This is a genomic window from Bradyrhizobium sp. STM 3561 (assembly GCF_045571455.1).
Lineage (GTDB): Bacteria > Pseudomonadota > Alphaproteobacteria > Rhizobiales > Xanthobacteraceae > Bradyrhizobium > Bradyrhizobium vignae.
The window spans coordinates 4,761,937-4,992,622 of the sequence record NZ_CP120695.1; the positions used below are offsets into that span (position 1 = coordinate 4,761,937).

The 230,686-nt window shown below is 64.8% G+C and carries 196 protein-coding genes, 1 other RNA gene, 5 pseudogenes and 1 riboswitch (2 of these 203 running past the window's edge); of the genes and pseudogenes, 101 read left to right on the top strand and 101 right to left on the bottom strand.

Features of this window, described 5'->3' with window-relative positions; all coding sequences use genetic code 11:
• From P6U28_RS22645 to P6U28_RS22655, 3 genes are all read left to right on the top strand, one after another.
• Window positions 1–638: the 3' portion of an NAD-dependent epimerase/dehydratase family protein gene (locus tag P6U28_RS22645; protein WP_129144022.1), read on the top strand. The gene continues 394 nt to the left of window position 1, outside the view; 638 of the gene's 1,032 nt are visible here — the last part of the coding sequence; its start codon lies beyond the left edge, outside the window; the stop codon is at window positions 636–638.
• Window positions 639–665: 27 nt separating this feature from the next.
• Window positions 666–1,292, top strand: coding sequence for an isoprenylcysteine carboxylmethyltransferase family protein (locus P6U28_RS22650; protein WP_028178310.1), 627 nt, complete (start codon window positions 666–668; stop codon window positions 1,290–1,292).
• A gap of 174 nt (window positions 1,293–1,466) precedes the next feature.
• Window positions 1,467–2,771, top strand: a complete 1,305-nt coding sequence (locus P6U28_RS22655; RefSeq protein WP_407119931.1) for a PQQ-dependent sugar dehydrogenase — start codon at window positions 1,467–1,469, stop codon at window positions 2,769–2,771.
• Between the two features lie 3 nt (window positions 2,772–2,774).
• Here P6U28_RS22655 and P6U28_RS22660 read toward each other — a convergent pair whose 3' ends face one another.
• Together P6U28_RS22660 and P6U28_RS22665 are read right to left on the bottom strand one after the other, a co-directional pair.
• Window positions 2,775–3,599 carry an aspartate dehydrogenase gene (locus P6U28_RS22660; protein ID WP_407119932.1) on the bottom strand — a complete coding sequence of 275 codons (825 nt, stop codon included), beginning with the start codon at window positions 3,597–3,599 and terminating at the stop codon, window positions 2,775–2,777.
• Between the two features lie 36 nt (window positions 3,600–3,635).
• Window positions 3,636–4,553 carry a LysR family transcriptional regulator gene (locus tag P6U28_RS22665; RefSeq protein ID WP_122401997.1) on the bottom strand — a complete coding sequence of 306 codons (918 nt, stop codon included), beginning with the start codon at window positions 4,551–4,553 and terminating at the stop codon, window positions 3,636–3,638.
• Window positions 4,554–4,833: 280 nt separating this feature from the next.
• Between P6U28_RS22665 and P6U28_RS22670 the strand changes: the two genes are divergently transcribed.
• Window positions 4,834–6,132, top strand: a complete 1,299-nt coding sequence (locus P6U28_RS22670) for an MFS transporter (RefSeq protein WP_407119933.1) — start codon at window positions 4,834–4,836, stop codon at window positions 6,130–6,132.
• Window positions 6,133–6,153: 21 nt separating this feature from the next.
• Window positions 6,154–7,227 (top strand): tartrate dehydrogenase, encoded by a 1,074-nt coding sequence (locus P6U28_RS22675; RefSeq protein WP_407119934.1) that lies wholly within the window; start codon window positions 6,154–6,156, stop codon window positions 7,225–7,227.
• Window positions 7,228–7,270: 43 nt separating this feature from the next.
• Here the strand turns inward: P6U28_RS22675 and P6U28_RS22680 are convergent, their stop codons facing one another.
• Both P6U28_RS22680 and P6U28_RS22685 read right to left on the bottom strand, forming a co-directional pair.
• On the bottom strand, window positions 7,271–8,212 hold the full coding sequence (locus P6U28_RS22680) for a LysM peptidoglycan-binding domain-containing protein (RefSeq protein ID WP_129146010.1): 942 nt from the start codon (window positions 8,210–8,212) through the stop codon (window positions 7,271–7,273).
• A 101-nt stretch (window positions 8,213–8,313) separates the two neighbouring features.
• On the bottom strand, window positions 8,314–9,033 hold the full coding sequence (locus P6U28_RS22685) for a hypothetical protein (RefSeq protein WP_122401993.1): 720 nt from the start codon (window positions 9,031–9,033) through the stop codon (window positions 8,314–8,316).
• Between the two features lie 289 nt (window positions 9,034–9,322).
• Here P6U28_RS22685 and P6U28_RS22690 point away from each other — a divergent pair, with 289 nt between their 5' ends.
• Window positions 9,323–10,246, top strand: coding sequence for an ABC transporter ATP-binding protein (locus P6U28_RS22690; RefSeq protein ID WP_407119935.1), 924 nt, complete (start codon window positions 9,323–9,325; stop codon window positions 10,244–10,246).
• Entirely contained in the window at window positions 10,243–11,004 is a 762-nt protein-coding gene (locus P6U28_RS22695; RefSeq protein WP_122401991.1) for an ABC transporter permease, read from the top strand. Before P6U28_RS22690 ends, P6U28_RS22695 begins: the two co-directional genes overlap by 4 nt.
• Window positions 11,005–11,051: 47 nt before the next feature.
• On the opposite strand, the gene P6U28_RS22700 is transcribed toward P6U28_RS22695, so the two are convergent.
• Window positions 11,052–11,372: a hypothetical protein gene (locus tag P6U28_RS22700; protein WP_122401990.1), complete on the bottom strand. Its 321-nt coding sequence runs from the start codon at window positions 11,370–11,372 to the stop codon at window positions 11,052–11,054.
• A 299-nt stretch (window positions 11,373–11,671) separates the two neighbouring features.
• Here P6U28_RS22700 and P6U28_RS22705 point away from each other — a divergent pair, with 299 nt between their 5' ends.
• Window positions 11,672–12,445 carry a L,D-transpeptidase gene (locus P6U28_RS22705; RefSeq protein ID WP_164937233.1) on the top strand — a complete coding sequence of 258 codons (774 nt, stop codon included), beginning with the start codon at window positions 11,672–11,674 and terminating at the stop codon, window positions 12,443–12,445.
• Between the two features lie 38 nt (window positions 12,446–12,483).
• Window positions 12,484–13,476: a glycerophosphodiester phosphodiesterase gene (locus P6U28_RS22710; protein ID WP_407119936.1), complete on the top strand. Its 993-nt coding sequence runs from the start codon at window positions 12,484–12,486 to the stop codon at window positions 13,474–13,476.
• Between the two features lie 83 nt (window positions 13,477–13,559).
• Here the strand turns inward: P6U28_RS22710 and P6U28_RS22715 are convergent, their stop codons facing one another.
• On the bottom strand, window positions 13,560–15,839 hold the full coding sequence (locus P6U28_RS22715; RefSeq protein ID WP_407119937.1) for a fused MFS/spermidine synthase: 2,280 nt from the start codon (window positions 15,837–15,839) through the stop codon (window positions 13,560–13,562).
• 229 nt (window positions 15,840–16,068) lie between these two features.
• Between P6U28_RS22715 and P6U28_RS22720 the strand changes: the two genes are divergently transcribed.
• Complete coding sequence (locus P6U28_RS22720) at window positions 16,069–17,679, top strand: NAD(P)/FAD-dependent oxidoreductase (protein WP_129146005.1); 1,611 nt, start codon at window positions 16,069–16,071, stop codon at window positions 17,677–17,679.
• 172 nt (window positions 17,680–17,851) lie between these two features.
• Complete coding sequence (locus P6U28_RS22725; RefSeq protein ID WP_122401986.1) at window positions 17,852–18,037, top strand: hypothetical protein; 186 nt, start codon at window positions 17,852–17,854, stop codon at window positions 18,035–18,037.
• A gap of 120 nt (window positions 18,038–18,157) precedes the next feature.
• Here P6U28_RS22725 and P6U28_RS22730 read toward each other — a convergent pair whose 3' ends face one another.
• The gene (locus tag P6U28_RS22730; protein ID WP_407123099.1) at window positions 18,158–18,313 is read right to left on the bottom strand and encodes a Flp family type IVb pilin; all 156 of its coding nucleotides are present in this window, start codon (window positions 18,311–18,313) and stop codon (window positions 18,158–18,160) included.
• Window positions 18,314–18,476: 163 nt separating this feature from the next.
• Between P6U28_RS22730 and P6U28_RS22735 the strand changes: the two genes are divergently transcribed.
• Window positions 18,477–19,364 (top strand): 50S ribosomal protein L11 methyltransferase, encoded by an 888-nt coding sequence (locus tag P6U28_RS22735; RefSeq protein ID WP_129146004.1) that lies wholly within the window; start codon window positions 18,477–18,479, stop codon window positions 19,362–19,364.
• A gap of 67 nt (window positions 19,365–19,431) precedes the next feature.
• Here P6U28_RS22735 and P6U28_RS22740 read toward each other — a convergent pair whose 3' ends face one another.
• A complete protein-coding gene (locus P6U28_RS22740; protein ID WP_122401984.1) occupies window positions 19,432–19,611 on the bottom strand; it encodes a hypothetical protein in 180 nt (59 codons plus the stop codon).
• A 187-nt stretch (window positions 19,612–19,798) separates the two neighbouring features.
• Between P6U28_RS22740 and P6U28_RS22745 the strand changes: the two genes are divergently transcribed.
• Window positions 19,799–21,628 carry an aminopeptidase P family protein gene (locus P6U28_RS22745; protein WP_407119938.1) on the top strand — a complete coding sequence of 610 codons (1,830 nt, stop codon included), beginning with the start codon at window positions 19,799–19,801 and terminating at the stop codon, window positions 21,626–21,628.
• Between the two features lie 323 nt (window positions 21,629–21,951).
• A complete protein-coding gene (locus tag P6U28_RS22750; protein ID WP_407119939.1) occupies window positions 21,952–23,229 on the top strand; it encodes a multidrug effflux MFS transporter in 1,278 nt (425 codons plus the stop codon).
• Window positions 23,230–23,342: 113 nt separating this feature from the next.
• On the opposite strand, the gene ligA is transcribed toward P6U28_RS22750, so the two are convergent.
• The 11 genes from ligA to murG all read right to left on the bottom strand — a co-directional run bounded on the left by ligA (window position 23,343) and on the right by murG (window position 39,039).
• Window positions 23,343–25,490, bottom strand: coding sequence for an NAD-dependent DNA ligase LigA (gene ligA / locus P6U28_RS22755; protein WP_122401981.1), 2,148 nt, complete (start codon window positions 25,488–25,490; stop codon window positions 23,343–23,345).
• Between the two features lie 178 nt (window positions 25,491–25,668).
• Window positions 25,669–27,342: a DNA repair protein RecN gene (gene recN, locus P6U28_RS22760; RefSeq protein WP_407119940.1), complete on the bottom strand. Its 1,674-nt coding sequence runs from the start codon at window positions 27,340–27,342 to the stop codon at window positions 25,669–25,671.
• Between the two features lie 14 nt (window positions 27,343–27,356).
• Window positions 27,357–28,247 (bottom strand): outer membrane protein assembly factor BamD, encoded by an 891-nt coding sequence (locus tag P6U28_RS22765; protein WP_122401979.1) that lies wholly within the window; start codon window positions 28,245–28,247, stop codon window positions 27,357–27,359.
• Window positions 28,248–28,490: 243 nt separating this feature from the next.
• The gene (gene lpxC / locus P6U28_RS22770; RefSeq protein WP_122401978.1) at window positions 28,491–29,453 is read right to left on the bottom strand and encodes a UDP-3-O-acyl-N-acetylglucosamine deacetylase; all 963 of its coding nucleotides are present in this window, start codon (window positions 29,451–29,453) and stop codon (window positions 28,491–28,493) included.
• Between the two features lie 364 nt (window positions 29,454–29,817).
• Window positions 29,818–31,605 carry a cell division protein FtsZ gene (ftsZ, locus tag P6U28_RS22775; protein WP_122401977.1) on the bottom strand — a complete coding sequence of 596 codons (1,788 nt, stop codon included), beginning with the start codon at window positions 31,603–31,605 and terminating at the stop codon, window positions 29,818–29,820.
• 87 nt (window positions 31,606–31,692) lie between these two features.
• Window positions 31,693–33,015, bottom strand: coding sequence for a cell division protein FtsA (ftsA, locus tag P6U28_RS22780; RefSeq protein ID WP_122401976.1), 1,323 nt, complete (start codon window positions 33,013–33,015; stop codon window positions 31,693–31,695).
• Window positions 33,012–34,034, bottom strand: coding sequence for a cell division protein FtsQ/DivIB (locus P6U28_RS22785; protein ID WP_407119941.1), 1,023 nt, complete (start codon window positions 34,032–34,034; stop codon window positions 33,012–33,014). Before P6U28_RS22785 ends, ftsA begins: the two co-directional genes overlap by 4 nt.
• 346 nt (window positions 34,035–34,380) lie before the next feature.
• A complete protein-coding gene (locus P6U28_RS22790; protein WP_122401974.1) occupies window positions 34,381–35,367 on the bottom strand; it encodes a D-alanine--D-alanine ligase in 987 nt (328 codons plus the stop codon).
• A 121-nt stretch (window positions 35,368–35,488) separates the two neighbouring features.
• A complete protein-coding gene (gene murB, locus P6U28_RS22795; protein ID WP_122401973.1) occupies window positions 35,489–36,406 on the bottom strand; it encodes a UDP-N-acetylmuramate dehydrogenase in 918 nt (305 codons plus the stop codon).
• Window positions 36,407–36,410: 4 nt separating this feature from the next.
• A complete protein-coding gene (gene murC / locus P6U28_RS22800) occupies window positions 36,411–37,814 on the bottom strand; it encodes a UDP-N-acetylmuramate--L-alanine ligase (protein WP_122401972.1) in 1,404 nt (467 codons plus the stop codon).
• A 121-nt stretch (window positions 37,815–37,935) separates the two neighbouring features.
• Complete coding sequence (gene murG / locus P6U28_RS22805) at window positions 37,936–39,039, bottom strand: undecaprenyldiphospho-muramoylpentapeptide beta-N-acetylglucosaminyltransferase (RefSeq protein WP_122401971.1); 1,104 nt, start codon at window positions 39,037–39,039, stop codon at window positions 37,936–37,938.
• 124 nt (window positions 39,040–39,163) lie between these two features.
• Here murG and P6U28_RS22810 point away from each other — a divergent pair.
• Window positions 39,164–40,329 (top strand): annotated as a pseudogene (locus P6U28_RS22810) (IS110 family transposase).
• A 507-nt stretch (window positions 40,330–40,836) separates the two neighbouring features.
• Here the strand turns inward: P6U28_RS22810 and P6U28_RS22815 are convergent.
• The 8 genes from P6U28_RS22815 to rsmH all read right to left on the bottom strand — a co-directional run bounded on the left by P6U28_RS22815 (window position 40,837) and on the right by rsmH (window position 50,995).
• Window positions 40,837–41,988 carry an FtsW/RodA/SpoVE family cell cycle protein gene (locus P6U28_RS22815; protein WP_122401970.1) on the bottom strand — a complete coding sequence of 384 codons (1,152 nt, stop codon included), beginning with the start codon at window positions 41,986–41,988 and terminating at the stop codon, window positions 40,837–40,839.
• 239 nt (window positions 41,989–42,227) lie between these two features.
• A complete protein-coding gene (murD, locus tag P6U28_RS22820; RefSeq protein WP_407119942.1) occupies window positions 42,228–43,625 on the bottom strand; it encodes a UDP-N-acetylmuramoyl-L-alanine--D-glutamate ligase in 1,398 nt (465 codons plus the stop codon).
• An 11-nt stretch (window positions 43,626–43,636) separates the two neighbouring features.
• Window positions 43,637–44,740: a phospho-N-acetylmuramoyl-pentapeptide-transferase gene (mraY, locus tag P6U28_RS22825; protein WP_122401968.1), complete on the bottom strand. Its 1,104-nt coding sequence runs from the start codon at window positions 44,738–44,740 to the stop codon at window positions 43,637–43,639.
• A 182-nt stretch (window positions 44,741–44,922) separates the two neighbouring features.
• Window positions 44,923–46,305 carry a UDP-N-acetylmuramoyl-tripeptide--D-alanyl-D-alanine ligase gene (gene murF, locus P6U28_RS22830; protein WP_407119943.1) on the bottom strand — a complete coding sequence of 461 codons (1,383 nt, stop codon included), beginning with the start codon at window positions 46,303–46,305 and terminating at the stop codon, window positions 44,923–44,925.
• Window positions 46,302–47,774, bottom strand: a complete 1,473-nt coding sequence (locus P6U28_RS22835) for a UDP-N-acetylmuramoyl-L-alanyl-D-glutamate--2,6-diaminopimelate ligase (RefSeq protein WP_407119944.1) — start codon at window positions 47,772–47,774, stop codon at window positions 46,302–46,304. The genes murF and P6U28_RS22835 overlap by 4 nt, the downstream gene beginning before the upstream one ends.
• Window positions 47,775–47,858: 84 nt before the next feature.
• Entirely contained in the window at window positions 47,859–49,613 is a 1,755-nt protein-coding gene (locus P6U28_RS22840; protein ID WP_122401965.1) for a penicillin-binding protein 2, read from the bottom strand.
• Window positions 49,610–50,002, bottom strand: coding sequence for a hypothetical protein (locus tag P6U28_RS22845; RefSeq protein WP_407119945.1), 393 nt, complete (start codon window positions 50,000–50,002; stop codon window positions 49,610–49,612). The genes P6U28_RS22840 and P6U28_RS22845 overlap by 4 nt, the downstream gene beginning before the upstream one ends.
• 3 nt (window positions 50,003–50,005) lie before the next feature.
• The gene (gene rsmH, locus P6U28_RS22850) at window positions 50,006–50,995 is read right to left on the bottom strand and encodes a 16S rRNA (cytosine(1402)-N(4))-methyltransferase RsmH (RefSeq protein ID WP_407119946.1); all 990 of its coding nucleotides are present in this window, start codon (window positions 50,993–50,995) and stop codon (window positions 50,006–50,008) included.
• Window positions 50,996–51,432: 437 nt separating this feature from the next.
• On the opposite strand from rsmH, the gene P6U28_RS22855 reads away from it, so the two are divergent.
• Window positions 51,433–52,293: an N-acetylmuramoyl-L-alanine amidase gene (locus P6U28_RS22855; protein WP_174221563.1), complete on the top strand. Its 861-nt coding sequence runs from the start codon at window positions 51,433–51,435 to the stop codon at window positions 52,291–52,293.
• Between the two features lie 571 nt (window positions 52,294–52,864).
• Here the strand turns inward: P6U28_RS22855 and P6U28_RS22860 are convergent.
• The 3 genes from P6U28_RS22860 to P6U28_RS22870 all read right to left on the bottom strand — a co-directional run bounded on the left by P6U28_RS22860 (window position 52,865) and on the right by P6U28_RS22870 (window position 55,788).
• Window positions 52,865–54,031 (bottom strand): IS110 family transposase, encoded by a 1,167-nt coding sequence (locus P6U28_RS22860; protein ID WP_407119947.1) that lies wholly within the window; start codon window positions 54,029–54,031, stop codon window positions 52,865–52,867.
• Window positions 54,032–54,179: 148 nt separating this feature from the next.
• Window positions 54,180–55,412 carry an RNA polymerase sigma factor gene (locus P6U28_RS22865; RefSeq protein ID WP_407119948.1) on the bottom strand — a complete coding sequence of 411 codons (1,233 nt, stop codon included), beginning with the start codon at window positions 55,410–55,412 and terminating at the stop codon, window positions 54,180–54,182.
• Between the two features lie 22 nt (window positions 55,413–55,434).
• Window positions 55,435–55,788 carry a YciI family protein gene (locus P6U28_RS22870; RefSeq protein ID WP_122401961.1) on the bottom strand — a complete coding sequence of 118 codons (354 nt, stop codon included), beginning with the start codon at window positions 55,786–55,788 and terminating at the stop codon, window positions 55,435–55,437.
• A 150-nt stretch (window positions 55,789–55,938) separates the two neighbouring features.
• Between P6U28_RS22870 and rnpB the strand changes: the two genes are divergently transcribed.
• Window positions 55,939–56,419: RNase P RNA component class A (gene rnpB / locus P6U28_RS22875), an RNA gene on the top strand.
• A gap of 270 nt (window positions 56,420–56,689) precedes the next feature.
• Here rnpB and P6U28_RS22880 read toward each other — a convergent pair.
• Window positions 56,690–57,118 carry a DUF983 domain-containing protein gene (locus P6U28_RS22880; RefSeq protein WP_162500171.1) on the bottom strand — a complete coding sequence of 143 codons (429 nt, stop codon included), beginning with the start codon at window positions 57,116–57,118 and terminating at the stop codon, window positions 56,690–56,692.
• 79 nt (window positions 57,119–57,197) lie between these two features.
• Between P6U28_RS22880 and P6U28_RS22885 the strand changes: the two genes are divergently transcribed.
• Window positions 57,198–58,568 (top strand): PLP-dependent aminotransferase family protein, encoded by a 1,371-nt coding sequence (locus tag P6U28_RS22885; RefSeq protein ID WP_407119949.1) that lies wholly within the window; start codon window positions 57,198–57,200, stop codon window positions 58,566–58,568.
• A gap of 7 nt (window positions 58,569–58,575) precedes the next feature.
• Here P6U28_RS22885 and P6U28_RS22890 read toward each other — a convergent pair whose 3' ends face one another.
• Window positions 58,576–58,836: a hypothetical protein gene (locus P6U28_RS22890; RefSeq protein ID WP_162500169.1), complete on the bottom strand. Its 261-nt coding sequence runs from the start codon at window positions 58,834–58,836 to the stop codon at window positions 58,576–58,578.
• Window positions 58,837–59,068: 232 nt separating this feature from the next.
• On the opposite strand from P6U28_RS22890, the gene P6U28_RS22895 reads away from it, so the two are divergent.
• Window positions 59,069–59,812: a sulfite exporter TauE/SafE family protein gene (locus tag P6U28_RS22895; protein ID WP_122401957.1), complete on the top strand. Its 744-nt coding sequence runs from the start codon at window positions 59,069–59,071 to the stop codon at window positions 59,810–59,812.
• A gap of 50 nt (window positions 59,813–59,862) precedes the next feature.
• Here the strand turns inward: P6U28_RS22895 and P6U28_RS22900 are convergent, their stop codons facing one another.
• From P6U28_RS22900 to P6U28_RS22915, 4 genes are all read right to left on the bottom strand, one after another.
• Entirely contained in the window at window positions 59,863–61,269 is a 1,407-nt protein-coding gene (locus tag P6U28_RS22900) for an MATE family efflux transporter (protein ID WP_407119950.1), read from the bottom strand.
• A 66-nt stretch (window positions 61,270–61,335) separates the two neighbouring features.
• A complete protein-coding gene (locus P6U28_RS22905; protein WP_407119951.1) occupies window positions 61,336–63,135 on the bottom strand; it encodes an ABC transporter ATP-binding protein in 1,800 nt (599 codons plus the stop codon).
• A gap of 337 nt (window positions 63,136–63,472) precedes the next feature.
• Window positions 63,473–65,059: a DHA2 family efflux MFS transporter permease subunit gene (locus P6U28_RS22910; protein ID WP_129145559.1), complete on the bottom strand. Its 1,587-nt coding sequence runs from the start codon at window positions 65,057–65,059 to the stop codon at window positions 63,473–63,475.
• A 95-nt stretch (window positions 65,060–65,154) separates the two neighbouring features.
• Window positions 65,155–66,453: an HlyD family secretion protein gene (locus P6U28_RS22915; protein WP_122401954.1), complete on the bottom strand. Its 1,299-nt coding sequence runs from the start codon at window positions 66,451–66,453 to the stop codon at window positions 65,155–65,157.
• A gap of 196 nt (window positions 66,454–66,649) precedes the next feature.
• On the opposite strand from P6U28_RS22915, the gene P6U28_RS22920 reads away from it, so the two are divergent.
• Together P6U28_RS22920 and P6U28_RS22925 are read left to right on the top strand one after the other, a co-directional pair.
• The gene (locus tag P6U28_RS22920) at window positions 66,650–67,285 is read left to right on the top strand and encodes a TetR/AcrR family transcriptional regulator (protein WP_407119952.1); all 636 of its coding nucleotides are present in this window, start codon (window positions 66,650–66,652) and stop codon (window positions 67,283–67,285) included.
• A gap of 43 nt (window positions 67,286–67,328) precedes the next feature.
• Window positions 67,329–67,664: a DUF6665 family protein gene (locus P6U28_RS22925; protein ID WP_122401952.1), complete on the top strand. Its 336-nt coding sequence runs from the start codon at window positions 67,329–67,331 to the stop codon at window positions 67,662–67,664.
• A 78-nt stretch (window positions 67,665–67,742) separates the two neighbouring features.
• Here the strand turns inward: P6U28_RS22925 and P6U28_RS22930 are convergent, their stop codons facing one another.
• Window positions 67,743–68,945 (bottom strand): extensin family protein, encoded by a 1,203-nt coding sequence (locus P6U28_RS22930; protein WP_122401951.1) that lies wholly within the window; start codon window positions 68,943–68,945, stop codon window positions 67,743–67,745.
• Window positions 68,946–69,462: 517 nt separating this feature from the next.
• On the opposite strand from P6U28_RS22930, the gene P6U28_RS22935 reads away from it, so the two are divergent.
• On the top strand, window positions 69,463–70,239 hold the full coding sequence (locus tag P6U28_RS22935) for a DUF2147 domain-containing protein (protein ID WP_122401950.1): 777 nt from the start codon (window positions 69,463–69,465) through the stop codon (window positions 70,237–70,239).
• Between the two features lie 296 nt (window positions 70,240–70,535).
• A complete protein-coding gene (locus P6U28_RS22940) occupies window positions 70,536–71,996 on the top strand; it encodes a FecR domain-containing protein (RefSeq protein WP_407119953.1) in 1,461 nt (486 codons plus the stop codon).
• 261 nt (window positions 71,997–72,257) lie between these two features.
• Here the strand turns inward: P6U28_RS22940 and P6U28_RS22945 are convergent, their stop codons facing one another.
• Entirely contained in the window at window positions 72,258–72,845 is a 588-nt protein-coding gene (locus P6U28_RS22945) for an NUDIX hydrolase (protein ID WP_122401948.1), read from the bottom strand.
• Between the two features lie 68 nt (window positions 72,846–72,913).
• Window positions 72,914–73,777 (bottom strand): archaetidylserine decarboxylase, encoded by an 864-nt coding sequence (gene asd / locus P6U28_RS22950; RefSeq protein ID WP_407119954.1) that lies wholly within the window; start codon window positions 73,775–73,777, stop codon window positions 72,914–72,916.
• Window positions 73,778–73,812: 35 nt separating this feature from the next.
• On the opposite strand from asd, the gene P6U28_RS22955 reads away from it, so the two are divergent.
• Complete coding sequence (locus tag P6U28_RS22955) at window positions 73,813–75,477, top strand: aminotransferase class III-fold pyridoxal phosphate-dependent enzyme (RefSeq protein WP_407119955.1); 1,665 nt, start codon at window positions 73,813–73,815, stop codon at window positions 75,475–75,477.
• 326 nt (window positions 75,478–75,803) lie between these two features.
• Here P6U28_RS22955 and P6U28_RS22960 read toward each other — a convergent pair whose 3' ends face one another.
• The 3 genes from P6U28_RS22960 to P6U28_RS22970 form a co-directional block, all read right to left on the bottom strand.
• Window positions 75,804–76,463 carry a hypothetical protein gene (locus P6U28_RS22960; protein WP_129145553.1) on the bottom strand — a complete coding sequence of 220 codons (660 nt, stop codon included), beginning with the start codon at window positions 76,461–76,463 and terminating at the stop codon, window positions 75,804–75,806.
• Between the two features lie 131 nt (window positions 76,464–76,594).
• Window positions 76,595–77,284, bottom strand: coding sequence for a methyltransferase domain-containing protein (locus tag P6U28_RS22965; protein WP_122401944.1), 690 nt, complete (start codon window positions 77,282–77,284; stop codon window positions 76,595–76,597).
• Window positions 77,285–77,318: 34 nt separating this feature from the next.
• Window positions 77,319–78,371, bottom strand: coding sequence for a glycosyltransferase family 1 protein (locus P6U28_RS22970; RefSeq protein ID WP_129145552.1), 1,053 nt, complete (start codon window positions 78,369–78,371; stop codon window positions 77,319–77,321).
• Between the two features lie 273 nt (window positions 78,372–78,644).
• On the opposite strand from P6U28_RS22970, the gene P6U28_RS22975 reads away from it, so the two are divergent.
• Together P6U28_RS22975 and P6U28_RS22980 are read left to right on the top strand one after the other, a co-directional pair.
• The gene (locus P6U28_RS22975) at window positions 78,645–79,361 is read left to right on the top strand and encodes a L,D-transpeptidase (protein ID WP_407119956.1); all 717 of its coding nucleotides are present in this window, start codon (window positions 78,645–78,647) and stop codon (window positions 79,359–79,361) included.
• 112 nt (window positions 79,362–79,473) lie between these two features.
• A pseudogene (locus P6U28_RS22980) lies at window positions 79,474–79,894 on the top strand (c-type cytochrome).
• Window positions 79,895–80,030: 136 nt separating this feature from the next.
• Here the strand turns inward: P6U28_RS22980 and P6U28_RS22985 are convergent.
• Both P6U28_RS22985 and P6U28_RS22990 read right to left on the bottom strand, forming a co-directional pair.
• Complete coding sequence (locus P6U28_RS22985) at window positions 80,031–80,354, bottom strand: hypothetical protein (protein WP_407119957.1); 324 nt, start codon at window positions 80,352–80,354, stop codon at window positions 80,031–80,033.
• The gene (locus tag P6U28_RS22990; protein ID WP_407119958.1) at window positions 80,347–81,141 is read right to left on the bottom strand and encodes a DUF899 domain-containing protein; all 795 of its coding nucleotides are present in this window, start codon (window positions 81,139–81,141) and stop codon (window positions 80,347–80,349) included. Before P6U28_RS22990 ends, P6U28_RS22985 begins: the two co-directional genes overlap by 8 nt.
• Before the next feature lie 150 nt (window positions 81,142–81,291).
• On the opposite strand from P6U28_RS22990, the gene P6U28_RS22995 reads away from it, so the two are divergent.
• From P6U28_RS22995 to P6U28_RS23030, 8 genes are all read left to right on the top strand, one after another.
• Complete coding sequence (locus tag P6U28_RS22995; RefSeq protein ID WP_407119959.1) at window positions 81,292–82,512, top strand: helix-turn-helix domain-containing protein; 1,221 nt, start codon at window positions 81,292–81,294, stop codon at window positions 82,510–82,512.
• A gap of 30 nt (window positions 82,513–82,542) precedes the next feature.
• A complete protein-coding gene (locus P6U28_RS23000) occupies window positions 82,543–83,181 on the top strand; it encodes a DUF5074 domain-containing protein (RefSeq protein ID WP_162500167.1) in 639 nt (212 codons plus the stop codon).
• A 141-nt stretch (window positions 83,182–83,322) separates the two neighbouring features.
• Window positions 83,323–84,894, top strand: coding sequence for a DUF4403 family protein (locus P6U28_RS23005; protein WP_407119960.1), 1,572 nt, complete (start codon window positions 83,323–83,325; stop codon window positions 84,892–84,894).
• Window positions 84,895–85,226: 332 nt separating this feature from the next.
• Window positions 85,227–86,336: an ABC transporter ATP-binding protein gene (locus P6U28_RS23010; RefSeq protein ID WP_122401937.1), complete on the top strand. Its 1,110-nt coding sequence runs from the start codon at window positions 85,227–85,229 to the stop codon at window positions 86,334–86,336.
• Window positions 86,337–86,401: 65 nt separating this feature from the next.
• Complete coding sequence (locus P6U28_RS23015) at window positions 86,402–87,451, top strand: ABC transporter substrate-binding protein (RefSeq protein ID WP_407119961.1); 1,050 nt, start codon at window positions 86,402–86,404, stop codon at window positions 87,449–87,451.
• 282 nt (window positions 87,452–87,733) lie between these two features.
• Complete coding sequence (locus P6U28_RS23020; RefSeq protein WP_407119962.1) at window positions 87,734–88,984, top strand: ABC transporter permease; 1,251 nt, start codon at window positions 87,734–87,736, stop codon at window positions 88,982–88,984.
• Window positions 88,981–89,808, top strand: coding sequence for an ABC transporter permease (locus P6U28_RS23025; protein WP_162500166.1), 828 nt, complete (start codon window positions 88,981–88,983; stop codon window positions 89,806–89,808). The genes P6U28_RS23020 and P6U28_RS23025 overlap by 4 nt, the downstream gene beginning before the upstream one ends.
• Before the next feature lie 387 nt (window positions 89,809–90,195).
• Window positions 90,196–91,407: an ABC transporter substrate-binding protein gene (locus P6U28_RS23030; protein ID WP_129145546.1), complete on the top strand. Its 1,212-nt coding sequence runs from the start codon at window positions 90,196–90,198 to the stop codon at window positions 91,405–91,407.
• A gap of 161 nt (window positions 91,408–91,568) precedes the next feature.
• On the opposite strand, the gene P6U28_RS23035 is transcribed toward P6U28_RS23030, so the two are convergent.
• Window positions 91,569–92,090, bottom strand: a complete 522-nt coding sequence (locus P6U28_RS23035; RefSeq protein WP_122401933.1) for a PRC-barrel domain-containing protein — start codon at window positions 92,088–92,090, stop codon at window positions 91,569–91,571.
• Window positions 92,091–92,554: 464 nt separating this feature from the next.
• Window positions 92,555–92,755 (bottom strand): hypothetical protein, encoded by a 201-nt coding sequence (locus P6U28_RS23040; protein ID WP_122401932.1) that lies wholly within the window; start codon window positions 92,753–92,755, stop codon window positions 92,555–92,557.
• 230 nt (window positions 92,756–92,985) lie between these two features.
• Here P6U28_RS23040 and P6U28_RS23045 point away from each other — a divergent pair, with 230 nt between their 5' ends.
• The 6 genes from P6U28_RS23045 (at window position 92,986) to thiC (ending at window position 98,671) form a co-directional block, all read left to right on the top strand.
• Window positions 92,986–93,519: a lytic transglycosylase domain-containing protein gene (locus P6U28_RS23045; protein ID WP_122401931.1), complete on the top strand. Its 534-nt coding sequence runs from the start codon at window positions 92,986–92,988 to the stop codon at window positions 93,517–93,519.
• 189 nt (window positions 93,520–93,708) lie between these two features.
• A riboswitch (TPP riboswitch) is annotated at window positions 93,709–93,850 on the top strand.
• Window positions 93,838–94,848 carry an FAD-dependent oxidoreductase gene (locus P6U28_RS23050; protein ID WP_407119963.1) on the top strand — a complete coding sequence of 337 codons (1,011 nt, stop codon included), beginning with the start codon at window positions 93,838–93,840 and terminating at the stop codon, window positions 94,846–94,848. (Overlaps the previous riboswitch by 13 nt.)
• Window positions 94,839–95,036 (top strand): sulfur carrier protein ThiS, encoded by a 198-nt coding sequence (thiS, locus tag P6U28_RS23055; RefSeq protein WP_122401929.1) that lies wholly within the window; start codon window positions 94,839–94,841, stop codon window positions 95,034–95,036. The genes P6U28_RS23050 and thiS overlap by 10 nt, the downstream gene beginning before the upstream one ends.
• A gap of 175 nt (window positions 95,037–95,211) precedes the next feature.
• A complete protein-coding gene (locus P6U28_RS23060; RefSeq protein WP_407119964.1) occupies window positions 95,212–95,994 on the top strand; it encodes a thiazole synthase in 783 nt (260 codons plus the stop codon).
• Window positions 95,981–96,607 carry a thiamine phosphate synthase gene (locus tag P6U28_RS23065; protein WP_407119965.1) on the top strand — a complete coding sequence of 209 codons (627 nt, stop codon included), beginning with the start codon at window positions 95,981–95,983 and terminating at the stop codon, window positions 96,605–96,607. Before P6U28_RS23060 ends, P6U28_RS23065 begins: the two co-directional genes overlap by 14 nt.
• Before the next feature lie 165 nt (window positions 96,608–96,772).
• Window positions 96,773–98,671: a phosphomethylpyrimidine synthase ThiC gene (gene thiC / locus P6U28_RS23070; protein WP_407119966.1), complete on the top strand. Its 1,899-nt coding sequence runs from the start codon at window positions 96,773–96,775 to the stop codon at window positions 98,669–98,671.
• Window positions 98,672–98,771: 100 nt separating this feature from the next.
• On the opposite strand, the gene P6U28_RS23075 is transcribed toward thiC, so the two are convergent.
• Complete coding sequence (locus P6U28_RS23075) at window positions 98,772–99,341, bottom strand: DUF4262 domain-containing protein (RefSeq protein WP_129145541.1); 570 nt, start codon at window positions 99,339–99,341, stop codon at window positions 98,772–98,774.
• 29 nt (window positions 99,342–99,370) lie between these two features.
• Between P6U28_RS23075 and P6U28_RS23080 the strand changes: the two genes are divergently transcribed.
• From P6U28_RS23080 to P6U28_RS23095, 4 genes are all read left to right on the top strand, one after another.
• On the top strand, window positions 99,371–99,883 hold the full coding sequence (locus P6U28_RS23080) for a mismatch-specific DNA-glycosylase (protein WP_407119967.1): 513 nt from the start codon (window positions 99,371–99,373) through the stop codon (window positions 99,881–99,883).
• 306 nt (window positions 99,884–100,189) lie between these two features.
• Window positions 100,190–101,161 (top strand): IS110 family transposase, encoded by a 972-nt coding sequence (locus P6U28_RS23085; protein WP_407119968.1) that lies wholly within the window; start codon window positions 100,190–100,192, stop codon window positions 101,159–101,161.
• A gap of 451 nt (window positions 101,162–101,612) precedes the next feature.
• A complete protein-coding gene (locus P6U28_RS23090; RefSeq protein ID WP_164937170.1) occupies window positions 101,613–102,260 on the top strand; it encodes a glutathione S-transferase family protein in 648 nt (215 codons plus the stop codon).
• A gap of 221 nt (window positions 102,261–102,481) precedes the next feature.
• The gene (locus P6U28_RS23095) at window positions 102,482–103,174 is read left to right on the top strand and encodes a glutathione S-transferase family protein (RefSeq protein WP_407119969.1); all 693 of its coding nucleotides are present in this window, start codon (window positions 102,482–102,484) and stop codon (window positions 103,172–103,174) included.
• A gap of 119 nt (window positions 103,175–103,293) precedes the next feature.
• Here P6U28_RS23095 and P6U28_RS23100 read toward each other — a convergent pair whose 3' ends face one another.
• Window positions 103,294–103,728 (bottom strand): hypothetical protein, encoded by a 435-nt coding sequence (locus P6U28_RS23100; RefSeq protein WP_407119970.1) that lies wholly within the window; start codon window positions 103,726–103,728, stop codon window positions 103,294–103,296.
• A 467-nt stretch (window positions 103,729–104,195) separates the two neighbouring features.
• Between P6U28_RS23100 and P6U28_RS23105 the strand changes: the two genes are divergently transcribed.
• From P6U28_RS23105 to P6U28_RS23115, 3 genes are all read left to right on the top strand, one after another.
• Window positions 104,196–104,579, top strand: a complete 384-nt coding sequence (locus P6U28_RS23105; RefSeq protein WP_122401921.1) for a RidA family protein — start codon at window positions 104,196–104,198, stop codon at window positions 104,577–104,579.
• A gap of 143 nt (window positions 104,580–104,722) precedes the next feature.
• Window positions 104,723–104,983: a hypothetical protein gene (locus tag P6U28_RS23110; RefSeq protein WP_122401920.1), complete on the top strand. Its 261-nt coding sequence runs from the start codon at window positions 104,723–104,725 to the stop codon at window positions 104,981–104,983.
• A gap of 199 nt (window positions 104,984–105,182) precedes the next feature.
• Window positions 105,183–105,434 carry a hypothetical protein gene (locus tag P6U28_RS23115; RefSeq protein WP_122401919.1) on the top strand — a complete coding sequence of 84 codons (252 nt, stop codon included), beginning with the start codon at window positions 105,183–105,185 and terminating at the stop codon, window positions 105,432–105,434.
• Between the two features lie 87 nt (window positions 105,435–105,521).
• Here P6U28_RS23115 and P6U28_RS23120 read toward each other — a convergent pair whose 3' ends face one another.
• Complete coding sequence (locus tag P6U28_RS23120; RefSeq protein ID WP_407119971.1) at window positions 105,522–106,007, bottom strand: J domain-containing protein; 486 nt, start codon at window positions 106,005–106,007, stop codon at window positions 105,522–105,524.
• Between the two features lie 111 nt (window positions 106,008–106,118).
• Here P6U28_RS23120 and P6U28_RS23125 point away from each other — a divergent pair, with 111 nt between their 5' ends.
• The 3 genes and pseudogenes from P6U28_RS23125 (at window position 106,119) to P6U28_RS23135 (ending at window position 108,025) form a co-directional block, all read left to right on the top strand.
• The gene (locus P6U28_RS23125; RefSeq protein WP_122401917.1) at window positions 106,119–106,886 is read left to right on the top strand and encodes an SDR family NAD(P)-dependent oxidoreductase; all 768 of its coding nucleotides are present in this window, start codon (window positions 106,119–106,121) and stop codon (window positions 106,884–106,886) included.
• Window positions 106,887–107,146: 260 nt separating this feature from the next.
• A complete protein-coding gene (locus P6U28_RS23130; RefSeq protein ID WP_027572640.1) occupies window positions 107,147–107,395 on the top strand; it encodes a helix-turn-helix domain-containing protein in 249 nt (82 codons plus the stop codon).
• A 107-nt stretch (window positions 107,396–107,502) separates the two neighbouring features.
• Window positions 107,503–108,025, top strand: a pseudogene (locus P6U28_RS23135) (collagen-like protein).
• Window positions 108,026–108,034: 9 nt separating this feature from the next.
• Here P6U28_RS23135 and P6U28_RS23140 read toward each other — a convergent pair.
• Entirely contained in the window at window positions 108,035–108,250 is a 216-nt protein-coding gene (locus P6U28_RS23140; RefSeq protein ID WP_122406501.1) for a hypothetical protein, read from the bottom strand.
• A gap of 94 nt (window positions 108,251–108,344) precedes the next feature.
• Window positions 108,345–108,614 carry a DUF2277 domain-containing protein gene (locus tag P6U28_RS23145; protein WP_407119972.1) on the bottom strand — a complete coding sequence of 90 codons (270 nt, stop codon included), beginning with the start codon at window positions 108,612–108,614 and terminating at the stop codon, window positions 108,345–108,347.
• A gap of 126 nt (window positions 108,615–108,740) precedes the next feature.
• Between P6U28_RS23145 and P6U28_RS23150 the strand changes: the two genes are divergently transcribed.
• The 3 genes from P6U28_RS23150 (at window position 108,741) to P6U28_RS23160 (ending at window position 111,010) form a co-directional block, all read left to right on the top strand.
• A complete protein-coding gene (locus tag P6U28_RS23150) occupies window positions 108,741–109,817 on the top strand; it encodes an alpha/beta fold hydrolase (RefSeq protein WP_122406500.1) in 1,077 nt (358 codons plus the stop codon).
• Between the two features lie 166 nt (window positions 109,818–109,983).
• The gene (locus P6U28_RS23155; RefSeq protein WP_122406499.1) at window positions 109,984–110,337 is read left to right on the top strand and encodes a hypothetical protein; all 354 of its coding nucleotides are present in this window, start codon (window positions 109,984–109,986) and stop codon (window positions 110,335–110,337) included.
• A gap of 70 nt (window positions 110,338–110,407) precedes the next feature.
• The gene (locus tag P6U28_RS23160; protein ID WP_122401914.1) at window positions 110,408–111,010 is read left to right on the top strand and encodes an MSMEG_1061 family FMN-dependent PPOX-type flavoprotein; all 603 of its coding nucleotides are present in this window, start codon (window positions 110,408–110,410) and stop codon (window positions 111,008–111,010) included.
• A gap of 217 nt (window positions 111,011–111,227) precedes the next feature.
• Here P6U28_RS23160 and bfr read toward each other — a convergent pair whose 3' ends face one another.
• The 3 genes from bfr to P6U28_RS23175 all read right to left on the bottom strand — a co-directional run bounded on the left by bfr (window position 111,228) and on the right by P6U28_RS23175 (window position 112,590).
• Window positions 111,228–111,716, bottom strand: a complete 489-nt coding sequence (bfr, locus tag P6U28_RS23165; RefSeq protein WP_025034463.1) for a bacterioferritin — start codon at window positions 111,714–111,716, stop codon at window positions 111,228–111,230.
• Between the two features lie 131 nt (window positions 111,717–111,847).
• Window positions 111,848–112,120, bottom strand: coding sequence for a bacterioferritin-associated ferredoxin (locus P6U28_RS23170; RefSeq protein ID WP_122401913.1), 273 nt, complete (start codon window positions 112,118–112,120; stop codon window positions 111,848–111,850).
• A 161-nt stretch (window positions 112,121–112,281) separates the two neighbouring features.
• Complete coding sequence (locus P6U28_RS23175; protein WP_122401912.1) at window positions 112,282–112,590, bottom strand: hypothetical protein; 309 nt, start codon at window positions 112,588–112,590, stop codon at window positions 112,282–112,284.
• A gap of 153 nt (window positions 112,591–112,743) precedes the next feature.
• On the opposite strand from P6U28_RS23175, the gene P6U28_RS23180 reads away from it, so the two are divergent.
• Together P6U28_RS23180 and P6U28_RS23185 are read left to right on the top strand one after the other, a co-directional pair.
• Entirely contained in the window at window positions 112,744–113,064 is a 321-nt protein-coding gene (locus tag P6U28_RS23180; RefSeq protein WP_129146203.1) for a hypothetical protein, read from the top strand.
• A gap of 210 nt (window positions 113,065–113,274) precedes the next feature.
• On the top strand, window positions 113,275–113,556 hold the full coding sequence (locus P6U28_RS23185) for a hypothetical protein (protein ID WP_122401911.1): 282 nt from the start codon (window positions 113,275–113,277) through the stop codon (window positions 113,554–113,556).
• A gap of 74 nt (window positions 113,557–113,630) precedes the next feature.
• Here P6U28_RS23185 and P6U28_RS23190 read toward each other — a convergent pair whose 3' ends face one another.
• On the bottom strand, window positions 113,631–114,857 hold the full coding sequence (locus P6U28_RS23190) for a lytic murein transglycosylase (RefSeq protein WP_122401910.1): 1,227 nt from the start codon (window positions 114,855–114,857) through the stop codon (window positions 113,631–113,633).
• A 7-nt stretch (window positions 114,858–114,864) separates the two neighbouring features.
• On the bottom strand, window positions 114,865–116,514 hold the full coding sequence (ettA, locus tag P6U28_RS23195) for an energy-dependent translational throttle protein EttA (protein ID WP_129146201.1): 1,650 nt from the start codon (window positions 116,512–116,514) through the stop codon (window positions 114,865–114,867).
• A gap of 234 nt (window positions 116,515–116,748) precedes the next feature.
• On the opposite strand from ettA, the gene P6U28_RS23200 reads away from it, so the two are divergent.
• Together P6U28_RS23200 and P6U28_RS23205 are read left to right on the top strand one after the other, a co-directional pair.
• The gene (locus P6U28_RS23200) at window positions 116,749–116,964 is read left to right on the top strand and encodes a hypothetical protein (RefSeq protein WP_122401908.1); all 216 of its coding nucleotides are present in this window, start codon (window positions 116,749–116,751) and stop codon (window positions 116,962–116,964) included.
• A gap of 130 nt (window positions 116,965–117,094) precedes the next feature.
• Complete coding sequence (locus P6U28_RS23205; RefSeq protein ID WP_122401907.1) at window positions 117,095–118,057, top strand: D-2-hydroxyacid dehydrogenase family protein; 963 nt, start codon at window positions 117,095–117,097, stop codon at window positions 118,055–118,057.
• A gap of 49 nt (window positions 118,058–118,106) precedes the next feature.
• Here P6U28_RS23205 and P6U28_RS23210 read toward each other — a convergent pair whose 3' ends face one another.
• A complete protein-coding gene (locus tag P6U28_RS23210) occupies window positions 118,107–119,075 on the bottom strand; it encodes an NAD(P)-dependent oxidoreductase (RefSeq protein WP_122401906.1) in 969 nt (322 codons plus the stop codon).
• Window positions 119,076–119,227: 152 nt separating this feature from the next.
• Window positions 119,228–120,424, bottom strand: a complete 1,197-nt coding sequence (locus tag P6U28_RS23215) for a L,D-transpeptidase (RefSeq protein WP_209294180.1) — start codon at window positions 120,422–120,424, stop codon at window positions 119,228–119,230.
• Window positions 120,425–120,789: 365 nt separating this feature from the next.
• Here P6U28_RS23215 and P6U28_RS23220 point away from each other — a divergent pair, with 365 nt between their 5' ends.
• Window positions 120,790–121,563, top strand: a complete 774-nt coding sequence (locus tag P6U28_RS23220; RefSeq protein ID WP_407123100.1) for a hypothetical protein — start codon at window positions 120,790–120,792, stop codon at window positions 121,561–121,563.
• Window positions 121,564–121,617: 54 nt separating this feature from the next.
• Here P6U28_RS23220 and sseA read toward each other — a convergent pair whose 3' ends face one another.
• From sseA to P6U28_RS23240, 4 genes are all read right to left on the bottom strand, one after another.
• Window positions 121,618–122,472: a 3-mercaptopyruvate sulfurtransferase gene (gene sseA, locus P6U28_RS23225; protein WP_407119973.1), complete on the bottom strand. Its 855-nt coding sequence runs from the start codon at window positions 122,470–122,472 to the stop codon at window positions 121,618–121,620.
• Window positions 122,473–122,545: 73 nt separating this feature from the next.
• Window positions 122,546–123,715 carry an IS481 family transposase gene (locus tag P6U28_RS23230; protein ID WP_407119974.1) on the bottom strand — a complete coding sequence of 390 codons (1,170 nt, stop codon included), beginning with the start codon at window positions 123,713–123,715 and terminating at the stop codon, window positions 122,546–122,548.
• A 212-nt stretch (window positions 123,716–123,927) separates the two neighbouring features.
• A complete protein-coding gene (locus P6U28_RS23235) occupies window positions 123,928–124,341 on the bottom strand; it encodes a rhodanese-like domain-containing protein (RefSeq protein WP_018641027.1) in 414 nt (137 codons plus the stop codon).
• A 109-nt stretch (window positions 124,342–124,450) separates the two neighbouring features.
• Window positions 124,451–125,626 (bottom strand): vWA domain-containing protein, encoded by a 1,176-nt coding sequence (locus P6U28_RS23240; RefSeq protein WP_407119975.1) that lies wholly within the window; start codon window positions 125,624–125,626, stop codon window positions 124,451–124,453.
• A gap of 174 nt (window positions 125,627–125,800) precedes the next feature.
• On the opposite strand from P6U28_RS23240, the gene P6U28_RS23245 reads away from it, so the two are divergent.
• Both P6U28_RS23245 and P6U28_RS23250 read left to right on the top strand, forming a co-directional pair.
• Entirely contained in the window at window positions 125,801–126,046 is a 246-nt protein-coding gene (locus tag P6U28_RS23245) for a GlsB/YeaQ/YmgE family stress response membrane protein (protein ID WP_129146197.1), read from the top strand.
• A 105-nt stretch (window positions 126,047–126,151) separates the two neighbouring features.
• Window positions 126,152–126,994 (top strand): AAA family ATPase, encoded by an 843-nt coding sequence (locus tag P6U28_RS23250; protein WP_407119976.1) that lies wholly within the window; start codon window positions 126,152–126,154, stop codon window positions 126,992–126,994.
• A 673-nt stretch (window positions 126,995–127,667) separates the two neighbouring features.
• Here P6U28_RS23250 and P6U28_RS23255 read toward each other — a convergent pair.
• The 7 genes from P6U28_RS23255 to P6U28_RS23285 all read right to left on the bottom strand — a co-directional run bounded on the left by P6U28_RS23255 (window position 127,668) and on the right by P6U28_RS23285 (window position 136,753).
• On the bottom strand, window positions 127,668–128,834 hold the full coding sequence (locus P6U28_RS23255) for an IS110 family transposase (protein WP_407119977.1): 1,167 nt from the start codon (window positions 128,832–128,834) through the stop codon (window positions 127,668–127,670).
• A 382-nt stretch (window positions 128,835–129,216) separates the two neighbouring features.
• The gene (locus tag P6U28_RS23260) at window positions 129,217–130,179 is read right to left on the bottom strand and encodes an IS110 family transposase (RefSeq protein WP_407119786.1); all 963 of its coding nucleotides are present in this window, start codon (window positions 130,177–130,179) and stop codon (window positions 129,217–129,219) included.
• Between the two features lie 382 nt (window positions 130,180–130,561).
• Window positions 130,562–131,662: an IS4 family transposase gene (locus P6U28_RS23265; protein ID WP_122401899.1), complete on the bottom strand. Its 1,101-nt coding sequence runs from the start codon at window positions 131,660–131,662 to the stop codon at window positions 130,562–130,564.
• A 713-nt stretch (window positions 131,663–132,375) separates the two neighbouring features.
• Window positions 132,376–134,022 (bottom strand): GMC family oxidoreductase, encoded by a 1,647-nt coding sequence (locus P6U28_RS23270; RefSeq protein ID WP_407119978.1) that lies wholly within the window; start codon window positions 134,020–134,022, stop codon window positions 132,376–132,378.
• A gap of 111 nt (window positions 134,023–134,133) precedes the next feature.
• Window positions 134,134–134,727 carry a GNAT family N-acetyltransferase gene (locus P6U28_RS23275; RefSeq protein WP_122401897.1) on the bottom strand — a complete coding sequence of 198 codons (594 nt, stop codon included), beginning with the start codon at window positions 134,725–134,727 and terminating at the stop codon, window positions 134,134–134,136.
• Window positions 134,728–134,856: 129 nt separating this feature from the next.
• The gene (locus P6U28_RS23280; RefSeq protein ID WP_407119979.1) at window positions 134,857–135,783 is read right to left on the bottom strand and encodes an SMP-30/gluconolactonase/LRE family protein; all 927 of its coding nucleotides are present in this window, start codon (window positions 135,781–135,783) and stop codon (window positions 134,857–134,859) included.
• Window positions 135,784–135,919: 136 nt separating this feature from the next.
• Window positions 135,920–136,753 carry a GyrI-like domain-containing protein gene (locus tag P6U28_RS23285; protein ID WP_407119980.1) on the bottom strand — a complete coding sequence of 278 codons (834 nt, stop codon included), beginning with the start codon at window positions 136,751–136,753 and terminating at the stop codon, window positions 135,920–135,922.
• A 171-nt stretch (window positions 136,754–136,924) separates the two neighbouring features.
• Between P6U28_RS23285 and P6U28_RS23290 the strand changes: the two genes are divergently transcribed.
• Complete coding sequence (locus tag P6U28_RS23290) at window positions 136,925–138,028, top strand: mandelate racemase/muconate lactonizing enzyme family protein (RefSeq protein WP_407119981.1); 1,104 nt, start codon at window positions 136,925–136,927, stop codon at window positions 138,026–138,028.
• Window positions 138,029–138,035: 7 nt separating this feature from the next.
• Here P6U28_RS23290 and P6U28_RS23295 read toward each other — a convergent pair whose 3' ends face one another.
• Window positions 138,036–138,392: a hypothetical protein gene (locus P6U28_RS23295; RefSeq protein WP_122401894.1), complete on the bottom strand. Its 357-nt coding sequence runs from the start codon at window positions 138,390–138,392 to the stop codon at window positions 138,036–138,038.
• Between the two features lie 183 nt (window positions 138,393–138,575).
• Here P6U28_RS23295 and P6U28_RS23300 point away from each other — a divergent pair, with 183 nt between their 5' ends.
• Window positions 138,576–138,800, top strand: coding sequence for a hypothetical protein (locus P6U28_RS23300; protein WP_024339451.1), 225 nt, complete (start codon window positions 138,576–138,578; stop codon window positions 138,798–138,800).
• A gap of 280 nt (window positions 138,801–139,080) precedes the next feature.
• Here the strand turns inward: P6U28_RS23300 and P6U28_RS23305 are convergent, their stop codons facing one another.
• The gene (locus tag P6U28_RS23305; protein WP_122401893.1) at window positions 139,081–139,737 is read right to left on the bottom strand and encodes a glutathione S-transferase family protein; all 657 of its coding nucleotides are present in this window, start codon (window positions 139,735–139,737) and stop codon (window positions 139,081–139,083) included.
• A gap of 165 nt (window positions 139,738–139,902) precedes the next feature.
• Between P6U28_RS23305 and P6U28_RS23310 the strand changes: the two genes are divergently transcribed.
• Complete coding sequence (locus tag P6U28_RS23310) at window positions 139,903–141,126, top strand: polyhydroxyalkanoate depolymerase (protein WP_129144103.1); 1,224 nt, start codon at window positions 139,903–139,905, stop codon at window positions 141,124–141,126.
• A 49-nt stretch (window positions 141,127–141,175) separates the two neighbouring features.
• Here P6U28_RS23310 and P6U28_RS23315 read toward each other — a convergent pair.
• The 8 genes and pseudogenes from P6U28_RS23315 to P6U28_RS23350 all read right to left on the bottom strand — a co-directional run bounded on the left by P6U28_RS23315 (window position 141,176) and on the right by P6U28_RS23350 (window position 153,511).
• A pseudogene (locus tag P6U28_RS23315) lies at window positions 141,176–144,500 on the bottom strand (adenylate/guanylate cyclase domain-containing protein).
• A gap of 241 nt (window positions 144,501–144,741) precedes the next feature.
• A complete protein-coding gene (locus P6U28_RS23320) occupies window positions 144,742–145,257 on the bottom strand; it encodes a hypothetical protein (RefSeq protein ID WP_129144112.1) in 516 nt (171 codons plus the stop codon).
• 440 nt (window positions 145,258–145,697) lie between these two features.
• A complete protein-coding gene (locus P6U28_RS23325) occupies window positions 145,698–147,479 on the bottom strand; it encodes an ABC transporter ATP-binding protein (RefSeq protein WP_245509546.1) in 1,782 nt (593 codons plus the stop codon).
• A 207-nt stretch (window positions 147,480–147,686) separates the two neighbouring features.
• The gene (locus tag P6U28_RS23330; RefSeq protein ID WP_129144101.1) at window positions 147,687–148,613 is read right to left on the bottom strand and encodes a glyoxylate/hydroxypyruvate reductase A; all 927 of its coding nucleotides are present in this window, start codon (window positions 148,611–148,613) and stop codon (window positions 147,687–147,689) included.
• A gap of 8 nt (window positions 148,614–148,621) precedes the next feature.
• Complete coding sequence (locus tag P6U28_RS23335; RefSeq protein ID WP_407119982.1) at window positions 148,622–149,950, bottom strand: NAD(P)/FAD-dependent oxidoreductase; 1,329 nt, start codon at window positions 149,948–149,950, stop codon at window positions 148,622–148,624.
• A 40-nt stretch (window positions 149,951–149,990) separates the two neighbouring features.
• On the bottom strand, window positions 149,991–150,866 hold the full coding sequence (locus P6U28_RS23340) for an ABC transporter permease (RefSeq protein ID WP_407119983.1): 876 nt from the start codon (window positions 150,864–150,866) through the stop codon (window positions 149,991–149,993).
• A 3-nt stretch (window positions 150,867–150,869) separates the two neighbouring features.
• The gene (locus P6U28_RS23345; protein WP_407123101.1) at window positions 150,870–151,820 is read right to left on the bottom strand and encodes an ABC transporter permease; all 951 of its coding nucleotides are present in this window, start codon (window positions 151,818–151,820) and stop codon (window positions 150,870–150,872) included.
• A complete protein-coding gene (locus P6U28_RS23350; protein WP_122401885.1) occupies window positions 151,820–153,511 on the bottom strand; it encodes a peptide ABC transporter substrate-binding protein in 1,692 nt (563 codons plus the stop codon). Before P6U28_RS23350 ends, P6U28_RS23345 begins: the two co-directional genes overlap by 1 nt.
• 217 nt (window positions 153,512–153,728) lie before the next feature.
• On the opposite strand from P6U28_RS23350, the gene P6U28_RS23355 reads away from it, so the two are divergent.
• Window positions 153,729–154,361, top strand: coding sequence for a cupin domain-containing protein (locus tag P6U28_RS23355; RefSeq protein ID WP_407119984.1), 633 nt, complete (start codon window positions 153,729–153,731; stop codon window positions 154,359–154,361).
• A 125-nt stretch (window positions 154,362–154,486) separates the two neighbouring features.
• Here the strand turns inward: P6U28_RS23355 and P6U28_RS23360 are convergent, their stop codons facing one another.
• A complete protein-coding gene (locus tag P6U28_RS23360) occupies window positions 154,487–155,512 on the bottom strand; it encodes an AraC family transcriptional regulator (RefSeq protein WP_407123102.1) in 1,026 nt (341 codons plus the stop codon).
• 187 nt (window positions 155,513–155,699) lie between these two features.
• On the opposite strand from P6U28_RS23360, the gene P6U28_RS23365 reads away from it, so the two are divergent.
• The 3 genes from P6U28_RS23365 (at window position 155,700) to P6U28_RS23375 (ending at window position 158,883) form a co-directional block, all read left to right on the top strand.
• Window positions 155,700–156,149 (top strand): cupin domain-containing protein, encoded by a 450-nt coding sequence (locus P6U28_RS23365; protein WP_122401883.1) that lies wholly within the window; start codon window positions 155,700–155,702, stop codon window positions 156,147–156,149.
• A gap of 101 nt (window positions 156,150–156,250) precedes the next feature.
• Window positions 156,251–157,738, top strand: a complete 1,488-nt coding sequence (locus P6U28_RS23370) for a flavin-containing monooxygenase (protein WP_407119985.1) — start codon at window positions 156,251–156,253, stop codon at window positions 157,736–157,738.
• Window positions 157,739–157,809: 71 nt separating this feature from the next.
• On the top strand, window positions 157,810–158,883 hold the full coding sequence (locus tag P6U28_RS23375; RefSeq protein ID WP_407119986.1) for a hypothetical protein: 1,074 nt from the start codon (window positions 157,810–157,812) through the stop codon (window positions 158,881–158,883).
• A gap of 68 nt (window positions 158,884–158,951) precedes the next feature.
• Here P6U28_RS23375 and P6U28_RS23380 read toward each other — a convergent pair whose 3' ends face one another.
• Window positions 158,952–159,470, bottom strand: a complete 519-nt coding sequence (locus tag P6U28_RS23380) for a GNAT family N-acetyltransferase (protein ID WP_407119987.1) — start codon at window positions 159,468–159,470, stop codon at window positions 158,952–158,954.
• A gap of 240 nt (window positions 159,471–159,710) precedes the next feature.
• Here P6U28_RS23380 and P6U28_RS23385 point away from each other — a divergent pair, with 240 nt between their 5' ends.
• Complete coding sequence (locus P6U28_RS23385; protein ID WP_407119988.1) at window positions 159,711–160,904, top strand: efflux RND transporter periplasmic adaptor subunit; 1,194 nt, start codon at window positions 159,711–159,713, stop codon at window positions 160,902–160,904.
• A 12-nt stretch (window positions 160,905–160,916) separates the two neighbouring features.
• The gene (locus P6U28_RS23390) at window positions 160,917–164,066 is read left to right on the top strand and encodes an efflux RND transporter permease subunit (protein WP_407119989.1); all 3,150 of its coding nucleotides are present in this window, start codon (window positions 160,917–160,919) and stop codon (window positions 164,064–164,066) included.
• 227 nt (window positions 164,067–164,293) lie between these two features.
• Here P6U28_RS23390 and P6U28_RS23395 read toward each other — a convergent pair whose 3' ends face one another.
• A complete protein-coding gene (locus P6U28_RS23395; protein WP_407119990.1) occupies window positions 164,294–166,546 on the bottom strand; it encodes a cation:proton antiporter in 2,253 nt (750 codons plus the stop codon).
• A gap of 431 nt (window positions 166,547–166,977) precedes the next feature.
• Entirely contained in the window at window positions 166,978–168,150 is a 1,173-nt protein-coding gene (locus P6U28_RS23400; protein ID WP_407119991.1) for an MFS transporter, read from the bottom strand.
• 63 nt (window positions 168,151–168,213) lie between these two features.
• On the opposite strand from P6U28_RS23400, the gene P6U28_RS23405 reads away from it, so the two are divergent.
• Entirely contained in the window at window positions 168,214–169,014 is an 801-nt protein-coding gene (locus P6U28_RS23405) for a helix-turn-helix transcriptional regulator (protein ID WP_162500162.1), read from the top strand.
• 297 nt (window positions 169,015–169,311) lie between these two features.
• Window positions 169,312–170,664: a malonyl-CoA decarboxylase gene (locus P6U28_RS23410; protein WP_122401874.1), complete on the top strand. Its 1,353-nt coding sequence runs from the start codon at window positions 169,312–169,314 to the stop codon at window positions 170,662–170,664.
• 112 nt (window positions 170,665–170,776) lie between these two features.
• Here the strand turns inward: P6U28_RS23410 and tarD are convergent, their stop codons facing one another.
• From tarD to P6U28_RS23435, 5 genes are all read right to left on the bottom strand, one after another.
• Window positions 170,777–171,946 (bottom strand): D(-)-tartrate dehydratase, encoded by a 1,170-nt coding sequence (gene tarD, locus P6U28_RS23415; protein WP_407119992.1) that lies wholly within the window; start codon window positions 171,944–171,946, stop codon window positions 170,777–170,779.
• 171 nt (window positions 171,947–172,117) lie between these two features.
• Window positions 172,118–172,360 carry a DUF3297 family protein gene (locus tag P6U28_RS23420; protein WP_035730878.1) on the bottom strand — a complete coding sequence of 81 codons (243 nt, stop codon included), beginning with the start codon at window positions 172,358–172,360 and terminating at the stop codon, window positions 172,118–172,120.
• A gap of 11 nt (window positions 172,361–172,371) precedes the next feature.
• Complete coding sequence (locus P6U28_RS23425; protein ID WP_407119993.1) at window positions 172,372–172,848, bottom strand: glutathione peroxidase; 477 nt, start codon at window positions 172,846–172,848, stop codon at window positions 172,372–172,374.
• A 2-nt stretch (window positions 172,849–172,850) separates the two neighbouring features.
• Window positions 172,851–174,251, bottom strand: a complete 1,401-nt coding sequence (locus tag P6U28_RS23430; RefSeq protein WP_407119994.1) for an amidase family protein — start codon at window positions 174,249–174,251, stop codon at window positions 172,851–172,853.
• Between the two features lie 211 nt (window positions 174,252–174,462).
• Window positions 174,463–174,720 carry a DUF6894 family protein gene (locus P6U28_RS23435; RefSeq protein ID WP_122401869.1) on the bottom strand — a complete coding sequence of 86 codons (258 nt, stop codon included), beginning with the start codon at window positions 174,718–174,720 and terminating at the stop codon, window positions 174,463–174,465.
• Between the two features lie 262 nt (window positions 174,721–174,982).
• Between P6U28_RS23435 and pqqA the strand changes: the two genes are divergently transcribed.
• From pqqA to P6U28_RS23485, 10 genes are all read left to right on the top strand, one after another.
• Complete coding sequence (gene pqqA, locus P6U28_RS23440; protein WP_007595659.1) at window positions 174,983–175,063, top strand: pyrroloquinoline quinone precursor peptide PqqA; 81 nt, start codon at window positions 174,983–174,985, stop codon at window positions 175,061–175,063.
• Between the two features lie 132 nt (window positions 175,064–175,195).
• Window positions 175,196–176,125: a pyrroloquinoline quinone biosynthesis protein PqqB gene (gene pqqB, locus P6U28_RS23445; RefSeq protein ID WP_407119995.1), complete on the top strand. Its 930-nt coding sequence runs from the start codon at window positions 175,196–175,198 to the stop codon at window positions 176,123–176,125.
• Between the two features lie 20 nt (window positions 176,126–176,145).
• On the top strand, window positions 176,146–176,901 hold the full coding sequence (gene pqqC, locus P6U28_RS23450) for a pyrroloquinoline-quinone synthase PqqC (protein ID WP_407123103.1): 756 nt from the start codon (window positions 176,146–176,148) through the stop codon (window positions 176,899–176,901).
• A gap of 12 nt (window positions 176,902–176,913) precedes the next feature.
• Window positions 176,914–177,225, top strand: coding sequence for a pyrroloquinoline quinone biosynthesis peptide chaperone PqqD (pqqD, locus tag P6U28_RS23455; RefSeq protein ID WP_407119996.1), 312 nt, complete (start codon window positions 176,914–176,916; stop codon window positions 177,223–177,225).
• Window positions 177,222–178,415 (top strand): pyrroloquinoline quinone biosynthesis protein PqqE, encoded by a 1,194-nt coding sequence (pqqE, locus tag P6U28_RS23460; protein WP_407119997.1) that lies wholly within the window; start codon window positions 177,222–177,224, stop codon window positions 178,413–178,415. The genes pqqD and pqqE overlap by 4 nt, the downstream gene beginning before the upstream one ends.
• On the top strand, window positions 178,405–179,412 hold the full coding sequence (gene pip, locus P6U28_RS23465) for a prolyl aminopeptidase (protein ID WP_407119998.1): 1,008 nt from the start codon (window positions 178,405–178,407) through the stop codon (window positions 179,410–179,412). The genes pqqE and pip overlap by 11 nt, the downstream gene beginning before the upstream one ends.
• A gap of 88 nt (window positions 179,413–179,500) precedes the next feature.
• Complete coding sequence (locus tag P6U28_RS23470; protein ID WP_407119999.1) at window positions 179,501–180,178, top strand: hypothetical protein; 678 nt, start codon at window positions 179,501–179,503, stop codon at window positions 180,176–180,178.
• 238 nt (window positions 180,179–180,416) lie between these two features.
• A complete protein-coding gene (locus P6U28_RS23475) occupies window positions 180,417–182,216 on the top strand; it encodes an FAD-dependent oxidoreductase (RefSeq protein ID WP_407120000.1) in 1,800 nt (599 codons plus the stop codon).
• The gene (locus P6U28_RS23480) at window positions 182,186–184,033 is read left to right on the top strand and encodes a 2-oxoacid:acceptor oxidoreductase subunit alpha (protein WP_162500161.1); all 1,848 of its coding nucleotides are present in this window, start codon (window positions 182,186–182,188) and stop codon (window positions 184,031–184,033) included. The genes P6U28_RS23475 and P6U28_RS23480 overlap by 31 nt, the downstream gene beginning before the upstream one ends.
• Before the next feature lie 130 nt (window positions 184,034–184,163).
• Entirely contained in the window at window positions 184,164–185,219 is a 1,056-nt protein-coding gene (locus P6U28_RS23485; RefSeq protein ID WP_122401860.1) for a 2-oxoacid:ferredoxin oxidoreductase subunit beta, read from the top strand.
• Here P6U28_RS23485 and P6U28_RS23490 read toward each other — a convergent pair whose 3' ends face one another.
• Both P6U28_RS23490 and P6U28_RS23495 read right to left on the bottom strand, forming a co-directional pair.
• Entirely contained in the window at window positions 185,220–185,684 is a 465-nt protein-coding gene (locus P6U28_RS23490; RefSeq protein ID WP_407120001.1) for a DUF4399 domain-containing protein, read from the bottom strand.
• A 16-nt stretch (window positions 185,685–185,700) separates the two neighbouring features.
• Window positions 185,701–187,230, bottom strand: a complete 1,530-nt coding sequence (locus tag P6U28_RS23495; protein WP_129144082.1) for an SUMF1/EgtB/PvdO family nonheme iron enzyme — start codon at window positions 187,228–187,230, stop codon at window positions 185,701–185,703.
• A gap of 521 nt (window positions 187,231–187,751) precedes the next feature.
• On the opposite strand from P6U28_RS23495, the gene P6U28_RS23500 reads away from it, so the two are divergent.
• From P6U28_RS23500 to P6U28_RS23525, 6 genes are all read left to right on the top strand, one after another.
• Window positions 187,752–188,375 carry a hypothetical protein gene (locus P6U28_RS23500; protein WP_129144081.1) on the top strand — a complete coding sequence of 208 codons (624 nt, stop codon included), beginning with the start codon at window positions 187,752–187,754 and terminating at the stop codon, window positions 188,373–188,375.
• Window positions 188,376–188,413: 38 nt separating this feature from the next.
• Window positions 188,414–188,875: a DsrE family protein gene (locus P6U28_RS23505; RefSeq protein ID WP_407120002.1), complete on the top strand. Its 462-nt coding sequence runs from the start codon at window positions 188,414–188,416 to the stop codon at window positions 188,873–188,875.
• A gap of 251 nt (window positions 188,876–189,126) precedes the next feature.
• Window positions 189,127–189,450, top strand: coding sequence for a helix-turn-helix transcriptional regulator (locus P6U28_RS23510; protein ID WP_129144079.1), 324 nt, complete (start codon window positions 189,127–189,129; stop codon window positions 189,448–189,450).
• Window positions 189,447–189,875, top strand: coding sequence for an SRPBCC domain-containing protein (locus P6U28_RS23515; RefSeq protein WP_129144078.1), 429 nt, complete (start codon window positions 189,447–189,449; stop codon window positions 189,873–189,875). Before P6U28_RS23510 ends, P6U28_RS23515 begins: the two co-directional genes overlap by 4 nt.
• 42 nt (window positions 189,876–189,917) lie before the next feature.
• Window positions 189,918–190,121 carry a hypothetical protein gene (locus tag P6U28_RS23520; protein ID WP_162500159.1) on the top strand — a complete coding sequence of 68 codons (204 nt, stop codon included), beginning with the start codon at window positions 189,918–189,920 and terminating at the stop codon, window positions 190,119–190,121.
• A gap of 13 nt (window positions 190,122–190,134) precedes the next feature.
• Window positions 190,135–190,581, top strand: a complete 447-nt coding sequence (locus P6U28_RS23525; RefSeq protein ID WP_407123104.1) for a DUF1801 domain-containing protein — start codon at window positions 190,135–190,137, stop codon at window positions 190,579–190,581.
• A 56-nt stretch (window positions 190,582–190,637) separates the two neighbouring features.
• Here P6U28_RS23525 and P6U28_RS23530 read toward each other — a convergent pair whose 3' ends face one another.
• The 4 genes and pseudogenes from P6U28_RS23530 to P6U28_RS23545 all read right to left on the bottom strand — a co-directional run bounded on the left by P6U28_RS23530 (window position 190,638) and on the right by P6U28_RS23545 (window position 196,359).
• Window positions 190,638–192,176: a SpoVR family protein gene (locus tag P6U28_RS23530; RefSeq protein WP_129144077.1), complete on the bottom strand. Its 1,539-nt coding sequence runs from the start codon at window positions 192,174–192,176 to the stop codon at window positions 190,638–190,640.
• Window positions 192,173–193,450 carry a YeaH/YhbH family protein gene (locus P6U28_RS23535; protein WP_209295318.1) on the bottom strand — a complete coding sequence of 426 codons (1,278 nt, stop codon included), beginning with the start codon at window positions 193,448–193,450 and terminating at the stop codon, window positions 192,173–192,175. Before P6U28_RS23535 ends, P6U28_RS23530 begins: the two co-directional genes overlap by 4 nt.
• A 30-nt stretch (window positions 193,451–193,480) precedes the next feature.
• Window positions 193,481–195,424, bottom strand: coding sequence for a PrkA family serine protein kinase (locus P6U28_RS23540; protein ID WP_122401849.1), 1,944 nt, complete (start codon window positions 195,422–195,424; stop codon window positions 193,481–193,483).
• A gap of 297 nt (window positions 195,425–195,721) precedes the next feature.
• Window positions 195,722–196,359: pseudogene (locus P6U28_RS23545) on the bottom strand (hypothetical protein).
• Window positions 196,360–196,562: 203 nt separating this feature from the next.
• On the opposite strand from P6U28_RS23545, the gene P6U28_RS23550 reads away from it, so the two are divergent.
• Genes P6U28_RS23550 through P6U28_RS23575 form a run of 6 tightly spaced genes read left to right on the top strand, consistent with a single transcriptional unit; the run spans window position 196,563 to window position 204,073 of the window.
• Entirely contained in the window at window positions 196,563–199,412 is a 2,850-nt protein-coding gene (locus P6U28_RS23550; RefSeq protein ID WP_407120003.1) for a bifunctional transaldolase/phosoglucose isomerase, read from the top strand.
• Window positions 199,413–199,424: 12 nt separating this feature from the next.
• Complete coding sequence (gene gnd / locus P6U28_RS23555; RefSeq protein WP_129144109.1) at window positions 199,425–200,423, top strand: phosphogluconate dehydrogenase (NAD(+)-dependent, decarboxylating); 999 nt, start codon at window positions 199,425–199,427, stop codon at window positions 200,421–200,423.
• A gap of 28 nt (window positions 200,424–200,451) precedes the next feature.
• A complete protein-coding gene (gene zwf / locus P6U28_RS23560) occupies window positions 200,452–201,963 on the top strand; it encodes a glucose-6-phosphate dehydrogenase (RefSeq protein WP_122401847.1) in 1,512 nt (503 codons plus the stop codon).
• Window positions 201,960–202,709, top strand: coding sequence for a 6-phosphogluconolactonase (pgl, locus tag P6U28_RS23565; RefSeq protein ID WP_164936973.1), 750 nt, complete (start codon window positions 201,960–201,962; stop codon window positions 202,707–202,709). The genes zwf and pgl overlap by 4 nt, the downstream gene beginning before the upstream one ends.
• On the top strand, window positions 202,696–203,241 hold the full coding sequence (locus P6U28_RS23570) for a gluconokinase (protein ID WP_407120004.1): 546 nt from the start codon (window positions 202,696–202,698) through the stop codon (window positions 203,239–203,241). Before pgl ends, P6U28_RS23570 begins: the two co-directional genes overlap by 14 nt.
• Window positions 203,242–203,260: 19 nt before the next feature.
• Window positions 203,261–204,073 carry an HAD family hydrolase gene (locus P6U28_RS23575; protein ID WP_122401844.1) on the top strand — a complete coding sequence of 271 codons (813 nt, stop codon included), beginning with the start codon at window positions 203,261–203,263 and terminating at the stop codon, window positions 204,071–204,073.
• 9 nt (window positions 204,074–204,082) lie between these two features.
• Here P6U28_RS23575 and P6U28_RS23580 read toward each other — a convergent pair whose 3' ends face one another.
• Both P6U28_RS23580 and malQ read right to left on the bottom strand, forming a co-directional pair.
• Entirely contained in the window at window positions 204,083–205,885 is a 1,803-nt protein-coding gene (locus tag P6U28_RS23580; protein ID WP_122401843.1) for a glycoside hydrolase family 15 protein, read from the bottom strand.
• 28 nt (window positions 205,886–205,913) lie between these two features.
• Window positions 205,914–207,875, bottom strand: a complete 1,962-nt coding sequence (gene malQ / locus P6U28_RS23585; RefSeq protein ID WP_407120005.1) for a 4-alpha-glucanotransferase — start codon at window positions 207,873–207,875, stop codon at window positions 205,914–205,916.
• 204 nt (window positions 207,876–208,079) lie between these two features.
• Here malQ and P6U28_RS23590 point away from each other — a divergent pair, with 204 nt between their 5' ends.
• The 6 genes from P6U28_RS23590 to treY are packed head-to-tail and all read left to right on the top strand — an operon-like array spanning window position 208,080 to window position 222,089.
• Window positions 208,080–210,026 carry a maltotransferase domain-containing protein gene (locus P6U28_RS23590; protein WP_407120006.1) on the top strand — a complete coding sequence of 649 codons (1,947 nt, stop codon included), beginning with the start codon at window positions 208,080–208,082 and terminating at the stop codon, window positions 210,024–210,026.
• Between the two features lie 11 nt (window positions 210,027–210,037).
• Window positions 210,038–213,331, top strand: coding sequence for a maltose alpha-D-glucosyltransferase (gene treS / locus P6U28_RS23595; protein WP_122401840.1), 3,294 nt, complete (start codon window positions 210,038–210,040; stop codon window positions 213,329–213,331).
• Entirely contained in the window at window positions 213,324–215,471 is a 2,148-nt protein-coding gene (gene glgB, locus P6U28_RS23600; protein WP_162500157.1) for a 1,4-alpha-glucan branching protein GlgB, read from the top strand. The genes treS and glgB overlap by 8 nt, the downstream gene beginning before the upstream one ends.
• A gap of 3 nt (window positions 215,472–215,474) precedes the next feature.
• Window positions 215,475–217,553, top strand: coding sequence for a glycogen debranching protein GlgX (gene glgX / locus P6U28_RS23605; RefSeq protein WP_407120007.1), 2,079 nt, complete (start codon window positions 215,475–215,477; stop codon window positions 217,551–217,553).
• A complete protein-coding gene (gene treZ, locus P6U28_RS23610; RefSeq protein WP_407120008.1) occupies window positions 217,550–219,301 on the top strand; it encodes a malto-oligosyltrehalose trehalohydrolase in 1,752 nt (583 codons plus the stop codon). The genes glgX and treZ overlap by 4 nt, the downstream gene beginning before the upstream one ends.
• 1 nt (window position 219,302) lies before the next feature.
• A complete protein-coding gene (gene treY / locus P6U28_RS23615; protein ID WP_407120009.1) occupies window positions 219,303–222,089 on the top strand; it encodes a malto-oligosyltrehalose synthase in 2,787 nt (928 codons plus the stop codon).
• A 2-nt stretch (window positions 222,090–222,091) separates the two neighbouring features.
• On the opposite strand, the gene P6U28_RS23620 is transcribed toward treY, so the two are convergent.
• A complete protein-coding gene (locus P6U28_RS23620; protein ID WP_122401835.1) occupies window positions 222,092–222,409 on the bottom strand; it encodes a polyhydroxyalkanoic acid system family protein in 318 nt (105 codons plus the stop codon).
• A gap of 181 nt (window positions 222,410–222,590) precedes the next feature.
• Between P6U28_RS23620 and P6U28_RS23625 the strand changes: the two genes are divergently transcribed.
• Window positions 222,591–222,755: a DUF3309 family protein gene (locus P6U28_RS23625; protein WP_084298933.1), complete on the top strand. Its 165-nt coding sequence runs from the start codon at window positions 222,591–222,593 to the stop codon at window positions 222,753–222,755.
• A gap of 112 nt (window positions 222,756–222,867) precedes the next feature.
• Here P6U28_RS23625 and ligD read toward each other — a convergent pair whose 3' ends face one another.
• Window positions 222,868–225,543: a DNA ligase D gene (gene ligD, locus P6U28_RS23630; RefSeq protein ID WP_407123105.1), complete on the bottom strand. Its 2,676-nt coding sequence runs from the start codon at window positions 225,541–225,543 to the stop codon at window positions 222,868–222,870.
• A gap of 117 nt (window positions 225,544–225,660) precedes the next feature.
• Here ligD and P6U28_RS23635 point away from each other — a divergent pair, with 117 nt between their 5' ends.
• Window positions 225,661–226,545, top strand: coding sequence for a Ku protein (locus P6U28_RS23635; protein WP_129144064.1), 885 nt, complete (start codon window positions 225,661–225,663; stop codon window positions 226,543–226,545).
• Between the two features lie 171 nt (window positions 226,546–226,716).
• Here P6U28_RS23635 and P6U28_RS23640 read toward each other — a convergent pair whose 3' ends face one another.
• The 3 genes in view from P6U28_RS23640 to P6U28_RS23650 are tightly spaced (at most 40 nt apart) and all read right to left on the bottom strand, a layout consistent with a single transcriptional unit that may run on beyond the window.
• A complete protein-coding gene (locus tag P6U28_RS23640) occupies window positions 226,717–227,406 on the bottom strand; it encodes a response regulator (RefSeq protein WP_122401832.1) in 690 nt (229 codons plus the stop codon).
• A complete protein-coding gene (locus P6U28_RS23645; protein WP_407120010.1) occupies window positions 227,403–230,126 on the bottom strand; it encodes a DUF4118 domain-containing protein in 2,724 nt (907 codons plus the stop codon). Before P6U28_RS23645 ends, P6U28_RS23640 begins: the two co-directional genes overlap by 4 nt.
• Window positions 230,127–230,166: 40 nt before the next feature.
• Window positions 230,167–230,686: the 3' portion of a K(+)-transporting ATPase subunit C gene (locus tag P6U28_RS23650; RefSeq protein WP_407120011.1), read on the bottom strand. It continues 86 nt past the right edge of the window; only the last 520 of its 606 coding nucleotides appear in the window; its start codon lies off the right edge, out of view; it ends in the stop codon at window positions 230,167–230,169.

Here is a 230,686-nt window from a genome sequence, read left to right on the forward strand (position 1 = left end):
CGGCCGACGCGATGCCCGGCGCCTATACGCGATCGAAATCGCTCGCCGAGCACCATGCCGCCAAGGCGGCGGCCGCGGGCTTCCCGCTCGTGATCGGCACGCCGACCATGCCGATCGGCGCCGCGGACCACAATCTGACGCCGCCGACCGCGATGCTCTGGTACTTCCTGCAGAAGAAGGTGCAGCCGCATCTCAACTTCCTGGTCAATCTCGTCGACGTCCGCGACGTCGCCATGGGCCTCGTTCTAACCATGGAACGCGGGCGCCTCGGCCACCGCTACATCCTCGGCGGGGACTGCGTCCCGCTCGGCAACATCCTGCGCATGATGTCGGCGATGAGCGGCCGCCGGCATTTTCCGGTCGTCGTGCCCGGAAAGATCGCCGAGCTCTCCGCCATCATGCTCGAATACATCGCCGATCATGTCACCCGCCGGCCTCCCAACGGCACCGCCGAGGGCGTGCGCATCGCGCTCGCCGCGAGCGACCTCTCGATCGGCAAGGCGCGCACCGAGCTCGGCTATTCGCCGCGCCCGATCGAGCCGGTCCTGCGCGAAACCATCACCCATCTCCTCGCCCGCAACGGCCAGCAGCCCTCCGGCGCCATCGAGCATCCCGCGCTCTCCTCGCGCGCGAGCTGAGCCGCCGCCCAAACGCAAAGAACCTTCATGTCCTTCGATTTCAGCAAACTTCTCTCTGTCGCCTGGGGTGGTTGGACCACGACCTGGCCGACGCAACTGCTCGCCTTGATCTGGCTCGCCTGGCTCGCGAGCTGGGTCGGCGCCTCGTTCTGGCAAGGGCGCACGCAGAAGCAGGTGATGACTCTCGAGTCCGGCCGCTATCGCATTCCGATCCTGGTCGGCGGCATCCTGTTCACGCCGTGGACCGCCGAGGTGCTGAACGAAAAGCCGCTCTGGGTGTTCAGCAATACGGCCGTTTACATCACGGCGCTGATCGTGCTCGCCGGCATCTCCTTCACCTGGTGGGGGCGGCTGCATCTCGGCAAGTTCTGGTCGAACACCATCACTCACAAGGAAGACCATCGCGTCATCGACACCGGCCCGTACGGCATCGTCCGTCATCCGATCTACACCGGCCTGATCGCCGGCATGCTGGCCACCGGCATCGCGGTCGGCACGGTGACCGCGATCCTCGGCGCCATCCTGATCTCGCTCGGCATGTGGCAGAAGGGCCGAATGGAAGAGGTGTTCCTGTCGAAGGAGCTCGGCGAAGACGCCTACGGCGCCTATTGCCGCCGCGTCCCGATGATCATTCCGTTCCTGTCGCCGCGGTGAAGGCGTAGCAAGTCGCGCCACTTTCGTGTTCCCGGACGCGCTGCAACGCGTAGCGTTCGTCCCATGCAAATTCGATCGGCCGCCATTCCACGGGAATAGGCCTCGCCGGCGTGTCGCACAGGTTGACGTGTGCCCCGTCAGCCAGTTGGATGCGCGCGCAAACAGGGGCTTCTCATGACGTTCTCCAGCATCTTCGCGCAGTTCGTCGCGTTCATCGGCGGCATCGCGCTGCAATGGCGAAAACTGTCGGGCACCGAGCCCGCGCCGGCGTGGGGACAGCGGCCGGCCATTCCCGAGGCGAAGCCGCAAGGCGCGATCCCGACGCTGAAGATGCCGACCGCGCGCGGCTGGCGCGAGGGCCAGAAGCCGACCGTCGCGTCCGGGCTCAAGGTCAATGCGTTCGCGAGCGGCCTCGACCATCCGCGCTGGATCGAGGTGCTGCCCAATGGCGACGTGCTGATCGCGGAGGCGACGCAGATCGCAGGTCCCCCGCGCACAGTATTTCACTATGCGATGCAGGCGACGATGCGGCGCGCCGCGGCGCTCGGTGTCTCCGCCAATCGCATCACGCTGCTGCGCGACAAGGACGGCGATGGCGTCGCCGAAGTTCGCGGCGCCTTCATGGAGAACCTCAACCAGCCGTTCGGGATGGCGCTGGTCGGCGACACCTTCTATGTCGGCAACACCGATGGCGTGATGGCGTTTCCTTACGTCGCCAATGCCGATCGCATCACCGCGCCGGGCAAGCGGCTCACCACATTCAAGCCAGGCGGACACTGGACGCGCAGCCTGCTCGCCAGCCCCGACGGCAGGAAGCTCTATGCCGGCGTCGGCTCGCTCAGCAACATCGCCGAAATGGGCATGGAGGTCGAGGAAGGCCGCGCCGCGGTCTATGAGCTCGATCTCGTCGCCGGCACGCATCGCATTTTTGCGGCCGGCCTGCGCAATCCGGTCGGCCTTGCCTGGGAGCCGACGACGGGCGTGCTCTGGACCGTCGTCAACGAACGCGACGGCCTCGGCGACGAGACGCCGCCGGACTATCTCACCTCGGTGCGCGAGGGCGGATTCTATGGCTGGCCCTATTGCTACTGGGGCAAGACCGTCGACGACCGCGTGCCGCAGGATCCGGCGATGGTCGCCAGGGCGATTCAACCGGACTACGCGCTCGGCGGCCACACCGCCTCGCTCGGCCTGTGCTGGATGCCCGCAGGCACCCTGCCCGGCTTCCCCGACGGCATGGTGATCGGCCAGCACGGCTCGTGGAATCGCAGCAAGCTGTCCGGCTACAAGCTGGTGTTCATTCCGTTCGAGAACGGCAAGCCGTCCGGCCCCTCGCGCGACATCCTGTCGGGCTTCCTGTCCCCGGACGAGAAGGAATCCTACGGCCGTCCGGTCGGCGTCGTGATCGGCCCCGACAAGAAGTCGCTGCTGATGGCCGACGACGTCGGCAACGTGATTTGGCGCGTGACGGGGGCGTAAGAGCTAGGTCCCGACGCACAACGTGGCGCGCTGCTTGCGGAGCAGCGCGATCACAGAGAGCGCGGTGATCAGTCCGGTCTTGGGATTCTCGGACGGGATGTTCTCGATGCCCATCGAGAACCGCGCCGAATCCGCCTCGACCTCGATGCGATGAACGTTGCGCGTCACGGTCGGGTCGGCCCAAACCTGGATCCGGGTGCGATCGGGCCCGATCCCCGCCAGCGACAGCGCAACGGCGACATTGACGTTCGCCGGAAAGCCCTTCGCCGCTTCGCGCGCGCTGCCCTCGAACAGCTTGAGCGGCTCGCGCAGATTATCGATGTCGATGTTGTTCTGGACGATGAAGGGGGCGCCCTTCAGCCCGTCGATCGGCTTGCGCGTGACCATCTTCACCGAATGGATGGTGCCGATGGCGGCGGCGTTGACGGCGTCGAGGCCGATCAGCGCGCCGGTCGGCACGAGAATGCGGCCGCCATTGGCGCGGGCGAGATCGACCAGATCGAAATTGTCGAGCAGGCCGCCGACGCTGACGACGACCGCCGACTTGCCCCGCTTCACCGCGGGCTCGACGATGGAGCGCAGATGTTGGCTCGGAGCGCATTCGACCACGATGTCGGCGGCTTCGCCGAGTTGGTCGATCGGCAGGATTTGTGGCGAACGGCGCAGGCCGTTCATGAAGGCCTGATGCCTTGCGGGGTCGCGCACTGCGAGGGCCGACAGCGCGAGCCCTTCGATGCCTTGGTCGAGCGCCGTCGCGATCTTGGTGCCGATCGAGCCCAGCCCTGCAATGGCCACCCGCAATCCATTCGACGCATTCTGTTCATTCATCGCATCCACCTTCTCTCCAGCTTAGGTCATAGCCGCTCACGCCTCTCGCGCATAGCTGCGCAGATGCACCTCGAGTACCGCCAGCATGGCGTCACGGGCCGGATCGCGCGAGGCGCGCAGCCACGCGGCGGCGAGTGGCAGGCGGCCGACGGGGCCGCTCTGCTTCGGCCGAAGCGGCACGAAGCGCACGCCCGAGACCGCCATCCGCGCGGTCCAGCGCGGCACGATCGCGACGCCGAGCTTCGTTGCCACGAGGTTGATGATGGTCTGCTTCTCGTCGGCGACCTGCACGATGCGCGGCGTCAGGCCGGCCTGCTCGAACAGTTTGATGGTGAGGTCGTGGCTGTGCGGCCGCGAGCGGCGGTCCGGCACCAGCAGCGCCTCTTCGGCGATGTCGGCCAGTGTGATCGATTTTCGTCCGGCCAGCGCATGCCGCTGCGGGAACGCCACGATGGCGCTCTCCTGCAGCAGGTCGCGGAATTCAAGCCGCTTGTCCCGCCGGTCAGGCGGACGGACGAAGGCGAGATCGAGCGCGCCGGTCAGAATCTTCGGCAGCAGCCGGACGGTCTTGTCTTCGAGCAGCTGCACCGCAATCTCGGGATGCCTGACACGGAAATCGCGCAAGAGCGGCGGCAGCAATCCCGCCGCCGCGCTGTCGATGGCACCGACCCGCAACCGCCGCGCGGCCCCCGCGCGCGAGCGGTTGCGCAAGTTGCTCTCGACCGCCTCGACCTTGGTGAGGATGGCGCGGGCATCGCGCAGCAGCGTCGCGCCGTCCTCGGTGAGCGACACCGCGCGCGTGGTCCGCGCAAACAGCCGCGTCCCCAGATCCTCCTCCAGCAGCCGGATCTGCCGGCCGAGCGCGGAGGGCAGCATCTGGAGCTGCTGCGCCGCGCGGCCGAAATGCAATTGCTCGGCCGCCGCCACGAAGCATCGGAGTTGGTGCAATTCCATCTGCCGTCCTCATCGTCATGCCCCGGCTGGTCCCGCCTGCGCGGCCGAAGCCGCTTCGGCGAGGCGAAGGCCCGGGCATCCACGTTCTCCTGCCGCGGCGCAAGGCGTGGATGGCCGGGTCAAGCCCGGCCATGACGTCGTGGCGGCCTTTCGAGGATTATATCATTTTTTTGTATAAACCAGCGCCAATTGAGTATGCCTCTTCCGCCCGCCTAGGCTCATTGCCGGCGTGGACCTCTCACGGTCCGCCACACGACAACAAGGCAACCGGGAGGCTAGGGTGGCAAGCGAGATTCAGACGCGCGTGCTGCGCAAGATCACCTTGCGCATCGTTCCCTTCATCATGCTGCTGTACTTCGTCGCCTTCATCGACCGCGTCAATATCGGCTTTGCCTCGCTGACGATGAACAGGGACGTCGGCCTGTCGCCCACGGTCTACGGCTTTGGCGCCGGCATCTTCTTCTGGGGCTATTTCCTGTTCGAGGTGCCCTCCAACATCATCCTGCACAGGATCGGCGCGCGGATCTGGATCGCGCGGGTGATGATCACCTGGGGCCTGGTCTCGGCCGCGATGGCGTTCGTGCAGGGGCCGACCAGCTTCTACATCCTGCGCTTCCTGCTCGGCGTCGCCGAGGCCGGCTTCTTTCCCGGCATCATCCTCTATCTCTCCTACTGGTTCCCGGCACGGCAACGCGCGGCGGTGACGGCGCTGTTCATGGCGGCCGCGCCGCTCTCGACCGTGCTGGGCTCACCGATCTCCGGCGCGCTGCTGGAGATGGACGGGCTGCTAGGCATCAAGGGCTGGCAATGGTTGTTCGTGCTGGAGGCGCTGCCGGCCGTGCTGCTCGGCTTCGTCGTGCTCGGCTTCCTCACCGATCGCCCGGAGAAAGCGAAATGGCTCAGTGATCCCGAGCGGCGCTGGCTGGTCGAGACCATGAACGTGGAAACCACCAGCAAGGCTGCCAGCGCCAGCCACAGCATCTGGCGCGGCCTTGCCGATCCGCGCGTACTGGCACTGTCGCTGATCTATTTCGGTACCTCGGCCGGCCTCTACACGCTCGGCGTCTGGGCGCCGCAGATCATCAAGCAGTTCGGCCTGTCCTCGCTCCAGGTCGGCTTCCTCAATGCGCTGCCGGCAACCGCCGCGGTCATCGCTATGATCCTGTGGGCGCGGCATTCGGACCGTACCGGCGAGCGCACCTGGCACGTCGTCTGGGCCTGCCTGATCGCCGCTTTGGGCCTCGCCTATGCCGGCCTCGCGGCTGGCGTGATCGCGGTGCTGGTCGCGCTGACGCTCGTGAACATCGGCATCTCCTCGGCAAAACCGCCGCTGTGGAGCATGCCGACGCTGTTCCTGTCCGGCCCTGCGGCTGCAGCGGGCATCGCCACCATCAACTCGATCGGCAATCTCGGCGGCTTCGCTGGTCCCGCCATGATCGGCTGGATCAAGGACCAGACCGGCAGCTTCGTCGGCGGGCTCTATTTCGTCGCCGGCCTGCTCGTTCTCTCGGCGGTCCTGACCCTGCTATTGTCGCGCGCGAAAACCGCGCCCATCGAACCCGTCCCGCAATCTCGCTGACTTCTCAAACGGAGCCTTCCCATGCGTACCCATTCGATCGCAGCCATTCCCGCCGACGGCATCGGCCCCGAGGTCATCTCGGCCGGAATCCGCGTGCTGGAGGCTCTCGCAAAACGCAGCGGCGACCTCGCCTTCAACGTGAAAACGTTCGACTGGGGCTCGGACTATTACAAGAAGCACGGCGTGATGATGCCGGCCGACGGCCTCAGCGAACTGAAGAAGTTCGACGCGATCTATTTCGGCGCGGTCGGCGCGCCTGATGTGCCCGACCACATCACGCTGTGGGGGCTGCGCCTGCCGATCTGCCAGGGCTTTGACCAATACGCCAATGTGCGGCCGACCAAGATTTTGCCGGGCGTCGCCTCACCGCTGCGCAATGTCGGCGTCGGCGATCTCGACTGGGTGATCGTGCGCGAGAATTCGGAGGGCGAATATGCCGGCATGGGCGGCCGCGCCCACAAGGGCCTGCCGGAAGAGGTCGGCACCGAGGTTGCCGTGTTCACACGCGTCGGCGTCACACGAATCATGCGCTATGCATTCCAGCTCGCGCAGTCGCGTCCACGCAAGCTACTGACCGTCGTGACCAAGTCGAATGCGCAGCGCCACGGCATGGTGATGTGGGACGAGATTGCCGCGGAAGTCGCGACCGAATTCCCCGACGTCACCTGGGACAAGATGCTGGTCGACGCCATGACGGTCCGCATGACGCTGCAACCGAAGAGCCTCGACACCATCGTCGCGACCAACCTCCATGCCGACATCCTCTCGGATCTTGCCGGTGCGCTGGCGGGAAGCCTCGGCGTCGCGCCGACCGGCAACATCGATCCGCAGCGGCGCTTTCCCTCGATGTTCGAGCCGATTCACGGCTCCGCCTTCGACATCACCGGCAAGGGCATCGCCAATCCGGTCGCGACGTTCTGGACCGGTGTGCAGATGCTCGAGCATCTCGGTGAGAAGGATGCGGCGAGCCGGTTGATGGCGGCCGTCGAGCGCGTCTGCGCGGCCAGCGTGCTGACGCCGGATGTCGGCGGCAAGGCGACCACGAAGGAAGTGACGGACGCCGTGATCGACGCGATCCAGGGGTCGAATGTGTAGCTCTCTTCCACTCCCCGCACGCGGGGAGAGGCGAAGAATGTCCCTATCTCCGCCCCGCCGGAGCCGGCGGCGGCACCGCCATCGCGGCGGCCGGCTCGGGCGGTGTCAGATGGCGGGGGACGATGATGGTCTGGCCCGGGGTGAGCTGCGCGTTCTCGGGCAGCGAGTTGCTCTGCGCGAGCGTCCACAGCGGCACGCGGTTGGCTGCGGCGATGCTCTCCATGGTGTCGCCGCGGCGCACCGGCACCCGCACGCCGCTGTCCCACAATTCGACCAGCGTATCCGCGGGCACGAGATAGCGCAGCGGCACGGCATCGGCCTGGGTCTGCGGCGGAATGCGCGGGAGCTGCGTCACCATCTCGACGATCTGGCGGTGGATGTCGTCGGACTTCTCGATGTTGATGTGCGAGACGCGTGCGTTCTCCTTAAGGTCATAGCTGGCATAATGGCCGCGAAAGCCGGGCACGGCCACGACGTCGCCGCCGCCGAGCACGCTGTCGGAAAGGAAGATGTTGATGAAGCGCTCGACGTTGAGCGGCACGTCGCCGGTCGCATGTGCGGGATCGATGGCGATGACCAGGCTGATCGGGATGTTCTCCTTGGCCGCCATCTCCGAGATGACGATCGAGCACAGCCCGCCCATGGAGTGGCCGATCAGCACGATCGGCGCCGCCTTCTCCTTGTAGCCGGCGACGACGCGGTTGCCGATCAGCCGGCACAGAGTGAATTCATAGACGTCGGCCGAGAAGCCGGCCTGCGTCAGCTTCTCGCTGAGCCGATCCATGCCGGTCGAGAAGATCGGGCCCATGGCGCCGCGAAACAGGTAGATTTTCGGCGGCGGCAAAGGCTCGAACGGCGGAGGCGGCGGCGCGGCGGGGACGGCCGCGGCGGTCTTGGACTTGGCCGGAGAAGCAGCGGCCATGCCGCCGCTCAAGGCAAGCAGCACGACTGCTGCCAGCGCGACTAGTCGCCTTGAATCAGCCATCAGTCGAGAAGTCCCACCACCGGAGACGATTGCCTCCTCTGCGGTACTTCATGACCGCAAAATTGGCGGATTTTGCGGCGCCGAAGTCTTGTCGTGCGAGACTAGTTCCTCGCCGGCGCAGCGGCCGCCGCCGACCGGGCCTGCCGCGGCGCGCCGGGTTCGGCGACGGGAGCAGCCGGGGCGCGCGAGCGCATGATCGCGGCGTCGATCTCGGCGATGACGCGGCGCTGGATCGCCTCGTTCTTGTCGATCGAGATATGGCCAACACCGGTGCCGCGGACATCGACATTGTCGAGCTTGCCGCGGAAACCCGCTGCAGCCCGCACCGGCTCGCCCGGACCGTCGCCGATATAGATGTTGATGTAGCGCTCGGCGCCGCTCGAGAGCTTGGTCTTGAAGACGGAATCGAGGCCGATCGCGAGCTTCACGGGCACGCCGAGCTGGTTGAGCTTGGCGATCATGTCCGGCAGCGCGGTCGCACCGGAGGAATGGCCGACCAGGATAATCGTCTTGAGCCGGCCGGCCTTGTAGGCAGCTGCCGCTTCATCGGCGAGCGAGGACCAGGAAACGAAGTTGGCGACGGTCACCGGGATGCCCTGCGCCTGAAGCCGCGCGCCGATCGTGTCGAGCCCGAGCGAGAAGATGTTGAGCACGCCACGGAGCAGGTAGACATGCGTGGTCGCCACCGCGGCCTGGCTCGGCGCGGCCTTGGCGGTGGTCGGGCTGATGGCAACAGCTGACAGCAGGAGCAGGCCTACCGCCCAAACACGGAGGGCGGACAACTGGCTGGCGCCGACGGTGTGACGGCCGTTCGGTCTCATCGGTGTTTTCCTTGGAGAGGATACGCTTTGCGATAGGCCGGAATCGTAGCCATGGCCTGCTCGCAGACGCAACAAAGAGCCGCGTGAGCGACAATCTTAGCGGCAGCCCGTGGCGGTTGCGCAACACTTGCCCGAAACCTGCCACTCAACGGTCCGTTTTGAGACCATTTTTCTCCGGCCAATTGCGACCGGGCAAGGGCATTCCTATCTCAGGGCTCCGCTGCCCCGCCCTTCCCGGCAGGTTCCAGCCTCCCTCCCCAGCCTTTTGCCCCTCAGCCTTGCGGCCATCATGTCCTCCATCATTTCCGTCGCCAATCTGTCGAAGACCTACGGGTCCGGCTTCAAGGCGCTCAAGAACGTCAATCTCGATATCAAGCGCGGCGAAATCTTCGCGCTGCTTGGCCCGAACGGCGCGGGCAAGACCACGCTGATCTCCATCATCTGCGGCATCGCCAATCCCAGCGAAGGCAAGGTTCTGGTCGGCGGCGAGGACATCCAGGCCTCCTACCGCAAGGCGCGCTCACTGATCGGCCTCGTGCCGCAGGAATTGCACACCGACGCTTTCGAAAGCGTGTGGGCGACCGTGAGCTTCTCCCGCGGCCTGTTCGGTAAGCCGAAGAACCCCGCGCATATCGAGAAGGTGCTGAAAGACCTCTCGCTGTGGGACAAGAAGGACAACAAGATCATCACGCTGTCCGGCGGCATGAAGCGCCGCGTGATGATCGCCAAAGCACTGTCGCACGAACCGCAAATCCTGTTCCTGGACGAGCCGACCGCCGGCGTCGACGTCGAGCTGCGCAAGGGCATGTGGGAGGTGGTGCGCGGCCTGCAGCAATCCGGGGTCACCATCATCCTCACCACGCACTACATCGAGGAAGCCGAGGAGATGGCCGATCGCATCGGCGTCATCAACAAGGGCGAGATCGTACTGGTCGAGGACAAGACGACCTTGATGCGGAAGCTCGGCAAGAAGCGGCTGACGCTGCACCTGCAGAACAAGATCTCGTCGCTGCCGGAGAGCCTCGCACACTACGAGCTCGACCTCTGCGATTCCGGCGCGACGCTGGTCTACGACTACGACACCAAGGGCGAGCGCACCGGCATCACCAGCCTGCTCAGCGACTTGCGCAACGCCGGCATCCGCTTCAACGATCTCGACACGACGCAGTCGTCGCTCGAGGACATCTTCGTCGACCTCGTGAGGACGTCATGAATCACCGCGCCATCCGCGCCATCTATCTGTTCGAAATGGCGCGCACCTGGCGCACGCTGCTGCAAAGCATCGTCTCGCCTGTGGTCTCCACCTCGCTCTATTTCGTGGTGTTCGGCGCCGCGATCGGCTCGCGCATCAGCCAGGTCGAGGGCGTCAGCTACGGCACCTTCATCGTGCCGGGCCTGATCATGCTCTCGGTGCTGACGCAGAGCATCGCCAACGCCTCGTTCGGCATCTACTTCCCGAAATTCACCGGCACGATCTACGAGATCCTGTCGGCACCGATCTCCTATTTCGAGATCGTGCTCGGCTATGTCGGCGCGGCCGCGACCAAGTCGATCATCTTGGGCCTGATCATCCTGGCGACGGCCGGGCTGTTCGTGCCGCTGCACATCCATCATCCGGTCTGGATGCTGACCTTCCTGGTGCTGACGGCGGTGACGTTCAGCCTGTTCGGGTTCATCATCGGCATCTGGGCCGACGGATTCGAGAAGCTGCAGATGATCCCGATGCTGGTGGTGACGCCGCTGACCTTCCTCGGCGGAAGCTTCTATTCCATCGACATGCTGCCGACGGGCTGGCGCACGGTCGCGCTGCTCAATCCGGTCGTCTATCTGGTCTCGGGCTTCCGCTGGAGCTTCTACGAGATCGCCGACGTCAGCGTCTCCGTCAGCGTCGGCATGACGCTGGCGTTCCTGGTGATCTGCCTGATCGTGATCTGGTGGATTTTCCGCACGGGGTATCGGCTGAAGAATTGACCCGCCTAGCCCGGATAGAGCTCTGCGTAATTCGGGCTACGAGGTCGTCACCGGTAACAGTGGAAGCGATGGTAGCCGTCATAATAGCCACGGCAGTGGCGATAGTGACGGTGCGGAATGCCGAACACGCCCTCCACCGCACCTACGGCGCCGCCGACACCGGCGCCGACGGCGCCACCCACCACGCCCCCCACGGGACCGGCGATCCGGTTGCCCTCATAGGATCCTTCCTGGGCACCGCGCACGATGCCCTGCGCGTGACCGGCTTGCGGCAAGCACGATAGCGCGAGAAGGGCGGCAGCTGCGAACAGCATGCGGACGGGGAAGCCGGCCGGCAGGACGGCGGCGTTGACACGGGCTTTGTTCATCTTCAGTCCAATGGCAAAAGCGGCGGCGAAGCCGCCAATCGGCAGGTCATCATCAACGCACCGGGCGGCCAAATGGTTGCGCCTTTGTGACGAATTGTCGGCGATGTGAACGCATGTCCGCTCTCGAAAATGTCAGCATCGCAGCTGGCGGCGCGGCACAAAGCGGCCTTGCTTACGTCGGACATCACGTTAACGATGGCGGGCAGGCCGCTGGAACGAAAGCCGGATTGCAGGCATATTGCACGCCGGGGACGGAGAGCCGCGGCGCTAGCGTGAACAGGCCGGAGGCCGAGAGTCAGATGCGTTCATTTTTTATCGCTTTCACTTCCCTGATGCTTTTGAGCGCGGGCACCGCGCAGGCCAAGGTCGAGATCACCATCGACAAGGACAATCAGCAGATGACCGTCGCCGTGGACGGCGTGGCGCGCTATCACTGGCCGGTATCGACCGGCATCCCCTCGCGCGAAACGCCGAACGGTGCCTTCCGCGCCTTCCGCATGGAGGAGGATCATTTCTCCAAGGAATTCGACGACGCGCCGATGCCGCATTCGATCTTCTTCACCAAGGTCGGGCACGCCATCCACGGCACGGATTCGGTCAGCCGTCTCGGCACGCCCGCCTCCCATGGCTGCGTGCGGCTGTCGCGGCAGAACGCCTCGACGCTCTATGCCCTGGTGCAGCAGCAGGGCGTGCTCAACACCACGGTGACGCTGACCGGCTCGGCGCAGGTGGCGCTGGCGCGCAATCCGCGCGGCCGCAATGCCGTGGCCCGCGCAGCGCAACCGGCCGAAGAGCAATACGCGACCACGGGCGATCCCGTGAACCTGGCGCCGCCGGCGCAGCCCGCGCGCCGCTACATGCCGCAGGACGACAACTACATCTATCCGGCCGACGGCAGCGACACCGGCGCCCGCTATCCCGCGCCGCGCTCGGCAAGCCGCCCGCTTTATGACGCGCAGGTCTATCAGCAGCAGCCGCAGCCATATTACAATCAAGGCTACGGCCAGCAGGGCTACTATCAGCCGCAGCCCCGGCAATATTATCAGCCGCGCGGCTATTACTATCAGAACTGACGCGACTGCCATCAACCGCCCTCGCCGGCCGAGGCACCATGCCGTCACGTGCCACGATCATTCCGACTGTGCTCTGGATTCTGATAGCGCCGGCCATGGGAGCTGATGTGGCCTTCGACCTCGAGGCGCATCGCGGCGGGCGGGCGCTGTTGCCGGAAAACACCCTGCCCGCCTTCGCCAACGCGCTGTCGATGGGCGTCGACACGCTGGAGCTCGACGTCGGCGTCACTGCCGATGGCGAAATCGTCATCTCGCATGAGCGCGGGCTCAATCCGGATCTCGCACGCAGCTCCGATGGAGCCTACATCACTCCGCCCGGCACGCCTTTCGTAAGACTGCGGCTCGACGAGGTCAGGACCTATGACGTCGGCCAGATCCGGCCGGACAGCGCCTATGCGAAACAATTCCCCGACCAGCGTGCGGTGCCGGGAACGCGCATTCCCACCCTGCGCGAGCTGTTCTTGGTGGTGCGCAAGTCCGGCAACACGCAGGTCCGCTTCAACATCGAGACCAAGATCGATCCGAACCATCCGGACGAAGCGCCAGATCCGGCGGCCTTCGTCGCAAAGCTGCTCGGGGTGATCGAGACCGAAGGATTTTCCGATCGCGTGATGGTCCAGTCGTTCGACTGGAGGACCCTGCAGCTCGTCCAGCGGCAGGCGCCCACGATTCCAACCGTGTACCTGACGCTCCAGCGCGGCACAGGCCAGACGGTGGCGCTCGACAAGGCGACGAACTGGACGGCCGGCTTCAATCCGGCCGATCACGGCCGCTCGCTGCCACGGACGATCAAGGCTGCGGGCGGCGCGATCTGGTCGCCCTATTTCGGCGATGTGACCGCCGCGCTCGTCTCGGAGGCTCACGCGCTCGGGCTGCGCGTCGTGGTCTGGACGGTGAACAAGCGAGACGACATGGCGCGCATGATCGAGCTCGGCGTCGATGGGATCATCTCGGACAGGCCGGACCTGCTGCGGCAGGTTGCCGGCGAGAGGGGAATCGCATTGCCGGCGGGGACGCCGGTGGCGCCTTAGAACCAGTCTCGTGTCCCGGGCGCGGCGCGGCATGAAATGACGCGACGAAGAGCGGGGGCACGAGATCACTCGAGCCGCGAGCTCTACTCCCCATCCCTTAAACGCCGATACAGCGCGCCCAGGATGTTCGAATAGTCGTCGGTCCAGACCCGCACCCTGTCATCGGCTTCGGTCTGCTCCCATTGCTTGGAGGACGCGAGCCTGCCGATGTCGGCCTCCTCCCGGGCGGAGATGACGACGTCGGTCGAGAAGATGTAGTCGGAATCGCGGCCCGAATCCTCGTTGAAGACCCAGCTCTTGAGATCGTTGGCGTCGGCAATGCCGACCACGACGGTCTCGAGATCCAGATGCCGGTTGGAGACGTGCATCACCACGGCGCCGTGCGGCGCGAGCTTGTCCTTGTAGATCTTCATCGCCTCTTCGGTCGCAAGATGGATCGGAATCGCATCGGACGAATAGGCATCGACGATGATGAGATCATAGGCGCCATCGGGCTCCTTGGCGAAGGTGAGGCGCGCATCGCCGATCACGGGCTTCATGTCCGGCATGCAGCTCGATATGTAGCGGAAATTCCTGGGGTCACGCGCGGCGTCGACCATGGACTGGTCGATCTCGAAGAAAGTCCAGCTCTCCCCTCGCTCGGCAGCGCAGGCGAGCGTGCCCGAGCCAACCCCGATCGCGGCGACCTTGAGCGGCGCGCCCTTGCGCTCGCGGATCGCGCTGACGGCCTGACCGATGCCACCGTCCCGATGATAGTAGGTGATCGGCTCGGGCCGGCCGATGACCGGCGTGCCGTCATCGTTGCGAAAGCGCTCGGCGCCATGAATGGTGGTGCCGTGCATGAGCACGTGGAAATAGCCGCCCGGCGTCACCACGATCTTGTGCACGCCGAAGAAGCTGCGCACCGTCGTGACGCGGCCCTCGTCTGCGGGATAAACCCGGATCAACGCCAGCGCGAGCGCGACGGTGGCAAAGATCTTCCAGCGACCAGCATTGAGGATCAGCGCGAGCAGCGCGGCGAGCACGCCGACGGCACCGGCGACCCAGACGCGATGATCCCCGAACCAGGTCGAGAGGTCGCCCGTCGTGTACGACGGCGCGACGAGCGCTACCGCGAGCGCGGCGAGCGCCAACCAGTACCATCTCACAATGCCCGCCAGCCGCTCGGTCGCAGGCGGACGGCACAGCGCGGCGAGCGCGATCAGGATCGGATATTCGGCGATCCATGTGAACGTGAAGGGCGCAACGAGCCCAGCGAACAGGCCGCCGACCATGCCCCCGAACGACAGCGCCACATAAAACCCGGTGAGATATCTGGCCGCCGGCCGCGTCCGCGCCAATTCGCCGTGACAGGCCATGGCAATGACGAAGAAGCACAATTGATGTCCGCCGAGCGTCAGCAGCAGGTTCTGCTCTCCGCCAAAGGCCAGCAGGACGACGACGCCTGCGATCGCGAGCGGCTGGAGCATCAGCATCCATTTGTGCGGCAATAACGGCCGCGACTGGAACACCACGACCCAGGTCAAAAGGTACAGCGAGAGCGGCAGCACCCACAGCAGCGGCGCCGCCGCGACGTCGGTCGAAATGTGCGCGGTGACGGCGATGAGCAGGCCCGACGGCACTGCGGCGAGGAATATCCAGCGCAGCCGCGTCAAGAGGCCGGGCGCGGGCGCATTCACGTCCTCCGCCAGCGCGTCGGCCACCGCCAACTTGGGCGAACGCAGCAACAGCGCGCCGCAGGCGCCGATGAGAAGGATCAACAGGCCATAGCCGCCGGTCCAGAACCGGTTCTGCATCTGCAGCGTGAACATCGGCTCCAGCACGAACGGATAGGACAGCAGCGCGAGGAAGCTGCCGATGTTCGATGAGGCATAGAGGAAATAGGGATCGTGGGCCGCGGGATGGCCGGTGCGGACGAACCAGGCCTGCAGCAGCGGATTGTTGGCCGCGAGCGCGAAGAACGGCAGCCCGATCGAGACCGCGAACAGGCCGAGCAGCCAGAACGCATAGCCCGAAGCGGGCGGCTCGCCATAGGCGGAGGCGATGCCGAGCGGCAGCGTGGCGAAGGCCGCGATCAGCAGCACCAGATGCACCGCCACCGGAACGATGCGGTTCCTCACCTGCATCAGCAGATGTGCATAGGCGTAGCCGGCGAGCAACAGCGACTGGAAGAACACCATGGCCACCGACCACACCGCAGGCGAGCCGCCGAGCCGCGGCAGCACCATCTTCGTGAACAGCGGCTGCACCGAGAACAGCAGCAGCGCGCTGACGAAGATCGCGGCGGTGTAGACCGCCAGCAGCAGCCGGTTGCGCGAAGGAGACGACTGCTCCGTGGCCGCGGGTTGCACGATCGAATCCATGGGAGCTCCGGCTCAAAACCCGGCGGGCGCCGGACGCGCGCAATGGAGCACAAGGCGCCTGAACGGGCAACAAAGGGTGTCGTGATGTTGCAGCGGGAAATGCTTGATGTAGAGATGTCGTTCCGGGGCGCCTCGAAGAGGCGAACACGGAACCTCGAGATTCTCCGGTGCGGAGCCGGCACGATAGTTCGATGCTGCGCATCGCCCCGGAAATGAAGCCAAGGAAATCATGACCGAAACCGACGTCATCATCATCGGCGCTGGCCATAACGGCCTCACCTGTGCGGCCTATCTCGCGATGGCAGGCCTGCGGGTGCGCGTGGTCGAGCGTCGCAAGGTGGTCGGCGGCGCAGCGGTCACGGAGGAGTTTCACCCCGGTTTTCGCAATTCGGTCGCGGCTTATACCGTGAGCCTGCTCAATCCGCGGGTGATCCGCGATTTGAATCTTGCGGAACAAGGCCTGCGCATCGTCGAACGGCGCGCGCAGAATTTTCTGCCGGCGCCGGATGCCAGCCATCTCCTCACCGGCGAGGGGCGGACGAAAGCCTCGGTGGCGCGGCTCAGCGCGCATGATGCGGAGGCTCTCGACGGCTTCGCGCGCGAGCTGGAAGACATCGCCGACGTGCTCAGGCAATTCGTGTTGCGCGCGCCGCCGAACCTGCTCGAGGGCTTCGGCACGAATGCGATCCGCGAGGCCGTGAACGCGCTGCAGAGCGCCAATATCCTGCGCGGCCTCACGCTGGAACAGAGCCGCAGCCTGCTCGATCTGTTCACCCGTTCGGCCGGCGAAATGCTGGACGAACGTTTCGAACATGATCTGGTCAAGGCGCTGTTCGGCTTCGATGCCATAGTCGGCAACTATGCCAGCCCCTACGCCCCCGGCTCGGCCTATGTGATGCTGCATCACGCCTTCGGCGAGGTGAACGGCAAGAAGGGTGTCTGGGGCCACGCCATCGGCGGCATGGGCGCGATCACGCAGGCGATGGCGCGCGCGGCACGCGAGCGCGGCGTCGTGATCGAAACGGATGCCGGCGTCCGTGAGATCATCGTCGAACGCGACCGCGCCGTCGGCGTCGCGCTGGAGAACGGCGCCAGCATCCGCGCGAAATATATCGCGGCCAACGTCAATCCGAAGCTGCTCTACACGCGACTGATCGCGGCCGACGCTCTCCCTGCGGATTTCCTCGCTCGCATCCGGCACTGGAAGAACGGCTCCGGCACCTTCCGCATGAACGTGGCGCTGGACCGCCTGCCCTCCTTCACGGCGCTGCCGGGCGAAGGCGATCATCTCTCTTCCGGCATCATCCTGGCGCCGACCCTCGACTACATGGACCGCGCCTATCTCGATGCGCGGGCGCAGGGCTGGAGCCGTGAGCCCGTCGTCGAGATGCTGATCCCCTCAACGCTCGACGACACGCTGGCGCCCGCCGGCAAACACGTCGCGAGCCTGTTCTGTCAGCATGTCGCACCAACGCTCCCCGGTGGGAAGTCGTGGGACGACCATCGTGAAGAGGTCGCCGATCTCATGATCGCGACGGTGGATCAATACGCGCCGGGTTTTGCGGCGAGCGTGCTCGGCCGTCAGATCCTGTCACCGCTCGATCTCGAGCGGCAATTCGGTCTGCTGGGAGGCGACATCTTCCACGGCGCGCTGACGCTGAACCAGCTGTTCTCGGCGCGGCCGATGCTGGGCCACGCCGACTATCGCGGGCCGTTGAGGGGCCTCTACCATTGCGGCTCCGGCGCCCACCCCGGCGGTGGCGTCACCGGCGCCCCCGGGCACAACGCCGCCCAGGTGATCCTGCGGGATCACCGGTCCCTGTTCGGAAGCCGTGGATAGGACTGCGGATTAGTTGTGGACAGGCTGTCGAAAGGTCTGTGGCGAAACTGGACGGCTTCTCAGGACAAGCCCGGAACAGGCTGTGGAAAAGACGCGGGACAAGTAAGGTATAAGGCAGGGGATGGCCTCGGAATGACGAGCGGAGAGGCTGTGGACGTCGGGTAGCGCTCGCATGATCGACGAGAAGAGAAACGCAGAAGATTTCCGCTGGAGCGAGCAAATTGCCGCCTCGATCGTGGATGAATCGCTGGTCGCGAAACTGATTGCGGAAGATCAGGCCGAATGGGCGCGCCAAATAGTCGCCCAAGACATTCACATCCAACTGGTCTCTGGCTTTAGGCCGCCCAATTCGAACTGAGGCATTGCCGGGCATTCCTGCGAGCCCAAACGGCCTCGCCCACCATGGGAATCCCCTGGCGGGCGGTGATCAGAGCAGCCTTGGAAGAAAATAGCTCCCGCTCTGAAATGCCGGCGGAAATTACTTCAAGGAGGTGTTAATCGAAGTGAACTTGTCGTTCATGGTGGTGCCCAGGCCGTTCACCACGGTGATGATCGCCAGGGCGATACCCGCGGCGATCAAGCCGTATTCGATCGCGGTTGCACCGGACTCGTCCGGCCAGAACTTCTGAATCATGCGCTTCAAGACTCGCTCCCGTTTCAATCCCAAGCTGTGTCGGGTTTCTTCAACATCCGGAAATGTACGGGAGACAAGCTAGGGGCGGATTAACCGGCGAACCGCAATTTGTCCGGAAAATTGGCAGCAAAAGTTGCAAAAATTGAGCTCAACGGAACCCTGAATGCAGCCTTCCCCCACCCATCGCGCCAGCTTTTCGATCGGCAGTGAGGCCGACGCCAGACGCGTCGTCGACGTGCTCACCGAGGTGTTTTTCGATGGCGATGCGGCGGTCGCCGCCTTCGAGCGGCCGGACGGACAATGGGACGTCACGCTCCACTTCGCTGAGGCGCCGGACCAGGCATGGCTGCGCGAGCTCGTTGCAACGTCCGCAGGAAATGAGATCGCCGCGACGCTCGCCTTCGACACGATCGAGGCCAAGGACTGGGTCAAGGCCAGCCTGGAGGATCTCGTCCCGGTCCCGGCCGGGCGCTTCGTCGTGCACGGCAGCCATGACCGTGACCGTGTGGCGCCGAACAAGCTCGCCATCGAGATCGAGGCGGCGCTCGCCTTCGGCACCGGCCATCATGGCACCACGCGCGGCTGTTTACTTCTGCTTGACCATGTCCTGAAGAGTTCCCGGCCGCGCAACGTGCTCGACCTCGGCACCGGGACCGGCGTGCTGGCGATCGCAGCCGCGAAGGCGCTGCATCGCGCAGTGCTGGCCTCCGACATCGATCCGCCCTCGGTGCGGGTGGCGGCTGAGAACGCCTCGCTGAATGAAGTTGGCAATCATGTGCGGGTGATCCGCGCCACGGGCTTTGCCGCGCCGGATTTTGCGCGCGCGGGTCCGTTCGACCTGGTGCTCGCCAACATCCTAGCCAATCCGCTGCGGCAATTGGCGAGCCCGATGGCGCGGCACCTCGCGCCTGGCGCCCGCGTCATCCTCTCCGGCCTGCTGACGCATCAGGCCCCGGCCGTAATCGCCGCCTACCGCGCGCGCGGCCTGGTGCCACTGCGGCATGTGAGGATCGAGGGATGGAGCAGCCTGTTGCTGCGGAAGCTGGGGTAAAACGCCTCCGCGGCGCCGGTGCGCTCCCGTGCCCCGCTTGCGGGGAAAGGTAACGAGCGACGCCGCGCTACTCCGCCGGCTTCTCGTCGCGGCGTATCGCGCGATCGTCCTGCAAAGTGCGCCGCGCGCGCCGCTCGGCGAAACGGTCGATCATCTGGCTGATGAGGCCGCGCGGCTTCTTCGGTACCGCCGCAGTCGGGGCCCGGCGCACCGGCGGCGAAATCTTCTCAAACGTGAACGCTGGCATCGTGTGTCCCCTCGCCGTTGAGATGAACCACCTGCTCGAATTTCCCTGTTATTCGGACGAAGCGCAACTGCCGCATCCTTTGCTCCACTCAATTCGAATGGAACTATTTCAAGCACAGTCCATGCCAGATGCGCCGCAAATGCGTCTACATTGCGGACCGATGCCCATGATCCTAAAGTGATCCACCATGTTCGAAGCACACTTCCAGACATTCGAGGAGCCGGAGGCCGGCGTCGCATTGACGGCACGGCTGGCTGCACTTCGCGAAGAACTCGCCCGTCGCAAGCTGACCGGCTTCGTCGTTCCGCGCGCCGACCAGCAGCAGAACGAATATGTGCCGCCATCGGAAGAGCGGCTGGCCTGGCTGACCGGCTTTACGGGCTCGGCGGGCCTGGCGGTGGTGCTGACGCAGGAAGCCGCGGTGTTCGTCGACGGCCGCTACACGCTTCAGGCCGCCAAGCAGGTCGACGCCAAGGCCTGGGCCGTGGAATCGCTGGTCGACCCACCGCCGGAGAGCTGGGTGTCGGCGCATCTGAAAGCCGGTGACCGCCTTGGATTTGATCCGTGGCTGCACACTTTTTCAGCAGCGGAACGCCTGTCCGCAGCCTGCGCCAAGGCCGGCGCCGAGCTGGTGGCCGTCGACAGCAATCCGATCGACGTGATCTGGCAGGACCGGCCGCGGCCGCCGCTCGCCCCCGTCGCCGTGCACAGCCTCCAACATGCCGGTGTCACTGAAGCGGAAAAGCTGACGCAGATCAGGGCCGAGATCGCCAAGCTCGGCACCGATGCGCTGGTGCTGTCGGACAGTCATGCGGTGGCCTGGACCTTCAACATCCGCGGCGCCGACGTCGCCCATACGCCGCTGCCGTTGTCGTACGCGCTGGTGCCGAAGGACGGCCGCCCCACCATCTTCATCGACCACCGCAAGCTCTCCAACCTCACACGCGACCATCTCGAGCAAGCCGCCGACGTGCGCGAACCGGACGCCATGGCGCCGACGCTGATGGCGCTGGCCAAAAGCGGCGCGGCGATCGCGCTGGACAACGCCACCGCGGCCGACGCACTCAGCCGCCTGATCGCGGGCGCCGGCGGCAAGCCGGTGCGTGGCAACGATCCGGTTGCACTGCTCAAAGCGGTCAAGAACGCGACCGAGATCAATGGCACCAAGACGGCCCATGTGCGCGACGCCGCAGCGCTGGCGCGCTTCCTCGCATGGATCGATCGCGAGGCGCCGAGCGGCAAGCTCACCGAGATCGACGCGGTCGAGGCGCTGGAAACCTTCCGCCGCGACACCGGCGCGCTCAAGGACGTGTCGTTCCCGACCATCTCCGGCACCGGTCCGAACGGCGCCATCGTGCACTACCGCGTCACCCGCAAGAGCAACCGGCGGATCGCACCCGGCGATCTCCTGCTGATCGATTCCGGCGCGCAATATGAGGACGGCACCACCGACGTCACGCGCACCATGGCGGTGGGCGAGCCGACGGACGAGATGCGCGACCGCTTCACCCGCGTGTTGCGCGGCCATATCGCGATCGCGCGCGCCGTCTTTCCGGACGGCACCACGGGCGCGCAACTCGACACGCTGGCACGACAATATCTCTGGTCCGTGGGCCTTGATTTCGAGCACGGCACCGGCCACGGCGTCGGCAGCTATCTCTCGGTGCACGAAGGGCCCGCGCGAATTTCGAAGCTCGGCACCACGCCGCTGAAGCGCGGCATGATCCTCTCCAACGAGCCCGGCTACTACAAGACCGACGGCTTCGGCATCCGCATCGAGAACCTGGAGCTGGTGGTCGCGGCCGACATCAAGGGCGCCGAAAAGCCGATGAACGCGTTCGAGACGCTGACCTTGGCGCCGATCGACCGTCGGCTGATCGACGTGGCGATGCTGAGCAAGGACGAACTCGACTGGCTCAATGCCTACCATGCGCGCGTGAAGGCCGAGGTGCGGCCGGCGCTGGACGATGCGACGAGGGCCTGGCTCGATCAGGCGACGGCGGAGTTGAAGGCGTAGTGCGCATGGCGCTACCTGATTTGCGCAACGCTGCTTCCTCACCACAGGTGTCATGCCCCGCCTTGTGCGCAGTTGCGCACTGGGGCGGGGCATCCAGTATTCCAGAGACAGCAAACGCACGCGGAGAAGCCGCGGCGTACTGGATTCCCCGCTTTCGCGGCGAATGACATCGCATTTGCGGCGCAAGCAACGCGCCCAATCGGTCGCCATCGCGCTAATACTATAACCGTCCCAAAATCCGTATAGCCGCATTCCGAAACGCCGATATCCGTCTTGTGTAACGACGCTACAGTCCGATTCGGATTTCGACGAGACGGACACTTATGCACGGCATGATCAGCGGGCCGCCGGAAGCGGCCACGAAGACCATCGCGACCTCGCGCGCGGTGCTGCTGCTGCTGGTCGTCATGACCGGGATCGCGCCGATCTCGCTCTACATGCTGGTTCCGGCGCTGCCGGTGCTGGCGACGAATTTCGGCAGCGACATCTCGATCGCGCAGATGACGGTCTCGCTCTACATGGTCGGCATCGCGCTGTCACAGCTGATCATGGGTCCGCTGTCGGACCGGTTGGGACGGCGTCCGGTGCTGCTCGGAGGACTGGCGCTGATGGTGGCGGCCAGCATCGGCTGCATCCTCGCGCAAAACCTGCCGCAGCTGATCGCAGCACGCTTCTTCCAGGCGCTGGGCGGCGCCGCCGGCATGGTGGTGAGCCGCGCCATCATCCGCGACATCTATGAGCGCGATCGCGTCGCCTCGATGATCAGCCTCGTGGTCGCGGCGCTGATGATCGGACAGATGGTCTCGCCGCTCACCGGCGGCCTGATCGAGACCGCGTTCGGCTGGCGCGCGATCTTCTACGCCATCACCATCGGTGCGATTATTGTCGCCGTCGGGATTGGGGTGGCGCTGCCCGAGACGCGCCGCACCCGCGCCGTCGGCAGCAGCTTTCGCCGCGACGTCGGCATGCTGATCACGAACCGCGCCTTCGTCGGTTACGTGATGTGCCAGGTGCTGGCCTCGCAGATCATTTTCACCTTCGCCGGCGGCGGGCCCTACATCGTGGTGACGCAGATGGGACGGAGCAGCGCCGAATACGGCGCGTGGTTCGCCACGACGGGTTTTGCGTATCTCGTCGGCAACCTGCTCTGCGTGCGATTTGCGCCCAGGCACTCGCTGGAAAGGCTCATTTGGCTCGGGCTTGGCCTGCAGCTTTGCGGCAGCCTCCTGAACCTGCTCTGGAGCGTGACTGGCTGGAACGAGGCCCCAAGCTGGCTTTTCGGCACGCAGATGATCGTGATGGTCGGCAATGCCTTCGTGATGGCGAATTCCGCAGCCGGAGCGATCAGCATCCGCCCCGAAGCGGCGGGCACCGCCTCAGGCGCGATGGGCTTCCTGCAGCAGGGCATTGGCGCGCTGATGTCGCAATTCGGCGCCTATCTCGGCGGCCACTCCGCAACGACGCTGCCCCTCACCTCCGCGGTCCTCGCGATCTCGCTGCTCTGTGCGTGCACAATGATCTTCGTCGTGCCGCGCCGCGAGGTCGTGGTGAGTGAGGAATTGATCGAGCAGGCGGAGGAGGAAGAGACGGGGATGATGTGACGAGCGGCCGCCGCCCTCTTCCGTCATTGCGAGCGCAGCGAAGCAAATCCAGACTGTCGTCGCGGAAGGATTCTGGATTGCTTCGCTGCGCTCGCAATGAGGAAAGAAAACCTTCACTCCCCGATCAGCTTCAGCCACTCGTCCTCGGTCAGCACCTTGACGCCGTGCTTGTTGGCTTCGGCGAGCTTCGAGCCCGCGCCGGGGCCGGCGACCACCAGATCGGTCTTCTTCGAAACCGAGCCCGACACCTTGGCCCCTAACCGCTCAGCTGTCGCTTTGGCTTCATCCCGCGTCATCTTCTCCAGCGAGCCTGTGAACACCACGGTCTTGCCGGCGACGGCCGAGTTGCTCTTCGGCTTCTCGGCGTCGACGATCTCGACCTCACTGGTCAGCCGTTCGACGATGCCGCGGTTGTGGCTCTCGCCGAAATAATCGGCGATGCTCTTGATCACGGTGTCACCGATCTGATCGAGCGCGTCCATGTCCGCAATCGCCTCCTCGTCGCCGCGAGCGACCTTGAGGCAAGCGTCGTGGAAGGCGTCCCACGAGCCGTAGCCGCGCGCCAGCGCCAGCGCCGTGGTCTCGCCGACATGGCGCATGCCGAGCGCATAGATGAAGCGCTCCAGCGCGATTTTTCGCCGGTTCTCGATGGCGCCGAACAGGTTGCGCACCGAGGTCGCGCCGTAGCCCTCGACCTCCTCGAGCTTGAGCTTCGCGTTGCGCTGCTCCAGCGTGAAGATGTCGGCGGGCTCCTTCACCCATCCCTCGTCGAAGAAATACTGGAGCTGCTTCTCGCCAAGGCCGTCGATGTCGAAGGCCCGCCGCGACACGAACAGCTTGAGGTGCTCGATCTTCTGGTAGGGACAGGCGAACTCGCCGGTGCAGCGGGCGCGCGAGCCCTCCTCGCCCGTCGCGGTCTCCTCGCGCACGACGTCGGTGTGCAGCGGACACGGGCACTTCTTCGGGAAGTGGAACTCCTTTGCGGTCTTCGGCCGCTTGTCGAGGACGACGTCGACCACCTGCGGGATGACGTCGCCGGCGCGCTGGATCACGACGGTGTCGCCGATCCTGATGTCGCGCCCCTCGCGCAGCACCTCGCCCTTGTTGCCGATGCCCTTGATGTAGTCCTCGTTGTGCAGCGTGACGTTCTGCACGATCACGCCGCCGACGCCGACCGGCTCGAGCTTGCCGACCGGCGTGAACGAGCCGGTGCGGCCGACCTGGATCTCGATGTCGCGCAGCACCGTCATGGCACGCTCCGCCGGGAATTTGTGCGCGATGCCCCAGCGCGGCGTGCGCGAGACGAAGCCGAGCCGCTCCTGCCAGTCGATGCGGTCGACCTTGTAGACGACGCCGTCGATGTCGTAGTCGAGCCGTGCGCGCTGCTCCTCGATCGCATGATGAAACGCGAGCAGCTCCTCGACGGAGTGACAGAGCTTGGTCAGTGGATTGGTCTTGAAGCCGCAGCGCTCGAACCAGCCGATCATGCCGCTCTGCGTATCCTCCGGCATCGCACTCATCTGCCCCCAGGCATAGGCGAAGAAGCCGAGGGGACGGGAGGCGGTGATGGTCGCGTCCTTCTGCCGGAGCGAGCCGGCGGCCGAATTGCGCGGATTGGCGAAGATGGTGCCGCCTTCCGCCTTCTGCCGCTCGTTGAGCGCGAGGAACGCCTTCTTGGTCATGTAGACCTCGCCGCGTACCTCGCAGATATCGGGGACGTTGCGGCTCTTCAGCTTCTGCGGAACGTCTTCGAGCGTGCGGATGTTGGCGGTGACGTCCTCGCCGACCGCGCCGTCGCCGCGCGTCGCGGCGGTGACGAGCTCGCCGCCCTCGTAGCGCAGCGACATCGAGAGACCATCGATCTTCGGCTCGGCGGAGAAATCGACCTTGTCGTCGTCGAGCTTCAGGAACCGGACGATGCGCCCAACGAAATCGCGCACGTCCTCTTCCGCAAAGGCGTTGTCGAGCGACAGCATGGGCAGGGAATGCCGGACTTTCTTGAAGCGGCCTGACGGCGCGGCGCCGACCTTCTGCGAGGGCGAATCCGCGGTGACGAATTCGGGGAAGCGCTTCTCGATGGCATTGAGGCGCTGACGCAGCGCGTCGTACTCGGCGTCGGTGACGCTGGGCGCGTCCTCCTGATAGTAGCGCTCGTTGTGCCCCTCGATCTCGAGCGACAGCCGCATATGCTCGACCTTGGCCTGCGCCTTGGTGAGGTCGGCGAGGTCGCGAAGCGGTTTCGATTTTGCTGCTCTGGCCATGGTGCTTGGATACGACGGAGCGGGCGGGAGGGTAAAGGCTTGTGGAAATCTGGTGCCCCGGATGCAGCGCAGCGCCTCTTCAGCGATGCGCTGCTGAGCCGGGGCCCATGCGGCGGGAGCTCTGGGTCCCGGCTCTGCGGAGCAGCGCTACGCGCTGCGCCGCGTCCGGGAAACGACTCTAAGCCGTCGCCGCCTTCAGCAATCGTTCCGCCGCTGCCCTCGCCTCGGCGGTGATCTCGGCACCGGCGAGCATGCGGGCGATTTCCTCGCGGCGGTGGTCGGCGGCGAGCGCATTGACGCGGGTGGCGACGCGCTTGCCCTTGTCGAGGGCGTCCTTGGAGATCAGGAGGTGCTGGTCGGCGCGGGCGGCGACCTGTGGGGCGTGGGTCACGGCCATGACCTGGACCTTACCGGCGAGCCGCGCCAGGCGCCCGCCGATGGCGTCCGCGACCGCACCGCCGACGCCGGTGTCGATCTCGTCGAACACCAGGGTCGGCGCCGAACCGCGGTCGGACAGCACGACTTTGAGCGCCAACAGGAAGCGCGACAGCTCGCCGCCGGAGGCGACCTTCATCAGCGGACCCGGCTTGGTGCCCGGGTTGGTCTGCACCCAGAACTCGACGCGATCGAAACCTTGCGGCCCCGGTGCGGCTTCGTCCGTCTCGACCTGGGTTATGAATTTTGCGCGTTCGAGCTTGAGCGGCGCGAGCTCGGCATTGACGGCCTTGTTGAGCTTCTCCGCCGATTTCTGCCGCGCCAGCGACAGCTTCCTGGCGGCGGCCGCATAACGGCTATCTGCCTCGATCGCCGCCTGCTCCAGCTTCTTCAGGCGCGAGGCGCCGGCGTCGATCAGAACGACGTCCGCGGCATATTTGGCGGCCAGCGCGGCGAGCCCGTCGACCGGCCTCGAATATTTGCGCGAGGCGGCGCGGAGCGCGAACAGCCGCTCCTCGATGCGCTCGAGCTCGGCTGGATCGAAATCGGTTGCGGCCAGCGCTGCCTGGAGATGCTGGTCGGCTTCCTCCAGCGCGTTGATCGCCGCGTCGATCGCCTTCACCGCGGGCTCGACCAGCGCCGGCGAGTTGACGCCGCGGCGCTCCAGCCGGCGCACCGCCGCCGACAGGGCGGCGACCGGCGAATGATTGCCGCCGACCGCTTCCTGCGCCTCGCGCAGGTCAGAGGCGATCTTCTCGCCCTGCATCATGGTGGTGCGGCGCGAGGCCAGCGCGGTCTCCTCGCCCTCCTTGGGCGCAAGCTGCTTCAGCTCGTCGGAGGCGTGGCGCAGATAATCGGCCTCGCGTGCGGCACGCTCCATGGCAGCGCGATGCTGCTCCAGCGCGGTGTTGGCGCTGCGGCGCTCGTCCCAGAGCGCTTCAACCGCCGCGACGTCCTTTTCGAGGCCGGCAAAGGCGTCGAGCAGGCGGCGGTGGGTGGCGGCATCGACCAGCGCGCGCTCGTCGTGCTGACCGTGGATCTCGACCAGGGCGGCGCCGACCGCCTTCAGCGTCTGCACGCTGATCGACTGATCGTTGATGAAGGCGCGGGTGCGGCCGTCGGCAAGCTGCACGCGGCGCAAGATCATCTCGCCGGTATCGTCGAGGCCGTTCTCGGCCAGAATCTTGGCCGCCGGGTGATTTTTCGGGACATCGAACACGGCGGTGACCTGCCCCTGCTCCGCACCGTGGCGCACGAGGCCGGCATCGCCGCGGCCGCCGAGCGCCAGCGCAAAAGCATCGAGCAGGATGGATTTGCCTGCACCGGTCTCGCCGGTCAAAACCGCGAGGCCGGAGGCGAATTCGATATCGAGCCGTTCGATCAGGACGATGTCACGGATCGACAGACGCGCCAGCATGGAACCCCAATTTCCTAGCCGAGACCCATTTTCTTGAAGGTCTTGCTGATCCAGGACCCCTGATTCTCGCTCGGCTCGAGACCGCCGGATTTTACAAGATTATAGGCGTCCTTGTACCAGCGGCTGTCAGGAAAATTGTGACCAAGCACGGCCGCCGCGGTCTGTGCCTCGCCGACGATGCCGATCGCCATATAGGCTTCGGTCAACCGGTACAGCGCCTCCTCGACATGGCGGGTGGTCTGGTACTGCGTGACGACGGCCTTGTAGCGGTTGATCGCGGCCGTGTAGTCGCGCTTCTGGGCGTAGTAGCGGCCGACATTCATCTCCTTGCCGGCGAGTTGGTCGCGCGCGCCCTCGATCTTGGCCTTGGCCGAAGTCGCATATTCCGAGTTCGGATATTTGCGCACCACCTCTTCCAGCGCGGCGATCGCCTTTTCGGTACGGGACTGGTCGCGGCTGATATCCGGAATCTGGTCGTAATGGGAGGCGGCGATCAGGTATTGCGCATAGGCCGCGTCCGGACTGCCGGGATGCAGCGTGACATAGCGCGTGGCGGCACCGATGCAGCCGTCATAGTCGCCGCCCTGGTAGGACGCATAGGCCGACATCAGCAGCGATTTACGGGCCCAGTCGGAATAAGGATGCTGGCGGTCGACCTCCTCGAACTTCTTGTTCGCCGCCTTCATGTCCTTCTTCTCGTTCATGAGGTACAGGCCCTCATTGTAGATCTTGTCAGCGGGCTCCTCGACGAAGGTGTCGTCCTTGGCGGTGAATTTGTCCCAGAGCGAGCCGGTGCCGCAGCCGGCGAGCGGCAGCGCGAGCATGATGAAAGTGACGGCCTGAAGCAGCCCACGGGCTCGCGACGAGACCGAGAAATATCCGCGCGTCATACGCTGTGCCGACATGAGTTTAAGACCTGACGCCCTGTGATGCGGTGTCCGCCAGCCCACGACCCCCGTCATGGGCGCGAAATGTGCCGTGGTGCCTGCCATGCGACCACGCCGATGTATCCGAAAAACGATCGTAACGAACCGGATAGGCAGGCATTTCGCCCGGATTAAGGCGAACCTGCCCCAATGCTAGCCGATCATGCTTACCAGGAGTTTCCCGGGGAAGCCGCCAGCCATACGTGGGGGCGACAGGTCGCTTCAGGACACATCCGGTCCGAATGCCGCGGCGATCCGGCCACCGACGATGCCGCGACCGACTTCGCCGACGGGACGCGTGGTGCGGCGGGCAGCCTCGCCCTCGACCACCCGCCAGGCGGTCCGGTCGGCGAGCAGCGCGGTCAGGACTGCGTGGTTGAGCTTGTGGCCCCCACGCACCGAGCGATAGGCACCAAGCAGCGGCAGCCCGGCCAGCGAGAGGTCGCCGATCACATCCAGCACCTTGTGACGGGCGCATTCATCGGCGTAGCGCAAGCCCTCGGTATTGAGCAGCCGCTCGTCATCGAACACGACGGTGTTATCGAAGGAGGCGCCGAGGGCATAGCCGGCGCTCCAGAGCCGCGCGACATCGCCCATCAGGCCGAAAGTCCGGGCCCTCCCGACTTCGCGGCGGAAGCCTTCCGGATTGAGGTCGAAGGCGTAAGCCTGCTGGCCGATGACGGGATTGGTGAAGTCGATCTCGACCTCGACGCGGAAACCGCTGGCGTGGGGCCTGATCTCGCCGAAGGAGTCGCCGATCTTGACCGAGATCGGCTTCAAAACCTGAATGAAGCGGCGCTGCGCGGGCTGGGTGACGATGCCGGCCTGGTCGATTGCCGCAATGAAGGCCGCAGCGCTGCCGTCCATGATCGGTACTTCGGGACCGTCGATCTCGATGGTGGCGTTGTCGACGCCCATGCCCCGCAGCGCTGCGAGCACGTGCTCGGCAGTGGACACCAGCGGGCCATCGTGGTCCCCGAGAACAGTGGCAAAGTCGGTCGCGATCACCTGCTCGGCGGTCGCCTGAACTTCGCGGTCACTTCCGTCAAGGCCGGTGCGGACAAAAATAAAACCCGCGTCCACGGGCGCAGGCCCAAGCGTGAGAGTGACGGGAAGACCGGAATGAACGCCCACGCCTGCCACAGAGGCTTGCGCACGAAGCGTTGTTTGCCGGCTAAACTTCATCAGGAATCCGCCCCACTACGACCCACTGCGACTTATACGAGACCCGCTTGGCCGGCGAGTGCCGACAGTTGCGAATCTCCGTATCCCCAAGTCACGGCGAACCATAGTTGCTGCCTCAAACAGCGCCAACTCACGCTTTTTTACCGATTGTTACCCCAAACCTGCCGTATTCGCGCCAAGGCTTAACCAAATTGCACCGAGGTTTGAGGCCGCCGGCGGCGGGTTGACTGAACCACCAAATGCGTAATTAATCATTTAAAATCAGTCGCTTGGAAGCATCATCCGGGCATGTACGGGGCAAAAGGAAAGGTCCCGGCGAACCTCTCGCCGGGACCTCTTTTCGTCTGCCTTATTGTAACAATCCTCAGGTCGCCTGCCGGCGCAGGAAGGCCGGGATATCAAGATGGTCGTCACCCTGTGGCGCCGGCGCAACAGGCGCGGGGCGGCCATGCATGTCCAGACCCTGCGGCGCGGGACGGCGGGCATACTCTGATACCGGCTCATTGGATGCGATTTGCTGCGCCACGGTCTTCTGCTGCCGGCGCTCGGGCAGTGGCGGCATAGCGGGACCGGCGGTGCGGGCCGCGACCGGCGGCTCACTTTCCTCGTCGCGACGGCCAAGCCCGACATTGGCGAGGCGCTGCAGCAGCGACAGGCGGGTCTTCTGCGGGGCCTCCTCTTCGACCTCGCCGCGGGCCTGACGAATCTCGGCCTGTGCCGGAATCGGCAGTTCCTCGATGCGCGGCATCCGCGGCGCGCGCACCGGACGCTCCGCCTGCGGCGGGATGAAGGTTTCGGGCGTCATCGGCTCCTGCATTGCGACCGGGGCCATGTCCGGCTCCGGGAACAGGGTCGGCTTCTGCGCGATCGGTCGCACCGTGACATCGCCATAGGTCTGCGGCGCGGGCGCCTGCGGGGCTTCAGCCACGGCAGCGGCGATGGCGGCGAGCGCAGCACGCTCGACGTTCGGACGGGGCGCGGCAGCAGCCGGAGCCGGCGCGCCGGCCGGGGTCTGGGCTTCCAGCTTCTGGGCGCGTTCGGCCAGACGCTGGTTATCGGCACGGAGCCGCGCGGTGAGGTCGGCGAGACGGCTCTCGGCAGCGGCGGCCGGCGCCGCGGCCTGCTGCACCTGCGGGGCCGGGTTTGCGACGGGAGCGGAGGTCGCCTGGCTGTTGCGGGCGATCGCGGCCTGCTCGATGCCGGTTGCGACCACCGAGACGCGGATCAGGCCGTCGAGCGCCTCGTCGAAGGTCGCGCCGACGATGATGTTGGCGTCCTGGTCGACTTCCTCGCGGATGCGGGTCGCGGCCTCGTCGACCTCGAACAGCGTGAGGTCCTTGCCGCCGGTGATGGAGATGAGGAGGCCCTTGGCGCCCTTCATCGAGCTGTCATCGATCAGCGGGTTGGCGATCGCGGCTTCAGCGGCGGTCAACGCACGCTTGTCGCCGGAGGCTTCGCCGGTGCCCATCATCGCCTTGCCCATCTCGCGCATGACGGCGCGGACATCGGCGAAGTCGAGGTTGATGAGGCCTTCCTTGACCATGAGGTCGGTGATGCAGGCGACGCCCGAGTAGAGCACCTGGTCGGCCATCGCGAAGGCGTCGGCGAAGGTGGTCTTCTCGTTGGCGACCCGGAACAGGTTCTGGTTCGGGATGATCAGGAGCGTGTCCACGACCTTGTGCAGCTCGGCGATGCCGGCTTCGGCCGTGCGCATGCGGCGACCGCCCTCGAAGTGGAACGGCTTGGTCACGACACCGACGGTGAGGATGCCCATGTCGCGCGCGGTCTTGGCGATGACCGGTGCAGCGCCGGTGCCGGTGCCGCCGCCCATGCCGGCGGTGACGAACACCATGTTGGCGCCGGAGAGATGGTCGCGCAGCTCGTCGATCACCTCTTCCGCCGCCGCGGCGCCGACGTTCGGCTGCGAACCGGCGCCGAGGCCTTGCGTGACCGCCGTGCCCATCTGCACGATGCGCTGCGCCTTCGACATCGTCAGCGCCTGCGCGTCGGTATTGGCGACCACGAAGTCGACACCCTGCAGCCCCGCCGTGATCATGTTGTTGACGGCGTTGCCACCGGCACCGCCGACGCCGAACACGGTGATCCGGGGCTTCAGTTCGTGAATATCAGGAACATTGATGCTGATGGTCATGGTTGCCTCTCGATCACGCGCGCGTGGGTTCGCCCCGGCCGGCGGCCGCGGGAGTTGGTGAAAATCGAAGATTGCGGAAAGCAGTCATCAGAAGCCCTCGCGTAGCCATCGTCCGACCTTTCCGAGATATCCGCCGGTCCCTGTCTTGACCTGCTGCCGCGTATGCCGCGGTTCGACATGTTCGAGGTGAACATATTGCGGGTAGACGAGAAGTCCGGTCGGCACCGCGAACGCGGCGTTCTTCGCCTCAACGGGCAGCCGGCCGAAACCAAGCGGACGGCCGACCCGCACGGGCCGGCCGAGAATCCGGGTGCCGAGCTCGACGAGACCGGTCAGCTGCGAGGCACCGCCCGAGAGCACGACGCGGCCGTTTGGCTCTGAGGCGAAGGGCGAATCCTTCAGCTTGTCCCGAACCATTTCGAAGACTTCCTCGGCACGGTGCTTGACGATATTCGCGATGGTGGCGCGAGAAACGATCTGCGGCAGATCCTGCTCGTCACCGGCTGTCGGCACAGACATCAGCTCACGCGAGTCCGATCCGCCGGTGATGACGGTCCCGTATAAGGTCTTGATTCGCTCGGCATCGGCAATGGTGGCCGAGAGTCCGCGCGCAAGATCCATCGTGATGTGTTGCCCGCCAACCGCAAAACCCGCCGCATGCACGAAGCGGCCGCCTGAATAAACGGCAATCGTGGTGGTGCCCGCGCCCATCTCGACGACGGCAGCGCCGAGATCGGCCTCGTCGTCGGTCAGCACCGACAGACCGGCGACATAGGGGCTCGCCGCCATGGCTTCGACATTGATGTGGCAGCGTTCCACCGCCAGCATCAGGTTCCGCGCCACGGTGGCGTCGCAGGTGACGACGTTCATGTCGACGCCGAACTGGTGCGCGACCATGCCGCGGGGATCGCGGATGCCCTTGACGCCGTCGAGCGTGTAGCCCACCGGCAGCGCGTGCAGCACGGTGCGACCTTCGCCGGTGGCATGGCGCATGCCGGTGGAGGTGACGCGGCTGACATCGGCCGGCGTCACGGCGCCGCCACGGATGTCGGCGGCGGCTTCGACCAGCTGGCCGGCGGGCCGGCCGCCGGAGACCGACAGCAGCACCGACTCGACCCGTACCTTGGCCATCTTCTCGGCAAGCCCGACGGCGTGACGCACCGCCTGCTCGCATTCGCCGAGATCGATCACCGCGCCGGCCTTCATGCCGCGCGCCTGGATCTGGCTGTATCCGATCAATTCCACCGCATGGGTGCGGCCGCGCAACGCATCGCTCGGCGGCGACGGCTTCAGCCGTGCGATCATGCAGGCGATCTTGCTGGTGCCGATGTCGAGGCAGGCGACGAGGCCGCCGCGCTTGTGCGGCATCGGGCGCGTCTTCGGCGTCTGGGTGCGATCGAGACCGGTCATGCGGAATCCCCGGCCTTCTTTTTCTTCTTGTCCTTGAACTGCTCCTCGCGCGCCTTGGCGGCGTCCTCGGACAGCTGCACCACCAGCCGATCGGGCAGGCGCATGTCGACGGCGACGATATCGCGGGAGAACAGCCTGTCTTCCTTGTCGAGCTTCGAAAGCATCGCAAGCGCATTGCCGACGTCCTGCTCGGGCAGGCGGATGTCGAGGCCGTCCTTGAGCCTCAGGTTCCAGCGTCGCTCGCCGACGAAGATCGCGGCTTTGGTGATCGATTTGACCTGCGGATAGCGCGCCAGGAGCGCCAGGAAATCGCGGGCCTGCGTCTCGGCGCCCTTGCCGACCACGAGCGGCAGCGTCAGGAAGCGCCGCGAGACGTAGGGTTCGAGCACGGCGCCGTCGTCGGCGATGACCGAGAGGCGGCCGGCCTCCTGCCACAGCGCGAACGCCTTGCGCTCGGTGAGCTCGATCATGAGCTGGCCCGGATAGAGCTTCAGCACGGTCGCATCCGCGATCCAGGGATTGGCCTTCAGCTTGTCGCGTACCGCATCGGCATCGAGGAACAGCAGCGAGGAGCGGCCGCTGACGCCGCCGATCGCGAGAATCTCGTCCTGGGTCAGCTGCTTGCGGCCGTTGATCACGACGGAGGTGATGCGGAAGCCGGCGGAATTGGCCAGCGCGTTGCGGGCATCACTGACCGCAGTGATGAAATCCTGGAGATGGCCGCCCTTGACGATGCCAAAGCCGCAGCTTCCGATCAGGAGCAGCACGGTCATGGTGAGGCCGACCCGGCGCGGCAGATAGCGCTCGACCAGTGCAACCACGCGCGGCGGCGGCTCACGCTCGACGGCGGCCTTGGCTCTGGTTTTGGCGTTGTCCTTGGCGGCAGCGCGCGCCTCTGCGTGCTTGTCCTGTACCCACTCGCGCAAAAGCACGACCGCTCCGATAGCGGCCGCCTTCAGGTCAGCTTGGGGCCTCAGCGATCTGAAAACCGATCGGGAGAGGCTTCCTGCTCCATCCATTGCACGAGCTCGTCAACAGTTTGCCCGCGACATCGCGCGGATCCTGGCGAACATGACGTCTCGGTGCCGGGCCGGGTGCTGGTCTTCAGCAGAAGAAGCCTCTCCCCTTCAATGCGTTCGCTGGAGGTGACATCACCCGCGACAGCTCACGCGCCGGCAGCCAAAGCGCCATATGCGCCGCCAGCGTTAACCTTCGGACGTCCTGGTAAACAAAAGGTAAAATTCGTTAACGATTTGCGCATTTTGCCCCGCGATATCCGGCCTTTGTGCCGCGATATCCGGCATTTTACCGGTTTTGGCCGCTAAACCCGGCCGTTTCGCCAATCCGGCCGTTAACCAGTCCTAATTATTTCCGTACGCCGCGCCCGGCGAGCTCGACCAGCCCGTGCAGGAAATCGACGAACGCGATACCTTCCGCCTTCAGCGCCTTGGGATAGAGCGAGGACTTTGTCAGCCCGGGGAGCGTGTTGGTCTCGAGATAGACGAGGCCCTTGTCCGAGACGATGAAGTCCGAGCGCGAGTAGCCGGTGCAGGACATCGCGCGATGGGCCAGCATCGCCTGCTCCTTGAGCGCGGCGGTGATCTCCGGTGCGAAGCGGCCGGGGCATATCTCCTGGGTCGACTTCAGCAGATATTTCGCCGCGTAGTCGAAATTGCCCTCGCCCGGAATGATCTCGATCGGCGGCAGCGAGATGATCGAGCCGTCGGTGCGCTCCAGCACACCGCAGGTCGCTTCCACGCCGGCGATATAGGGCTCGATCACGTATTCCTCGTGCTTTGCCGCGTTACGGACGGCGACGAGATCCTGCTTGGCGTTGACGAAGATCAGGCCATAGCTCGACCCATCCCGGGCCGGCTTTGCGATCAACCGGCCGTATTCGGCAAAGGCCTCCTCGATGTCATCAAGCGCAACGTTCGCAGGCGGCGTCACGCCGCCGAGCGCGGCGAAGCGCTTAGCGGCGATCTTGTCGAAGGCAAGATGCGACGACGCCGAGCCCGAGCCGGTGAAGGGCACGCCGCGCGCCTCGCACATCACCTGCAATTCGCCGTTCTCGGCACGCCCGCCATGCAGGCCAAGCACCAGCACGCGGCCTTCGGCCTTGGCCTGGTCGAGCGCCCGGTCCAGCGGAATGCCTGATGTGCCCGGCTTGAACTCGTCCTCGAACGGACGGGCGTGTTCGAGCAGTTGCTTCGACTGCACCACATGCACCTTGTCCTCGACGTCCCACCACCACAGGTCGGCCTCCGGCAATGCCTGATGCAGCGCCTGGGCCGAGGCGACCGAGACAAGACGCTCGCGGTTGGAGCCGCCGAAGAGGATGGTGATGCGCATTCGTGTCCTCATATTGGTCATTCCGGGGCGCGCGAGGCGCGAACTGTGGTGCGCAATTGCCCACCTGAGAAGCTCGAGATTCCGGGTTCGATGCCAACGCATCGCCCCGGAATGACGGAAATCATGAAACCCCGATCCGCTTGATTTCCCAGTGTAGCTCAATTCCGGAATTCGCCTTCACGCGCTCGCGCACGGTCTCGCCGAGTGTCTCGATATCGCGCGCGGTGGCATCGCCCGTGTTGATCAGGAAGTTGCAGTGCATCTCCGAGACCTGCGCGCCGCCGACACGCAAGCCGCGGCAGCCGGCGGCATCCACCAGCTTCCAGGCGGAGTGGCCCGGCGGGTTCTTGAAGGTCGAGCCGCCGGTCTTCTCGCGAATCGGCTGCGCGGTCTCGCGATGGCTCTGCACCTCGGCCATGCGCGCGCGGATTGCCTCCGCAGCCCTGATCTCACCGCGAAACCGGGCGGAGGTGAAGATGATGGAAGGATCGACGCCGCTGTTGCGGTAGACGAACTTCATGTCGGCGTTGGAGAAGACATGCTTCGTGCCGTCGCGCGCGACACCCCTCGCCTCGATCAGCACATCCTTGGTCTCGCCGCCATTGGCGCCGGCATTCATGCGCAGCGCGCCTCCGATGGTCCCGGGAATGCCGAAAAAGAATTCGAGTCCGCCGATATTGGCGGAAGCCGCCACTTCCGCCACGCGCTTGTCGAGCGCAGCCGTGCCTGCGGTGACGATGTCGCCACTCGCGGTCGCCTCGCCGAAGGCGCGCGGCGCGAGACGGATCACCACGCCGGCAATGCCGCCGTCGCGCACGATCAGGTTGGAGCCGACGCCGATGACATAGACGGGAATGTCGGAGGCAAGATGCGCGAGGAAATAAGCGAGATCGTCCTCATCCGCCGGCGTGAACAGCACCTGCGCCGGACCGCCGACGCGAAACCAGGTGAGTTCGGCCAGCGACTGGTTCGCCAGCAGCCGGCCGCGCAGCTCCGGCATTGCGGCTTTGAGCGAGGGTGTGATGTCGGGGAAGCTCACCGCCCTACCCCAATGCCTTCAATTCGCCGGGCAACGCATACGCCCATTGCGTGATGTTGCCGGCCCCAAGGCAGACGACGAGATCGCCGGACTTCGCCAATCCCCTGATGATGCCGGCGAGCTCCGTTGCTGCCGGCAGCGGGATCACCTCGCGATGGCCGTGCGCGCGCAGGCCAACGACGAAATGGTCACGGTCGATGCCGTTGATCGGCGCCTCGCCGGCGGCATAGACGTCGGCGACGACAACGGCATCGGCATCGTTGAAGCAGGTGCAGAATTCCTCGAACAGCGATTGCAGGCGGGTGTAGCGATGCGGCTGCACCACGGCGATGATCTTGCCGTTGGTGGATTCGCGCGCAGCTTTCAGCACGGCAGCGATCTCGACGGGGTGGTGGCCATAGTCGTCGATCACGGTGACGCCGTTCCACTCTCCGGTCCTGGTGAAGCGGCGCTTGACGCCGCCGAAGCCGGCGATCGCCTTGCGGATCGCCTCGTCGGAGACGCCGAGCTCGCGCGCGACCGCGATCGCGGCCGTCGCATTGGAGGCGTTGTGACGGCCCGGCATCGGCAGCATGAGATCGGCGATCTCGTGCACGCTGCCCGTCTTGCGATCGCGGAACGCGACCTTGAATTTCGATCCGCCGCCCATCGGCGTCAGGTCGACCAGCCGCGCATCGGCCTGCGGATTCTCGCCATAAGTGATGATGCGGCGATCCTCGATCTTGCCGACGAGGCTCTGCACCACGGGATGATCGATGCACATCACGGCAAAGCCGTAGAATGGCAGGTTCTCGACGAAATGACGGAAGGCGTCCTGCACGGCCTCGAAGGTCTTGAAGTGGTCGAGATGCTCAGGGTCGACATTGGTGACGATCGCGACATCGGTCGGCAGCTTCAGGAAGGTGCCGTCGCTCTCATCGGCCTCCACCACCATCCAATCGCCGGCCCCCAGCCGCGCGTTGGAGCCGTAGGCGTTGATGATGCCGCCATTGATCACGGTGGGATCGAGCCCGCCGGCATCGAGCAGTGTTGCGACCATCGTCGTCGTCGTGGTCTTGCCGTGCGTGCCGGCGATGGCGACGCAACTCTTCAGGCGCATCAGCTCGGCCAGCATTTCGGCGCGGCGCACCACGGGAATGCGTTTCTCGCGCGCCGCCATCAGTTCCGGATTGTCGCGCTTGATCGCGGAGGACACGACCACGACCTCGGCACCGTCGATATTCTCGGCCTTATGACCGACCGAGACTTTCGCACCCTTCTTGCGCAGACGGTCGAGATTGTAATTGTCGGCGGCGTCGGAGCCCTGCACGGCATAGCCGAGATTGACCAGCACCTCGGCGATGCCGCTCATCCCGATCCCGCCGATCCCGACGAAGTGGATGGGTCCGATCTCGCGCGGCAGTCTCATGCTCAGTTCCCTGACCTTGCCGCCGGAACGGCGGCATCTGCGGAGGTCACGGCCAAATCAGCCGCGCGCCCTTCCCACTGGATGCCCCGCTTTGGAACGCGAAGACAAGGGCTTTTTCGCGTCAGATTCCCGCGACCTTGACCACCAGATCGGCCAGCCGCTCGGCGGCATCGAGCCGCCCTGCCCCCTTCGCGGCGGCGGCCATGGCGGCAAGGCGCGCGGGTTCGGCAGCGAAGGCGGAGATCTCGGCGGCGAGACGATCCGAGGTGAACTCGGTCTGCGGGATCCGGACGGCACCGTCGACCTTGGCCAGCACGCCGGCATTGGCGAACTGATCCTGGTCGATCGAGCCGGGCAGCGGCACCAGGATCGACGGCCGGCCGATCGCCGCGAGTTCGGCGACGGTGCCCGCGCCGGAGCGCGACACGACCAGATGATTGGAGGCGAGTCGCGCCGGCAAATCGGTGAAGAACGGCGCGAGCTCCACCTTGATCCTGAGCTTGTCATAGACCGCGCGCACGCGGGCCATATCCTCTTCGCGCACCTGCTGGGTGAGGGCGAGGCGGCTCCATAGCGCAGGCTCGAGCCGCTCGATCGCGCCCGGCACGATATCGGCCATGATGCGGGCACCCTGGCTGCCGCCGACGACGAGCACGCGCAGCGGCCCGTTCACCTCGGGCGCGGCATATTTCACCGCAGCCGCCGCGAGGATCGCCGGGCGCATCGGCGTGCCGACGGTCGTGGTCTTGCCTGCCAGCGCCGGATCGCGATCGAGCACGCCGGGCAAGGACGTCGCGATCGCGCGCACGCGGCTCGACAGGAACCGGTTGGCGCGGCCGAGTACCGCGTTGGCATCATGGATGATGCTGGGAACGCCGGCGAATTTCGCCGCGACCAGCGGCGGCAGCGTCGGATAGCCGCCAAAGCCGACGACGGCAGCCGGCTTCAATCGCTTGATCAGGCCAAAGGCGGAGAGCGTGCCGACGGCGAGCGTGAGGCCGGCATAGGCGAGCTGGAATGGATTGCGGCCGCGCGCAGTCTCGCTTCTGACGACGTCGATCATGTCCTTGCTGAACAGCCCGCTATAGCGCAGCGCGCGCTCGTCGGTGACGAGGCGAACGCGAAAGCCGCGCCGGATCAGCTCGACGCCAAGCGCCTCGGCCGGGAACAGATGGCCGCCAGTGCCGCCCGCGGCGAGGAGAATCAAGGGGGAAGATGTGTCCATAAGCGCCCTTTTACAGGGTCCCTCACGTCATTGCGAGCGAAGCGAAGATTCCATGGGGAGTGGATAGCGACCAGGTCTGAGGCCAGACTGAGGGTTGCTGAATCCATTCAACCTGGAGACGACGATGTTGCTCGATCATCCTTCCGACGGACTGGCCGCTATCCGCACGCAGTTTGGCGCAATTTTTGTGTCATTGGAACTAAGCCGTTCGACATGGCTGGTCACTTCGCTGTCGCCCTGCAAGGGCGAGAAGATGTCCAAACGCAGCATGAAGGCCGGCGACCTTTCGGAACTGTTGAAGCTGTTTGCGGAGCTGAAGCGCAAGCGCAGGCGCGAACGGGTGAGAGCTATCCGATCATCGCGATCCAGGAGGCGGGGCTGGACGGGTTCTGGCTTCACCGCGCCCTGCAGCAGGAAGGCATCGAGAGCCACGTAGTCGATCCGGCCTCGATTGCGACGCCGCGCCGGCGCCGGCGGGCCAAGACGGACCGGCTGGATGGCGAGACGCTGTTGCGGACGCTGCTGGCCTACAAGCGCGGCGAGGTACGGGTCTGCGCCATGGTCGTTGCGCCCTCTCCGGCAGAGGAGGACCGCCGTAGGCTGTGCCGCGAGCGAGAGACCTTGATCGCGGAGCGGATCGAGCATGTGAACCGGATCAAGGGTCTTCTGTTCGCGCAAGGGATCTTCGACTACGCGCCGCTGCGGCGAGACCGGCGGAAGCGGCTGGAGGCCTTGCGGACGGGCGACGGGCGCGCCTTGCTGGCGCATCTGAAGGCGCAGATCAGCCGCGAACTCGACCGGCTCGAACTGCTGCTCGACCAGATCACGGCGGTGGAGCGCGAGCAGGATGCGTTGCTGGCCGCGAGCAAGGCGGCGGGGGAGAAGACCGTATCGAACCCGGTGGCAATGCTGCTCGAACTGAAGAGCCTGGGCCCGAACTTCACGGCCGTTCTCTGGTCGGAGGCCTTTTACCGGCAGTTCGCCAACCGCCGCCAGATTGCATCCTATGCCGGCCTTGCAGCCACGCCATGGCGCAGTGGCGGCATCGAGCGCGAGCAAGGCGTGTCGAAGGCTGGCAATCCGCGCCTGAGAACCACGATGATCCAGCTCGCCTGGCTCTGGGTACGCCACCAGCCTCAATCGGCTTTGACCCAGTGGTTCAAGGTGCACAGCCAACGCGGCCGCAAGCGCGCGATCGTGGCGCTCGCGCGCAAGCTGCTCGTGGCCCTCTGGAAGTACGTGACCGCGGGCGTGGTGATCGAGGGAGCCGAGATAAAGGCCGCCGCCTGACACCACGCTCCTCAGCCTCAAAGCCAATCCGCCGAGATTGATCAGCCTCGGCCGATCCGGGTGGACGAACCGATGGATTGCATGGCTTCAAACGCCGTAACGAAGAATGGTCTCGTCCTCTCGAGCCTGCCCGCCGCAAGCGGAATGTTGGTGCAGCCGCCGCCGCGCGGCGACCGAATGTGAGTTTGATCTGGCAAGCAAACCAGATTGCAAAAACCGGCTCGACCCTTGGATCGCCTGACGAAAAGGAGTTATCCGCCCGCTGCCCCGACTGCCAAAGCCTGATGGCGTGCTCGCTCGAGTCAAGGCCAAGTCGCTTCGCGACGGCCCTACGGGCCGACCTTGACTCGATCTGCGCGCGCCATCCTACGTGCTCCACGGTCGGGACGAAGAGCTGGCCTGCAATCGAACAAAGAGCTGAACAAACCGCCTTGACACACCAAATCCCCATGTGAGCAATCCAGACTACCTCCGTTGCTTCGTCGCTTCGCTCCTCGCAATGACGGCTTACGCGTAACTGCGCATCGCTTCGGCGTGGCCGCTCGCCTCGACTTCGGTGCGCGGGCGCAGCCGCGTCAGCGCCAGCATCATGCCGACGCCATAGGCGAGCGAGACGATCGAGGAGCCGCCATAGGAGATGAACGGCAGCGTCATGCCCTTGGCGGGGACGAGCTGCAGGTTCACCGACATGTTGATCGCCGCCTGCACGCCGAACAGGATCGCCAGCCCGGAGGCCGCGAAGCGCGAGAACATGTCCTCATTGGCGTAGGCGCGCGACAGCGTGCGGATGACGACGAAGGCGAACAGCGCCAGCATGGCGAGGCACAGGATGATGCCGAACTCTTCGGCGGCGACCGCGAACACGAAGTCGGTATGGCTGTCCGGCAGGCTGCGTTTTGCAATTCCCTCGCCTGGTCCGAGGCCGAACCAGCCGCCGTTGTAGAAAGCCTCCATGGCGGTATCGACCTGGAAGGTGTCGCCCGACGCCGGGTTCATGAAGCGCTTGATACGGCCGGCGACATGCGGGACGAACAGATAGGCGCTGAACAGGCCCGCGGCGGCGGCGCCGGCAAGACCGAACACCCAGATCATGCGCATGCCCGCGATGAAGAACAGCGAGCCCCACACCATCAGGATCAGCATGGTCTGGCCGAAATCCGGCTCCATCACCAGCAGCGACACCAGCATCAAGAGCAGAACAAGCGCCATCGACGTCGCCGGCATCTCCGGCCGCCTGGTCGATTCCGCAAACAGCCATGCCGCGATGACGACGAACGATGGTTTTGCGATTTCGGAGGCCTGGATGTTGACGCCGAGCAGCGTGATCCAGCGCCGCGAGCCTTTCACTTCGGGACCGATGGCGAGCGTCACCGCGATCAGGACGATGCTCATCGCAAAGATGATCAGCGCGCTGCGCCGGATCGATCGCGGCGACAGGAAGGACACGCCGAGCAGCACCAGGCAGGACGGCAGGAGGAACAGCACGTGCCGGCTGAAAAAATGGAAGGGATCAAGCCCGATGCGGGTCGCCACTGGCGGACTCGCCGCCAGCGACAGGATGACGCCGGTCAGCATCAGCACCAGAATCGCCCCGAGCAGCGGCTTGTCGACGGTCCACCACCACTCGGAAAAGGGGGTGCGTTCTTCACGGGAGAGCATGGGCGGCCGCTTTCAGACAGAGGTCCGTCCATTGGTCGCCGAGGTTGGTTACCGCAGGGTTAAGGAAATCCGGATGTGTGGAGATGATCTCCGCCGCCGCCACACAACTAACTGTCATGCCCCGGCTCGACCGGGGCATCCAGTACGCCGCGGCCTCTCGGCTCAAGCGCCGCCCCTGGGATACTGGGTCGCCCGGTCACGCCGGGCGAGGACAACGGAGATTGTGGAGAGGGGATGCCTCAGACCACCGGCTTCACACCCGGCAGCGCCTGCACCAGTTCGCGGAACTTGGTGCCGCGGATCTCGAAGTTGCGGTACTGGTCGAAGGATGCGCAGGCTGGCGAGAGCAGCACGACTGCGTCGGTGAGGCCCGACGCTTCCGCGTCGCGCGCGGCGTGCTCGACCGCGACATCGAGGGTTTGGCTGATCTCGTGCGGCACTTGTCCCAGCGTGCCCGAAAACTCCTGCGCGGCCTCGCCGATCAGATAGGCTTTTCGGATGCGCGGGAAGAAGCCCGTCAAGCTGGTGATGCCGCCCGCCTTCGGCTTGCCGCCGGCGATCCAGAAGATGTCGACGAAGGACGAGAGCGCATGTGCGGTGGCATCCGCGTTGGTGCCCTTGGAATCGTTGACGAACAGCACATTGCCGCGGCGCCCGACCTGCTCCATGCGGTGCGCAAGGCCCGGAAAGCTGCGCAGGCCATTCTGCAGCACGTCCAGGCTGATGCCCATCGCGAGCGCGGCCGCCGCCGCGCAGGCCGCATTCTGTGCGTTGTGCAGGCCGCGCAGCGAGCCGATACCGCCGAGCGCGGCGACTTCGCTGCGGGCGCCGCCCGACGCGCGCACGATGTTGCCGTGCTCGACGTAAAGGCCTGACGCGAGCGGATTCTTGACCGAGATCCGCACCACGTTCTTGCCGGCGCGATCGAGCCGGTCGGCGACATCGCGGCAATAACCGTCGTCGACACCGACGATCGCGGTGCCGCCTTCTTGCACGGCCGCGACGAGGCGCTCCTTCACCGCGGCGTAGTGCGCGAGCGTGCCGTGGCGATCGATATGGTCCTCGCTGACGTTGAGCAAAATGCCGACGGAGGGATCGAGCGAGGGCGTGAGGTCGATCTGATAGGACGACATCTCGATGACGTGGACGCGGCCCATGCGTGGCGGCTCCAGCGACAGGATCGCGGTGCCGATATTGCCGCCCATCTGGGTGTCGTAGCCGGCAACCTTTGTCAGATGCGCGATCAGCGCCGTCGTGGTCGACTTGCCGTTGGTGCCGGTGATGGCAACGAACGGCGCGTTCGGCGCATGCCGGCGCCGTTCGCGGCAGAACAGCTCGATATCGCCGATCACCTCGACGCCGGCTTCGCGCGCCTTCAGCACGCTCCAGTGCGGCACCGGATGGGTCAGCGGCACGCCGGGCGCGAGCACGAGCGCTGCAAACTTCGCCCAGGAGACGTTGCGCAGGTCCGCAGTGATGAAGCCGGCCTGCGCGGCCTTGGCGACATTCTCGGCACTATCGTCGGCGGCGACCACCTCGGCGCCGCCGGCCTTCAGCGCGTGGCACGAGGCGAGCCCCGAGCCGCCGAGGCCGAACACCGCGACCGTCTTGCCGGCGAAGGATGTGACCGGGATCATCGCGGGGACCGTCAGCGCAGCTTCAGCGTCGAGAGACCGGCGAGCGCCAGCATCACCGAGATGATCCAGAAGCGGATCACGATCTGCGGCTCGGTCCAGCCGAGCTGCTCGAAATGATGATGGATCGGCGCCATCCGGAAGATGCGCTTTCCGGTGAGCTTGAACGACACCACCTGCACGATGACGGAGACCGCCTCCAGCACGAACAGGCCGCCGATCACCGCAAGCACGATCTCGTGCTTCACCGCGACCGCGATGGCACCGAGCATTCCGCCGAGCGCGAGCGAGCCGGTGTCGCCCATGAAGATCGAGGCCGGCGGCGCGTTGAACCAGAGGAAGCCGAGGCCCGCCCCTAGCAGCGCGCCGCAGAGCACCGCGAGTTCGCCGGTGCCCGCGACATATTTGATCTGGAGATATTCGGCGAACACGGCGTTGCCGGCGAGATAAGCGATCATCGCAAAGCTCGCGGTCGCAATCATCACCGGCACGATGGCGAGGCCGTCGAGACCGTCGGTGAGGTTCACCGCGTTGCCGGAGCCGACGATGACGAAGGCGCCGAAGATGACGAAGAACCAGCCGAAATGCAGCACCGTGTCCTTCAGGAAGGGAATCGTCAGCGCAGTCGATGCGGGATCGCGGTTCAGCCGCACCAGCGCATAGCAGGCGACCAGCGCGATCGCCGCCTCGATCAGCAGGCGAAGCTTGCTGCCAAACCCGGTCGTGGTCTGCTTGGTGACCTTGAGGTAATCGTCGTAGAAGCCGACGAAGCCGAAGCCGAGCGTCACTGCGAGCACGATCCAGACATAGGGGTTGAGCGGATTGGCCCACAGCACCGTGCCGACCGTGAGCCCGGATAGGATCATCAGCCCGCCCATGGTGGGCGTGCCCTTCTTGGCGAGATGCGATTGCGGACCGTCGGTGCGGATCGGCTGGCCCTTGCCCTGGCGGATGCGCAAATGATCGATGATCCAGGGTCCGAACAGGAACACGAACAGCGCGCCGGTCACGACGGCGCCGCCGGTGCGGAAGGTGATGTAGCGGAAGACGTTCAGGACCGTGCGGATTGCACCGAAGCCCGGAAATGTATTGGAGAGCTCGATCAGCCAGTAAAACATTCAGACGGTCCTATGGCGCCTTCGCACGCGCAGCCTTGGCCTGGTTCTCGGCCTTCATTTTGGCCTCAACGTGCCTCACGCGCATTCGCTGGTCTTCATCATCGGGTCGGACGCGACCTCAGGGGAAACGGACGGCTTCGTGCCGCAAAAGAGGGATTCGGGAACAGCGCCTTCCAAGCAGTTTACGCCTTTGCCTGCAAGGCGGCCACCAGCCCCGGCACAAACTTGTTGACCCAGAACATCTTCTTGCTGCCCTTGACAACCACGACGTCGCCTGCCTTCAGCAGGCGCGCAACCTCGCTCGGCTTCAGCGTGGCGGGATCGTCGTGCCAGCCGAGGCCCTTGCCCGCTGGCAGCACGTCGTAGAGATGACGCATCAGCGGGCCGACGCAGTAGACCGCGTCGATGCCTTCGAGATGCCTGGCGAGGCCGGTGTGATAGCTCGGTGCGTCCTCGCCCAGCTCGAGCATGTCGCCGAGCACCGCGATGCGGCGACCGCCGCTGATGTTGCGCGCCTCAAGGCTTTGCAGCGCAGCCGCCACGCTGGCCGGATTGCCGTTGAAGCTGTCGTCGATCACGGTGATGTCGCCGATTGCCTGCTCGACGCCGCGGCCGGTCATGATGCCGACGCGGTCGAGCTTGATCGCGAGCGTCGCGACGTCGAGATGCGCAGCATGAATCGAGGCCAGCGCAGCCAGCGCATTGTGCACCCGGTGCGGCGCGCCGGGGGTGAGGCTGAAGGCGATCTCCTTCTTGCCGATCGCGGCCACGACCTGCCACCTCTCGCCGTGAGGCGCATGCGCGACCTCGTGCACCTCGGTGTGCTCGCCTCCGAAGCGCACGACCCTGCCTTTCCACTCGGGCGCCTTGATCCCGGCGGGCAGCACCAGCACGCCATCTTCGGGCAGGCCGAGCGCGATCGACACCTTTTCGCGCCGGATAGCGTCGAGCGAGCCGAGCTTCTCCAGATGCACCGGCTGGACGTTGACGACGAGCGCGACGGTCGGCCGCGTCAATTCGCTGAGCCGCGCGATCTCGCCTTGCTGGTTCATGCCCATCTCGACGACCCAGAGGCTGGCGTCCGGCTTGGCATTGCACAGCGTCAGCGGCACGCCCCAGAAATTGTTGAAGCTCGAGGGGCTGGCATAGGCGTTCGGATAAGCCGCCAGAAACTCCTTGGTGCTGGTCTTGCCGGCGCTGCCGGTGAGCCCGATCACCGGCCCGTGGAAGCGGGCGCGGGCAGCGCGCGCGAGGCCCCAGAGGCCGTCGATCAGCGTATCCTTCACGACGATCTGGGGGATGCGGATGCCCGCGATCTCGTGCGGCACGATCATCGCGACCGCGCCTGCGGCTTCCGCCTTGTCCGCGAACTCCCAGCCGTCGCGCGCGCTGGCGAAGGCCGAGATGAAGCCGCCGCTCGGCGTGCCGCTGAGCGCGACGAACAGGCTGCCCGGCTTCACCAGTCGGCTGTCCTGGGTGACGAAATCGATCGGCGTATCCGGGAAAGATCCGGCGGCGCCCAGCGCACGCGCGACCTCGGCAACCGTCCATATCGGCGCGCTCATGCAATCCTCGACGCTAGTGCGGCGGCAACCGCCTCGTGATCACTGAAGGGCAGCACCTCTCCACCGACGATCTGCCCGGTCTCGTGGCCCTTGCCGGCGATGAGCAGTGCATCGCCGTCTTCCAGCTCCTCGATCGCGGCGCGGATCGCGGCAGCGCGGTCGCCGATCTCGCGTGCGCCCTTCGCAGCGGCGAGGATCGCGGCGCGGATGGCATCCGGCTTCTCGCTGCGCGGATTGTCGTCGGTGATGATGACGCCGTCGGCATTCTCCGCCGCGATCGCGCCCATGATCGGACGCTTGCCGGCATCGCGGTCGCCGCCGGCACCGAACACGACGACCAGCCTGCGCTTGGCATAGGGCCGCAGCGCCTGCAGCGCTTTCGCCAGCGCGTCGGGCTTGTGCGCATAGTCGACGAAGATCGGCGCGCCGTTGCGCTCGCCGACGCGCTCGAGCCGGCCCTTGGCGCCTTCGAGATGTTCGAGGCTTGCGAACACGTTTGCAGCATCGCTGCCGGTGCCGATGGCAAGGCCGGCCGACACCAGCGCGTTCTCGATCTGGAATTCGCCGACCAGCGGCAGCCGGATCGCGTAGCCCCTGCCGCGATGTTCGACCGTGAGCTTCTGCGCAAAGCCTTCGACCACGGCCTCGGTGAGGCGGATGCCCTCGCCTGCGCCATCACCGTTGCGGCCCACCGCCATGATGCGCAGGCCGCGCGCCTTCGCCGCATCGATCGCTTCCGCCGAGCAATCATGATCGGCCGAGATCACGGCGGCGCCGCCCGGCGGGATCAGCTCGCGGAACAGGCGAAGCTTTGCCGCGAGATAATGCGCGACCGTCGGATGGTAATCCATATGGTCGCGCGAGAGATTGGTGAATCCGCCGGCCGAGATATGCACGCCATCGAGGCGGTACTGGTCGAGCCCGTGCGAGGACGCCTCGAAGGCGAGATGCGTGACGCCTTCGCGCGCGATCTCGTCCAACTGCCGGTGCAGCGCGATCGGATCCGGCGTCGTCAGCGAGCCGTAGACCGTGCGCTTCGGCGAAACGAGACCGATGGTGCCGATGCTGGCGGAGGCATGTCCGAGCCGCTCCCAGATCTGACGCGTGAAGGCGGCAACCGAGGTCTTGCCGCTGGTTCCGGTCACCGCCGCAATCGTTGCAGGCTGCGCGGGGAAGAATCTTGCGGCGGCGAGCGCCAGCGCGCGGCGCGGATTGGTGGCGGCGATGAACGGCACCTTGCATGCTGCCGGCGCATGATCGCCGACGATTGCGATCGCGCCCGCAGCAACCGCAGCATCGATGAAGCGAGCGCCATCGGTCTTGCTGCCCGCGAGCGCGAAGAACAGATCGCCCGGCTTGACCACGCGGCTGTCGAGCGCAACGCCGCTCACGTCGAGCGCCGCAACGGCGGGCTCGATCGCGGCATCATTGCCCAGAACGTCTTGACCTAAGAGGTCGCGCAGCTTCATGGTCTTCCAGTCGACATGCCCGGCCGGAAAGCCGAATCCTTGGGAAAATCCCGACTCAGCACCGGCGACGGCCCACCCGGTTGATTACTGGGTTGTCCTGGATGCTGCAAGAATAAGGCGCTCGGACGGCGGCAGGTCAAACCGCGGCTCGACGCCCAGAAGCGGCGCGATCCGCTCGATCACCTTGCCGCCGGTCGGCACCGCGTTCCAGCCGGAGGTGATGAAACCCTTCGTCTCGGGAATCGCCTGCGGCTCGTCCAGCATCACCAGGATCTGATATTTCGGATCGTCGCAGGGCATGATGGCGGTGAACGAGTTGAGCACGCGCTTCTTGGCGTAGCGGCCGTTGATGACCTTTTCCGACGTTCCGGTCTTGCCGCCGACATAGTAGCCCTTGATGTCGGCGGTCTTGGCGGTGCCGATTTCGGCGTTGAGCCGCATCAGGAACCGCATCTTGTCGCTGGTCTCCGGCTTGATGACGCGCTTGGCCATCGCCATGGCTTCGGATTCGCTTCGTTTCATGAATGTCGGCGGAATCAGGTAGCCGCCGTTCACCAGCGCGTTGATACCCATCACGGCTTGCAGCGGCGCCACGGAGAGGCCCTGGCCGAACGCGGCAGTCACCGTGTTCAGCTCGCTCCAGCGCCGCGGGATCAGCGGCGCCGCGCTCTCCGGCAATTCGGTGCGCAGCCGCGTCAACTGCCCCATCTTGGCGAGGAAGGCCTTGTGCGCCTCGACGCCCTGGCCGAGTGCGATCCGTGCGGCACCGATGTTGGACGAGTAGGTGAACACTTCCTTGGTGTTGATGAAACGTCCGAGCGGATGGCTGTCGTGGATCGTGAACTTGCCGTAGTGCAGGTTTCCGCGCGCATCCCACATCGAGTTCAAGTTGATCTTGCCGGAATCGAGCGCCATCGCCAGCGTGAACGCCTTGAAGGTCGAGCCCATCTCGTAGACGCCGGTGGTCAGGCGGTTGATGCGGTCGGGGTCGTGCGCTTCCTTCGGATTGTTGGGATCGAAGTCCGGCAGCGAGACCATCGCCACGATCTCGCCGGTCTTGACGTTGGAGACGATGCCGGAGGCGGCCTTGGCGTGGAACTTGTCCTTGGCCTTCAACAGCTCGTCGCGCAGCGCATGCTCGACGCGCAGGTCGACCGAGAGCTCGATCGGCTTCTGCAGCCGGTCGGTGGCAAAGCCGGCGCGGTGGAGATCGGCCAGCCCTTGGTTGTCGAGCCACTTCTCGAGGCCAGCGATGCCCTGGTTGTCGATGTTGACGAGACCGATGAGATGGGCGACCTCGTTTCCGGTGGGATAGACGCGCTTGTTCTCGCGCAGGAAGCCGATGCCGGGAATTCCGAGCTTGTGGACGGCCTGCTGCTGCGCCGGCGTGACCTCGCGCTTGAGCCAGACGAAGCCCTTGCGCGTCCTGAGGCGCTCGCGCACCTCGACCTCGTCGAGGTCGGGAATGGTCGCGGTCAAGAGCTCGATCGCCTCGTCCTTGTCGATGATGCGGCGCGGCTCGCCGAACAGGCTCGCCGCCTTGACGTCGGTCGCAAGGATTGCGCCGTTGCGGTCGACGATGTCGGGCCGTGCGGTCGCAACCACCTCCTGCGCCGCAGCGCGGCGCGCGCTGTGGGCGTCGGCGCCGATCGCGAACATCACGAGCCGGCCGCCGATCAAAGCGTAGACCGAGGCGAAGGCGAGCATTGCGAGGCCCACGCGCGCGCGCGCCTTCGCGGCGCGATCGACATTGCGCCCGTAGAGCAGGCTTCGGATCAGCCGCTGCCGCCAAGGCTCGGCCGACTTTTCGGTTGGTCTTGCAGGCGTTGCCGGGCTCATTGCTTGTCCTCGGGCTGAGGAACGGAACCCGTCACCGTGTCAGGGTCGCTCGCGGCTTCGATGGTCTTGAGCATGGCCCCGATCGGATCGGGCTCGCCCGGCCTGAACATCCGCGGCGGACGCTCCGGCAGGTACTTCAGCGAATCATATTGCGTGCCGTTGATCGGCTTCAGCGACAGATGCCGGTCGGACAGGCCTTGCAGTCGCAATGGCGCATCGAGCTTGGCCCATTCTGCGCGCAGCGAGGCGATCGCATCGCGCTGTTCGCGGATCTCCGCATGCAGCCGCAGCACCTTCTCGGTGCGCGCCGTGGAGTCCATCTTGATCCGGTAGACATGGGCGGCTGCGAAGATCAGCGCACCGATGACGAGGAGGTGGATGATGCGCATGCGCTAGCCGCCCCTCATCACGTCCGAGAGCTTTGGCCAGGACGATGCCTCGTCGGTCTCGTGCGCCGGCGCCAAGGTGCGCTCGGCGGCGCGCAGCTTTGCCGAGCGCGCGCGCGGATTATGCGCGACTTCGTCCTCGCCGGCGACGACCGGCCGCCGCGTCAGCAGCTGGAAGCTCGGCGCACTTTGCGCGACTTCCGGCAGATGCCGCGAACCGCCGCCCGTCTTGGAACGCTCGGAGAGGAAATTCTTGACGATACGGTCTTCCAGCGAATGGAACGAGACGACGACGAGGCGGCCGCCGGGCTTGAGCACGCGCTCGGCCGCAGCGAGCGCGCTCTGGAGTTCCTCGAGCTCTTCGTTGACGAAGATGCGCAGCGCCTGGAACGTCCGCGTCGCCGGGTGAATGTCCCCGGGCTTCGATCGCACCACCCTGCCGACGAGATCGGCGAGCGCGCGCGTGGTGGTGAACGGCGTTTCCTGCCGGTCCGCCACGATGGCGCGGGCGATGCGGCGGGAATGCCGCTCCTCGCCGAAGAGATAGATGATGTCGGCAAGATCGCCTTCGGAGGCGCGCGCGACGACGTCGGCCGCGGTCGGGCCTGTCTGCCCCATCCGCATGTCGAGCGGACCGTCGAGGCGGAAGGAGAAGCCGCGGCCGGCCTGGTCGAGCTGCATCGAGGACACGCCGACGTCCATCACGACGCCGTCGATCGCCTCGACGCCTTGCGCGGCGCAGACCTCGGCAAGGTTGGAGAAGCGGTCCTCGACCAGCGTCAGCCGGCCCGCGGAGCGTTCGACCAGCTCGGCACCGCCGGCAATCGCGGTGCGGTCGCGATCAATGGCGATCAGTCGGGTTCCCGGCACCTCCAGGATCGCGCGGCTATAGCCGCCGGCACCGAAAGTGGCGTCGACATAGACGCCGCCCTCGCGCGGAGCGAGATGCGCGATGGCCTCACGGCCAAGAACAGGGATATGCGGCGCCGAGCTCATGCGCGACGCCTGCCGACCATCCAGCCTGACCAAGCGAGATCGGGGTCGAACAAGCCCATAACGCCTCGAATCATTGCGCGTCGCGGCGGTTCCACGACAAAGCCCCCGTCCTGCATGGTAACCAAGCCCGGTCGTCCCGGGCCACCAACCCAGTGTTCCCAGTGGAATTTGTCGGGCAGCCATGGGATTTCGAGCCAAAATACGCTTTGGCCGCCTCCGGACGCGGGTCGGCTCTTCATCTCTCAGTAACGGCCCTTAGCGTTAAGAAAGCGTTGCTCGGCTCGTGACAAGTGGAAAAGGTGACGTGGGGGTGATGCTTCATCCACACACATCGCCAAAATGCATCCGTTAACCGCGTCGCGTGATTGCGCACGGTGCAGGGTAAAGGAATAGTAAAGAGAAGGGCTTGCCCCACTCTCCGTCCGTTTGAGCTGCTCATGCCCTCCGGTTCGTCCACGCCGTCTGGATCCGATTCGAAGCGACAACGTGTTCTCCCGGTTCCCAAGACCGTGGCGGGCCTGCGGACGTTCGAGCCCGATTCCTCGATCGTGTCCGACATCATCCCCTCGCCCAATTATGGCGAGCGCAACAAGGGACGGCAGCCGGACATGATCGTGCTGCACTACACCGGCATGCCCGATGTCGAGGGCGCGCTGGCGCGGCTCTGCACGGCCGGCACCGAGGTCTCGGCGCATTATGTCGTGCTGGAGGACGGCCGCATCGTGCAATGCGTGCCCGAGACCAAGCGCGCCTGGCACGCGGGCGTCTCTTCCTGGGCCGGCGAGGACGATATCAACTCCTGCTCGATCGGCATCGAGATCATCAATCGCGGCCATGACTGGGGCTATCCGGAGTATCCGCTGCGCCAGATCGCCGCCGTGATCGCGCTGTGCCGCGGTATCATGCTCCGCCGCAAGGTGCCGGCGCACCGGGTGCTCGGCCATTCCGACGTCGCGCCCGCCCGCAAGAAGGACCCCGGCGAAAAATTTCCGTGGCATTCGCTGGCTAATTCCGGCGTCGGTCACTGGGTAACACCCGCGCCGATCGTTCGGGGCGAGAAGCTGATGCTCGGCACCATCAGCGACGCGGTACTGAGCATGCAGCAGGCACTCGCACGGTACGGCTATGGCGTGCCCCTGAACGGCAAATACGACGCCGCGACCATGGAGGTCGTCACCGCCTTCCAGCGCCATTTCCGTCCGGCCCGGCTCGACGGTGTCGCGGATCATTCGACGCTCTCGACATTGCAGGCGCTGCTGGCGAGCTTGCCGTCGGACGCGACGACGGTTGCGAAGTGAGGGCGACAGCTACATCCTCCGTCATTGCGAGGAGCTCGCGACAAAGTTGCGAAGCAATTTTGCGCTGATGCGACGAAGCAAATCCAGACTGTTTCCCCCGAGGCAGTCTGGATTGCTCACATGGGGATTTGGTGTGTCAAGGCGGTTTGTTCAGCTCTTTGTTCGATTGCAGGCCAGCTCTTCGTCCCGACCGTGGAGCACGTAGGATGGCGCGCGCAGATCGAGTCAAGGTCGGCCCGTAGGGCCGTCGCGAAGCGACTTGGCCTTGACTCGAGCGAGCACGCCATCAGGCTTTGGCAGTCGGGGCAGCGGGCGGATAACTCCTTTTCGTCAGGCGATCCAAGGGTCGAGCCGGTTTTTGCAATCTGGTTTGCTTGCCAGATCAAACTCACATTCGGTCGCCGCGCGGCGGCGGCTGCACCAACATTCCGCTTGCGGCGGGCAGGCTCGAGAGGACGAGACCATTCTTCGTTACGGCGTTTGAAGCCATGCAATCCATCGGTTCGTCCACCCGGATCGGCCGAGGCTGATCAATCTCGGCGGATTGGCTTTGAGGCTGAGGAGCGTGGTGTCAGGCGGCGGCCTTTATCTCGGCTCCCTCGATCACCACGCCCGCGGTCACGTACTTCCAGAGGGCCACGAGCAGCTTGCGCGCGAGCGCCACGATCGCGCGCTTGCGGCCGCGTTGGCTGTGCACCTTGAACCACTGGGTCAAAGCCGATTGAGGCTGGTGGCGTACCCAGAGCCAGGCGAGCTGGATCATCGTGGTTCTCAGGCGCGGATTGCCAGCCTTCGACACGCCTTGCTCGCGCTCGATGCCGCCACTGCGCCATGGCGTGGCTGCAAGGCCGGCATAGGATGCAATCTGGCGGCGGTTGGCGAACTGCCGGTAAAAGGCCTCCGACCAGAGAACGGCCGTGAAGTTCGGGCCCAGGCTCTTCAGTTCGAGCAGCATTGCCACCGGGTTCGATACGGTCTTCTCCCCCGCCGCCTTGCTCGCGGCCAGCAACGCATCCTGCTCGCGCTCCACCGCCGTGATCTGGTCGAGCAGCAGTTCGAGCCGGTCGAGTTCGCGGCTGATCTGCGCCTTCAGATGCGCCAGCAAGGCGCGCCCGTCGCCCGTCCGCAAGGCCTCCAGCCGCTTCCGCCGGTCTCGCCGCAGCGGCGCGTAGTCGAAGATCCCTTGCGCGAACAGAAGACCCTTGATCCGGTTCACATGCTCGATCCGCTCCGCGATCAAGGTCTCTCGCTCGCGGCACAGCCTACGGCGGTCCTCCTCTGCCGGAGAGGGCGCAACGACCATGGCGCAGACCCGTACCTCGCCGCGCTTGTAGGCCAGCAGCGTCCGCAACAGCGTCTCGCCATCCAGCCGGTCCGTCTTGGCCCGCCGGCGCCGGCGCGGCGTCGCAATCGAGGCCGGATCGACTACGTGGCTCTCGATGCCTTCCTGCTGCAGGGCGCGGTGAAGCCAGAACCCGTCCAGCCCCGCCTCCTGGATCGCGATGATCGGATAGCTCTCACCCGTTCGCGCCTGCGCCTTGCGCTTCAGCTCCGCAAACAGCTTCAACAGTTCCGAAAGGTCGCCGGCCTTCATGCTGCGTTTGGACATCTTCTCGCCCTTGCAGGGCGACAGCGAAGTGACCAGCCATGTCGAACGGCTCAGTTCCAATGACACAAAAATTGCGCCAAACTGCGTGCGGATAGCGGCCAGTCCGTCGGAAGGATGATCGAGCAACATCGTCGTCTCCAGGTTGAATGGATTCAGCAACCCTCAGTCTGGCCTCAGACCTGGTCGCTATCCACTCCCCATGGAATCTTCGCGGAGCCTGTCATCGGGCCGCGCTTCGCGCGGACCCGTTGGCTCGCATGATGACGTTGATACAGCCCTACCCCATCTCCCTCACCCTTCGCGCATAGAGCCGCCGCAACGGCTCGAGTTGCGTTGCCTCGGTCGCCGCACGATACGCCTCGCGCGCCTCCTCCGTCCTGCCGAGCCGCCGCAACAAATCCGCGCGCACCGCGGGCAACAGCTCATAGCCGCGAAGCCCGCCGCGCGCGGTGATGGCATCGACGAGATCGAGCGCTCGTGCCGGCCCATCGACCATCGACACCGCCGCCGCATGGTTCAACTCGATCACCGGCGAAGGACTGATGCGCAGCAGCACCTGGTAGAGCCCCGCAATCTGCGGCCAATCGGTCTCCTCGAAGCTCGGCGCACGCGCATGCAGCGCGGCGATCGCGGCCTGCACCGCATAGGGCTGCGGCCGGCCCGGCACGCGCAGCGCGTCCTCCACCAGCCGCAGGCCCTCATCGATCTGCGCGCGACCCCACAGCGCGCGGTCCTGCTCTTCGAGCAGCACGATGTCGCCGGCCGGCGTCTCGCGCCCGGCGCGGCGCGCGTCGTGCAGCAGCATCAACGCCAACAGGCCCTTGATCCCGGCGCGATCGGGCAGCAAGCGGTCCAGCAGGCGACCAAGCCTGATGGCCTCGACGGCGAGATCGGGCCGCATCAGGTCCGTGCCCTCGGTCGCGACATAGCCCTCGGTGAAGACGAGATAGATCACGGCCAGCACGCCATCGAGCCGCGGCGCCAGCGCCTCGCGCTCCGGCACTTCGTAGGGGATGCCGGCAAGCCTGATCTTCTGCTTGGCGCGGACGAGCCGCTGCGCCATCGCCTCCTCGCTGACGAGAAAGGCGCGCGCCACCTGCGCCGTCGACAGCCCACAGACCGTACGCAGCGTCAGCGCGACCTGCACCTCGGGCGCGAAGGCGGGATGGCAGCAGGTGAAGATCAGCCGCAGCATGTCGTCATCGAGCGTTGCCGGCGGCTCGTCGGGGCCCAGCGCGTTGAGCTCGAGCTCATGCACCAGCGCCTGCTGCTTGCCGCGGAAGACCACCTGGCGGCGGATGCGGTCGATCACCTTGTGCTTGGCGACGTTGACCAGCCAGGCGCGCGGATTGTCAGGGGCCTCACACCCCGCCCAGCGTTCCAGGGCAACGGCGAAAGCATCCTGGAGTGCGTCCTCGGCGAGATCGAAATCGCCGACGAGGCGGATCAGCGTGGCCAGCGCCCGCCCCGCCTCGTCACGGAATATCCTGTCGATCTCGCCAGGGGTCATGCGGCGACGCGCGGCTCGGCCGTCACTTGTCGTAGACCCAGATCGGCCGCACCTCGATCGAGCCGATGCGCGCGCTGGGAATCCGCGCCGCGATCTCGATCGCCGCGTTGAGATCCTTCGCCTCGACCAGGTAGTAACCGCCGAGCTGCTCGCGTGTTTCCGCGAACGGACCATCGGTCGTCAGCGTCTTGCCCTCGCGCACACGCACGGTCGTTGCAGTCGTGGTCGGCTGCAGGCGGTCGCCGGCCTTGAAGTTGCCGCTCTGGATGATGGATTGCGTGAAGGCCTGGTATTCGGCCAGCATCTTCTGGCTGGTCGCCGCGTCGTTCTTCGCGTACTCGACCTCGTTCTGATAGATCATCAGCAGATATTGCATGGCTTCACTCCTGTTGTTCGGCTCACTCGCCGACATCCAGTCGAACGGGGTACGGTCCAAACGACATCTTCAGGATAAATTATTTCGGGCGGATCGTACGTCGCGATATCGGCTTGACGGAACCGTCACAAATGCCCATGCGTAGTCCCGTCAGTCGGCCGGACGGCCGCTCCGGCAGGTGCCGAAAGGCCGCCGGGGAGGAAAGTCCGGGCTCCCTTGACATGCGGTGCCGGATAACGTCCGGCGGGGGTGACCCCAGGGAAAGTGCCACAGAGAACGAACCGCCCGCCGTCGCCCCTTCGGGGCTATGGCGCGACAAGCCCTCAAGGCTCGCCGCGCCGAAGCTGCGCAAGCAGCGTAGGCGGGTAAGGGTGAAAAGGTGCGGTAAGAGCGCACCGCGGTTCCGGCAACGGAGCCGGCATGGCAAACCCCACCGGGAGCAAAACCGAATAGGGACGGCATAGCGGGCTGTTCGCGAAAGCGATAACGCCGCGGGGCGATGTCAGGCCCGCCGTCCGGGTAGGTTGCTCGAGGCCATGTGCAAACATGGTTCCAGAGGAATGGCCGTCGCGTATCGTTCGCGCAAGCGGGCGGTGCCCTACAGAACCCGGCTTACAGGCCGGCTGATACTCTGAAGCGTTTTCGAGCGAAGTGGTTTTCCGGTTCGCGTGAAGAAAACGCGTCCTGCTGAGGAAGCAACGAGGGGTTCGATGCTAGCGCATCGGACCCCTCACCATTTGGACCACCATCGTGATTCCGGGGCGTGCGCAGCACGAATCCGGAATCCATCGGGCCGCAGTGTTGGTGAAATGAATGGATTCCGGGCTCTCGCTGCGCGAGCCCCGGAACGACGACAAGAGTTACACCACGATCTCGCAACACCGCCATCGGCGCGCTCGATTCAGGCGGCGCGCGTGTCCACCTTCACCGGCACCGGCGCAAGCCCGCCCGTCTCCCGCCGCAGCTTGCTCGCCTCGAAGCCGTGCATGCCAAGCTGCCATTGCAGCCCGACGATGCAGCCCTTGGTTGGTTGCAGCAGCGCGAGCGAAGCGAACAGCGTCACGGGCAGCCACACCGCAAGCTGCAGCCACTCGGGCGGCGCGTAAGCGGTCTCGATCGCAAGAATTGCCGGCACCACGAGATGGCCGACCACGACCATCACGAGATAGGCGGGAAAGTCGTCGGCGCGCTGGTGAAACAGCTCCTCGCCACAATGATCGCAAGCCTCGGTCACTTTCAGGAAACGGCCGAACATATGCCCTTCCCCGCAATTGGGACATTTGCCGCTGAAACCGCGCCACATCGCCTTTGCCAGAGAGACCGTCGCCATGACCACACCTCTTCCTTTTCGACGATCCATACAATAATATCATGCCTCCATACATTCAAAGCTTATAGGCCTAAATTGCATGGGCTGGATCCCTACAATCTCGGAGCTCTCGGGGCCGCGCTACCAGCGCATCGTCGAGGCCATGGAGGCCGACATCGCCGCCGGGCGGTTGGTGCGCGGCCAGCAATTGCCGACGCAGCGGGCGCTGGCAAAAGCACTCGGCATCGACCTCACCACGGTGACGCGCGCCTACACTGAAGCCCGGCGCCGCGGCATCATGGAAGCCCGCGTCGGACAGGGCTCGTTCGTGTCGGAGACCAGCGCGCGGCGCGCGGTCGACCTGCCGCATCCGGTCGCGATCGACCTCTCGATGAACGTGCCGCCGCATCCGCTCGAGGCGCAGCTCGACGAGCGCATCGTCGCCGGAATGGAAGCCATCCGCACGCAATCGGGCCTGACGGCGTATCTCAATTATCAGCCGCCCGGCGGCAGCGCGCATGAACGCGAGGTCGCCGCGCGCTGGATGCGCGCACGCGCTCCGCATGCGCAGGCCGAAAGGCTCGTGATCTTTCCGGGCGCACAGACGATCCTCTTCAACCTGCTCGCTCATCTTGCGCGGCCCGGCGAAACCGTGCTGACCGAAGGCCTCACCTTCCCCGGCATCAAGGCCGCCGCAGCACAGCTCGGCGTCAAGCTCGTCGGCGTCCCGATGGACGAGGACGGCATCCTGCCCGATGCGCTGGTAAAGGCGTGCCGCGCGCACCGGCCAAAGGCCGTTTATCTCATTCCGACGCTGCACAATCCGACCACCGCAACGCTTTCGGCTGAGCGGCGCAGCGCCGTCGCAAAGATCGTTCGCGATGCCGGCACGATCCTGATCGAGGACGACGCCTACGGGCTGCTTGATCGCTCGGCGTCGCCGATCGCGAACCTCATTCCGGAGCGGACTTATCTCGCAACCACGCTGTCAAAATGCATTGCGCCGGCGCTACGCGTTGCCTATCTGGTGACGCCCGATGCCGACGCGCAGCTTCAGATGCGCGGCCACTTGCAGGCCACCGTCCAGATGCCGGCGCCACTGATGGTCGCTCTGGTGACGCACTGGATCGAGGCCGGTATCGCCGACCGCATCATCACGGCCATCCGCAACGAGGCAGTCGGGCGCCAACAGATTGCGCAACGCGCCCTAAAGGGTTTTCAGTTCCTGGCCAAGCCTGCCGCTCATCATCTTTGGCTGCGGCTGCCGGAGGGCCGGCGCGATGTCGCGGCACATATGCTGCGCAATGGACTCGCGATCGTGGGAGGCGATGCCTTCACCGTGGATGGAACACCGCCGCATGCGGCGCGTGTCTCGCTGGGGGCGGCACGCAACAGGGCGGAATTGACGCAAGCGCTGCGCATCCTGATCGGCGCGCTACACGAGCCCGCCGACACCAGACAGATCGTCTAGACTCTTCTTATCGATGATGACGACGGTGGCGTGGGCGAACGACTGGCGCAACGGCTGCAGGATAGGCCGCATAGGCCTCGCTCGGGGCCAACGCCTCGCCGCGGGCTGCGCGCCCCGCGGGCGTGAGCTGGCCGCCATTGAGCACATCGCGGTCGGGATGTGCGGCCTGATAGGCTGCAGGCTCGGAAAACTGCGCCTGCGCCAATGTCGGCGTCAGGCCGGCGACCGATAACAGCGCGGCCGCAACGGCAATGTTCATGCGGGTCATGATCATGCTCCATCATCTCATCAGGGACGGTGCGGCGTGACGCCCGGCAGGCCCCAAGATTAAAGTGCGAGCATCATGTAGGCGCGTCTTCCGCGAATGCCCCGCCCTCCGGCATCACGCTTGCGTGCGGTTTTGAAATTGACCTTCCCGGCCGCATCTGTGCTATGCGCCAGATGACGTTCAAAAGCAGCGATCGAAGTTCGGCATCGCCGCTAACGACAGGAAATGACAGGTGGAAACGTCCACTTACGCGCTGCTGCTGTTCGGCGCGCTGGCCGGCGGCTTCGTCTCGGGACTGGCCGGATTCGGCACGGCGCTGATGGCGCTCGGCATCTGGCTCTACGTCCTGCCGCCCACGCTCGCGGTCCCGCTGGTGCTGATCTGCTCGGTGATCGCGCAGACCTCGACGCTGCCCTCGATGTGGAAGAGTTTTGATCTCTCGCTGGTCTGGCCGTTCCTGATCGGCGGGCTGATCGGCGTGCCGCTCGGGACCATGATGGTCGCGTCGGCCGATCCAAAAGTGTTCAAGCTGAGCGTCGGCGTGCTGATCCTGATCTTCTCGAGCGCGCTGTACCTCAACAAGAGGCCGCTCGCCTTCAAGGCCGGCGGCCGGATTGCCGACGGCGCGATCGGCTTTGCCGGCGGCATTCTCGGCGGCCTCGCCGGACTCTCGGGGCCGCTGCCGATCCTGTGGGCCAACATCCGCGGCTGGAACAAGCACGAGCGGCGCGGCATCTTCCAGCTCTTCAACTTCACGGTGCTCGCCACCGCGCTGGTGCTGCAGACGGCATCGGGCCTCGTCGCCTTCAAGGTGGTGTGGCTCGCGGCTGTCGCCTTTCCCGGCACGCTGATCGGCGCATGGGCGGGCGCGCGCGTCTATCACGCGCTGAACGACAAGCATTTCGGCGATGTCGTGCTCGGCCTCTTGTTCCTGTCGGGCCTCACCCTGGTCTGGAATAGCGTTGGCGCGCACTGACGTGTGCGCCAACGAAGATGCGTCCTTGTCGCGACACGACCAGGCTGTCGCTATGCCGGCGCGCGCGCAGGAGGCGCTTCAGGCTCAGTCTCCACCTCCTCCGGAACCTCGGCGTGCCGCAGCGGAGCCAGGCGCTTGCCGAATTCGCGGTACAGCAACCACACGCTCAACGCAGCCTGAAGCGTCGTTGTCACAATCGACAAATACCAGACGTGCTCCATCCGAAAGCCCGGCCACGTCGAGAGCCAGATCGACGGCAGGGAATAGGTGAGGACCCGCATTGCCGAGCTCACCAGCACGGGCTTGGTGTTGCCGAGTCCCTGGAACATGCTGGAGGTGGTGAAGATCAGCCCCTGCGCCACCATGTTGAACGAGACGATGCGCAGGAAGAGCGACGCAACCGCCAACGTTTCCCGATCACTCGAGAAGCCGGCAAGCAACAGACCCGGCGCGAGTTGCGCGAGGGCCAGGAACACGATCATCACGGCGGTCGCGACAAGCGCCGCCTTGACAAAGGTCTCCCGCACGCGCGCGCCGTTGCCGGCGCCGAAGTTCTGGCCGGCGATGGGCCCCGCAGCCAGCGCAATGGCGAGCGCCGGCATCTGGATCAGGCCGAGGAGACGCGTGCCGATACCAAATCCGGCCTGCGCCGCCGGGCCGAAAACGCTCAGTACATAATAGCCCACGGCCATGATGATGAAGACCATCACGAACTCACCGCCGGCAGGCAGGCCAACATTGAGGATTCTCTTCCACTGCCAAAGCTGAGGCCGCCATTGCGCAGGATGAAAGGCGACGTAGCGCTCCAGCTTCAGGAAATACGCGAGCAGCATCAGCACGCCGATACAGACGGCGATCGAGCTTGCGAGGCCAGCTCCAGCGACACCGAGCGGATGCCCGGTGCCCCAGCCCGAGATCAGGACCGGCGCCAGCGCGATGTTGATGCCCACCGCGAGCGCCTGCACCAGCATGCTCGGCCGCACGATGCCGGTCGCCCGCAATGCGGACGCCATCACTTGCGTCGCGAATTGCAGCGCCAGCGCCGGCATGAACCAGAGCAGATAGAGGGTGCCCGCTTCGATCGTTGCGTCGTCGGCCGCGACCGCGCGCATATAGGGACGCGACAGCGCGAAACCCGCAACCAGCGTCAGCAGCCCGAACAGCACCGACAGGACGACCGATTGGTTGAACACCAGATTGGCATCGTCACGGTCCTTGCGGCCAACGGCATGCGCCATCAACGCAACCGTGCCGACGCCGAGCACCTGCATCAAGGCGTTGACGAGAAAGCCGGCGTTGCCGGCCGCGGCGACGCCCGCGATCGCGGCCTCGCCGAGGCTCGAGACGAAGTAGAGGTCGACGAGCTGGCAGATCATGATCGTGATCATGCCGACCACGATCGGTGGCGCCATGTGCAGGATGTGGCTCACGATGGAGCCGCGCGTCAGGTCTTTCATGTCAATCCATCCCTGCCCTGATCCTTCGCGGCTTGCGGACGTTCTCCTCCGTCCGCAGGCCGCGCCTCATTCCGCTGCTGCGATCTGCCCGAGCTCCACCACCTGGCGCTCGAACAGGCCGCGATAAATGCCCGCCGGCTTGGCCGCGAGCAGAGCATGCGTGCCTTGCTCGACGATCTCGCCGCGGTCGAACACCAGGATGCGATCGAGGCTCCTCACCGTCGACAGCCGGTGCGCGATCACGATCGACGTGCGGCCCTTCATCAGCCGCTCCATCGCCTCCTGGATCAGCGCCTCCGATTCCGAATCGAGGCTCGAGGTCGCCTCGTCCAGGATCAGCACCGGCGCATCCGCCAGGAACGCCCGCGCCAGCGCCACGCGCTGCCGCTCGCCGCCCGACAGTTTGACGCCGCGCTCGCCGACCAGCGTGCCGTAACCCTTCGGCAGACGCAGGATGAAGTCGTGCGCATTCGCGAGCCGCGCCGCCTGCTCGATCGCATCAAAGCTGGCGCCGGGCCGGCCATAGGCGATGTTCTCGGCGAGCGAGCGGTGAAACAGGATCGGCTCCTGCTGCACGATCGCAATCTGGCTGCGCAGCGATTGCTGCGTGGCGAGCGCGATGTCCTGCCCGTCGATCAGCACGCGACCGCCGGTGACGTCGTAGAGCCGTTGCACCAGCTTGACGAAGGTCGTCTTGCCGGAGCCGGAGCGGCCGACGAGACCGACGCGTTCGCCGGCGCGGATCCTGACCGACAAGCCGTCGTATAGCGGCGCGCGATGGCCGCCATAATGGAAGGTGACGTCGTCGAACACGATCTCGCCGCCCTCGATCGCGATCGGCCGCGCATAGACCGCATCCGCAATCCCGATCGGCTCGTCATGGATCGCCACCAATTCCTCCATGTCGTTGACCGAGCGCTGCAGGTTGTTGATGTGCATGCCGACGTCACGCAGATAGGCGTGGATGACGTAGTAGCTCGTCAGCACGTAGGTGACGTCGCCCGGCGAGGCATATCCCGAGATCCACAGCAGCACGGAGCCGCCGATCACCGAGGCACGCAAGGCCAGCAGCAGCGAGAGCTGCGCCATGGCGGTGTAGTTGTAGCGGAACCAGGTCCGCCGCACGCGCACGCGCCAGCGTTTGATGACGCGGGCGAGCCGCGCGTCTTCGCGCAGCTCCGCGCCGAAGGATTTCACCACCGCGTTGCAGGTCAGCGCATCCGCCAAGGTGCCTCCGACCTTGGTGTCCCAGGCATTGGAGACGCGCGCGGCCGGCGCGATGTAGCGGGTCGAGAACAGCACCGTCATGGTGACATAGGCCAGCGCGCCGAGCGCAATCACCGCGCCGAGCGAGGCCCAGTGCACGCCGAGCAGGATCATCGACCCGATCAGAACGACAAACGAGGGCAAGAGCGCCAACATAAGTGTGTCGTTGAGCAGGTCGAGCGCCCACATGCCGCGGGTGATCTTGCGTACCGTGGAGCCGGCAAAAGAGTTCGCATGCCAGTCGGTCGAGAAGCGCTGCACGCGCGTGAACGCGTCCTGCGCGACGTCCGACATGATCTTGAGCGTGAACGGCACGATCGCCTGGAGCCCTGCGAGCCGCAGCACCATCGAGGCCGCGCCGAGCGCCACGATGGCGCCGAACGCGACCAATGCCGCGTGGCGCGCATCGGGATCGGACGGACCGCGGGTCAGCGCATCGATCAGGTGTCCGGAGAACACCGGCATGAACAAATCGGCGACGGTCGCGCCGAGCAGGCCGCCGGCCACGACGAGGCCGCGCCCCGGCTGCTTCAGCCAGTGCCGGAACACGAAGGGCAGCACGACGCGAATCGCCGCGGGCTTCTTTGACAGAGCGGTCATGGCATCATCCGGCCGCTTTCGCGCGGGCCGGCTCCATCGATGGACGCAAGTCGGCCCGAAGGCCGCAACGGCGTCACGTAGAACTGATTTTGACTTGGGAAGCGAAGCGATCGGGACGCTTGGCCAAAACCTTGGCCCAATCGAAGCTGGCGGAAGAGGCCTCTAACGGGCCGCGTACATACCGAGCCAGGAGATCATCGAGCGCGGGCGTACGATCTGCGATTGCGACGAAATCATGCAAATCCCTCCCGGTTCGATTGAATGAGGTGCGCTTTATAGATGTGTCGCTCGTGAATTGCAACGGGGCTCGCGCGAGATCACGCACGAGTGTTGCAAATTAGTGCGCATCGCCGCCGGCGCCGAACGGCGAAGCCGGCTTGTTCAGCAGCGCGACCAGCAAGCTGAGACCGAGATAGAACAGCGTCAGCATGAGGAAGGCGTCGCCAAAACTCATCACCACGGCCTGGCGATGCACGAGCTGGGAGAGCTGCTTCATCGCCATCAGCGTGGAATCGCCGAGACCCTGGAACTTCTGCATGAACATGGTGAGGGTTTCGGTCGCAGTGGCGTTGCCCCAGGTCACGCGCTCCTGCAGGCGGGTGATGTGCAGGTCGGTGCGGTCGTTGAGCACGGTGTTGATGACGGCAAGGCCGACCGCGCCGCCGAGATTGCGCATCAGATTGAACAGGCCGCTCGCATTCTTCACCCGGTCAGGCGCCAGCGTGCCGAGCGCGATGTTGTTGGTCGGCACCATCGCGAACATCATGCCGATGCCGCGCAGGATCTGCGGCACCAGCAGCTCGTAGAAATCGTAATCGCGGGTGATCCAGGTCATCTGGTAGGAGCCGATCGCGAACACGATGAGGCCGAACGCGATCATGTAGCGCATGTCGAGCTTCGCCATGAGCCGCCCGACCAGCGGGGCGACCAGGAACATGGTGATGCCGGAGACGAACATGGTCTCGCCGATCATCAGCGCGCTGTAGCCGCGCACTTCGGCGAGATAGCGCGGATAGATGTAGGTCAGGCCGTAGAGGCCGATGCCAATGCAGAATTGCAGCGTGCACCCGACGGCGAAATTGCGATTGGAGAAGGTGCGCAGATTGACGATCGGCTCGGCCGCCGTGAACACGCGCCAGAAGAAGGCGATCGCCGAGATCGCGCAGATCCAGGCGCAGATCGCGACCGAGGGGTCCTGCATCCATTCATATTGCGGGCCCTCCTCCAGCACATATTCCAGCGTGCCGAGGAAGCCGGCCATGAACAGCAGGCCCCACCAGTCGAAGCGGTCGAGCAGCTCGAAATGCGGCTCGTCGAAATCGACCAGCGCCAGCACGCCGAGGGTGATGCCGATCCCGGGCACGACGTTGATGAAGAACAGCCAGTTCCACGACATCAGGTCGGTGATGTAGCCGCCGACCGTCGGCCCGACCGTCGGAGCCAGCGTCGCGACGAGGCCGATGATGGGACCGACGATGTGGAACTTCGTGCGCGGGAACACTGTGTAGGCCGACGCGAACACCGTCGGGATCATGCCGGCGCCGAGAAAACCCTGCAGCGCGCGCCAGAGGATCATCTCCTCGATCGTCGTTGCGAAGCCGCAGAGCAGGCTCGAGAAGGTGAAGCCGGCCGCCGAGATCGCGAACAACAGCCGCGTGCCGAAGGCGCGCGACAAAAATCCCGACAGCGGGATCGCGATCACCTCGGCGATCAGATAGGCGGTCTGAACCCAGGAGACCTCGCTGGAGCTCGCCGACAATCCGGCCTGGATTTCGCTGAGCGACGCCGAGACGATCTGGATGTCCAGGATGGACATGAACATCCCGAACACCATGATGATGAACGCAAACAGCCGCTTCGGCGCGATGCGCTCGGAAGCGGAAGCTGCCATCATGGCAGGCGAAGCGGTGGTGGCGGTGGCCATTCTCTCACTCGACTCGCGCGAGGCGGCACGATCCACCTCTCCCTTCGGGGGAGGTGGAAGACGAAGCGGCGCTCGTCTCGAACATCATAGCGCCCCTACTGCGGATGAATCGCGGTGGGATCGTCGAGATCGACCTCGCTGTCGGCGTCGGCGGCGCCCTTGTTGGTGTCGACGGTCGCGTAGACCGACATGCCGGCGCGGAGCAGGTTCTGCTTCGCCACCGACTTCGGCACGCGGATGCGCACCGGCACGCGCTGCACGATCTTGGTGAAATTGCCGGTGGCGTTGTCCGGCGGCAGCAGCGTGAACACCGAGCCCGCGCCCGCCGCGATGCTGTCGACCACGCCGGAGAACTTGCGCATGCCGTAGGCGTCGACCTTGATCGTCACCGGCTGGCCGGGACGGATGCGCTTGAGCTGCGTCTCCTTGAAGTTCGCGTCGATGTAGACCTCGTCCAGCGGCACGACGTTGCCGAGGCGTTGGCCGACCGCGACGAAGTCGCCGGTGTTGACCAGGCGGTTCGAGAACGTGCCGTTGACCGGCGCGCGCACCGCGGTGAAGCCGAGGTCGCGCTCGGCCTTGGCCAGCGTGGTCTTGAGCTCGGCAAGCTGAGCCTGTGCTTCGGCCTGCTGCGCCTTGGCGACGTCCACATTGCTGACCGCGACGTCGTAGGCAGCCTGCGCGGCCTTGACCGCGGCGGCGCCCTGATCGCGTCCGGCTTCCGAGCTCTCGAAGGTGGCGCGCGAGGCGAAGCCCTTGCTGCTCAGCGCCTGCTGGCGCTCATAATCGAGGTCGGCGCGCTTGAGGCCCGCTTCGGCGGAGACGAGCTGCGCCTTGGCCTGCGCGACCTGGCTGTCGAGCGCGGCGACCTGGCGGCCGATGCGATCGATGGTGGCCTGCTGGGTCGCGATCTTGGTCGCGGCGGCTTCGACCGCGATCTTGTAGTCGCCGTCGTCGATGCGGAAGACGATGTCGCCGGCACGCACCGCCGTGTTGTCGCCGGCGAGGATCGAGGAGATATGGCCGGCAACGCGCGCGCCGAGCATGGTGTTGTTGGCGCGGACATAGGCGTCGTCCGTGGAGATGTAGAAGCGGCCGACCAGAGTGTAATAGCCTGCATAACCTGCAACAGCGAGTGCGAGGACGAGGCCGACGCCCATCAGGACGAATTTGCGCTTGCCGGACCTGGGCGCAGCGGCAGCGGGTGCGGCCGGCTTGTCGATCACGGGCTTCTCTGGCGCCTCGCGGGTCGGACGCTTCGTTTCCTCGGCTACATGAGCGCGCAACTGCTCGGCAGGGGGTGCCGATGTCTCGGACGCAGCATCACCGCCGGCCCGGTCCTCCGCCGCTTCCTGGCGAAGGACGCGAGCAGCCTGGTCTCTCGATACGGCCATAAAGGCCTCCCCAATAAGCGCGACCGAGGGCGGCCGCTGCGCAGCCGGTTTCCTCTCGCCGATCCCAGATATCATTGACCGAACGGTTCGGTCAATATACAATAATGTTCCCGGCCAAGACTGTACCGCCGTGAATCCTTTTATTCGGGTTTCATGGCCCTGAGCCGGCCCAAAAACCTTTCGAGACGCTGAACCAATGGTTGTAACTGCCAGCGAACATCTGCACGTCATCCAGGAGGACGACGGCTCCAAGCGCCGCCAGATCCTCGACGGTGCCCGCAAGGTGTTCATGGATCTTGGTTTCGACGGCGCCAGCATGGGCGAGATCGCGCGCGCCGCGCAGGTCTCCAAGGGCACGCTCTACGTCTACTTCGCCGACAAATCCGCGCTGTTCGAAGCCATCCTCGAGCAGGAAGCGCTCCAGCACGGCCAGGTCGTGTTTAATTTCGATCCCGCGCGCGATGCCGAGACCACGCTGAAGGAGTTCGGTCGGGCCTATATCCATCTGCTCTGCCGGCCCGGCGGCGGATCGGCGATCCGCACCGTGATGGCGATCGCCGAGCGCATGCCCGATGTCGGCCGCCGCTATTATGCGCGCGTGCTGGACAAGAGCATCAATCGCCTCTCCGACTATCTCAAAGCCCAGGTCGCCTCCGGCGATCTCGAGATCGACGATTGCAATCTCGCCGCCTCGCAATTCATGGAGCTGTGCAAAGCCTCGCTCTTCCTGCCCTTCGTGTTCCAGGCCGCACCAGCGCCGTCGGAAGAGCGCATGACCACGGTGGTCGACAGCGCAACACGGATGTTCCTGGCGGCATACAAGACGAAGTAGCTGCGCGTTGCACCTGCGGGCCGGGCAGCACTATATTGCGGCCATGTCTCGTGATCTTCGCCCGCCGGTCGATATCCTCCACTACGAGATCGTCCAGGAACAGGCCTCGGCACTTGGACGGATGGGCCGCGCACTCGAACAGGCGCTGGCGCGCTTGCGTGAGTTCGACGCTGCCCACGCAGCCTCGGAGGTGCCGACCTCGATGCAACCGGCCAGGCGCAAGCTGGTGATGGAAGCCGGCTACGCGCTTTGGATGTTCGTGGTGCAACGTGAGGCGTCCGGCTTGCGCGACAGCCGCCATATCATGCGCACCTACAACGTTCCGGGCGAGGTGCAGCTATGCATGGGGGTGGCGCCGTCGAAGCCGGCGAGATCGTAGCCCGCATGGGGCGAAGCGGAATGCGGGGACTTTCCCGGATTGCGCGCAGCGTCATCCGGGCGACAGGCAAGAGCGCCGCTAATCGTCGGCGTACTCGTCTTCTTCCCGCTTGCGTGTCGCGCTCTTGCGTGCACCGAGCGAGCCGGTCACTGACGGTTCGCGCGCATTCGCATAGGGACTGCGCGATTGCGCGCGCGCGGCGACCTCTTCGCCGGAGACGGCGGCGGGCTGGCAGATCAGGCGGCGGCTGGCGCGACGCATCAGATCGACGTGGATGTGATCGTAGTGATAGACGTTCGAGCCCGGCGCGAGCACGGTGGTGAAATGCGCGCACGCACCCGACTGCACATCGCGCAAGAATCCCTGCTCTTCCGGCATGCCGCGCCAGCCGTCCTTCACGGTGATGCGGCGGCCGTCGGCCAGCACGAAGGCGGAGATGTCCAGTGCATTGCCGAAGGCGTGTTCGGAAATATGAGCATGGGGATTGCCGTTCATGCCGCGGCAGGAATAGGCGGAGATCTGCTTGATCTCGGCGACGCGGACGCCGAACCAGCGCATCGCCGAAGGCTGCACCGTGTCGGCGAGCCAGCGGTCGAGCTCGGATACGATCGGACAGGCGAGCGTCGCGGTCGGCTTGATCGCGACAGGACCGACGGCCGTGACGGAATTGCCCTGCGCCGGGCCAAGACGCGGCAGCGGCTGCTGCGCAGGCGCCTGCGAGTAAGGCGCAGGACGAGCCGGATAGCTCGGTGCATTCATGTAGCGCGCTGCGCCCGCGGCATCGGTGCCCTCGGGGGGCAGATCGATCTCGTCCTCCTGCGGCGCTACGCCCGGTGCGTTCAGCGACATCGGCCCGGTCGAGGCGCCATAGCCCGCGGGCTGGTGTACCGCGCTCTCGGGATAGGTCGAGCGTTGCGGATAGGACGATGCCGGATAATTCTGGCCCTGCGGATAGTTCGACTGCGGCTGCACCGGCCACCGCGGCTGGTTGCCGATGTTGCCGGGCGGGCGCAACGTCTCGTCGGTAAAGCCATAGGTGCTCGAGGCCTCGCCGATCGCGGCAACCTTCAGCGGATACTCGGCGCCGCACATGCCGGGCCCCGAGATCGGATCGATGCGGACGATGTCGGCGCTCTCCTTGACCGCGCCCGATTTCAGGCACGCCGCTTCCGCCTCGGCCCGCCATGGCTCACGTTCGGCCTGGAAGAAGCCGCGACCGCAACCCGCTAGCGAAACAAGGACGATGGAGCCGACGAGATACAAACGAACTCCGCGCGTCATGCACGCACGTTCGATGAATTTACTTAAGGACTCTTCAACGTGTTGACTTCAGCCTTCCTTAACCATGACGGCCTGCGCTGGCTCGAACGCTGCCGCCGATGAGCGACAGCGAGCCTGACTTTTTCGAGAAGGAACTTTCTGTTAACCATAAGGCTGCGCGCCAAGCGGCGCGCATGGAGGGAGCGACATGACGTTCGCCGGGAGACTGAGCGTTATCACCGCCTACCTCGCCATGGCCTTCGTCGGCGCCATCGTGCTCGGCATGATTTAGAGGCTCAGCACACGGTATCTCTCTTCCCTTCTCCCCTTGTGGAGAAGGTGGCGCGCGAAGCGCGACGGATGAGGGGTTCTAGGAGACAGGAGCGGTCGGCTGCACGGGCTTCCAGCTAGAGCCCCGGCCAGGCGCCGTTGTGACGTCCATCACAGAACGCCTGACCACCTCGGCGTAGGGTCGAGCCACGCTTCAACCGCCAGCGACTTCAGTCCATCTCGGGACCGCGCAATTTCGGAGATTGTCATGAACAAGCTCACCATCGCCGCTGCCGCGCTCTTCCTCGTTTCGACCGCCGCCGCGCATGCCGGCAATTCGATCTCGTTTCAGATCGAGGGCCAGCACATCCGCATCGAGACGCCGCGCAACTGCGCCTCACTGAATTGCGTGACCATCATTGCGCCGGGCCTGTCGGACAAGCCGATCAAGCTGGACAGCATCAACCTCAAGGGCCTTGGCGGCTCCAAGGACGATGACGTCGACACAACGCCGGCTCCCGCGACCACAACGGCGCAGCCCGCGCCGGCTCCGGCGCCGCAGCAGCCGGTGCCGCAGTCGCCAGTGCAGGCGACCGCGCCCACCGCGTCGGCCGTCACCACGCCTGCAGCTTCCGCCCCGTCCGCCAGCTTCGACAACACGCAGCCCGCACCTGTTGCGGCTCCTGCTCCCGTTGCCGCGCCCGCGGCCGTCGCTGCTGCTCCCGTGCCGGCTCCGGTTGCCGCCGCGCCCGTCGCGGTACCGAATTCGCCGATCGGCGTGTGGGCGACCGAAGAGAACAAGGGTAATGTCCGCGTCGAACAATGTGGCCCCAATCTCTGCGGCTATGCCGAGAAGACCAACGAGCGCATCCTGATCAACATGAAGCCCGAGGGCTCGAAGTGGAGCGGCCGCATTCGCGATCCGAACTCCGGCCGCAACTACGACTCGACGATCTCGATGAAGAGCCCGAATGCGATGCGCGTGCAGGGCTGCGCCTTCGGCGGCATGTTCTGCGGCGGTCAGACCTGGAAGCGCGTGAGCTGATGCGCGGAGCGCGTGGTCCCTGAGAGATTCGCGATCTTCGTCATGCCCGGGCTTGTCCCGGGCATCCACGTTCTTGGTGTCGCCAAACAAGGCGTGGATGGCCGGGACAAGCCCGGCCATGACGTTGTCGAGAGAGCCAACCCACGCCGGAGCCGCGCACCGCTCGAACGCTCGTCCCTTCCCGTGCGACAGACGTTCATCCGCCATTCAGATGCGCCCGGCTGAAATCCGCGGCTCTCGCCTCGCCTTCTCTCCGGGACCTCCTCGTGACTTCATTGGTAGCTTGGCGCTGCTCCATGTTCGCGCTCGCCCTGCTGGCCTTGCCGCTGGCAGGCACAGGTGTGGCGTTCGCGTCCGATGCCATCGAGCTTGCGCAGGCCCAGCCACAAGTGCAGCCGACGCCCGCGCCTTCACCGACGCCATCAGCCTCGCCGACACCGTCCCCGGACGCACAGCCCGCCGCCGTCGAGCCGATCGGCAACGTCGCGACGGTGACGGGGATCGCGACCGTGATCCGCGACAGGAATTCCTATCCGCTGCGGGTGCGCGACGATATCTATCTCAACGATGTCGTGCAGACCTCGTCGAACTCCTCACTCGGCATCACCTTCAACGATGCGACGACGTTCAACCTTTCGGCCAGCGCGAAGATCACCATCGACGATTACGTCTATGAAGATAGTGGCAAGCAGAATTCGGCGATCTTCGACGTCGGTAAGGGCACGGTGGCCTTCGTCGCAGCGGCCGTGGCGAAGACCGGCGACATGAAGATCACGACGCCGACGGCAACGCTCGGCATCCGCGGCACAACGGGGGTTATCGATGTTCCCGAAGGTGCGGCGGCGAACAGGGCGAGCAACGTCAACATCAAACTCTATCCTGACGCCGACGGCCGGGTCGGCCACATCGATGTCGACGACCGCAGCAGCGGGGCGCGGCTCGGCGCGCTGACGCAGGCCGCGAGCGGCTTTGCGATCCGGCCTGGCGCGAGCGGCACCGGCGGCGTCATGCGCTTTACCGCGGTACCGATCACGATTCCCGCGCAGCAGATCGCGCGCGACCGTAGCTTCGTCAGCCAGGTACATCTCGCCCAGACCGCGGGCCGGCAAATCGTCATCGAGCAGCGCGACTTCCGCCGCGCCAATCCGGCCGCGATCAGCCGCATTCCGCGGCCGGCGCAACCGCCGCAGCAGCAACAATTGCGACCGACGACGGCGCCGGGCCAGCAACCGCAGCGGCCGAACGGACAGCCCGGTCAGAACAATCGTCCAGGTCAGCAACAGCCGGGCACGCCGGGCCGGCAAGGAACGCAGCAAGGCGCGCAACCGCCGCAGCGACAGGGACAAGGACAACAAGGTGGCGCGGTGCAGCCGGGTACGCCGCGTACCGGCCAAGGGCCGCAACAAGGGCAGCAGCAAGGGCAGCAGCAAGGGCCGCGGCAACAGGGCGCTGGTCGCCCGATGGGCGCGCCTCGCGCCGGACAAGGCGCTCAGCAAGGCATCCAGCCGGGCGGCACGCCGCGAGCCCAGCCGCAGCGCAGTGGACAAGCTCCGGTGCAGCCCGGAGTCATCGCGCCGCCACAGCCGGGGCTCACCCCGCAGCCGCAAATGCCGCGCACAGGATTGCAGCCAGGCCAGCCGCCGGCGATCCAACAGCCGGGCATGCAGCGTTCCGGCGGAGTCCAGCAACGCCTGCCGGGCGCTCAACGCCCCGCCGCGCCGCGCAAGCCGGCTCCCAAAGAGAAGGAGCGGCGGTGACATTTCACTTTCGCCCGTCGCGCCCGCATGTGCATCTTCGGCCCGGCGGTGGCCTCTGAGCAAAGAGTGCGAGAGAGGCGCACTCCGCCATCTCCACGTCATTGCGAGGAGCGAAACGACGAAGCAATCCAGAATCTTTTCGCGGAGAGATTCTGGATTGCTTCGCGGCGCTCGCAATGACGATGTGGAGGAAGTTGACGCTCACCTGATCGCATCAACCTGCGGATGCCGTCTCACCTGCGAGCAGCGCGGCTCGAGACTTCACGCTTCGCCGCGCAACCAGGCCTTCACCTTCTGCAACAGGCCGTGCCGCAGTTCATCCACGGACGCAGCTTCCGCCGGTGTCAGCGTTTGCAGGGCTGACTCGATATCGTCGGTGGCCAATGGCGATACCGGCTCGGAATCCTGCTTCGACTCCGGCGCGGACAGAGGCGCCAACCCCGCCGCCGCGAGCGCGATCGGGCCAACTTCGTTGAGGAACGCACGCTCATATTCGCGCGAAAGGCGGGCGATCGCATCGTCCAGCGTCAGCCAGTCGACCGCCTTGATGTCGTTCATCAGCTTGCGGACCGGCGCTCCGTCAGCCTGCATCCGCCAGAAATGCACGATCTTGGAGCGCCCGCCGGACTGATAAGCGAGCGTGCCCAGAAATTCGTGCACGGCAACGTCGTGGCCGGTCTCCTCCAGCACCTCACGGTGTGCGGCTTGCTTCGGCGTCTCGCCGTCATCGAGCTTGCCCTTGGGCAGGACCCATTCGTTGCGCTTGCGCTGGCGCACGACCGCGATCCGTGGCGCAGGTCCACGCCGCAGCACAATTCCACCCGCTGCCATCACCGGCGCCCGCGCCATCGCTCAAATCCGTGTCGATCGAATCGTCCCGAACGACGATATAGGCAGCGGGAACGGCGGATTGAAGGCTACTTTCTTCTGAGCAGCGCTTGACCGGCGCGAATGCGCGTACCCTCGGCAATGCCATCGCAGAAGATGAAATCGCCGGGCGCCAGGATGATGATGGTCGAGCCGTGCTCGAACCAGCCGAGTTCCTCCCCCTTCGCCACATTGACGTCGCAGGGGAAATTGACCAGGCCGCGGGTCTGCGCGTTCAGCACCATGTCGAGGAAGTGCAGGCGGATGCTCGCGACCAGGATCGCCGCAACGGGCACCAGTGTCACCGCTTCGCCGGTCGCTAGGTGCGTCCGGATCACCGCGCGCTCGTTCTTGCAGAAGAGACGCTCGACGCGCTTGAGCGCGATCGGGTTGACGTTCCAGACATCGCCATGAATCAGCGTGACGCGTTCGATATGGGCGTCATAGGGCGCGTGGAAGCGGTGATACATGCTCGAGGTCAGCCGCAGCGTGACGAAGGAGCCGTTGCGGTGCTGATCGACCAGCGCGGAATCGCCGAGGAGATCGAGTAGCGAATAGGGCGCGCCCTTGACCTGGAACAGCTCGGTGTCCGCGATCTTGCCGTGAGCGCCGACAATGCCGTCCGAAGGGCTGGCAACAATCGAGGGGTCCGGATCGAACGGCCGCAGGCCCGGCTTCAGCTCGCGGGTGAAGCAGTCGTGCAGGCTGTTGAAGTGGGTCTTGCGCGCCTCCGACAGATCGAGGTCGGAGAACAGCTTCCACAGCGCGATCGAGAAGTCCCGCACGAAGGGATTCTCGATCTTTGAGAACCAGCCCATGAAGCGGGTCAAGGCCGCGCGGGGGATGCGGTTGGTCAACAGGAAGTTGAGGTCTTCCTGCTGGGTGAAAGAGGCGATGAGGGCTTTGACTGTCATGAATCTGTCAGCTCGCAGGTTTAGCGCTTGTTGTCATGGAAACGACACTCCCGATTCTCTCGATGTCCGTGGCCGCCGCAGCCTCCGCTGCCGCCGTCCTCCCGAAGATCAAGGCGCGGGTCGAACTGTCCCGCGCCAAGCACCGCTCGCTCGCCGGGCACTCCAAGATGTCGCGGCGGGTGGCGCGGCTGCTCCCATTCTACGAGTTCGAGGGTGACAGGTACTTCGGATGCGACGGTGCGCCCGCCAACATCGTGGCCCAGCGCAAGGACGCCTTCTTCCGCCTCGCCAGGCTTTACGCCGAGCGCTACCCGAAGGGCCGCGCCCTGACGAAGGAGGCGGCGGAGGCGATCTCCGACCTGAACTTCACCGAGAGCTACCGCGTGCCATTCCAGTTCTCGCGTCTCCTGCGCGAGCACCTGGGCACCTCGACCTTCATGGAATCCTCGCGCGGCGTCACCGTCACCGATGTCGACGGTAACACTTCCTACGACCTCACCGGATCCTACGGCGTCAACATCTTCGGCAACGACTTCTACAAGGAGTGCATCGAGGGCGCCGAGAAGCGCGCGCATGCGCTGGGTCCCGTGCTCGGCCCCTACCACCCGGTCATCCTCGAGAACGTGAGCCGGCTCCGCCATATCTCCGGCCTCGACGAAGTCTCGTTCCACATGTCCGGCACCGAGGCCGTGATGCAGGCGGTGCGGCTGGCGCGCTATCACACCAAGCGCACGCATCTGGTCCGCTTCGCCGGCGCCTATCACGGCTGGTGGGGCGACGTGCAGCCCGGCGTCGGCAACCCCATTCCTGCGCACGAGACCTACACCCTCGCCGAGATGTCGGAGAGGACGCTGCATGTGCTGAAGACGCGCAAAGACATCGCCTGCGTGCTGGTCAATCCGCTGCAGGGCCTGCATCCCAACGTCAACGCGCCCGGCGATTCCTCGCTGGTCGATTCCTCCCGCGGCGGCGACTTTGATCGCGCGGCCTATACAGAATGGCTGAAGAAGCTGCGCGAGGTCTGCGACCAACGCGGCATCGTCTTGATCTTCGACGAGGTCTTCGTGGGCTTCCGTCTCGCCGCCGGCGGCGCCCAGGAATATTTTGGCGTCAAGGCCGACATGGTGACCTACGGCAAGAGCCTTGCCGGCGGCCTGCCGGTCGGCGTCGTCTGCGGCAAGCGCGAATTGATGCGCCGCTTCCGCGATGATCGCCCCGCCGACATCTGCTTCGCCCGCGGCACCTTCAACTCGCACCCCTACGTCATGACGGCGATGGACGAGTTCTTGAGCCGGCTCGCCAGCCCCAACTTCCGCGCCGTCTATGACGGGCTGGAAGAGACCTGGAATGGCCGTGTCCAAAAGCTCAACCAAATGATGACAGATGCCGACCTGCCGGTGCGCTTCGCCAACTTCTCCTCGATCTGGACGGTGAAATACACCACCCCGTCCCGCTACAACTGGATGCTGCAATATTACCTGCGCGCCGAGGGCCTGGCGCTGAGCTGGATCGGCACCGGAAGGCTGATCTTCAGCCTCAACTACACCGATGCCGACTTCACCGAGGTCGCCGAACGCTTCGTCCGCGCCGCGCAGAAGATGAAGGCCGACGGCTTCTGGTGGCACGATGGCGCCCTTACCAACAAGCAGATCAAGCGGCAGATCCTGAAAGAGATGCTGGCCAAGCGGTTCGGGCGCTGAGGCTTTATCGCGCGGGCTTGCTCCGCCTCTCCCGCTTGCGGGAGAGGCCGCCGCGCTCGCAGAGCGCGGCGGGTGAGGGTTCTCGCCACACGGGGACGCCCTCAGCAATCCCCGACAATCCCGACGCGGAGACACCCCCACCCCAGCCCTCCCCCGCAAGCGGGAGAGGGAGCCTACTTTCAATGCCGCTGCATTGGCACCATGTGCGATTGCCCCACCGCGCGCGGAGAGAGGCGAAGATGCAGCCCCCAAGACGTGGATGCCCGGCACGAGGCCGGGCATGACGTAACCAGCAGACATAGGAGTGCGTTGTGTCCGCCGCGCGCTCAGGCGTGCTGCTCTTCGAGCGTGGGCTCGCCGATCAGGCCGAGGGTGTGCTCGGGGTTGAGATGCAGGCCGGGGTCCATGAGCTCGCCGCGCATCAGGGCCAGCGGCGCCTTGCGATAGAGCATCAGGTCGTGGAACGGATCGGTCAGGATCTTGGTCATCCAGACGAGACCGGTCTCGACGTCGCGGATGAAGAACAGGTGCACGGTGCGGAACAGCAGGCCGCCGCCGCCGACCACGAGCCAGATCTTGGCGACCTGACGCATGAAGTCGGTCGCGCTTTGCCACGGCGTGAACAGGCCGAACAGGGTGGGATCGGCAACCAGCACCAGCGGCGAGAGCGCCCAGATCGCCATCAGCACCACCTTGCGCTGCAGGTTGTAGCCGACCTTGATCTCTTCCTTGTACTCGTGCGTCGCCTGGTTGATGTGGTCGTAAGTGTGCGGCTCGAAGAAGAAGTGACCGGCCTGGCGCGAGGTCATCGAGACCAGCCAACCGACCAGCGCGGAGACCACAGGATCGATGAACAGCCAGACATAGGCGAAGAGGAAGCTCAGCGCGCTGACGAAATGCAGGCTCTGATTGATGCGGCTGTGGTGATAGTAGCGATGGTCGTCCCAGCGCTGGATCCGCAGCTGCTCGAGATAGTTCTTGATCATGCTCTCCCCCAAAATGCTTTCGGGTCCGGGATTACAGGGATTCGATGTAGGCCGTGTGACATCATCATTTCGTCATGTGACGATGTGCAGCGGCGCGATGACGCACGCGACGCGTGAGCTCACGCCGCCTTTCAAGCCGCCTTGGCGACGTCGACCTTGCGGAAGCGCACCAGCGAGAAATGGCCGAGCGGCGGAATCAAACGGCGCTCGGCGAGCTCCATGCCATGCGCACCAGCCAGCCACTTCGCGTAACGCGACCAGGCGAACTCCGCCGTGCGGAAGCCGAGCGGACGCACCACCGGCTGCAGCTTCTGCTCGATGAAGCGGCGCATGCCGGTGTCGGCGCTGACGCGGGTGAGGATGATCAGCTCGCCGCCGGGACGCAGCACGCGGGCGAATTCGTCGAGCGCCTTCTCCGGGTTCGGCACGGCGGTGACGACGTATTGCGCCATCACGACGTCGAAGGAATTGTCGGGGAATTCGAGCTTCTCGGCGTCCATCACGGCGAGGCCCTCGACGTTCTTCAGCTTCTGCTCTTTCACGCGCCGCCGCGCCTTGTCGAGCATCGCTTCCGAGATGTCGGTGCCGAAGATGCGCAGGTTCGGCGCGTAGAGCGGCAGCGAGATGCCGGTGCCGACGCCGACCTCGAGCACGCGGCCGCCGATCTTGTTGGTTGCCGCGATCGCGGCCTGTCGACCCTTGGCGAACACGCCGCCGAACACGAGATCGTAGACCGGCGCCCAGCGGTCATAGGCCTGCTCGACCGTGCCGCGGGTGAGGTCGAGCTGCTGGGTGCCGTCAAGGTTCATGATCTTGGCCATCGATGAGGTTCTCGCTGTGGGTTCGAATTGACGATCAGCTGCGCACCGGCCGCCGCGCCATGCGAGGCGAGGCGCGCAGGACACGGCTGGGCTGAAGTGAGGTGAGATTGCCGACGAACTGGCGCGCGCTGTTCTCCCAGGAGCGCTCAAGCGCGAAATTGCGGCAGGTCTCGCGCGACATGGTGAGTGCGCGCAGGCACGCGGTGCGCAGATCGTGGTCGATCGCGCCGATCGGGTGATCGGCGATGACGTCCTTCGGACCCGTGACCGGAAAGGCCGCAACCGGCGTGCCGCAGGCGAGCGCCTCGAGCTGCACCACGCCGAAGGTGTCGGTCAGGCTCGGAAACACGAAGACGTCGGCCGCGGCGAGATGCGCGGTGAGATCCGCACCCTTCTTCTCGCCGAGGAAAACCGCGTCCGGATACTTCTTTTCGAGCGCAGCCTTCTGCGGGCCGTCGCCGACGACGACCTTGGTGCCGGGCAGGTCGAGTGAGAGGAACGCTTCGAGATTCTTCTCCACGGCCACGCGCCCCATGGTCATGAAGATCGGGCGCGGCAGATCGAGGCTCGCGGGAGCGTCGGGATGGAACAGCTCGGTGTCGACGCCGCGCGTCCAGAAGCCGAGCCGCTTGAAGCCGCGCTCGGACAGCTCCTGCCGCAGCGAGGGTGTCGCCACCATGGTCATGGCGGCGGCATCGTGGAAATGGCGCAGCACGGCATAGCCGACCGCGGCCGGAATGCCGGTCCGCACCGAGACATATTCCGGAAAGCGCGTGGTGTAGGAGGTGGTGAAGGCGAGCCGGTTGCGGCGGCAATAGGCCCGCGCGGCCCAGCCGATCGGGCCCTCGGTCGCGATGTGCAGCGCCTCGGGCGTCGCCCTCTCGATCCGCCGTGCGATCTCCTTCCCGCTCGGCAGCGCAATGCGCAGGCCCGGATAGGTCGGCAGCGGCCAGGACGGAAAGCCGTCGGGGGTGAGGAAGTCGATCTCGACATCGAGGGCCTTGGCCGCATTCGCCAGCGAGGTCAGGGTGCGGACCACACCGTTGACCTGCGGATGCCAGGCGTCGGTCGCAATTAATACCCGCATGGGAAAGTCCCGAGAGTTTGATGATTCTCAGGTACCGACCATCAACGAAGGATATTTCAGGCGTGTGACGTCACAGAAGTGTCGGCCCACTGTTTTGTTCGTTAATGGCCTCGCGGAGCCACGAAACTGTCATGAAACAATCCTTGCCGCCATGAAACCGTTTTCGGTTTTCCGCGCAAATGTCCCGAAACGTTTTGCAGTTAATGATCCACGCAACGGAGCACCGAAACGGTGCCGCGGTGAGCAGAACACCGAGCAAACAGGGGCGATCACATGTTCAATCTGGACACGTTCAAGACGTTTTCGCGCGCCGTTGCATTCGGCGCAGTCGCGGTCTCCGCAATCGCATTCGCTGGTGCAGCCAAGGCCGCGCCGGTGCAGCTCTTCCCCTTCTTCCAGCCGCTGCCGCCAATGGCCGCGCCGCAGCCGATCCAGCCTTATCAGCCCTATCAGGCAGCGCCTTACCAGGCCGCGCCGTCCGAGGATCAGGACACCGTCGAGATGCCGGCCCGCTTCCGCCGCCAGACGGTTTCCTACGCGACGCGCGAGGCGCCGGGCACGATCATCATCGATACGCCCAACACCTATCTCTATTACGTGCTCGGTAACGGCCAGGCGCTGCGCTACGGCATCGGTGTCGGCCGCGACGGCTTCATCTGGTCCGGCATCCAGTCGGTGAGCAAGAAGGCCGAGTGGCCGGATTGGACCCCGCCGCCGGAGATGATCGCCCGCCAGCCCTATCTGCCGCGTCACACGGCCGGCGGCCCCGGCAATCCGCTCGGCGCGCGCGCCATGTATCTCGGCAGCACCATCTACCGCATCCACGGCACCAACGCGCCCGAGACCATCGGCAAGCACGTCTCCTCCGGCTGCATCCGCATGACCAACGACGACGTCACCGACCTCTATTCCCGCGTCAACGTGGGCACCAAGGTGATCGTGCTGCCGATGACCGAGCGGCGCGCGGATCTCGGCACCGCGACGCGCTAAAGCGACCGGACATTGTGACGCAAACGGCCCCGGAACCCACCGGGGCCGTTTTCGTTTGCCCTCGAGATCCCGACGCGCGCTCGCTGCGGTGCGGTCTCCGACGGAGGCGCATATGCAATCACGCCAGCAACCATCGTCAGGCACGCGGCTGCGCTCGATTGCAGGCGCGGGCGCATTGACGCTGCTCCTGTCGGCACCCTCCTCGCTGGCGCAGCAGCCGGCGAGCGATGACAGCGGCCAGCAGGCCTTCAACAATTCCTGCCGCACCTGCCACTCCGTGAAGGAGGGCGACAATCGCCTCGGTCCCAACCTCAACAAGATCGTCGGACGCAAGGCCGGCTCGCTGCCGGACTACAATTACTCCTCCTCGATGAAGGAAGCCGGATTCGTCTGGGATCAGGACAAGCTGACCCGCTTCATGGTCAAGCCGGACGAGGTCGTCTCCGGCAACAAAGATGCAGCCCTATGGCGGCATCTCGGTGGATGAAGCGGGCAAGATCGTTGCGTATCTGCGGGCGGCGGGAGCGCAATAGCGGCGCAGGCGCCGCGTGTTGAGGCTTGCATCGAAAATCGCGGCGCATCCTTCGAGACGCCCGCCGGCGGCGGACCCTCAGGATGAGGGTTGAGTTTGCGGCTGCATTTTCGCCGCCGGGCCGCGGCCAGTCAGCCTCATCCTGAGGAGCGCGCCCTTGCGCGCCTCTCGAAGGACGAGGCGTTCACACCGGCGGAAGTCGACCGGTTCGAGATCAACCTCAGCCACGCCGCCGAATGAAACGCGCTCATCAAGAGATACATCGGCACCATCCCGCCGAGCAGCGACCCCTGCCCGGCGCCGCACAGCATGTTTGCCGCTCCGTCGCCGAGCACGACCGTCAGCAGCGCCATGACCGCGAAGGTCGGCGTGGCCGCAAGGCCAAGCCATCTGGCGAGGTGGCGCGCGGCCACCATGCCATCGCGACGGGCGGGCGCGGTTGGGCTCAGCGGACTAGTCACGACCTTCCGCGGCCTCCTTGCGAAACGCCTTCTCGCCGGCGTCCGAGATCTCGACCCACTTCTGATCGGGCGCCGCGCCTTCCGTGTAGCTGTCGTGCCAGTTCCACCATTTGTAGGTCGGCGTCTGCGGATAGCCTGCCGGCGAATCCTCCCACACCTCCTGGCGGCCGAGCGGGGTGATGTCGAGATAGTTCCAGGTGCCGCCCATCTGCTCGTCGCCGCGGCTCTTGACGAAATAGGTGCGGAAGATGCGCGTTCCGTCGCGGTAGAACACGTTGGTGCCATGCCATTCGCCGACGCCGAAATCGGCGTCGAAACTGTCGGTGATGGTGACCCATGGCATGATCCAGCCCATCCGCTTCTTCAGCCTGATGATGTCGGCCTGCGGCGCGCGCGAGGCGAACACGAGCGTGGTGTCGCGTGCGTTGAGGTGGGCGACATGGGCGACCTGGTCCGCGACCATGGAGCAGCCACGGCAGGCGTGATCGGGCCAGCCGAACACGCCTGGCTCGAAGAAGGCGCGGTAGACGATCAGCTGCCGCCGGCCCTGGAACAGGTCGAGCAGACTGAGCTTGCCGCCGGGGCCCTCGAACGCATAGGTTTTGCTGACTTCCATCCACGGCATGCGCCGGCGCTCGGCGGCCAGGGCGTCGCGGGCACGGGTATGCGCCTTTTCCTTCACGAGCAGTTGCTGGCGGGCGGCCTCCCAATCCTGCGGCGACACCACCGGTGGGGTCTGCATGGCGGTCTGTCCGTTCGTCCCTGCTTTGTCTGCTGAAGTCATCATGGTTCTCCAAACTCCTTGCCTGACGTCTCGTCCGGGCGACCTTCCCGCGTGTCGCGGAACCGATCGTCCCTCGCCGCACATTGTCGGCCGTCAGCGATGTCTGGCACCAAGCGGCTGGGCGGTGGGAGTAACAAGTGTGGCGGGATTGACATGGAGTCGCTGATCACCGCCGCCGCGCGCGCGCTCGAAGCCGGCGATCCGCTCGGTGCCCTGAACCGCGTTGCGCTGCGCAACGATGCGCCGTCGCTGGCGTTGCGCGGCATCGCGATGGCACAGCTCGGCGAGTTCGCCAAAGCCAAGTCGCTGCTGCGCACTGCCGCGCGCGCCTTCGGTCCGCGCGAGGCCGTGGCACGCGCGAGGTGCATCGTCGCCGAAGCCGAGATCGCGCTGGTCTCGCGCGATCTGAGCTGGCCGGTGAAGACGCTCGCGGCGGCGCGCGCGACGCTCGAAAACCACGGCGATCTCGTCAATGCCGCCCATGCAGGCCATGTCGAGGCGCGTCGCTTGCTTCTGGTCGGGCGCCTTGATGAGGCCGAGCGCACGCTGGCCGAAGTCCGCCCTGCGCCGCTCCCGCCTGCCTCCCAGGTCGTCCGCGAGCTCGTGGTCGGCGGCATCGCAATCAGGCGGCTCAGGACGAAAGAGGCACGCGCGGCCCTCAGCCGCGCGGCTCACGCGGCGCGCCTTGCGAGAATCCCGGCGCTCGTGGCCGAGGTCGAGAGCGCGAACATCATACTCGACACGCCGGCAGCGCGCCTGATCGCGCGCGGCAGCGAACACCCGTTGTTGCTTGGAGAAATCGAACGACTGGCGACCTCGACGGCGCTCGTCGTGGACACCTTCCATCATGTGGTGCGCAGGCAAGGCGTCGTGGTGTCGCTGGGAACGCGCCCCGTGCTGTTCGCGCTCGCTCGTCTGCTGGCGCAGGCATGGCCGGCGGATGTCTCGCGAGAGACGTTGATATCAGGCGCGTTTCAAGCCAAGCACGCGGACGAGTCGCACCGCGCGCGATTGCGCGTCGAGATCGGACGGCTCCGCACCCAGCTCAGGCCTTTGGCCGATGTCAGCGCGACCAAGCAGGGCTTTGTGCTGGCGCCGCGGAAGATTCGCGACGTCCTCGTGCTGGCGCGGCCCAATGAGGAGAAGCACGCCGCTGTCCTCGCTTTTCTCGCCGACGGCGAGCCATGGTCGAGCTCGGCGCTCGCACTTGCGCTTGGGATCAGTCCGCGCACCGTGCAGCGCGCCCTCGAGGAGCTGGCGCGCTCGGGCAAGGTGCAGTCCTTCGGACACGGACGCGGGCGCCGCTGGATGACGCCTCCCGTTCCGGGTTTCCCGACAGGCTTGTTACTCCCCACGCCCCTCCTGAAGACATAAGGTGTGCACCAGTTCACAGGGATCGAGCACATGAAACGTTCAGCCGCCGAGATCGTCACGGAGTATGGACCGTTTCCGGGTGTCGAGGCCGTGCACGGCGTGACCTATGACGGCAAGCGTGTCTGGTTCGCATCCGGCGACAAGTTGAACGCTGTCGATCCGGCCAGCGGCAAAATCGTGCGCTCCATCGACGTCGCGGCGCATGCGGGAACGGCGTTCGACGGCCGGCACCTGTTCCAGATCGCCGAAGATCGCATCCAGAAGATCGATGCGGCCTCGGGCAAGGTGCTCGGCACCATCCCGGCGCCCGGCGGCGGCGGCGATTCCGGCCTGGCCTGGGCCGAAGGGTCGCTTTGGGTCGGACAATATCGTGAGCGCAAGATCCATCAGGTCGATCCCGAAACGGGAAAGGTTCTCCGCACCATAGAGAGCAAGCGCTTCGTCACCGGCGTGACCTGGGTCGACGGCGAGCTCTGGCATGGCACCTGGGAGGGCGAGGAGAGCGATTTGCGGCGGATCGACCCTGAAACGGGCAAAGTGATCGAGCAACTCGACCTGCCCGCCGGGGCAATCGTGTCAGGGTTGGAGTCAGATGGCGGCGATCGCTTCTTCTGCGGCGGCGGTGGTAGCGGCAACGTGAGAGCGGTCCGCCGTCCTCGGCGCAGCTAGCCCCCGTCGTGATGACTTGAAGCGCGGCGACGGCGCGTTCGCAGCCGTTAACCTGTTCGCCCCAATTCCACCCAACCGGTGCGCTCTAGCGCCCTCCTCGCCCGCCCTGTAAAATCTCCGCCGGGGCGGCTTGGGGGATCGATGCGACTCACGTTGAATTTGAAGACCATCCTGATCGGCGTCGCAGTGCTCGCGGGATCGTTCTTCATCAGCCTGAAGGTGATGGACGTCCTGTCGCCGCGCGCGACGAATTCGGCGCCGCCGGTCGTCGCGCAACTGCCGCCGCTGCCGCCCGCCTCGAAGAGCTCCATCGTCGTCGCGCCGGTCGCCATCGCGATATCTGCGATCCGCGAGCAGGCCGAGAAGGCCGCGCCGCGCAATTTCGCCGGTAAGGCCGACAACCCGATCTCGCAGATCCTGGAGAACGCCGATATCGGCTGGTCCGCCGCGCGCGGGCCGATGGCAGCGAGCGGCGACAAGGACGTGCTGACGATCTCGACGCCGCTCACCGGAAAGCTCAACGTGACGGGCTCGCTGTCGTCGAAAGCCACAGGCGCGCTTGGCGACGCACTCGGCAGCGTACTCGGCGGTGACGCAGCGAAGCGGATCGGCGCGGTCAACATCAAGAACCTGAACGCCAGCGCCGAGATCAAGGGCAACGTCGTCGTCACCTCGCGCCCGAAGCTCGCCGCTGCCTGGCATCTCGAGCCCAATCTCGGAGCCCAGGTCAATCTCGGCGACACCAACCTCAACGTCGCCGGCGCGAAGGTCAACGTGCCGGCGCAGGTGAAGCCGCTGATCGACAAGAATGTCGGCGAGCAGATCAACGCCGTCTCCGAGCGCATCCGCAACGATCCATCGCTGCGCGAGAACGCGAAGGCGCAATGGGTCAAGGCCTGCCGCTCGATCCCGCTGCAAGGCTCGGGTTCATCGGCCGCGCTGCCGCCGCTCTGGCTCGAGATGAAGCCGGTGCGGGCGATCGCGGCGCAGCCGCGCGTCGATGCGCAAGCCGTGACGCTGCTGCTCGGCCTCGAGGCCGAGACGCGCGTCACCTCGACGCAGACCAAGCCGGAGTGTCCGTTCCCCGACAAGATCTCGATCGTGCCGCCGACCGGCACCGGCGTGAACATCGGCGTGCCGATCGACGTGCCCTTCACCGAGATCAACAAGCTGATCGCAGCGCAGATGGTCGGCCACACCTATCCCGAGGACGGCTCCGGCCCGGTCGACGTCACCGTCAAGAGCGCCAACGTCATCCCCTCGGGTGACCGGCTGCTGATCTCGCTCTTGGTGCGCGCCAAGGAGAAGAAGAGCTGGTTCGGCTTCGGTGCCGAGGCGACGGTGCACATCTGGGGCCGGCCGGTGCTCGACCAGGCGCGGCAGACGCTGCGCCTCGCCGACATCCAGCTCGCGGTGGAGTCCGAGGCCGCCTTCGGCCTTCTGGGCGCCGCCGCGCGCGCGGTGGTGCCGCAGATGCAGCAGGCGCTGCTCCAGAAGGCAACCCTCGACCTGAAGCCGATCGCCGCCAACGCGCGCGAGAAGATCGCGGCCGCCATCGCCGACTACCAGAAGAGCGAGGACGGCCTCAAGGTCGAGGCCAGGATCGAAAGCCTCACTCTCGCCGACATCGCGTTCGATTCCAAGACCCTGCGCGTGGTCGCGGAAGCCGGCGGCTCGCTGAATGTGTATGTGACGAAGCTGCCCGGAATGTAGCGCGCCCCCACTCACCGCGAGGCTATCGCATTTGAGAGCTTCTCCCTGCTGCCATCCTACGAGACGCCCGCTTTAGGCGGGCTCCTCAGGATGAGGACGGAGTGCGCGGCTGCAGTCTCAACGAGCCCTGCCGCCGATTTGCCTCATCCCGAGGAGGCGCGTAAGCGCCGTCTCGAAGGACGAGGCGTGCGCGCAGGCCTCCGCGACGAGTCGCATGCGATGCCTTGCCCACTCACCAGGCCTCGCACGCCTCTTCGTCGCTTGCGCCGCTGGCATTCTCGCTGGAGGATGCTAATCTCGCACGGCACGGTAGGGGACAACGCGAGGACAACATGGAAGCCGGCATGGTCACACCCGCGCCGGCGCTGGTGCGCTTTTCCGGCATTCAGAAGACCTATGATGGCGAGCATCTCGTGGTGAAGAACCTCGATCTCGACATCAGGAAGGGCGAGTTCATCACCCTGCTCGGCCCGTCGGGCTCGGGCAAGACCACCACGCTGATGATGCTGGCCGGCTTCGAGGTGCCGACCCATGGCGAGATCTACCTCGCGGACCGCCCGATCAAGAACGTGCCGCCGCACAAGCGCGACATCGGCATGGTGTTCCAGAACTACGCCCTGTTTCCGCACCTGACCATCGCGGAGAACATCGCCTTTCCACTATCCGTTCGCAACACGAGCAAGGCGGACGTGCAGGAGCGCGTCAGCGCGGCGCTGCGCATGATCAAGATGGAAAGCCTGGCGCAGCGGCGGCCCGGGCAGTTGTCCGGCGGCCAGCAACAGCGCGTGGCGCTGGCCCGCGCGCTGGTCTTCAATCCGCAGCTCGTGCTGATGGACGAGCCGCTCGGCGCCCTGGACAAGCGCCTGCGGGAGCAGATGCAGCTGGAGATCAAGCAGCTGCACGAGACGATGGGCATCACCATCGTCTACGTCACCCACGATCAGAGTGAAGCGCTCACGATGTCGGATCGCATCGCCGTGTTCAACGACGGCATCGTGCAGCAGATCGACAGGCCCGACGCGCTGTATGAGCATCCGGTGAACAGCTTCGTCGCTCACTTCATCGGCGAGAACAATGTGCTGGCCGGCACCGTCGAGACGATCGACAAGGAGTTTTGCCGGGTTGTGCTGGCCGGAGGCGGCGCCGTGACCGCGCGGGCTGTCAACATCTCAGGCGCGGGTGCGTCGACCTCGCTGTCAGTGCGGCCGGAGCGGATCGCCATCGTCCCGGACGGCAGCACCAGCGACGGGGTCAATCGCCTGCCGGCAAAAGTCCAGAACACGATCTATCTCGGCGACCACGCGCTGGCCGTACTCGAGGTTGCCGGCAACGGCGAGTTCATGGTCAAGCTTCAACCGGGAGCGCATCACAGCCTCACACAAGGGGAAAGCGTCTTCATCACCTTCCGCCCCGAGGATTGCCTGGCTCTCGACCCCGTCTGATCCAACGCAAAGCGGACATGAAACAATCAATCTCGACGCAACTCACACAAGAAGGAACGAAGACCATGCTGAATCGCAAGATCGCTCTGGGGTTCGCCGCGGCACTGAGCGCCAGTGCTGCGCTGGCGACAGTTGCGCAAGCGCGCGACCTCACCGTCGTATCGTGGGGCGGCGCGTATCAGGATGCTCAGAAGAAAGTCTATTTCGAGCCGTTCAAGAAGGTAACAGGCGTTGCGATGAACGACGAGGCCTGGGACGGCGGCGTCGGCGTATTGCGCGCCAAGGTGCAGGGTGGTGCCGCCACCTGGGATGTCGTCCAGGTCGAAAGCGACGAGCTCGCAGTCGGCTGCGAGGAAGGCCTGTTCGAGAAGCTGGACTATTCCAAGATCGGCGGCGAGGCCGCCTACATCCCGCCGGCGGTCAATCCTTGCGGCGTCGGCGCCATCCTCTACGATTTCGTTCTCGGCTACGACAAGGACAAGCTGAAGGAGGCACCCCAAGGCTGGGCCGACTTCTTCGATACCAAGAAGATTCCCGGCAAGCGCGCCTTGCGCCAGGGCCCGAAGACCACGCTGGAGATCGCCCTCATGGCCGACGGCGTCGCACCAAAGGACGTCTACAAGGTGCTGGCGACCGACGAAGGCGTCGATCGCGCCTTCAAGAAGCTGGATACCATCAAGGGCGACATCGTGTGGTGGAAGGCCGGCGCCCAGCCGCCGCAATTGCTCGCCTCCGGGGAGGTGGCGATGACCTCGGTCTATAATGGCCGCATCGACACCGCGAACAAGAACGAGAAGAAGAACTTCGGCATGGTGTGGGACGGCGCGCTGTTCACCCTCGACAGCTGGGTGATCCTGAAGGGCAGCCCGAACAAGGACGCGGCCTACAAATTCCTGGACTTCGTCGGCAAGGCGGAGAACCAGTCCAAGCTCTCGGAGAACATCGCCTATGGAACTTCGAACAAGGATGCCGCCAGCCGGCTCGCGCCCGCCGTCCTGAAGGACCTGCCGACAGCGCCTGACAACATCAAGAACGCGGTCGAGATCAACGTTGGCTTCTGGCTCGAGAACATCGACCGCCTGACCGAGCGCTTCAACAAATGGGCAGCGAAGTAGGTCCCGACAGCACCGGCGTGCGGCGCAGGCGGAGGGAAAAACGTGGCGGATAGCTCGCCCGCGGTGCATCCTTCGAGACGCCCGCCCATGGCGGGCCCTCAGGATGAGGTCTGAGTCTGTGGCAGCGACTTTACAGACACCGATGTCGAGGAGCCTCATCCTGAGGAGGCCGCGAAGCGGTCGTCTCGAAGGACGAGGCGCGCGCTCAGACCGGCCCGAAATGCCATATGCGATTGCCCGCCCGGAAATGGCGAGGGACGTCCGGTCAAAGAGGTTCGCGCCATGACAGCGGCGTCCCTGACCGAGACCGAAGTGCCGCTCAAGCGCCAGTTGAGGCGAGCGGAGCGGGCACGCCAAGTCAAGGCATTGGCGCTGGTCCTGCCGCTTCTTGTCTTCCTGCTCTTCACCTTCGCCGGCCCCATCGCCGGCATGCTCTGGCGCGCGGTCGATGACCGCGAGGTGCGCCAGGTTCTGCCGCAAACCATAGCTGTTCTCGCGGACTGGGACGGCAAGGACCTCCCCAACGAAAAGGCCTATGCCGCGCTGGCAAGCGACATCATGGCGGCGCGTGCCGCCGGCAGCATCGCCATCGCGGCCAAGCGGCTGAACTACGCACTCAACGGCTTCCGCACGATCCTGACCAGCACGGCGCGCAATCTGAAGGCGGCTCCGGAGCCGGGCACGGCCAAGGAAACGTTGGGCAAGATCAACCCGGCCTGGCGCGAACGCGCCACCTGGGCGACGATCAAGGACGCCGGTGGTCCCATCACCGGATTCTACCTTCTCGCCGCGCTCGACCTGACGCGGAACGCGGACGGCGCGATCGTCGCAGCCCCGAAGGATCAGGCCATCTACCGCGAGGTTTTCGCCCGCACCTTCCTCATCAGCCTCGGTGTCACGGCACTCTGCCTGATCCTCGGCTTCCCGGTCGCCTACTTGCTGGCGACGCTGCCGCCGGTCCGGTCGAACCTCTTGATGATCTTCGTCCTGCTGCCGTTCTGGACGTCTCTGCTGGTCCGCACCTGCGCCTGGATCGTGCTGTTGCAGAGCAAGGGAATCGTGAACGACAGCCTGCACTGGCTTGGCATCATCGACGAACCGTTGCGCCTGATCTACAATCGCTTCGGCGTCTGCGTGGCCATGACCCACGTTCTCCTGCCGTTCATGATCCTGCCGCTGTACAGCAGCATGAAGGCGATCTCGCCTGCATACATGCGTGCCGCCGCCTCGCTCGGCGCGCCTCCCCTCACCGCCTTTCTGCGGATTTACCTGCCTCAGACCTTGCCCGGCATCGGCGCGGGAAGTCTGCTCGTCTTCATCCTCGCGCTCGGCTATTACATCACGCCGGCCCTGGTCGGCGGCGCCGCAGACCAGATGATCAGCTACTTCATCGCACTCTACACCACCGAGACGGCCAATTGGGGCCTTGCTTCGGCATTGGGGGCGGTGCTGCTCTTGGCCACCGTTCTGCTCGCTCTCGTCTACGGCAAGCTGGTGCAGGGACAGCAGGTCACGGGAGGCATGAAGAATTGAGCGACAATTCCTCCCTCCGCACGCCCAGCCAGCGCATCGCGTGGACCGCGACCATCGTCGTCTCGACGCTGGTGTTCATCTTCCTGATCGCGCCCATCCTTGCGATCATGCCGCTGTCCTTCAGCTCGGGCTCGTACCTGACCTATCCGTTGCCGGGCCTGTCCTTGCGTTGGTACGACGACTTCATCACTTCGCCGCGCTGGATGCATTCGTTGAAGAACAGCATGATCATCGGCGTCGCCTCGACGGCGCTGTCGATGGTGCTTGGCACGCTGGCCGCGCTGGGCCTGGCGCAGTGGAAGAGCCGGTTCAAGCCGCTCGTGCTGGCTTTCGTGCTGTCGCCGGTGGTCGTGCCCGGGGTCATCACCGCGGTGGGCCTGTATTTCTTCTTCGCGCCGATCGGACTGACCGGCAGTTATCTCGGCCTGATCCTGGCCCACACCGCGCTGGCGACGCCGTTCGTGGTGATCACGGTCGGCGCGACGCTGCAAAGCTTCGACACCAATCTGTCCCGCGCCGCCGCCTCGCTCGGCGCTTCGCCAATCTACGCGTTCCGCCGCGTGATCCTGCCGCTGATCCTGCCTGGCCTCGCTTCAGGCGCGCTGTTCGCCTTCGCGACCAGCTTCGACGAGGTGGTGATCGTGCTGTTCATGGCAGGTCCCGAGCAGCGCACCCTGCCGCGCGAGATGTTCAGCGGCATCCGCGAGAACATCAGCCCGACCATCACGGCAGCGGCGGTGATCTTGACGACGGTCTCGGTCATCCTCCTCGCCACCCTGGAAGGCTTGCGCCGGCGTAACGAACGGCTCAAGGGCGGCGGCTGAAAGGCGGCGCTCCTCCTTCTCCCCGCGCGCGGAATGGCAATCACACATGGCATTCTGCGCAACCTAAGCGCGCGCCTCGTCCTTGACGACCGCTCCGCGGTCTCCTCAGGATGAGGCTAAGCGGCATCGGTGCTTGTTGAAACGACTGCCGCACACTCGGTCCTCATCCTGAGGGCCCGCCAACGGCGGGCGTCTCGAAGGATGCCACAGGGGGCTCTCTCCCATATGCGGTTATCCTGCCGCAGGCGGGGGAGCGGCGAAGGGAACACCCCGCCCCTTCTGATTTTGCATTCCGCTATGACGCGCGCCGCTTAGCTGCCGCGACCGATTGCCGCTACAACGGTCCCCGCAACAACGTCCGAACAACAACACACAGGGAGAAACACGATGCAAAAGCTATTCGCCGCCGTCGCGGCCGGCCTCGCGCTCGCCGCGACTTCCGGCGCCGCGCACGCCCAGATCTCCGACGACGTCGTCAAGATCGGCGTGCTCACGGACATGTCGAGCCTCTATGCGGACGCGACCGGCAAGGGCTCGCTCGCCGCGGTCGAAATGGCGGTCGCCGATTACGGCGCCAAGGTCGCGGGCAAACCGGTGCAGGTGGTCGCTGCCGATCACCAGAACAAGCCCGACGTCGGCGTCAACATTGCCCGCAACTGGTACGACAACGACAAGGTCGACGCGATCTTCGACGTGCCGACGTCATCGGTAGCGCTGCCGGTCTCGGCGTTGACGCGCGAGAAGAACAGGATCCACATCAATTCCGGCGGTGGCTCGTCCGACATCACCGGCACCGCCTGCTCACCCAATACCGTGCACTGGACCTACGACACCTATGCGCTGTCGAACGTCGCCGGCAAGGCAATGGTCAAGCGCGGCGAGGACACCTGGTTCTTCGTCACCGCCGACTACGCCTTCGGCATGGCGCTGGAGCGCGACGCCGCCAACGTGGTCAAGGAGAGTGGCGGCAAGGTGCTCGGCGACGTCCGCCATCCGCTCAACTCGTCGGACTTCTCCTCATTCCTGCTGCAGGCCCAGGCCTCCAAGGCCAAGGTCGTCGCGCTGGCGAATGCCGGCGGCGATACCACCAATGCCCTAAAGCAGGCTTCCGAATTCGGTCTGACCCAGGGCGGCCAGAAGATGATCGCGCTCTTGCAGGAGATCACCGACACGCATTCGCTAGGCATCAAGTCGACGCAAGGCCTGATCGTCACCGACGCCTTCTACTGGGACATGAACGAGGAGACGCGCGCGTTCTCGAAGCGCTTCAACGAGAAGGTCGGGCACATGCCGACCATGATCCAGGCCGGCCTTTATTCGGCAACGATGCACTATTTGAAGGCGATCGACGCGATCAAGACCGACGCGGCGCCGAAGGTGATGGAGCAAATGCGCGCGACACCGGTCAACGACTTCTTTGCGAAGAACGGCAAGATCCGCATCGACGGCCGCATGGTCCACGACATGTATTTGTTCGAGGTCAAGAAGCCCGAGGAATCCAAGGGCGAGTGGGACCTCTACAAGCTGATCGCCACCGTGCCCGGCGACGAGGCCTTCCGCCCGCTCGACAAGGGCGGCTGCCCGCTGGTGACGCATTAGCCTCCGCAACTTCCGTCATTGCGAACGAAGCGAAGCAATCCAGAATCCCTCCGCGGCGACAGTCTGGATTGCTTCGTCGCAAGAACTCCTCGCAATGACGAAGAGACGACAGCGCGCCCGGTGGAAACCAGGCGCGCTTCGTTCAGCCGACTAGAAGTCCATTACTCCGAGTACTTGAACTCGGGCATGTTCTTCAGCTCGTCCTTGCTCGCATTGAACACGGCGTGGTCGGGGTACCACTTCGACGCGGACGTCGTGGTCGTCGCGGTCTTGTCGGTTCCGGTCGCTGCGCCGGTCGTCGTGGTCGAGGCCGGCCGGCCGGGCGGGTTGGTGGCGGCCGTGCCGGTGTAGGCGACGGGCTCGTTGACGAACTTCAGTTTCTCGTAAGGCACCGCAACGAGGTGCTCGCCCATGCCGAGGAATCCGCCGACGCCGATCACGGCCATCTTGACGTTACCGCTCTTGTCCATCAAGAGGTCGTTGATCGAGCCGATGTTCTCGTTGGCCTCGTTATAGACCTTCACGCCCGACATTTTCGACACGCGCCACTGGTCGGACGCGCTCGTCGTCGTGGCGGTGGCCGCCGGTGCCGCCTTGTCGGTGGTCGCGGTCGGCGCTTGCGCGAACGCAGCGGTCGCCAGCAGTGCTGTGCCGGCAAGGCCGGCAACGATCGATTTCATCATGTTGTCCTCTCCTTCAACGAAAACCTTGTGTGGAGAGAACAGCGCTGATCACGCGCAGTTCCGTGCGCACCGCAATTTCGTTGCGCGATGCGCGAGCGGAGAATTCACGAGACTTGTTCCTGCGTCACTCAGGAACATTTTGCGACGCACGGTTCCCCGCCGATTGATCATGCGCCCTGGGTGAAGCATGACCGCGGCGAGGACCGCGCCGACCTGGAAGCTGTCGCTGCACGACCGCAAGCCGCACGGCTTGATCGTGCGCATGCAATTGCGGGTCTGTCGGGAGCCGCGGCTGGCGGCTTAGGCACTTCTTTTTTCACCTCTCCCAAGCGGGGAGACGTCGATTTGCGTAGCAAATCGGGTGAGGGGTGCAGATCCCACGAGAGAACGCACCCCCCACCCGGCGCTACGCGCCGACCTCTCCCCATGGAAGAGGTGAAGAGATCGCGATGTGTGGCAAAGCCTCAGGCGGCGAGCGGCGGATGCTCGATCGCGTGCTCATCGAAGATCGCGACCGCCTCGAAGCGGTAGCCGCAGGCCTGGCACTTCCAGAGATAGGAAACGCGCCCCTCGCCCGGCTCGATCCAGTCCGGGAACGGGATCGGTGTGCCACATTGTGCACAAGGGTTCTGCCTGGGAATGTCGTCGATGTCTGCTGGGGTCATGGACGTCCTCCCGAGTGCTGGTTTGGATCAGCGATTTTGGGCGAATGCGCCAATGGACAGACCCGCTGTCGCGTAAGGGCGCGCCGCCAGCTCCAAGCTTAACCCAGGTTTAAGTCGTAAAAGCGACGAGCCGGCGAAAATCGCCGCTGGTGACGTTTCGCCACATCATCGCCGTGTTCCCACTGCCTAACGCGCGAGGGTGCAGGTCCGTTCTGCCGAGGAATATTTCGATGAAAATTTTGCGTATTGCCGTGCTTGCGGCGGCAGGGCTGATGATGCCGCAGGCTGCATTCGCCGGCGAAGCCGAATACGCCGAGATGGTTGCAGCCCATGCCCGCGCCAACGGCGTGCCGGAGGCGCTGGTGCATCGTGTCATCATGCGCGAAAGCCGCTATCAGCCGCACCTCGTCGGCCGTGGCGGCACCATCGGGCTGATGCAGATCAAGCTCGCGACCGCCCGCGGGGTCGGCTACACCGGCGATGCCGCCGGCCTGCGCGATCCCAACACCAACCTCACTTATGCGGTCAAGTACCTCGCCGGCGCCTATCGCGCCGCCAACGGCGACCACGCCCGAGCCGTGCGTTATTTCGCGGGCGGCTATTACTACGCTGCAAAGCGCCAGCGCCAGGAGGCGATGCAGGTCGCCAATGCGGGCGAGACCTTGCTCGAGCCGAACGGCAATCCGCAGCCGATGTTCGGCACGCCGCCGCATCGCAAGCTGGCACAGGGCGTCCGTAACGCGCGGGCGCAGGCGCCGAAGTAACTTCCGTGTCCCGGACGCGCTGCAACGTGTAGCGTTGCTGCGCAGAGCCGGGACCCAGCATCTCCACGAAGATGGGCCCCCGCTCAGCAGCGCACCACGGCCGCAAAAGGCGCGTGCGTCCGGGGCACGGCTGCACTGCAGTTCCGTGCCAACACGCGTTGACCACTCCGCCCCACTGGCATACATTGACGCCGTTCCGAGGGGTGCTCCGAGGAGGAGCTGAGATACCGCTAAATGGGCAATTCGGCCAACACCGGCTGCTCAAGACCGCGGTGACCCTTTGAACCTGATCCGGGTCATGCCGGCGAAGGGACAGGGATGTACCAGACCACCAAGCGGCCGGATTCACCGGTATCCATCATCGGCGCAGGCATTGCGGGCGCCTGGCACGCCCTGCTGTTCGCACAGGCCGGTCACGCCGTCACCTTGCACGAGCGCGGTGACGAGGCGATGACGGACTCGACCAGCCATTGGGCCGGCGGCATGCTCGCGCCCTATTGCGAGGCCGAGGTCGCAGAACCCATCATCAGCCGATTGGGGCTTCGCTCCCTGGACATCTGGCGGCGCGAGCTGCCCGACACGCCTTTCAACGGCTCGCTCGTGGTCGCCCATCCGCGCGAGCGCAACGATTTCGAGCGCTTTGCGCGCATGACCGAGAATCACCGCCGGCTCGATGCCGCGGGCCTCGCCGAGCTCGAGCCGTCGCTGGAGGGCCGCTTCCGCGACGCGCTGTTCTTCCCCGCCGAGGGCCATGTCGAGCCGCGGCGCGTGCTGCCGAAGCTGCACGAGCGCATCCGCGCCGCCGGCGGCACCATCAAGTTTTGCAGCGACGTCAGCGCAAACGACCTCGACGGCATCGTGATCGACTGCCGCGGGATCAGTGCGCGCGACGAGCAGGGCGAGCTTCGCGGCGTCAAGGGCGAGATGATCCTGATCGAGACCCGTGAGGTGCAGCTGGCGCGCCCGGTGCGGCTGATCCATCCGCGCTGGCCGCTCTACGTGATCCCGCGCGAGAACGGCCTGTTCATGCTGGGCGCGACCTCGATCGAGGCGGAGGACACCGGCGTCAGCGTGCGCTCGGCGCTGGAGCTTTTGGGCGCGGCCTATACGGTGCATCCGGCCTTCGGCGAGGCGCGCATCGTCGAATTCGGCTCAGGGCTTCGGCCTGCTTTTCCCGACAACCTGCCGCGCATCGGCATTCGCGACAGCAGGATCAGCGTCAACGGGCTCTACCGCCACGGCTTCCTGCTCGCGCCGGCCCTCGCCGAGCTGACGCTCGCCTATGTCCATCGCGGCCAGATTGACAACGAGGTGATGCAGTGCTTGTGATCGTCAACGGCGAGCAGCGCGAGGTGAGCGCGGCCAGCGTTGGCGCGTTGCTCACCGAGCTCGACTACGAAGGCACCCATTTCGCCATCGCACTCAACTACGACGTCGTACCGAAAAGCCGCTGGGCCGAGACCGCGCTGAAGGCCGGCGACGAGATCGAGATCATCACGCCGCGGCAGGGAGGGTGAGGATGGCGGCTGTCCATTCGTCGCCCCGGCGCGCACCAAACACTCCGCTGTCATCGCCCGGCTTGACCGCGCGATCCAGTACGCCGCGGCTTCTCCGCATTGCGGCACGGCCTCGGGAATACTGGACCCCCGCTTTCGCGGGGATGACACCGTCATTCAAGGAGACACCTTCAACATGGTGACCTTCTACGGCAAGACCTTCCCTTCCCGCCTCCTGATCGGCAGCGCGCTCTATCCCTCGCCGGCGATCATGCAAAGCGCGATCCGCGCCTCCGGCGCCAACATCGTCACGGTGTCGCTGCGGCGCGAATCCGCCGGCGGCAAGACCGGCGATGCGTTCTGGAAGCTGATCCGCGAGCTCGACGTCACCGTGCTGCCGAACACCGCCGGCTGCCGCACCGTGCGCGAGGCGGTGACGACGGCCAAGCTCGCCCGCGAGCTGTTCGGCACCAGCTGGATCAAGCTGGAGGTCATCGCCGACAACGACACGCTGCAGCCCGATGTCGTCGGCCTGGTCGAAGCAGCAGGCCTCCTGATCAAGGACGGTTTTGAAGTCTTCCCCTATTGCACCGAAGACCTCTCGGTCGCCAATCGCCTGGTCGACGCTGGCTGCAAGGTGGTGATGCCCTGGGCCGCGCCGATCGGCAGCGCGAAAGGCATCATCAACCGCGATGCGCTGAAGCTGTTGCGCGAGCGGCTGCCCGACATCACGCTGGTGGTCGACGCCGGCTTAGGGGCGCCTAGTCACGCCGCGCAGGCGCTCGAGCTCGGCTATGACGCCGTGCTGCTCAACACCGCCATCGCCAAGGCCGCCGATCCCGTCGCGATGGCGAATGCCTTCCGCCTCGGCTGCGATGCCGGCCGCACCGCCTATGAGGCCGGGCTGATGAACGCCCGCGACTTCGCCTCCCCCTCCACCCCCGTCGTTGGGACCCCGTTCTGGCATGCCGTATCCTGATCGCCACGCGTATCCTGATCGCTTTTATCCCGTCGTCGACAGCCTCAAATGGGTCGAGCGCCTGACCAAGCTCGGCGTCGGCACCATCCAGCTGCGCGCCAAGGAGCTGAACGACGCCGACGCGCTGCAGATCGTCACCGACGCGCTGGCGATCACCGAGGGCACGCAAGCCAAGCTGGTGGTGAACGACTACTGGCGCGCCGCGATCGTCGCCGGCGCGAAGTACTTGCATCTTGGCCAGGAGGACCTCGCCGAGGCCGACCTCAAGGCCATCCGCGAGGCGGGCCTCAATCTCGGCATCTCCACCCATGACGACGAGGAGCTTGCGACCGCGCTCGCGGCAAAACCCGACTACGTCGCGCTCGGCCCGATCTTCTTCACCACCTTGAAGTCGATGCGTTTCGAGCCGCAGGGCATTCCCAAGATCACGGAATGGAAAAAGCGCATCGGCACCATCCCGCTGGTCGCGATCGGCGGCATCAAGTTCGAGCACGCCGCGGAGATCTTTGCGGCGGGGGCGGATTCCATCGCCGTCGTCAGCGACGTCACCCAGAATGCCGACCCCGATGCGCGCGTGCGGCAGTGGCTCGGCCTGTCAAAGGAGGCGGCATGACCGAAACTCTCTCCGCTCGTCATTGCGAGCGAAGCGAAGCAATCCAGAATCCCTCCGCGGAGACAGTCTGGATTGCTTCGTCGCAAGAGCTCCTCGCAATGACGGAGCAAGAATTCACCGCCGTCGCTCAAACGCACGCACACCAGAATTAAACCGGAGGATCCCATGAACATCCGCTCCAACCCGGAGAAGACCGTCCCCGCCGTTACTACCGGCCCGCTGCCCTCCTCGCGCAAGATCTTCGCGACACCGGACGCCGCGCCCGATCTGCGCGTGCCCTTGCGCGAGATCATCCTCTCCGAAGGCGCCGGCGAGCCCAACCTGCCGGTGTACGACACCTCCGGCTCCTACACCGATCCTGATGTCACCATCGACGTCAACGCCGGCCTGCCCCGCAACCGCAAGCAATGGGTGCTGGAGCGCGGCGGCGTCGAGGAATATGAGGGCCGGCAGATCAAGCCGGAGGACAATGGCAGCGTCTCCACCGACAAGGCCGCCCGCGCCTTCTCGGCCTATCACAAGCCGCTGCGCGGCCTCGACGGCCACAAGGTGACCCAGCTCGAATTCGCCCGTGCCGGCATCATCACCAAGGAGATGATCTACGTCGCCGAGCGTGAGAACCTCGGCCGCAAGGCCCAGCTCGAACGCGCGGAAGCGGCGCTTGCCGACGGCGAAAGCTTCGGCGCATCGGTGCCCGCCTTCATCACTCCGGAGTTCGTGCGCTCGGAGATCGCGCGCGGCCGCGCCATCATCCCCTCCAACATCAACCACAGCGAGCTCGAGCCGATGATCATCGGCCGCAACTTCCTGACCAAGATCAACGCCAATATCGGCAACTCGGCGGTGACCTCGTCGGTCGAGGAAGAGGTCGAGAAGATGGTGTGGGCGATCCGCTGGGGTGCCGACACCGTGATGGACCTCTCGACGGGACGCAACATCCACACCACGCGTGAGTGGATCCTGCGCAACTCGCCGGTGCCGATCGGCACCGTTCCGATCTACCAGGCGCTGGAGAAGTGCAACGGCGATCCGGTCAAGCTGACCTGGGAGCTCTACAAGGACACCCTGATCGAGCAGTGCGAGCAGGGCGTCGACTATTTCACCATCCACGCCGGCGTGCGCCTGCAATACATCCACCTCACCGCCAATCGCGTCACCGGCATCGTCAGCCGCGGCGGCTCGATCATGGCGAAGTGGTGCCTGGCGCATCACAAGGAAAGCTTCCTCTACACGCATTTCGACGAGATCTGCGACCTCATGCGCAAGTACGACGTCTCGTTCTCGCTCGGCGACGGCCTCCGCCCGGGCTCGATTGCCGACGCCAACGACCGCGCGCAGTTCGCCGAGCTGGAGACGCTCGGCGAGCTCACCAAGATTGCGTGGGACAAGGGCTGCCAGGTCATGATCGAGGGCCCCGGCCACGTGCCGATGCACAAGATCAAGATCAACATGGACAAGCAGCTTAGGGAATGCGGCGAGGCGCCGTTCTACACGCTCGGGCCGCTGACCACCGACATCGCGCCGGGCTATGACCACATCACCTCGGGCATCGGTGCCGCCATGATCGGCTGGTTCGGCTGCGCCATGCTCTGCTACGTCACGCCGAAGGAGCATCTCGGCCTGCCCGACCGCAACGACGTCAAGACCGGCGTCATCACCTACAAGATCGCCGCCCACGCCGCCGATCTCGCCAAGGGCCACCCCGCAGCCCAACTGCGCGACGACGCGCTCTCCCGCGCGCGGTTCGAATTCCGCTGGACCGACCAGTTCAACCTCGGCCTCGACCCGGACACCGCAAAGAGCTTCCACGACGAGACCCTGCCGAAGGAAGCCCACAAGGTCGCCCATTTCTGCTCGATGTGCGGCCCAAAATTCTGCTCGATGAAGATCACCCAGGACGTCCGGGACTACGCGGCGACGCTGAACGATCCGAACAGCGTGGGGATGTCGATGCAGGGCACCGCCGAGGACGGCATGGCGAAGATGAGCGCGAAGTTCAAGGAGATGGGCGAGAGCCTGTATCTGGATGCGGAGAAGGTGAAGGAGAGTAATCGGGTGTTGTGAGGGGCTGGTGCTCAGCTCGTCATGCCCGGGCTTGACCCGGGCATCCATCTGAAAATTGAGAGGCCGGGCAAAAAGCCCGGCTTTTTTGCGAGGCATCCCTTCAAGAAACCATTTTCTTCAACAGCGGCTGATCCTTTTTGACAGTGGGTGAGCATTCCTTTTCCCAGGGGAAACGCCTATTGGCGTCTTGCCAGATGACTTGGAGACACGGGAACGCGAACCGCGACTTCTGGTAAAACCAGATCGCCGTGCCAAGATATTCGCGATAGACACCGAGCGGCACCTGCCAGAAGCCGAGCTTGTAGCCGTTCTCCAGCATGTCGTCGGCGACATCGCCATCGACGAATTGATGCCCTGCTGCAACGCGGTCGCGGATAAGGTTGATGATGGCCTGCGCCGTTTCGGCTCTCTGTCCGAAAATGATGAGTTCGGGATGCCCATAGTTCAGATGCAGACCGATCGAAAATGAAAACGATGGATTCGCATCTGGTATGCCCGTGATATGGCAGCCGTGATTGCGGACGTTACGCAAGATTATCTTGTCGGCTTCGTGCTCGGGCTCGGGCCATTCGAACTGATCTTGCATTTTCTCCTCAGATGAAACAAGCGTAGCCCGGATGAGCGTAGCGACATTCGGGGTCTTTGTCGCCTCGCATTCGCTGACGCTCATGCGGGCTACAACTCCACGGATAACTGATTTTGTCCGATAGCAAGCTCCACCGCCTCCCCGACCAGCTCCGTCCCAACCTCCACCTCGTCTTCGTCGGCACCGCCGCCTCGACGCGATCGGCCGAGCTCGGGCACTATTACGCCCATCCCGGCAACCGCTTCTGGCGCGCGATCCATGAGGCCGGGATCACGCCGCGGCGCTATCAGCCAGGCGAGTTCGCGTCGCTGATCAAGCTCGGGATCGGCTTCACCGATCTCTGCAAGACGGGCGCCGGGATGGATCACCAGATCGCGGCGAAGGCGATCGACGTGCCGGGCTTCAGGGCGAAGATCGAGACGTACCGGCCGCGAACAATTGCGTTCACGAGCAAGAAGGCGGCGAGCTTGTTTTACGGCAGGCCGTCGGCTGCGATTGTGCTGGGGCGGCAGCCGCCCGATGCAAGCTGGCCGGAGACATTCGTGCTGCCCTCGCCGTCGGGTGCAGCATCCGGGCATTGGACGCTGGAGCCGTGGCGTGAGTTAGCCAAGTGGATCGCTGCGTAAGGTGGGCAAAGGCGCTCTTGCGCCGTGCCCACGATCTTTCCGTGGGTCCCGCAAGACGTGGGCACGGCGCGCGAAGAGCGCGCCTTTGCCCACCCTTGTTTTAGCGCACCGGACTAGAATGGCCTCGTTCCGTGAGGAATGGCCCAGCTCGGGTGGCCGCCCGAGCTGGGCTGCCGATCGATCGGATCGATGCCCACCGAAGCCTTGAGGGCTGCCTTTCGTAGCAGGATCGCGATCGGTACTTCATCGGGACCCGGATGGTTGAACGAACTTTAGGTTCGCACACACAAGGGAGGGTCGACGAAGATGGCCAAGCGTATCACGATCTGTGCCGGGATCGATACCGGTAAAGGTAAGCTCGATGTGGCACTTGATGGCAGTTTGGAGCGGCTTCAGGCCGATAACACGCCGGATGGCTATAAAGTGCTGGTGGAATGGTTGCAGCGCCACAAGGTCAAACGGGTCGGGATCGAGGCGAGCGGCGGCTATGAGCAGGCTGTCGTCGCCGAGTTGCGGCGCCAGCGGTTTGTGGTCGTCGTATTTCAGCCGGCCCAGGTGCGCGCTTATGCCGTGTTCCAGCTGCAGCGCGCCAAGAACGACAAGATCGATGCCGCGCTGATTGCGGCCTGCACCGCCGCGGTCAAGAAGATCCACGCAGCTCCGGATCCCCGCTTGCTGCCATTTGCCGAGCACCTGACGATGATCGACCAGATCACCGAGGACATTGCTCGGCTGAAGAACCGGATCGAGAGCTGCCGCAATATGCGGCTCCAGAAGCTGTGGAAGGAGGATATCGCTCGCCTGGCCAAGCGCGAGAAGGTCGAACTGAAGGCACTGGCCGCCGCAATCCGTGAGCATCGCGATCTTGCCGAGCGGCTCGACTTGATCAACAGCATCGATGGTATCGGGCTAAAGACCGCCATGGTCATTCTGGTGCGGATGCCCGAGATCGGTCAGATCACGCGCGAGCAAGCGGCCGCGCTGGCTGGCATTGCCCCTTACGATGACGACAGCGGCGATCGCACCGGCGTTCGTCACATCGCCGGCGGGCGTGAACGGCTGCGACGTGCGCTCTTTACTGCGGCGCTGCCGGCGTCATTTCGCTGGAATCCGCAGCTCATCACGCTCTATGGAAGGCTGATGGGAGCAGGCAAGGAACACAAGCGCGCATTGATCGCTTGCGCCAGAAAGCTATTAATCTTCGCCAACACAGTGGTCGCCCGCGGCACGCCTTGGCAGACAAAACCGCCCGAGATCGCGAGGGCTCCGGCTACCTGATGGCGTTTCTTTGTTCGGCCGAAGCACCGTTTCTTCGTGCCGACCTGCCGTCACAAAGACGCCGCGCGCCGCGGCCGTCAAAGGCTGGCCGTCGCCCTGGCCTCAACTCCATCTCCGCTGCCGCCAGGCCACGCCTTGACGGCCGCAAGCACGGCGTCATGCTACCCTCAGCGATCGGGCGAATCTAATGGTTGCTACGGCGCTGCCGGATTGCATCAGCTCTCGTGTCCCGGGCAAGCGCAGCGCAGACCCGGGACCCAGAACTTCCGCTGCTGATCATGGGCCCCGGCTCTGCAGCGCATCACGCCGCACTGGACGATGCTTCGCATCGCCAGGGGCGCGCTGCACTGCGTCCGGGGCACGCCACCGCCGATATTTCGCACGTAGTCTGTCGGAAGCCGCATCCGTCGTTCGTCCTCCGAACCAAAGCACGATCCCCCGGAGTCCCCCCATGCCCACCATCACCGCCTTCGAAAACTCCCCCGACCGCGGCAAGGGCCACGCCCGCGACATGCGCGTCCGTTGGGCATTCGAAGAGGTCGGCCAGCCCTACGACGTTCGCCTCCTCTCGTTCGCGGCGATGAAGCAGCCGGCGCATCTTGCGCTGCATCCGTTCGGGCAGATCCCGACCTATGAGGATGGCGATCTCACGCTGTTCGAGTCCGGGGCAATCGTCCTCCACATCGCCGAGCGCCAAGATGGCTTGCTGCCGAAGGATGCCAACGCGCGCGCTCGCGCGATCGCGTGGATGTTCGCCGCGCTTGCCACGGTGGAGCCGCCGATCGTCGAGCTCACCATGGCCATGCTGTTCGAGCGCGACAAGGGCTGGTACGCCGAGCGCCTGCCGATGTTGCACGACCGCGTCCGTGTCCGGCTCGGCGAATTGTCCCGCCACATCAGTGAGGCCGATTGGCTCGACGGCGCCTTCAGCGCCGGCGATCTCATGATGGTGACCGTGTTGCGGCGATTGAACACGTCGGGCCTGCTCGACGAATTCCCTGATATCGCCGCCTATGTCGCCCGCGGCGAGGCGCGGCCGGCGTTCAGGCGCGCGTTCGATGCGCAGCTGGCGGTGTTCAACGCGGCGTCGCGTCCGTAATTCGTAGGGTGGGTTAGACGCGCGGCTGCGTGAAGCGCAGGCCGTGCGGCGTAACCCACCACTTCTGTCGCCGTGGATGGAGAAGTGGTGGGTTACGCCTTGCGCCTTCGCGTGTTGAACCACCGCGCGCGTGAGCGGCTAACCCACCCTACGAACGCGGCACCCATTGCGTCCGCCGCCACACCCCTGCATGCTGGTCCCCACCCCAGAGGAGCCCGCCCATGCTGACCCTCTACTCCTACCCAGACCTCTTCGGTGTCGCCGACAACAACGGCTACGGCCTCAAGGTTTACGCCTTCCTCAAGCTTGCGGGCGTGCCGTTCGTGCATGAGCACGTGTTCGATGCCTCCGCCGCGCCGCGCGGGCAGCTGCCTTACGTCGTTGACGACGGTGAGACCATCGGCGACAGCGAGACCATCATCGCGCATGCGATCGCGAAGTATCGCCTGACGATCGATGCCGGCCTGTCGCAGGCCGCATGCCGCACCAATCATTTCGTGACGCGCATGCTGGACGATCTCTACTGGGTGATGTCCTATTCGCGCTGGAAGGACGAGCGCTTCTATCCGGCGTTCCGCGACGCCTTCATCGCGCAGCATCCGCAGATCGACGTAGCCGGCTTCGAGAAGGCCAAGGCCTACAACGCGCAGCGCTATCACTTCCAGGGCATCGGCCGCTACACGCCCGAGCAGGCCTATGCGCGGGGGCTCGCCGACTTGCAGGTGCTGGCGGAGATCGTCCCAGTGCAAGGCTTCGTGCACGGCGCGGCGCCGACGAGCGTTGATGCCGGCATCTACGGCTTCATCGCCAACATCTATTTCTTCCCGATCCCGACGCCGCTGAAGGCCTTCGTCGATGCGCGTGAGAATCTCGTTCGGCATTGCGATCGGATTCATGCGATGGTGAGTGCGTAGTCCACGCTCTCGTAGGGTGGGCAAAGCGGAGCGTGCCCACCAACTTCGTCACCGCGAACACAGGAGAGGAATGGTGGGCACGGCGCTTGCGCGCCTTTGCCACCGTACGACACCGTCTTTTACCGCATCGTGATCGCAAGCCCGCTCAAATCCGCATTCGCCATCAGCCCAACCTGCGTGCCCGTCAGCTCCAGCACCGCGCCCTTCTGGTTGGTCAGCACGATGGCGCGGGCGCCGGAGCCGACCGCAAGGCCCGCACCGGCGGCGCCGTAGACGCCGGCGACGTCGGAGGGGCGGTTGATGTTGGAGACGCGGCCGCGCAGCACGGTCTTGGATCCCCCGAACACGAGGCCGTAGTCGAGGCCGCCGGTGGAAAGCCCGTAGGTGCGGCCGCGGAAGTTGAGCACGCCCGAGCCGCCAGACCCGCCGATGATCCAGCCCGCCTTGTAGATCGTCAGCGTCACGAAGCCGCTGTCGGCCTGCGCCGCGGTCGAGAGGCCGGCCAGGGCGGCAATGGCGACGCACGCGGCGCGAAAGGTGGATGCGAGCTTCATGGGGTCTCCGGGGACTGTTTTTCAAGGGGGAATCGAATCAGACGCAGCGAATCTATCCGATCGATCGCGGCGGCAACATGATGGGGTGCGGCTGCGCGCCCCGCATAGCCTCGTTCTCCGTCATTGCGAGCGCAGCGAGCAATCCAGAATGTTCGCCGCGGAGCCAGCCTGGATTGCTTCGTCGCAAGAGCTCCTCGCAATGACGGGGTCAATGGCCCGTCCTCTCACCGCGGGCGGGCCGCGCGGGGAGAGGCGAAGCACTGCACAGCACGCCAACCGCCACGATGCCATCTTGCTCCTGTTTTGCCCGACGGAGCAAGTTGATATTTCGCTCTGCCGAATTTTAAAAATCCTAATGATCTCCGCACGATCGCTACTGTGCATGGGGTTGTTTTCGTACTTTTTGTTTGGAGCGCGCCGCTCCTGCCGTTACGCTCATAGGTCTTAGCCCTTCCTGAGGTGAGCCCATGCCGATCCAGCATTTCGCGCCCCCGCCGCACGTCAAGGCGCCGCCGCTGTCGTTTGCGACGCGCGTCGGCGACCTCCTGTTCGTCTCCGGCATTCCCGGCTTCGATGCCAATGGCGCGCTGCCCGACGGTTTCGAGGCGCAGTTCGCCAACGTCGTGGTCAACATCAAGCGCGTGCTGGGCGAGGCCGGCGCCGGCACGCACGATCTCGTCAAGGTCAACGTGCTCCTGACCCGCGCCTCGGATGTCGCCGCCATGAACGCGCTCTATGCCGGCGCCTTCGGCCCGCCGCCCTACCCGGCGCGGACAACGTGCGTGGTGCACGCGCTGCCCGATCCGAAGATGCTGATCGAGATCGAGGCAGTCGCGTCACTGGCGCGGTGAGCGCGTTGCTTGTCGGGCACGCGGCCAAACCAAATGCTTGGGGAGCAGCTGACATGTCCGTGAACGGCGGCTCCCCGGCTTGCAAAGGACCTGCTTTTACCGCACGAATTTTCAGATCCCACTTCCCCACAAGGAGATACTTCATGCGTCGCGTTTTCGCGCTCTGTGCCGTTGCCGGCATTGCTAGTTCCGTGTTCGCCGTGCCCGCATCCGCGAAGGTCGGCTATTACGTGATCCGTTGGGACAACACCGGCATCTGCCAGGTCTGGAACGAGGACCTGCAGTACAAGCCGTTCCAGATTGGGGTGTCGACCTACAAGGTCGTCAGCAAGCCGCTCCCGACCTTCCAGCAGGCCTCCGACCTCCAGATCCAGATGCGCACCGAGCGCCGCTGCACGCTCTGAACTCAGGCAGGAGATCGCATTTCAAGGGCGGGTCGCGCGAGCGATCCGCCCTCGTCTTTTCCTGCCCGCCTTGTTTGAACCCGATCAGCGCGAGCCGCTACTCACATCTTGTCCGGGGCGCATCCCCCAAAGGCGTCCCGCATCCTCCTCCCGTCATTGTCGGGAGGCGCATCACATCATTCATTTTGAGGAGCTGATCATGCGTCGTCTTTCCATGCTGTGCGCTGCCGCCGGTCTTGCCGTCACTGCGTTCGTCGCTGCGAGCCCTGCCGAAGCCAGCTATCATCTGATCCGCTGGCACGACACCGGCTTCTGCCAGATCTGGGACGAGAGCATCCCGACCACGCCGTGGCCGGCCGGCTATCACCGCGCCAGCGTGACCGTGCCGACCTTCATCGACGCGCTCGCGGTGAAGGATTCCGCGCTGAAGAACGGCCACTGCAGCTGGTAACCATTCGATCGGCGGACGAAGAGCCGGGCAAGGACTCGCATCCTCGCCCGGTTTTTTTGTGTTGCGCAAGCGGGAGCTGACGCGCGCTCACGCGTCCTTGTGCGCGCCGGGATGAATCAGGATGTCGCGCGCGTCGGCGAGGTCGATGAAGGCGTCCGCGCTGCCGCCCTGGTCGGGATGCAGGCCCTTGGCGGCGCGGCGATAGGCCCGGTTGATTTCCTCGCAGGTGAGCTGCACGGCGAGCGGCAGGCCGAGCATCTTGCGGGCGCGATCCTCGCTGGACAGCTGTTTCGGCATGGCGTTGCGGCGGCCGAAGCGCGGGACACTCAGATCGTGCACGACATCGAGCACCACACCGAGACGGCGCTGGGCCGCCAGCATCACGCCGTGCTCGTGATTGTCCACGGCCTGGCGCAGCACCGGAAGCGCCTGCTCGGCGGCCTGGCGCAGCGTGAGGTCGCTGCTCATCCGCGCGATCTCCGCCAGCAGCCGGCCGGCCTCGGCCCAATCGGGCGAGTGCGCCGACCGAAGGCGTCCCAGAGCGAGTTTCCAGGAGTCGAGCCGTTCCATCATGCGCGCAACGTGTAGCAATGAAGATCAGTATGCCAAGGCCGCCGTTTCCGACCCCTTAATTTCGAGTTAGCTTTTCGTGAAACTTCGAAAAGAAATCGGGAGGAATATGTCATGGCCTTGCTCGCAAACCACATCGCCGTCGTCACGGGTGCCGGCTCCGGCATCGGCCGGGCGATCGCCGCCGGATATGCGCGCGAGGGCGCCGAGGTCGTGCTGCTCGACGTCAACGCCGAGACGGTGGCAGACGCCGCGCAGGAGATCCGAACATCGGGCGGCAAGGCCGAAAGCTTTGCGCTCGACGTGACCCGGCGCGAGGATTGCTTCGCGCTGGCGAAGCAGGTCGAAGGCAAGGTCGGGCAGGTGTCGATCCTCGTCAACAATGCCGGCATCACCCGCCGCAACGCCTTCACCGCGGAGACCGAGACGGTGGCGAAGGACTGGAACGACATCATCTCGCTCAACCTCAACGGCGTCTTCAACATGACGCAGGCGTTCCTCGCCCCCTTGCGCGCCAGCAAGGGCCGCATCGTCAATATCGGCTCGATCCAGTCCTTCGTGCATCTGCGCACGCCGAGCTCGGCGGCCTACACCACCTCGAAACACGGCGTGCTCGGCTTCACCAAGGCGCTCGCGGTCGAGCTCGGCAAGGAGGGCGTGCGCGTCAACGCGATCGGGCCGGGCTTCATCGAGACCAACATCAACGCCAATGTGCGCGCGACCAATCCGGCGCTGGTGCAGGCCTTCGTCGATCACACCCCGCTGGCGCGCACCGGCAAGGCGGAGGACATCGTGGGACCTGCGATCTTCCTCGCCTCGGATATGTCGGCCTATGTCACCGGAACGATCGTGATGGTGGACGGCGGGTATCGCACGGTGTGAGGCACGACTCACCATCCGCATCTGCTGTGATGCCCGTTTGCGCGGGCATCACACGCGTGATCGGCACGAGATAGGTCCGCATCGCGATGCATCTCCCACCAATCGCGGCGGCTTCGCGGCATTCCTGAGGTCAATTGGTGCGATCGTCCCCGGTTAACCCTTCATTAACCAAACCCGACCACCGTGGATCTACGGCTTGGGGGTCGTTGGTTCTCGATCCGCTTCCAATGATGGAAGCGGGCGTTGGTCGGGAGGTGTTGATGACCACTGTTCACGTCGCTGCGTCCGAGCCGGACGCACAGTTCCTTGCTCCAAACCAGATCGTTCCGCTTCTGATCGGCGCCACCGTCGACGAGGTCGAACGTGAGCTCGTGCTCCAGACGCTGGCGCGCTGCGACGGCAACCGCACGCGCGCCTCGCGCGTGCTCGGCCTGTCGGTGCGCACGCTGCGCAACAAGATCAGGCTCTATGCCGCCTCCGGCATCGACGTGCCAGCCTATCAAGACTAGCACGTGCGACGGCGTGCCGATTGATGTTGACCGATCTCACGCGCGCAGAATTGCTGCTGTCGTCAAACGCCGCTAAGTAGCTTGCTTCGGGTGCAGGGAGCAGTGGCGTGGCAGACGATCAGGGACGACGGCAGGGACCTCCGGGCCCGCGCGGGCGGCAAGGCGAGCCGGGACGGCCTGGACCGCAGGGTCATCCGGGCCGGCGCGGCCCCGACGGGGCGCGCGGCAAGCCGGGGGCCGCAGGGCAAGCCGGGACCGATCGGCAAGGCCGGCCCGCCTGGCAAGCCCGGTCCGCAAGGCAAGCTGGGCGAAGCCGGCCCACGCGGAGCCGCCGGACCACAGGGACCTCTCGGACCGCAGGGGCCGGCGGGGCCGCAAGGCCCGCGCGTCGAGCCGGGTCCGCCCGGCCAATTGCCATCGATCGAGCAAGTGCTGCCGTGGCTCGACCAGCTCTTCGACGCCTGGGACGAACGCCGCCGCCAGCGCGAACGCGAAGCCGCCGAGCGCGATGCGCTCGAGGCCGCCGTCCAGGAAACCGGCGAGGCAATCGTCGATGACGAGAGCGATGACGGCGAAGATCACAAGAAGACGAAGAAGAAGAAAAAGAAGAAGCACGCTCCCAAGGGCTAGCGGGCGAGGCTATTTCGACCGGTTCTCAGGCCGCGGCAGCATGCCCATGCGCTCGAACTGCCAGCGCATGGCGCGATACCAGAGATAGCCCACCGCCGCGCCGCACAGGCCGAGGATGATCACGTGTGCGCTCGAGAACGAGCCGCTCCACCACATCATCCACGCGGTCCATAGCATCGTGAAGACGATGGCACCTGCTTTCAAAGGAAGAAGGGGGCGGCTCATGGTCGTGCTCCGGGCGATCAAAACCCCGGCCGCCAGCATCGCAAGTTGACGCAGCAGATACCGTGAGCCAGATCACGGAACGCGTTGCTGGCGCTCACGAGCCGAAGCGCAGCCGCGAGCGCTCCTTCGCCTTTTCCGCCTCAACCTCGCGGTCGCGCGCCGGCGTATGCGTATGCAGCGACGTCAGGAGTTTTCGTGCGGCCTCAGAGACCTCGGCCACCGCACGCTCGAACGCCACCTCGTTCACCTGCGACGGCTTGTTGAACCCCGACAGCTTTCGCACGAACTGCAGCGCGCTGGCATGGATCTCATCCTCCGTCGCGGGCGGCTCGAAGTTGAATAGTGTCTTGATGTTGCGGCACATGCAGGATCTCCCGGTGTCAGCCTGAAAGACGATCGGCCGAGCCGAAATCCTACATCCCTCCCCAGACTTCTGCTAAATTCCACCGCAACGCGGCCGCCGACCATGAGCCGCATGGGGGAAATGAACATGAGAGCTTGTCGCGCGGCGCTGTCTGCCATCCTGCTGTCCCTTTCGACGCTGGCTATCTCCACACCGGTCTTGTCCGCCGATTACCCGCCCCCAAAGCAGGGAGACTGGATCGCCAGGGATTTCAAGTTCCACACCGGCGAGATCATGCCGGAACTGAAGCTGCACTACACCACTGTCGGCGAGCCCTCAGGCCAACCGGTGCTGGTGCTGCACGGAACAGGCGGCTCGGGTGCGGGCATGCTGACTCCCTCCTTTGCCGGCGAGCTGTTCGGCGCGGGGCAGCCGCTCGACGCTTCCAAATATTACATCATCATTCCCGACAATGTCGGCCACGGCAAATCGTCGAAGCCGTCCGACGGACTGAAGACGAGCTTCCCGAAATACAACTACGACGACATGGTCGAGGCGCAATATCGCCTGGTGACGGAAGGCCTCGGCATCAAGCATTTGCGGCTCGTGATCGGCAATTCGATGGGCGGCATGCACACCTGGCTGTGGGGCGAGAAATATCCGGACGCGATGGACGCACTGATCCCGATGGCCTCGCAGCCGACCGAGATGGCGTCGCGCAACTGGATGCTGCGGCGGATCATGCTCGACACCATCCGCAACGATCCCGACTACAATGGCGGCAATTACACCAGCCAGCCGCGCATGATGAAATACGCCATCACGGCGTACGGCATCGCGAGCATCGGCGGGACGCTCGCCTATCAATCGCAGGCGCCGACCGCGGCCAAGGCCGACAAGATGGTCGACGAGCGTCTTGCAGCGCCGATCACGGCGGATGCCAACGACTTCGTCTATCAGTGGGAGTCCTCGCACGACTACAATGCCTCAGAGAAGCTGGAGGCAATCGAAGCGTCGCTGCTGCTGATCAATTCCGCCGACGACGAACGCAACCCGCCGGAGACCGGAATCACGGATGCCGCCATGAAGCGGGTCAAGAACGGGCGCCTGTACCTGATCCCGGCGAGCACCGAGACGCGCGGCCACGGCACCACGAGCAACGCCAAATTCTACGCCGAGCATGTCAGGCAATTGCTGCAATCCGCGCCGCAGCGCGCGATGTAGGGATCACCAAGAACACGCCCATATCGCAATGCATCATATGCGGCGCTCCGCCGCCGCATATTATTTGAGCATGCAATGCGCTGACAGCTCGGGCTTAATCGTCTTAACAGTCGAATCGGCGCGCGGACGAATCATGCGCGAATGGCAAGACGCGACGAGGAGGATCATGCACAGGCTGGCACTGTGCATTTGGCTGGCTGCAATGACGGCGCTGACGAGCGCCGCGTTCGCATTCGACAACGGGCAATATGATCACGTTCCGCCGGATATCCGCGCCTGGTTCAAGAGCGTGATCGCGCCGAATGGCGTGCCCTGCTGCGACATCTCCGACGGCCATCGCACCGACTACGACGTGCGCGGCGGCGCCTATTGGGTACCGATCGATGGACAATGGATCGAGGTGCCTGAGCGCGCCATCATTCGCGATCGCGGCAACCCGGTCGGGCAGGCCGTGGTGTGGTACGTCCATCACCGCGGTGCCGTCATTATCAGCTGCTTCGTGCCGGCGGACGCAGTTTAGCGCGTTTGATCTCGTTGGCTGAACGCGCCTGATCGGATAGCTTCGGCCAAACTGAAGCGGAGGCACGCCGTTGAACGATCTGAGCGCCGAAGACCTCGCCACCATCTATGCCAAGCCGAGCCCGCGCGTGATCGCGAAGGCACGGCCCGCGATCGATGCGCATGCGAAGAAATTCATCGAGATGTCGCCGTTCTGCGTGCTCGCGACATCGGGAGCGGACGGGAGCGTCGACGCTTCGCCGCGCGGCGGCGGCATCGGCTTCGTCCGCGTCGCCGGCCCCAACCAGCTGCTGATGCCCGACCGCTCCGGCAACAACCGCATCGACAGTTTCCGCAACGTGGTCGAAGGCTCGGGCTTCGTGCACCTCTTGTTCTTCGTGCCGGGCATCGACGAGACGCTGCGCGTCGGCGGACGCGGCACGCTGTCGGCTGACCCGGAACTGCTCGCCTCGATGGTGGAATTCGGCAAGCCTCCGCGCGCGGTGTTGAATGTCGCGGTCAGCGAGGTCTATTTCCATTGCGGCAAGGCGCTGATGCGCTCGAAGCTGTGGTCGTCGGAGAAGGTGCAGCGCTCGGTGATGCCGAGCATCGTCACCGTCATTCACGATCAGACCGGCCTCGGCGAACCGGCGAGCCAGGAGACCGTTGAAGAAATCTACAAGACGCAGCTGTAGCTAAGGCATGATCCGGAAAAGTGCGAAGCGGTTTTCCGGAAAGATCATGCGTAAACACAAGCTAAAGCGCGATGACGATCCATCCAAATCTCATCGCGCTTTAGAAGTCCGTCATTCCCGGGCTTGTCCCGGGCATCCACGTCTTCGTCGTGCGGCAATACCTGGATGGCCGGGTCAAGGCCCCGGCCATGACGAATGGAGGGAGCCGGGCCGGAGCTTAATGCCCGTCGCCCTCGAGCCCGCCGACGTGCTTCTGGGTGTAGAGCTCGAGGCCGATGCGACCGATCAGATCGAGCTGGGTTTCGAGGAAGTCGATGTGGTGCTCCTCGTCGCTCATCAGCTTCTCGAACAGGTCGCGCGTGACGTAGTCCTTGACGCTGTGGCAGTAGGTCGCCGCTTCTTGATAGAGCGCCCGGGCGCTCATCTCGGCGGCGAGGTCGCACTCGATGATCTCCTTGACATTCTGGCCGATGCGCAGGGGATCGAGCACCTGCATGTTCGGAAAGCCGTCGAAGAACAGGATACGCTCAGTGAGCTTGTCGGCGTGCTCCATCTCCTCGATGGACTCCTTGCGCCAGACCTTGGCCATGTCGAGCAGGCCCCAATTGTCGAGGAAGCGGTAGTGCAGCCAGTACTGATTGATCGCAGTCAACTCGTGACGCAGCGCCTTGTTGAGATAGTCGATGACCTTTGCGTCGCCCTGCATGGTTCACTCCAGCTTTCGCAGTCCAAATCGGCCCTAACCGAATTTAGAATGCTTCTAAATGACTTCGCGGACGAGAGCAACCAGCTACGCGGACGCAGCCGGGGGAAAGCTCAGCGGTGTTGTGGAAGTTTTTAGCAGGCTGCGAGGGCGAACTGCGCGGGTTCGGCCGTCTCGTCATTGGCAGGCACGGTGTGGCTATGAGGACAGCCGGCGCAGCAGGACTGGGCGCAGGGGCCGAGGGCTTCGTCGATGATCGTCTTGATGGTCCGGGCACAGCGACCGCATTCGGCGCTACAGCCGAGGCATCCGTAGACCTGCTTGGCATGGCGCACGGCGTCCTCGGACTCGGCGACGGCGGCGCGGATATCATCATCGCTCAGCACGTTACAGGAACAAACGATCATGGAAGCGGAAGGCCCTTCGGTGATGCGCCATCATCGATATTTAACAGGCTGGCCGGATGCAAAAGGAAAAACTGGTATTTGAAGCTATTCCAAACTGGCCCGGCGACAGCCTAGAACGGCTCTAAAACAAGCTGTTGCGCTGGATCAAGATTGCGGGGGTTCTAATCGCCACCTCCGCCTCCTCCACCATCGCCGCCACCTCCGCAATCCCCGCCGCTGCTGCCGCCATCGCTGCTGGAACAACTGCCGCCGTCAGTCGCGCTCCCCAAGTTGTCGCTGGAGAACCAGCTTCCCAGCGAGAAGCCGTCACTCGTCCCGGAATAACTGTCGCTGCCGCTGCTCCCTCCATCGCTACCGGCCGCTGCGCGGGAGCGCCGTCCGCGATTCTGGAGGTGGATGAACCAGCCGTAGCCGATCGCGAAGACGATTCCGGCAGCAATCAATGCATTGACCATCGCGTTGCCCATCATCGTCTCCTTGGCGGAGTTGCGTCCATGTCAATTGGTCGTCGCCGGCGAAGGCGCCGTTCATTGATCATTCAAGCGAATTGTGGAACTCTGCTCCCAATTGTGGAACTCTGCTCCCAAAGAGTTCCCGCGTGATTGTGCGAAAAGGTCAAGCCGATGAAGAAGTCGCTCCTGGCAGTTGCCGCCGTCGCCACCCTGGCGCTGACGGCCGGAACACCCGCCCATGCCCAGCGCGGCGTCGCCGCTGGCGTGGCCGCCGGGATCATCGGCGGCGCGATTGTCGGTGGCGCGCTTGCCTCTCCGTATTACTACGGACCCGGCTATGGCTATTATGAACCCGGCTACTACCCGCCGCGCTACTACGCACCGGGCCCGGGCTATGTTGCCGACGACTATTACGGCGGCTGCGTCTGGCAGAAGCAGCGCTTCTGGGACGGCTATGCCTGGCGCGTCCGCCGTGTCAGAGTCTGTGGCTAAGTCGCCAGGACCGGCTCACTACGGATGGGCCGTTCATCTCGGAGCCCGAAAAAGACCGCTTTTTCTCGTCACAGCTCCGTGTGCGTTTACCGTGGATTGACCATTTGCGCGCTTGCTAGCCCAACGGCCAATTCCATCAGAGTGTGCGTGAACCTTTGAAACCCGGGCACCTCTAACAAGGGGAGCCCATCTCCCAGGAGAGCCCTGAGCATGAAGAAGACTTTAGTTGCCGCCCTCACGGTTGCGACGGTCGCCGGTTCGCTGGTGACCGCCACCCCGCCTGCCAAAGCCGGTGACGTCGGTGCCGGCATCGCGGCTGGCCTGATCGGCGGCGCGATCGTCGGCGGCGCCATTGCGTCGAGCCGTCCCGCCTATGGCGGCCCCGTCTATGTCGCCGAGCCCGGCCCGCCGCCCCCGCCCTGCTACTGGCGTCGTGAGCGGTATTGGGACGGTTACGGCTGGGTCGTCCGCCCGGTCCGCGTTTGCTACTGATCTGATCGTTACGCGCGCGCCGCGATCGAAGCCCGGCCGAGCATCTCGGCCGGGCTTTTTCTTTTGCTGCTCTGCTATCGCGCAGCCTGGATCGAGCGCAGCACCTCTTCGCTGGGCCAGCAATCGACCTTCAAACCCGCCGACTTCTGATAGGCGCCGAGCGCTGCGCGTGTCTGCATGCCGGCCTTGCCGTCGATCTTGTCCCTGTAGAGCCCGATACGCGTCAGCCCGCGCTGCATGGTCTCGACATCCTTGGTGCGCAACTGCTTGGAGGCCGACCAGGGCGTTGCAAACGGCAGCGGGCTCATCATGCGGTCGCTGAGATGGCCGACGAACAGCACGTAGAGATCGGAGAAATTGTATTCCTTGATGACGAAGTAGTTCTTCGTGGTCAGGAACGACGGGCCGTAGATGCCCTCCGGCTGGAGCAGCGAGGCTGGCTGAGCCTGCTCGGCCGCGCTGAGCTTTTGCCCACGCACCGGCACAAAACCTTCGCGCAGCCACTGGCCGATCGGCTTCGTCACCTCCGGCACGCCAACCGTGCAATCGACGTTCGCCGGCGCCTGCACCTCATAGGCCCAGCGCAAGCCGCTTTGCCAGCCCTTGTTGACGAGCTGCTGCGCGGCCGAGGCCAGCGCATCCGGCACGGAGTGCCAGATATCGATACGGCCGTCGCCGTCGAAGTCGACGCCATGCTTGTAGTATTCCGAGGGCAGGAACTGCGTCAGCCCGGTGGCACCGGCCCAGGACGAACGCATGTCCTTGCGCGTCACCACGCCTTCTCCCAGGATCTTCAGCGCGAGGACGAATTCGTTGCGATACTGGTCCTTGCGGCGGCCGACATAAGCCTGCGTCGCCAGCACGCGGACGAGATCGTAGGGCAGCGTGTAGCGGCCATAATCGGTCTCACGGCCCCAGATCGCGAGCATGACGGTGGCAGGCACGCCGGAGCTTCTCTCGATCCCGGTCAGTGCCGTGCCATATTTCTGCAGCAGTCGCTGTCCCTCGCCGGCCAGCCGCGCGATCGAAGCTTCCTTGACGTAGTCGGCCGGGACCTGCACGAACTCGGCCTGCGAGGGCGCGCCGGTCGCGGGCCGTCCGGGCAGGATCAGATCGGGCAGCTTGTAGTCGGGCTCGAGCCCGCGCGTCTCACGCTCGAATGTCGCGCGCGAGACGCCGGCCGCCTGCGCCTCCGGCCAGAGCGAATCAACGAACTGCGTGAAGGCCGCGTCGGCAGCGTGGGCGGACGACCAGCCGCAGGTGACGACGATCGCGGCCGCGATGAGCGCCCGCCGCATCATGCCGGGATCACCGCGTCAGCTTTTTGTACTTCACGCGATGCGGGATGATGCTGTCCTGGCCGAGCCGGCGCATCTTGTCCTTCTCGTAGTCCTGGAAGTTGCCCTCGAACCATTCGACATGGCTGTCGCCTTCGAAGGCCAGGATGTGGGTCGCGATGCGGTCGAGGAACCAGCGATCGTGGCTGATGATGACGGCGCAGCCGGCGAAGTCCTCCAGTGCCTCCTCGAGCGCGCGCAGCGTGTCGACGTCGAGATCGTTCGTCGGCTCGTCGAGCAGCAGTACGTTGGCACCGGACTTCAGCATCTTGGCGAGATGCACGCGGTTGCGTTCACCGCCGGAGAGCGCGCCGACCTTCTTCTGCTGGTCCGCGCCCTTGAAGTTGAACGCCGAGCAATAGCCGCGCGAGTTCACTTCCTTCTTGCCGAGCAGGATCAGCTCGTTGCCGCCGGAAATTTCTTCCCACACGGTCTTCTTGCCGTCGAGTGCGTCGCGCGACTGGTCGACATAGCCGAGATGCACGGTCTCACCGATCGTGATTGTGCCGGAGTCCGGCTGCTCCTGGCCGGTGATCATCCTGAACAGCGTGGTCTTACCGGCACCGTTGGCACCGATCACGCCGACGATGCCGCCCGGCGGCAGCTTGAACGTGAGATTGTCGATCAGGAGACGATCGCCAAAACCTTTGCTGAGCCCTTCGAAGTCCACCACGTTGGTGCCGAGCCGCTCGGCGACCGGGATGATGATCTGCGCGGTCTGGGTCTGCTTCTCGCTCGCCTTCTTGAGCAGCTCCTCATAGCGCTGATAACGCGCCTTCGACTTGGCCTGGCGCGCCTTCGGCGAGGACGCCACCCATTCCTGCTCGCGGGCCAGCGTCTTCTGGTGCGCAGCGTCCTCGCGGCCCTCCTGTTCAAGCCGCTTCTGCTTCTGCACCAGCCAGGAGGAGTAGTTGCCCTCATAGGGGATGCCGCGACCGCGGTCGAGCTCGAGGATCCAGCCCGTGACGTTGTCGAGGAAGTAGCGATCGTGGGTGACGATCAGGATCGCACCGGGATAGTTGCGCAGGTGCCCTTCCAGCCACGATACGGATTCCGCGTCGAGATGGTTGGTCGGCTCGTCCAGCAGCAGGAGCTCGGGCTGGTCGAGCAAGAGGCGGCACAGCGCGACGCGGCGGCGCTCACCGCCGGAGAGTTTGGTCACGTCGGCGTCGTCGGGTGGACAGCGCAGCGCGTCCATGGCCTGGTCGACCTTGCTGTCGAGATCCCACAGGCCCTGCGCCTCGATCTCGTCCTGAAGCTTGGTCATCTCCTCGGCGGTCTCGTCCGAATAGTTGACGGCGAGCTCGTTATAGCGGTCGAGGATCGCCTTCTGCTTGGCGACACCCTGCATGACATTCTCGCGCACGGTCAGCTTGGGATCGAGCTGCGGCTCCTGCTCGAGATAGCCGACGCGGGCACCCTCGGCGACCCAGGCCTCGCCGGTGTATTCCTTGTCGAGGCCAGCCATGATCTTGAGCAGGGTCGACTTACCCGACCCGTTGACGCCGAGCACGCCGATCTTGGCGTCCGGATAGAAGCTCAGGTGAATATTGTCGAGCACCTTCCGGGTCGGGTAGCTCTTGGTCAGGCCCTGCATGAAATAGATGAACTGGCGCGCCATCGGTCCCGTGAAACCTTCGATTTGAGGAAATTTGCTTGCCGCCGATGTAACGATCCCGCCCCCAAAGGGCAACGTTTTCCGTCCGTTCACCACGGATGAATACGGGACGGACACCATCCGGCCACCGATCCGGACAATTGAAACCATTTTTTAATAAAGCAGGCCAAAGCTCGGTTTCGCGCGGAAACAGCGCCACCCGCTCAGAACGAACGGGCAGCACAGCGAGGCCGCATCATGGCTCTGATCGAGACCAACTCTCTTCCTGTTCCGGCGGCAGCCGGGCACGTCTCCGGGTTCGCCTCGGAGATCAAGGCCTTCTGGAAGCGTTTCGTCACCACCGCCTTCAACCCGTATCGGCCCGAGCTGCACTACATGCGCGGCCCCGGCCCGGCCTGGCGCGCCAAGCACGGCATGGATGCGCCGTTCCGCCTGAAGCCCCGCGACCGTTGATCCCCTCTTTCCTGTCGGACTTTTGAAGACCTCGGCGGCTTGCGCGCCGTCCTCATTACGCGCAACCATGGTCCGGTTCCGACGAAGGCGCCCCGCTCGCGCCGTCACCTCTCGCCATGGATGAACGCTGATGACGCGGCTGCGCTGTGCAATTCTCGACGACTATTTCAACCTCGCTCTCGATGTCGCCGACTGGCCGAAACTATCCGACCGCCTTGACGTCACCGTGTTCAGCCACCCCTTCGCCTCCGAGCAGGCGGCAGCCAGCGCACTGGCCGATTTCGAGATCGTCTGCGCGATGCGCGAGCGCACCGCGTTTCCCAAGAGCCTGTTTGAGAGCCTGCCGAAGCTGAAGCTGCTGCTGACCTCAGGCATGCGCAACGCTTCCATCGATATGGAGGCTGCGAAAACGCGCAATGTGGCCGTGGGCGGCACCCAATATTCCCGCGATCCGACCGCGCCGCTCGCCATGGGCCTGATCCTGGAGCTGACCCGCGGCATCGGCCGCGAGAATGCACGCATGCATGCCGGCGAGCCCTGGCAGAGCTTTGCCGGCGTCGAGATCGAGGGGATGACGCTCGGCATCGTCGGGCTCGGCAAGCTCGGCAGCAAGATGGCTGGGATCGCGAAGGCGTTCGGCATGAACGTGATCGCCTGGAGCCCGAATCTCACGCCCGAGAAGTGCAGGGAAGTCGGCGTCGGCTACGCTACCAAGGAGGAGCTGTTCGCCAAGGCCGACATCGTCACCATCCACGTGGTGCTGAGCGAGCGTTCGCGTGGCCTCGTCAGCCGCGCCGATCTCGCGCGGATGAAGCCGACGGCCTTCCTCGTCAACACCGCGCGTGGGCCGATCGTGGACGAGCAAGCGCTGCTCGAGGCGCTGCAGCAGCGCCAGATCGCGGGCGCCGGCTTGGACGTGTTCTCGATCGAACCGCTGCCGGCCGGCCATCCCTTTCGCAAGCTCGACAATCTCGTGCTGACGCCGCATCTCGGCTACGCCACCACCGATGGATTGCGCATCCATTACGGCCAGATGGTCGAGGCGATCGACGCCTGGACCAGGGGCAGCGAGCTGCCGCGGCGGCTTGCCTGAAACGCGATGAGGCCGGGGATCAACCGTCATCGCTCCCTCACATAGAAGCTCAAGCCGCCGTGCGATGGACCGCGGAATGCCTCGCAGCGTCGACGAAGCCGTCTCGCCAGGAGGGATGGGCCGGCAGCCAACCGAGCTCGCGCTTGGCCTTGGCATTGGAGGCCCCGCGCACCTCGGTCATCATCGCAACCATGTGTTCGCCCGCAAGCAGTCGCCCGAGCCACGCCGGAACGTGAAGCGGGGGTTTGGCGTCAAGGAACTCGGCGAGCGCCGGCAGCCAATCCCTGACCAGTGCCGGATGGTCGTCGACGATGTTGTAGATGTTGCCAGCGCGTCCGCGCTCGACCGCAGCCACGGTCGCTGACGCAGCGTCTTCGGTGTGAATGAACGACCAATGTCCGCCGCCATCGCCGATAACCGGCACTCGCCGCCGGCGAAGCTGATCTTGCATCGCCGGCGACAGCGTGCCGGTTTCCGGGCCATAGAAGAATCCGTAGCGCAACACGATGCCTTCGGGTGCAGACGATGCCGTAACGGTTCGCTCCAGATACCGGATCGCCTCGAGTGTACGCCGCAATTCTTCCGGAGGATTCGGCTCAAGTTCGTCCGCTTCCGTCTTGATCGCTCCGCCATCGCGGCTGAAGGTCCAGCCACAGAAGCTCTGTGCAATGAAGCGCTTGGCACCGGCCTCTCGCGCGGCCGCGAGCAGAATGTCGATTCCGCGGGTCCGCAACTCGTTGGTCCGCGCGAACGCGCGATCGAAATGCCGCAGATCCGTGGCGGCGGCTAGATCGGTCATCTGATGGATGACCACATCAGGCCTTGCCGCGATTACGGCCGCGCGCATGTCCGCCGCGTCGAGGCCGTCGGCAATGACGGGTTCGGCGCCGAAATTCTCGAGCATGCCCGTTTTCGCCGCGCTCCGCGTCGAAGCGACGACCGAGTGGCCGCTGGCAAGAAGGAGAGGGACGAGCTGACGGCCCACGGCGCCAGTGGCGCCCGCAACAAAGATTCGCATCCTGTGCTCCTCGCATTCGCTGCAATCAGCCGGGACGTAGTCGGGCCGGGCGTGGATTCAAGCGAGCGGAGGCGCGAACGAGCATGCGTCAAATGAGTGCGGCGCGTGGCCAAAGCACACGCGCCGCCGATTGGTCGGTTCTGCGAGCCGGTTCAGCGCACCGTCACCGGCGCGGGGAGCGGCGGCACCACCGTCGGCTGGGTGCCGGGCACCGGACCGGCCTGAGCGGCCATCGGAGCCGGACCGGCGGCACCGGGGGTCGGCGCAGCGGAGGCAGTCGCCGTTCCCGGCGACGGGCCGCCCGGCAGCACCACTACGCGGGTGCCGACCTTGACGCGGTCGAACAGGTCCGAGACGTCCTCGTTCAGCATGCCGATGCAGCCGGAGGACACGAATTTGCCGATCGTCGAAGGCTGGTTGGTGCCGTGGATGCGATAGACGGTCGAGCCGAGATACATCGCGCGGGCGCCAAGCGGATTGCCGGGGCCGCCGGCCATGAAGCGCGGCAGGTAGGGCTGACGCTCAATCATCTCGGTCGGCGGATGCCAATCCGGCCACTCGGCCTTGCGGGTGATCTTCTGCACGCCAGTCCAGGTGAAGCCGTCGCGCCCGACGCGGACGCCGTAGCGGACCGCGCGGCCGTTGCCGAGCACGTAATAGAGGTAGGTGTTGGGCGTATCGACCACGATGGTGCCGGCCGGCTCCTTGGTCTGGAACGCAACTTCCTGGCGGCGCAGATTCGGGGGCAGCTGCGCCGGCGCAGCATCCGGCTGCTCCTCGGGTGGCAGCGAGGCAACCGTCATCGGCCGGCCGTCGGCGCCAACAGGCGGCTGGCCGGACTGCACCGCTCCGGTCGCGGCCGGACCACCGACTGCCTCCGGCGGACGCAGGCCATCGTTGGCCGGCGCCTGGGCCGGACGGTCGGCGTAGATCACCGGCGGCGGACCGGCGGGCCGGCCATAGCGGGGATCATCGGGCGACATCACGGGGCCCTGGGGCGGCGCCGCCGAATAGACCGGCGGAGCGCCAGCCGGACGGCCATAACGCGGATCATCCGGCGACATCACCGGCCCCTGCGGCGGGGCGGCCGAATAGACCGGAGGCGCGCCGGCCGGGCGGCCGTAGCGCGGATCGTCAGCCGGACCGGGCGGCGGCAGCGAAGCCTGCGGCATCGCCTCGTCGTCTTCGTCCAGCGCGTCGAAATTCGGCATGCGGTCGCCGGGCCGATATTCGGCCGGGGCACCATAACCTGGCGCCTGCTGGACCGGATAGCTCTGAGCCTGAGCGAGCGAGGTCCCCGCCGCAGCGACTGTCGCGGCAGCGCATATCGTCAGAAAGTGTTTGATCATCATCGCTCTTGTATAGTCCCCAAGCCCGATCGGACCGTTAACGGCCAGATGACGGAAGATAGCGGCACATTCAAGACATATCAGGCTTATTTGCGCCGGATTGGCCGATTTGTGATCCGCAAGACTACCGTTGCCCCGTTGCATCACCGGGCTGAAATCGTATCGCGGCATCAATTGCCGCGATGTTCGGTCGCGATTTTAACAGAACGATGCCGAAGCGTTGCGATATGGTCGAATCAGCCTGATTCGCCACCTTTTGAGCTCGGATCCGCGTGGCGAACGCGGCAAGCAGTACCGTCACCGCGTTCAGATGGCTCTTTGGCCCCGGCCCAGTCGCCGCCGGGGCGGAAATTCGCAATCGCTCGATGCTTCCCGGCTTTCGCTTCCTGTTTGCCGCGATCCTGCTGTCAACCTCCATCCTGGTGTTCGGCCTAGGTGCCGCCGCGCTGCTGCGGGCGACCCATCAGCAGTATGTCAGCAACCCCTCCTGGCGGAACGGCCCGCAGGAGCAGGTGTTTGCGCAGAGCCCCGAACCGGCCCAGCCGGTGCTCGCGGTATTGCGGGCGGAGCCGGAGGTGCCCGCCGAGACCACGCTATCGCTGCGTGACCAGGTGCCGACGATTGGATTGCCGGCGAGCGAGCCCGAACAGGTGGCCGCGTTGGCCACCGAGACCGCCGTTCAGCCGCAGGCCACCGCGCCTCAGGCTGAAGTCCCGGCTGTCGAACCAGCCAAGCCCGAAGCGACGGTAGAGGCTGCACCGCCAACGGCCACCGACACGCTCACCCCGGCCGACACCACGGCGTCGATTGCAGCGGCCCAGCCCGCCGCAACGAACAGCGAGCCGGCGCCGCCCGAGCCCACTGCCGCCCTCGCCTCCCCGGCGGTTGATACCGCCTCCGCGAAGCTGGCCGTGCTGAACGATCCGGCGACGACGGCGGTGAAGGCTGCGCCGGCGAAGGCCAAAGCCGAGAGCAAGAAGCCGGACAGCAGCGCATCGGACAGCAAGGCGGCCAAGCGCAAGGCGAAGGCGAAGAAGCGGCACCGCGTGGTGCGCCGCCCACCGCCTCAGCAGGTGCAGCAGCAGCTCGATCCATTCGGTCAGCCGCAGGCGTTCACGGCGACGGCGCGCACGCGCTGATCCTCACCTCTCCCCGTAAGAACGGGGCGAGGGAGCGCACTGTCATCGTGGCGACTACGCCGGCCCGGTCGCGATCGGCGGGCCGTCGGCCTGACCCCATTCCGACCAGGAGCCGTCATAGAGCGCGGTGTCGGTGATCCCCAGGCGATAGAGGGCGAGCGTGAGCACGCCCGCGGACACACCGGAGCCGCAGCTCGTCACGATGGGCGCGTCGAGCTTGACGCCGGCATTCGTGAAGGCGGCGCGGAGATCGTCGAGCGGCTTCATCTCACCGGTCGCGGCATCGAACAGCAGATTGTAGGGCACGTTGCGGGCGCCGGGGATGTGGCCGGAGCGGATGCCCGGCCGCGGCTCCGGCGCGCGCCCCTCGAAACGGTCGGCGGCGCGCGCGTCGATCACCTGCTCCTTGCTGCTTTCGAGATTGGCGATGAGCTGCTGCATGCTGCGCACGCGTTTTGAATCATAACTCGCCTTGAACGTCGTAGGCTTGGGCTTCACCTCGCCGCTCTCGACCGGACGCCCTTCGGCGCGCCACTTCTTCAGGCCGCCATTGAGGATGCGCACATTGCCGTGGCCGAAGGCCAGGAACATCCACCACGCGCGGGGCGCTGCAACCCAGCCGCCGGCATCGTAGAGCACGACCGTGTCGCTGTTTCCGATGCCGAGATTGCCGACGTCGCGGCCGAACTGCTCGGCACTCGGATACATGTGCGGCAGCGGGTTGGAATGATCCGACACCGCATCGACGTCGAAGAACACCGCGCCCGGCAGATGCGCGGCGAGATAGTCGTCCTTCGGCAGCGGCAGCACGCCCGGCAGCTTGAAGCTGGCATCGAGAATCTTGATGTTGGCATCGCCCATGTGGGCGGCGAGCCATTCGGTGGAGACGAGGGGGTCGGTGGCGGTCATATGATGTCTTTCTTGTCGTTCCGAAGTTGAGGCAATGCGCATCGAACTCCGCTGTCATCGCCCGGCTTGATGTTCAGCCCGGGGACATGACCGACGGGTGTTCGGGGACATAGCCGACACATTCTCCGCTCGCCAAGTCGATGATAGCGACTTGGTGGGCGGCAAAGAAGATCCCGTATTGCGCATCGTTTGCCGAGGGGCGGATGGCGAGGCGCTCGCCACGGAAGGCCTGTGGCACTTTCCAAAGACGTCCCTTGAAGCTGACATAGGCTTTGGTCGTGGAGACGCGGCGCACGATCTCATGGCTGTCGTATTCGACCTGTGGCAATCGATCGGGCATTGCTCGCTGGCTGGGCCGATATCGACTGGCCGGGACCTGTTGTCCGAGCGCCTCGTGTGGCCGTTCGAAGTTGTAGACTTCCCGCCAGGCGTCGAAGGCACGCTGCGTCTCTGCGAGATCGCGGAACTGTCGCAGTGCGAACACCTCAGCCGCGAGGGTGCGGTGGAATCGTTCATTCTTGCCGCGGCTTTGCGGGTGATATGGGCGGCTGTGGATGACGGCGACGCCAAGCTTGAGCAGCCACACCGAGAACCGTGTCCATCGCTCGCCGGAAGGATCACCCCAGGGCGAACCATTGTCGACGAAGAAAGCCTCCGGGAGCCCGTAGTGGCGAAAGGTCTTCTCCAAGCGGCTGCGCACGGTATCTGTGCGTTGATCGGCACAGGCCTGCAGGCACAGATCATAGCGGGAGTGGTCATCCACCACCGTCAGAGGATGGCACTGGGTATCATTGCCGAGCCGAACCCAGCCTTTGAAGTCCATCTGCCACAACAGATTGGGGGCCGGCATCTCGAAACGCTGGCTTGCCGTCGGGCCGCCGATCGGAGGCTTGATGCGGCCAGACCGACGCAAGATCTGATGAACTGTTGAGACTGCTGGCGAACGCAAGCCATTGCGCTCCAGGCAGTGAGCTATCTTGCGAGCTCCCCATGCCGGATGGGCATCGCGTACCGCGAGAATACGTGCCTCAAGCTCGCAATCGGTCTGTCCCGGGCTCGCATGCGGTCGGCGCGAGCGGTCGTCGACATTCTGATCCGCTTGCCATCGTGCAAGCCATTTGTAGCCCGTGTCGGGATGGATATTGAACCGCCGGCAGAGCTCCCGCCGGTTCGCTCCCTCCTGCATCGCAAGCCGCACGAACTCCCGCCGCTGATCCATCACCGACACCTCTCGCCAGGGCATGGACTTGGCCTCCTTTACTGCCAAATCCCTGCACTATGATGTGTCGGCTATGTCCCCGAACACCCGTCGGTCATGTCCCCGGGCTGAACACTTGACCGGGCGATCCAGTATTCCAGAGGCGGTTGTGATTGAGTCGAGAGGCCGCGGCGTACTCGATTCCCCGCTTTCGCGGGGAATGACAGCGGAGAATGGCGCAACAGCGCAGCACCTTCTCACCCCTTCTTCTTCGGCTCCCATTGCTCGGTCGGGCCACCTGCGTCACGCCAGGCGGCGTAGCCGCCGGCGATGTGGGCGACGGGCTTCAACCCCATATCCTGCGCGGTCTTGGCCGCGAGCGCGGAGCGCAGGCCGCCAGCGCAGTGGAAGACGAACTTCTTGTCCTCCTGGAAGATCGGCTTGGCGTAGGGGCTCTGCGGGTCAATCCAGAATTCGAGCATACCGCGGGTGCAGGCGAAGGCGCCGGGGATGCGGCCGTCGCGTTCGATCTCGCGGGGGTCGCGGATGTCGACGATGACGACATCGCCGTTCTTGGAGATCTCGATGGCGTCCTTGGCGGTCAGCGTCTCGATCTCGGCATTGGCCTCGTCGATCAGCGCCTTGATGCCGCGGGTAATGGTCTGGGGCATGGGGTCTTCCCTTCTTCTTCCGTCGTTCCGGGGCGATCGCGAAGCGAGCGAACCCGGAACCTCGAGATTCCGGAATTCGCGCTGCGCGCGCCCCGGAATGACGGCAGCGCTAATGCGTCAATTCCTTCATCGCACTTTCCAGGCCTTCGATCGTGATCGGGTACATGCGGCCCGCGAAGATGCGTTTGATGATGGTGGTGGATTCCGAATAGTCCCAGTGCTTCTGCTGCACCGGGTTCAGCCACACCGCGTGCGGATAGGTGCGGATGATGCGGTCGAGCCAGACCGAGCCCGGCTCCTCGTTGACGTGCTCGACCGAGCCGCCCGGCACCATGATCTCGTAAGGCGACATCGAGGCGTCGCCGACGAACACGACCTTGTAGTCGTGCGGGTATTTGTGCAGCACATCCCAGGTCGGCGTGCGGTCGGTGAAGCGGCGCTTGTTCTGCTTCCACACGCCTTCATAGAGGCAGTTGTGGAAGTAGAAATACTCCATGTGCTTGAACTCGCTCTTGGCCGCCGAAAACAGCTCCTCGACCTGCTCGATATGTGCGTCCATGGAGCCGCCGATGTCGAAGAACACCAAGAGCTTCACCGCATTGCGGCGCTCGGGGCGCATGTGCACGTCGAGATAGCCGTGATTGGCGGTCTCGCGAATGGTGGTGTCGAGATCGAGCTCGTCGGGCGCGCCGGTGCGCGCGAATTTGCGCAGGCGCCGCAGCGCCACCTTGATGTTGCGGATGCCGAGCTCGACATTGCCGTCGAGATCCTTGAACTCGCGCCTGTCCCACACCTTCACGGCGCGATTGTTGCGGTTCTTCTCCTGGCCGATGCGGACGCCCTCGGGGTTGTAGCCGTAGGCCCCAAAGGGTGAAGTGCCGGCGGTGCCGATCCACTTCGAGCCGCCCTGGTGGCGGCCCTTCTGCTCCTCGAGGCGCTTTTTCAGCGTCTCCATGAGCTTGTCCCAGCCCATGGCCTCGATCTGCTTCTTCTCTTCCTCGGTGAGGTATTTCTCGGCGAGCTTCTTCAGCCATTCCTCGGGGATCTCGGCCTTCTCCATGGCGTCGAGCAGGCTTTCCAGCCCCTTGAAAACGGTGCCGAAGATGCGGTCGAACTTGTCGAGATTTCGCTCGTCCTTCACGAGCGAAGCGCGCGACAGATAGTAGAAATTCTCGACCGTGTAGTCCGCGAGGTCAGCGTCGAGCGCCTCCATCAGCGTGAGGTATTCGCGCAGCGTTACGGGGACCTGCGCATCGCGCAGAGAGGTGAAGAATTGCAGGAACATGGGTGACAGATTGCCCGTCGGGTGGCTGGCGTCAAGGGGCGGCGCTTCACCTCTCCCATAGGGGCCCATAGGGAGAGACGAAGCAGGATCACGACCGCGGTGATTCAGCGTGGACCCAAGGGCTTTTTGCTCTAGAATTGCCGGCCTCAAGGGGTTGTTTTGGGGACGTTTGCAATGGGAATTGTCGCGGCGCTGATCATCGGCGCGATCGCAGGCTGGCTCGCGGGCAAGATTGTCCACGGGGCGGGATTTGGGCTGATCGGCAACATCGTCGTCGGCATCATCGGCGCGCTGGTCGCGAGCTGGGTGCTGCCGCAGCTGCATATCGCGCTCGCCACCGGCACGGTTGGCGCCATCGTGGACGCCACGATCGGCGCGGTGATTGTGCTGGTGATCCTTTCGCTGATAAGACGGGTCTGAAAGCCTGACCGAACCAGGAACGGCCGCGCTACGCGGCCGTTCCCATGTCGCGACCGGGGCGATGAAAGTGGCGATGCCTCGGACGACGACCAACAAGGACGCGCGATGAAATTTACCGGCACCAAGGACTATGTTGCGACCGACGATCTCAAGGTCGCCGTCAATGCCTCGATCGTGCTCGAGCGCCCGCTCCTGGTGAAGGGCGAGCCCGGCACCGGCAAGACGGTGCTGGCGGAGGAAGTGGCGAAGGCGCTGAACGCCCCGCTGCTGACCTGGCACATCAAGTCCACCACCAAGGCGCAGCAGGGCCTGTACGAGTACGACGCGGTGTCGCGTCTGCGCGACAGCCAGCTCGGCGATGCCCGCGTCTCCGACATCAGGAACTACATCAAGCGCGGCAAGCTGTGGGAAGCCTTCACCAGCGAGCAGCGCCCGGTGCTCTTGATCGACGAGATCGACAAGGCCGACATCGAATTCCCGAACGACCTCCTGCTCGAGCTCGACCGCATGGAATTCCATGTCTACGAGACCGGCGAGACGATCAAGGCCAAGCAGCGCCCGATCATGATGATCACCTCCAACAACGAGAAGGAGCTGCCGGACGCCTTCCTGCGCCGCTGCTTCTTCCACTACATCAAGTTCCCCGATGCCGACACGATGCATCGCATCGTCGATGTCCACTTCCCCGGCATCAAGAAGCGCCTCGTTGAAGAGGCGCTGCGCATCTTCTTCGAGGTGCGCGAGGTGCCCGGCCTGAAGAAGAAGCCGTCGACCTCGGAGCTGCTCGACTGGCTCAAGCTGCTGCTCAACGAGGACATGAGCGCCGAGCAGCTGCGGGAGCGGGATCCGCGCAAACTGATCCCACCGCTGCATGGCGCGCTGCTCAAGAACGAGCAGGACGTGCATTTGTTCGAGCGGCTGGCGTTTTTGAGCCGACGGGAAGTCTGAGCTCGTTGCAGCTCCCGTCATCCTGAGGTGCGAGGCATGGGACGCAAAACGTCCCATGGGGAGCCTCGAAGGATGAACGGCCGAGATGCAGCCGGGCCGTCGCCCTTCGCGGGCCGCTGAAGAAGCGGCCACCTCAGAGTGATGGTGAGAGATTTGTGCACGCTGCCTCACATCGTCATTGCGAGCGCAGCGAAGCAATCCAGAATCCCTCCACCGCAGCAGTCTGGATTGCTCACATGGGGATTTGGTGTGTCAAGGCGGTTTGTTCAGCTCTTTGTTCGATTGCAGGCCAGCTCTTCGTCCCGACCGTGGAGCACGTAGGATGGCGCGCGCAGATCGAGTCAAGGTCGGCCCGTAGGGCCGTCGCGAAGCGACTTGGCCTTGACTCGAGCGAGCACGCCATCAGGCTTTGGCAGTCGGGGCAGTGGGCGGATAACTCCTTTTCGTCAGGCGATCCAAGGGTCGAGCCGGTTTTTGCAATCTGGTTTGCTTGCCAGATCAAACTCACATTCGGTCGCCGCGCGGCGGCGGCTGCACCAACATTCAGGCTCGAGAGGACGAGACCATTCTTCGTTACGGCGTTTGAAGCCATGCAATCCATCGGTTCGTCCACCCGGATCGGCCGAGGCTGATCAATCTCGGCGGATTGGCTTTGAGGCTGAGGAGCGTGGTGTCAGGCGGCGGCCTTTATCTCGGCTCCCTCGATCACCACGCCCGCGGTCACGTACTTCCAGAGGGCCACGAGCAGCTTGCGCGCGAGCGCCACGATCGCGCGCTTGCGGCCGCGTTGGCTGTGCACCTTGAACCACTGGGTCAAAGCCGATTGAGGCTGGTGGCGTACCCAGAGCCAGGCGAGCTGGATCATCGTGGTTCTCAGGCGCGGATTGCCAGCCTTCGACACGCCTTGCTCGCGCTCGATGCCGCCACTGCGCCATGGCGTGGCTGCAAGGCCGGCATAGGATGCAATCTGGCGGCGGTTGGCGAACTGCCGGTAAAAGGCCTCCGACCAGAGAACGGCCGTGAAGTTCGGGCCCAGGCTCTTCAGTTCGAGCAGCATTGCCACCGGGTTCGATACGGTCTTCTCCCCCGCCGCCTTGCTCGCGGCCAGCAACGCATCCTGCTCGCGCTCCACCGCCGTGATCTGGTCGAGCAGCAGTTCGAGCCGGTCGAGTTCGCGGCTGATCTGCGCCTTCAGATGCGCCAGCAAGGCGCGCCCGTCGCCCGTCCGCAAGGCCTCCAGCCGCTTCCGCCGGTCTCGCCGCAGCGGCGCGTAGTCGAAGATCCCTTGCGCGAACAGAAGACCCTTGATCCGGTTCACATGCTCGATCCGCTCCGCGATCAAGGTCTCTCGCTCGCGGCACAGCCTACGGCGGTCCTCCTCTGCCGGAGAGGGCGCAACGACCATGGCGCAGACCCGTACCTCGCCGCGCTTGTAGGCCAGCAGCGTCCGCAACAGCGTCTCGCCATCCAGCCGGTCCGTCTTGGCCCGCCGGCGCCGGCGCGGCGTCGCAATCGAGGCCGGATCGACTATGTGGCTCTCGATGCCTTCCTGCTGCAGGGCGCGGTGAAGCCAGAACCCGTCCAGCCCCGCCTCCTGGATCGTGATGAGCGGATAGCTCTCACCCGTTCGCGCCTGCGCCTTGCGCTTCAGCTCCGCAAACAGCTTCAACAGTTCCGAAAGGTCGCCGGCCTTCATGCTGCGTTTGGACATCTTCTCGCCCTTGCAGGGCGACAGCGAAGTGACCAGCCATGTCGAACGGCTCAGTTCCAATGACACAAAAATTGCGCCAAACTGCGTGCGGATAGCGGCCAGTCCGTCGGAAGGATGATCGAGCAACATCGTCGTCTCCAGGTTGAATGGATTCAGCAACCCTCAGTCTGGCCTCAGACCTGGTCGCTATCCACTCCCCATGGAATCTTCGTCGCAAGAGCTCCTCGCAATGACGGAGCAAGACGCATGGCGTCGCTCTCTGACTCACGTTTTGACCAGCAGACACAGCTTCGCAGCCTCGCGGCTCATCTCGCCCGAGCTTTGCTTCATTCCATCGCCTCTTCCGAAGAAAGAGCAACTGTGGCGAAGTAGCCCGGCGATCGGCCGGCCTCAAGGCTGGCGCTGGCGCGCCCCCGCCTGCGGCGGCTGACGGCCTTGACCCCGTCCGCTCACCGGTCTGTTGGCTTTGCATGCGCTCGGCCGAGGTCCGAGCGCGAGATAGGCGCGCTCGTCAGGCCACCCTGTATTTCTTCGGATCCCACGTCTCGCCGCGCGCGATCATGGTGTTGAGGATGATGATCAGCTTGCGCATACAGGCGACGATCGCGACCTTTGGCGGCTTGCCCTTGGCAATCAGCCGTTCGTAGAAGGCCTTGAACACCGGATTGTTCAGCGTTGCGGCACCGACACAGGGCATGTAGAGGGCATTTCGCACCCAGCGGCGGCCACCCTTGATGCAGCGTTCACCTCGACGTTTGCCGCTATCATCGTCATAAGGAGCAACGCCCATCAACGCGGCGGCAACTTCGTCGCTCACCTGCCCCAGCTCCGGTAGTCCTCCAAGCAGCGCCATTGCGGTCCCCTCAGCAAAGCCTGGTACGCTCTGGATGATCTCGGCGCGTTTGGCAAAGTCCGGCGTTGTCTTGATCGTCGCCGCGATCGCGGTCTCGAGCGCGGCGATTTCGTCAGCCAGCTTCTTAAGAAGACGCGCGCGAGCCTTCTGAACAAGGGCCGGCGCCTCATGCTCCTTCTGCATTTCCAGGCGAGCCCTGACGTCAAGCAGGCCTTGGCGTCCCTTCACCAGTGCCTTCATCTCCTCGTGAGCGGGATTGTCGACTTGGCTGGGAGCCTCGCCGAATGTCTCGGCGAACCAGGAGATCATCTCCGCGTCGATCTTGTCATTTTTCGCAAGGCGTCCCGCCGATTCCGCAAAGTGGCGAACCCGTTTGGGATCGACGATCCGTACTTCCAGCCCTGCTTGGCGCAACGCCTTGGCCCATACCCGCTCGTAGCCGCCGCTTGCCTCCATCACTGCCTTGCCGACCTGATGCTTGCGAAGCCATGCAATCAAGCTCCGTCGCCCCGTCGCGGTTGTTGGGCAAGTCTTCCGCTCCGTTACGGTCCGAATGCACGCATCAATCTTGTCTTTAGCGACATCGATGCCGACGACAACCAGATCGTCTTGTGTCATCATCCACTCCCTTCCTTGCCTGGTACGGGCTCGCAGCCCTTGCAACTGTTCGGGTTCAGGAAGACACCGGAGCTGTCCCTTGCTCTTTAGCAGGCTCTGTCGCCTTTGGGCGCAACGGGCTCAGTTCCGGCAACGGGCGGTTCTGATCCAACCGCCCGTTGCCACATTCTGGCAGATTTCGGGGACACAAGGGCGCAGGGAAGGCCGCATAGGCGTTAAGGTAGCGCGAGCATCGATTGATACGGACGTTTTCGAGGAGGCTCGCGCAGGTGCCGCCCAAGCGCTCGCTTTCTGCGGCGAAAGCAACGGATGGTTGGTTGTGGAATGATCGCTTGTAGCAAGGATGCAACGAGTTGTTGCAAAACACGCCAAGCGCCAGGTGCCGTCAGGCGGCCTGCGTCCAGCGGGGAGAGTCCTCGAAGTCGCGGGCAAGCGGCTCGAGCAGCAGGATGATCAAGAGGTGTGCCAGCAAGTAGGGCTTGGCGGAGCGCGGATCGGTTCCAGGTGGCGTCTTGAGACCAATCAGACTCTTCAGTCGCTTGAAGCCAAGTTCGATGCGCCATCGCAGTCGATAGAGCGCGAGTACATCCTTGGTGGAGAACTCGTCCCGCGCGAGCGACGTGACCAGAATGACCCAATCCGCGGCTTCCAGAGTTTCTTTGGAGATGACGCGGTTTTCGTCTTGTGCGTCGCGCCGGGCTTTACGGCGCGAAGCCGCGACTGCACCGGCGGGCTTCTTGACTGCGACCAGACGCATAGCCAGAGGCGCACCGTCCTTGCGTTTGATCCAAATCCTCCGATCGATCAGTCCGTGCGCCTTCGCCGCACGCAATTGGGCCATCAGATCGAACGGAAGGCCTTTGGCATCAAGCCAACGTGCGTTCTTCCAGCCCGCTCGGATCAAAACGTCTGCCCCGGCGTCGCGCACAGCGGCGATGCGGTCAGGTTGTAGATAAGCGCGGTCAGCAATGCGGATCTCGTTCTTGACCACCGGTATCCGGTCAAACGTTTCGCCTTCTTGCTGATCTGTCAGCTCGAAGTGACCAAAGCGCTCATATGGCAGATCGAATGCACTATGAACGCGCCAAAGCTCACTGTTCCTGCGCGCAGCCGGTCCTGCCTGAGGCACTGTCGTCGCATCGATAATGCGGATCAGGCGGCCTCGGCTCGCTTTCGGGGCTGCCGCAGCGAGCAAGCCCTCCACCAGCACTGCAAACCAATCGCCACATTGACGCAGGCGATAGAACAACGCCACGCTGCTGAGGTCGGCAAGGCCAACAGAAGCCGCCCACGCGGCTGTCGATCTCAACCCTCTTTCACCCAGACAATAGGCCAGCATCAGCCGAAGTAACGACACCGCATCTGGAATTTGGCGCCGCCGCACGAAAGCCTTCGTCTGGCGCGCACTTATTTCAAGCTGCGCAGCCCCGCCGAGCTGCGTAACCACTCTCGTCCAGTCCTCGTTCAGAAGCGATTCGTCTGCCATCCCGCCTTGGAATCACGTGTGATTCCAACACTCAAGAACAAACTTAACGCCTATGGGGAAGGCCGGGTGCTGACCTCGCACCCGCGGTCTGCTGCGCAAAAGGCACACGCAGAAAACCGCACAGCAGCATACAGGTGGTGCCGAACACACGGCCTTCCCTGCGCGATGGTCGGACGGCTTATGCCGCGCTCTCCTGGGAGCCGAATTCGTTCTGGCCTCCCTAACTCCCGCGAAAGTCACCGGCCATCGCGCCGGTTGACGCGACTGCCGCATCCGCAAGAGCTTGACCGTAGCAACGACGGCCAGGACCACACGGTTTTGCCGTACGCACACAGCGCCGCTCGTCCGCACGAAGCCTCGGGCTCACGGAGAGCAATCCGCCCTGCCCTTGACATCTCGCGCACGACGCTGCCGCGTCCACCGCAACCCGGCCCGCGCTTCGAACGACTCGCGAACCGCCCCTCTTCCGTGAGCCGGGCTGTTTCGGCTTATGCCCCATTTCCGAATTTCGGTAAAGAAGAATATTTTCGCGCGCAGGGGTTGACGGGCGGCAAGGTGTTTTGCCCGACGAGACAGTCACAGGTCGCTACACCTCGTCGCCCGGCTGAAGCGAAAGCGTAATCCGGGCAAAACGTCGGACCCGGGGCCAACGCCTCCGGATTGCGCTTGCGCTCCATCCGGCTACGGACCTCCATATCGGCAGAAGTGGCGCCTCATGCCACCGCAGCGTCCGGAATCCTCGCGGCTTCCATTGGCTGCTTGCCGCGGATCAGGTCCGAGGCGCGGTCGGCGATCATCATGGTGGAGGCGTTGAGGTTTGCCGAGATCATGCGCGGCATCACCGAGGCGTCGATGACGCGCAGGCCCTCGAGGCCGTGGACGCGGAGGTGGTCGTCAACCACGGCCCAGGTTGAGTCCGCCGGGCCCATGCGGCAGGTGCAGCCGGGGTGGAAGGTGGTGGTGCCGCGTTGGGTGGCGGCGTGCAGAAATTCGTCGTCGGTGTTGACGTTGGGGCCGGGGAAATCCTCGTAGGCGTAGTAGGGCGACAGCGGGGCACTCTTCAAAAGCTTGCGCGCGAGCTTCATGCCGCCGACGATGACGCGGCGGTCGAGCTCGGCGTCGAGATAATTGGTCTGGATGATCGGCGGCGCGAACGGATCAGCCGAGCGAATGCGGACATAGCCGCGGCTCTCGGGGCGCTGCTGCCAGGACGCCACGGTCATGCCGGGCTCGTCCTCGAGCTGGCCCTGCACGCCTTCCTTGTAGGAAGCCGGCGTGAAGGTGAGCTGAAGGTCGGAGCTCTCCGCGCTCTCGCCGGAGTGCCAGAAGCAATAGACCATGGTCGGCGACAGCGACAGCAGCCCGCGCCGCGCGGTGGCCCATTTCATCGCCTCGATCCACAGCGAGAGGCCGCGGCGAAGCTCGTTGATGGTCTTGATGTGCTTGACGCGCGCGACCGTACGCGGGGCGTAATGGTCCTGAAGGCCTTCGCCGACGGGGAGCGCGTGACGCACCGCGATGCCGTGCTGCTGCAACAGATCGGGCGAGCCGACGCCGGAGAGCTGCAGGAGCTGCGGCGAATTATAGGTGCCGCCGGAGAGGATGACTTCCTTGTTGGCGCGCACTTCGACAGGATGGCCGCCGCGGCCGCCCTTCATGTAGCGCACGCCGACGGCGCGCTTGCCTTCGAAAATGATCTCGGTCGCGTGCGCATGCGTGTGCACGTGCACGTTCGGCCGCTTCATCGCGGGCTTGAGGAATGCGGTGGCGCCGGAGACGCGCAGGCCGTTGTTGATGGTGCGCTGGCAGTAGGAGACACCCTCCTGGGTCTTGCCGTTATAATCGGGGTTGCGGGGGATGCCGAGCGAGACCGCGCCTTCCATGAAGGCTTCGCAGAGCGGATCGCGCCAGTTCATGGTGGTGACGATGAGATTGCCGTCGCGGCCGCGATAGGTGTCCTCACCCTCGCCGACCCGCCTCTCCAATCGCCGGAAGTACGGCAGCACGTCGGCATAGCCCCAGCCGCGGTTGCCCATCTGCGCCCAGGTGTCGAAATCCATGCGTTGGCCGCGGTTGTAGATGTGGCCGTTGATCGAGGACGAGCCGCCGAGCGTCTTGCCGCGCGGCGCATAGATGCTGCGCCCGCCGGTCCAGGGCCCCGGCTCCTGCTGGTAGGCCCAATTGATGCTCTTCATGTGGAAGGTCTTGATGAAACCCGCCGGCAGATGGATGTACGGGTGCCAGTCGGAAGGGCCCGCCTCGAGCACGCAGACGGTCGTATTGGGATCCTCGCTGAGCCGGCTGGTGAGCACGCAACCGGCGGAACCCGCGCCGACGATCACATAATCAAATCTGTCCATTCGGCTACTCCCAGCATGTCGTGAATTCGAGTGAACTGCAGCTGCGGGTTTCCGACACCTCTCCCCATGGGAGAGGTGATCGAGAGCGCGGCCGATGCGGTGCACATCTGTCTAGCGCGGCTTGTCGTTGAGTTGGAATTCCAAATGCGCCTGTACCGTCGGCCATTCGGCGGCGGTGATGCTGTAAACAACCGTATCGCGCAGCGTGCCGTTCGGCGCGATCTGGTGGCTGCGCAGAATGCCGTCCTGCTTGGCGCCCAGGCGCTCGATGGCGCGGCGACTCTGGTGGTTGAAGAAATGCGTACGGAACTCGACCGCGATGCAGTTCAGCGTCTCGAAGGCATGGCGCAGCAGCAACAGCTTACACTGCGTGTTGAGCGGACCGCGCTGAGCGCTCTTGCCATACCAGGTCGAGCCGATCTCGACGCGGCGGTTGGTGGCATCGATGTTCATGTAGGTGGTCATGCCGACGATCCTGCCCCCGGCATCGAACACGGTGAACGGCAGCATCGACCCTGCGGCCTGCAAGCCGAGGCGGCGGTCGATCTCCTTGCCCATGTTCTCCGGCAGCGGGATCGCCGTGTACCAGAGTTTTGACAGCTCGCCGTCCTTGACCGCCTCGACCAGACCCTCGCGATGCTGATGCGACAGCGGCTCGAGACGGGCGTGCTGTCCGCGCAGGGTGATGGGATCGGGCCAGGGCATTTGAGTTACTCTCCGTTGTCATTGCGAGGAGTGAAGGCGAGGAGTGAAGCGACGAAGCAAATCCAGACTGTCACCGTGGACGCATTCCGGTTGCTTCGCTTCGCTCGCAATGACGGTCACTAGCACCGTTTACTTGTTTAGGAAATTGAGCGGCAAACCGCCGCGCGGCCAGTCCATGGCGATCAGCTCGCCCTTACCTGACAGCGTGATGTAGGCGGTCCTCAGCTCGGGGCCGCCGAAGGCGATGTTGGTGGTGACGCGGTCGCCGGTCGGAACCTGCTCGACCAGGGTGCCGTCGGGCGCGATCACGGAGATGCAGCCGGAGACGAGGGTGGCGACGCAGACATTGCCGTTCGCCTCCACTGCGAGCGAGTCGAACATCTGGTAGCCGCCGAGGCCGCAGATCGGCTTGCCGCGCTCGCCGCGATAGATCGCATCGCGCGGCTTGAGCGTGCCCGGCGCCGAGAGCTCATAGGCCCAAAGCCGGCCGGTCGGCGTCTCCGCGATGTAGACCGTGTTCTCGTCCGGCGACAGCCCGATGCCGTTGGCCGGCAGCACGCCGTGCACGACTTCCACGATCTCGGTCATGCCGGGCTTGAGGTAATACATGCCGCCGACATCCATCTCGCGGGCGCGGCGCTTGCCGAGATCGGAGAACCAGAGGCCGCCCTGTCTGTCGAACACCAGGTCGTTCGGCCCGCGCAGATCGTGCGCGCCGCATTTGGTGACGACGGTCTCGACCTTGCCGGATTGCAGATCGACGCGCTGGATCGAGCCGCCGAGATAATCGTCCGGCTGCTGACCCGGCATGATCATGTTGCGGGTCGGAATCCAGGAGAAGCCGCCATTGTTGCAGATGTAGATCTTCCCGTCGGGGCCGAGGGCGGCGCCATTCGGGCCACCGGGCACCTTGGCGACGATCTCCTTGCGGCCGTCGGGATAAACGCGCGTCAGGCGCTGGCCGCGGATCTCCACCAGCACCACCGAGCCGTCCGGCATCACGACCGGCCCTTCGGGAAATTCGAGGTCGGTGGCGAGAACGCGGACGTCAGGCATTTTGGGACCCTCCCGGCTGCTTGTTATGGCTTGCACGGGATGTCCAGCACGGGCCCCGCAGGCAAGATTTGCCTGCGGTTATGGCAAAGTCGCCAAGGCTTGCCAAGCAAGCGGGACGGTATGCCAGCGTTGCGCGCTACTCCTTCACCGGCACCCAGATCTCGAAGCCGCCATTGCCGGTGGCGGGGTCGAATTTCTCGTCATAGCGCTCGAAGTTCGGCGCGTCCGCGGCTTTGAAACCCGACGCCGGCAACCACTGATTCCAGATGGTATTCACTGTGCGCCGGATCGAGGCGACGTGGTCCTTGTGGGAGAACACCGCGTAGCGCTGCTCGGGGATGCGGATGCGGGCGAAGCGGCGCGGCAGGTCGGAGAAGTCGGCGACCTCGACGCCGGCGATGTAGTCGAAATTGCCGGCATCATCGGCGTTGCAGCAAACGCCGTAGGCGACGTTCCCGACGCGGGCGGGGATGTCGGCGACCTCCTGGTGGAAACGTTGCCACAGACCGGGGATCACGGCGCCGTTGTCGCAGGAGATGCGCTCGGCGGGACCGGCGATGAGAAAGGCCTTGGCGGTCTCGAAACGCGGTGGGGCGAGAGTATCTAGCATCGTGGAATCCATGAGGATCGGCTCCTGAAGATTGAGGTGGCTGACGCACGTTGCCGCCCTGACCGCTTCGGGCGTGGTGCCGAACTGGTCGCGGAACGCGCGGGTGAAAGCTTCGTGGGAGCCGTAATCCGCCTCCAGCGCCAGCGACAGGATGTCGGGCGTGCCCTTTGCCAGACTGCGCGCCGCTTGCGTCAGCCGCCGCGCCCGTACGTAGCGCATCACCGGAAGACCGACCGCTACGGCGAAGGCACGCACAAGGTGGAACCGCGACACGCCGGCGATCTCCGCGATCTCGTCGAGCGTCATCGGCTCGGCCAGATGGCTCTCGATATACCAGAGAGCGCGCTGGGCTGGATTCATGGCGTTCAGGCCCTCGTTCGAAGCGCGGCGATGATGCGCCTTTCTCGACCGCTCCGCTTGATCGGCATTGCTGTGCTTCGCCTAAGGATAATCCGGCAATCGCCACTGGCAACTCCCTGCCGTTCGTGGCTACATTCGTCGAAACCGCTCACCAGAAAGAGGAACCGGATCATGGAAATCACCGATGTGCGGGCGCACCATATCCGCGTTCCCTATGAGGCCGGTGTCGCGAGCTTTCGCCAGGGCGCTTCCGCCATCACGGCGCTCGACATGGTCCTCGTCGAGGTCACGACCGATTCCGGGCTGACCGGCTGGGGCGATGCCTTCGCCTATGTCTGCCCGCGCACGACGCGCAGCGCCGTCGAGGAGATGATCGCGCCGCAGGCCCGCGGGCTGAAGGTGCCCGATGCCGCGGGCATTCCCGCGGTGATGGAACAGATCCAGCGCAATCTGCATCTGTTCGGCCGCTACGGCATCACCATGTTCGCGATATCAGGGCTCGATATCGCATTGTGGGACCTGGCCGCGAAGGTCAAAGGCGTGCCGGTGCATCGCCTGCTGGGCGAGATCAGGCGCACGGCCATTCCGGCTTACGCGAGCCTGCTGCGGATCGGCTCGCCCGACAACATCGCCGCCGAATGCAGGAAGGCGCTCGCGCTCGGCTATGGCGCGATCAAGCTGCACGAAACCACGCAGCCGGCGGTATTCGCCGCACGCGAGGCGATCGGGCCGACCGTTCCGCTGATGGTGGACATGAACTGCCCGCTCACGGCCGAGCAGGCGATCGCATTCGCGGCGACGTGCCGGGACGCGCAACCGATGTTTCTGGAGGAGCCGGTCTGGCCGCCCGAGGATTTCACCGCGCTCGCCGACGTGCGCCGCAAGGGTGGAATCGGCATCGCTGCCGGCGAGAATGCCTGCACTGAATATCAATTCCGCCAGATGATGGAGGCCGGCGCGGTGAGCCACGCCCAGCCCTCGGTGATCAAGGTCGGCGGCATCACGGAATTTTTGAAGGTCGCGGCGCTGGCCGATCGGTCCGGCGTCAAGATCGTTCCGCACTCTCCTTATTTTGGCCCGGGCCTCTTGGCGACGCTGCATCTGCTCGCGACGCGCGACGACGGGCCGGTCGAGATGTTCTATTTGAAGCGCGAGGCCTGCCTCTGGAACGGCCGCGCCGATGTCGATGCCACCGGCCATGTCGCGGTGCCCTCAGGCCCCGGGCTCGGTTACGAGCCGGATCGTGGCGTGATGGAGCGATATCGCGTCGCGTGAACGGCGGTTATTTCGCCGCGTCCTTGGGCGGCGGCGCGTCCTGCTTCTTTTTCAGATCCTCGGCCGTCTTCGCCTGCGCAGCCTGCAGGTCGCCGAGCGTCTTCTGCAAGCCGGCGAGGCTGGTCTTCAGCGCGTCGATCTGGCGGTTGGCCGCATCCAGCTTCTGCTGGTGGTCGAGATTGAGCTTGGTGATGGTCTTCTGCAGGAAATCAACATTGCTCTGCAGACAGCTGGTGCGCCGCTCCATCGTCTTCTCGACGGTGCAGATCTCGATGCCGGGCACGTCCTGCGCGTGCACCGGCAGAGGCGCCAGCGCTGCGAGCAGCAACATCGCGAAACGAATGCCAGCGTTTCGAAGCAGCATGAAAGTTCCTCGGCCAGTCGATCACGGCAATGTGCGCTGTTTGCGCACAGCCGCGTGAAGCTACCACACTCGCACCGCATTCTCGCGTTGAGCTTGGCTCGTTGCCCCGGGACGGGGAGCAGTGAACCGCACGCGGAAGAAGTGGGCGCTCTTCCCGCGCTTTGATTAGGGGAGATTTTTGGAATGGCAACGCGCGATAGACGTTTGGCGGAGTTCGATGGCGCCGGAGAACCACCGCCGGGCCTGCCACTCGAAGTGCTGTGCGAGGATCACAGCGGAACGTATCAACTGCCGTTCGCCTGCCGCTATGTCGAGGGACGCTGGCAGAATCACGAAGCCGGCATCGCGGTCGAAGCAACCGTGATCGGCTGGCGCCTGCCACGCGTGAAGCAGCGCGGTGCCGCCTGAAGGCGGTCTCTGTTTCAAAATGCGACGGGGCCGCGCTTCGCTTTAACCTTCGGAACGCGGCCCGAACGAATCACGTCCGAATCAGCTGAAAGGCCGTGTACGCACCTGTTCACGGCTAGATGTCGATGCAACTTTAGGGACGTGTACAATATCTCGGCGGCGCGCTGGATGGGCCGGGCCTGGCACCGGCGCTAAAGGTTAATCGTGGCAAAGGCATCGCCGTGACGCCGCCGCGGCAGGGGCCCCGCCGCCGAAACAGGCAGGGCTGCGCAATACCTGCCTAATATTCGACCTCGAGTTCCTCGATCTCGGCTGGCTCCTCCCTCGCCGCCGCGATCCATTCCTGCATCTCGGGCATGGCCATGATAGTTTCGGCATAGGCCTTCAGCGGCGGCGCCAGCTTGACGTCATAGGTCATGAAGCGCGTCACCACCGGGGCATACATCGCATCCGCCATGGTGCGCTGCGCGCCGAACAGGAAGGGCCCGCCCGATTTCTCCAGGCAGTCGCGCCAGATGAACCAGACGCGGTCGATGTCGGCCTGCGCCCGCGACCAGATCTTGAAGCCGGGAAAGTGCCCCTTCAGGTTGACCGGCAACGAGGCGCGCAGCGTGGTGAAGCCGGAATGGATTTCGCCTGAGATCGAGCGGCAATGCGCGCGCTGGATGCGGTCGGCCGGCAACAGGCCGGCGTCCGGCATCACCTCGTTGAGATATTCGGCAATCGCCAGCGTATCCCAGACCACGGCGCCCTCGTGTCGCAGGCACGGCACCAGGATCGACGACGAGAGCAGCAGGATTTCGGCGCGCGCCGACGGATCGTCGGGCGCGGTGACGATCTCCTCGAAATCGAGCCCAGAGAATTTCGTCAGCAGCCAGCCACGCAGCGACCAGGACGAGTAGTTCTTGCTGCTGATGGTCAGTGTCGCCTTCGCCATAGAGCCCTTCCCTCACGCCTGGGGCAACGCACCGCCAGGCGTGCGGGCCCGTGGCCGGTGCTTCCCGCCCAGAGAGCAGCAAGCGACGTGCCAATTTTCCGGGCGGTCCGGCTCCCGTCTGGCTTCGATATTGCATCACGACGGGGGACAGACGGGCATTTCGGTATGATGTCGATGTACTATCAGGCGTTTCAGAACCACATGGACCTGACGGCGCCGTGGCGCGCGGGGGCTTCGTCCGCGCTCAAACTCCTCAATCTGGTGCCGCAGGGCCTGTCGGACCAGGTCGTCGGCCGGCTCTCGGCCGCGCTGGAGCTGATCTCGCGCTCCACCCTGACCTATGACCGACCGGCCTACGGCATCGACAGCGTCATGGTGGGCAATCGCGAAATCGCCGTCACCGAGGAGATCTCCTACGCGACGCCGTTCGGCTCGCTGCTGCACTTCAAGAAGGATGGCGCCCCCGAGCAGCCGCGCATGCTGCTGGTGGCGCCGATGTCCGGACACTTCGCCACGCTGCTGCGCGGCACAGTTAAGACGCTGCTCCAGGACCACGACGTCTATATCACCGACTGGCACAATCCGCGCGACATTCCGCGCAGCGAAGGCCGCTTCGGGCTCGACGACTACACCGAGCACCTGATCGATTTCCTCGGACAACTCGGCCCGCGGCCGCATATGGTGGCGATCTGCCAGCCGTCGGTGTCGGCGCTCGCGGCCGCCGCGATCATGTGCGAGGACAACCATCCCTCGCGCCCGGCGACGCTGACGCTGATGGCGGGCCCGATCGATACGCGGATCCAGCCGACCAGGGTCAACGAGTTCGCCAAGAGCAAGCCGATCGAGTGGTTCGAGCGCAACCTCATCAACTACGTGCCGATGCAGTGCCGCGGCGCCTTGCGCAAGGTCTATCCCGGCTTCGTGCAGCTGACCGCCTTCGTATCGATGAATCTCGAGCGCCATATCAAGCAGCATCTCGATCTCGCCAACCACATCGCCAAGGGCGAGAAGGAGAAGGCCGCGACGATCAAGACGTTCTACGACGAGTATTTCGCCGTGATGGATCTTCCGGCGGAATTCTACATCGAGACCGTGCGCGACGTATTCCAGGAGCATCTCCTTCCGCAGGGCAAGCTGATGCATCGCGGACGGCCGGTGAACACCAAAGCCGTCAGCCGCATGGGCCTGATGACGGTCGAGGGCGAGAAGGACGACATCTGCTCGATCGGCCAGACCCTCGCAGCACAAGACCTCTGCACCGGCGTGCGCGCCTATCGCCGCGTCCACCACATGCAGGCCGGCGTCGGCCATTACGGCGTGTTCTCGGGCAAGCGCTGGAACAACGAGATCTACCCGCTGCTGCGGGATTTCGTGCACGTCAATTCGTGACCGTCACGCCTGGCCCCCAAGGCGCCAGCAAGAGTTGACGGGACATGCCTCAATGCTCTTGCTTGAGCAGCTCCTTCGCCTGTTCGACTTCGGGAAGATTTCCCTCGGCATCGAATTCGGCGAGCGTGGGAGCGAGCACATCGAATGCCGCGCCCGCTCGACCGTGCATCTTGTGCAGGCGCGCAAGTCCAAGGGCACTGCGCAATTCGAAGGTCTTCGTCTGTTGGTGTCGGGCGATCTCCAACGCTCGCTTGAGGGCGTCCTCGGCACCGTTCGAAGGATCATGGCGCGACAGGAGTTCTCCCCGCACGCGGTGCAGCTCGGCATCAAGCCAATGCTGGCCGGATTGTCCCGTCGAGGCGATCAACTCGTTCAAGAGTTCGAGCCCGGTGTCGACCTGGCCCACCTCTGCTTCCGCCATGGCGATATGCATTCCCCAAAACGGTTCGCAGAGGTAGCAGTCGTTCTCGTGCAGCAAGGTCCAGCCGTGACGCATATCCGCCAGACCGGCGATTCGGTCGCCGGCACGCCACTTGGCGAGGCCATTCAGGTAGGTGCCGGCGGCCACGTACAGCGGCATCGTATGGTCGCGCGCGAGACCGAGCGCCAGGATCGTCTCTGTCTGCTGCAACATGCCCCCGCATAGTCCATCGAACACGGCGCGATGAACAAGCGCGTTGGCCTGGGAAAGCGCCCGCTTTTCTCCTGAAGCACTCACCGCGTCGGCGGCAAGCCTGCGCGCGCGAGCGACTGCGCCAAGCGGCCAGAGCACCAGGGCGAGAAACCTCATGATCACGAACGGAAGATCCAGCGCCGAAGCCCTGAATGTCGCGGGATCCGGTTCGGCCCCATAGATCGCCAGCGCCCGCTCAAGATGCGTTCGCGCGTTCAAATAGTCGCCTCCGAACCAGCAGGTGACGCCACTCGTCCAATGGGCAACGACGGCGGCCACCGGCGAGTCTGGCCGTCGGTCGGCGACGCTCCAGATGGCATCCGCCAGCTCCCGCATCGGAGCGAGTTCGCCGTGTGTCAGGCAAGCATTGAAGAGACCCGAATGGACCGGCGCAAGTTCAACGGGATCATCGATATCGGCCGCGAACTGTCGCGCGCGCGTCCATGCCGCTACCGTTTCGGGAGCGTTGTGCCCGAGGCCGCCCCGTAATGCGCGGCCATATGCGATTTGAAGATGAAGCCGGCCCATCATCCGGCCGGGATCATCGGGCAACTGATCGGCGGCGGCGATCGCCTTGCCGAGATGTGCGATCGCCTCGGAATAGGCCGAGCGTTTGAGCGCCTGCTGGCCCGCCTTGCGCCACCATTCGAGAGCGATCTCGTTCAGTCCCGCCTCGGTGAAGTGGTACGCCAGAACTTCCGGCTCAGTCTCGGCAACGACGGGGAAACTTGTCGCGCAGGACATCGCCGATGCGCTTGTGAAGCACCTGCCGTTTGCTCCTGAGCAGGCCCCCATAGGCTGCCTCCTGAACGAGAGCGTGCCTGAAGCTATAATTTGCTTCAGGCGGAGTGCCGCGACGGACCAGCAGTTCGGCCTCTTCCAGTTGTCCCAGCGCATTGCTCAGCGTCAGATCGTCGCGTCCCGTCACATATCTCAGCAGAGCGTATGAAAAGTCGCGGCCGATGGCGGCGCCTATCTGTGCCACCTCCTTGACTGGAGCCAGCCGGTCGAGCCGCGCCATCAGCGAGTCCTGCAGCGTCGCTGGAATGGCGAGCGGCGGGAGCGGACTGTCGAGGCGATAGCGTCCGGACTCTTCGACGAGCAATCCGGACTCCAGCACCATCTTGGTCAGTTCCTCGACGAACAATGGAATGCCGTCCGTCCTGTCGATGATTTGCTCCATCATCTCGCGCGGCAGCTGGCGGCCGACCGCCACCTGCTCGACCAGCGCGCGCGTATCCTGTCGGTCGAGCCGATCGAGCCGCAACAGACTGACGTTGGCAAGGCCCGACCAGGAGGGCTCGAACTCCGGCCGGGAGGTCATGAGCACGAGGATCGGCAGCCCCCTGATCCGGTCGACTCCGAGATCGAACAGTTCAAGCGTGGTGGCATCGGCCCAATGCATATCCTCGCAAACGATCAGCAGCGGCTGCTCTCGCGCCAAGCCCTCGAGCTGGTCGAGAAGCGCGGTAAACGTCTGTCGCCGCTGCTGCGCCGGGCTCAATCCGAGCGACGGATAACGGTCGCCGGTGGGAATAGAAAGGAGAGCCGCGATGAGCGGTGTCGCTTGAACGACCTGCTGTGTTCCGAGCGCCAGCATAGCCTCGAGTTTATCGAGCTTTTGCCCGGGCGTGTCATGCGGGCGGATGCCGGCGCCGCGCTCGAGCTGCGCGACAAAGGGATGAAGCGCACTGTTGGTGTGGTAAGGCGAGCACTGATACCGCACGCGGCGGTGCACCCCCAGCGAGGGGCTTTCGGAGAGCGTTGCGACAATACGCGACTTGCCGATGCCCGCTTCACCAGAAATCAATACGATCCGGCCCTGACCCTGCCATGCCTCTTGCTGCCGCGAGAGGATGAATTCGATCTCGTTCTTGCGGCCGACAAACCCGATCGAGCGCGCCGGGCGGACCGCTTCGAAACGGCTCTCCGATGCGGTCGCTCCCTCGACCGCCCAGACCGCGATGGGTTCGGCTATTCCCTTGACCTCGCGGCGGCCCAGATTGCGAAAAGTGAAGAGATCTCCCAGCAGCCTGCGCGTGGACGAGGCAACGACGACCGCCCCCGGCTCCGCAAGGCTCTGGAGCCGGGCGGCGAGGTTTGGTGTATCGCCGATCGTTCCGTGCTCCTCTGACGCCTCTCCGCTGATGAGGTCGCCAACCACCACAAGCCCTGTCGCGATTGCGATTCGCAGTTCGACCCGTTCGCCATCGGCTGTATTGAGTTGCCCAACCGCAGAGATCGCCTCGAGACCCGCCCGCACTGCCCGTTCCGCATCATCCTCGTGACCGCGGGGATAGCCGAAATAGACGAGTATTCCGTCACCGACGAACCGGGCTATCCTGCCATCATAGGCCGCAACAACGCTCGCGCAGGCCGCGCGGTAGGCCCGGATCACTTCCCACATATCCTCGGGATCGAGACGCGCCGAGAGCGCAGTCGAGCCGACCAGATCGCAGAACATGACAGTGAGGTGACGGCGCTCGGCGTCATGAGGATGAACCGGCGATGCGATCGACGCGGCTGGATCGAGGTCGGCGATCGCACGCAACATTTTGCGGCGATGGCCGAGCAGGACTCCGAGCTTATCGAAGTCCTCGTCCATCAGTTCGGGAAGGACGCCTATGTCGATCCCATTTTGCGCAAAGCGCTCTGCGTATTGCGCTAGCCCCAGCTTTTCGAGCCACTCCGCAATCTGCATTGGCTCCACCGATCGTGTGGTTGGCAATTAGCAGAATTTTGGATCACGGCGCGGGGGACAATATACCAACGCCACCATGATGGCACGTCTTGTTTGTTCGCGACAGCTTAGGTTACCGATACCGCTTTCAAGCAACGGCACCACTCGATGCGAACGGCCTTGCCGTTACACATCGTTGCAATACTGCGGCTTGTGCTCACCTACAGTACCAGGCGGGCTTTTTCCGTCACCGCAGTTCACTTCATTGCTCGCTGATCGGCGCTTCATAGCTGCGAGCCATCGTGCCCGCCGCAACTTGAAGCGAAGAACCAACCACCCAACAGCCGGCAACAAAGCCTATCAGGCCGTTAGGCAGGTTTTGGTCAAGGACAAGGATGCTGACGGACATGGTTGCGGCGATCGCCGCGCTGAACGTTCCGGCCGCACTCATGATCTCGACCGGCTCGGAACCGTTCCATTCTTCCGAGATGCTCGACGTCGGCCTCCTTGCAACATTGCCGGACAAATCAATTCCGACGTAATAGCCGAGAGCCCCATAGAGCATCGTTATCAGCACGATCCAGCCGCTTTCAAACAGTCCACCTTTCTGACGTAACAGGGTCGCACCAACATACAGGCCGCAAGAGCCCCCAACGGCTGCCAGTCCGATCCTTTCAAGAAGATGAGCCGTTTTGATCAGACTGGAACGGGCGATCCGGAGATTGCTGACGCGCCTGGTCAAAGAGAAGGCGCTGGAAATTGCGCTGCTTATCTTCATAGGGAGCTCCTTCTGAGCTAGTAGCAGCCTACCGGCGACCCCGAACAGAAGCTGCGTGAGTTGCGCGATGCCCTTCCATTCCAATTTCTGAAAAGATGCTGAGTGATGGGATTGGCCTGCTCGTGAGCAAAACGGAGCCAATCCAAAGCTGCGAGCATGCGGCTGCGCAGGCATTGCATCTCACCCGAGTTTGGCAAATGTGCGGGTGCGGCAATTTCTTGCGGGAGTGGTAGTTCAGAAACCGAGCGATCGAGTATGAAGCGGTTCACACACTGCTCTTCGCTGTCGCTCCATTCGGTCACATTTTCCGGAGGACGCGTCTGCACCGTCGCGCTAACCGGACCGCGAACACGCTGGATCTGCAACGCGCGGTTGGTCAGGAGCGCCCCGGTCTTGCCGAAAATCGAAGATCCGCGCTTGGCATCGTGAAGTTCGCAGTGTCAGCCCGACCACTCCTCGCCCCAGACCTGGACGACGTGGCCGGGCGACACTTCTCGATATTGACGCACTGGCGGCTGATAATCCGGCGCGCGCACCGGGCTTCTGATCTCGTCGTTGGATGCTTCCCGGCGCATACCGCGGCGCAACGGGTCGGGCACCGGCACGGCGGCCATCAGCCTCCTGGTATAGGGATGCTGGGGATTGCCGAACACCGAAGCGCGCGTGCCGATTTCGACGATCTCGCCGAGATACATCACGGCGACGCGGTGGCTCATGCGCTCGACCACGGCGATGTCGTGGGAGATGAAGAGGTAGGCAAGGCCCATGCTGGCCTGGAGGTCGAGCATCAAATTGACGACCTGCGCCTTGACCGAGACGTCGAGCGCCGAGACGGCTTCGTCCGCGACGATCAGCTTCGGTCCGAGCGCGAGTGCGCGCGCGATGCAGATGCGCTGGCGCTGGCCGCCGGAGAATTCGTGCGGGAAGCGCGCGGCCATGTCGGCGACGAGGCCGACGCGGACGAGGAGGTCGGCGACCTTGTCGCGGGCCTGCGACGCCGAGGCGAGTCCGTTGGCGAGCAATGGTGCTGCGATCGCCGTTCCCACCGACATGCGCGGATTGAGGCTCGCGAACGGATCCTGAAACACGATCTGCATGTTCTTGCGGAAATCGCGTAGAGCTCGGCCGTTCATGGCCAGTACATCCTGGCCATCGATCAGGACCGTTCCGCTGTCCGGCTCCGTCAGCTTCAGAATGGATCGGCCCGTCGTCGACTTGCCGCAACCGGATTCGCCGACCAGCGCCAGCGTCTCGCCGGCGCGCAGGGTGAAGGAGACGTTCTCGACCGCATGGACGCGGCCCGAGACTTTGCCGAACAGGCCCGAGCGGATCGGAAAGCGCGTGGTGAGGCCTGAGACTTCGAGCAGCGGCCGCTCGGCGGTCGAGACCGTGTCTGGCGTCTCCGCCGGCTCGTCCAAAGTCCCCGTCACCTTGTCGACGATCGGAAACCGCATCGGCCGCGCTCGCCCGTCCATCGAGCCGAGGCGCGGCACCGCCGCGAGCAGTGCCCTTGTGTAGGGATGCGAGGGCGCGGCGAAGATGCGCGAGGTGGCATCGAGCTCGACCGCCTGCCCGCCATACATGACCACGGTGCGATCCGCGATTTCGGCGACCACGCCCATGTCGTGGGTGATGAAGAGGATCGACATCGCCTCCTCGCGCTGGAGCTCCTTCAACAGCTCGAGGATCTGGGCCTGAATGGTGACGTCGAGCGCGGTCGTCGGCTCGTCCGCGATCAAGAGCTTCGGCTTGCAGGCCAGCGCCATCGCGATCATCACGCGCTGGCGCATGCCGCCGGAGAAGCGATGCGGATGCTCGTGGAAGCGCGATGTCGCCGCCGGGATGCGGACGCGATCGAGCAGACGGATGGTTTCGGCTTCCGCCGCCGCGCGCGACAGGCCGCGATGCTGGATCAGCGCCTCCGCTATCTGGAAGCCGATGGTGAGCACCGGGTTGAGGCTCGTCATCGGCTCCTGGAAGATCATGGCGACGTCATTGCCGCGGATGTCTTTCATGCTCGCTTCGGGCAGCCCGAGCAAATCGCGCCCCGCAAGCATGATGCGGCCCTCGACGCGGCCGACCTCCTGCGGAATCAGCCGCATGATCGAGAGCGCGGTGACGCTCTTGCCCGAGCCCGACTCGCCGACGATCGCGACGGTCTCGCGCGGCGCGATATCGAACGAGACGTCGCGGACGACAGGGATCCATCTCCGGTCGAGCATGAAGGAGGTGGTGAGGCCGGCGACCGAGAGCACGGGGGCTTCGGCAACGACGGGTTTGGTCGCGGCGCCGCTCACAGATGGACCTCGGGGCCCGCCGCGGAGAAAGTGCCCTCCCTCCCCCGCTTGCGGAGGGTTGGGGAGAGGGTGTCTCCGCAAGCGGGAGAGGTGAACTGCGCTCGTGGCTGCACCGATGCTCGCATCATCACCTCAATAACCGCGCGTGCGATCGACACGCCCCGGCAGCTCCTCGCCGCGGCGGTGACGGGCGATGACGTCGAGCACGAAATCGACGGCCGTATCGGGCGTCGTCATGCTGGCATTGTGCGGGGTCAGCAGGATACGCGGATGGCTCCAGAACGGATGTCCTGCAGCCAGCGGCTCGGGATCGGTGACGTCGAGCACCGCGCCTGACAGCGCGCCGCTGTCGAGGGCCGCAAGGAAGTCGGACTCGACGAGATGCGGGCCACGCCCGACATTGACGAGCCCTGCCCCGCGCGGCAGGCACGCGAACAGATCGGCATTGAGAATGCCGCGCGTCTGATCCGTCAGCGGCAGCAGGCAGACGAGAATGTCGACCTGCGCCAGAAAGTCCGGCAAGGCGTCGGCACCCGCGTAGCAGGTGACGCCCTCGATCTGGCGCGGCGAGCGATTCCACCCCGATAGCGGAAAGCCGAACGCCTTGAGACGTGCGAGCACGGCCTGACCGAGCTGGCCGAGCCCCATCACGCCGACATGCCGGCGCTTGGCCGGCGTGATCCGGATTTCGCGCCAGACCTGCTGCTTCTGCTGATTGATGAAGTGCAGAAGGTCGCGATGCAGCGCGAGCACGGCCATGGTGACGTATTCGACCATGGTCTCGGCGATGCCGGGCTCCAGCATGCGGACCAGCGGAATGTGCGCTGGGACTTTCGAGGTATCGAACTGATCGACGCCTGCACCAACCGAGAAGACCAGCTCGAGATTGGGAAAGGTCGTCGCGATGTCATCCGGCGGCACCCATGCCACGAGATGGCGGACGTCGGCGGGATTGCCGATGTCGGGCCAGAGCCGGAACGGGATGTCGGGCGCGCGCTCCGCGAACAAGCGCGCCCACTCGGCGCCGCGCACCATGTTGGCCTTGTAGAGAACCGTCATACCGGCCCTCAGAACGGGCTGACCGGCGCGAGCCGCCGACCGTCGATCATGCGCTTGTGGCTGTAGGCGGCGGGATCGACCAGCGGCGTCGAACCCGTCACGATGTCGGCGGCGAGCTTGCCGGCCGCGGGGCCGATGCCAAAACCGTGGCCGGAGAAGCCGGTCGCGAGGAAGAAACCGGGCAGCGCATCGACCGGCGAGATCACCGGAATCGTATCCGGCGTGCAGTCGATCGTGCCGCCCCAGGCTTCCGCGATCTCGATGTCCTTCAATTCCGGATTCGACTTGATCAGCGCTGCGAGCGCCGAATTGACCAGCGACATGTCAGGCGCGGGATCACGCACGCGCTCGGCCTCGAACGGCGACGGCTTGTCGAAGCTCCAGCCCGTGCCGCGCATGAGCTGGTCGAAGAACGACTTGCCGAACGACAGTTTCAGGCCGTTCTTACGATGCTGATAGGTCGGCCAGAAGGTGCGCGCGTAGCGGAACAGGTCCGGCGACAGCTCCACCGTGCCGCGGTTGCGCAGCGCCAGCGTGAAGCCGCCGTCGAGGCGGCGGCGGATGCAGTAGAAATCGGTGCCGAGCGCGCCGGAGGTGATCTCCGGCCCCGGCGTGGTCCGGCACGCGGTGGCGTTGACGAGACCGATCGGCAGCTCGATACCGTGGCGGCGGCAGAACAACGAGGACCACGCGCCGCCCGCCAGCAGCACCGCTTGCGTGCGGATGGTGCCCTTCTCGGTGACGACCGCGCTGACCTTCCCGCCTCGCGTCTCCAGGCCGCGCGCGGCGCAGCCCTGATGGATGGTGACGCCGTGTTTTCGCGCGGCGGTGGCGAGCGCGGGCACGGCCATCGATGGCTCTGCGCGGCCGTCGCTGGGCGTGTGCAGGCCGCCGACCCATTGGTCCGCATTCCCAGGCATGCGCTCGGCAACCTCCGCCGGAGTCAGCACGGTGGAGTGGACCTGCTGCTCGCGCGCGATCGCCGCCCAGCGCTCCCAGCTTGCGAGTTCATCCTTGCTCTTGGTGAGGAAGAGGACGCCGGTGCGGCGGAAGCCGGCATCGACGCCGGCATCGTTCTGCATGTCCTCCCAAAGCCGCAGCGCCTCGCGGGCGAGCGGAATCTCCTCGCGCGCGCGGCCCTGCTGGCGGCACCAGCCCCAATTGCGGCTGGACTGCTCGCCGCCGACATGGCCCTTTTCGACCAGCGCGACAGAATGGCCCTTCTTGGCCAGATGATAGGCCGCGGAAACGCCGATGACGCCGCCGCCGATGACGACGACATCCACCTGCGTCGGCAGGCGTTCGTCGCTATTTATACGGTTGAGCGGCGGGGACATGGGGCACTCCTGGAGGTCAGTTCGATCGAGATCTTGCTCGTCATGGGATGTTCATTCGCGGATCCAGCGCATCGCGGAGGCCGTCACCGAGAAAGTTGAAGCTGGTCACGGCGAGCGTGATGGCGATGCCCGGCGCGATCGCGAGCCAGGGCGCGCTGGTGAGATAGATCTGCGCGTTGTTGAGCATGTTGCCCCAGCTCGCCGCCGGCGGCTGGATGCCGTAGCCGAGATAGCTGACATAGGATTCGAGCAGGATCGCCTTGGCGACGTTGAGCGTCGCAGCGACCACGATCGGTGCGATCGCATTGGGCACCAGCTCGCGAAACATGATCCGTAAGTTCGACGAGCCGAAGGCGAGCGCGGCCACCGCAAACTCACGCTCGCGCAACGACCGCACCTGGGCTTCGACGACGCGGGCAACCGCCATCCAGGCGGTGGCCGCAATCAGCACGGTGGTTGTGACGAGGCCCGGCTCGGTGAGCGCCGCCAGCGCAAGCAGCAGGAAGATCGTCGGAAAGCACAAGACGGCATCGACCAGCCGCATCAGCACCGCGCCGACCACGCCGCCATAGAATCCGGCGAACGCGCCGACCACGATGCCGGCCGCCATCGCGATCACCATCGCGACGATGCCGATCGAGAGCGAGACGCGCCCGCCCATCATCAGCCGCGCCAGCACGTCGCGGCCGAGCTCGTCGGTGCCGAGGATGTGCGCGCCGGAGAGCGGCGGCGCGAACCGTTTCATGATGTCGATATAGGTGTCATCGAACGGCAGCAGATACGGACCGAAGGCCGAGCCGAGCACGAGCACCAGGATGATCACGGCGCCCGCGAGCGCCAGCCGGTGCCGACGGAAGCGCCGCCATGCGGCCTGGCCGGGCGCGAGCTGGGCGGTGGAGAGGACTGCGGTCGCCATCGCCTAGCCCACCCGAATGCGCGGATCGACCACGGCGTAGAGGATGTCGGCGAGCAGCGAGCCGATCAGCACCATCGTTGCCGAGAACATCAGGATGCCCATCACCACGGGATAGTCGCGATAGCCGATGGAGTCGAGGAACAGCCGGCCCATGCCGGGCCAGGTGAACACGGTCTCGGCGACCAGCGCGCCGCCGAGCAGCGTCGGAAACTGAAGGCCCGCCACCGTGATCATCGGCAGCAGCGCGTTGCGCAAGGCATGCACGGTGAGGATGCGCCATTCCGGCATGCCCTTGGCGCGCGCAGTGCGGATGTAGTCCTGGTTGATGACCTCGAGCATCGAGGAGCGCATGAAGCGGCCCCACATCGCGGTCTCGACCAGCGCCAGCACCATGGCCGGCGCGATCAGATGATGCAGCAGGTCGAGAAAGGAGCCGTCGCCAACGGTCTCGCGGTTGCCGGACGGCAACCAGCCGAGCTTCACCGAGAAGACGTAGATGGTGACGAGGCCGAACCAGAAGGTCGGAATCGACAGCGCGATCATGGCGCCGACGGTGGCGAGCGCATCGAACAGCGAATAGCGGCGCAGCGCGCCGAGGATGCCGATCCAGCAGCCGAGCAGCACCGCGATGATCGTCGCCGTCGCCATCAGCTCCAGCGTGGCGCCGAGATGCGAGGAGATCACCGACAGCACCGCCTCGCCGTCACGATAGGAGCGGCCCCAATCGCCTTTGAGCATGCGGCCGAACCAGTCGAGATACTGGATCGGGAGCGGCCGATCCAGCCCGAGCTGCCTGGTGACGCGATCGAGATCCTCCTGCGTCATCTGCGCGGAGGCCGCGAATTGCGACAGCGGACCGCCGGGCGCCATATGCAGGACGGCAAAGCCGATTCCCGAGACGATCACCAGCAGCATGATTGCCTGCGCCAGGCGATTGAGGCGTGGCCAGGACATCAGGCCCAATACCATTCGCGGATATTCCAGCAGTTGATCGAGGTGTTGATGTTGGGACGGAAGCCCTGCAGGCCCTCCTTGACGCCCTCGGCAATGAACCCCTGAAACAGCGGCAGGATGGCGAGATCGTTACGGATCAGCTTCTGCAGCTCGCCATAGGTCGCCTTGCGCTGTGACAGATCGAACTGCTTGGCGCCTTCGGCGAGCAGCCGATCGGCCTCCGCGCTCCGGTACTGATAGGTGTTGTAGCCGCGCCCGCCTTTGGCGGGAATGGAGCCCGAGCCGAAGCGCGGCGTCACGTCGGGGTCGCTGCCCAACATGAAATTCACGCCCACGATCACCGAGTTGAACTTCGACTGCTGCCAGAAGTCGCCCCAGATCACGGCCGCCGGCATGTTGTTGACGCGCATCGCAGCGCCGATCGCACGCCAGTCCTGGATCAGAAGCTGCTGGGTCTGCTCGCGCACCGCGTTGCCTGACGTCGTGGAGTTGGCGAATTCGAGCTTGACGCCGCCCTTCTCGCGAATGCCACCCGCGCCGCGTACCCATCCGGCGGCATCGAGCAGCGCGTTGGCCTTGGCCGGATCGTATTTATGCTGCGGCAGTCCCTGCTGGAACGACCAGGCCTGCTGCGGCACGAAGCTCTCGGTCTGCTTGGGCAATCCGTAATTGAGCGCATCGATGATCGCTTGCTTGTTGATGGCGAGATAGAGCGCCTCGCGCACCGCGCGATCAGCGAAGGGACCGAACTCCAGATTGGGCGCGATATGCTCCACCGAGGAGGTCGAGGAGACGACGATATTGCGCCCCTTCAGCGTCTTCGCCTCCTGCACGAAGTTCGGCAAGATGCCTTGCAGGCCGGTGTAGTCGACCTGGCCGGTGCGGAACTGGGTGTAGAGCACGGTGAGATCGGGGATGTACTTGAAGACCACGCGTTCGACGTAAGGCCCCTTGCCGTGATAGCCGATGTGGGCGTTGAGCAGGATGTGGTCCCCGGGCACGCGTTCGCCCCAGCGGAACGGCCCGGTGCCGATAGGCGCATTGTGGAACGGCGAGGCGTTCGGATCGGACACCTTCTCCAGGATGTGTTTTGGCACGATGAAGGTCAGCGATCCCAGGATCGACATGTAGGGCGAATAGGGCGCTTCCATGCGCCAATGGATCTCGTCGGGCGCGACGACCTTGATGTCCTTGACGAGGCTGTGGCCGACGCGACTGCGGGCGCGGAAATTGGGGTCGTTGATCAATTCGAGCGAGAACTTCACGTCCTCGGCCGTGAAAGGCGTGCCGTCGTGCCATTTCACGTCATTGCGCAGCTTGATCTTCCAGGTCAGACCGTCGGCCGATAGACCGCCATTCTCGAGGGTCGGGACTTCGCGCGCGAGATCTGGAACGAAATTGCCGGCGGGATCGATGTACCAGAGCAGCGAGAACACCTGCCACCAGATGCCCTGGTCGACCTCGATGCCCGGCATCAAGGGATGAAAGACGGTCGGCTCCTGCGACAGCGCCGCGATCACCTGGCCGCGCGGCTTGTCCGGCGGATTGGTGGGACGTTCGGTCTGGGCGAAGGCGTTGCCTGAAAGCGTCCATCCCGCTGCGGCGCCCGCGCCGAGCTGGACGAATTGACGGCGATTCGGAATGCCGAGATGCAGTGCCCCAACGCCACGCTTGCCAGTGTCGTGTGCCATCACCCACTCTCCGTTTCCGCACGCGGCACCGTCTCCCGCGCCCCGAGACCCCGGCAGAGGGACAGGAGTGGGCTTTAGTGCTTCTAAATTTTCCGATCAAAAGTTCATCATGACTAAATACAGCTGTCAATCACATTGCTAGTATGCGCAATCTTTTCACTCTGACTAAAGTCACGGAGCCGATGCCCGAGGCTGAGATGATGCATGGGAGAGCGACATGGATGGTCGCGGCGACACGAACGGCACCAAGGACGCTCCGGCGATCGAAGCTGACGATGCGGTCGACCAGCGCCTGGGTGAAACGGTGCGGCTGCTGCGTCAGCGCGCCGGCCTCTCGATCCAGGACGTCGCCAACAAGACCGGCCTGTCCACCGGCATGATCAGCCAGCTCGAGCGCGCGCGCGCCATGCCGTCGGTCCGTACGCTGCGCCTGCTCAGCATCGCGCTCGACGTTCCCATCTCCTACTTCTTCGAAAGCAGCGATCCCGCCGACGGGCAACGCTACATCGTGCGCAAGAACAGCCGGCGGCTGCTGCGGCTCACTGCCAGCGGCGTCGTCAAGGAAGCGCTGACTCCTGCAGGCAAAGGCCAGCTCGAGCTCTACGAGCTCACGCTCAATCCCGGAGCCTCGTCCGGCACCGACTTCCTGCAGCACACCGGCGAGAAGGCGGGCTACATCCTCTCAGGCAGCCTGCGGCTGTGGCTCGACAACCAGGCTCACCTGCTGGAAGCCGGCGACAGCTTTCGTTTCCCGAGCATCGTGCCGCACATGTTCGACAACCCGACGCAGCAGGTGGCGCGCGCGATCTGGGTGACGACGCTGCTCCAGACCGATTCGCCGTCGAGTTGAGGCGGCACGGAAGCAGAGTTGGATGAGTTTTGGTTGAGTTGACGGCGCCCAGAACTCGGAACACCTCTCCTGTAGGGCTCCTGTAGGAGAGGCAAACCGCGAACAGCTGCCCGAGTTCACTTCATCTAGCTCATCCGTCGCCGCAGCGTGGCCGACGGTGTCTCGCCGAATTTATCGCGGTAGGCGCCGGCCATGCGGCCGAGATGGGTGAAGCCGAGATCGAAGGCGATCTCGGTGATGCAGGTATCGGGTGCCGCCTGCGCGAGGCGCGCGTGCAGGCCAGCAAGGCGCATGTCGAGCAGCATCTGCGAGATGGACCCGCCGAAGTGACGGCGGAAGCCGAGCTGAAGCGCGCGAATGCCGATGCCGGACACGCAGGCGAGCTGCGCGAGATCGAGCGGCTCGCCGGCATTGTCCGCCAGATGGTCGCGCGCGGCGCGGAGCGCGCGCGGCAAGCGCTCGGCCTGTCCTGAGAACGTTCGAATCGCGTCCGACAGGCCATGCCTCTGCCCGTTGAGGAGATGATCGAGCAGCGCTTCGCGCCAATCGGCCATCGCGACCGGCGACAGCCTGCCGGAGGGACCGACACGCTCGGCGAGCGTCATCAACTCGGCAAGACTGGTCTGCAGGGCCCGTCCGGAGGGCGCGTCGAGTTCGATCACGGGATCGAATTCGACCGTGCCGACCGCCCTGCCCGCCAGCGCCGCGGCTCGCTGCTCGACCATGCGGCGCTCGAGCAGCAGGATCGCTTGGGCGCAGTCGGTCCAGATCATCCGCGTCGGGATCGTCGGCGACAGCAGTGACGCCGTCCGGTCCGGCGCGGAATCGAGTTCACAGCCGCCGGCACGAATGCGGGCGGCGCCAGCCAGCGGGACCTGCACCAGGAAGAAGCGCTCGAGGCAGCCGGGATCGATACTGACCGATCCGCCATAGGCGACATAGTTGATGGAGAAGCCGGCGAAATCAGCGCAATTGTGCCGGGCGGAGAAGCCGGCCGCCCGCGCCTCTCCCGGCTCGAGATCGTGCGGGCAGAAGATGCGCCCGATCTGCTCGGCGGCTTCGTCGACATTGTCGGTGGTGACGCGCGCGAAGGCCGCAAGCCGCTCGGCTGCAGGCGCCCTTGCGTTCATTTCCAGCACGGCTGCGGACATCATCGACCACGCTTCGCGTCACGGAATTGCTTTAAGCCTATAATAGTTCCGCGGATGCGAAAAGAGCGGCTCCTGCAAAATCCTCTTGCTGCATGGCAATGGCGGCGTTCGGATTCGTTTAGCGGATAGACAGGCGCCTATCGCTGGCGAAAGCTCCGTCCCCGCCGGAATCCATGAGGAGCAAGCCATGACTGCACTCGAAAAGGGCATTACCGCTAACGGCACGGGCTATGGCGGCAAGAGCTGGAACATCCTTGGCCAGGTCTATTTCCCCAAAGCCGTGACCGACTCCACCTTCGCGTTCGAGACCAACAGCGATCCCGGCCAGTTCGTGCCGGTGCACATCCATCCGACCCAGGACGAGTTCATCCTGGTGCAGGAAGGCACGCTCGACCTCAAGCTGGATGGCCAATGGATCAAGGCCCATGCCGGCGACCTCGTGCGCATGCCGCGCGGCATTCCGCACGGCTATTTCAACAAGTCCGACAAGCCGTGCCGCGCGCTGTTCTGGGTCTCACCGATGCAGAAGCTGGAGGCGCTGTTCAACCAGCTGCACAATCTGACCGACCCTGCCGAAGTGGTGCGTATCTCGGCGCTGCATGAGGTCGATTTCCTGCCGCCCGAGGCCAACGACTAGGCTCCCTCGTCCACTGTCATCTGCTTGCAGGCCTACCGGCCGCGCCTTGCGGCCGAACGTGGCCGCTTGCCCGGAAAACACATCGATAGCGAGCAAATCCCATGGTCAGCCCCAAACATGTCTGCGTGATCGGCGCCGGCGTCTCCGGCCTTGCCGCCGCCAAGGCGTTCTCCGGCCGCGGCCACCGCGTCACCATCGTCGAGCGCAGCTCGGATCTCGGCGGCGTCTGGGAGCCGGCGCGCTCCTATCCTGAGGTGCAGACGCAGAGCCCGAAGGAACTCTATCGCTACACCGACCGCGCCATGCCGGATGCCTATCCGGAATGGCCGACCGGGCCGCAGGTCCATGCCTATCTCGCCGACTACGCCAGGAGTTTTGGCCTCGACCGCATGCTGCGCCTCGACACCGAAGTTGCCGGCATGGCGCGTCGCGCGGACGGCAGACCGGGCTGGACGCTGACCCTGACGAGCAAAGACGGCACGACGAACGAAGACTTCGATTTCGTCGCCGTCTGCACCGGCCAATTCAATGAGCCGCGCGAGCTGCATTGCCCCGGCGAGGACGGTTTTCTGGCGCAGGGCGGCCAGATCCGGCACTCGTCGAAATACGGCGACCCGGCACTTGCAAAGGGACGCCGCGTCGTCGTGCTCGGCGGCTCGAAGTCCGCGACCGACATCGCCGTGAACGCGGTGAAGTCAGGCGCTCGCGAGGTCACGATCGTGATGCGCGAGCCGGTCTGGCGCATCCCTTACTTCATCGGCGGACTCGTGAACTTCAAACGCATCCTCTACATCCGCGCGCAAGAGGAGATGTTTCTGGGCTGGGGCGCGAGCGCGATGGCGAGACTTGCACATCGCATAGCCGCGCCGCTGGTCTGGGCGAACTGGCGTGGGCTCGAGAGCCTGCTCAAGGCGCAACTCAAGCTCGGCCGCTGCAAGATGGTCCCGAAGGAGCGGATCGAAGACGGCGTCAACTGCTCGGTGCCGATCGCAACGCCGGGCTTCTATCCCATGGTCGCCGACGGCCGCATCAAGGCGGTGTTCGGCACGTTCGACCGTTATGAAGGCGACAGCATCGTGATGAGCGGCGGCGAGCGCATCAAGGTCGACCTCGCGGTGCTCGCGATCGGCTACAAGCTCGGCGTGCCGTTCCTGCCCGAGGCCTACCGGCAGAAACTGGTCGATGCCGACGGCCAGTACCGGCTCTATCGTCTGATCGCCAACCCCGATCTGCCGGAGCTCGGGTTCGTCGGCTTCAACTCGTCGTTCTGCACCGTGCTCTGCGCCGATCTCGCCGCCAACTGGCTGGTGCGCTACGCCGACGGCCAGCTCGCCAACCAGCCGTCGACCAAGCAGATGCGCGACAACATCGAGATAATGCTGCACTTCAAGCGCGTCGAGCGGCCGGCGGCAGGCGTCTATGGCGGGCTCTGCGTCGCGCCCTATCACTACCGTCATTTCGACGAGCTGATGGCCGACATCGGCGCGAAGAACTGGAAGCGCGGCGGGTTCGCCGGGCGCTTCTCTCCGCCGGACGCGGATATCTACGCGAAGTTCCTGGCGACCGCGCCGGACTACCGGGCGGCGTGAGAGGAAGAATTGCGGCAGCTCGCGTCTGATGCTTACGATCTCCCTGGCCATCGAATCGACGGGAACCAACCATGGGATCGAGACGACTTGCCGCCGCGGTCTTTGCGGCCGCTGCCTTCTTCGTCGCGGCGCCCGTCGTTGCACAGAAAGGCGCGCCAACGCCAAGGCAATCCGAGGCGCTCGCCACCTACGAGCGGGCGCTCGCCGATTTCAAATCCATCCTCGCCGAGCGACGACGCCAGATCGAGGCGAAGGAGCCGCTGCCCAATCTGCCGGGACAGGCGCTCTATCTCGCGCGCGTCGCGGTGATCAGCAGCTACAAGGACCTGACGGACGCCATGCCAGCGCGGATCGGGAGGCCCAACAAGTTCGAGATTCCTCCGGCCTATTTCGACGCCGACATCGAGCCTTTGATCGACGAATATTCGAAGCTGTTCGACATCATGGAGGCGCCGCCTGCCAGCGCGCAGAATTCGCCAACGCCGTTCAAGGACGTCGTCGATCTCGCGGTCGCCATTGCGAGCGCCAAGGGGCTTGCGCCTGAGCATGCGGAGGCCGCAGGGCGCATCAGCCTCGGGCTGTTCTTCGCCGAGACCAACGGCAAGCAGAATGTCCGCAATGCGCGCTCGAACACCTACATGGGCAGCTTCCAGACCGGCCCCTCCGAAGACCGCAACGGCCGCCGGAAATGGGAGGCCGTCAAGGGCGACATCGCCGCGATCGATCCGGCGCTGAGCGCGCGCGACGACAAGGAGGAGGCACGCGCCCGCGGCACAGATCACCGCTTCAACCACTGGACCAACGTGCGGGACGGGCTGATGAACGCGCATGCCGACCTGTTCCGTGAGATCCCCGGAATCGTGAAGACGCTGCCTGATCCGATCGACCAGATGAAGCTGTTCGAACTGATCCAGATCGTTCCCACGCCGACGCGGGCTGCGCTCAAATCGGGCGATCTCCTGAACTACAGGGTGTCCAGCCCCATGATCATGAAGCACCTGCGCAACAACAGCATTTTTGCTTTCGGACAGACCGACCGGGCGCGCACCTCGGCGAGCTACCGCGAGATGCTCGCTGCGATGTGGCTGTTCAACCGGAAGTTCGAGCGCGCGATGGCGAAGTATGAGGAGATCAAGAGGCGGTAGACGATCACGAAGCTATCACCAGGGACAATCGCATGCGCATCCTCCTCTCGGCAGAGCCAGTTTTCACCTCAGAGCCGCTTGATGAAATGGTAGCGGCGAATGCCGCCGCCTAGCGTCTTGTTGGTGGCGGCATCGGCGATCTCTTCGCCCGCGTTCTCGTATCCGGCGTTACGGTACAGCGCCAGCGCATCCTGCTGAAGCTCAGACGTACTCAGCTGCAATTGTAACCGCTTCCGGCGGCGGCATTCCTGCTCCGCAAACGCCAGCATGTTCCGCGCAATTCCCCGGCGTCGCGCGCCGGGAGCGACGTACATGCGCCGCAGCTCCATCGCTTCCCCGCCAACGCTCTCCAGCCCAAACATGCCAACAATCTCGTCGTCGTCGACAGCGACCCAAAAACCGCCGTCCCGGCTCGAATAGTAATCGGCGATTCGATCTATCTCCTCCACGAGCGAGCGAGTGATGTATTTTTCGAACGCCTCCGCCAAATGCGCGGGTGCCAACAGACGATTTGCCCGGATGAACAGCTCGCGCACAGGAACCGCATCGAGCGGCGCGAAGGCGCGAATCTGAATTTCAGTTGTCATGCAGCCGCTGCCGCTACTCCGTCCGGATCGGCGAATCCTTCCGGCGCATCAATCACACCGCCTTCTCCAATTCTGGTCGATCATGCGCTCAGTGAAAAGCGATTTGTTATGATGAACCTGCCAAAGGGCACGCCGCCGTTTGCAGTGCAAGGCCTCTGACTGCCATGGCTATGGTGTTCCGCGGCCGGGCATTTGTTGGTAGCCTGCCGCACCGACAGACAGCAACCCGGGAGCCACCGAATGACGCGCGCGAATCTCGCATCTCCCGCACGAACTAGGCAAGCAGGGAAACATGTCGGGCGGGCCTTGGCAACGGCAACCGCGGTCATCGCGCTCGCCGGCTGCGAGGACAAGAACACCTTCGTGGCGCCGCCGCCGCCCAAGGTGGACGTCGCGACGCCGGTGCAGCGCGCAGTGACGCGCTACGTCGAGGCGACCGGCAACACCGCGCCGATCAAGAGCGTCGATCTGGTCGCGCGCGTGCAGGGCTTCCTGCAATCGATCGACTACCAGGACGGCACCTTCGTCAAGCAGGGCACCCAGCTGTTCACAATCGAGCCGGAGACCTACAAGCTCAAGCTCGAGCAGGCACAGGCAGCCGAGGCCGGCGCGCAGGCCACGCTGAAGCAGGCAGAGGCCGATTTCAAGCGGCAGACCGAGTTGGTGCAGCGCCAGGCGGTCTCGCAGTCCACCCTCGACACCTCGACCTCGAACCGCGAAAACGCGCAGGCCAGTCTCCAACAGGCGCAGGTCAATACCAGGCTCGCCGAGGTCAATTACGGCTACACCAAGGTGACGGCGCCGTTCGACGGCATCGTCAGCGCGCACCTGGTCTCGATCGGCGAGCTCGTCGGCGTCTCCTCCCCGACCCAGCTCGCGACCATCGTCGCGCTGGACCCGATCTGGGTGAACTTCACCGTCAACGAGCAGGACGTCCTTCGCATCCGCGCCGAAGCGGCCCGCCGCGGGCTGACGGTCGCCGATCTCAGACAGTTGCCGGTCCAGGTGGGCCTCCAGACCGAGACCGGATACCCGCATGAAGGCCACCTCGACTACGTCTCGCCGACCCTCAGTACATCGACCGGCACGCTCGCCGTGCGCGGCGTCATACCCAACGACAAGCGGGTGCTGCTGCCCGGCTATTTCGTCCGCGTCCGCGTACCCTTCACCCAGGAGAAGGAAGCCCTGCTCGTCCCCGACACCGCGCTCGGCAGCGACCAGGGCGGCCGCTATCTCCTCGTCGTCAACAACGACAATGTCGTCGAGCAGCGCAAGGTGCAGATCGGGCCGACCGACAACGGCCTGCGCGTGATTGAAAGCGGCCTCAAGCCGGACGACCGCGTCGTGATCGCGGGACTGCTGCGGGTGATCCCGGGGCAGAAGATCGACCCGCAGGTGACGAAGATCGACCAGTCCCAGGCGTCCACCAAGTAGGAGCCGCCAGCCATGATCTCAAAATTCTTCATCGAGCGGCCGGTCCTCTCCAACGTCATCGCACTCCTGATGATCCTGATCGGCGGCGTCGCGCTGTTCAACCTTGCGATCGCGCAATACCCCGACGTGGTGCCGCCGACGGTGCAGGTCACCACGCGCTATCCCGGCGCCAGCGCCAAGACCGTGATCGACACCGTGGCGCTGCCGATCGAGCAGCAGGTCAACGGCGTCGAGGACATGCTGTACATGCAGTCCTACAGCGGCTCGGACGGCACCTACACGCTGACCGTGACCTTCAAGATCGGCACCGACCTCAACTTCGCACAGGTGCTGGTGCAGAACCGTGTCTCCAGTGCGCTGGCGCAGCTGCCGCAGGCGGTGCAGAACCAGGGCGTCACCGTCCAGAAGAAATCGACCGCTATCCTGCTGTTCGTGACGCTGACCTCGCCCGAGGCGAAGTATGACAGCCTCTATTTGAGCAACTACGCCACCATCAACATCCGCGACGAGCTCTCCCGCCTGCCCGGCGTCGGCAACGTCACGGTGTTCGGCGCCGGCCAGTATTCGATGCGGGTGTGGCTCGACCCGAGCAAACTGCAGGCCCGGGGCCTGGTACCGCAGGACGTCATCAACGCGATCCAGCAGCAGAGCCAGCAGGTCTCCGCCGGCCAGGTCGGCGCACCGCCGACGCCGCCGGGCCAGGCGTTCCAGTACACGCTCAACGTCAACGGACGGCTCGACGACACCACCCAGTTCGAGAACATCATCGTCAAGACAGGGACCAGCGGCGACGTCACGCGGGTGCGCGACGTCGGCTGGGTCGAGCTTGGCGCACAGACCTACAGCCAGATCTTCTCGCTCAACAAGCAGCCCGCCACCGGCATCGGCGTGTTCCAGTCGCCCGGCGCCAACGCGCTCCAGGTCGAGCAGGCCGTCGAGAAGAAGATGGCCGAGCTCGCCCAGCGCTTCCCCGAAGGCATCAAATACGACACGCCGTTCGACACCACCAAGTTCGTGCAAGCCTCGGTGCACGAGGTCTACATGACGCTGATCGAGGCCGGCCTTCTGGTGCTGGTCGTGATCCTCGTGTTCCTGCAGGACTGGCGCGCGATGCTGGTGCCGGCGACGACCGTGCCCGTCACCATCATCGGCGCCTTCGCCGCGATGGCGGCGCTCGGCTTCACCATCAACATGTCGACGCTGTTCGCGATCGTGCTCGCGATCGGCATCGTGGTCGACGACGCCATCGTGGTGGTGGAAGGCGCGGCGCACAACATCGAGCAGGGCATGAACGGCCACGACGCCGCGATCAGGGCGATGGACCAGCTGTTCGCGCCGATAGTCGGCATCACCCTGGTGCTGATCTCGGTGTTCCTGCCGGCCTCGTTCCTTGCCGGCCTCACCGGGCGCATCTACTCGCAATTCGCGCTGGTGATCGCGGCGACCGCGCTGCTCTCCGCGATCAACGCGGCGACCTTGAAGCCGACGCAGTGTGCGCTATGGCTGCGGCCGGCGGTGCCGCCGGAGCAGCGCAATTTCTTCTATCGAGGCTTCAACGCCGTCTATGACCGCGTCGAGCGCGGCTACACCAGGCTGATCACGTTCCTGGTGAAGAACGCCACCATCTCGGTCGCGTTCGCGCTGCTGGTCATCGGAGCCAGCGGCTACGGCCTGTCGCGGGTGCCGACGGGCTTCCTGCCCATCGAGGACCAGGGCTATCTGATCGCCGCGATCCAGCTGCCCGACGGCGCAGCGTTGGAGCGGACCCAGAACGTGCTCGACAGGGCCAGCGAGATCATCAAGGATACGCCCGGCGTCCAGCAGGTCATCACCATCGCCGGCATCTCCGCGCTCGACAACAGCGCCAGCCTCGCCAATGCCGGCGTCGCCTACATCATCCTGAAGGATTGGGACGCGCGCAAAGGACCCGGCGAGGATTTGCGCTCGCTGGTCTTCGGGCTGAACGACAAGCTCGCAACCATCATGGAGGCGCGCACCATTGTGCTGCCGCCGCCGCCGATCCAGGGCATCGGCAACGCCGCCGGTTTCTCGATGCAGGTCGAGCTGCGCGACGGCAACAGCGATTTCGCCAAGCTGCAGGCCATCACCGGTGCGATGGTCAGCAACGCGCAGAGCCAGAGCGCGCTGCAGCGCGTGCAGACCTCGTTCCGCTCGTCGGTGCCGCAGTTCAACGTCGAGATCGACCGCATCAAGACCCAGACGCTGCACGTCACGACGGACCAGGTGTTCTCGGCATTATCGACCTATCTCGGCTCGTCCTACGTCAACCAGTTCAACAAGTTCGGCCGCGTCTTCCAGGTCTACACCCAGGCCGATCCGGCCTTCCGCGTCACCGAGCGCGACATCGCCAACATGCAGGTGCGCAACTCCAACGGCGACATGATCCCGATCGGCACCGTCGCCAAGATCACGCCGGCCACCGGTCCGTCGCTGATCAGCCTCTACAACCTCTATCCGTCCTCGACGGTGATCGGCCTGCCGGCGCAGGGCTATTCATCGGGCCAATCGCTGAAGCTGATGGAGGAGATCGCGGACAAGACGCTGCCGCCCGGCACCGGCTATGAATGGACCGCGATGTCATATCAGGAGAAGGCGGTCTCGAACCAGATCTACTGGGTGTTCGGCCTCGCCATGCTGCTGGTCTATCTCGTGCTCGCCGGCCAGTATGAGAGCTGGTACGCGCCGATCTCGGTGATCCTCGCGGTGCCGCTGTCGCTGCTCGGGCCGATGCTGATCCTCTCCGGGCTCAAGATCGACAACAACCTCTATTGCCAGATCGGATTGATCCTGCTCATCGCGCTGTCGGCCAAGAACGCGATCCTGATCGTCGAGGTGGGCCTCGAGCTGCACGGCCGCGACGGCAAGCCGATCCTGGAGTCCGCGATCGAAGCCGCGCGTGCCCGTTTCCGCCCGATCCTGATGACCTCCTTCGCCTTCATCCTCGGCGTCGTGCCGCTGGTGCTCGCGACCGGCGCCGGCGCCAGCGCGCGCAAGTCGATCGGCATCACCGTGTTCTCGGGCATGCTGGCCTCGACCTGCCTTGCGGTGCTGTTCGTGCCGGCCTTCTTCGTGGTGGTGCAGCGGTTTGAGAACTGGCGCGCCTCGAAGAAGGCGCCGAAGGCGGTGGCGGTGAAGACTTAAGGCGCCGAGGCATCCACATCGTCATTGCGGGCGCAGCGAACCAATCCAGAATCTTTCCGCGGTGACAGTCTGGATTTGCTTCGCTGCGCTCGCAATGACGGAGGAGAGGGATCGGCGCTAAGGGGAGTGTCTCAATGAGGAGACAGCCCTCTCCCCAAACCTCTCCCGCAAGCGCAAGAGGGAGCGCACCTCCTGCGCAGGTGCAGCCGGACTGAACTCGATGTAGCCTAAGCCTTCTCCGGCGGCGCCTGCCGCGCCTCGCCGCTCGACACCAGCAGCACCGAGACCTTCGATTGCCTGAGCACCGCGTCGGCGACGCCGCCGAAGGAAAGGTGATCGGCCTGGATGCGGTCGACACCCATGACGACGAGGTCGACGTCGGTGGTATCGATCTCGCGCAGAATCGCGGCCTCCGGCGCCCGGTTCAGCCGCAGCGTGGTGGTGATGTCGACGTCGTAGCGGGCCGCGAGATCGCTGGTGTCCTTGAGGATGCCCGTCTCCTGGCTCAGCCCGCGCGAAGTGCCGCGCTGTGCGCCCTTGTCGCGCGTCGTCGCCACATAGATCACCCGGAGCGAGCCTGAGCCGGCCAGCGCCACCGCGATCTCCGCACCGCGCTTGGAAATGGCGCTGCCGGAAACGGGAACGAGGATGTTGAGCGCATCGGGCATTGGCTGCTTCAGATGCTTGCCTTTGGCGGCCACGATGGCGAGCGGTCCGTCGAACGTTGCGGCGATATCCTCGATCTTGCGATCGAAACGGTCCTTGGCGGCGGCCACCTTGGCGACGCCGACGACCAGGAGGTCGAAGCCCTTGCGCGCTTCGTCGGCAATGGTCTCGCCGAGCTCCGCGCGCCCGGTGCGGGTGACGACGTCGATGCTGCCGGCATTGCCATCGCCGTTGGCGGAGACGGTTTCGGCGGCCTTCTTGACCACGGCTTCGTGACTCTCATGGCGGCCCTTCTCCTGCTCCTCGGCGTGCTTGCCGATATGCAGCACCGTGATCGGCAGGCCGCGCATGCCGGCGATCAGGCCGGCGACGTGGGCGGCGAAGGTGGCGTTGGGGCTCTCGTCCACCGCCAGCAGGGGACGCTCGAGATTGGCGATGAAGCCGCGCTTCTCGAATTCTTCCCGCTCGAGCCGCTCCTTCTCCTCCTCGTTCATCGGCAGCCTGGCCAGCGCCGCGCGCAGCATCGGCGGCATCGCCATCGTCGTCACGATTGCCATGGTCACGATCATCGTGAACAGGTTCTGACTGAGCACGCCGATGGAGAGGCCGATGGTTGCGATGATCACCTCGGTCGAGCCGCGCGCATTCATGCCGCTGGCGAGCGCCAGCGACTCCCTGGCATTCAGCCCTCCCAAGGTACCGCCGACGAAGGCACCGCCGAACTTGCCGACGCTGGCGATCACGACCAGGAGTCCGGTGAGCATCAGGAGGCTGGGATCGCGCAGCACCGAGAGGTCGGCGCTGAGCCCGGCCAGGCCGAAGAACACCGGCATGAAGAAGCTCGAGATCAGGCCGCGCAGGCGCTCGTCGATCTGCCGCGTCAGGATCGGCGACTCGCCGACGAGAATGCCGGCGACGAAGGCCCCGAGCACGGTGTGGACGCCGATCAGGTGCGTGATCAGCGCCATGACGCCCATCAACACCAGGATCACCGTGATGACAGGCGCGGCGCTGACCAGGTTGTCGTTGGCCCAGCGGATCAGCTGGAACACCAGGCGGCGGCCGATCGTGAAGCTGATGGCGAGGAAGGCGAGCGTCCCCAGCACGGCTTTGGCCACCGAGGCGATGTCGAGCGTGCCGTGCGAGGCCAGGCTGAAGACGGCGATGATGATCCAGCCGATGGTGTCATCGATGACGGCGGTCGCGACGATGATCTGCCCGACATTGCGGCGCATGAAATTCATCTCGCGCACCACCACGGCGACGATCTTCACGGAGGAGATCGACAGCGCCGTGCCCATGAACAACGACGCCACCAGGCGCTCCTGCGGATTGGGCAGCAGTGCATCCGGCAGGAACTCGCCGAGTGCGAAGCCGCAGGCGAAGGGCACCAGGATGCCGGCAATCGAGATCGCGATCGCGGCCTTGCCGACCTTCCGGACCAGCTTGAGATCGGTCTCCATGCCGGTCAGCAAGAGCAGCAGCAGAATGCCCACTTGCGCGATGCCGTCGATCATCGCCTTCTGCTCGGGCGTCTTGGGGAAGATCGCGGCTTGCGCCTCCGGCCAGATCCAGCCGAACAGCGACGGCCCGAGGATGATGCCGGCGAGCAGTTCGCCCATCACCGAGGGCTGGCCGATCCGCTGCATGATCTCGCCGAGGCCGCGGCCGAGCGCCATCAGCAGCGCGATCTGCAGGATCAGGAGCGGCTCGGAGGGTCCGGCCGATTTGCCGCGTTCGGCGGCGACTGCAATGGTGGTGAGGATAAGCGCCGCGGGGACAAGGCCGACCGTTCGGAGCAGGCGCCATGGCATGCAGGTATCTTTCCCCCTTGATCTATCCCGGGCGTCGGGGCCACAGGGGATAGAACCCGCGGAAGGCAGAGCGGGTTCCGCCGCACCGGCGGGTTCAGGGGGCGAAAACAAAAAGTGCGAAAACGACCCCATGCACAGTAGAGATGGGGTTGAAAAACCTCACGAAATTTCGGACTTGCCGAAACGACTTGCTCCGTCGGGCAAAACACTGGCAGAATGGGATAATGGGCAGGCAGCGGGGGAAGTACCGCCGCAGATCCCGCCGCCCGCCACATTCCCCGTCATTGCGGGCGCAGCGCAGCGTCTCTTCGACGGTGCGCTGCTGAGGCGGGGCCCATGCCGCCGAGACACTCGCCTGTAATTTTTTTCTGGGTCCCGGCTCTGCGCAGCAACGCCAATGCGTTACAGCTTGTCCGGGACACGCGCGCCTCTCACGCCGGCTGCGGCGTCCTGATCTCGCGCGGCAGAATCAGCGCGGCGGCGATCGCGAGCAGGCAGAGGGCGGCGAAGGCGTGCAGCATGGTGACGAAGCCGCCCTGCTCGTAGAGCCAGGCGACCAGGCCGACGGAGGCGCCGGCCGCGGTGAAGCCGACGAAATAGCGCACGGCATAGGCGCGCGAGCGCCACTCCTCGGTGGTGTACTTGCCGACCATGGCATCGTTCACCGTGACCTGGCCGAACGCGCCCATGACGATGCCGATCGAGACCACGATCAGCGGCAGATTGTTCAGGCTCGCGGCCAGATACAGGAACGGCGCCAGCATGAAGGACAGCGGCAGCGCCACCGTCTTCAGCGAGTAGCGGTCGAGCAGCCGGCCGATCGTATATTGCGTCATCGCGCCGAACACGTAGACGCAGGCGGCGATGACCCCGAGCAGCGCCGGGCTTTCGGTGAGATCAGCGAGCCGCTCGGCGAACAGCTTTGGCAGCGCGACTGTGACGGCGTTGAAGGTCGTGGAGATCGCGATCACCACGATCAGCAGCGACAGCACCACGCGCCACATGTCCTGTTTTGCCACCCGCGCCTGGGCCGCCGCCTGCTTCGAGCCCTTGCGGTCCTCATGCACGACGCTCATCGCGAAGCCGATGCCGATCAGGATCGTGACCACGCCGGGAACGATGAACGCAAAGCGCCAGCCGAGATACTGGCCGATCACGCCGGTGACCAGGGCCGACGAGGCGACGCCGAGATTGCCCCAGACGCCGTTGATGCCCATCTCGCGACCGAGCCGGTCGGCATAGGACACGATCATGGCAGTGCCGACGGGATGATAGATCGAGGCGAAGATGCCGATGGCGAGCAGCGCGGCGCCGAGCTGCACGGGAGTCTGCACGAAGCCGACCGCGATCATGGAGGCGCCGATGCCGATGAAGAAGATCAGCATCATGTGACGGCGGCTCCAGCGATCCCCGAGCCAGCCGGTGAGCAGCGAGCCCGCCCCGAAGGCAACGAAGCCCGGCGTCGCGTAAGGCAGGAGTTCCGAATAGGCCATGCCGAGCGCCGGGCCCATGATGATGACGGCGGCGGCGAAGATCAGCATCGAATAATGGTCGATGAAATGGCCTGCATTGACGAAACTGATGACCCGGCTGGGGCTGTTCATTTCCCGAATCCTCTCCTGCTCCGAAAATGAGGTATATGTCTTGCGAATGACGGGATGCTGCCAATGACTGTCTTGGAAACGCCAATCCTCCGCGAGGTCCGGAGCAACCACCGCTCGCCCGCGGGCGTGCACCTGGTCGCCCGCGATTATCCCAAGGGGATGCGGATCGAGCCGCACCTGCACCGCGAGGCGCAGCTGATCTATGCGACCAGGGGCACCATGCAGGTGACGACGCCCGGGGGACGCTGGCTGGTGCCGCCGGACCGGGCGGTCTGGGTGCCGGCCGGGCTCGAGCACGCCATCGACCTGCTCGCCGACATCGAGATGCGCACGCTGTATTTCGACCTGTCCTGGCTGAAGCGCCAGCAGCGCTATGACGGCCTGACCAGGGAATTCGTGGTGCGGGTGTCACCGCTGCTCAATCAGGCGATCCTCGCGTTGTTCGATGCAGGCAACACCGAGGAGCGCACCGAACTGCTGGTGCGCCTGGTGATGCTGGAATTGCACCAGGCCGAGGATTCCACGACGTTCGTGCCGCTGCCGCGCGAAGTGCGCTGCCGCCGCGCCGCGATGATCGTGCTCGACGATCCTACCGGCCTGCACGACATCGACACCTTGGCGCGCGCGGTCGGAACCTCCGTGCGGACGCTGTCGCGGCTGTTCTCGACCGAGACGCAGCTCAGCTTCAAGAGCTGGTGCCAGCGCGCGCGGATTGCGGCTGCGATCCAGCGGCTGTCGACGGATGCGAATGTCTCGGTGAAACAGCTCGCCACGCAGCTTGGCTATGCGAGCGTGCCGGCGTTCTCGGCGGCGTTCCGCCAGGTGACGGGGCGGACGCCGACGGAGTTTGCGGGGAAGGGGTAGCCCCAATCTCGTCATTGCGAGCGCCTTGCGTAACTCTCTCCCCCGTCATTGCGCGGATGCGACGACGCAATCCGGAATCCCTCCTCGGAGGCAGTCTGGATTTGCTTCGCTGCGCTTGCAATGGCGGCGGGTGAGGTGGCCGCCACGTTCTCCAAATCCCGCTGGTCTGAACATGCCGTCATTCGCCAAACGCACACTCCAACTAAAGATGCCGCATCCCCCTCCTTGATTGTGATCGGCTTCTGCCCAAATCCCATGTAAGCTTCCGCAACGCACAAACCTGAATCGAAAGCCCAGATGGCCAACGCCTTCTTCTCCGACCTGCTCGCCACCATCTCCGAGCGCGGCCGCACGCTGCTTCGCCGCGGCGACGCCTCGGACACCAAACGAGATGCCGATGGACTGCTCGAGCTTTGCGGCGCGCTGCTGTCCGGCCGGGGCGAAGCCTCCGGCACCGCCATGGCGCGCGAGGTGCTCGATCTCTATCAGGAGCTGGATGCGGCGGGACGCCGCGCCTTTTTCGAAGGATTGGTGCGCTTTTTCGGCCCCGACCGGGAACGACTTTCCAAGGCGATCGAACAATGGCGCGCCAAGCCGAGCGACGAGGATGCCAGTGCCCTGCACTTCGCCTCCGAGCCGCGGCGGCAGGAACTGATCCGCCGCCTCAACCGCGCGCCGGGTGGCACCGGCGACCTCGTCAAGATGCGCGCCGATCTGCTCGGCATGATGAACGGGCACACCGATCTCGCCGCGCTCGACCGCGACGTCTCGCATCTTCTCTCTTCGTGGTTCAACAGGGGGTTTCTCGTGCTGCGCAGGATCGACTGGTCGACCCCGGCCAACATCCTCGAAAAGATCATCCGTTACGAAGCCGTGCATGAGATCTCCGACTGGGACGATCTGCGCCGCCGTATCGACCCGGTCGACCGCCGCTGCTACGCCTTCTTCCATCCCGCAATGGTGGACGAGCCCCTGATCTTCGTCGAGGTGGCGCTGACAGAGACGATCCCGGGCGCGATCGCGCCGCTGCTCGCGGTCGACCGCCAGCACCTTCCCATCGAGAAGGCGCGCACCGCCGTGTTCTATTCGATCTCCAACACCCAGCGCGGCCTGGGCGGCATCTCCTTCGGCAGCTTCCTGATCAAGCAGGTGGTGGAGGAGCTGCGCCGCGAATTGCCGAAGCTCGACACCTTCGTGACGCTGTCGCCGGTGCCCGGCTTCATGGCCTGGGTGAAGCAGGACAAGGAGCTGCCGCTGGCGGACGAGGACCGCGAGGCGCTGAAGCGTCTCGATGACCCCAAATGGTTCGAAAGCCCCGAGACGGCGGCACTGCTTCGCGGCGTGCTGGAGCCGCTCGCCGCCTACTATTTCCTGAGGGCGCGCACGCCGAAGGGCCGGCTGATCGATTCCGTCGCCCGCTTCCATCTCGGCAACGGTGCCCGGCTCGAGCGCATCAACTGGATGGGCGACCTCTCGCCCAAGGGCGTGCGGGAGTCCGCCGGCGTGATGGTCAACTACCTCTACCGCCTCGACGACATCGAGAAGAACCACGAGGCCTATGCGAACGACGGCGAGGTGGTGGCGTCCAGTGCGGTGAAGAAGCTGCTGAAGGGCGAGGGACGAAGGCTGCTGGACATGCGGCTGTCGTAAAGAGGCCGCGTCACAGCGTCGTTGCGAGCACAGCGAAGCAATCCAGACTTGCCTCCGCGGTAAGATTCTGGATCGCTTCGCTCGCAATGACGTGTGTGTCGCCACAGTCGGGCTACTCCGCCAGCGCCTTCATTTCCTTGTAGAGATCGGACTTGCCTTCGAAGCCGATGCCTGCAAGCTCGGGCATGGTGATGTGGCCGTTCTCGACGCGGACGCCGTCCGGGAAGCCGCCGTAGGGCTGAAACAGGTCGGGGTAGCTTTCGTTGCCGCCTAAGCCGAGGCCGGCGGCGATGTTGAGTGACATCTGGTGGCCGCCGTGCGGTATGCAGCGGCTGGGGGACCAGCCGTAGGTCTTCAGCACCTCGAGCGTGCGCTCGTATTCGCACAGGCCGTAGGACAGCGCGCAGTCGAATTGCAGCCAGTCGCGATCGGGGCGCATGCCGCCGTAGCGGATCAGGTTGCGGACGTCCTGGTGGCTGAACAAGTTTTCGCCTGTCGCCATGGGAGCCGGATAGAATTCGGCGAGCGCCGCCTGCAGCGCGTAGTCGAGGGGATCGCCGGCCTCCTCGTACCAGAACAGGGGATAGTCGCGCAGCATTTTTGCGTAGGCGATTCCCGTTTCCAGATCGAAGCGGCCGTTGGCGTCGACGGCGAGTTGCGCGTCGTTGCCGATCTCCTTCAGCACCGCCTCGATACGCGTACGATCCTCGTCGATCGGCGCGCCGCCGATCTTCATCTTGACGACGTTGTAGCCGCGATCGAGATAGCCGCGCATCTCGCCGCGCAGCATCGAAAGATCCTTGCCGGGATAATAGTAGCCGCCGGCGGCGTAGACGAAGACGCGCGGATTGGCGGTGACGCCGTGGCGTTCGGCGAGCAGGCGGAACAGCGGCTTGCCGGCGATCTTCGCCGTCGCATCCCACACCGCCATGTCGATGGTGCCGACCGCGACCGAGCGCTCGCCATGACCGCCGGGCTTCTCGTTGGTCATCATCGCGCCCCAGACCTTGTCGGGGTCGAGATTGTCGCCGGCGATATTGAGCAGCGACTTCGGATCGGCTTCGAGAATGCGCGAGGCAAAGCGCTCGCGGATCAGGCCACCCTGCCCGTAACGGCCGTTGGAGTTGAAGCCGTAGCCGACGACGCGCTTGCCGTCACGAACGACGTCGGTGACGACGGCAACTAAGCTCGTCGTCATCTTGGTGAAGTCGATATAGGCGTTGCGGATCGGGGACGAGATCGGTTTTGTGATCTCGCGGACGTCGGTGATGCGGACGGACATGGGGTTGGCCTTTGGTGGTTGTTGTCGTCATTGCGAGCGAAGCGAAGCAATCCGGATTGTCACCGCGGAAAGATCCTGGATTGCTTGATCGCATCCGCGCAAAATTGCTGCGCAATTTTGTCGCGAGCTCCTCGCAATGACGAGGAGAGAGCGGCGCGCGCTCAGTTCAAACTATTTCTTATCCCGGAAATACGGCTCCACCGGACCGTGCACCTTGATGGTCAGCGGGTTGCCGTAGCGGTCCTTGGCGTTCCCTGCGGTGACGCGGACCCAGCCTTCGCTGATGCAATACTCCTCGACATTGGTCTTCTCGATGCCCTTGAAGCGGATGCCGACGTCGCGCGCCAGGATGTCCGCGTTGTAGTACGGGCTGTTCGGGTCGACCGACAGGCGGTCGGGAAATTCGTCGCTCATGCTTGTCTCGCTCACAACAGTGTTTCGATTTGCTGCCGCAATCCTTCGGGCCGTGCGGTCGGCGCGTAGCGGGCGACCACGCGGCCCTTACGGTCCACCAGGAATTTGGTGAAATTCCATTTGATGGAGGCGCCCAACAGGCCGGATTGCTGACGTTTCAGGTACTCGTACAGAGGATGCGCCTTCGGCCCGTTGACGTCGATCTTCTCGAACAGCGGGAAGGTGACGTCGTAATGGGTCGAGCAGAACTCCTGGATCTCGCTCGCCTGCCCCGGCTCCTGCGCGCCGAACTGGTTGCAGGGAAAGCCGAGCACCGAGAAACCGCGCGGGGAGAGGTCGCGATAGAGATCCTCGAGACCGCGATATTGCGGCGTGAAGCCGCATTTGCTCGCGGTGTTGACGATCAACAGCACCTGCCCCTCGAACCGGCGCATCTGCACCTCCTCGCCGGCAAGCGAGTTGGCCTTGAAGTCGTAGATGGTGCTCATCGCTAGCCCGCGGGATCGATCGGCGACGGCGGCACGCCGCCGGCCTCGATCGCTTCACCTGCCAGCAGACAGAGATCCTCGCGATAGCGGCCGGAAACGATGTGCACACCGACCGGGGCCTTGCCGACGAGTCCGGTGGAGACGACGAGGCCCGGCAAGCCCATGAAGGGAATGGCGATCTGCGGCAGCTGCGCTTCCCAGACGCGCTTGAAGGATTCGTCGTCCTTGCGGTCGAGATGATCCGGGAACGGCAACTCGCCTGAGACCGGCGTCAGCAGCACCGAATATCTTTCGAAGAACAGCATCCATTCGCGGGTCAGCGTGGCTCTTCGGGTCAGCGCCTTGGCGTAATTGGCCTGGTCCATCGGCGTGACCCTTGTGCGGTTGCCGCGCAGACAGGCCAGCGCGCCGGGATCGCCCTCGCGCTCGGCCATTTCCAGCTGCGCCTCATAACCGTCGCCGAGCCAGAGTTTTATTTGCCACTCGACCGCCTCGCGCATTGGCGGCGTGTCCGCGATGATGTCGACGGTCCAGCCGGCGCGTTCGAGGCGCTTGCCGGCATCGCTCACCGCCGCCTTCACCTCCGGCGTGGTGGCAAGGCCGCCCGGATTGAGGCAGAGCGCGGCGCGCTTTTCCCGTGTCGGGCCTTGCAGCGGCACCGGCACGAACCAGGGGTCGCGGACGTCACGGGCGGACATTGCTTCGAGCGAGATGCGCAAATCGTTGACCGTGCGCGCCAGCGGGCCTGACACCGCCATGATCTGCGGCCCGATCGGGCGCTCCGGCAGTGCCGGGTTGAAGGCGGGGATGCGGCCGAGCGTCGGGCGCAATCCGTGCACACCGCAGGCATAGGCGGGATAGCGGATCGAGCCGGCGATGTCGGTGCCATGGGCGATGTGGCCGATGCCGGCCGCGACCGCCGAGCCGGCGCCGCCGGAGGAGCCGCCCGGGGTCAGCGAAGCGTCGCGGGGATTCTTGGTGTCGCCATGGATCAGATTGGTGGTGAACCAGCGGTAGGAGAAGGCCGGACAATTGGTGCGGCCGAGCAGGACGGCGCCGGCTTTGCGGAAATTGGCGACCACCGGATTGTCCTCGCGCGCGATCAGGTCGCGCTGGAGCTTCAGGCCGTTGGTGGTGGCAAAGCCTTCCTGGTCGACATTGGCCTTGATGGTGACGGGCACGCCGGCGAGCACACCGGGGTCCTCGCCCCGCGCGATGGCCGCATCGACGGCATCGGCCTGCTTGAGCACGTCCTCGGGCCGGTGGTCGATCACGGCATTGAGCTGGGGATTGACGGCATCGAGCCGCGCGAGGCCAGCCCGCGCGGCCTCCCTGGCAGAGACTTTCTTGGACTTGACGAGGGTGGCGAGGTCGGCGGCCGACAGGCGCCAGAGGTCTTGCATGGTTTGCTCCGTATGACCGGCGTCTTTTAGCGCCGGCAACGCGGCAAAGCCATGCGGATTTCGCGGGGGTGAAGGGCAGGTTTGGCGCTGGCTGGTGCCTCATTCTGCATTGCTTCGCAGAGCCTGTCATCGGGCCGCGCTTCGCGCGGTCCCGTTGGCTCGCAATCACGGTGGAGAGAGCGGCGGGCCCCTTACCCGACCGCGCGTCCGGCTAATGCTTCGTCGCCGACTGGTCCGGCATATCCAGCAGGGCCTCGGTGAAGGGAAACTCCAGCACGATCTCGCCGTCGGTATCGGTCACCTCGATCACCGCGTCCAGCAAGGCCCGTTGGGTGCCTTCCGACTTCACGACCTCAAGGATCATCTGGCGCGCGACCTCCCAGGCGCGATCGGGGTTACGCAGGTCCTCGCCGTCGGGATCCACGATCAATTCGTCGCCGATACGGGTGTTGAAGAAATATCTGGGCATGCCTGATCCAATGGGGTCGCCTGGAGCCGAACAGAAGCCGTTGCATACTCACAACTCGTTTATCCCGACAGGGATCACGACCTATCGGCGATTTTGCGGACGGCATTCGTTCATCTTTACGGCCGCAATGCGCTCACTTTGCAGTGCAACAATTCCGCTGGCTACTACCTAGGTCGGGAAAATTTCACTGGCGAACTTTTCCGCCAGCATTAGTGTAACGGGCGGGCGGATACGTCCCGAATTCGCAAGATGGAGAGCCGAAATGGCCTGGAAAGCCCCGAAGATCGTCGAAGTGCCCTGCGGCATGGAAATCAACATGTATGTGAGCGCCACCCGCAAGTAAGCGGTTGGTGAGATCGCGTTCTGCGCAGGTGGATCTTTCGGCCCGACTTCTTTCGGTCACGATGATGTCCGGAAGACAGCTTTTGTGTCGGCCTGAGATCCACCTCGCGAATTTGCCTCCAGGAGACGGATCATGCTTCGCGTCGTCGTCCTGGGCGCCGGGGCCGGCGGCGGAGTTCCGCAATGGAATTGCGGCTGCGAGGGTTGCCGAGCGGCCCGCAGCGACGGCCACGAGCTTCAAAGGACCCAAGCCTCGGTCGCCTTCAGCGGTGACGGCGAGCACTGGTTCCTGATCAACGCCTCTCCCGACCTGCGGCAGCAATTGAATGCCACGCCGCAGCTGCACCCCAAGGCGGGCGCACTGCGTCACACGCCGATTGCGGGCGTGATTTTGACCAACGGCGAAGTCGATGCCGTAGCCGGCCTGCTGTCGATGCGCGAGGGCTCGCCCTTTACGGTGTATGCGCACGAGAAGGTGCTGGCGATCCTTGCCAGCAACAGCATCTTCAATGTGCTGAATGAGAAGAACGTGCGGCGCCAGCCGATCGGTGTCAGTGAGCCGTTCGAGCCCCGGCTGCCGGATGGGGCGCGCTCCGGGCTGGAGGTGCTACCCTTCGCGGTGCCCGGCAAGTCGGCCTGGTATCTCGAAGGCAAGGTGCATCCGGGCGGCGGGAGCGGCGACGGCGACACTCTGGGCCTGAAGATCACCGACAAGGCCACGGGCAAGTTCTTCTACTTCATTGCGGCCTGCGCCGAGGTGACCGACGCGCTGAAGGCCGAGATCGACGGCGCGGCGCTGGTGTTCTTCGACGGCACGGTCTGGCGCGACGACGAGATGATCAGGGCCGGCCTCGGCCACAAGACCGGCAAGAGCATGGGACATGTCGCCATGTCCGGCGACGACGGCGCCATCGCACGGCTGGCCGACCTCAATATCGACAGGAAGCTGTTTCTGCATATCAATAACTCGAATCCGGCGCTGCTGCCCGACTCGCCCGAGCGCAAGATCACTGAGGAGGCGGGCTGGCAGATACCCGCGGATGGAACGGAGATCGTGCTGTGAATGCCGCATCATTGACTGGAATGACCGCGCTCTCGATCGGCAAGGACATCAAGCTCAACTCTGCCGAGGAGCTCGAGGCGACGCTGCGCCATATCGGGGCGACGCGCTATCACAGCCTGCATCCGTTCCACAAGCTCTTGCATGGCGGCAAGCTCAACAAGGGCCAGGTGCAGGCCTGGGCGCTCAACCGCTACTATTACCAGAGCACCATCCCGATGAAGGACGCGGTGGTGATCTCGCGCTTCCGCGACCGCGCCACGCGCGTGGAATGGCGCCACCGCATCGAAGACCATGACGGCGATGTCGGCAGCGAGGGTGGAATCGAACGCTGGCTCAAGCTGACTGAAGGGCTTGGCCTCGACACCGCTTACGTCGAATCCACCGAAGGCATCTTGCCGGCGACGCGCTTTGCGGTGGAGGCCTATGTCCACTTCTGCCGCGAAAAAAGCCCGCTGGAGGCGATTGCCTCCTCGCTCACCGAGCTGTTCGCACCGAACCTGCATGAAGAGCGCATCTCCGGCATGCTGGAGCATTACGACTTCGTCAATCCTGATATCATGAGCTACTTCAAGCGCCGCCTGACCCAGGCACCGCGCGATGCCAATTTCGCGCTTCATTATGTCAAGACGCACGCCACGACGCCGGAGCAGCGCGCGCAGGTCTGCAACGCGCTGATCTTCAAGACCAACGTGCTGTGGGTGCAGCTCGATGCGCTCCAGCATGCCTATGTCGAGGGCCACATTCCGCCGGGCGCCTTCGTGCCCAAAGCGAGCTGAAGAGGAGGATCGATGGCTGGGCCGCGGAACATCAGCGTCAGCGAGGCAAGCCGCCCCGTGCTGCCGCGGCATGCCAAGCTGAAGTTTGACGAGACCCGCAAGGTCTGGGTGATCCTGGCGCCGGAACGGGTGCTGGCGCCGGACGAGATCGCGGTCGAGGTGCTGCAGCTCTGCAACGGCGAGCGCAGCGTCTGCGACGTCGCAGATCAGTTGGCCGCGAAATATGCCGCGCCGCGCGAGGCGATCCTCACCGATGTCATCGCCATGCTGCAGGATCTCGCCGACAAGGGCTTTCTCACCGAAGCCCGGGAGAAGACGTCATGAGCGACGTGCTGGGCAACATCCCGCCAGAGACCAGCGACAGCCTCGCGGTGCTGGAGAAGCAGCGCTCGACGGCGGAGGCTTTTGGCATCCCGCTCGCGGTGTTGCTCGAGATCACCCATCGCTGCCCGCTGCAATGCCCCTATTGCTCCAACCCGGTCGAGCTCGACCGCTCCGGCAAGGAGCTGACCACCGAGGAATGGAAGAAGGTGTTGAGCGAGCTCGCCGAGATTGGCGTGCTGCAGGTGCATTTCTCCGGCGGCGAGCCGACGGCGCGCAAGGACCTGGTCGAGCTGGTCAAGCATGCGAGCGACGCCGGCCTCTACACCAATCTGATCACCTCGGCCGTGCTGCTGACGCGCGAACGCTTGAGCGATCTGGCGGATGCCGGGCTCTGCCATGTGCAGATCTCGTTCCAGGGTGTCGAGGAAGGCCTCGCCGATCGCGTCGCCGGTTACAAGAACGCTCATCGCAAGAAGCTCGAAGTGGCGAAATGGACGCGCGAGCTCGATCTGCCGCTCACCGTGAACGCGGTGATGCACCGGCAGAACCTGCACCATCTCCCTGATATCATCCAGATGGCCCTCGATCTCGACGCCGACCGGCTCGAGGTCGCCAACGTGCAATATTACGGCTGGGCGCTGAAGAACCGCGCTGCCTTGATGCCGACTGTGGCGCAGCTGGACGAATGCACCCGCCTGGTCGAGGAGGCGCGCGAGCGGCTGAAGGGCCGGCTGACCATCGACTACGTCGTGCCCGATTATTACGCGCTACGGCCGAAGAAATGCATGGGCGGCTGGGGCCGGCAGTTCTTCAACATCTCGCCCGCCGGCAAGGTGCTGCCCTGCCACGCCGCCGAGAGCATCACCGGGCTCGAGTTCGAATCGGTGCGTTCCAACCATTCGATCGCCTGGATCTGGCAGAACTCGGAGGCCTTCAACCGCTATCGCGGCACCGGCTGGATGAAGGAGCCGTGCAAGTCTTGCGATTTCCGCGAGATCGATTTCGGCGGCTGCCGCTGCCAGGCCTTTGCGCTGACGGGCGATGCCGCCAACACCGACCCGGCCTGCGCGCTGTCGCCGTTGCACGAGACCATCTTCAAGCAGGCCGAGCGCGAGGCCGAGGGCGAGACCAACCGCTTCCTGTATCGCAACTTCGCCGGCGGCACGCTGGAATCCGAGAATGACGCCTGACGCCGACGCAGCCAGCTCGATCAGGCGCGCCGATCCTTTTGCGCCGCTGACCGCGGACATGCTCGATGTCGGCGACGGCCATGAGCTCTATGTCGAGAGCATCGGGCGCGCGGACGGAATCCCTGCGGTCTATCTGCATGGCGGGCCCGGCAGCGGCTGCCAGCCCGACCATCGCCGGCTGTTCGATCCCGATCGCTTCTGCGCCGTGCTGTTCGACCAGCGCGGCTGCGGCCGCAGCCGTCCCAAGGGATCGCGCGCGCACAACACCACCGCGCACCTGATCTCGGACATGGAGAAGATCCGCGAAAAGTTCGGATTCGAGCGCTGGATCGTGGTCGGCGGCTCCTGGGGTGCGACGCTGGCACTGGCTTATGCCGAAGCGCACCCCGAGCGCGTGTCGGGCATCGCGCTGCGCGCGACGTTTCTCGGCACGCGGGCCGAGGTCGAGACGGCCTTCACCTCGCGCCTGTCGCAATTCCATCCCGCGCTGTACGAGGATTTCCTCAGCGCGCTGCCTCGGGAAGAACGCGACCGGCCGGTGGAGGCCTATTGGCGCCGCATCCTCGATGCCGATCCGGCCGTGCACGGCCCGGCGGCGAAGGCCTGGCACGACACCGAGCGCACGCTCTCGGAGCACAAGCCCGCAAAGACACGGCTGGACCTGGCCTCGCTGAACGTGTGGCGGACGCTGCCGGCGACGCCGTTCATGGAGGCGCATTATTTCGTCAACGACAGCTTCATGAGCGAAAACCAGCTGCTGCGAAACGCGGGCCGGCTCGAAGGCATTCCCGGCATTATCGTGCAGGGGCGCTATGATCTGTTGTGTCCTCCCGCGACGTCCCAGGCCCTTGCGAAAGTCTGGTCCGGTTCCGAGCTTCGCATCGTGGAAGAGGCCGGACATTCGCTTTATGATGGCGGCGTGAGGGATGCCGTCATGAAGTCGATCGCCGACCTTGCTTCGAAGATTCCGCGACAAGGATCTAGCCCCTCATCCTGAGGAGCGCGCCCTTCGCGCGCGTCTCGAAGGATGAAGGCCGAGAGACGCGCTCCTCACCATGAGGGGCTAGCATGGAAGGACAAGAACAATGCCGCTCGCCGGGAAAGGCATGCTGCTGACGTCGATGAATATCGACGCCGCCGATGAGATCGATTTCAACCGTTGGTACGATCGCGAGCATCTGGAAGAGCGTGTCGCGATCGACGGATTCCTCGAAGCGCGGCGCTATGTCGCGCATGCCGCCAATCCCAAATATCTGTGCCTGTACTCGACCGCGAGGCTCGACGTGCTCGATAGTCCCGCCTACAAGGCGCGGCTCGCGAACCCGACCGACTGGTCGCGGCAGACCATGGCGCGCTTCAAGGACATGCTCCGGGTCGTCGCACGCATCACGATCAGCAAGGGCACCGGACGCGGCGCTGCGCTCGGCATTGTACGGCTGCGGCCGACGCCCGACAATGCAGCGTCCTGGCGTGATGCACTGCAAGAGAGACTGACGCCGGACGAGCGCGACGGCATCATCTCGATGCATCTGCTCGAAAGCGAACCGGAATTGTCGGGTGCAACGGCGGAAATACCGGCGGCGCGCAACGAGGGCGCGCGCGACTGGTTCGTGCTGATCGACGGCACGCATGTCGGCGCGGTCTCCGCCGTCATCGCCGAGCGCTTCACCGGTCCGGCTGCGGCGCCCTTCCCGCTTCCGATCTCCGTCGGCACCTATTGCCTGATGTGGGACCTCGCGAAGAGCGATATCGCACGCAGCTGAACCCGCATCCCCATCGCAGCATGTTGCACCGCACGCACATTGCGTGCGGCCATTGATGCTGTGCGCGCTTGGCTCCCATGAAAGAGCGGAAGCGCGCAAATTTGCCGTTGTACTTCGGAGTGGTTCTAATAAGCTAACCTAATGACGTCATTCAGAAACCAGATCGACGCGCGTTAAGCGTTCGCCAAGCTCAAGAAGAGGCCGCCGGGTCCTTTGAGCCTGGGCGGACAGGGTAGGAATGAAACCGACCGATATCGCGGCCCCCGACTACTTTCACAAAGTGGTCGATTGCCAGTGGGCCTGTCCTGCGCACACCCCGGTTCCCGAATACATCCGACTGATCGCACAAGGCCGCTACAGCGATGCCTACATGATCAATTGGAAATCGAACGTGTTTCCCGGAATTCTGGGACGCACCTGCGATCGTCCCTGCGAGCCGGCGTGCCGCCGCGGACGCGTCGAGGAGAATCCGGTGGCGATCTGCCGCCTCAAGCGCGTCGCCGCCGACTTCAAGGACGACATCAAGCAGCGCCTGCCGAAGCCCGTGCCGACGAACGGCAAGCGTGTCGCGCTCGTTGGCGGCGGCCCTGCCTCGCTGACGGTGGCGCGCGATCTCGCGCCGCTCGGCTATCACTGCACCGTGTTCGATGCCGATCCGGAAGCCGGCGGCATGATGCGGACGCAGATCCCGAAATTCCGCCTGCCCAACTCCGTGATCGACGAGGAGACCGGCTACATCCTGGGTCTCGGCGTCGACTTCAAGGGCGGTCACCGCATCGACAGCATGAGGTCGCTGCTTGCAGAGAAGTACGACGCGATCTTCGTCGGCTCCGGCGCGCCGCGCGGCCGCGAGCTCGACATTCCCGGCCGGAAAGAGGCAGCAAGCAACATTCATATCGGCATCGAATGGCTGGCCTCGGTCTCGTTCGGCCATGTCGACAAGATCGGCAAGCGCGTGATCGTGCTCGGCGGCGGCAACACCGCAATGGATTGCTGCCGCACCGCGCGCCGTCTCGGCGGCGAGGACGTCAAGGTGATCGTGCGCTCCGGCTTCGAGGAGATGAAGGCCTCGCCCTGGGAAAAGGAGGATGCGATCCATGAGGACATTCCGATCCTCAATTTCCTGGTCCCCGTCGCCTTCGTGCACGAGAACGGCAAGCTCACCGGCGTCACGTTCCAGAAGGTGAAGGCCGAGTACGACGCCAAGGGCCGCCGCAACCTCGTTCCCTCGGGCGAGCCGGACCAGACCTTCGCATGCGACGATGTGCTGGTCGCGGTCGGCCAGGAGAACGCCTTCCCTTGGATCGAGCAGGATTGCGGCATCGAGTTCGACAAATGGCACATGCCGAAGGTCGATCCCAAGACCTTTGGATCGACCAATCCGAAAGTGTTCTTCGGCGGCGATGCCGCGTTCGGTCCGAAGAACATCATCTGGGCGGTCGCGCACGGCCATGACGCCGCGCTGTCGATCCACAAGATGCTGTCAGGCGAGGACATCAGTGAGCGTCCGCTGCCGGAGGTGCAAATCTCCTCACAGAAGATGGGCATCCACGAATGGAGCTATGACAACGACATCTCGATCGACAAGCGCTTCAAGGTGCCGCATCGCGACAAGGTCGTCGCGCTGAAGGACATCCGCGCCGAGGTCGAGCTCGGCTATGACGTCAAGCTCGCGCTCGGCGAGGCCCATCGCTGCCTGAACTGCGACGTACAGACCGTGTTCTCGACCTCGCTCTGCATCGAGTGCGACGCTTGTGCCGATATCTGCCCGATGGATTGCATCACCTTCACGGGTAACGGCGAGGAAAGCGATTTGCGCCAGCGCCTGAAGGCGCCCTCACTGCATCCGGATCAGGACCTCTACGTATCCAGCGACCTCAAGACCGGGCGCGTGATGGTGAAGGACGAGGATGTCTGCCTGCATTGCGGGCTTTGCGCCGAGCGTTGTCCCACCGGAGCCTGGGACATGCAGAAGTATTTCATCGAGATGACTCACGCAGGTTCGACATGCCCGACAAAAAGCCGATCAGCAGCGTAAACGACTTCGTCGTCCGCTTCGCCAACGTCAACGGCTCGGGGTCGGCCAGCGCCAACGAGATGTTCGCGCGCGCGATCCTGCGCCATGGCGTCCCCGTGAGCCCGCGCAACATCTTCCCCTCCAACATCCAGGGCCTGCCGACCTGGTACGAGGTACGGGTGACGGAGGCCGGTCATCTCGGCGCCCGCGGCGGCGTCGACATGATGGTGGCGATGAACCCGCAGACCTGGGACAAGGACGTCGCCGGCATCGAGCCCGGCGGTTACCTGTTCTACGATTCCACCAAGCCGATGCCGTCGACCAAGTTCCGCGACGACATCACCGTGATCGGCGTGCCACTCACCGCCATCACCAACTCGACCTACACTGATCCGCGCCAGCGCCAGCTGTTCAAGAACATCATCTATTTGGGCGCGCTCAGTGCGCTGCTCGACATGGACCCGAAGCTGATCGAGCAGCTGATCGGCGAGCAGTACAAGGGCAAGGAGAAGCTGCTCTCCTCCAACGTCCATGCGCTGCATCTCGGCCGCGACTGGGCGCTGCAGAATTTGAAATGTCCGATCGGGCTGCGGGTAAAGAAGTCCGACAAGGTCGGCGACCGCATCTTCATCGAGGGCAACAGCGCCGCCGCGCTCGGCGCCGTCTATGGCGGCGCCACGGTGTGCGCGTGGTATCCGATCACGCCGTCCTCGTCGGTGGCGGAGGCCTTCACCGCCCATTGCAAGAAGTACCGGCACGATCCGGAAACCGGCAAGGCGAAATACGCGATCGTGCAGGGCGAGGACGAGCTGGCCTCGATCGGCATCGTCATCGGCGCCTCCTGGAACGGCGCCCGCGCCTTCACCGCGACCTCAGGCCCCGGCATCTCGCTGATGACGGAGTTCATCGGCCTCTCCTACTTCGCCGAGATTCCGGCGGTGATCATGAATATCCAGCGTGCCGGCCCCTCCACGGGCATGCCGACGCGCACCCAGCAATGCGACATCATCGCCTGCGCCTATGCTTCCCATGGCGACACCAAGCATGTGCTGCTGTTCCCGGAAGATCCGGCCGAAGCGTTCGAGTTCGCGGCCGCCGCGTTCGATCTCGCCGACCGGCTGCAGACCACCATCTTCCTGATGCTCGACCTCGACATCGGCATGAACCACCGGCTCTGCCGCCCGTTGAAGTGGGACGATGCCCGGCAATATGACCGCGGCAAGATCATGACCGCGGAGATGCTGGAGGAGGGCCGCGACTTCGGCCGCTATCTCGACGTCGACGGTGACGGCATTCCCTACCGCACCTATCCCGGCACGCACCCGACCAAGGGCTCCTATTTCACGCGCGGCACCTCGCGTGATCGCTATGCGCGCTATTCCGAGGAAGGCACGGTCTACGCCGACAACATGCAGCGCCTGGTGCGCAAGTTCGAGACCGCGCAGGACCTGGTGCCGCGGCCGCTGCAGGCCAATGCGGAACGGCCGACGAAATACGGCGTGATCTATTTCGGCTCGACCTCCCCGGCGATGGATGAGGCGATCGGACTTCTGGAGGCGCGCGGGCATCAGCTGGACCGCCTGCGCATCCGCGCCTTCCCGTTCCATTCGAGCGTGGCGAGCTTCCTCGCCGAGCACGACTTCGTCTACGTGGTCGAGCAGAACCGCGACAGCCAGCTGCGGCAGCTGATCGTCAATGAGAACGGCATCGATCCCGTCCGGCTCGTGCCGATCGTGCATTACGACGGCACGCCGATCACCGCCCGCTTCATCGCGAAAGCCATTGGCGACCACCAGGATCACCTCAAGGTGACCCCGCTCCGCAAGGCCGTGTCATGAACAACACCTTGCGCTCTCCTCCGTCGTGCCCGGGCTTGAGCCGGGCATCCACGCCTTTCTTTCTCCTGGCCAAGAGGTGGATGGCCGGGACAAGCCCAGCCATGACGCCGCGGAAATTTCAGGTGCTCGCATGACCTATATCGCCAAGCCGAAATTCCATCATCCCGGCCTGAAGAAGAATGAGCTCGGCTACACGCATCGCGACTACGAGGGCAAGATCTCGACGCTGTGCGCGGGCTGCGGCCACGACTCGATCACGGCCTCGATCATCGAGGCCTGCTATGAGCTCTCGATCGAGCCGCACCGGGTGGCGAAGATCTCCGGCATCGGCTGCTCGTCGAAGACGCCGGACTATTTCCTCGGCAATTCGCACGGCTTCAACTCCGTTCACGGCCGCATGCCCAGCGTGCTGACCGGCGCCAACCTCGCCAACCGCGATTTGATCTATCTCGGCGTCTCCGGCGACGGCGATTCCGCCTCGATCGGCTTCGGCCAGTTCGCGCATTCGATCCGGCGCGGCGTCAACATGACCTATATCGTCGAGAACAACGGCGTGTACGGCCTGACCAAGGGCCAGTTCTCGGCCACCGCCGACCGCGGCTCCAAGAGCAAGAAGGGCGTCACCAACACCGACAACGCCATCGACCTCGTCGCGATCGCGCTGCAGCTGGGCGCGACCTTCGTCGCGCGCTCATTCTCCGGCGACAAGGCCCAGCTGGTGCCGCTGATCGCGGCCGCGATCCGCCACAAGGGCGCATCCTTCATCGACGTCATCAGCCCCTGCATCGCATTCAACAACCACGCCGGCTCGACCAAGAGTTTTGACTACGTCCGCGAGCACAACGATGCCGTGAACCGGCTCGACGTGCTGGTCAGCCGCGATCCGATCGCCGTCGATTACGCACCGGGCACGGTGCAGGTGGTCGAGCAGCACGACGGCAGCAAGGTCGCGCTGCGCAAGATCGACGCCGACTACGATCCGCATGACCGGTTGGGAGCCCAGACCTTCCTCGCGAGGCACGCCGCGAAGGGGCAGATCGTCACCGGCCTGCTCTATGTCGACCCGGACGCGGAAGATCTGCACGAGCATCTCAACACGGTCGAGACCCCGCTCAACACGCTGGAAGCGGACACGCTCTGCCCAGGCTCGGCGGTTCTGGACAAGATCAACGCCAGCCTGCGGTGATCAACGGCGCCGCACTGAACCGGGCTGCCTGACTCGTACGGTGATCTTGTCAGACACGACGGGCGGATCGAAGGGATAGTGCTTCGCATCGCCCAGCACCAGTTGCAGCGTGTGCGTGCCGGGCGAAAGCTCGAGAAACGTTTCGGTTTGCCCTGCTCCGAAATGCAGATGGGACTTGTCCTGCGGGATCGGTTCCTTGGTATCGATGGGGTCGTTGACGTCGACCAGCAAATGGTGATGACCGGCGTTCTGGTATTCATCGCCGGCATGCGTCACGCCCATATTGCGCAGACCGAACCGGACCCAGAAGCCACCACGGACCTTCTGGCCGTCCTGCGGGGTGATGAAATAGAGCTTGGCGTCCTTCGGAGCGGTCTTGCCCTGAGAGTAAGCAGCGCTTGGCAGCAGAACGATGGGCAGCAATGCGAGCGCCGCTGCCAGCGCGGCGCAGCGAATGATTTTCATCAAACCTACTCCAGACCTAAGGACTGAGCGCGACACGGAATCCATGCGTCGGGTAACGAACATTGGTATCATAGCCATCGCGGTTGGACGGCCGCACATATCTCGAATCGTTCTTCCAGGAGCCCGAGCGCAGGACGTGCGATGAGCAGTCGCCGCCGGTCCATGCCGAGCCGTCGACGGGCGCACCCTGGTAATTCTTGTGCCAGCAATCCTCGACCCATTGGTCGACGCCGCCGCCCATGTCGTAGAGGCCGAATGGATTGGGCTTGAATCTGCCTACCTTCGCCGGCTGCTCGGCCGCGAGGTCGCCGCAATCCTTGCATCCGGCCATGCCCGGCTGGAGCTTGTCGCCCCACCAATACTTCGTTTGCGTACCGCCGCGGGCTGCGTATTCCCATTCGGCCTCGCTCGGGAGCCGGTACTGCTTTTTCGTCGCTTGCGACAGAAAGGCGGCATATTGCTGCGCGTCAGTCCAGCTCACATTGCTGACCGGCGCATCGTCCTTGCCGGTGGCCGTGAAGGAGCACGCCTTCGCAGCCGCACATTCGTTCCACTCCTGCACGGTCACCGGATATTTTCCGATCGAGAACGGCTTGATCGTGACCTGGTGCACGGGACGCTCGGTCGGATCGTCGTTGCTTCCCATCGCGAAACTGCCGCCGCGAATGGCGATCATTTCGGGCTCGCGCAGCGGTGTCGAGGACGGGCTCGGCGCCGGTGCGGGCGACGAAGGCGCCGACGCCAATGACGGAGATGGTTGCGGCGCCTGCGTCGCGGCTTCGCGCGGCAGAGCTTGCGGGACGGGGGATGGCGCCGGAGAGACGGCGGGCGCTGCGACCTGCTGGCCGCCCCTGCCTTGCGGCTGTGCCAGCAAATACCAGAGTGCGCCGGCGGCAATGACGAGCAGCGTGACGGCCAGGAAAAAGATCAGCGCGTTCTCGCGCCGGCTTCTTGTCCTGCCGACGGCATCTGCATCCGGCAGCACGCGATAGACGCGCACGGGATCGGTGATGTTCTTGACCTTGCGGTCGCCGAGCGACTCATAGCCGCACACGATCTTGTGCTTGATCTGCTCGTAGATCGCGCCGGAGATGTAGACCTGCCCCGGCTCCGCGATGCCCTCGATACGCGTGGCGATGTTGACGCCGTCACCATAGATGTCGTCCGGCTCCACGATGACGTCGCCGAGATTGACGCCAATCCGATATTCGAGCCGGGAATGCTTGGGAACCGAAGCGTTGCGAGCGACGAGATTTTGCTGGATGACGATGCTGCATCGAACGGCCTCCACGGGACTGTCGAAAATGGCGATGAAGCCGTCGCCGGTCGTCTTCACCAGGCTTCCATGGTGTTCGATGATGCTGGGCTGGATGAGATCTCGCTCGATCCGCTTGACGCGAGCATGCGTGCCTTCCTCGTCGGCCTGCATCAACCGGCTGTAGGAGGCGATGTCGCCGACGATGATCGCGGCGAGACGACGAGGCATTGCGCCGTGCGGCGGCGGCTCATCCTGATTTCCGGATCTGAAGTTGCGAATTTCGCCCATGCGGGGGGACTCCACACACGACAAGAGGCGGTCCCACTCTACGACTGCCAAGAGCAATCGCCTGTGAAGGCTATCACATCGCCGAATGGGAACAATGTCGAAGGCTGCGCGACATCGAGTTCCCTAGGGGCGAAGGGCCCACCTCGATTGAACCTTTGCGGCCTTACGCTCGACTAAGGCGGTGCATGGAACCGCGCTGCCCGCTCCGCTCTGCGCGCGGGTGCGAGCTGAACGCGCCACGCATGCGGCCACCGCCTCGGCTGCGCCCTGGACGCGAAATTGCCGGGGCGATACGTCGCGGACGGATCTCCAGGCAATGGTGTCATCGGCGATCCCAGTGTCGCGAATGCCGACCCGAGTGATGAACACGACCGGCGCCCTGGAGAAGAGCAGCGTCCAGAGCGTGCGCAAGGCGTGCGCCAGAAGCGCTTGAACGCGCCGCTCGCCGCCTGCGACTAACCGCCGGTCGGCTCCCGCCTGCTCGTTGCGGATTGACGACGGTTCACACGCTGGGTGCGATCATGAAGCTTGCTCTTTTCCTGCCGCTCGTCCTTGCCGCCTTCGTCGGCGTCGCCCACGCCGACGAGGCCGACAAGGTCCGGGAGACCACAAAGGCCGAAGCCGACGCCTTCAATGCGCGGCTCTATGCGGGGACACCCGCCGACAAGTCCTACGCCTGCTTCGTCCGCCGCTACGATGCCGAACACCTGGCGCGGCATCCCAAGCAGAAGGTGGCATCCATGAAGCTGCTGATCTCGGCGGAAACCGACAAGGAGGACAAGCAGCTGCACAATTCCTTCCGCTTGGGCTTCCGCTATCGGCACCGCTCCGGCGATTTCGACTCCAGCGGCTCGTGCGGCAGCCATGCCGTCCTTCTCAGCCAGGGGGACGAGGTCCGCATGGGCTGCGGCGTCGACTGCGAAGGCGGCGGCATCGAAGTGGCGCTGTCCAAGGACAACAAGTCCGCGATCATCCGCCTCGAGCAGATCAGGGTCTGGCAGAACAACAAGCCGGACGACGAGGCCGAGCGATCGCTGGTCGCCGGCGCCGACGACAAGATTTTCCGCCTCGACCGCACCGACACCAGCGAATGCGCTTCGCTGGTGACCGACCGCAAGGAGCTCGCCGCACTGCGCCACAAGTGATATCTGTCGCCGGGCTCAGTCAGCCGAAGGAGATCGCCATGAACCGGCGGAACATGTTGTGGAGCGCCGTCTCGACCTTGGGCGCGGCGCTGGGCGCGGCACTTGGCGCCTCCAGTGCGAAAGCCGCGACCGAAGCGGGCGCGAGCAGCAAGCTGAAGGTCGTCTATCATCTCAGCGATGCCGAGAAGGTCAATTTCGTGCTCGGCAACATCCAGAACCACATCGACGGCGTCGGCGGGCCCGAGCATGTGACGATCGCGCTGGTGATCCATGGCCCGGCGCTGAGGGCGTTTCACTCGGCGCAGGCCAACCCCGAGGTCAGCAAACGCGTCGGCGATTTCTCCAAAGATGGCGTCGAGCTTGCCGCCTGCGGCAACACGATGAAGGCGCAGAACGTCACGCTCAACGAGCTGCTGCCGGGCTTCGTCAGCGCCGAGAAGGGCGGCGTAGTGCGGATGGCCGAGCTGCAGTCGCAGGGGTATCTGTATTTGCGGCCGTAGCGTTGTGGATGGCGTCACCTCATCCACCGTCATTGCGAGCCAACGGGTCCGCGCGAAGCGCGGCCCGATGACAGGCTCCGCGAAGCAATCCAGAATCCCTGCGCCGAGACAATCTGGATGCTTCGTCGCAAGGGCTCCTCGCAATGACAGCGGAGTACGTGGCGCCCTCTCGCCTCATCACCACCCCGCTTGACTTACCCATAACTCCACGGTTATAGATTAACCCATAACTTCCCGGTTATGGATCTCGCATGTCCGCCGCGCACGATCTCCTGTTCAGGACGCTTGCCGACCCGACCCGGCGGGCGATCTTCGAGCGGCTGTGCCGCGAGGGCGAGCAGACCGTCGGGGCGCTGACCGCGCGATCCGGTGTGTCCCAGCCGGCGGTCTCGAAACATCTCGGCGCGCTCAAGCAGGCTGGGCTGGTGCGCGACCGCCATGAAGGACGACAGACGCACTACAGCGCGCAGCCCGGCGCGCTCAACCCACTGGTCGACTGGACTAGCCAGATGACCGGCTTCTGGCAGAGGCGGCTCGACGCCCTCGACGATCTCCTGAAGAGGATGGACCAATGAACGAACCTGCCGAGACACGCTCCGTCGTCCTCGAGCGCGAATTTGCCGCCCCAGTGGAGCGGCTGTGGCGCGCACTGACGCAGCCGCATCTGATCGAGGAATGGCTGATGAAGAACGACTTCAAGCCCGTCGTCGGTCATCGCTTCAACCTGCGCGGCGAATGGGGCGGCGTGCTGGACTGCGAGGTGCTCACCATCGAGCCGCAGAAGACGCTGGCCTACACCTGGAATTTCTCGCATGAGGACGCCGCCTTCGATCTCAAGAGCGTGGTGACCTTCACGCTGACACCGACGGGCGCGGGCACGCGCCTGCGCGTCGAGCAGGCGGGCTTCCGCCCGACGCAGAAGCAGGCCTTTGGCGGCGCGCATGCCGGCTGGAAGCAGTTTTTGGCCAAGCTGGACGAAGTACTGGCGCGGGCAGGCTAGCTCCGCCGGCGTCCATTTCGATCAATCTCGGAGGAGGTCTCAATGAGCACCCAAATGTGGATTCGGCAGATTCATCGCTGGCTGTCGATGGCGTTCACGCTCGCGGTCATCGCCAACATCGTGGCGATGACCATGCAGCTCCAGGCCGTGTGGATCGGCGTCCTGGCGCTCGTGCCGCTCATCCCCCTGCTCGCGACCGGGCTCTATCTGTTCGCGTTGCCCCATGTCAGCCGCGGCAACGCGTGAACGAGGCGGGATGATGCAGAAGGCCATGACATCGAAAAAGGTACGCGTGAAAGAAGCGAATGAACCTTCGCCCTCGAAACTGATCGACGGCAGGATCAAGGAGCTCGGCGACTGGCGCGGCGAGATGCTCGCGCGGATCCGCGGTCTGATCAAGCAGGCGGACCCCGACGTCGTCGAGGCGTGGAAATGGCGCGGCGTTCCCGTTTGGGAGCACGACGGCATCATCTGCACCGGCGAAACCTACAAGAACGTGGTGAAGCTGACCTTCGCGAAGGGCGCGGCGCTGGAGGATCCCGCGGGCCTGTTCAACTCCAGTCTCGAGGGCAATGTGCGGCGCGCGATCGATATTCGCGAGGGCGTAGAGATCGACGAGAAGGCGTTGAAGACGCTGATCCGCGCGGCGGTGCAGCTGAATGCGTCGAAGGCAAAGAAGAAGCCGACGAAGAAGCGATCGGTCTAAAGCATGATCCGGAAAAGTGCGAAGCGGTTTTCCGGATCATGCTTTGGCCGCTCGCCTCAGGCCACCGCCGCCGGGATCGGGCGCGGGCTCACGACATATTCGCGCAGGACCTTGTCTTTGGCATCGACCTCGATCAGCGCGACGTCGTAGGTCCAGAGGTCGGCGAGATGCTGGAGCACCCGCTTGGCATCGGTCTCGTTGAGCTGCGAGCCCTTGATGACGTGGTGATGCAGGATCAGGCGGCGGTCGCCGGAGAGATCGACGTCGACCACCTCGATGTTGGCATCGATGAAGCCGACGTCGTGCTGCCGCGCCAGCTCGCGGCGCACGCGGCGGAAACCGCGCTCGTCATGGATGGCATCGACGCGGATGCCGGCGCGCTCCTCGGGATCGTCGTGCAGATGGAACATGCGGAAGTGCCGCATCAATCTGGGGCTCAGGAACTGGCCGATGAAGCTCTCGTCGCGGTAGTTGGCCCAGACGTCGCGCAGCACGCCCATGACGTCGCCCTTGCCGGCGATGTCGGGGAACCATTCGCGGTCCTCATCCTCCGGCTTGGTGACGATGCGCTCGATGTCCTGCATCACGGCAAAGCCGAGCGCGTAAGGGTTGAAGCCGGAGAAGCGGGGGTCGTCGAATTCGGGCTGGAACACGACGTTGGTGTGCGATCCCAGGAATTCGAGGAAGTTGCCGTCGCTGATGCGACCCTGCTCATGCAGCTTGGTCATGATGCGATAGTGGACGTAGGTCGCCGTCCCCTCGTTCATCACCTTGGTCTGGCTCTGCGGATAGAAATATTGCGCGATGTGGCGGACGATGCGGAGCAGCTCGCGCTGCCAGGGCGCCAGCCGCGGCGCGCTCTTCTCCAGGAAATAGAGCAAATTCTCCTGCGGCAGGCCGAGCAGCTTGCGGCGGCGCTCGATGCTGAGCGCGGACCGGCTCTTGGCCGCGCCCTTCGGGACCGTGCGCCAGAGATCGTTGAAGACCTCCTCCTCGTGCTGGCGGCGGCGCCCTGCCCGCTTCTCCTCGGCGCGCAGATCGAGCTTCTTCTTGCCGGGATAGCGGTCGATGCCGTGCGACATCAGCGCATGCGCGGCATCGAGCGTGCGCTCGACCTCGATGCGGCCGTAGCGATCCTCGCATTGCATGACGTAGTTCTTGGCGAAGTCGAGATAGTCCAGGATGCCGTCGGCATCGGTCCACTGCTTGAACAGATAATTGTTCTTGAAGAAGTGGTTGTGGCCGAAGGCGGCGTGCGCGATCACCAGCGTCTGCATCGTCGCCGTGTTTTCCTCCATCAGATAGGAGATGCAGGGCGAGGAGTTGATCACGATCTCATAGGCGAGCCCCATCAGGCCCTTGCGGTAGGACGCCTCGTGGAACGCAAAGTGCTTGCCGAACGACCAGTGCTTGTAGAACAGGGGCATGCCGACCGACGAATAGGCGTCCAGCATCTGCTCGGCCGTGATGACCTCGATCTGGTTCGGATAGACGTCGAGCCCGAGATCCTTCAACGCCACCTGCTCGCAGGCATCGGTGATGCGCTGCAAGGTGTGAAAATCCCAATCGGCGCCTTCGAACAAACGTTCCGTCATGGAGCGGTCTTCTCCTGGGCAGTTTCGCGGCGCTGGAACAGATCGTGGAACACCGGAAAGATCTCGCTGCGCTCCGAGACCTTGCGCATCGAGAGCGGCGCGCCGCTGTTGCGCAGGCGCTCATAGAGGGCCCAGAGCGAGGAGTCGGAGAGATCGAAGGCGCTGCCGCCGGATTCACCGACCTCGAGATAGGCAAAGAACTGGCAGACCGGCAGGATCTTGTCGGTCAGCAGCAGCCCCGTGAGCTCGCCGTCGGAATAGGAATTGTCGCCATCGGAGGCCTGCGCGGCGTAGATGTTCCAGTCCGACGGGTTGAAGCGCTCGCGCACGATCTCGTGCATCGCCTGCAGCGCGCTCGAGACCAGCGTGCCGCCCGAGGCCGGACCGTAGAAGAAGGTCTGCTCGTCCACCTCCTCGGCGCGGTCGGTGTGGCGGATGAAGACGATCTCGACGTGCTTGTAGCGCCGCTTCAGGAACACGTAGAGCAGCATGTAGAAGCGCTTTGCCAGGTCCTTCATGTGCTCGGACATCGAGCCGGAAACGTCCATCAGGCAGAACATCACGGCCTGCGCGACGGGCTTCGGCACCGTCTCGAAGCGTCGGTAGCGGATGTCGAGCGGGTCGATGAAGGGGATGCGCTTGGACTTCGCCTTCAGCTTTTCGAGCTCGGCAACCAGCTCCGCCCGTTCGGCCTCGTCGGTGCAGGCAGCGATCGCCGCCTCCAGTTCCTCGATCTCCTCCTTGCGGGGACGCCGGAGCGCGATGCGGCGCGCCAGCGCGAGCTTCACCGTCCGGCTCACCGAGATGTTGGCGGGCGAGCCCGACGTGGTGTAGCCGGCGCGCTGGATGCCTTCGCTCTCGGTCTGCGCGATCTTGCGCTTGGCGAGATCCGGCAGCTCGAGGTCGTCGAGGAAAAGATCGACGAACTCGTCACGGCTCAGCACGAAGCGGAAGGCGTCCTCGCTGTCGCCTTCGCCGGGGCCGGAATCCTTGGCGCTGCCCTGGCCCTGGCGCTGGAGATAGTCGCCCTCCACGAACTTCTTGTTTCCGGGCAGCACCATGTCGCGCGTTCCGCCTTCACGGCGGAAGCGCGGCTCGTGCATGCCGTCGAGCGGGATCGTGACCTCACCCCCCTCCAGGACGTCCTTGATGTCGCGTTCCTGCGAGGTCTTCTTGACGGCGCCCTGCACCAGGGATTTGGCCCGACGCAAGAACCGCTGGCGGTTCTCAAGACTCTTGCCGCCTGGATTCAGGCGCCTGTCGATGATGTGAATGGGCACTTTACCATCTGCCTCCCATCCGCCTCAGCCGGCCTGCTTCACGCGCATGTACCATTCGACGAGCCGGCGAACCTGGCGCTCGGTGTAGCCGCGCTCCACCATGCGTGCGACGAACTCGCCGTGCTTCTTCTCCGTCTCGCCGTCCTTCTTCGACCCGAAGGAGATGACGGGAAGCAGGTCCTCGACCTGGGAGAATATCCGCTTTTCGATCACATCGCGAATCTTCTCATAGGAGGTCCAGGTCGGATTCTTGCCGCCGTTCTGGGCCCGCGACCGTAACGAGAATTTGACGACCTCGTTGCGGAAGTCCTTGGGGTTGGCGATACCCGCCGGCTTCTCGATCTTGGTCAGCTCCTGGTTCAAAAGCTCGCGATCAAGCAGCTGGCCGGTGTCGGGATCCTTGAAGTCCTGGTCCTCGATCCAGGCGTCGGCATAGTCGACGTAGCGGTCGAACAGGTTCTGGCCATAATCCGAGTAGGATTCCAGATAGGCCTTCTGGATCTCGTTGCCGATGAACTCGGCGTAGCGCGGCGCCAGCTCCGCCTTGATGAATTCGAGATAGCGTTTCTCGGTTTCCTCCGGAAGCTGCTCGCGGCGGATCGCCTGTTCCAGCGCGTACATCAGGTGCACGGCGTCGGCGGCGACCTCCTGCGGATCGTGATTGAAGGTCGCGGCCAGGACCTTGAAGGCGAAACGGGTGGAGGCACCGTCCATGCCCTCGTCGACGCCGGCGGCATCGCGATATTCCTGCACGCTGCGCGCCTTCGGATCGGATTCCTTCAGGCTCTCGCCGTCGTAGACCCGCATCTTGGCGAACAAGGTGGAGTTCTCGTGCTTGCGCAGGCGCGACATCACCGAGAACCGCGCCAGCGTCTCCAGTGTCGAAGGCGCGCAAGGAGCCGAGGCGAGCTCGGAGCCCTGGATCAGCTTCTCGTAGATCTTCTGCTCTTCGGTGACCCTGAGGCAGTAGGGCACCTTGATCACGCAGATGCGGTCGATGAAGGCTTCATTGTTCTTGTTGGCCTTGAAGCTCGCCCACTCGGCTTCGTTCGAGTGCGCCAGGATGATCCCGGTGAACGGGATCGCGCCGATGTTCTCGGTGCCGATGTAGTTGCCTTCCTGCGTCGCGGTAAGCAACGGATGCAGCATCTTGATCGGCGCCTTGAACATCTCGACGAATTCGAGAATGCCCTGATTGGCGCGGTTGAGGCCGCCGGAATAGCTGTAGGCGTCGGGATCGTTCTGGGCGTAGGTCTCGAGCTTGCGGATATCAACCTTGCCGACCAGCGAGGAGATGTCCTGGTTGTTCTCGTCGCCGGGCTCGGTCTTGGCGACCGCGATCTGGCGCAGCCGCGATGGTTGGATCTTGGCGACGCGGAATTGCGAGATGTCGCCGCCGAAGGCTTCGAGCCGCTTGTAGCACCACGGGCTCATCAGGCCGGTGAGACGGCGGCGCGGAATGCCGTACTTCTCCTCCAGCATCGGACCGAGCTGATCGGGATCGAACAGGCTGAGCGGGCTCTCGAACACGGGCGAGAGTTCGTCGCCGGCCTTGAGCACATAGATGGGGTTCACTTCCATCAGCGACTTGAGCCGCTCGGCGAGCGAAGACTTGCCGCCACCGACCGGGCCAAGCAGATAAAGAATCTGCTTGCGCTCTTCGAGGCCCTGCGCCGCGTGGCGGAAGAAGCCGACGATGCGCTCGATGGTTTCTTCCATGCCGTAGAAGCCGGCGAAGGCCGGATAGGTGCGGATCGTGCGGTTCAAAAAAATACGGCCAAGGCGTGGGTCCTTGGCCGTGTCGATCGTCTGGGGCTCACCGATCGCCGCTAGCAGTCGCTCGGCCGCGTTCGCGTATTTCATGGGATCGCTTCGACACGATTCCAGATATTCCGCCATCGACATGTCGTGCTGGCTTCTCGCCTCGAACGACCGAGCGAAAGCGTTGAATAGAGAATCGTTGTACATGATCCCTCTCCGCGTGAGTTCCGCTACAAGCTGAAACGAAAGCAGTTACCGGACCGTTCCTCAGGCCGTTTCGAATCAGCGTGAGCACATGACGATCATTGGACACCCGGGTGCCGATACGACGCAACGCACAACGTAGGCACTCTATGAGTTACGAACAGGCACATGCCTGTATTTTGTGCGAATCTCTGTCTATATTGGCTCATTTCCAGAAAATGTCACTTGGTCGCAACATCCGGGCGTTCCCGGGGATGTGCTGATCCGGCAATGCAACATAGCGGTCCGGGAGCGGCGATCTTATGACACTTGTACGGCGAAGCTTTGGGCGCCACGGTCATCTTCCTGCTGCAATGCGGCGCGCGCTGCTGGCAGCGTGGCGGTCGCGGCAGGCGCGCAGCAATGTATCAAAATCGGTCGCCAGGCCCTCCGCGCGGATGCGACCATCCCGCGCGCAACGGGCCAGAGTCGGGATGGCGCACAGCTGGCGCCGCAATGCCGGCGACGGCGTCAGCACGATCGCTTTGTGGCCGCGGCGTTCGTCAGCCGAAATCTCCGCGATCGACTCCCACAGCAGAAATTCATTCCCGATGCGGAGATCGCGGATGCCGTAGGGTGTGACGACCACCACCGCTCCTCGCTCGGCCAGAAGCATCCAGATCAGCCAGTTGGTCACTAGGCTGAACACCACGACGCCGGCATAGCCGACTGCGTGTCATAATCGCCAAGACCGCATCGCCAAGACCGCATCGCCAAGACCGCCCATAGGTCGAAGGCAAGGCTTGCACTGAGCGGGGTCATGGCAAAGCCCGCGGCAACCAGCAGCCGCAGCTGTGTCACGCATTGATTTCGAGATCGCGCGATGCATCGATGCTCGCCGTCGACGCAACCGGTTGCTGGCTGTCGGCAACCGCCGAACCTTCATCATGGACGTGCATGCAGCCGCATCCTCCGGCCAACGATGTCTACGCAACACAGACACTACCCGCCTGGATCGCCATGATCGCGACGGAGTTACACTGGAGAGTATGACTCCCATACCCTTGATTGGTTCCCTCCCGGGAGCATGTAAGCTAGAGGATAGCGCGTCAGGACCGGCGCGAAAACCCCTCGTCCGCAGGCTTGGAGAGAAGTAAGCATCATGAATCCCGTCAAAGAACTGGAAAAGCACGGACAAGCGGTCTGGCTGGACTTCCTGGCCCGTGGCTTCGTCGCCAAGGGCGACCTGAAGCGGCTGATCGACACCGATGGCGTCAAGGGCGTCACCTCAAATCCGTCGATCTTCGAGAAGGCGATCGGCAGCTCCGACGAATATGACGCCTCGATCGGCAAGGCATTGAAGCGCGGCGACCGGACCGTGGCCGACCTGTTCGAGACCGTCGCGGTCGAGGACATCCAGAACGCCGCCGACGTGCTGCGGCCGGTCTATGACCGCCTCAAAGGCGGCGATGGCTATGTCAGCCTGGAGGTCTCGCCCTATCTCGCAATGGACACCGCCGGCACAGTCGCCGAGGCGCGGCGGCTCTGGAAGGACGTCGGCCGCAAGAACCTGATGGTGAAGGTGCCGGCGACGCCGGAGGGCCTCCCTGCGATCGAACAGCTGATCAGCGAAGGCATCAGCATCAACATCACGCTGCTTTTCTCGAAGGCGGTCTATCTCCAGGTGGCCGAAGCCTACATCGCCGGCCTCGAGAAATACGTCGCCGGCGGCGGCGATCCGTCGCATGTCGCGAGCGTGGCGAGCTTCTTCGTCAGCCGGATCGACACCATGGTCGACAAGCAGCTCGACGAGAAGATCGCCCGCGCCAATGATCCATCGGAGAAGGAGCGGCTTGCCGCGCTGAAGGGCAAGGTCGCGATCGCCAACGCCAAGCTCGCCTACCAGGATTACAAGCGCCTGTTCGCAGGTCCGCGCTGGGAGAAGCTCGCCGCCAAGGGCGCCAAGCCGCAGCGCATGCTGTGGGCCTCCACCGGCACCAAGAACAAGGACTACAGCGACGTCCTCTATGTCGAGGAGCTGATCGGCCCAGACACCATCAACACCATGCCGCCGGCGACGCTGGACGCGTTCCGCGACCACGGCAAGCCGCGCGACAGCCTGGAAGAGAATATCGATGACGCGAGGCGCGTGCTGGAGGAGCTGGAGCGTTCCGGCATCTCGCTCGATGCGATCACCGAGGAGCTGGTCAAGGATGGCGTCAAGCTGTTCGCCGACTCAGCCGACAAGCTCTACGGCGCCGTCGCCCACAAGCGTACCACCGTGCTCGGGCCCGCGCTCGACCGCCAACAGCTCTCGCTCGGCGACGGGCTCGGCAAGGCCGTGGTCAAGAGCACCGAGGAATGGCGAGCCTCGGCAAAAATCCGCAGGCTGTGGCAGCGCGACAAGTCGATCTGGACCGGCACCGACGAAGACAAATGGCTGGGCTGGCTCGACAGCCCGGCCAAGGCCGACATTGCCGACTACGAGGACTATGCAGGCCGCGTGAAGGGCCAGAAATTCTCCGACGCCGTCGTGCTCGGCATGGGCGGATCGAGCCTGGGCCCCGAAGTGTTGGCCGAGACCTTTGGCAAGAAGCCCGGCTTCCCGAAGCTGCATGTGCTCGACTCCACCGACCCGGCGCAGGTGCGGGCGATGGAGGCGAAGATCGACATCGCCAACACGGTCTTCATCGTCTCCAGCAAGTCCGGCGGAACCACCGAGCCGAACGCGATGAAGGACTATTTCCATGAGCAGGTCGCCAAGGCGGTCGGAACCCAGGTGAAGACCGGCCATCGCTTCATCGCGGTGACCGATCCCGGCTCGTCGCTGGAGAAGGCGGCAAAGAAGCTGAACTATGCCCGCATCTTCCACGGCGAGCCCTCGATCGGCGGACGCTATTCGGTGCTCTCGCCCTTCGGTCTGGTGCCGGCGGCGACCGCGGGCATCGACGTCAAGACCTTCGTCGAGCATGCGCTCGCGATGGCCCGCTCCTGCGGACCGGACGTGCCCCCATCCGAGAACCCGGGCGTGCAGCTCGGCCTTGCCATGGGCCTCGCCGGACTCGAAGGCCGCGACAAGGTGACGATCCTGGCATCGAAGAAGATCGCCGATTTCGGCGCCTGGGCCGAGCAGCTCATCGCGGAATCGACGGGCAAGGAAGGCAAGGGCCTGATCCCGATCGAGGGCGAGCCGCTGGGCGATCCCTCGGTCTACGGCAATGATCGCTTCTTCATCGACATCCGCATCGAGTGCGAAGCGGACGCTGCCCACGACTCCAAGCTCGCCGCGATCGAAGCGGCCGGCCATCCCGTGGTGCGCATCGTCATGAAGTCGATCGAGCATCTCGGCCAGGAGTTCTTCCGCTTCGAGATGGCGACGGCGGTTGCAGGCTCGATCCTCGGCATCAACCCGTTCGACCAGCCGGACGTGGAAGCGGCCAAGATCAAAACCCGCGAGCTCACTGCCGCATTCGAGAAGACCGGCGCGTTGCCGGAAGAGCAGCCGGTGGTCAGCACGGATGAGGCCGATCTCTACACCGACGAGGCCAACGCCGCGGCGCTGCGCGCGGCCGGCGCCAACGGCGATCTCAGCTCCTGGCTGAAGGCGCATCTCTCCCGCTCGAACCATGGCGACTATGTCGCCCTGCTCGGCTACATCGCGCGTGACAAGGCGACGATCGAGGCGCTGCAGGCCATGCGGTTAGAGGTGCGCGAGAAGCGGCACGTCGCGACCTGCGCCGAGTTCGGACCGCGCTTCCTGCACTCGACGGGACAGGCTTACAAGGGCGGACCCGACAGCGGCGTGTTCCTCCAGATCACGGCCGACGATGCCAAGGATCTGCCGGTGCCGGGCCAGAAAGCCAGCTTTGGCGTCATCAAGGCGGCGCAGGCGCGGGGCGACTTCGACGTGCTCACCGAGCGTGGTCGGCGTGCGCTGCGCGTGCATCTGAAGGGCGGGCTCAAGAAGGGTCTCGCGGCCCTCAACACGGCGCTGAACGAGGCGCTGAACTAAGGGAATGAGCAGATGCAACTCGGCATGATCGGCCTCGGTCGAATGGGCGGCAACATCGTTCGCCGCCTGATGCGCCACGGACATTCGACCGTGGTCTACGACAAGGACGCCAAGGCCGTCGCCGGCCTTATCGCAGACGGCGCGGTCGGCTCGGCGACGCTGGAAGAGTTCGTCGCGAAGCTGGAGCGGCCACGCACGGCCTGGGTGATGCTGCCGGCCGGGCGCATCACCGAGACCACGATCGAGACGATCGCCGGCGTAATGCAGGCGGGCGACGTCATCATCGACGGCGGCAACACCTTCTGGCAGGACGACGTGCGCCGCGGCAAGGCGCTGAAGGAGCGCGGCATCCATTATGTCGACGTCGGCACCTCCGGCGGCGTCTGGGGCCTCGACCGCGGCTATTGCATGATGATCGGCGGCGAGAAGCAGGTGGTCGACCGGCTCGATCCGATCTTCGCTGCGCTCGCGCCCGGCGCCGGTGACATTCCGCGAACGCCCGGCCGCGAGGGCCGCGATCCCCGGATCGAGCAGGGCTACATCCATGCCGGTCCGGTGGGCGCCGGCCATTTCGTCAAGATGATCCACAACGGCATCGAATACGGCCTGATGCAGGCCTATGCCGAGGGTTTCGACATTCTCAAGAATGCCAACATTGAGGCTTTGCCGGCAGATCACCGCTACGATTTCGATCTCGCCGATATCGCCGAAGTGTGGCGGCGCGGCAGCGTGATCCCGTCCTGGCTGCTCGACCTCACCTCGACCGCACTCGCCGACAGCCCGCTTCTGTCGGAATATTCCGGCTTCGTCGAGGATTCCGGCGAAGGACGCTGGACCGTGAATGCGGCGATCGACGAGGCGGTGCCGGCCGAAGTCTTGACCGCGGCGCTCTACACGCGTTTCCGTTCCCGCAAGGAACACACCTTCGCCGAAAAAATTCTCTCTGCAATGCGCGCCGGTTTCGGCGGCCACAAGGAGCCGAAGCAACCGGACGCTTCGAAACCAAAGTAGCAAGTAACGAAACGAAGGCCGACAATTCGTGACAAAAGACCCGCAAGCCAAGCGCAAGCCGGAAAATTGCGCCTTCGTCATCTTTGGTGTCACCGGCGACCTTACCCATCGCCTGGTGATGCCATCGCTCTACAATCTGGCCGCCGAGCACCTGTTACCGGAAAAATTCTGTGTCGTCGGGGTGGCCCGCAGGGGCCAGTCGGATGACGAGCTGCGCGACAGCCTGCTGAAGGGCCTGCGGCAATTCGCGACGCGGCCGGTGGACGACGACATCGCCAAGAAGCTGCTGGAATGCCTGACCTTCGTCGAGGCCGACGCGAAGGATCCGCCCTCCTTCGATCGCCTGCGCGAGCATCTGGATTCGCTGGAATGCGCGCACGAGACCGGCGGCAACCGGCTGTTCTATCTGGCCACCCCGCCCGCCGCCTTCGCGCCGACCACGCGCGAGCTCGGCCGCACCGGCATGATGAAGGAGAACGGCGCGTGGCGGCGGCTGGTGGTCGAAAAACCGTTCGGCACCGACCTCGCCTCGGCGCGTGCGCTGAACGCCGAGCTGCTGAAGATCATGGAGGAGCACCAGATCTACCGGATCGACCACTATCTCGGCAAGGAGACGGTGCAGAACATTCTGGTGCTGCGCTTTGCCAACGGCATGTTCGAGCCGATCTGGAATCGCAACCACATCGACCACATCCAGATCACCGTCGAGGAGAAGCTCGGCGTCGGCCATCGCGGCGGCTTCTATGACGCGACCGGCGCATTGCGCGACATGGTACCCAACCATCTGTTCCAGCTGATGTCGCTGGTCGCCATGGAGCCGCCGAGCCGTTTCGACGCCCATTCGGTCCGCTCCGAGAAGGCCGAGGTGCTCACTGCGATCCAGCGGCCGAGCCTGGAGGAAGCGCTGAAGAGCTCGGTGCGCGCGCAATATCTCGCAGGCCGCATCGGTGACGAGGAGATCCCGGACTATCGCAAGACCGCGGACGTCAAGCCCGGCAGTACCACCGAGACCTATGTCGCGCTGAAGCTGATGATCGACAATTGGCGCTGGGCCGGCGTGCCGTTCTATTTGCGCACCGGCAAGGCACTGGCGCACAAGCGCACGGAGGTGGCGATCAAGTTCAAGCAGGCGCCGCTGTCGATGTTCTCGGGCACGGCGGTCGATCGCCTGTCGCAGAACTTCCTCACCATCGGCATCGCGCCGACCGAAACCATCGAGCTTCAGTTCAACGCCAAGGTCCCGGGTCCGAGCGTCACCATCGACGGCGTCGAGATGAAGTTTCGCTACGGCGACTATTTCCGCGCCGATCCCTCGACGGGCTACGAGACGCTGATCCACGACTGCATGATCGGCGACAACATCCTGTTCCAGCGCGCCGACGGAGTCGAGGCCGGCTGGCAGGCGGTGCAGCCGTTCCTGGACGCCTGGAAACAGGCCGGCACCAACGGCATCGAGACGTATGAAGCCGGCAGCGACGGCCCGAAATGCGCCGACGAGTTGCTGCGGCGCGACGGGCGAAGCTGGCGGAAATACTCGTGACTGCGGCCGGCCAGCCGAAGCTGATCGTCGAAGCCGACGCCGAAGCGCTTGCCCGCACCGCGGCCGAACGGGTGATGGCGCGGATCGCGGCCAATCCCGGACGGAGCGCCATCTGCCTCACCGGCGGCTCCAGCCCGAAGAAGCTCTATCAATTGCTCGGCAGCGAGGCGTGGCGCGGAAGGATTCCATGGGACCGCGTGCACTGGTTCATCGGCGACGAACGGTTCGTGCCTGAAAGCGACCCTCTCAACAACATGGCGGTCGCGCGGACGACATTTCTCGATTCCAATGCGCCTCCTGGTCACGTCCATCCGATTCCGACCGCGGCCGAGAACCCCGATGCCAGTGCCGCAGCCTACGCGCGCGAGCTGCAGGCCTTCTACGGCGCAGACCGGCTCGATCCGGCGCGGCCGCTGTTCGACGTGGTCTTGATGGGTGCAGGCCCGGACGGCCACACCGCATCGCTGTTTCCCGGTTATGCCGAGATCGAGGAGACCCGACGCTGGGTCGTCGGTGTCGCCAAAGCCAATGTCGCGCCGTTCGTGCCGCGAGTCTCGCTCACCCTGCCCGTTCTGGCTTCCTGCCGCGAGATGCTGTTCGAGATTGCCGGGCACGACAAGCGGCCGATCTTGACGCGCCTCCTCAATGGCGAGAATCTGCCGGCCTTACGCGCGCGCTCGAATGGTGAGACCGTCTGGTTGGTCGATAGGGCCGCGCTTCCGGAGGAAATTCGTGGGCGGCGCTGAAGCACCTTGTGCATTGATCGTGATGGGCGTGTCGGGTTCGGGCAAGAGCACGGTTGCAAAAGCACTGGGCGGGCGACTCGGCTGGCGTTTCGAGGACGGCGACAACTTCCATCCCGCCAGCAATGTCGAGAAAATGCGGGCCGGCCATCCGCTCACCGACGAAGACCGCTGGCCCTGGCTCAACGCGATCGCCGACGAGATCGCGCTTGTCTGCGGACGCGGCGAGCACGTCATCATTGCGTGCTCGGCGCTGAAGCACGCCTATCGCGAGGTGCTGCTGCGTGGTCGCGACGACGTCCGATTCGTGTTCCTGAAGGGCACAAAGGAGCTGATCGCCGAGCGGCTCGCGCGCCGCAAGGGCCATTTCATGCCGCCCGAGCTGCTGACGAGCCAGTTCAATACGCTGGAGCCGCCGGAGCCGGGCGAGCACGTGGTCACGGTCTCGATCGATGAGACCGTCGAGGCGATCGTGGACGGCATCGTGCGGCAGCTGAAGCTGGGCGGCGCGAAAACGCTGAGGCAAGAAACCTGATGAATTCCAAGGTCCTGCCATGACCCCCATCTCACTCGTGGTCTCCGACGTCGACGGCACGCTGCTGACCAAGGACAAGACGCTGACGGAGCGCGCGCGGAGCGCAGTGGAGCGGCTGCACCGGGCCGGCATCGGCTTCACCATCACCTCCAGCCGCCCCGCGATCGGCATGCGCTTCCTGATCAAACCGCTGGCGCTGTGGCTGCCGGTCGGTCCCTTCAACGGCTCCTCGATCATCGATCCCGAGATGAGGCCGGTCGAGCAGCACCTGATTCCCGCGAGCGCGGCCGAGCGGTCCTTGCAGATCCTCCGCGACTACGGCGCCGACATCTGGCTGTTCACCACCGACAAATGGCTGATCGACAACCCCCGCGGCAGCTACGTCGCCCACGAGCAGCACACGATCCGCGCCGACCCCACCATCGTGTCCGATTTCTCGCCGTACCTATCGAGCGCCTGCAAGATCGTCGGCGCCAGTGCCGATGCGGCGAGGCTCGCGGCTTGCGAGAAAGCGATGCAGGAGGCGCTCGGCCGCGAAGCCACCGCGGTGCGCTCGCAGACCTATTATCTCGACATCACCCCGCCCGGATTCAACAAGGGCACCTTCGTCGAGGCCATGGCCAAGCGCGTCGGCATCTCGACCGATGCCGTTGCCACCATCGGCGACATGCAGAACGACCTCGCGATGTTCCGCGTCAGCGGCGTCTCGATCGCCATGGGCAATGCCGCCGACAACGTCAAGGACGAGGCGACGCACGTCACTGCGAGCAATGAGCAGGACGGTTTTGCCGAGGCGATGGAGATGATCTTGAAGCGGAATGGGGTTGGGTAGCCGCAGCGGTCACTTCTTCGACCGCTGCATCGCCGGCTTCTCGCTCTTCCGTCTTGCCGCCGAGAGGTTGTGCGCGGTGTTGATCAGGGCGATGTGGGTCAGCGCCTGCGGGAAATTGCCGGTCTGCCGGCGGGCCACGGAGTCGTATTCCTCCGCCAGCAGCCCGACATCGTTCGCAATGCCCACGACGCGATCGAACAAGGCTTGCGCCTTGTCGAGATCGCCCGACAGCACATAGGCGTCGGCGAGCCACAGGCTGCAGGCCAGGAACGCGCCTTCGAGCGGTGGCTGCCCCGCTGGCAGCTCGCGTGGATCGTGCCGTAGCACGAAGCCGTCGCGCATCAGGCATTTTTCGACGGAAGCAATGGTGCCGCGGATGCGCGGATCCGATGGCGGCAGGAAGCCAACGGCCGGCAGCAGCAGCACGCTGGCATCGAGCAGTTTCGAGCCGTAGGATTCGACGAAGGCGTTTTCCTCTGCATCGAAGCCGTTGTTGCAGACGTCGCGATGGATCGCCTCACGCAGAGTGCGCCAATGCAGCAGCGGCGCCTTGAAGCCGAAGGTCTCGGCACTCTTGATGCCGCGGTCGAAGGCGACCCAGGTCATGACCTTGGAGAAGACATAATGCTTGGGCTGTCCGCGCCGCTCCCAGATACCGTGGTCGGGCCGGTCCCAGACCTCGGCCAGATGATTGAGCACGGCGCATTCCAGCGCCCAGGTCTGCTCGTCGAGCTTGAGCTTGGCCATGCGCGACTGGTGGAAGGCATCGATCAGCTCGCCATAGACGTCGAGCTGGAGCTGCGCATGCGCGGCGTTGCCGACGCGCACGGGCTGCGCGCCCTCGTAGCCGCCGAGCCAGCCCGCCTCCCATTCCAGCAGCCGCCGCTGGCCCCAGATGCCGTACATGATCTGCATGTTCGCCGGCGATCCGGCGGCGGCGCGCAGCAGCCAACTGTGCCAGGCCGAGGCTTCCTCGGTGTAGCCCGAGTTCATCAGCGCCAGCAACGTGAAGGTGGCGTCGCGCAGCCAGCAGAAGCGGTAGTCCCAATTCCTGCTTCCGCCGAGCCTTTCCGGCAAGGAGGTGGTGGGGGCCGCGACGATGCCGCCGGTCGGAGCAAAGGTCAGCGCCTTCAGCGTGATCAGCGAGCGCAAGACGAGGTCCTGATAGCCGCCGTCGCGGGCACAATGGCCGCACCAGTCCTGCCAGAATTTCTCGGTCTCCTGGAAGGCGAGCTCCGGATCGATCGATGCCGGCGGCTCGAGATGCGAGGGGCCGTAGGTCAGGACGAACGGGACGGTCTCGCCCGCCCCGACGTCGAACTCGGCAACTGTCGTCAGGTCCTCGCCGCGGGTCTCGACGGGTGTTCGCAGCACCGTCATGTCCTGGCCGCAGATCGCGAGCAGCGCATGATCCATTCGCCGCACCCAGGGAATGTCGGCGCCGAAGCCGAAGCGGATGACGAGCTCCATCCGCATCTTCACGGTGCCGCTGACGCCTCGGACCAGCCGCACGATGTCCGAGGCCTTGCCGCGCGGCGGCATGAAGTCGATCAGCGCGACGGTGCCGCTACTCGTCTCAAAACACGTTTCGAGGATGAGGGTATTGCCGAGATAGCGCCGCGAGATGCGGGTCGCGTGCTCACTCGGCGCGATCAGCCAGCGCCCGTTCTTGTGCGTGCCGAGGATGGCGGCAAAGCAGGCATCGGAATCGAAGGCAGGCCAGCACAGCCAGTCGATCGAGCCGTTGCGCCCGACCAGCGCCGCGGTCTCGCAATCGCCGATCAGCGCATAGTCCTCGATCCTCTGAGCCAATGTGGTGCGAGCCTGGGAATCCCGACTGTCAACTCCCGCCGGGCAAGGAACGTTCCCGCGTCGCGGCCTTCAAAGCCGCGAGATCGATCTTGGACGCGATCTTGTCGAGCGCAACAGGAAGGCGCTGGCGCCAGTTCGGATGCTCGTCGATCGTGCCGGGAATGTTGGGCTGGTCGATCACACCGAGCAGGTCCTCCATGGACACCGCGAGCAGGCGCGAGGGCGTGCGCGACAGGAAGGCGAGCACCGAATAGAGGTCGTTGGCGCCGATGCCGTTCTGGCGCAGGATCTCGTCGAGCCTGCCGAGCGCATCCCAGCGCGCCTGGTCGTTCTCGCCGGGATCGAGCCCGAGCGAGCGCTTCATCTTGAGGTCGCTGAAGGAGCGCCAGCCGGCATAGGTGCACAGGTCATGCGTGTTCAGCGTCACCAGCGCGTTGGGCCGGTAGTGGTCGACGTTGCGGAAATGGCCGGCATCGTCGCGCTCGAACATCATGACGAGGTAGGACCAGATGCCGAAATCCTGCATCATCTCGCGGAAACCTTCAGGCACGGTGCCGAGGTCCTCGCCGATCACGATGCATTTGTGGGCCGCGCTCTCGCACGCGACGGCCGCCAGCAGCGCCTCGAACGGCATCTGCACATAGGCACCGTTATCGGGCTTGAAGCCGCGCGGCACCAGATAAAGCCGCTTCAGACCCAGCACGTGATCGAGCCTGATGGCGCCGGCATGGCGCATCGACGCTGCGAGCATGTCGGCGAACGGAACGAAGGACTGCGCCTCGAGCCCACCGGCGTTGAAACCGGCGAGACCCCAGTCCTGGCCGATGGTGTTGAGCACGTCGGGCGGCGCGCCGACGGCGAGATGGCGGGAAATCGCCTTCTGCTCGTTCCAGGCATCGAAGCCGTTGGACTGCACGCCGACGGCGACGTCGAGATAGAGCCCGACCCGCATGCCGAGCTGGCTGGCGAGCTCCTTGGCGGCATGCAATTGGCTGTCGGCCGTCCATTGCACGAATTCGACGAACTCGATCTCGCGCTTGGCCGGGCCATTGCGCAGCTCGGTGCATTTGGCCTCGTCCGGCTGTTGCCATTCGGATGGCCACTCCCACCAGGGTGCGTTGAAGCGATGCCGCAGCACCTCGAAGCAGGCAAAGCGGGACAACAGCGGCGCGCGAGCGGCGCGGAAGCCGTCAAACGCCTTGCGGCGCGCCTGGCTCGCGCTCGTCACGAAGCTGTCGAAGGCGGCGCGCAGACCCAGCCATTTCAACGCCGCCATGTCGGCATAAGGGACGCGATCACCTTCGCGCAGACGGGCCGCCGTCGCGGCCGCGTCGGGCACGAGGTCTGCCGAGAATTCGGGAATCGCCTCGACGTCGATGTAGAGCGGGTTGAGGAAGAGCCGGCTGTTCGGCGAATAGGGGCTGCAATCGGCGGGGTGGTCGTCGAACAGGACATGCAGCGGATTGAGGCCGACGCCGTCGGCCCCGAGCTGCTTGGCAAGCCGGACCAGCCCGGCGAGATCGGTGAAGTCGCCGATGCCCCAGTTGCGGTCCGAACGGACGCTGTAGAGCTGCACGGCAAGCAGCCAGCCGCGATCGAAATCGCCGCCGAAGGCGCGCTCCGGCGCCACGATCATCGGTACCTCTTCGGTCACGCCCGCGGCATCCGTCAGCGTCAGGCGGTGATAGCCGAGTGGCAGGCCGGCGGGCCAGGCGATCACGGGCTCGCGCGTCTCGCCCTGGGCGATCACATTGCCGTTGCCGAGGATTTTCCATTGCAGCGGCGGCGTGCCGATGGAAGCCAATTCCGTGCGCGGATGTCCCAGCGCACGCACCACGACCGGCCCGCTGGCGAAGCGGTAAACCCGCTTCTCCGGCAGCGCCTCGAGGATGGATTTGAGAGCCTCGGGCGCGGTGACCCGCAGCTTGCCGAGAGCGTCGATGAATTCGGACTGAACGCCCTTGATCCGGGCTTGAGCTAAAAGATCCATTCGGCACGCAGCTTGCAGGCCATTGTTTGGCCAGGGGCATCGATTTTAACGAGGTCGCGGAAGAGGTTAGTCAGGGGTAACTCGCACACTGCGCTTGCCGTTCCCGGGGGAACCAATGACACATAAGCGGCTTTCTATAATGGTACCAAGCGTGGGTTCCCGACAAGGGAAACGGGCTCCTGCTTTCTTGTCAATGGCATCACCGTGAACAAGACAATTCAAACTGTCGAAAGTGCCGCAGCCGGCAGCGCTTTCCTGATCGAGGACGTCTATCCCTCGATCGACGGCGGCCGCTTCGCCGTGAAGCGGATCGCCGGCGAACCGGTCGAGGTCTGGGCCGACATCTACCGCGACGGCGAGGCCGTGATCGCCGCCGCGCTGATCTGGCGAGGAGAGCAGGACCGCGAATGGCGGAGCGAGCCGATGATCCATCACGGCAATGACCGCTGGTGCGGCGCGTTCACGCCCGTTGAGCCCGGCCAATATGTCTACGCGATCGAAGCCTGGACCGACGAGTTCGCCACCTGGTCGCACGCGGTCGCGCGCAAGCGGCGTACCGGGGCCGATGTCAGCCTCGATGCCATCGAGGGCGCCGGCCTTTTGACCAAGGCGCATGGCGCGCGGCAGGACGCGGCAGCGGTCATCATCAGGCAATGCGAGGACTATCTGAGGAACGGCGACGTCGCCTCACTGCTCGCAGCCGAGCTCGGCACAGCGATGGCCGAGAGCCAGTCGCGCCCCGACCTCACGCGCTCACCACTCTTCCCGCTGAGCATAGACCGCGACAAGGCGCGCTTTAGCGCCTGGTATCAGATGATGCCGCGCAGCCAGAGCGCATTGCCGGGCCGGCATGGCACGCTGCGCGACTGCATCGCGCGCGTGCCCGACATCGCTGCCATGGGCTTTGACGTGCTCTACTTCACGCCGATCCACCCGATCGGTCACACAAGCCGCAAGGGCCGCAACGACGCGCCGGTGGCAAATGAGGGCGATCCGGGCTCGCCCTATGCGATCGGCTCGGCCGAGGGCGGCCACGATGCGCTGCATCCCGAGCTCGGCACGATCGAGGATTTTCGCGCGCTGGTCGCCACATGCCTCGAGTACGGGCTCGAGCTCGCGCTGGACTTCGCGGTGCAGTGCTCGCCGGACCATCCCTGGATGACACAGCATCCGGAATGGTTCAAATGGCGGCCGGACCGCTCGGTGCGGACGGCCGACGGCCCTTATTCCGACATCGTCATTCCCGATTTCGCCTCGGTGGATCGCACCGGCCTGTGGAATGCGTTTCGCGACGCCATGCTGTTCTGGATCGACCATGGCGTCACCATCTTCGCCATCGACAATCACGACACCGCGCCGCTTCCATTCTGGGAGTGGCTGATCCACGACATCCGCCGCCGGCATCCGGAGGTGATCCTGTTCTCCAAGACCTATGCACGGCCGAAGCTGATGAAGGGCCTGGCCAAGCTCGGCTTTGCGCAGTCGTTCACCTATTTCCCCTGGCGCACGGAAAGGTGCGAGCTGGAGCAATATCTCGGCGAGCTGACGCGCTATCCCGAGCGCGATTTCTATCGTCCGAACCTGTTCGTCAACACGGCCGACCTGCTGCCTTATCATCTCCAGAGCGGAGAGGCCTGGGCATTCAAGTCGCGCATCGCGCTGGCGGCGACGCTCTCGGGCAATTACGGCATCTTTGGCGGATTCGAGCTCCTCGAGCATGAGGCCATTCCCGGCCGCGAAGAATATCTGGATTCCGAGAAATATCGGATCAAGCCGCGCGACTGGGACAAGCCCGGCAACATCAAGCCCTACATCGGCGCGCTCAATCGCATCCGCACCGAGAACGCGGCGCTCCGGCAGACGGTCAATTTGCGCTTCCTCGGCGTCGAGGATGGCGAAACCATTGCCTTCGTGAAGCAGACGGCCGAGCCGGACAATGCCGTCATCGTCGTGATCGCGCTGTCGCGCCACGTGCGCGAATTCTGGCTGCCGCTCGGCGACGTCACCATTGACGCCGGCGGGCAGCGACACCATGTGACGACACTCGAAAACCTCGTCACCGGCGAGCGGTCCTGCATCGAATGGGGCGGAATCAGATTGCGTATCGATCCAGAGCGCGATCCGGCGCTTCTATTCCGCGGCCTGGCGTAAGGGTTCACGCCATGAATGTCCTGTCTTCCGTCGATGCCAAAAAAGCCGAGGCTGCCGAGGTCGTGGATGAGCTCTGGTACAAGGATGCCATCATCTATCAGCTCCACGTCAAGGCTTTTGCCGACAGCAACAATGACGGCATCGGCGACTTCGCCGGACTGACCGAGAAGCTGCCTTACCTCCAGGAGCTCGGCGTCACCGCGCTGTGGCTGCTGCCGTTCTATCCCTCGCCCGGCCGCGACGACGGCTACGACATCGCCGACTACGGGTCGGTCAATCCCGATTTCGGGACGATGAAGGATTTCAAGCGCTTCATCCAGGAGGCGCAGAAGCGCGGCCTGCGCGTCATCACCGAACTCGTCGTCAACCACACTTCGGACCAGCACAAGTGGTTCAAGCGCGCGCGGCGCAGCCATCCAGGCTCCAGCGCGCGCAACTGGTACGTCTGGAGCGACACCGACCAGAAATACCAGGGCACGCGCATCATCTTCACCGACACGGAGAAGTCGAACTGGACCTGGGATCCCGAGGCCGGCGCGTTCTACTGGCACCGTTTCTTCTCGCACCAGCCGGACCTCAATTTCGACAATCCGCGCGTGGTCAGCGCCATCATCCAGGTGATGAAGCGCTGGCTCGATGCCGGCGTCGACGGATTCCGCCTCGATGCCATTCCCTATCTCTGCGAGCGCGAGGGCACCTCGAACGAGAACCTCCCCGAGACGCATGCGATCATCAAGCGCCTGCGCCAGGAGCTCGATGCGTATTCCAAAGGCAAGCTGCTGCTGGCCGAGGCCAATCAATGGCCGGAGGACGTGCAGGAATATTTCGGCCGTGGCGACGAGTGCCACATGGCCTATCACTTCCCGCTGATGCCGCGCATCTACATGGCGATCGCACAGGAGGACCGCTTCCCGATCACCGACATCCTGCGCCAGACGCCGGACATCCCGGCGAGCTGCCAATGGGCGCTGTTCCTGCGCAACCACGACGAGCTGACGCTGGAGATGGTCACCGACGTCGAGCGCGACTATCTCTGGACCACCTACGCCAACGATCCCCGCGCGCGCATCAATGTCGGCATTCGCCGGCGCCTTGCGCCGCTGATGGACAACGACCGCCGCAAGATCGAGCTGATGAACTCGCTGCTGCTGTCGTTCCCCGGCACGCCGATCATCTATTACGGCGACGAGATCGGGATGGGCGACAACATCTATCTCGGCGACCGCAACGGCGTGCGCACGCCGATGCAATGGAGCCCGGACCGCAACGGCGGTTTCTCGCGCTGCGATCCGGCCCGCCTCTACGCGCCGCTGATCATGGACCCGGTCTATGGCTATGAGTCGGTGAACGTGGAGGCACAGTCGCGCAGCCTGTCGTCGCTGCTCAGCGCCACCAAGCGGCTGATCTCGGTGCGCAAGTCGACGCTCGCCTTCGGCCGCGGCACCATGACCTTCATCCGCCCGGCCAACCGCGCCGTGCTGGCCTATGTCCGGCAGTATCGCGACGAGGTGATCCTCTGCGTCGCCAATCTCTCCCGTGCCGCGCAAGCGACCGAGCTCGACCTGTCGCCGTGGAAGGACCGCATCCCGCAGGAGATGCTCGGCCGCACCCGCTTCCCTGCGATCGGCGAACTGCCTTACATGATCACGCTGGGGCCCTATGGCTTCTACTGGTTCCAGCTCCTGGAGCGCGACAAGTCCGAGCCGGTGACGCCGAGCGCGGTGCCGGAGTTCGAGACGCTGGTGGTCCCGGTGAACTCGAACTGGGTGTCGCTTGCCCGCGAGCGCGGCGTGTTCGAGCGCGACGTGCTGCCGGGATTTCTGTCACGGACGCGTTGGTTCCCCGAGCACAATCCCAAGCAGATCAAGACCGCGTTGACCTCTGCGGTACCGTTCTGCGACATCGGCGACAACCGCCCCTGGATCGCGTTCTTCGAGACCAGGCAGGGGGACGCGACCACACGCTACGTACTGCCGCTCCAGATCGAGTGGGTGCGCTTCGACCGCGAGCGCTTCAACCCGAAAGCGCTGGCCGCCGTGCGCCAGGGCGCGCGCGAAGGCACGCTGCTCGATGTCGCGACCGAGCAGATCTTCATCGGCCTGTTCCTGCGCAATCTGTCGCAGAATCTCGTGGTGGAAGAGAACAATCTGCGGCTGGAGTTCAAGGCCACCAGCCGCTTCGCCGATTACACGATCAAGGAGCCCGGGCGCATCCGTGCGATCGAGCAGTCGAACAGCACCGCGCTGGTCGACAACCAGTACGTCGCCAAGATCTATCGCCGGCTCGAAAGCGGCATCAGCCCCGAGATCGAGATCGGCCACTATCTCACCGAGGTCGCGCGCTTCGCCAACACACCGGCGCTGCTCGGCAGCGTCGAGCTGGTCGACGGCGACCAGCGCAGCGCGCTCGGCGTGCTGCATGCCTATGTCGAGAACCAGGGCGACGGCTGGACGGTGACCACGGGCTATCTCGATCGTTATATCGACGAGCAGCGCGTGGCGCCGGCCGATAAGATGCCACGCGAAACCCAGGAGCAGGCGCCGTATCTGCATTTCATCGCGCAGATCGGCCGGCGGCTCGCCGAGCTGCATGTCGCCCTCGCCGCGGCAAGACCGGACGAGCTCGCTCCGGAGCCGATCGATTCCGCATGCATCGCGCGCCTCGTATCCGACCTCAAGGCTCGCGCCGAGCAGGTTTTCGAACGGCTGGCCGACAGCCGCCACGGCCTGCCGGAGGCGCACCGGCCGCTGATCGATCGGCTTACGGAGACGCGTGCGGGCCTGTCCGACCGGCTGAATGCGCTATTGCCTTCCGGGACCCGTGGGTTGAACATCCGTCATCATGGCGACTTCCGCCTCGGGCAAACTCTGATCGTGAAGGACGACATCTTCATCATCGATTTCGACGGCGATCCGCGCGTGCCACTGGTCGACAAGCGGCGCAAGGCTCCGGCCGCCCGCGACGTCGCGGGCCTGATCCACTCGATCGACGTTTCGGTTAACGCGGCCCTCAGTCGCGCGCTCACGGGCGCCTCCGACGAGCAGGGCCGGCTCGTCGCCGCGCTCGACGAATGGCGCGAACGCGCCACCGCGACCTTCCTATCCGCCTACCGCGAAGCCATGACCGACCGGAGGCTGTGGCCGGAAGATCGGCCATCAACGCGAGGCCTGTTAAGGTTTTTCCTGCTTGATCAAGCGTTCGACGAAGTAGAGCACGAGCTGTCCCACCGGCCTGAGGGGCTCCATGCGCCGCTGACCGAACTGCTTCGCATTCTGTCCAGTGCCGAGAGCGAAGCCCATGCCTAAATTGCCTGCCGAGGCCTATGCGATCATCGAGGGCCGCCACTCCGATCCCTTCCACTATCTCGGGCTGCATCCCGAGGGCGGCAAAAGCGTGGTGCGCGCGTTTGTGCCCGAGGCCACCAATGTCGAGGCGGTCGGCGAGCATGGCGAGGTCGCTCCGCTCGACCGCGTGCACGATTCCGGCCTGTTCATCGGCGCCCTGCCCAATGGCTCGAAGCACTACCAGTTGCGCGCGACCTTCGGCAACGACGTCGTTGAGTTCGAGGATGCCTACCGCTTTCCGCCGATCCTGACCGATTTCGATCTCTACCTGCTCGGCGAAGGCACCCATCAGCGCCTCTACGACAAGCTCGGCGCGCATCCGATGCGGCTTGAGGGCGTGGACGGCATCGGCTTCGTGGTGCTGGCGCCAAATGCGCGGCGCGTATCCGTGGTCGGCGACTTCAACTTCTGGGACGGGCGGCGTCACCCGATGCGGGTGCGCGGCAGCGGTTACTGGGAATTGTTCATTCCGCATGCGAAGGCCGGCGATCACTACAAATTCGAGATCATCGGCCCGCACGGCCACCTGCTGCCGCTGAAATCCGATCCGCTGGCATTTGCCAGCGAGCTGCGGCCGAAGACGGCTTCGATCGTGTTCGACGAGGCGCGTCTGCCGCGGCCGCGCCCGGCGCCCGACGGCATCAATGCCCTGTCGGCGCCGATGTCGATCTACGAGGTCCATCTCGGCTCGTGGCGGCGCAAGGGCAACAATGAATGGCTGACCTATCGCGAGCTGGCCGAGCAGCTGCCGGCCTACGCCCGCGACATGGGATTCACCCATCTCGAATTCCTGCCCGTCAGCGAGCATCCGTTCGACGGCTCCTGGGGCTACCAGCCGACCGGCCTCTACGCGCCGACCAGCCGCTTCGGCACACCCGATGACTTTGCGACACTGGTCGATGCCTGCCACCGCGAGGGCATCGGCGTGCTGCTCGACTGGGTGCCCGGCCATTTCCCGGATGATCCGCACGGGCTCGGCCATTTCGACGGCACCTCGCTCTACGAGCACGCCAACCCGCTCCAGGGTCGCCACCTCGACTGGGGCACGCTGATCTACAATTACGGCCGCACCGAAGTGACGAACTTCCTGGTGTCGAATGCACTGTTCTGGCTGGAGCGTTACGCGATCGACGGCCTGCGCGTCGACGCGGTGGCCTCCATGCTGTATCTCGACTACAGCCGGCCGCCCGGCGCATGGGTTCCGAACCAGTATGGCGGGCGGGAGAACATCGAGGCGATCAACTTCCTGCGCCGTTTCAACACGGAAGTGTTCGCCCGCTTCCCGCAGGCGACCACGGCGGCTGAGGAGTCCACTGCCTGGCCTCAGGTCTCACGCCCGGTCGAATTCGGCGGGCTCGGCTTCGGCTACAAGTGGAACATGGGCTGGATGCACGACACGCTGAGCTACATCAGCAAGGATCCGATCTACCGCAAGCACCACCACGGCGAGATCCTGTTCGGCCTGCACTACGCGTTCTCGGAGAACTTCATCCTGCCGCTGTCGCATGACGAGGTCGTGCACGGCAAACGTTCGATCCTCGGCCGCATGCCCGGCGACGAGTGGCAGCGCTTCGCCAATTTGCGCGCCTATTACAGCTTCATGTTCGGACATCCCGGCAAGAAGCTGCTGTTCATGGGCGCGGAAATCGCGCAGAGCAGCGAATGGAATCACGATCAATCGCTCGACTGGCACCTGCTCGAATACAAGTACCATTCCGGCATCCAGGCGCTGATCCGCGACCTCAACCGGCTCTACCGGGCCGTGCCGGCGCTGCACCAGATGGATTGCGACCAGGCCGGCTTCGAATGGCTGATCACCGACGATGCCAACCGCAACGTGTTCGCCTGGCTGCGCAAGGGCTTTGACGAGCAGGCGCGATGCCTGGTGGTCGTCAATTTCTCTCCCAATGTCTATCGCAACTATCGCGTCCGCGTGCCTTTGGCCGGCAAGTGGAAAGAGGTGTTCAACTCCGACTCCGCCCATTACGGCGGCAGCAATGTCGGGAACATCGGCGAGGTTCAGACCGTTGACGGCAAGACGCCCGAGCTCCGCCTCACCATTCCGCCGCTCGCCGCGATCTTCCTCGTTCCGGAAAGCTGATCGATGCGCCTGACCGCCGGATCGCCCGCACGGCTCGGCGCAAGCTGGGACGGACGCGGCACCAATTTCGCGCTGTTCTCCGCCAACGCGCAGAGGGTCGAGCTCTGCCTGTTCGACGCGCAAGGCCGCCGCGAGCTCGAGCGTATCGAGCTGCCTGAGAAGACCGAGGATGTCTGGCACGGCTATCTCAATGACGTCTCGCCCGGCCAGCTCTACGGCTATCGCGTGCACGGGCCCTACGAGCCCGAGCACGGCCATCGCTTCAACGCCAACAAGCTGCTGCTCGACCCCTATGCCAAGCGGCTTGCCGGGCGGCTGGTCTGGAGCGATGCCCATTTTGCCTATCGCACCGGCTCACCGCGCGAAGACCTGTCCTTCGACCGGCGCGACAATGCGCGCGGCATGCCGAAGGCCGTCGTGGTCGACGAGACCTTCAACTGGGGCCGCCGCGAGATCCGTCCCAACATATCCTGGGAAGACACCATCATCTACGAGGCCCACGTCAAGGGCCTCACTCAGAAGCGCGACGACGTGCCGCCGAACTTGCGCGGCACCTATGGCGGCCTGTCCTCGCCGGCGATGATCGAGCACCTGAAGAAGCTCGGAGTCACTACGGTCGAGCTGTTGCCGATCCACAGCTTCGTCGACGACCGCATCCTCGTGGAAAAGAAGCTCGCCAATTACTGGGGCTACAACACGCTGTCCTTCTTCGCGCCCGAGCCGCGCTACGCTCAGGACAACGCGCTCGATTCCTTCCGCACCACGGTGGCACGGCTGCACGATGCCGGAATCGAAGTGATGCTCGACGTCGTCTACAACCACACCGCCGAGGGCAACCACCTCGGCCCGACGCTGTGCTATCGCGGCATCGACAACGCCTCCTATTACTGGCTGAACCGCGAGAACCCGCGCTACTACGACGATTTCACCGGCTGCGGCTCGTCGGTGAACCTCACCCACCCCCGCGTGCTGCAGATGGTGATGGATTCCCTGCGCTACTGGGTCGAGGTCTGCCATGTCGATGGCTTCCGTTTCGACCTCGCCACCACGCTGGCGCGGGGACCGCACGGCTTTGATCGCGGCAGCTCGTTCTTGACCGCGGTCCGGCAGGACCCGGTGCTGGCGGCCGTCAAGCTCGTCGCGGAGCCCTGGGACCTCGGGCTCGGCGGCTACCAGGTCGGCGCCTTCCCATCGCAATGGTCGGAATGGAACGATCGCTATCGCAGCGCCATGCGCCGCTACTGGAGCGGCGAAGGCAGCCTGATCGGCGACATTTCCAGCCGTATGACCGCGTCGTCCGACCTGTTCAACCACGACGGACGCCGGCCGCGCGCCAGCATCAATCACATCACCGTCCACGATGGCTTCACCCTCGCCGACCTCTTCAGCTACAACGAGAAGCACAACGAGGCCAATGGCGAGGACAATCGCGACGGCTCCAACGACAATCACAGCAACAATTGTGGTGTCGAGGGGCCGACCGACGATCCCAACATCATCAGCCTGCGCCGGCAGCTGCGCAAGAACGTGCTGGCCTGCCTGATGCTGGCGCAGGGCGTTCCGTTGATCCTCGCCGGCGACGAGGTCGGCAACTCGCAATCCGGCAACAACAACGCCTATTGCCAGGACAACGAAGTCGGCTGGGTCGGCTGGGACAATCTCGGCAAGGAGGGCGACGACATGGTCGATTTCGTCGCCCATCTCGCCGACATCCGCCGCCGGTTCTCGCAGCTGCGCAGCCATCGCTGGCTTGATGGCCGGCCCAAGGACGGCGCCTCCTACGGTGCGTTGTGGCTGACGCCCGCCGGCGACGAGATGACGGAGAGCGACTGGAAATTTCCGGAAGGCAGATTCCTCTCCTATGTGATGGGCCCGATGGAACCGGGCGGGGCTGCGATCTTTATCGTCCTGAACGCCGCCCCCGAAGAGATCGCATTCAAATTGCCCAGAATGGCCGAATATAAGAGCTGGCAGCAGTTCCTGAACACGACCGATGCCAAGCTGAATACGATCGACTTCCTGCCCGGGAGCGACAGCAAGGCGCCGCCGCGCTCCGTGCTCGCCTTTGCGGGGGCACCATGAGGGCATCCTTCGGGGCGAGGCCGACGAAGGACGGCGTGTCGTTCCGGCTATGGGCGCCCGCCGCGCGCCGTGTCGACCTCTTGCTCGACCGCAGGCACGCGATGCAGCGCCGGCAGGATGGCTGGTACGTCGCCGACATTGCCGGCCTCACCGCCGGCAGCCCCTACAAGTTCAGGATCGACGACGAGATCGACGTGCCGGATCCTGCTTCGGCTTTCCAGCCCGAGGACGTGTTCGGCCCGAGCGAGGTGATCGATCATGACGCCTTCGTATGGCGCGCGCGCGAATGGCGGGGCCGTCCGTGGGAAGAGACGGTGCTGATCGAGACCCATGTCGGCACCTTCACGACCGAAGGCACCTACCGCGCCATGATCGACAAGCTCGATCATCTCACGACAACCGGCATCACCGCGCTGGAATTGATGCCGCTGGCCGATTTCGCAGGAGCCCGCGGCTGGGGCTATGACGGCGTGCTGTGGTATGCGCCCGACAGCGCCTATGGCCGGCCAGAAGACCTGAAGACGCTGATCGACGAGGCCCATCTGCGCGGGCTGATGGTGTTCCTCGACGTGGTCTACAATCATTTCGGCCCGGAGGGGAATTATCTCGGCCGCTATGCGCCGACCTTCTTCACCGATGCGCACACGCCATGGGGCAGCGCGATCGACTACCGCCTGCCGCAGGTGCGCGCGTTTGCCGTCGAGAACGCGCTGTCCTGGCTCAGCGACTACCGCTTCGACGGCCTCAGGCTCGACGCCGCCAACCACATCATGGCTGTCCCGGGCGAGCAGTCCATGCTGCAGGACCTCAGCGTTGCCGCCGGCGAGCTCGCCAAGGCCACGGGACGCCACATCCACCTCGTGCTGGAGAACGGCGACAATCGCGCCAGCCTGCTCGATGCTGCGCAGGACCCGCCGAACGGCAAATATCGTGGCCAGTGGAACGACGATTATCATCACGTCTGGCACGTGATGCTGACCGGCGAGCATGCCGGCTATTATGGCGATTACCAGACGCCGCGCATGGATCTTGCGCGCGCGCTCGCCTCCGGCTTCGTCTATCAGGGCGAGATCTCGGAATTCTGGGGCAAGAAGCCGCGCGGCGAGCCGAGCGGCAAGCTGCCGCCGGCGACCTTCGTCAACTTCCTGCAGAACCATGATCAGATCGGTAATCGTCCGCTTGGCGAGCGGCTGGAAAGCCTGGCATCGCCAAAACAGATCGAGGCCGCGCTCGCGGTTACCCTTCTCGCCCCGATGGTGCCGATGCTGTTTCAGGGCGAGGAATGGGGCTCGACGGTCCCCTTCCCGTTTTTCTGCGACTTCCAAGGTGGACTCGCCGATGCGGTGCGCAAGGGGCGCAAGCAGGAATATGCCTGGGCGTACGAAAAATACGGCGACGAGGTGCCCGACCCACTCGATCCCGCAACGCTGCAATCGGCCGTGCTCGACTGGGCCGGCCGCACGCCGCAGCAGGACGAGCGCCTTGCGCTGGTGAAGGACCTGCTCGCGCTCCGTCATAAGGAGATCGTGCCGCGGCTGAAGGGCGCGAGCTTCGGTGACGCCGAGGCGGCCGACAACGGCCTGCTCACCGCGCATTGGCGGATGGGCGACGGCACGACGTTGCGCCTCGTCGCCAATCTCTCGGATCACGAGATCACCTCCACCGTCAGTGCGGGCGCGCCGATCTGGGGCGGCGCGGCCGGCGATCGGATTCCGCCCTGGTCGGTGGTCTGGCGTCTCGGAGGTTGACATGCCTCCTGCCATTCCGCTCGCGACCTACCGGCTCCAGCTCACGGCGGATTTCGACTTCGACAAGGCTGCCGCGGTCGTACCTTACCTGAAAGCGTTGGGGATCACGCATCTCTACGCCTCGCCGGTGATGAAGGCGCGAAAGGGCTCGAGCCATGGCTACGACACGGTCGACCACAGCCAGCTCAATCCGGAGCTGGGCGGCGAGGCCGGTTTTGCGCGGCTGAGCGAGGCGCTTCAGCAGCACGATCTCGGCCTCATCATCGACTTCGTGCCCAACCATGTCGGCGTGCACTTCTCCGACAATCCCTGGTGGCTCGACGTGCTGGAATGGGGCCAGGCCTCGCCGCACGCGGCCTCCTTCGACATCGACTGGGATCAATTGGCCTACCGCGCCCGCGGCGGCGTGCTGCTGCCGATCCTCGGCACGTCCTACGGCGAGGCGCTGGAGCGCGGCGACATCGAGCTGCGCTACGATCCGGACGAGGGAAGTCTCTCCGCCTGGTATTTCGAGCACCGCCTACCCATCGCGCCGGAGCGCTACGGCGAGATACTGCGCGTGATCGTCAAGGAGGCGGACGCCGCCGAGACGGAGCCCGGCAAGCGCCTGCTCGCGCTCGCGGCGCACTACACCGGGCTGCGCCGCCCCAATCGCAAGGAAGCTCCCGCCTTCAAGTCCGAGCTCAAGGAGATCGCAGGCGCCGCCGACATCATCAGTCGCGGCCTTGCCGCTTATCGCGCCGGCAAGGACCGCCCGGCACAGACGCTGACGCTGCATCATCTCCTGGAGCGCCAGCACTACAAGCTCGGGCACTGGCGGCTTGCCTCCAGCGACATCAATTATCGCCGCTTCTTCGACGTCAACGGCCTCGCCGGCCTGCGCGTCGAGGACGCGAGCACATTTGCCGCCACACATCGGCTGGTGAAGCAACTCATCGCCGAGGGCAAACTACAGGGAATCCGGCTCGATCACATCGACGGCCTGCGTGACCCCGCACAATACTGCCAGCGGCTGCGCCGGCTGGTGCGCGACGCCCAGGGCAACACAAAGCCGTTCTATACGGTGATCGAGAAGATCCTGTGCGAGCACGAGCGCCTGCCGCATTTCGCCGGCGTCCAGGGCACCACCGGCTACGAGTGGATGAACGTCATTACCCATGTGCTGGTCGATCCCAAAGGCCTGGAAGCGCTCGACGAGACCTGGCGGCAGATCAGCAACCGCCCGCCGCGGCTTGCGCCTTACGTCAAGGAGGCGAAGCGGCGGGTGCTCGAGACCTTGCTTACCAGCGAGTTCACCGTGCTGACGCGCCTGCTCGCGCGCATCGCCAACGGGCATTATTCGACACGCGACTTCTCAGCCGACAGTTTGCGGCAGGCGCTCGAACTTTATGTGCTGCATTTCCCGGTCTATCGCACCTACCTGACGCACAGCGGCCCCACCGCGCACGACCGCAAGCTGATCGAGGACACCATCGCGCGCGCCCGCCGGGAGTGGTTTGCCGCCGACGAAGGCATTTTCGACTTCCTGCGCGACGCGCTGACCATGGACTTGCTCAAGCCCGGCCGTCCTCCGCACAGCACGCCGCGCGTGCGCCGGTTCGCGCTGAAGGTGCAGCAGTTCACCGGGCCGATGATGGCGAAGTCGCTGGAGGACACGGCGTTCTATCAATTCCACCGGCTGCTTGCGCTGAACGAGGTCGGCGGCGATCCCGCGAGCACCGGCCTCACCATTCCCGCCTTCCACCAGGCCATGCAGGCCCGCGCCAGGGAATGGCCGCAAGGCATGACCGCGACGGCCACCCACGATACCAAGCGCGGCGAGGATGCCCGCATGCGTATCGCGGCGCTGAGCGAGGTTCCCGGCGAATGGACCAGCGCGGTGGCGCGATGGAAGGTGTTGAACGCGCCGCATCTCACACTCCACGGCAATTTCCGCGCCCCGTCGGCGACGTTCGAATACATGCTCTACCAGACCCTGCTCGGCACCTGGCCGCTGCAAGAGTCGATCGATGCCGCCTTCGTCGAGCGCATCCAGGCCTATGCGCTCAAGGCTGCGCGCGAAGGCAAGGAGGAGACGAGCTGGCTCAATCCGCATGAAGCCTACGAGAACGGCATACGCGACTTCATCGAGAAGATCCTCGACCCCGCTCAATCCGCCGAATTCCTGGAGGCGTTGCAAACCCTGGCTCGCCGCGTCGCGCTGCTCGGCACGTTGAACTCGCTGAGCCAGCTCACGCTCAAGGCGACGCTGCCGGGCGTGCCGGACTTCTATCAAGGCAGCGAATTCTGGGACCTGTCGCTGGTCGATCCCGACAACCGCCGCCCCGTCGACTTCGCCGCGCGCCGCGCGGCGCTGACGTCATTGGAAGCGCCGGACTGGAACGGCCTGATCAAGAGCTGGCCGGACGGCCGGCTCAAGCTGGCCTGGACGCGGCATCTGGTCAAGCTGCGCAACGAGCTTGCCGACGTGTTCGCGCAAGGCGACTACCAGCCGCTGGAAGTACAGGGCGCACATGCCGACCATGTCATCGCCTTCGCGCGTCGCCACGGCCGCACGGCTGCGATTGTCGTGGTCGGGCGTCAGTTCGCGCCGTTCACCCAAGCAGGCCGGGAATGGCCCGCACTGGAGGGGCTTGACGCGACGATCGACATCACAGGCTATACCGTGCCCGGCCTTGCGGGGAACGACCTGCCGCTCGCCCAGGCTTTCCGCGACTTTCCCGCCTCGGCCATCGCGGCCCGAACTGCGAACGCCATCAGGCCCTCACGGCAGCGCGTGCACGCCTGAAGTTACTTTCCCCCGTCTTTGGTCAACAGCAATTGGCCGCGCTTCCTGATCGTCGCCTGCGCCATCTCGGCAAAGCGCTGCAACAGCCAGGGCAGCACCACCTCGACCCGGACCTGATCGTCGGCCACGTCGATCTGACCGGTCGCGACCTGCCCCAGCGCACGGATGCGGAAGTTCATGCTGTCTCCGCTCCAGCGTTCCTCCTCCACCTGCATCACGGGAATGCTTGCTGCGGCGCGGCCAAGCCCTGCCTTGAGCCGGCGCACCGCCTCCTCGCGGCCGAGACGATGCGGAATTGAGACGACAAGCGGCGCTGACATGGTCCTGACCCCTTCTAACTGATCCCCACCTACTCATGGCCGACGGAAGGGCAAAGGTTCCATGCGAGCTGGGGCCGGCGCCCACGTTGCGGAGCCGGAACTTTAAAACATACGGCAAGTTGCTCCCACACGACGGGACAGGTGCAAACGACCCTTTCATCAAAGGGCTGAGGAGATTCGTATGTCAATCGGCACGATCATTCTGATCATTCTGGTCATCGCCCTGCTGGGCGGCTTCAGCGGCATCGGCGGCGGGCCGTTCTACGGCACCGGCTATTATGGCGGCGGCGGCCTTGGGCTCGTCATCATCATCCTGCTGATCCTACTGCTGATGGGGCGGATCTAGTTAGGGCGGTCATTCCGGGGCGCGCGCACGCGCGAACCCGGAACCTCGCGCCACAAATCTCTGGATTCCGGGTCTGCGCTTCGCGCAGCCTGGAATGACGTTTGGAAAGCACCTACCTCGCCTTCGCCGCCAGCTTCTTCATCGCCGCTTTGATCGACGCGGCGGCATCGTCATAACCCTCCCATGCTTTCGATCTCGGCAACAGGCCCGGCACGGTGCGCAGCGTATACTTCTTCGGATCGAGATCGCTCTTCACCTGCGCCCAAGTCAGCGGCATCGATACCGTGGCGCCGACGCGCGCCCGCGGCGACAGCGGGGCAACCGCGGTCGACATGCGGTCGTTGCGGAGATAATCCAGGAAGATCTTTCGCTTGCGCAGCTTCTTCGACATGTTGAGCAGATAGCGTTCGGGATCGTCATTGGCCATCCACTGGCAGACGCCTTGTGCAAATGCCTTGGCTTCCTTCCAGCTCACCTTCTCGCGCGCGCCGTGGAGCAGCGGCACCACCAGGTGGAGGCCCTTGCCGCCCGTGGTCTTGCAGAAGCTGTCCATGCCGACATCACCCAGCCGCTGCCGCATCTCCTTGGCCGCTTCGACGACCTCGGCGAAGTCCACGTCGGGCGCGGGATCGAGATCGAACACCAGCCGGCCCGGCGTGTCGTAGGAATAAGGCGCGCAGTTCCAGGGATGCAACTCGACGCCGCCGATCTGCGCCACGGCGGCAAGCCCCTCGACCCGATCGATCTCGAGATAGGGCTTGCGGTCGCCGGAGACCCGCGCGAGCTCCAGAAGGTTCGACTGCCCCTGCATGGCGTGGCGCTGGAAGAAGCATTCGCCCTTGATACCGTCGGGGGCGCGGATCAGCGAACAAGGCCGGCCCTTGAGGTGCACGATCATCCACTCGCCGACGGCTTCGAGATAGCGGGCAAGGTCCAGCTTGGTGACGGGCTCACCATTACCGTCATCAGGCCAGAGCTCCTTGTCCGGTTTGGAGATGACGACGCCCATGACCTCGGCATTTTGAGCGGCCTGCTTCGATTGTCCGCCCGCCTTCGTGCGCGCCGGCTTCCTGGCCGAGGGTTCGGCGAGCTCGGTATCGACGGGCGCCTCGGCCTCGACCTCCTCGGCCGGCTTGTCCTGCCGCAATCCCTTGAATGCCGCCTGGCGAATATTGCCGTCGGCGGTGAAGCCGGCAAACTCGATCTCGGCGACGAGCTCCGGCTTCAGCCAGTGCACGTCGCGGGTCTTCTTCGGTGCATTCTTGCCGCCGAAGGGGTTTTGCTTGGTCTCCATGGCCTTCAGAAGAGGCATGATGCGCTTGAGCTTGTCCGCGCCAAAGCCGGTGCCGACCATGCCGACGAAGGCGAGATGATCGCCACGCTGCACGCCGGCCATCAGCGAGCGGAATTTACCGCTGGTGGTCTTGTAGCCGCCGATCACCACCTCGTGGCCGGCCCGGCATTTCGACTTGACCCAGCTCTCGGTGCGGCCGGACCGATACGGGGCATCCAGCTTCTTCGACACCACGCCTTCGAGCTCGAGCTTGCAGGCCGATCTGAGTACGGCATCACCGCCGCTCTCGAAATGCTCGACATAGCGGATCTGGCTCGATTTCCGCTTGCGCTGGCCCAGCAGCTCCTTCAGCCGGGCCTTGCGTTCGCCGAGCGGCAGACGACGGTAATCCTCGTGCTCCGCGAAAAGCAGGTCGAAGGCAAAGAAGATCAGCTCGTCGGTCTTGCCATCGGACAGCGCAGCTTGCAGCGAGGAGAAGTTCGGCGCACCGGTATGGTCGAGTGCGACGATCTCTCCGTCGATCATCACGTCCGGCAGCGCTGCCGCTTCCTTGGCAATCGAGGCGAACTTGCCGGTCCAGTCGAGACCCTTGCGCGTCTTCAGCGTCGCCTCGCCGTCCTCGACCCGGAGCTGCACCCGGTAGCCGTCGAACTTGATCTCGTGGCACCAGCCCTCGCCGGGCGGCGGCCGCTCGACCAGCGTACAGAGCTGCGGCGCAACGAAGTCCGGCATCTCCGAGACCTTCTCGGCGTTGGTCGCGGTCGTGGCGCTCTTCTTCCCCGCTTTGCCGGCTTTCAACGCCGTTCGCGGCGCCGGCTTCACCGTACGCCCTTTCGTCTCCTCGGCGCGGTTGGACTGCCAGACTGCATCGGCCTTGCCCTTGGGACCCTTGGCCAGCATGAACGGCTTCGGCGCGCGGCCCTTGCCTTCGGCGATCTGCTCCATCGCGCGGCCGGAGGCGACGGACTTGTCCTGCTCCAGAATGTCGTTGTCCGCGCCTTCGCGGACATATTCGTCACGATGCTTGATCAGCAGCCAGTTGGTCCGCTTCTCGCCGCCGCGCTTGCGCATGCGCACCAGGACCCAGCTGCCATGCAGCTTGTCGCCGTGGAGCGTGAACTTGAGATCACCCTTCTTGAAGCCGGCTTCCGGATCTTCCGATTCCCAATAGCCTCGATCCCACAGCATCACGGTGCCGCCGCCATATTGGCCTTCGGGAATCGTGCCTTCGAAATCGCCATAGTCGAGCGGGTGGTCCTCGACCTCGACCGCGAGGCGCTTGTCGTGCGGATCGAGCGAGGGCCCTTTCGTCACCGCCCAGGATTTGAACACGCCGTCGAGTTCGAGCCGGAGATCGTAATGCAGGCGCGTCGCATCGTGCTTCTGGATCACGAACCGCCGCTGTTTCGAGGGGGCCACTGCGGTCCTGCCCGATGGTTCGGGCGTCTTCTCGAAGTCACGCTTCTGTCGGTAAGTGGAGAGTTTTTGCAGCACGACCGGTCCCGCTTCTCTTTCGGCGTTCAAGCCTATCACGGTCAAAGTCCCGTCCGGAACCAAAACCCTGTGCGACGGTTGGGGTTCCAAAACGCCTTGAAAACGCTGGAGAATGGAATGGCCCCGCGCGCCTATTGGAAGGGAACGTTGAAGCTCTCGCTGGTGAGCTGCCCGGTGGTGCTCTATCCGGCGGCAACCGCCGCGGAGAAGACGCGGTTTCATCTCATCAACCGCGAGACCGGGAACCGGCTCAAGCAGCAGATGATCGATTCCGAGACCGGCGACGTCGTCGAGAGCGATCAGAAGGGGCGCGGTTACGAGCTGAGCAAGGGCAGATATGTCGAGATCGAGCCGGAGGAGCTCGAGGCAGTCCAGATCGAAAGCAACCACACCATCGACATCGAAAGCTTCGTGCCGCGCGAGGAAATCGACAAGCGCTATCTCAACCATCCCTATTACATCGCGCCCGACGGCAAGGCCGCCGTCGACGCCTTCGCGGTGATCCGCGACGCCATGAAGGATGAGGACCGCGTGGCGCTGGCCAAGATCGTTCTCACCAATCGCGAGCACGTCATGGCGATCGAGCCGCTCGGCAAGGGCCTGCTCGGCACCACGCTGCGATTCCCTTACGAGCTGCGCGACGAGGACCAGTTCTTCGACGACATCAAGAGCCCGAAGATCACCAAGGACATGGTCGAGCTCGCCGGCCACATCCTGCAGACCAAGGCGGCACATTTCGATCCCAGCAAATTCAAGGACGAATACGAGGACGCGCTGAAGGCACTGGTGAAGCGCAAGGCCAGCGGCAAGAAGATCGAACTGCCGGAGCCCGAGGAGCGACCGAGCAACGTCATCAGCCTGATGGACGCGCTGAAGCAGAGCCTGAAGGGGCGCGGCGGCAAGAAGACGGCGGCGAAGTCACATGCGCGGCGTGCGACGGGACGGCACCGAGCCGCGAAGAAGACGCACCGGACAGCTGCGAGGCACAGGAAGGCGGGTTGACCTTGCACCGTCATTGCGGAAACAGGCTTGCGCCACAACCTCTGTCGTCATGCCCGGCTCGACCCGGGCATCCACGCCTGTCCTCACACGCGATAGACGTGGATGGCCGGGTCAAGCCCGGCCATGACGAGTGTGCCTCAAGCCAGCACACCATGCCGCCAAGTCGAACGCTCAATCCCCCGCCTTCAGCCGGTACCCGATGCCCGTTTCCGTGAGCACATATTGCGGCCGTTCGGGATCGGCTTCGATCTTCTGGCGGAGCTGGCGGACATAGACGCGCAAGTACTGCGCGTCGGTCAATTCGTCCCAGAGCTCCCTCAGCAGGAAGCGGTGGGTGAGCACCTTGCCGGCATGCTGCACCAGCACGCGCAACAGGTCATATTCCTTCGGCGAGAGCTTCACGTCACGGTCCCCGACCTTGACGATGCGGCGGACGAGATCGACCGAGAGATCGCCGGTGCGGAACAAAGGGCGCTCGCCCTTGATCTGAAGCTGGTGGCGCAACGCGGCGCGCAGGCGCGCCAGGAGCTCCTCCATGCCGAACGGCTTGGTCAGATAATCGTCGGCACCGAGATCGAGCGCCTGGACCTTGCCGGCTTCGTCACCGCGGCTGGACAGCACCACGATCGGCACGCCTTCGTTGCGGGTGCGGATGGTGCGGAGCAGCTCGTGCCCCTGAACGTCGGGCAGGCCCAGATCGAGAATGATCAGCGCCGGCTCTTCGCCGAGCTTTTCCAGCGCGGTCTTGCCGTTCGACGCCTCCAGGATTTCGTAGCCTTGCGTCGTCAGCCCCATCCGCAGCAATTTGCGGATCGGCGGCTCGTCGTCGATGACCAGGACCTTGATCGGAGCAGCGCTCATGCGGCGGTATCCAATGCGCGACTCTCTGCCGGAACGGGCAGGCGGATGGTGAGGACCGCGCCGCTGCGCTCGCTGCGATTGGCAGCGGAGATCGTGCCGCGCATCGCCTCGACGAAGCCGCGGGAGATGGCGAGCCCGAGCCCGGTCCCCGGGCGGACGTGATCGCCCTTCTGCACGCGATAGAACTTGTCGAACACGCTCTCGAGCTCGTCAGGGGGAATGCCGGCGCCCTCATCGGCGATCTCGAGCACGACGTGACCGCTGTCGCGCCGGCCCCGGATCGAGATCGTGGTCCCGGATGGCGCGTATTTGGCGGCATTGTCGAGCAGATTGAACAGCACCTGCTCGAACAGCACGGCATCGAGCTGGAGCATCGGCAGATCGGCGGCCAGCACCAGCTCGACCTTGTGGCCGCCAAGGATCTTGCTGGCGCGCCGGAGCGCGCTGCCCACGATTTCGCCGAGATCATGCAGCGCCGTGTTGGGCACGATGGCGCCGGATTCGAGCTTGGTCATGTCGAGCAGATTGGCAATGAAGCGGTTGAGCCGCTCGGATTCGTCGATGACGGTCGCGAGCAGGTCGCGCTTCTCGGTGTCGGAGAGAGCGCCGGCAAGATCGCGCATGGTCGAGGCTGCGCCGAGCACGGAGGCGAGCGGCGTCTTCAGATCATGCGAGATCGAGGTCAACAGCGCCGACCGCAGGCGCTCGGATTCGACAGTGCGCTTGACGCGGTCCATGTCCTCGACCAGCAGCACGCGCTCGATCGCGAGCGCGCCCTGGTCGACCAGCGCATCGAGCAGCCGGCGCTGGTCCGGCGTCAGCAGCGGGCCGGTGCGGTCGTTGTCGATGCCGATCACACCGATCGGACGCCGGCCGGTGCGCATCGGCAGAAACAGTCGTTTTGCGCCGGGCAAGGTGTCCGAGCCGCGGCCGGCGGCGCGATCGTTGCTCCAGGCCCAGTTGGCCGCAGCGAGGTCGGCCTGATCGAGCTCATCCTCCGGCGGATAGCCCGATTTCACCGTGAGCAGACCCTCGTCGGGCAACAGCAGAACGACGCGCACCTTCAGCATCAGCGCGATCTGGTAGGCGGTCGCCCACAAGACGTCGTCGAGCGTGGCGGTGCCGGCGAGCTTGCGGCTGAAGGCATACAGCTGCTCGGTCATCCTGATCCGGCCAATCGCCGCATCGGCCTGCGTACGCACGCGCGCTGCGACATTGGAGACGAGCATCGCCACCACCATGAACAGCACGAAGGCGGCGACGTTGGTCGGATCCGTGATCGTGAACGTGTAGATCGGCGGAATGAAGAAGAAATTGTAGCACAGTGAAGCCGCCACCGTCGCCAGCAGCGACGGCCATAAGCCATAGCGCACGGCAACCGCGACGACCGAGGTCAGCAGCACGAGGTCGACGTTCTCGAGCCCGAACCGGGGCTGGATCAGCTCGGCGGCGCCGAGGCCGATCAGCACGATCCCGAGCGCCTTCAGATAGGGCAGCGGATCGAACGGCTCCGAGCGCGCAGCGGTCTGCACCGCGGTCTTGGGCGCGGCCTCGCCGGGCAGCTCGTCACCGGCGATGACGTGGACGGTGATGTTGCCGGCGCGGCGCACCAGGTCGTGCACGACGGAGCCGCGCGTCATCTCGAACCAGCGCGAGCGCGTCGATTTGCCGATCACGATCTGGGTGACGTTGTTGCCTTGCGCGAAATTGACGACGTCGTCGGCGATGCGGCGGCCGACGGCGGGAATGGTCAGCGCCTCGCCGCCGAGCGATTCCGCAAGCCGCAACGTATCGGCCAGCCGATCCCGCTCCTCGTCGGACAATTGCAGGGATCGCCGCGTCTCGATCGAGATCGCGGTGAACGGCGCATGCAGCCGATCGGCCAGCCGCTTGGTGTAGCGCACGAGGCCGGCCGCGCGCGGATCCTCGCTGACGCAGACGAGAATGCGCTCACCCGCGGCCCAGGGACCGGGAATCGCGTTCGCCTGCATGTGGTTGAGGAGCTGCTCGTCGACCCGCTCGGCGGTGCGCCGCAGTGCGAGTTCGCGGAGCGCCGTGAGATTGCCCGGCGAGAAATAATGCTCCAGTGCCCGCTCGGCCTGCTTGGGCACATAGACCTTGCCCTCCTTCAGCCGCTGGATCAGATCGTCGGGCGTGAGGTCGATCAGTTCGATCGCGTCGGCGCGGTCGAACACCGAATCCGGCACGGTCTCGCGCACCCTGACATGGGTGATCTGCGCAACGACGTCGTTCAGGCTCTCGATATGCTGGATGTTGACGGCGGTGTAGACGTCGATGCCGTGCGAGAGCAGCTCCTCGACGTCGAGATAGCGCTTGGGATGGCGGCTGCCGGCCGCGTTGGTGTGGGCGAGCTCGTCGACCAGCGCAATCTGCGGCCGCCGCGCGATCACCGCATCGAGATCCATCTCCTCGACAACCTGGCCGCGGTAGTCCAGCCTCTTGCGCGGGACCACTTCGAGATCGCGCACCAGCGCCTCGGTCTCGGCGCGGCCATGGGTCTCGACGAAGCCGACCACCACGTCGATGCCGGCCTTGCGCTTGGCATGGGCGCTTTGCAGCATCTCATAGGTCTTGCCGACGCCGGGCGCAGCGCCGACGAAGATCTTCAGCCTGCCGCTCGCGCTCTCCTCCCGACGCGCAGCTTCCAGCAGCGCCTCGGGAGAGGGACGTTGTTCGGGATCGCGGCGCTCTCGGACCATGCTATCAATATAATCATCTGCGTACCGCGAGCCTAGACCGCTACTTGGCTGCAGCGCGATCCAGCGCGAGGTTCAGCGCCAGTACGTTAACGCGAGGTTCGCCCATCAGGCCTAGCAAGCGGCCCTGAACGTTGGCCGCCACGATCTGCTTCACAGCGTCCTGCGGCATATTCCGGGCCTTGGCAACGCGTGGCACCTGGAATTCCGCTGCTTCCGGCGAGATGTCAGGGTCGAGACCGCTGGCGGAGGTGGTGACCAGGTCGACCGGCACCTGCGCATTCGGATTCTCTGTCTTGAGCTTGTCCACATCCTCCTTCAGCCGGTCGGCCAGCGCCTTGCTGGTCGGGCCGAGGTTGGAGCCGCCCGAATTGGCGGCGTTGTAGGGCGCCGCAACCGTCTTGGTCGAATCATTCGGGTCCGGCGCTAGCGTTGCCGAGGGGCGGCCGTGGAAGTACTTGTCATCCTTGAACTCCTGCCCGATCAGGGCGGACCCGATCACCTTGCCGTCCTTCTCGATCAGGCTGCCTTGCGCCTGCGCCGGGAAGAGCGCACCGGCGATG

Coding starts and splice junctions, on each gene's coding strand:
- P6U28_RS22700 (WP_122401990.1), bottom strand. CDS start 11,372: ATGAACAAAGCCCGTGTCAACGCCGCCGTCCTGCCGGCCGGCTTCCCC.
- P6U28_RS23035 (WP_122401933.1), bottom strand. CDS start 92,090: ATGATGAAATCGATCGTTGCCGGCCTTGCCGGCACAGCACTGCTGGCG.
- murG (WP_122401971.1), bottom strand. CDS start 39,039: ATGGACACATCTTCCCCCTTGATTCTCCTCGCCGCGGGCGGCACTGGC.
- P6U28_RS22720 (WP_129146005.1), top strand. CDS start 16,069: ATGACCGAAACCGACGTCATCATCATCGGCGCTGGCCATAACGGCCTC.
- P6U28_RS23540 (WP_122401849.1), bottom strand. CDS start 195,424: ATGTACAACGATTCTCTATTCAACGCTTTCGCTCGGTCGTTCGAGGCG.
- P6U28_RS22675 (WP_407119934.1), top strand. CDS start 6,154: ATGCGTACCCATTCGATCGCAGCCATTCCCGCCGACGGCATCGGCCCC.
- P6U28_RS23325 (WP_245509546.1), bottom strand. CDS start 147,479: ATGCTCGACCGGAGATGGATCCCTGTCGTCCGCGACGTCTCGTTCGAT.
- P6U28_RS23190 (WP_122401910.1), bottom strand. CDS start 114,857: ATGATGCGGCGGGCGCTCATCGCGGCCGCGATCGTCGTCACCTGCGGC.
- P6U28_RS23040 (WP_122401932.1), bottom strand. CDS start 92,755: ATGACCCCAGCAGACATCGACGACATTCCCAGGCAGAACCCTTGTGCA.
- P6U28_RS22945 (WP_122401948.1), bottom strand. CDS start 72,845: ATGGCGCGGGCGCCGGTGATGGCAGCGGGTGGAATTGTGCTGCGGCGT.
- malQ (WP_407120005.1), bottom strand. CDS start 207,875: ATGGATCTTTTAGCTCAAGCCCGGATCAAGGGCGTTCAGTCCGAATTC.
- P6U28_RS23515 (WP_129144078.1), top strand. CDS start 189,447: ATGAACGAACCTGCCGAGACACGCTCCGTCGTCCTCGAGCGCGAATTT.
- P6U28_RS22935 (WP_122401950.1), top strand. CDS start 69,463: ATGAACAAGCTCACCATCGCCGCTGCCGCGCTCTTCCTCGTTTCGACC.
- P6U28_RS23365 (WP_122401883.1), top strand. CDS start 155,700: ATGACTGCACTCGAAAAGGGCATTACCGCTAACGGCACGGGCTATGGC.
- P6U28_RS22855 (WP_174221563.1), top strand. CDS start 51,433: ATGCCCTCCGGTTCGTCCACGCCGTCTGGATCCGATTCGAAGCGACAA.
- ftsA (WP_122401976.1), bottom strand. CDS start 33,015: ATGACCGGTCTCGATCGCACCCAGACGCCGAAGACGCGCCCGATGCCG.
- P6U28_RS23330 (WP_129144101.1), bottom strand. CDS start 148,613: ATGACGGTTCTCTACAAGGCCAACATGGTGCGCGGCGCCGAGTGGGCG.
- P6U28_RS23310 (WP_129144103.1), top strand. CDS start 139,903: ATGATGTCGATGTACTATCAGGCGTTTCAGAACCACATGGACCTGACG.
- P6U28_RS23505 (WP_407120002.1), top strand. CDS start 188,414: ATGAACCGGCGGAACATGTTGTGGAGCGCCGTCTCGACCTTGGGCGCG.
- P6U28_RS23130 (WP_027572640.1), top strand. CDS start 107,147: ATGACCACTGTTCACGTCGCTGCGTCCGAGCCGGACGCACAGTTCCTT.
- P6U28_RS23510 (WP_129144079.1), top strand. CDS start 189,127: ATGTCCGCCGCGCACGATCTCCTGTTCAGGACGCTTGCCGACCCGACC.
- P6U28_RS23530 (WP_129144077.1), bottom strand. CDS start 192,176: ATGACGGAACGTTTGTTCGAAGGCGCCGATTGGGATTTTCACACCTTG.
- murF (WP_407119943.1), bottom strand. CDS start 46,305: ATGAGCGCGCCGATATGGACGGTTGCCGAGGTCGCGCGTGCGCTGGGC.
- P6U28_RS22790 (WP_122401974.1), bottom strand. CDS start 35,367: ATGCGCATCACCATCCTCTTCGGCGGCTCCAACCGCGAGCGTCTTGTC.
- P6U28_RS23575 (WP_122401844.1), top strand. CDS start 203,261: ATGACCCCCATCTCACTCGTGGTCTCCGACGTCGACGGCACGCTGCTG.
- P6U28_RS22970 (WP_129145552.1), bottom strand. CDS start 78,371: ATGCGGGTATTAATTGCGACCGACGCCTGGCATCCGCAGGTCAACGGT.
- P6U28_RS23350 (WP_122401885.1), bottom strand. CDS start 153,511: ATGGCACACGACACTGGCAAGCGTGGCGTTGGGGCACTGCATCTCGGC.
- P6U28_RS23290 (WP_407119981.1), top strand. CDS start 136,925: ATGGAAATCACCGATGTGCGGGCGCACCATATCCGCGTTCCCTATGAG.
- P6U28_RS23250 (WP_407119976.1), top strand. CDS start 126,152: ATGAAATTTACCGGCACCAAGGACTATGTTGCGACCGACGATCTCAAG.
- recN (WP_407119940.1), bottom strand. CDS start 27,342: ATGCTGGCGCGTCTGTCGATCCGTGACATCGTCCTGATCGAACGGCTC.
- P6U28_RS23030 (WP_129145546.1), top strand. CDS start 90,196: ATGCAAAAGCTATTCGCCGCCGTCGCGGCCGGCCTCGCGCTCGCCGCG.
- P6U28_RS23255 (WP_407119977.1), bottom strand. CDS start 128,834: ATGTTGCTCGATCATCCTTCCGACGGACTGGCCGCTATCCGCACGCAG.
- P6U28_RS22870 (WP_122401961.1), bottom strand. CDS start 55,788: ATGCAATATCTGCTGATGATCTATCAGAACGAGGTCGAGTACGCGAAG.
- P6U28_RS23480 (WP_162500161.1), top strand. CDS start 182,186: ATGCCCGACAAAAAGCCGATCAGCAGCGTAAACGACTTCGTCGTCCGC.
- P6U28_RS23260 (WP_407119786.1), bottom strand. CDS start 130,179: ATGATGACACAAGACGATCTGGTTGTCGTCGGCATCGATGTCGCTAAA.
- P6U28_RS22885 (WP_407119949.1), top strand. CDS start 57,198: ATGGGCTGGATCCCTACAATCTCGGAGCTCTCGGGGCCGCGCTACCAG.
- P6U28_RS23425 (WP_407119993.1), bottom strand. CDS start 172,848: ATGAGCACCATCTACGACTTCAAGGCCAACTCGCTTGCCGGCGAGGAG.
- P6U28_RS23400 (WP_407119991.1), bottom strand. CDS start 168,150: ATGAACAGCCCCAGCCGGGTCATCAGTTTCGTCAATGCAGGCCATTTC.
- P6U28_RS23390 (WP_407119989.1), top strand. CDS start 160,917: ATGATCTCAAAATTCTTCATCGAGCGGCCGGTCCTCTCCAACGTCATC.
- P6U28_RS23430 (WP_407119994.1), bottom strand. CDS start 174,251: ATGCAAGACCTCTGGCGCCTGTCGGCCGCCGACCTCGCCACCCTCGTC.
- P6U28_RS22745 (WP_407119938.1), top strand. CDS start 19,799: ATGTTCGAAGCACACTTCCAGACATTCGAGGAGCCGGAGGCCGGCGTC.
- P6U28_RS23060 (WP_407119964.1), top strand. CDS start 95,212: ATGGTGACCTTCTACGGCAAGACCTTCCCTTCCCGCCTCCTGATCGGC.
- P6U28_RS23245 (WP_129146197.1), top strand. CDS start 125,801: ATGGGAATTGTCGCGGCGCTGATCATCGGCGCGATCGCAGGCTGGCTC.
- P6U28_RS23370 (WP_407119985.1), top strand. CDS start 156,251: ATGGTCAGCCCCAAACATGTCTGCGTGATCGGCGCCGGCGTCTCCGGC.
- P6U28_RS23175 (WP_122401912.1), bottom strand. CDS start 112,590: ATGATGGGCAACGCGATGGTCAATGCATTGATTGCTGCCGGAATCGTC.
- P6U28_RS23150 (WP_122406500.1), top strand. CDS start 108,741: ATGAGAGCTTGTCGCGCGGCGCTGTCTGCCATCCTGCTGTCCCTTTCG.
- P6U28_RS22840 (WP_122401965.1), bottom strand. CDS start 49,613: ATGAGCCCGGCAACGCCTGCAAGACCAACCGAAAAGTCGGCCGAGCCT.
- bfr (WP_025034463.1), bottom strand. CDS start 111,716: ATGCAGGGCGACGCAAAGGTCATCGACTATCTCAACAAGGCGCTGCGT.
- P6U28_RS23235 (WP_018641027.1), bottom strand. CDS start 124,341: ATGCCCCAGACCATTACCCGCGGCATCAAGGCGCTGATCGACGAGGCC.
- P6U28_RS23090 (WP_164937170.1), top strand. CDS start 101,613: ATGCCCACCATCACCGCCTTCGAAAACTCCCCCGACCGCGGCAAGGGC.
- P6U28_RS23640 (WP_122401832.1), bottom strand. CDS start 227,406: ATGAGCGCTGCTCCGATCAAGGTCCTGGTCATCGACGACGAGCCGCCG.
- treS (WP_122401840.1), top strand. CDS start 210,038: ATGAATGTCCTGTCTTCCGTCGATGCCAAAAAAGCCGAGGCTGCCGAG.
- P6U28_RS23180 (WP_129146203.1), top strand. CDS start 112,744: ATGAAGAAGTCGCTCCTGGCAGTTGCCGCCGTCGCCACCCTGGCGCTG.
- P6U28_RS23145 (WP_407119972.1), bottom strand. CDS start 108,614: ATGTGCCGCAACATCAAGACACTATTCAACTTCGAGCCGCCCGCGACG.
- sseA (WP_407119973.1), bottom strand. CDS start 122,472: ATGACCGCCACCGACCCCCTCGTCTCCACCGAATGGCTCGCCGCCCAC.
- P6U28_RS23420 (WP_035730878.1), bottom strand. CDS start 172,360: ATGAGCGACGAATTTCCCGACCGCCTGTCGGTCGACCCGAACAGCCCG.
- P6U28_RS23105 (WP_122401921.1), top strand. CDS start 104,196: ATGCCGATCCAGCATTTCGCGCCCCCGCCGCACGTCAAGGCGCCGCCG.
- pqqD (WP_407119996.1), top strand. CDS start 176,914: ATGGCTGGGCCGCGGAACATCAGCGTCAGCGAGGCAAGCCGCCCCGTG.
- P6U28_RS23345 (WP_407123101.1), bottom strand. CDS start 151,820: ATGTCCTGGCCACGCCTCAATCGCCTGGCGCAGGCAATCATGCTGCTG.
- P6U28_RS23240 (WP_407119975.1), bottom strand. CDS start 125,626: ATGTTCCTGCAATTCTTCACCTCTCTGCGCGATGCGCAGGTCCCCGTA.
- P6U28_RS23265 (WP_122401899.1), bottom strand. CDS start 131,662: ATGGCAGACGAATCGCTTCTGAACGAGGACTGGACGAGAGTGGTTACG.
- P6U28_RS23010 (WP_122401937.1), top strand. CDS start 85,227: ATGGAAGCCGGCATGGTCACACCCGCGCCGGCGCTGGTGCGCTTTTCC.
- P6U28_RS23625 (WP_084298933.1), top strand. CDS start 222,591: ATGTCAATCGGCACGATCATTCTGATCATTCTGGTCATCGCCCTGCTG.
- P6U28_RS22750 (WP_407119939.1), top strand. CDS start 21,952: ATGCACGGCATGATCAGCGGGCCGCCGGAAGCGGCCACGAAGACCATC.
- P6U28_RS23550 (WP_407120003.1), top strand. CDS start 196,563: ATGAATCCCGTCAAAGAACTGGAAAAGCACGGACAAGCGGTCTGGCTG.
- P6U28_RS22845 (WP_407119945.1), bottom strand. CDS start 50,002: ATGCGCATCATCCACCTCCTCGTCATCGGTGCGCTGATCTTCGCAGCC.
- P6U28_RS23280 (WP_407119979.1), bottom strand. CDS start 135,783: ATGCCTGACGTCCGCGTTCTCGCCACCGACCTCGAATTTCCCGAAGGG.
- pqqC (WP_407123103.1), top strand. CDS start 176,146: ATGACCGCGCTCTCGATCGGCAAGGACATCAAGCTCAACTCTGCCGAG.
- P6U28_RS23000 (WP_162500167.1), top strand. CDS start 82,543: ATGAAACGTTCAGCCGCCGAGATCGTCACGGAGTATGGACCGTTTCCG.
- P6U28_RS23635 (WP_129144064.1), top strand. CDS start 225,661: ATGGCCCCGCGCGCCTATTGGAAGGGAACGTTGAAGCTCTCGCTGGTG.
- treZ (WP_407120008.1), top strand. CDS start 217,550: ATGAGGGCATCCTTCGGGGCGAGGCCGACGAAGGACGGCGTGTCGTTC.
- P6U28_RS22740 (WP_122401984.1), bottom strand. CDS start 19,611: ATGCCAGCGTTCACGTTTGAGAAGATTTCGCCGCCGGTGCGCCGGGCC.
- P6U28_RS22785 (WP_407119941.1), bottom strand. CDS start 34,034: ATGGATGGAGCAGGAAGCCTCTCCCGATCGGTTTTCAGATCGCTGAGG.
- P6U28_RS23275 (WP_122401897.1), bottom strand. CDS start 134,727: ATGCCCTGGCCCGATCCCATCACCCTGCGCGGACAGCACGCCCGTCTC.
- P6U28_RS22960 (WP_129145553.1), bottom strand. CDS start 76,463: ATGATCAAGAACTATCTCGAGCAGCTGCGGATCCAGCGCTGGGACGAC.
- P6U28_RS22685 (WP_122401993.1), bottom strand. CDS start 9,033: ATGAGACCGAACGGCCGTCACACCGTCGGCGCCAGCCAGTTGTCCGCC.
- P6U28_RS23355 (WP_407119984.1), top strand. CDS start 153,729: ATGGATGGTCGCGGCGACACGAACGGCACCAAGGACGCTCCGGCGATC.
- pqqE (WP_407119997.1), top strand. CDS start 177,222: ATGAGCGACGTGCTGGGCAACATCCCGCCAGAGACCAGCGACAGCCTC.
- P6U28_RS23200 (WP_122401908.1), top strand. CDS start 116,749: ATGGCTCTGATCGAGACCAACTCTCTTCCTGTTCCGGCGGCAGCCGGG.
- P6U28_RS23285 (WP_407119980.1), bottom strand. CDS start 136,753: ATGAATCCAGCCCAGCGCGCTCTCTGGTATATCGAGAGCCATCTGGCC.
- P6U28_RS23065 (WP_407119965.1), top strand. CDS start 95,981: ATGCCGTATCCTGATCGCCACGCGTATCCTGATCGCTTTTATCCCGTC.
- thiC (WP_407119966.1), top strand. CDS start 96,773: ATGAACATCCGCTCCAACCCGGAGAAGACCGTCCCCGCCGTTACTACC.
- P6U28_RS22990 (WP_407119958.1), bottom strand. CDS start 81,141: ATGATGACTTCAGCAGACAAAGCAGGGACGAACGGACAGACCGCCATG.
- pqqA (WP_007595659.1), top strand. CDS start 174,983: ATGGCCTGGAAAGCCCCGAAGATCGTCGAAGTGCCCTGCGGCATGGAA.
- P6U28_RS22715 (WP_407119937.1), bottom strand. CDS start 15,839: ATGGATTCGATCGTGCAACCCGCGGCCACGGAGCAGTCGTCTCCTTCG.
- P6U28_RS22665 (WP_122401997.1), bottom strand. CDS start 4,553: ATGGAATTGCACCAACTCCGATGCTTCGTGGCGGCGGCCGAGCAATTG.
- P6U28_RS23210 (WP_122401906.1), bottom strand. CDS start 119,075: ATGCGAATCTTTGTTGCGGGCGCCACTGGCGCCGTGGGCCGTCAGCTC.
- pqqB (WP_407119995.1), top strand. CDS start 175,196: ATGCTTCGCGTCGTCGTCCTGGGCGCCGGGGCCGGCGGCGGAGTTCCG.
- P6U28_RS22925 (WP_122401952.1), top strand. CDS start 67,329: ATGTCTCGTGATCTTCGCCCGCCGGTCGATATCCTCCACTACGAGATC.
- pip (WP_407119998.1), top strand. CDS start 178,405: ATGACGCCTGACGCCGACGCAGCCAGCTCGATCAGGCGCGCCGATCCT.
- glgB (WP_162500157.1), top strand. CDS start 213,324: ATGCCTAAATTGCCTGCCGAGGCCTATGCGATCATCGAGGGCCGCCAC.
- P6U28_RS23340 (WP_407119983.1), bottom strand. CDS start 150,866: ATGGCGACCGCAGTCCTCTCCACCGCCCAGCTCGCGCCCGGCCAGGCC.
- P6U28_RS22955 (WP_407119955.1), top strand. CDS start 73,813: ATGGAAACGACACTCCCGATTCTCTCGATGTCCGTGGCCGCCGCAGCC.
- P6U28_RS22940 (WP_407119953.1), top strand. CDS start 70,536: ATGTTCGCGCTCGCCCTGCTGGCCTTGCCGCTGGCAGGCACAGGTGTG.
- P6U28_RS23620 (WP_122401835.1), bottom strand. CDS start 222,409: ATGTCAGCGCCGCTTGTCGTCTCAATTCCGCATCGTCTCGGCCGCGAG.
- P6U28_RS23295 (WP_122401894.1), bottom strand. CDS start 138,392: ATGCTGCTTCGAAACGCTGGCATTCGTTTCGCGATGTTGCTGCTCGCA.
- P6U28_RS23405 (WP_162500162.1), top strand. CDS start 168,214: ATGACTGTCTTGGAAACGCCAATCCTCCGCGAGGTCCGGAGCAACCAC.
- P6U28_RS22655 (WP_407119931.1), top strand. CDS start 1,467: ATGACGTTCTCCAGCATCTTCGCGCAGTTCGTCGCGTTCATCGGCGGC.
- P6U28_RS23645 (WP_407120010.1), bottom strand. CDS start 230,126: ATGGTCCGAGAGCGCCGCGATCCCGAACAACGTCCCTCTCCCGAGGCG.
- ettA (WP_129146201.1), bottom strand. CDS start 116,514: ATGGCGCGCCAGTTCATCTATTTCATGCAGGGCCTGACCAAGAGCTAC.
- P6U28_RS23100 (WP_407119970.1), bottom strand. CDS start 103,728: ATGAAGCTCGCATCCACCTTTCGCGCCGCGTGCGTCGCCATTGCCGCC.
- P6U28_RS23230 (WP_407119974.1), bottom strand. CDS start 123,715: ATGCCCTGGCGAGAGGTGTCGGTGATGGATCAGCGGCGGGAGTTCGTG.
- gnd (WP_129144109.1), top strand. CDS start 199,425: ATGCAACTCGGCATGATCGGCCTCGGTCGAATGGGCGGCAACATCGTT.
- P6U28_RS22880 (WP_162500171.1), bottom strand. CDS start 57,118: ATGGCGACGGTCTCTCTGGCAAAGGCGATGTGGCGCGGTTTCAGCGGC.
- P6U28_RS22730 (WP_407123099.1), bottom strand. CDS start 18,313: ATGATTCAGAAGTTCTGGCCGGACGAGTCCGGTGCAACCGCGATCGAA.
- P6U28_RS22860 (WP_407119947.1), bottom strand. CDS start 54,031: ATGTTGCTCGATCATCCTTCCGACGGACTGGCCGCTATCCGCACGCAG.
- P6U28_RS23485 (WP_122401860.1), top strand. CDS start 184,164: ATGACCTATATCGCCAAGCCGAAATTCCATCATCCCGGCCTGAAGAAG.
- P6U28_RS22890 (WP_162500169.1), bottom strand. CDS start 58,836: ATGACCCGCATGAACATTGCCGTTGCGGCCGCGCTGTTATCGGTCGCC.
- treY (WP_407120009.1), top strand. CDS start 219,303: ATGCCTCCTGCCATTCCGCTCGCGACCTACCGGCTCCAGCTCACGGCG.
- ligA (WP_122401981.1), bottom strand. CDS start 25,490: ATGGCCAGAGCAGCAAAATCGAAACCGCTTCGCGACCTCGCCGACCTC.
- murD (WP_407119942.1), bottom strand. CDS start 43,625: ATGATCCCGGTCACATCCTTCGCCGGCAAGACGGTCGCGGTGTTCGGC.
- P6U28_RS23125 (WP_122401917.1), top strand. CDS start 106,119: ATGGCCTTGCTCGCAAACCACATCGCCGTCGTCACGGGTGCCGGCTCC.
- P6U28_RS23380 (WP_407119987.1), bottom strand. CDS start 159,470: ATGACAACTGAAATTCAGATTCGCGCCTTCGCGCCGCTCGATGCGGTT.
- P6U28_RS23335 (WP_407119982.1), bottom strand. CDS start 149,950: ATGTCCCCGCCGCTCAACCGTATAAATAGCGACGAACGCCTGCCGACG.
- P6U28_RS23170 (WP_122401913.1), bottom strand. CDS start 112,120: ATGATCGTTTGTTCCTGTAACGTGCTGAGCGATGATGATATCCGCGCC.
- mraY (WP_122401968.1), bottom strand. CDS start 44,740: ATGTTTTACTGGCTGATCGAGCTCTCCAATACATTTCCGGGCTTCGGT.
- P6U28_RS22695 (WP_122401991.1), top strand. CDS start 10,243: ATGAATCACCGCGCCATCCGCGCCATCTATCTGTTCGAAATGGCGCGC.
- P6U28_RS22930 (WP_122401951.1), bottom strand. CDS start 68,945: ATGACGCGCGGAGTTCGTTTGTATCTCGTCGGCTCCATCGTCCTTGTT.
- P6U28_RS22965 (WP_122401944.1), bottom strand. CDS start 77,284: ATGGCCAAGATCATGAACCTTGACGGCACCCAGCAGCTCGACCTCACC.
- P6U28_RS22705 (WP_164937233.1), top strand. CDS start 11,672: ATGCGTTCATTTTTTATCGCTTTCACTTCCCTGATGCTTTTGAGCGCG.
- lpxC (WP_122401978.1), bottom strand. CDS start 29,453: ATGAAGTTTAGCCGGCAAACAACGCTTCGTGCGCAAGCCTCTGTGGCA.
- P6U28_RS22735 (WP_129146004.1), top strand. CDS start 18,477: ATGCAGCCTTCCCCCACCCATCGCGCCAGCTTTTCGATCGGCAGTGAG.
- tarD (WP_407119992.1), bottom strand. CDS start 171,946: ATGTCCGTCCGCATCACCGACGTCCGCGAGATCACAAAACCGATCTCG.
- P6U28_RS23495 (WP_129144082.1), bottom strand. CDS start 187,230: ATGGGCGAAATTCGCAACTTCAGATCCGGAAATCAGGATGAGCCGCCG.
- P6U28_RS22765 (WP_122401979.1), bottom strand. CDS start 28,247: ATGTCGGCACAGCGTATGACGCGCGGATATTTCTCGGTCTCGTCGCGA.
- P6U28_RS22710 (WP_407119936.1), top strand. CDS start 12,484: ATGCCGTCACGTGCCACGATCATTCCGACTGTGCTCTGGATTCTGATA.
- P6U28_RS23050 (WP_407119963.1), top strand. CDS start 93,838: ATGTACCAGACCACCAAGCGGCCGGATTCACCGGTATCCATCATCGGC.
- P6U28_RS23015 (WP_407119961.1), top strand. CDS start 86,402: ATGCTGAATCGCAAGATCGCTCTGGGGTTCGCCGCGGCACTGAGCGCC.
- P6U28_RS23305 (WP_122401893.1), bottom strand. CDS start 139,737: ATGGCGAAGGCGACACTGACCATCAGCAGCAAGAACTACTCGTCCTGG.
- rsmH (WP_407119946.1), bottom strand. CDS start 50,995: ATGAGCTCGGCGCCGCATATCCCTGTTCTTGGCCGTGAGGCCATCGCG.
- P6U28_RS22690 (WP_407119935.1), top strand. CDS start 9,323: ATGTCCTCCATCATTTCCGTCGCCAATCTGTCGAAGACCTACGGGTCC.
- P6U28_RS23110 (WP_122401920.1), top strand. CDS start 104,723: ATGCGTCGCGTTTTCGCGCTCTGTGCCGTTGCCGGCATTGCTAGTTCC.
- P6U28_RS23300 (WP_024339451.1), top strand. CDS start 138,576: ATGGCAACGCGCGATAGACGTTTGGCGGAGTTCGATGGCGCCGGAGAA.
- P6U28_RS22725 (WP_122401986.1), top strand. CDS start 17,852: ATGATCGACGAGAAGAGAAACGCAGAAGATTTCCGCTGGAGCGAGCAA.
- P6U28_RS23385 (WP_407119988.1), top strand. CDS start 159,711: ATGACGCGCGCGAATCTCGCATCTCCCGCACGAACTAGGCAAGCAGGG.
- P6U28_RS23155 (WP_122406499.1), top strand. CDS start 109,984: ATGCACAGGCTGGCACTGTGCATTTGGCTGGCTGCAATGACGGCGCTG.
- P6U28_RS22815 (WP_122401970.1), bottom strand. CDS start 41,988: ATGCTCTCCCGTGAAGAACGCACCCCCTTTTCCGAGTGGTGGTGGACC.
- P6U28_RS23075 (WP_129145541.1), bottom strand. CDS start 99,341: ATGAGCGTCAGCGAATGCGAGGCGACAAAGACCCCGAATGTCGCTACG.
- P6U28_RS23220 (WP_407123100.1), top strand. CDS start 120,790: ATGCTTCCCGGCTTTCGCTTCCTGTTTGCCGCGATCCTGCTGTCAACC.
- P6U28_RS23520 (WP_162500159.1), top strand. CDS start 189,918: ATGAGCACCCAAATGTGGATTCGGCAGATTCATCGCTGGCTGTCGATG.
- ftsZ (WP_122401977.1), bottom strand. CDS start 31,605: ATGACCATCAGCATCAATGTTCCTGATATTCACGAACTGAAGCCCCGG.
- murC (WP_122401972.1), bottom strand. CDS start 37,814: ATGAGACTGCCGCGCGAGATCGGACCCATCCACTTCGTCGGGATCGGC.
- P6U28_RS22975 (WP_407119956.1), top strand. CDS start 78,645: ATGTTCAATCTGGACACGTTCAAGACGTTTTCGCGCGCCGTTGCATTC.
- P6U28_RS23525 (WP_407123104.1), top strand. CDS start 190,135: ATGCAGAAGGCCATGACATCGAAAAAGGTACGCGTGAAAGAAGCGAAT.
- P6U28_RS23205 (WP_122401907.1), top strand. CDS start 117,095: ATGACGCGGCTGCGCTGTGCAATTCTCGACGACTATTTCAACCTCGCT.
- P6U28_RS23375 (WP_407119986.1), top strand. CDS start 157,810: ATGGGATCGAGACGACTTGCCGCCGCGGTCTTTGCGGCCGCTGCCTTC.
- P6U28_RS23115 (WP_122401919.1), top strand. CDS start 105,183: ATGCGTCGTCTTTCCATGCTGTGCGCTGCCGCCGGTCTTGCCGTCACT.
- P6U28_RS23470 (WP_407119999.1), top strand. CDS start 179,501: ATGCCGCTCGCCGGGAAAGGCATGCTGCTGACGTCGATGAATATCGAC.
- P6U28_RS22835 (WP_407119944.1), bottom strand. CDS start 47,774: ATGAAGCTGCGCGACCTCTTAGGTCAAGACGTTCTGGGCAATGATGCC.
- glgX (WP_407120007.1), top strand. CDS start 215,475: ATGCGCCTGACCGCCGGATCGCCCGCACGGCTCGGCGCAAGCTGGGAC.
- P6U28_RS23360 (WP_407123102.1), bottom strand. CDS start 155,512: ATGTCCGCAGCCGTGCTGGAAATGAACGCAAGGGCGCCTGCAGCCGAG.
- P6U28_RS22915 (WP_122401954.1), bottom strand. CDS start 66,453: ATGGCCGTATCGAGAGACCAGGCTGCTCGCGTCCTTCGCCAGGAAGCG.
- P6U28_RS23140 (WP_122406501.1), bottom strand. CDS start 108,250: ATGAGCCGCCCCCTTCTTCCTTTGAAAGCAGGTGCCATCGTCTTCACG.
- P6U28_RS22910 (WP_129145559.1), bottom strand. CDS start 65,059: ATGGCCACCGCCACCACCGCTTCGCCTGCCATGATGGCAGCTTCCGCT.
- P6U28_RS23185 (WP_122401911.1), top strand. CDS start 113,275: ATGAAGAAGACTTTAGTTGCCGCCCTCACGGTTGCGACGGTCGCCGGT.
- P6U28_RS23005 (WP_407119960.1), top strand. CDS start 83,323: ATGCGACTCACGTTGAATTTGAAGACCATCCTGATCGGCGTCGCAGTG.
- P6U28_RS23320 (WP_129144112.1), bottom strand. CDS start 145,257: ATGAAGATAAGCAGCGCAATTTCCAGCGCCTTCTCTTTGACCAGGCGC.
- P6U28_RS23120 (WP_407119971.1), bottom strand. CDS start 106,007: ATGATGGAACGGCTCGACTCCTGGAAACTCGCTCTGGGACGCCTTCGG.
- P6U28_RS23270 (WP_407119978.1), bottom strand. CDS start 134,022: ATGGACAGATTTGATTATGTGATCGTCGGCGCGGGTTCCGCCGGTTGC.
- P6U28_RS22900 (WP_407119950.1), bottom strand. CDS start 61,269: ATGAAAGACCTGACGCGCGGCTCCATCGTGAGCCACATCCTGCACATG.
- P6U28_RS23395 (WP_407119990.1), bottom strand. CDS start 166,546: ATGCCATGGCGCCTGCTCCGAACGGTCGGCCTTGTCCCCGCGGCGCTT.
- P6U28_RS22650 (WP_028178310.1), top strand. CDS start 666: ATGTCCTTCGATTTCAGCAAACTTCTCTCTGTCGCCTGGGGTGGTTGG.
- P6U28_RS23410 (WP_122401874.1), top strand. CDS start 169,312: ATGGCCAACGCCTTCTTCTCCGACCTGCTCGCCACCATCTCCGAGCGC.
- P6U28_RS23500 (WP_129144081.1), top strand. CDS start 187,752: ATGAAGCTTGCTCTTTTCCTGCCGCTCGTCCTTGCCGCCTTCGTCGGC.
- P6U28_RS23435 (WP_122401869.1), bottom strand. CDS start 174,720: ATGCCCAGATATTTCTTCAACACCCGTATCGGCGACGAATTGATCGTG.
- P6U28_RS22995 (WP_407119959.1), top strand. CDS start 81,292: ATGGAGTCGCTGATCACCGCCGCCGCGCGCGCGCTCGAAGCCGGCGAT.
- P6U28_RS22905 (WP_407119951.1), bottom strand. CDS start 63,135: ATGACCGCTCTGTCAAAGAAGCCCGCGGCGATTCGCGTCGTGCTGCCC.
- P6U28_RS23085 (WP_407119968.1), top strand. CDS start 100,190: ATGGCCAAGCGTATCACGATCTGTGCCGGGATCGATACCGGTAAAGGT.
- P6U28_RS23045 (WP_122401931.1), top strand. CDS start 92,986: ATGAAAATTTTGCGTATTGCCGTGCTTGCGGCGGCAGGGCTGATGATG.
- P6U28_RS23020 (WP_407119962.1), top strand. CDS start 87,734: ATGACAGCGGCGTCCCTGACCGAGACCGAAGTGCCGCTCAAGCGCCAG.
- P6U28_RS22865 (WP_407119948.1), bottom strand. CDS start 55,412: ATGACCCCTGGCGAGATCGACAGGATATTCCGTGACGAGGCGGGGCGG.
- P6U28_RS22920 (WP_407119952.1), top strand. CDS start 66,650: ATGGTTGTAACTGCCAGCGAACATCTGCACGTCATCCAGGAGGACGAC.
- P6U28_RS23475 (WP_407120000.1), top strand. CDS start 180,417: ATGAAACCGACCGATATCGCGGCCCCCGACTACTTTCACAAAGTGGTC.
- asd (WP_407119954.1), bottom strand. CDS start 73,777: ATGACAGTCAAAGCCCTCATCGCCTCTTTCACCCAGCAGGAAGACCTC.
- P6U28_RS22680 (WP_129146010.1), bottom strand. CDS start 8,212: ATGGCTGATTCAAGGCGACTAGTCGCGCTGGCAGCAGTCGTGCTGCTT.
- P6U28_RS23215 (WP_209294180.1), bottom strand. CDS start 120,424: ATGATCAAACACTTTCTGACGATATGCGCTGCCGCGACAGTCGCTGCG.
- P6U28_RS22660 (WP_407119932.1), bottom strand. CDS start 3,599: ATGAATGAACAGAATGCGTCGAATGGATTGCGGGTGGCCATTGCAGGG.
- P6U28_RS23490 (WP_407120001.1), bottom strand. CDS start 185,684: ATGAAAATCATTCGCTGCGCCGCGCTGGCAGCGGCGCTCGCATTGCTG.
- P6U28_RS23095 (WP_407119969.1), top strand. CDS start 102,482: ATGCTGACCCTCTACTCCTACCCAGACCTCTTCGGTGTCGCCGACAAC.